164 protein-coding genes and 1 pseudogene (1 of these 165 only partly in view) are annotated in these 182,208 nt (G+C 72.3%); 72 read left to right on the top strand and 93 right to left on the bottom strand.

Annotated elements, in window-relative coordinates:
• Positions 1–626 (bottom strand): serine hydrolase domain-containing protein (locus C4V41_RS33340; protein WP_327537482.1); only part of this gene is annotated, 626 nt, incomplete at its 3' end.
• 145 nt (positions 627–771) lie between these two features.
• On the opposite strand from C4V41_RS33340, the gene C4V41_RS33335 reads away from it, so the two are divergent.
• Positions 772–1,080 (top strand): alpha/beta hydrolase, encoded by a 309-nt coding sequence (locus C4V41_RS33335; RefSeq protein ID WP_160150483.1) that lies wholly within the window; start codon positions 772–774, stop codon positions 1,078–1,080.
• 126 nt (positions 1,081–1,206) lie between these two features.
• Positions 1,207–2,106, top strand: a complete 900-nt coding sequence (locus tag C4V41_RS33330) for an ABC transporter ATP-binding protein (RefSeq protein WP_103959919.1) — start codon at positions 1,207–1,209, stop codon at positions 2,104–2,106.
• Between the two features lie 283 nt (positions 2,107–2,389).
• On the opposite strand, the gene C4V41_RS33325 is transcribed toward C4V41_RS33330, so the two are convergent.
• Positions 2,390–3,274 carry a hypothetical protein gene (locus C4V41_RS33325; RefSeq protein ID WP_103959918.1) on the bottom strand — a complete coding sequence of 295 codons (885 nt, stop codon included), beginning with the start codon at positions 3,272–3,274 and terminating at the stop codon, positions 2,390–2,392.
• A gap of 160 nt (positions 3,275–3,434) precedes the next feature.
• On the opposite strand from C4V41_RS33325, the gene C4V41_RS33320 reads away from it, so the two are divergent.
• The 3 genes from C4V41_RS33320 (at position 3,435) to C4V41_RS33310 (ending at position 7,412) form a co-directional block, all read left to right on the top strand.
• Positions 3,435–4,835 carry an NAD(P)/FAD-dependent oxidoreductase gene (locus C4V41_RS33320; RefSeq protein WP_103959917.1) on the top strand — a complete coding sequence of 467 codons (1,401 nt, stop codon included), beginning with the start codon at positions 3,435–3,437 and terminating at the stop codon, positions 4,833–4,835.
• 400 nt (positions 4,836–5,235) lie between these two features.
• Positions 5,236–5,961, top strand: coding sequence for a DUF3152 domain-containing protein (locus tag C4V41_RS33315; RefSeq protein ID WP_235030522.1), 726 nt, complete (start codon positions 5,236–5,238; stop codon positions 5,959–5,961).
• A gap of 17 nt (positions 5,962–5,978) precedes the next feature.
• On the top strand, positions 5,979–7,412 hold the full coding sequence (locus tag C4V41_RS33310; RefSeq protein WP_200824396.1) for a carboxylesterase/lipase family protein: 1,434 nt from the start codon (positions 5,979–5,981) through the stop codon (positions 7,410–7,412).
• Between the two features lie 210 nt (positions 7,413–7,622).
• On the opposite strand, the gene C4V41_RS33305 is transcribed toward C4V41_RS33310, so the two are convergent.
• Together C4V41_RS33305 and C4V41_RS33300 are read right to left on the bottom strand one after the other, a co-directional pair.
• The gene (locus C4V41_RS33305; protein ID WP_103959915.1) at positions 7,623–8,846 is read right to left on the bottom strand and encodes a serine hydrolase domain-containing protein; all 1,224 of its coding nucleotides are present in this window, start codon (positions 8,844–8,846) and stop codon (positions 7,623–7,625) included.
• A gap of 48 nt (positions 8,847–8,894) precedes the next feature.
• A complete protein-coding gene (locus tag C4V41_RS33300; protein WP_200824395.1) occupies positions 8,895–9,467 on the bottom strand; it encodes a TetR/AcrR family transcriptional regulator in 573 nt (190 codons plus the stop codon).
• Positions 9,468–9,571: 104 nt separating this feature from the next.
• Between C4V41_RS33300 and C4V41_RS33295 the strand changes: the two genes are divergently transcribed.
• The 3 genes from C4V41_RS33295 (at position 9,572) to C4V41_RS33285 (ending at position 12,491) form a co-directional block, all read left to right on the top strand.
• Complete coding sequence (locus C4V41_RS33295; protein ID WP_103959914.1) at positions 9,572–10,351, top strand: SDR family NAD(P)-dependent oxidoreductase; 780 nt, start codon at positions 9,572–9,574, stop codon at positions 10,349–10,351.
• Between the two features lie 87 nt (positions 10,352–10,438).
• Positions 10,439–11,560 carry an MBL fold metallo-hydrolase gene (locus C4V41_RS33290; RefSeq protein ID WP_235030521.1) on the top strand — a complete coding sequence of 374 codons (1,122 nt, stop codon included), beginning with the start codon at positions 10,439–10,441 and terminating at the stop codon, positions 11,558–11,560.
• A gap of 16 nt (positions 11,561–11,576) precedes the next feature.
• Positions 11,577–12,491, top strand: coding sequence for a pirin family protein (locus C4V41_RS33285; RefSeq protein WP_103959912.1), 915 nt, complete (start codon positions 11,577–11,579; stop codon positions 12,489–12,491).
• Here the strand turns inward: C4V41_RS33285 and C4V41_RS33280 are convergent.
• From C4V41_RS33280 to C4V41_RS33260, 5 genes are read right to left on the bottom strand one after another with little or no spacing between them, the layout of a single operon-like run.
• A complete protein-coding gene (locus C4V41_RS33280; RefSeq protein WP_103959911.1) occupies positions 12,488–13,441 on the bottom strand; it encodes an ABC transporter permease in 954 nt (317 codons plus the stop codon). The genes C4V41_RS33285 and C4V41_RS33280 overlap by 4 nt on opposite strands.
• A complete protein-coding gene (locus C4V41_RS33275) occupies positions 13,438–14,409 on the bottom strand; it encodes an ABC transporter permease (protein ID WP_103959910.1) in 972 nt (323 codons plus the stop codon). Before C4V41_RS33275 ends, C4V41_RS33280 begins: the two co-directional genes overlap by 4 nt.
• Complete coding sequence (locus tag C4V41_RS33270; protein WP_103959909.1) at positions 14,402–15,919, bottom strand: sugar ABC transporter ATP-binding protein; 1,518 nt, start codon at positions 15,917–15,919, stop codon at positions 14,402–14,404. The genes C4V41_RS33275 and C4V41_RS33270 overlap by 8 nt, the downstream gene beginning before the upstream one ends.
• A 1-nt stretch (position 15,920) precedes the next feature.
• Positions 15,921–16,988, bottom strand: coding sequence for an ABC transporter substrate-binding protein (locus C4V41_RS33265; RefSeq protein ID WP_103959908.1), 1,068 nt, complete (start codon positions 16,986–16,988; stop codon positions 15,921–15,923).
• A 59-nt stretch (positions 16,989–17,047) separates the two neighbouring features.
• Positions 17,048–19,573 (bottom strand): PA14 domain-containing protein, encoded by a 2,526-nt coding sequence (locus C4V41_RS33260; protein ID WP_200824393.1) that lies wholly within the window; start codon positions 19,571–19,573, stop codon positions 17,048–17,050.
• 162 nt (positions 19,574–19,735) lie between these two features.
• Here C4V41_RS33260 and C4V41_RS33255 point away from each other — a divergent pair, with 162 nt between their 5' ends.
• Both C4V41_RS33255 and C4V41_RS33250 read left to right on the top strand, forming a co-directional pair.
• Positions 19,736–20,530, top strand: coding sequence for a DeoR/GlpR family DNA-binding transcription regulator (locus C4V41_RS33255; protein ID WP_200824392.1), 795 nt, complete (start codon positions 19,736–19,738; stop codon positions 20,528–20,530).
• A gap of 95 nt (positions 20,531–20,625) precedes the next feature.
• Entirely contained in the window at positions 20,626–22,107 is a 1,482-nt protein-coding gene (locus tag C4V41_RS33250) for a sugar ABC transporter ATP-binding protein (protein ID WP_235030520.1), read from the top strand.
• Here C4V41_RS33250 and C4V41_RS33245 read toward each other — a convergent pair.
• From C4V41_RS33245 to C4V41_RS63275, 3 genes are all read right to left on the bottom strand, one after another.
• Positions 22,104–23,090 (bottom strand): coiled-coil domain-containing protein, encoded by a 987-nt coding sequence (locus tag C4V41_RS33245; RefSeq protein ID WP_103959906.1) that lies wholly within the window; start codon positions 23,088–23,090, stop codon positions 22,104–22,106. The genes C4V41_RS33250 and C4V41_RS33245 overlap by 4 nt on opposite strands.
• A gap of 113 nt (positions 23,091–23,203) precedes the next feature.
• On the bottom strand, positions 23,204–24,811 hold the full coding sequence (locus C4V41_RS33240; RefSeq protein ID WP_103959905.1) for a serine/threonine-protein kinase: 1,608 nt from the start codon (positions 24,809–24,811) through the stop codon (positions 23,204–23,206).
• A gap of 274 nt (positions 24,812–25,085) precedes the next feature.
• A complete protein-coding gene (locus C4V41_RS63275) occupies positions 25,086–26,291 on the bottom strand; it encodes an NAD(P)-binding domain-containing protein (protein ID WP_235030519.1) in 1,206 nt (401 codons plus the stop codon).
• Between the two features lie 255 nt (positions 26,292–26,546).
• Here C4V41_RS63275 and C4V41_RS33230 point away from each other — a divergent pair, with 255 nt between their 5' ends.
• Positions 26,547–27,038, top strand: a complete 492-nt coding sequence (locus tag C4V41_RS33230) for a hypothetical protein (RefSeq protein ID WP_103959903.1) — start codon at positions 26,547–26,549, stop codon at positions 27,036–27,038.
• A gap of 291 nt (positions 27,039–27,329) precedes the next feature.
• Positions 27,330–30,131, top strand: coding sequence for a hypothetical protein (locus tag C4V41_RS33225; RefSeq protein ID WP_103959902.1), 2,802 nt, complete (start codon positions 27,330–27,332; stop codon positions 30,129–30,131).
• Positions 30,132–30,207: 76 nt separating this feature from the next.
• Here C4V41_RS33225 and C4V41_RS33220 read toward each other — a convergent pair whose 3' ends face one another.
• Positions 30,208–31,233, bottom strand: a complete 1,026-nt coding sequence (locus C4V41_RS33220; protein WP_103959901.1) for a LacI family DNA-binding transcriptional regulator — start codon at positions 31,231–31,233, stop codon at positions 30,208–30,210.
• Entirely contained in the window at positions 31,217–33,634 is a 2,418-nt protein-coding gene (locus C4V41_RS33215) for a beta-xylosidase/alpha-l-arabinosidase (protein WP_103959900.1), read from the bottom strand. Before C4V41_RS33215 ends, C4V41_RS33220 begins: the two co-directional genes overlap by 17 nt.
• 362 nt (positions 33,635–33,996) lie before the next feature.
• Here C4V41_RS33215 and C4V41_RS33205 point away from each other — a divergent pair, with 362 nt between their 5' ends.
• Genes C4V41_RS33205 through C4V41_RS33195 form a run of 3 tightly spaced genes read left to right on the top strand, consistent with a single transcriptional unit; the run spans position 33,997 to position 37,172 of the window.
• Positions 33,997–35,358, top strand: a complete 1,362-nt coding sequence (locus tag C4V41_RS33205) for an extracellular solute-binding protein (RefSeq protein ID WP_235030518.1) — start codon at positions 33,997–33,999, stop codon at positions 35,356–35,358.
• Positions 35,355–36,269, top strand: coding sequence for a carbohydrate ABC transporter permease (locus C4V41_RS33200; RefSeq protein ID WP_103959897.1), 915 nt, complete (start codon positions 35,355–35,357; stop codon positions 36,267–36,269). Before C4V41_RS33205 ends, C4V41_RS33200 begins: the two co-directional genes overlap by 4 nt.
• Before the next feature lie 3 nt (positions 36,270–36,272).
• Positions 36,273–37,172, top strand: a complete 900-nt coding sequence (locus tag C4V41_RS33195) for a carbohydrate ABC transporter permease (protein ID WP_103959896.1) — start codon at positions 36,273–36,275, stop codon at positions 37,170–37,172.
• Between the two features lie 5 nt (positions 37,173–37,177).
• Here C4V41_RS33195 and C4V41_RS33190 read toward each other — a convergent pair whose 3' ends face one another.
• The gene (locus tag C4V41_RS33190; RefSeq protein ID WP_200824391.1) at positions 37,178–37,939 is read right to left on the bottom strand and encodes a phosphotransferase; all 762 of its coding nucleotides are present in this window, start codon (positions 37,937–37,939) and stop codon (positions 37,178–37,180) included.
• A gap of 92 nt (positions 37,940–38,031) precedes the next feature.
• Between C4V41_RS33190 and C4V41_RS33185 the strand changes: the two genes are divergently transcribed.
• The 4 genes and pseudogenes from C4V41_RS33185 (at position 38,032) to C4V41_RS64510 (ending at position 41,097) form a co-directional block, all read left to right on the top strand.
• Positions 38,032–38,745 carry a response regulator transcription factor gene (locus C4V41_RS33185; RefSeq protein ID WP_103959895.1) on the top strand — a complete coding sequence of 238 codons (714 nt, stop codon included), beginning with the start codon at positions 38,032–38,034 and terminating at the stop codon, positions 38,743–38,745.
• A gap of 8 nt (positions 38,746–38,753) precedes the next feature.
• Complete coding sequence (locus C4V41_RS33180) at positions 38,754–40,211, top strand: sensor histidine kinase (protein WP_103959894.1); 1,458 nt, start codon at positions 38,754–38,756, stop codon at positions 40,209–40,211.
• Between the two features lie 74 nt (positions 40,212–40,285).
• Positions 40,286–40,726, top strand: a pseudogene (locus C4V41_RS65480) (VTC domain-containing protein); the annotation flags it as partial.
• A 119-nt stretch (positions 40,727–40,845) separates the two neighbouring features.
• Positions 40,846–41,097, top strand: a complete 252-nt coding sequence (locus C4V41_RS64510; protein WP_235030530.1) for a hypothetical protein — start codon at positions 40,846–40,848, stop codon at positions 41,095–41,097.
• On the opposite strand, the gene C4V41_RS33170 is transcribed toward C4V41_RS64510, so the two are convergent.
• The 3 genes from C4V41_RS33170 to C4V41_RS62155 all read right to left on the bottom strand — a co-directional run bounded on the left by C4V41_RS33170 (position 41,081) and on the right by C4V41_RS62155 (position 43,132).
• On the bottom strand, positions 41,081–41,836 hold the full coding sequence (locus C4V41_RS33170) for a hypothetical protein (RefSeq protein ID WP_146103884.1): 756 nt from the start codon (positions 41,834–41,836) through the stop codon (positions 41,081–41,083). The two genes, C4V41_RS64510 and C4V41_RS33170, sit on opposite strands and share 17 nt — an antisense overlap.
• 2 nt (positions 41,837–41,838) lie before the next feature.
• Positions 41,839–42,606, bottom strand: a complete 768-nt coding sequence (locus tag C4V41_RS33165; RefSeq protein ID WP_160150482.1) for a bestrophin-like domain — start codon at positions 42,604–42,606, stop codon at positions 41,839–41,841.
• A 367-nt stretch (positions 42,607–42,973) separates the two neighbouring features.
• Entirely contained in the window at positions 42,974–43,132 is a 159-nt protein-coding gene (locus tag C4V41_RS62155; protein WP_160150481.1) for a hypothetical protein, read from the bottom strand.
• A gap of 165 nt (positions 43,133–43,297) precedes the next feature.
• On the opposite strand from C4V41_RS62155, the gene C4V41_RS33160 reads away from it, so the two are divergent.
• Positions 43,298–46,030 carry a helix-turn-helix transcriptional regulator gene (locus C4V41_RS33160; RefSeq protein WP_160150480.1) on the top strand — a complete coding sequence of 911 codons (2,733 nt, stop codon included), beginning with the start codon at positions 43,298–43,300 and terminating at the stop codon, positions 46,028–46,030.
• Between the two features lie 111 nt (positions 46,031–46,141).
• Positions 46,142–46,501: a hypothetical protein gene (locus C4V41_RS33155; RefSeq protein ID WP_235030517.1), complete on the top strand. Its 360-nt coding sequence runs from the start codon at positions 46,142–46,144 to the stop codon at positions 46,499–46,501.
• Here C4V41_RS33155 and C4V41_RS33150 read toward each other — a convergent pair whose 3' ends face one another.
• Positions 46,502–47,056 carry an Lrp/AsnC family transcriptional regulator gene (locus C4V41_RS33150; protein ID WP_235030516.1) on the bottom strand — a complete coding sequence of 185 codons (555 nt, stop codon included), beginning with the start codon at positions 47,054–47,056 and terminating at the stop codon, positions 46,502–46,504.
• Between C4V41_RS33150 and C4V41_RS65475 the strand changes: the two genes are divergently transcribed.
• The 7 genes from C4V41_RS65475 (at position 47,057) to C4V41_RS33120 (ending at position 53,463) form a co-directional block, all read left to right on the top strand.
• On the top strand, positions 47,057–47,185 hold the full coding sequence (locus C4V41_RS65475; protein WP_268808706.1) for a hypothetical protein: 129 nt from the start codon (positions 47,057–47,059) through the stop codon (positions 47,183–47,185).
• Between the two features lie 65 nt (positions 47,186–47,250).
• Positions 47,251–48,834, top strand: a complete 1,584-nt coding sequence (locus C4V41_RS33145; protein WP_103959889.1) for an ABC transporter substrate-binding protein — start codon at positions 47,251–47,253, stop codon at positions 48,832–48,834.
• 10 nt (positions 48,835–48,844) lie between these two features.
• Positions 48,845–49,891 (top strand): ABC transporter permease, encoded by a 1,047-nt coding sequence (locus C4V41_RS33140; protein WP_103959888.1) that lies wholly within the window; start codon positions 48,845–48,847, stop codon positions 49,889–49,891.
• Positions 49,888–50,766, top strand: coding sequence for an ABC transporter permease (locus tag C4V41_RS33135; protein WP_103959887.1), 879 nt, complete (start codon positions 49,888–49,890; stop codon positions 50,764–50,766). Before C4V41_RS33140 ends, C4V41_RS33135 begins: the two co-directional genes overlap by 4 nt.
• The gene (locus tag C4V41_RS33130) at positions 50,763–51,542 is read left to right on the top strand and encodes an ABC transporter ATP-binding protein (protein WP_103959886.1); all 780 of its coding nucleotides are present in this window, start codon (positions 50,763–50,765) and stop codon (positions 51,540–51,542) included. Before C4V41_RS33135 ends, C4V41_RS33130 begins: the two co-directional genes overlap by 4 nt.
• Complete coding sequence (locus C4V41_RS33125) at positions 51,539–52,447, top strand: ABC transporter ATP-binding protein (protein WP_103959885.1); 909 nt, start codon at positions 51,539–51,541, stop codon at positions 52,445–52,447. Before C4V41_RS33130 ends, C4V41_RS33125 begins: the two co-directional genes overlap by 4 nt.
• Positions 52,444–53,463, top strand: coding sequence for a M24 family metallopeptidase (locus C4V41_RS33120; RefSeq protein WP_235030515.1), 1,020 nt, complete (start codon positions 52,444–52,446; stop codon positions 53,461–53,463). The genes C4V41_RS33125 and C4V41_RS33120 overlap by 4 nt, the downstream gene beginning before the upstream one ends.
• Positions 53,464–53,474: 11 nt before the next feature.
• On the opposite strand, the gene C4V41_RS62150 is transcribed toward C4V41_RS33120, so the two are convergent.
• Positions 53,475–53,879 carry a hypothetical protein gene (locus tag C4V41_RS62150; protein ID WP_160150479.1) on the bottom strand — a complete coding sequence of 135 codons (405 nt, stop codon included), beginning with the start codon at positions 53,877–53,879 and terminating at the stop codon, positions 53,475–53,477.
• A 55-nt stretch (positions 53,880–53,934) separates the two neighbouring features.
• Here C4V41_RS62150 and C4V41_RS33110 point away from each other — a divergent pair, with 55 nt between their 5' ends.
• From C4V41_RS33110 to menC, 3 genes are all read left to right on the top strand, one after another.
• Positions 53,935–54,495 carry an acyclic terpene utilization AtuA family protein gene (locus tag C4V41_RS33110; protein ID WP_146103883.1) on the top strand — a complete coding sequence of 187 codons (561 nt, stop codon included), beginning with the start codon at positions 53,935–53,937 and terminating at the stop codon, positions 54,493–54,495.
• 192 nt (positions 54,496–54,687) lie between these two features.
• Positions 54,688–55,452 carry a GNAT family N-acetyltransferase gene (locus C4V41_RS33105; protein ID WP_103959883.1) on the top strand — a complete coding sequence of 255 codons (765 nt, stop codon included), beginning with the start codon at positions 54,688–54,690 and terminating at the stop codon, positions 55,450–55,452.
• A complete protein-coding gene (gene menC, locus C4V41_RS33100; protein WP_200824390.1) occupies positions 55,449–56,549 on the top strand; it encodes an o-succinylbenzoate synthase in 1,101 nt (366 codons plus the stop codon). Before C4V41_RS33105 ends, menC begins: the two co-directional genes overlap by 4 nt.
• On the opposite strand, the gene C4V41_RS33095 is transcribed toward menC, so the two are convergent.
• The 7 genes from C4V41_RS33095 to C4V41_RS33065 form a co-directional block, all read right to left on the bottom strand.
• On the bottom strand, positions 56,539–57,213 hold the full coding sequence (locus C4V41_RS33095; protein WP_103959882.1) for an ABC transporter ATP-binding protein: 675 nt from the start codon (positions 57,211–57,213) through the stop codon (positions 56,539–56,541). The genes menC and C4V41_RS33095 overlap by 11 nt on opposite strands.
• Positions 57,210–59,021 carry a dipeptide/oligopeptide/nickel ABC transporter permease/ATP-binding protein gene (locus C4V41_RS33090; protein WP_103959881.1) on the bottom strand — a complete coding sequence of 604 codons (1,812 nt, stop codon included), beginning with the start codon at positions 59,019–59,021 and terminating at the stop codon, positions 57,210–57,212. The genes C4V41_RS33095 and C4V41_RS33090 overlap by 4 nt, the downstream gene beginning before the upstream one ends.
• The gene (locus C4V41_RS33085; protein ID WP_235030514.1) at positions 59,021–59,953 is read right to left on the bottom strand and encodes an ABC transporter permease; all 933 of its coding nucleotides are present in this window, start codon (positions 59,951–59,953) and stop codon (positions 59,021–59,023) included. The genes C4V41_RS33090 and C4V41_RS33085 overlap by 1 nt, the downstream gene beginning before the upstream one ends.
• Positions 59,950–61,518: an ABC transporter substrate-binding protein gene (locus tag C4V41_RS33080; RefSeq protein WP_103959880.1), complete on the bottom strand. Its 1,569-nt coding sequence runs from the start codon at positions 61,516–61,518 to the stop codon at positions 59,950–59,952. The genes C4V41_RS33085 and C4V41_RS33080 overlap by 4 nt, the downstream gene beginning before the upstream one ends.
• A gap of 96 nt (positions 61,519–61,614) precedes the next feature.
• Positions 61,615–63,201: a PucR family transcriptional regulator gene (locus C4V41_RS33075; protein ID WP_103959954.1), complete on the bottom strand. Its 1,587-nt coding sequence runs from the start codon at positions 63,199–63,201 to the stop codon at positions 61,615–61,617.
• A 36-nt stretch (positions 63,202–63,237) separates the two neighbouring features.
• Complete coding sequence (locus tag C4V41_RS33070; protein ID WP_235030513.1) at positions 63,238–64,551, bottom strand: serine hydrolase domain-containing protein; 1,314 nt, start codon at positions 64,549–64,551, stop codon at positions 63,238–63,240.
• Complete coding sequence (locus C4V41_RS33065) at positions 64,515–66,359, bottom strand: S9 family peptidase (protein ID WP_146103882.1); 1,845 nt, start codon at positions 66,357–66,359, stop codon at positions 64,515–64,517. The genes C4V41_RS33070 and C4V41_RS33065 overlap by 37 nt, the downstream gene beginning before the upstream one ends.
• A 185-nt stretch (positions 66,360–66,544) precedes the next feature.
• Between C4V41_RS33065 and C4V41_RS33060 the strand changes: the two genes are divergently transcribed.
• Both C4V41_RS33060 and tuf read left to right on the top strand, forming a co-directional pair.
• Complete coding sequence (locus tag C4V41_RS33060) at positions 66,545–67,840, top strand: UDP-glucose dehydrogenase family protein (RefSeq protein WP_103959877.1); 1,296 nt, start codon at positions 66,545–66,547, stop codon at positions 67,838–67,840.
• Positions 67,841–68,160: 320 nt separating this feature from the next.
• Positions 68,161–69,333 carry an elongation factor Tu gene (gene tuf / locus C4V41_RS33055; RefSeq protein WP_103959876.1) on the top strand — a complete coding sequence of 391 codons (1,173 nt, stop codon included), beginning with the start codon at positions 68,161–68,163 and terminating at the stop codon, positions 69,331–69,333.
• 314 nt (positions 69,334–69,647) lie between these two features.
• Here tuf and C4V41_RS33050 read toward each other — a convergent pair whose 3' ends face one another.
• From C4V41_RS33050 to C4V41_RS33035, 4 genes are all read right to left on the bottom strand, one after another.
• Positions 69,648–72,470 (bottom strand): glycoside hydrolase family 2 TIM barrel-domain containing protein, encoded by a 2,823-nt coding sequence (locus C4V41_RS33050; RefSeq protein WP_103959875.1) that lies wholly within the window; start codon positions 72,468–72,470, stop codon positions 69,648–69,650.
• A gap of 78 nt (positions 72,471–72,548) precedes the next feature.
• The gene (locus C4V41_RS33045) at positions 72,549–73,754 is read right to left on the bottom strand and encodes a M20 metallopeptidase family protein (RefSeq protein ID WP_235030512.1); all 1,206 of its coding nucleotides are present in this window, start codon (positions 73,752–73,754) and stop codon (positions 72,549–72,551) included.
• 74 nt (positions 73,755–73,828) lie between these two features.
• On the bottom strand, positions 73,829–74,983 hold the full coding sequence (locus C4V41_RS33040) for an amidohydrolase family protein (RefSeq protein WP_103959873.1): 1,155 nt from the start codon (positions 74,981–74,983) through the stop codon (positions 73,829–73,831).
• Between the two features lie 159 nt (positions 74,984–75,142).
• The gene (locus C4V41_RS33035; RefSeq protein WP_235030511.1) at positions 75,143–78,538 is read right to left on the bottom strand and encodes a phosphodiester glycosidase family protein; all 3,396 of its coding nucleotides are present in this window, start codon (positions 78,536–78,538) and stop codon (positions 75,143–75,145) included.
• Positions 78,539–78,642: 104 nt separating this feature from the next.
• Between C4V41_RS33035 and C4V41_RS63270 the strand changes: the two genes are divergently transcribed.
• Positions 78,643–79,005: a hypothetical protein gene (locus C4V41_RS63270; RefSeq protein WP_200824389.1), complete on the top strand. Its 363-nt coding sequence runs from the start codon at positions 78,643–78,645 to the stop codon at positions 79,003–79,005.
• Complete coding sequence (locus tag C4V41_RS63265; RefSeq protein WP_200824388.1) at positions 78,936–79,205, top strand: cytochrome P450; 270 nt, start codon at positions 78,936–78,938, stop codon at positions 79,203–79,205. Before C4V41_RS63270 ends, C4V41_RS63265 begins: the two co-directional genes overlap by 70 nt.
• Here C4V41_RS63265 and C4V41_RS33025 read toward each other — a convergent pair.
• The 5 genes from C4V41_RS33025 to C4V41_RS33005 all read right to left on the bottom strand — a co-directional run bounded on the left by C4V41_RS33025 (position 79,125) and on the right by C4V41_RS33005 (position 86,728).
• Positions 79,125–81,239 carry an alkaline phosphatase family protein gene (locus C4V41_RS33025; protein ID WP_146103881.1) on the bottom strand — a complete coding sequence of 705 codons (2,115 nt, stop codon included), beginning with the start codon at positions 81,237–81,239 and terminating at the stop codon, positions 79,125–79,127. The two genes, C4V41_RS63265 and C4V41_RS33025, sit on opposite strands and share 81 nt — an antisense overlap.
• Before the next feature lie 63 nt (positions 81,240–81,302).
• Entirely contained in the window at positions 81,303–83,555 is a 2,253-nt protein-coding gene (locus C4V41_RS33020; protein WP_103959870.1) for a hypothetical protein, read from the bottom strand.
• A 48-nt stretch (positions 83,556–83,603) separates the two neighbouring features.
• Entirely contained in the window at positions 83,604–84,449 is an 846-nt protein-coding gene (locus C4V41_RS33015; RefSeq protein WP_235030510.1) for a sugar ABC transporter permease, read from the bottom strand.
• A complete protein-coding gene (locus C4V41_RS33010; protein WP_103959868.1) occupies positions 84,446–85,435 on the bottom strand; it encodes a carbohydrate ABC transporter permease in 990 nt (329 codons plus the stop codon). The genes C4V41_RS33015 and C4V41_RS33010 overlap by 4 nt, the downstream gene beginning before the upstream one ends.
• A 3-nt stretch (positions 85,436–85,438) precedes the next feature.
• Positions 85,439–86,728: an extracellular solute-binding protein gene (locus tag C4V41_RS33005; RefSeq protein ID WP_103959867.1), complete on the bottom strand. Its 1,290-nt coding sequence runs from the start codon at positions 86,726–86,728 to the stop codon at positions 85,439–85,441.
• Between the two features lie 308 nt (positions 86,729–87,036).
• On the opposite strand from C4V41_RS33005, the gene pulA reads away from it, so the two are divergent.
• Entirely contained in the window at positions 87,037–89,604 is a 2,568-nt protein-coding gene (gene pulA, locus C4V41_RS33000) for a pullulanase-type alpha-1,6-glucosidase (RefSeq protein WP_103959866.1), read from the top strand.
• 96 nt (positions 89,605–89,700) lie between these two features.
• On the top strand, positions 89,701–90,360 hold the full coding sequence (locus tag C4V41_RS32995; protein WP_235030509.1) for a hypothetical protein: 660 nt from the start codon (positions 89,701–89,703) through the stop codon (positions 90,358–90,360).
• Here C4V41_RS32995 and C4V41_RS32990 read toward each other — a convergent pair.
• Genes C4V41_RS32990 through C4V41_RS32975 form a run of 4 tightly spaced genes read right to left on the bottom strand, consistent with a single transcriptional unit; the run spans position 90,351 to position 94,901 of the window.
• The gene (locus tag C4V41_RS32990) at positions 90,351–91,526 is read right to left on the bottom strand and encodes a DegT/DnrJ/EryC1/StrS family aminotransferase (protein WP_103959865.1); all 1,176 of its coding nucleotides are present in this window, start codon (positions 91,524–91,526) and stop codon (positions 90,351–90,353) included. The two genes, C4V41_RS32995 and C4V41_RS32990, sit on opposite strands and share 10 nt — an antisense overlap.
• Positions 91,523–92,242: an amidohydrolase family protein gene (locus tag C4V41_RS32985; protein WP_103959864.1), complete on the bottom strand. Its 720-nt coding sequence runs from the start codon at positions 92,240–92,242 to the stop codon at positions 91,523–91,525. Before C4V41_RS32985 ends, C4V41_RS32990 begins: the two co-directional genes overlap by 4 nt.
• Complete coding sequence (locus tag C4V41_RS62145; RefSeq protein WP_160150478.1) at positions 92,239–92,925, bottom strand: amidohydrolase family protein; 687 nt, start codon at positions 92,923–92,925, stop codon at positions 92,239–92,241. The genes C4V41_RS32985 and C4V41_RS62145 overlap by 4 nt, the downstream gene beginning before the upstream one ends.
• Positions 92,925–94,901 (bottom strand): outer membrane protein assembly factor BamB family protein, encoded by a 1,977-nt coding sequence (locus C4V41_RS32975; protein WP_103959863.1) that lies wholly within the window; start codon positions 94,899–94,901, stop codon positions 92,925–92,927. Before C4V41_RS32975 ends, C4V41_RS62145 begins: the two co-directional genes overlap by 1 nt.
• A 76-nt stretch (positions 94,902–94,977) precedes the next feature.
• Between C4V41_RS32975 and C4V41_RS32970 the strand changes: the two genes are divergently transcribed.
• The 3 genes from C4V41_RS32970 to C4V41_RS32960 are packed head-to-tail and all read left to right on the top strand — an operon-like array spanning position 94,978 to position 98,400.
• Entirely contained in the window at positions 94,978–95,703 is a 726-nt protein-coding gene (locus tag C4V41_RS32970; RefSeq protein ID WP_200824387.1) for an amidohydrolase family protein, read from the top strand.
• Positions 95,700–96,428 (top strand): amidohydrolase family protein, encoded by a 729-nt coding sequence (locus C4V41_RS32965; RefSeq protein WP_103959862.1) that lies wholly within the window; start codon positions 95,700–95,702, stop codon positions 96,426–96,428. Before C4V41_RS32970 ends, C4V41_RS32965 begins: the two co-directional genes overlap by 4 nt.
• A gap of 43 nt (positions 96,429–96,471) precedes the next feature.
• Positions 96,472–98,400 carry an NHL repeat-containing protein gene (locus tag C4V41_RS32960; RefSeq protein ID WP_103959861.1) on the top strand — a complete coding sequence of 643 codons (1,929 nt, stop codon included), beginning with the start codon at positions 96,472–96,474 and terminating at the stop codon, positions 98,398–98,400.
• 54 nt (positions 98,401–98,454) lie between these two features.
• Here the strand turns inward: C4V41_RS32960 and C4V41_RS32955 are convergent, their stop codons facing one another.
• The 6 genes from C4V41_RS32955 to C4V41_RS32930 all read right to left on the bottom strand — a co-directional run bounded on the left by C4V41_RS32955 (position 98,455) and on the right by C4V41_RS32930 (position 105,104).
• Complete coding sequence (locus C4V41_RS32955; RefSeq protein ID WP_103959860.1) at positions 98,455–99,738, bottom strand: pectate lyase; 1,284 nt, start codon at positions 99,736–99,738, stop codon at positions 98,455–98,457.
• A 171-nt stretch (positions 99,739–99,909) separates the two neighbouring features.
• A complete protein-coding gene (locus C4V41_RS32950; RefSeq protein WP_103959859.1) occupies positions 99,910–100,791 on the bottom strand; it encodes a dihydrodipicolinate synthase family protein in 882 nt (293 codons plus the stop codon).
• A 44-nt stretch (positions 100,792–100,835) separates the two neighbouring features.
• Positions 100,836–101,702 (bottom strand): carbohydrate ABC transporter permease, encoded by an 867-nt coding sequence (locus C4V41_RS32945; protein ID WP_200824386.1) that lies wholly within the window; start codon positions 101,700–101,702, stop codon positions 100,836–100,838.
• A complete protein-coding gene (locus C4V41_RS32940; RefSeq protein ID WP_103959858.1) occupies positions 101,699–102,565 on the bottom strand; it encodes a carbohydrate ABC transporter permease in 867 nt (288 codons plus the stop codon). Before C4V41_RS32940 ends, C4V41_RS32945 begins: the two co-directional genes overlap by 4 nt.
• Positions 102,566–102,621: 56 nt before the next feature.
• Positions 102,622–103,869 carry an ABC transporter substrate-binding protein gene (locus C4V41_RS32935; RefSeq protein ID WP_103959857.1) on the bottom strand — a complete coding sequence of 416 codons (1,248 nt, stop codon included), beginning with the start codon at positions 103,867–103,869 and terminating at the stop codon, positions 102,622–102,624.
• A gap of 62 nt (positions 103,870–103,931) precedes the next feature.
• Positions 103,932–105,104, bottom strand: coding sequence for a DegT/DnrJ/EryC1/StrS family aminotransferase (locus C4V41_RS32930; RefSeq protein ID WP_200824385.1), 1,173 nt, complete (start codon positions 105,102–105,104; stop codon positions 103,932–103,934).
• Positions 105,105–105,151: 47 nt separating this feature from the next.
• On the opposite strand from C4V41_RS32930, the gene C4V41_RS32925 reads away from it, so the two are divergent.
• Positions 105,152–106,357 (top strand): response regulator, encoded by a 1,206-nt coding sequence (locus tag C4V41_RS32925; protein WP_235030508.1) that lies wholly within the window; start codon positions 105,152–105,154, stop codon positions 106,355–106,357.
• Between the two features lie 11 nt (positions 106,358–106,368).
• Here C4V41_RS32925 and C4V41_RS32920 read toward each other — a convergent pair whose 3' ends face one another.
• The 3 genes from C4V41_RS32920 to C4V41_RS32910 form a co-directional block, all read right to left on the bottom strand.
• Positions 106,369–107,424: a dihydrodipicolinate synthase family protein gene (locus C4V41_RS32920; protein WP_103959856.1), complete on the bottom strand. Its 1,056-nt coding sequence runs from the start codon at positions 107,422–107,424 to the stop codon at positions 106,369–106,371.
• Between the two features lie 52 nt (positions 107,425–107,476).
• Complete coding sequence (locus tag C4V41_RS32915; RefSeq protein ID WP_103959855.1) at positions 107,477–108,484, bottom strand: NAD-dependent epimerase/dehydratase family protein; 1,008 nt, start codon at positions 108,482–108,484, stop codon at positions 107,477–107,479.
• A 76-nt stretch (positions 108,485–108,560) separates the two neighbouring features.
• Positions 108,561–109,448, bottom strand: a complete 888-nt coding sequence (locus C4V41_RS32910; protein WP_103959854.1) for a Gfo/Idh/MocA family protein — start codon at positions 109,446–109,448, stop codon at positions 108,561–108,563.
• A gap of 143 nt (positions 109,449–109,591) precedes the next feature.
• Between C4V41_RS32910 and C4V41_RS32905 the strand changes: the two genes are divergently transcribed.
• Complete coding sequence (locus tag C4V41_RS32905) at positions 109,592–110,314, top strand: VIT1/CCC1 transporter family protein (RefSeq protein WP_103959853.1); 723 nt, start codon at positions 109,592–109,594, stop codon at positions 110,312–110,314.
• A gap of 89 nt (positions 110,315–110,403) precedes the next feature.
• On the opposite strand, the gene C4V41_RS32900 is transcribed toward C4V41_RS32905, so the two are convergent.
• From C4V41_RS32900 to C4V41_RS32875, 6 genes are all read right to left on the bottom strand, one after another.
• Positions 110,404–110,586: a hypothetical protein gene (locus C4V41_RS32900; RefSeq protein WP_146103880.1), complete on the bottom strand. Its 183-nt coding sequence runs from the start codon at positions 110,584–110,586 to the stop codon at positions 110,404–110,406.
• 481 nt (positions 110,587–111,067) lie between these two features.
• On the bottom strand, positions 111,068–111,703 hold the full coding sequence (locus C4V41_RS32895; RefSeq protein ID WP_103959949.1) for a LysE family translocator: 636 nt from the start codon (positions 111,701–111,703) through the stop codon (positions 111,068–111,070).
• Positions 111,704–111,893: 190 nt separating this feature from the next.
• The gene (locus C4V41_RS32890) at positions 111,894–112,247 is read right to left on the bottom strand and encodes a GerW family sporulation protein (protein ID WP_103959851.1); all 354 of its coding nucleotides are present in this window, start codon (positions 112,245–112,247) and stop codon (positions 111,894–111,896) included.
• Positions 112,248–112,313: 66 nt separating this feature from the next.
• Entirely contained in the window at positions 112,314–113,681 is a 1,368-nt protein-coding gene (zwf, locus tag C4V41_RS32885) for a glucose-6-phosphate dehydrogenase (protein ID WP_103959850.1), read from the bottom strand.
• 1 nt (position 113,682) lies between these two features.
• On the bottom strand, positions 113,683–115,314 hold the full coding sequence (gene pgi / locus C4V41_RS32880) for a glucose-6-phosphate isomerase (protein ID WP_103959849.1): 1,632 nt from the start codon (positions 115,312–115,314) through the stop codon (positions 113,683–113,685).
• Between the two features lie 118 nt (positions 115,315–115,432).
• On the bottom strand, positions 115,433–117,139 hold the full coding sequence (locus C4V41_RS32875) for an IlvD/Edd family dehydratase (protein WP_103959848.1): 1,707 nt from the start codon (positions 117,137–117,139) through the stop codon (positions 115,433–115,435).
• Positions 117,140–117,190: 51 nt separating this feature from the next.
• Here C4V41_RS32875 and C4V41_RS32870 point away from each other — a divergent pair, with 51 nt between their 5' ends.
• Together C4V41_RS32870 and C4V41_RS32865 are read left to right on the top strand one after the other, a co-directional pair.
• Positions 117,191–119,494, top strand: a complete 2,304-nt coding sequence (locus C4V41_RS32870) for a phosphoketolase family protein (RefSeq protein ID WP_200824384.1) — start codon at positions 117,191–117,193, stop codon at positions 119,492–119,494.
• Positions 119,470–120,645, top strand: coding sequence for an acetate/propionate family kinase (locus tag C4V41_RS32865; RefSeq protein WP_103959846.1), 1,176 nt, complete (start codon positions 119,470–119,472; stop codon positions 120,643–120,645). The genes C4V41_RS32870 and C4V41_RS32865 overlap by 25 nt, the downstream gene beginning before the upstream one ends.
• On the opposite strand, the gene C4V41_RS32860 is transcribed toward C4V41_RS32865, so the two are convergent.
• The 3 genes from C4V41_RS32860 to C4V41_RS32850 all read right to left on the bottom strand — a co-directional run bounded on the left by C4V41_RS32860 (position 120,646) and on the right by C4V41_RS32850 (position 122,877).
• Positions 120,646–121,680, bottom strand: coding sequence for a PAS domain-containing sensor histidine kinase (locus C4V41_RS32860; RefSeq protein ID WP_103959845.1), 1,035 nt, complete (start codon positions 121,678–121,680; stop codon positions 120,646–120,648).
• 39 nt (positions 121,681–121,719) lie between these two features.
• On the bottom strand, positions 121,720–122,139 hold the full coding sequence (locus C4V41_RS32855; RefSeq protein WP_146103879.1) for an ATP-binding protein: 420 nt from the start codon (positions 122,137–122,139) through the stop codon (positions 121,720–121,722).
• A 93-nt stretch (positions 122,140–122,232) separates the two neighbouring features.
• A complete protein-coding gene (locus tag C4V41_RS32850; protein WP_103959843.1) occupies positions 122,233–122,877 on the bottom strand; it encodes a response regulator transcription factor in 645 nt (214 codons plus the stop codon).
• Positions 122,878–123,069: 192 nt separating this feature from the next.
• On the opposite strand from C4V41_RS32850, the gene C4V41_RS32845 reads away from it, so the two are divergent.
• The 3 genes from C4V41_RS32845 to C4V41_RS32835 are packed head-to-tail and all read left to right on the top strand — an operon-like array spanning position 123,070 to position 125,362.
• Positions 123,070–123,552, top strand: coding sequence for a cation:proton antiporter regulatory subunit (locus C4V41_RS32845; protein WP_103959948.1), 483 nt, complete (start codon positions 123,070–123,072; stop codon positions 123,550–123,552).
• Between the two features lie 8 nt (positions 123,553–123,560).
• Positions 123,561–124,730: a cation:proton antiporter gene (locus C4V41_RS32840; RefSeq protein ID WP_103959842.1), complete on the top strand. Its 1,170-nt coding sequence runs from the start codon at positions 123,561–123,563 to the stop codon at positions 124,728–124,730.
• A 23-nt stretch (positions 124,731–124,753) separates the two neighbouring features.
• Positions 124,754–125,362: a pentapeptide repeat-containing protein gene (locus C4V41_RS32835; RefSeq protein ID WP_103959841.1), complete on the top strand. Its 609-nt coding sequence runs from the start codon at positions 124,754–124,756 to the stop codon at positions 125,360–125,362.
• Here C4V41_RS32835 and C4V41_RS32830 read toward each other — a convergent pair.
• Positions 125,359–126,222, bottom strand: a complete 864-nt coding sequence (locus C4V41_RS32830; protein WP_103959840.1) for a helix-turn-helix domain-containing protein — start codon at positions 126,220–126,222, stop codon at positions 125,359–125,361. The two genes, C4V41_RS32835 and C4V41_RS32830, sit on opposite strands and share 4 nt — an antisense overlap.
• Positions 126,223–126,313: 91 nt before the next feature.
• Here C4V41_RS32830 and C4V41_RS32825 point away from each other — a divergent pair, with 91 nt between their 5' ends.
• A complete protein-coding gene (locus C4V41_RS32825; protein WP_103959839.1) occupies positions 126,314–127,096 on the top strand; it encodes a phytanoyl-CoA dioxygenase family protein in 783 nt (260 codons plus the stop codon).
• Here the strand turns inward: C4V41_RS32825 and C4V41_RS32820 are convergent.
• Positions 127,093–127,950 carry a helix-turn-helix domain-containing protein gene (locus tag C4V41_RS32820; RefSeq protein WP_103959838.1) on the bottom strand — a complete coding sequence of 286 codons (858 nt, stop codon included), beginning with the start codon at positions 127,948–127,950 and terminating at the stop codon, positions 127,093–127,095. The two genes, C4V41_RS32825 and C4V41_RS32820, sit on opposite strands and share 4 nt — an antisense overlap.
• 102 nt (positions 127,951–128,052) lie before the next feature.
• On the opposite strand from C4V41_RS32820, the gene C4V41_RS32815 reads away from it, so the two are divergent.
• Entirely contained in the window at positions 128,053–129,039 is a 987-nt protein-coding gene (locus tag C4V41_RS32815; protein WP_103959837.1) for an aldo/keto reductase, read from the top strand.
• Positions 129,040–129,048: 9 nt separating this feature from the next.
• On the opposite strand, the gene C4V41_RS32810 is transcribed toward C4V41_RS32815, so the two are convergent.
• The 3 genes from C4V41_RS32810 to C4V41_RS32800 all read right to left on the bottom strand — a co-directional run bounded on the left by C4V41_RS32810 (position 129,049) and on the right by C4V41_RS32800 (position 131,298).
• On the bottom strand, positions 129,049–130,038 hold the full coding sequence (locus C4V41_RS32810) for a hypothetical protein (RefSeq protein WP_103959836.1): 990 nt from the start codon (positions 130,036–130,038) through the stop codon (positions 129,049–129,051).
• Positions 130,028–130,600: a copper resistance CopC family protein gene (locus C4V41_RS32805; protein ID WP_103959835.1), complete on the bottom strand. Its 573-nt coding sequence runs from the start codon at positions 130,598–130,600 to the stop codon at positions 130,028–130,030. Before C4V41_RS32805 ends, C4V41_RS32810 begins: the two co-directional genes overlap by 11 nt.
• 101 nt (positions 130,601–130,701) lie before the next feature.
• Positions 130,702–131,298, bottom strand: a complete 597-nt coding sequence (locus C4V41_RS32800; RefSeq protein WP_103959834.1) for a hypothetical protein — start codon at positions 131,296–131,298, stop codon at positions 130,702–130,704.
• A 70-nt stretch (positions 131,299–131,368) separates the two neighbouring features.
• Between C4V41_RS32800 and C4V41_RS32795 the strand changes: the two genes are divergently transcribed.
• Positions 131,369–131,659: a hypothetical protein gene (locus C4V41_RS32795; RefSeq protein WP_103959833.1), complete on the top strand. Its 291-nt coding sequence runs from the start codon at positions 131,369–131,371 to the stop codon at positions 131,657–131,659.
• Here the strand turns inward: C4V41_RS32795 and C4V41_RS32790 are convergent.
• From C4V41_RS32790 to C4V41_RS32765, 6 genes are all read right to left on the bottom strand, one after another.
• The gene (locus C4V41_RS32790; RefSeq protein WP_103959947.1) at positions 131,649–132,671 is read right to left on the bottom strand and encodes a fatty acid desaturase family protein; all 1,023 of its coding nucleotides are present in this window, start codon (positions 132,669–132,671) and stop codon (positions 131,649–131,651) included. The genes C4V41_RS32795 and C4V41_RS32790 overlap by 11 nt on opposite strands.
• Before the next feature lie 234 nt (positions 132,672–132,905).
• Positions 132,906–134,045, bottom strand: a complete 1,140-nt coding sequence (locus C4V41_RS32785) for an FAD-dependent monooxygenase (RefSeq protein WP_103959832.1) — start codon at positions 134,043–134,045, stop codon at positions 132,906–132,908.
• 26 nt (positions 134,046–134,071) lie between these two features.
• Positions 134,072–135,652, bottom strand: coding sequence for an MFS transporter (locus C4V41_RS32780; RefSeq protein ID WP_146103878.1), 1,581 nt, complete (start codon positions 135,650–135,652; stop codon positions 134,072–134,074).
• Positions 135,653–135,723: 71 nt separating this feature from the next.
• Positions 135,724–137,124 carry an FAD-binding oxidoreductase gene (locus C4V41_RS32775; protein ID WP_103959830.1) on the bottom strand — a complete coding sequence of 467 codons (1,401 nt, stop codon included), beginning with the start codon at positions 137,122–137,124 and terminating at the stop codon, positions 135,724–135,726.
• A 67-nt stretch (positions 137,125–137,191) separates the two neighbouring features.
• The gene (locus tag C4V41_RS32770; protein WP_103959829.1) at positions 137,192–137,434 is read right to left on the bottom strand and encodes a hypothetical protein; all 243 of its coding nucleotides are present in this window, start codon (positions 137,432–137,434) and stop codon (positions 137,192–137,194) included.
• 69 nt (positions 137,435–137,503) lie between these two features.
• A complete protein-coding gene (locus tag C4V41_RS32765; RefSeq protein ID WP_146103877.1) occupies positions 137,504–138,448 on the bottom strand; it encodes a hypothetical protein in 945 nt (314 codons plus the stop codon).
• Positions 138,449–138,705: 257 nt separating this feature from the next.
• Here C4V41_RS32765 and C4V41_RS32760 point away from each other — a divergent pair, with 257 nt between their 5' ends.
• Complete coding sequence (locus tag C4V41_RS32760; protein WP_235030528.1) at positions 138,706–140,415, top strand: exo-alpha-sialidase; 1,710 nt, start codon at positions 138,706–138,708, stop codon at positions 140,413–140,415.
• A gap of 123 nt (positions 140,416–140,538) precedes the next feature.
• On the opposite strand, the gene C4V41_RS32755 is transcribed toward C4V41_RS32760, so the two are convergent.
• Both C4V41_RS32755 and C4V41_RS32750 read right to left on the bottom strand, forming a co-directional pair.
• Positions 140,539–141,396 carry a DUF2382 domain-containing protein gene (locus C4V41_RS32755; protein ID WP_200824383.1) on the bottom strand — a complete coding sequence of 286 codons (858 nt, stop codon included), beginning with the start codon at positions 141,394–141,396 and terminating at the stop codon, positions 140,539–140,541.
• A gap of 137 nt (positions 141,397–141,533) precedes the next feature.
• The gene (locus C4V41_RS32750) at positions 141,534–142,094 is read right to left on the bottom strand and encodes a DUF4142 domain-containing protein (RefSeq protein ID WP_160150477.1); all 561 of its coding nucleotides are present in this window, start codon (positions 142,092–142,094) and stop codon (positions 141,534–141,536) included.
• A 139-nt stretch (positions 142,095–142,233) separates the two neighbouring features.
• On the opposite strand from C4V41_RS32750, the gene C4V41_RS32745 reads away from it, so the two are divergent.
• A complete protein-coding gene (locus C4V41_RS32745; RefSeq protein WP_103959824.1) occupies positions 142,234–142,692 on the top strand; it encodes a pyridoxamine 5'-phosphate oxidase family protein in 459 nt (152 codons plus the stop codon).
• Here the strand turns inward: C4V41_RS32745 and fxlM are convergent.
• Positions 142,685–143,857 (bottom strand): methyltransferase, FxLD system, encoded by a 1,173-nt coding sequence (fxlM, locus tag C4V41_RS32740; protein ID WP_103959823.1) that lies wholly within the window; start codon positions 143,855–143,857, stop codon positions 142,685–142,687. The genes C4V41_RS32745 and fxlM overlap by 8 nt on opposite strands.
• 129 nt (positions 143,858–143,986) lie before the next feature.
• On the opposite strand from fxlM, the gene C4V41_RS32735 reads away from it, so the two are divergent.
• The gene (locus tag C4V41_RS32735; RefSeq protein WP_103959822.1) at positions 143,987–144,274 is read left to right on the top strand and encodes a HesB/IscA family protein; all 288 of its coding nucleotides are present in this window, start codon (positions 143,987–143,989) and stop codon (positions 144,272–144,274) included.
• Positions 144,275–144,319: 45 nt separating this feature from the next.
• On the opposite strand, the gene C4V41_RS32730 is transcribed toward C4V41_RS32735, so the two are convergent.
• Positions 144,320–145,300, bottom strand: a complete 981-nt coding sequence (locus C4V41_RS32730; RefSeq protein ID WP_103959821.1) for an acetylxylan esterase — start codon at positions 145,298–145,300, stop codon at positions 144,320–144,322.
• A gap of 113 nt (positions 145,301–145,413) precedes the next feature.
• Here C4V41_RS32730 and C4V41_RS32725 point away from each other — a divergent pair, with 113 nt between their 5' ends.
• Both C4V41_RS32725 and C4V41_RS32720 read left to right on the top strand, forming a co-directional pair.
• Positions 145,414–145,689, top strand: a complete 276-nt coding sequence (locus C4V41_RS32725) for a hypothetical protein (protein ID WP_103959820.1) — start codon at positions 145,414–145,416, stop codon at positions 145,687–145,689.
• 264 nt (positions 145,690–145,953) lie between these two features.
• Positions 145,954–147,267, top strand: coding sequence for an alpha/beta fold hydrolase (locus C4V41_RS32720; RefSeq protein WP_160150476.1), 1,314 nt, complete (start codon positions 145,954–145,956; stop codon positions 147,265–147,267).
• A 224-nt stretch (positions 147,268–147,491) separates the two neighbouring features.
• On the opposite strand, the gene C4V41_RS32715 is transcribed toward C4V41_RS32720, so the two are convergent.
• The 3 genes from C4V41_RS32715 to C4V41_RS32705 all read right to left on the bottom strand — a co-directional run bounded on the left by C4V41_RS32715 (position 147,492) and on the right by C4V41_RS32705 (position 153,147).
• A complete protein-coding gene (locus C4V41_RS32715; protein WP_103959818.1) occupies positions 147,492–151,505 on the bottom strand; it encodes a hypothetical protein in 4,014 nt (1,337 codons plus the stop codon).
• A gap of 111 nt (positions 151,506–151,616) precedes the next feature.
• Positions 151,617–152,123: a methyltransferase family protein gene (locus C4V41_RS32710; RefSeq protein ID WP_103959817.1), complete on the bottom strand. Its 507-nt coding sequence runs from the start codon at positions 152,121–152,123 to the stop codon at positions 151,617–151,619.
• Between the two features lie 61 nt (positions 152,124–152,184).
• Complete coding sequence (locus C4V41_RS32705; protein WP_103959946.1) at positions 152,185–153,147, bottom strand: NAD(P)-dependent alcohol dehydrogenase; 963 nt, start codon at positions 153,145–153,147, stop codon at positions 152,185–152,187.
• A 91-nt stretch (positions 153,148–153,238) separates the two neighbouring features.
• On the opposite strand from C4V41_RS32705, the gene C4V41_RS32700 reads away from it, so the two are divergent.
• Both C4V41_RS32700 and C4V41_RS32695 read left to right on the top strand, forming a co-directional pair.
• Positions 153,239–153,883 (top strand): TetR/AcrR family transcriptional regulator, encoded by a 645-nt coding sequence (locus C4V41_RS32700; RefSeq protein ID WP_200824382.1) that lies wholly within the window; start codon positions 153,239–153,241, stop codon positions 153,881–153,883.
• A gap of 70 nt (positions 153,884–153,953) precedes the next feature.
• Positions 153,954–154,136 (top strand): DUF1918 domain-containing protein, encoded by a 183-nt coding sequence (locus C4V41_RS32695; protein WP_103959815.1) that lies wholly within the window; start codon positions 153,954–153,956, stop codon positions 154,134–154,136.
• Here the strand turns inward: C4V41_RS32695 and C4V41_RS32690 are convergent.
• Positions 154,133–154,666, bottom strand: a complete 534-nt coding sequence (locus C4V41_RS32690; RefSeq protein WP_103959814.1) for a type II toxin-antitoxin system prevent-host-death family antitoxin — start codon at positions 154,664–154,666, stop codon at positions 154,133–154,135. The two genes, C4V41_RS32695 and C4V41_RS32690, sit on opposite strands and share 4 nt — an antisense overlap.
• Positions 154,667–154,799: 133 nt before the next feature.
• Here C4V41_RS32690 and C4V41_RS32685 point away from each other — a divergent pair, with 133 nt between their 5' ends.
• Both C4V41_RS32685 and C4V41_RS32680 read left to right on the top strand, forming a co-directional pair.
• The gene (locus C4V41_RS32685; RefSeq protein WP_103959813.1) at positions 154,800–155,615 is read left to right on the top strand and encodes an SDR family NAD(P)-dependent oxidoreductase; all 816 of its coding nucleotides are present in this window, start codon (positions 154,800–154,802) and stop codon (positions 155,613–155,615) included.
• Positions 155,616–155,624: 9 nt separating this feature from the next.
• Positions 155,625–156,170: a GNAT family N-acetyltransferase gene (locus C4V41_RS32680; RefSeq protein WP_103959812.1), complete on the top strand. Its 546-nt coding sequence runs from the start codon at positions 155,625–155,627 to the stop codon at positions 156,168–156,170.
• Here the strand turns inward: C4V41_RS32680 and C4V41_RS32675 are convergent.
• Entirely contained in the window at positions 156,157–156,693 is a 537-nt protein-coding gene (locus tag C4V41_RS32675; protein WP_103959811.1) for a hypothetical protein, read from the bottom strand. The genes C4V41_RS32680 and C4V41_RS32675 overlap by 14 nt on opposite strands.
• 143 nt (positions 156,694–156,836) lie before the next feature.
• Between C4V41_RS32675 and C4V41_RS32670 the strand changes: the two genes are divergently transcribed.
• Together C4V41_RS32670 and C4V41_RS32665 are read left to right on the top strand one after the other, a co-directional pair.
• Positions 156,837–157,598: an SDR family NAD(P)-dependent oxidoreductase gene (locus tag C4V41_RS32670; protein WP_103959810.1), complete on the top strand. Its 762-nt coding sequence runs from the start codon at positions 156,837–156,839 to the stop codon at positions 157,596–157,598.
• Between the two features lie 60 nt (positions 157,599–157,658).
• Entirely contained in the window at positions 157,659–158,222 is a 564-nt protein-coding gene (locus C4V41_RS32665) for a DUF4142 domain-containing protein (RefSeq protein WP_103959809.1), read from the top strand.
• Between the two features lie 83 nt (positions 158,223–158,305).
• Here C4V41_RS32665 and C4V41_RS32660 read toward each other — a convergent pair whose 3' ends face one another.
• Genes C4V41_RS32660 through C4V41_RS32625 form a run of 8 tightly spaced genes read right to left on the bottom strand, consistent with a single transcriptional unit; the run spans position 158,306 to position 166,939 of the window.
• On the bottom strand, positions 158,306–159,733 hold the full coding sequence (locus C4V41_RS32660; protein WP_103959808.1) for an aldehyde dehydrogenase family protein: 1,428 nt from the start codon (positions 159,731–159,733) through the stop codon (positions 158,306–158,308).
• Positions 159,730–160,833 (bottom strand): P1 family peptidase, encoded by a 1,104-nt coding sequence (locus C4V41_RS32655; protein ID WP_103959807.1) that lies wholly within the window; start codon positions 160,831–160,833, stop codon positions 159,730–159,732. Before C4V41_RS32655 ends, C4V41_RS32660 begins: the two co-directional genes overlap by 4 nt.
• A complete protein-coding gene (locus C4V41_RS32650) occupies positions 160,833–162,011 on the bottom strand; it encodes a M20 family metallopeptidase (protein WP_235030507.1) in 1,179 nt (392 codons plus the stop codon). Before C4V41_RS32650 ends, C4V41_RS32655 begins: the two co-directional genes overlap by 1 nt.
• Positions 162,008–162,808: an ATP-binding cassette domain-containing protein gene (locus C4V41_RS32645; protein WP_103959806.1), complete on the bottom strand. Its 801-nt coding sequence runs from the start codon at positions 162,806–162,808 to the stop codon at positions 162,008–162,010. Before C4V41_RS32645 ends, C4V41_RS32650 begins: the two co-directional genes overlap by 4 nt.
• Positions 162,777–163,691, bottom strand: coding sequence for an ABC transporter ATP-binding protein (locus C4V41_RS32640; protein WP_103959945.1), 915 nt, complete (start codon positions 163,689–163,691; stop codon positions 162,777–162,779). Before C4V41_RS32640 ends, C4V41_RS32645 begins: the two co-directional genes overlap by 32 nt.
• A complete protein-coding gene (locus tag C4V41_RS32635) occupies positions 163,678–164,499 on the bottom strand; it encodes an ABC transporter permease (protein ID WP_235030506.1) in 822 nt (273 codons plus the stop codon). Before C4V41_RS32635 ends, C4V41_RS32640 begins: the two co-directional genes overlap by 14 nt.
• A gap of 8 nt (positions 164,500–164,507) precedes the next feature.
• A complete protein-coding gene (locus C4V41_RS32630; RefSeq protein WP_103959804.1) occupies positions 164,508–165,446 on the bottom strand; it encodes an ABC transporter permease in 939 nt (312 codons plus the stop codon).
• A complete protein-coding gene (locus tag C4V41_RS32625; protein WP_103959803.1) occupies positions 165,443–166,939 on the bottom strand; it encodes an ABC transporter substrate-binding protein in 1,497 nt (498 codons plus the stop codon). Before C4V41_RS32625 ends, C4V41_RS32630 begins: the two co-directional genes overlap by 4 nt.
• 87 nt (positions 166,940–167,026) lie before the next feature.
• Here C4V41_RS32625 and C4V41_RS32620 point away from each other — a divergent pair, with 87 nt between their 5' ends.
• The 8 genes from C4V41_RS32620 (at position 167,027) to C4V41_RS32585 (ending at position 173,197) form a co-directional block, all read left to right on the top strand.
• Positions 167,027–167,779 (top strand): FadR/GntR family transcriptional regulator, encoded by a 753-nt coding sequence (locus C4V41_RS32620; RefSeq protein ID WP_103959802.1) that lies wholly within the window; start codon positions 167,027–167,029, stop codon positions 167,777–167,779.
• A 55-nt stretch (positions 167,780–167,834) separates the two neighbouring features.
• Positions 167,835–168,800, top strand: a complete 966-nt coding sequence (locus tag C4V41_RS32615) for an adenylate/guanylate cyclase domain-containing protein (protein ID WP_103959801.1) — start codon at positions 167,835–167,837, stop codon at positions 168,798–168,800.
• Between the two features lie 75 nt (positions 168,801–168,875).
• Positions 168,876–169,358, top strand: a complete 483-nt coding sequence (locus C4V41_RS32610; protein ID WP_103959800.1) for a SigE family RNA polymerase sigma factor — start codon at positions 168,876–168,878, stop codon at positions 169,356–169,358.
• Entirely contained in the window at positions 169,355–170,362 is a 1,008-nt protein-coding gene (locus C4V41_RS32605; protein ID WP_103959799.1) for a hypothetical protein, read from the top strand. The genes C4V41_RS32610 and C4V41_RS32605 overlap by 4 nt, the downstream gene beginning before the upstream one ends.
• A gap of 12 nt (positions 170,363–170,374) precedes the next feature.
• Positions 170,375–171,127, top strand: coding sequence for an aminotransferase class IV (locus C4V41_RS32600; protein ID WP_200824381.1), 753 nt, complete (start codon positions 170,375–170,377; stop codon positions 171,125–171,127).
• Positions 171,128–171,141: 14 nt separating this feature from the next.
• Complete coding sequence (locus C4V41_RS32595) at positions 171,142–172,134, top strand: MsnO8 family LLM class oxidoreductase (RefSeq protein ID WP_200824380.1); 993 nt, start codon at positions 171,142–171,144, stop codon at positions 172,132–172,134.
• A 40-nt stretch (positions 172,135–172,174) separates the two neighbouring features.
• Positions 172,175–172,405 (top strand): AMP-binding enzyme, encoded by a 231-nt coding sequence (locus C4V41_RS32590; RefSeq protein ID WP_327537481.1) that lies wholly within the window; start codon positions 172,175–172,177, stop codon positions 172,403–172,405.
• A gap of 120 nt (positions 172,406–172,525) precedes the next feature.
• Positions 172,526–173,197 carry a class I SAM-dependent methyltransferase gene (locus C4V41_RS32585; protein ID WP_103959798.1) on the top strand — a complete coding sequence of 224 codons (672 nt, stop codon included), beginning with the start codon at positions 172,526–172,528 and terminating at the stop codon, positions 173,195–173,197.
• On the opposite strand, the gene C4V41_RS32580 is transcribed toward C4V41_RS32585, so the two are convergent.
• Positions 173,194–174,777: a benzoate-CoA ligase family protein gene (locus C4V41_RS32580; RefSeq protein WP_103959941.1), complete on the bottom strand. Its 1,584-nt coding sequence runs from the start codon at positions 174,775–174,777 to the stop codon at positions 173,194–173,196. The genes C4V41_RS32585 and C4V41_RS32580 overlap by 4 nt on opposite strands.
• A 109-nt stretch (positions 174,778–174,886) precedes the next feature.
• On the opposite strand from C4V41_RS32580, the gene C4V41_RS32575 reads away from it, so the two are divergent.
• Positions 174,887–175,474: a hypothetical protein gene (locus tag C4V41_RS32575; protein WP_146103875.1), complete on the top strand. Its 588-nt coding sequence runs from the start codon at positions 174,887–174,889 to the stop codon at positions 175,472–175,474.
• A gap of 25 nt (positions 175,475–175,499) precedes the next feature.
• Here C4V41_RS32575 and C4V41_RS32570 read toward each other — a convergent pair whose 3' ends face one another.
• Together C4V41_RS32570 and C4V41_RS32565 are read right to left on the bottom strand one after the other, a co-directional pair.
• Positions 175,500–175,853 (bottom strand): hypothetical protein, encoded by a 354-nt coding sequence (locus tag C4V41_RS32570; protein WP_103959796.1) that lies wholly within the window; start codon positions 175,851–175,853, stop codon positions 175,500–175,502.
• Positions 175,854–175,901: 48 nt separating this feature from the next.
• On the bottom strand, positions 175,902–176,846 hold the full coding sequence (locus C4V41_RS32565; protein ID WP_103959795.1) for a LysR family transcriptional regulator: 945 nt from the start codon (positions 176,844–176,846) through the stop codon (positions 175,902–175,904).
• A 63-nt stretch (positions 176,847–176,909) separates the two neighbouring features.
• On the opposite strand from C4V41_RS32565, the gene C4V41_RS32560 reads away from it, so the two are divergent.
• A complete protein-coding gene (locus C4V41_RS32560; RefSeq protein ID WP_235030505.1) occupies positions 176,910–178,100 on the top strand; it encodes an MFS transporter in 1,191 nt (396 codons plus the stop codon).
• On the opposite strand, the gene C4V41_RS32555 is transcribed toward C4V41_RS32560, so the two are convergent.
• Entirely contained in the window at positions 178,097–178,915 is an 819-nt protein-coding gene (locus C4V41_RS32555; RefSeq protein ID WP_103959794.1) for an aldo/keto reductase, read from the bottom strand. The two genes, C4V41_RS32560 and C4V41_RS32555, sit on opposite strands and share 4 nt — an antisense overlap.
• Before the next feature lie 106 nt (positions 178,916–179,021).
• On the opposite strand from C4V41_RS32555, the gene C4V41_RS32550 reads away from it, so the two are divergent.
• Entirely contained in the window at positions 179,022–179,729 is a 708-nt protein-coding gene (locus C4V41_RS32550) for a sulfotransferase family protein (RefSeq protein WP_103959793.1), read from the top strand.
• Positions 179,730–179,886: 157 nt separating this feature from the next.
• Here the strand turns inward: C4V41_RS32550 and C4V41_RS32545 are convergent, their stop codons facing one another.
• The 3 genes in view from C4V41_RS32545 to C4V41_RS32535 are tightly spaced (at most 11 nt apart) and all read right to left on the bottom strand, a layout consistent with a single transcriptional unit that may run on beyond the window.
• Positions 179,887–180,531 carry a response regulator gene (locus tag C4V41_RS32545; RefSeq protein ID WP_103959792.1) on the bottom strand — a complete coding sequence of 215 codons (645 nt, stop codon included), beginning with the start codon at positions 180,529–180,531 and terminating at the stop codon, positions 179,887–179,889.
• On the bottom strand, positions 180,522–181,745 hold the full coding sequence (locus C4V41_RS32540) for a sensor histidine kinase (RefSeq protein ID WP_235030504.1): 1,224 nt from the start codon (positions 181,743–181,745) through the stop codon (positions 180,522–180,524). The genes C4V41_RS32545 and C4V41_RS32540 overlap by 10 nt, the downstream gene beginning before the upstream one ends.
• 11 nt (positions 181,746–181,756) lie before the next feature.
• A protein-coding gene (locus C4V41_RS32535; RefSeq protein WP_103959790.1) for an ABC transporter permease crosses the window boundary here: on the bottom strand, positions 181,757–182,208 show its 3' portion. The gene runs 334 nt beyond the window's last position; 452 of the gene's 786 nt are visible here — the last part of the coding sequence; its start codon lies off the right edge, out of view; it ends in the stop codon at positions 181,757–181,759.

Here is a 182,208-nt window from a genome sequence, read left to right as displayed (position 1 = left end):
TGCCACAGCTCGCCCGGCTGGTACATCAGCGGCAGCTCGCCCAGCCGGCGGATCCACTCATCGGGCCCGAAGTCCGGTGAGGTGGTGTCCAGGCCGAGCTCGTGGATCGCGGTCTGGATCGGGTAGGTGTCCGGCGCCGCCAGCACCGCCCCGAAGCCGAAGGTGAAGGTCAGCAGGTCGCGGACGGTGATCGGGCGGTGGGCCGGCACGGTCTCCTCCAGCGGGGCGTCGATGCTCTTGAGCACCCGCCGGTCGGCCAGCTCGGGCAGCCAGGTCTCGACCGGGTCGTCCAGCCGCACCCGGCACTCCTCGACCAGGATCATCACCCCGGCGGCCGTGACCGGCTTGGTCAGCGACGCCATCCGGAAGATCGTGTCTCGCCGCATCGGCTCGTCGCCGCCCGCGTGCAAGGTGCCGATCGCCTCGACATGGACGTCGTCGCCCCGGCCGACCAGCGCGACCAGCCCGGGGACCGCGCCGGAGGCGACATGGCCGTTCAGCACCTCACGCATCCGCCGCAGGCCCGCCTCGGAGAACCCGGCGCGCCGGTCCTCCTCCCAGCGGCCCTGCGTCTCCCAGGCACCCTTGCTGTCCCAAGTGCCCTTCATGTCCCAGCTCTTCGTCATGGCGATCTCCTCAGCGCGTACAACGTTCTCTTGATGAGAACACTGTACGCCAGATCGATCGAAGTGCGCAACATCGTGATCGCCGACGAATTAGATGGCGAGCCATCTAACAGGAGGACGCCATGAAGGCCAGCAGGTTCGTACCGTGCGGCGCGCGATTCATCTGGCCGCCGGGCCGGCGATCGTCGCGTACGTCTACGGGGGCCGCCCGCGGAGTCCTGGCGCCTCAAACCCGCAGCACCGCCTGAACGTCTCCGGCACCCCGGTGGCCTGGAACAACGCGGTCGCCGGGCAACAGCCCAGGACCACGGTCCTGGAGTACACCGGCGTGGGCCACGGCCAGTATCACAACAGCGTCTGCGCCCGCACGCACATCGAGACGTATCTGACGAGCCTGGTGCCGCCGCCGGCACGCACTGCGCTTCCGAGCATCCCTCGCAGCCGCCGTCGGTGACGGGACGCCCGCTGCACTGATCCGCTGAACCGATGATCCCGGCCCCTGGCGCGGGGGCCGGGGATCATCTATCTCTATACTTACGTATAGTCTGCTTTTCATGTGTATAGCGCAAGGAGCACGGAGATGAGCGACGCCATCTCGATCACCGGCCTGGTCAAGAGCTTCGGCCGGACGAAGGCACTGGACGGCCTCGACCTCCACGTACGCGCCGGCGAGGTGCACGGCTTCCTGGGCCCGAACGGGGCGGGCAAGAGCACCACGCTGCGCATCCTGCTCGGCCTGATCCGGGCCGACGCGGGCACCGCCCGGCTGCTCGGCGGTGACCCGTGGGCCGGGGCGGCCGAGCTGCACCGGCGGCTGGCGTACGTGCCCGGTGACGTCACCCTGTGGCCGTCCCTGACCGGCGGCGAGGTGATCGACCTGCTCGGGCGGCTGCGCGGCGGGCTGGACGGGCGGCGGCGGGCCGAGCTGATGGAGCGGTTCGCCCTGGATCCCCGTAAGAAGGCGGCCACCTACTCCAAGGGCAACCGGCAGAAGGTGGCGCTGGTCGCCGCCCTGGCCTCCGACGCCGAGCTGCTCATCCTGGACGAGCCGACCTCCGGGCTGGATCCGCTGATGGAGGCGGTGTTCCGCGACGCCGTCGCCGCCGAGAAGCGCCGTGGCCGTACCGTGCTGCTGTCCAGCCACATCCTGTCCGAGGTCGAGGCGCTGTGCGACCGGCTCACGATCGTCCGCGACGGACGTACCGTCGAGACGGGCACCCTGGCCGACCTGCGGCACCTGACCCGCACCACGATCGAGGCCGAGCTGGCCAGCACCCCCGACGGGCTGGCGGAGCTGCCCGGCGTGCACGACCTGCGCGCCGACGGCCAGCGGGTCCGCTTCGCCGTGGACCACGACGCCCTCGACCAGGCCCTGCGCCGGCTGGCCGCGGCCGGTGTACGCGACCTGGCCAGCCGGCCGCCGTCGCTGGAGGAGCTCTTCCTGCGGCACTACGACCGTCGCGTGGAGGCGGCACACTGAGCGGCGTAAGGGAGTTGATCGAGCGGCAGGCGTCCGGTCATGCGCATGCCGTCCCGCGCGTTGAGCCGGAGCAGCCACAGATCCACCGCACCGGCCGTCACGATGAACGGCATCCGGTTGCGTTCGGCCCCTGCGATCCGGCGACCAGCGCCGTCGCGCCGGCCGGCCAGAACAGCGCGAACCTGGTCCCCGCCCGGCCAGGTGCGCGCCGGAGGACCACCGCCTGCTTACGTGATCGCGCCATCGTGCATCACTTCTTATGGCTTTGTAGCCAGATAAGAGCTCACGCGCGGACGATCAACGCCTGGGAGCGGCCGGCCGGGAAGGCCCAGATGTGCTTGCCCGCCGCGATCATCAGCGCGATCGGCGCGCTCAGCCCCAGCCGAATCACGCGGAGGGCGGCACCGGCGGCCGGGGCGAGCACGAACAGGTCGCGCACCCCGCCGGCCAGGACCCCGTTCGCGCAGACCAGGAACGGCACCGGCCCCTCCGGCGCCCCCACGAACCGCCTCGGCTCCCCCGACCAGGCCGAGACGCGCAGCAGACCGCCCGCCACGCTGACCCACAGAGAGCCCGCGCACACGGCCATCCCGCCGCGCTCGCCCGGCCCGAGGTCCACCTCTTTCGGGCCGCCGCGCAGGATGGTGTCCCGCTTCGACGTCCACCACAGCCGCTCCCCCTCGGCCGCGCACCGGTCCAGCGCGGGCAGGTCCACCGGGTCGTGCAGGTTTCCCGGCTCGGCCAGCCTGCGGGCCTGGCCCGCGCCGACGGCCCAGATTTCGCCGCCGCCCGCCACCACCCGTCCTTCGAACGGCACGTCGGCCAGGGGTACGCCCGTGGGGTCGAGCCAGTACACGTGGCCCCGGCCGGCCCCCGCCAGCGTCCCTTTCGTGAGCGGGTCCGATAACTCTGACGTCCCCGCGAACGACCTGGGCAGCATCACGGTCTCCGCCAGCATGCCGGGCACCCCGGCCGCCGCGCTCACCGTCCCGGGCACCGCCGCCAGCGACCGTAACTCCGGCGGCTCTTCCTCATCGGTTTCCAACGGCACGCCGGAGGCCGTGTAGGCGTGCACACCTCCGGGCCCGGCGCACCAGACGGTGGTCCCGTCGGAGGCGGCCGTGTGGACGGGACAGGGCAGGTCGAGTTCGGTGACGGCGTCGCGCATGCGCCGACCATAAACCCGCCACCACCGGCAGAGCCCACGCCGTACCTCCTGAGCGCGAGCCCGTTCGCGGGCGAGCATGTTGGCCGGGCGTTCGCACAGCTCGGGCAAAACCCACCAGCCGGTCATCGGCCCAGGTCACCCCTGCTGCGATCATTGACCCATGCGTGTTGTGGTGATCGGAAGCGGCATCGTCGGGGCCGGCGCGGCCTACTACCTGAGCGGCCGGGGCGCCGAGGTGACCGTGGTGGACGGCGGCTACCAGGGCGCGGCGACGCAGGCGGGCGCGGGCATCGTGTGCCCGTGGGTGGACCATCCGGAGGACGCGGCCTGGTATCGGCTGACCAGCGAGGGCGCCCGCCACTACCCGGCGCTGGTGGAGGAGCTGGGCGAGGACATCGGGTATGCCAAGGTGGGCGCGCTGCTGGTGGCCGAGGATCCGGCCGACCTGGAGCCGGTACGCGGCCTGCTGCGGCGCCGCCATGCCGACGCGCCGGAAATGGGCGACATCACCGACGTGCCCACGCCGTCGGAACTCTTCCCGCCGCTGTCCGACACGCTGAGCGCGATCCTGGTGCCGGGGGCGGCCCGCGTGGACGGATGCTCGGTCCGCGACGCCCTCCTGCGCGCCGCCATCGCCAAGGGCGCCCAGGTCCGTACGGGCACCGCCACCCTCACCCCGGACGGCGACGTCCTCGTCCACGCCACCCCACCTCCCTCCGCCCAGGGCCGCGCGGCCTCATCCTCCTCCGCTCAGAACCTGGCGACCTCCGGGCGTGGGACCGAGAGCGCTGCGGTGAGCGGCGAAACGACGTCCTGGCGCCAGGCCACCCCACTCGACGTCGGCGCTCCCGACACCGCCCCGCTCGACGCCGGCGCTCCCGATGCCGCCCCTCACGACGTCGGCCCTCCCGATGCCGCCGCCTCATCACCGGCGGAACTCACGAGCGACCTCGGCACCCCCACGCGCCCGGAAGCTGCGGCGAACGGCTCAGGGCCGGACCGCGACGGGAGTGTCCGGGGGGAGACCAACGGGGGTGTCCGGGTCGAGGCCGACATGGTGATCGTCGCCGCCGGTGCGTGGACCGGGGAGGTGTGCCGGCCGCTGGGCGTCGAACTGCCCGTCTTTCCCCGGCGCGGGCAGATCCTGCACGCCACCCTCGAAGGCGTCGACACCGCGTGGTGGCCGATCGTGCTGCCCAGGGTCGGCCCGTACCTGCTGGGCTTCCCGGACTCCCGGGTCGTCGTCGGCGCGACCGTCGAGGACGTCGGGTTCGCGCCGCGCGTCACGATGGCCGGGCTGGACGAGGTGATCGAAGCAGGGCTGCGGGTCGCGCCGGGGCTGGCCAACGCGACGGTCGCGGAGACCAGGGTCGGCCTGCGCCCCGTGTACGCCCCTGGCCCCGCCCTCATCGGCCCTCTGACCGATCGCGTGGTGGTGGCGACGGGCCTGAGCGCGTACGGCCTGACGGCGGGCCCCTTCACCGGCCGCATCGCCGCCACCCTCGCCCTCGGCGAAACCCCACCCATCGACATCACCCCGTACGCCCCCAGCCGCCCTTAGCAAGAGGCCCGGGGCACAACGAGGGGCATCGGCCCGCACCCGCACCCTGGGCGGCACGACCCGGGCCGACCCCGAACCCCAGCGACACGACCCGGACCCGTGATGGCCACCGGCCCCACCCGAGCCCGGTCATAGCCACCCGCCCCGGCCACGGCCACCCGGCGGGACCCGACCCGGCCACAGCTTCCCCGCAGGACACCGGCCGAAGCCGGGCGGGTTGCCTTCCCCCTGGCGGGAGCGGCGCCCCCGAGCGGGGTGACCGGCGGTGCCGTCCCGGCCGGTCCAGGGCCGTGATGAGAGGGCGGCGGGCGGGTGCCCCGGCGACCCCTGCCCGTTAACCGTGACAACCGGGCACGTATCGTTGGATTCCTCCCCACCATGATCTCGTGGGGAGGCCGCGTTGCCGCTGCTCGTGTTGCTGATGCTCCTGATCGTGCTCCCCATCGCGGCCGGATGTGGCACCGCGCCCACCGCCCCGCCCCCGTCCGGGCCGCCGCAGCCCGCGCCGTCCGCCCCGCCGCCCAAGCCCCTCGCGCCCCGCCACCGCGACCACCCGCCCGCCAAGGAGGTCCCGTACGCCGCCTCCGGACGGTACGCCGTCGTCCGCGGCGGCGCCCCCGCCAGGCGAGGGCCGGGGAGCGTGGTGCGGTACCTGGTCGAGGTGGAGCGCGGCCTGCCGTTCGATCCCCGGCAGTTCGCCGCCGAGGTGCACCGCACGCTCAACGACGCCCGCGGCTGGGCCCGCTTCCAGCGCGTCGACCGAGGCCCGGTACGGGTGCGCGTCGCCCTGTCCAGCCCCCGCCTCACCATCCGCCAGTGCCGCCCGCTGCGTACCGGAGGCGAATTGTCCTGCTGGAACGGCACCCGTTCCATCATCAACGCCCGGCGCTGGGCCGAGGGCGTGCCGCAGTACGCCGGCGACCTGGCCGCCTACCGCCGCTACCTGATCAGCCACGAGGTCGGCCACGGCCTGGGCCACCACCACAGGACCTGCTCCGGCCCGGGCCGCCCGGCCCCGGTCATGGCGCAGCAGTCGAAGTCGCTGGGCCGCTGCCGTCCCAATCCGTGGCCGTTCCCCCATCGCGGGCCGCGCGAAAGAGACGAGACTGACGATCGGAGGCCATGACCGACGGAGGAGATCGAATGATCAGAATCGGCACGGGAAGGGTCAGCGGTTCGGAAGAAGGCGGTATCGCGGTCTTCAAGGGCATACCGTTCGCCAAGGAGCCGTTCGGGCCGCTCAGGTTCGCCGCGCCCATGCCGCCCGACCCTTGGGACGGCGTACGAGAAGCCACCCGTTTCGGCGCGCGCCCGCCGCAGGCGCCGATGATGCCCGGCGCGCCCGCGTGGAACCCGGCCGCGGGCCTCGACTGCCTCACCGCGAACGTGTGGACCCCCGACCCCGGCGGCTCGGGCCTGCCGGTGATGGTGTGGATCTACGGCGGCGCGTACCGGTCGGGGTTCGCCGACATGCCGGCCTACTACGGCGGGACGCTGGCCGGGCAGGGCGTGGTGGTGGTCACGTTCAACCACCGGGTCGGCTTCGAGGGGTACGGCCACGTCGGCGGCGCCCCCGGCAACCGGGCCCTGCTCGACCAGGTGGCCGCGCTGCGCTGGGTCCAGGAGAACATCGCGGCCTTCGGCGGCGACCCGGGCAACGTCACGGTGTTCGGCGAGTCGGCCGGGGCGGGCGCGATCGCCTGCCTGCTGACGATGCCGCGCGCGGAGGGGCTGTTCCGGCGGGCCATCGCGCAGAGCGTACCGGGGATGACCTTCACGCCCGCGTACGCCGCCCGCGTCACGGAGGCGGTCGAGCGCAGGCTCAGTGGTACGGCGCTGCGGGACAGCGCGCCGGAGGCGCTCGTGGCGGCGGCGGAGGGGGTGGCCACAGAGGAGATAGCCGGAAATTTCGAGACTTGGGGGACGGTCTCGTTCTCCCCGCTCGCGTTCGCGCCGGTGGTCGACGGCGACGTACTGCCCGACACGCCCTGGAACGCGCTGACCGCGGGCGCGGGCCGCGACATCGAGCTGATCACGGGGTTCAACCGGGACGAGTTCCAGATGTTCTTCGTCATGGCCGGCGGCCGGGCCCATGACCTGACGCGGGCGATGGAGTGCCTGGCTCCGGCCGGGGCGGAGGCCGCCTACCGCGAGGCCCGTCCCGGCGCCTCCGCCGAGGAGCTGTACGTGACGCTGATGTCGGACTGGATGTTCCGGATGCCGAGCGCCCTGCTGGCCGACGCGCACACCGGCACCACCTACGCCTACGAGCTGACCTGGGCGCCCACGCCGACGCTGGGGGCCTGCCACGGGCTGGACGTGCCGCTCGCGTTCGGGACGATCGAGGGCGAACTGGTGACGATGCTGGCCGGCGGCTCACCGGACCTTCCGGGGCTGTCGGAGCAGTTCCGTACGGCCTGGACCGGCTTCGCCACCACCGGCGACCCCGGCTGGCCCCGCCACGACCCGGCAACGGCCCTCACCCACGTCTTCGACGTCCACCCCGCCGACGTGGCCGACCCAGAGGCGGCCTCCCGCGCCATCTGGTCGAAAACGGGCTTCCCGCCAATCGGCTGAGACCCCGCGGACCTCACCCTCCGAAGGCGGGCCGCCGCCTTGAGATGGCGGCGGTCCACCTTCGGACGTGGCGGGATCTGCGGAGGTGGCGGGGTCCGCCTGCGGAGGTGGGGCCGTCAGGGGGGAGGTGCTTCAGAGACGAGGCTTCTCGGGGCAGGGGACCCGCCACCCGGGCGAGGGTCCTCGGGGCGACGGTCTTCGGGGACGGCTTCAGGCGGCGATGCCCTCGTACGCGGCCACGAGGGCACCGAAGGCGCGTTCGTCGCCGAAGGTGCTCTCGCCCATCATCCGGTTCGTCACGTACGCCACCACCATCCGCGCCTCGAAGTCGACCATGACCAGCGACCCGCCCCACCCACCCCACGAACACGTCCGGGGCTGCCCGAACAACCCGTACCCCATGCTGTACCGCATCGGGACCCCGAACACCGAGTCCAAGCCGTGGTACTGCTCCTCCAGCGCCCGCTCGCACCCCGCCGCCGACAGCAGCCGCACCCCGCGCACCACTCCCCCGCAGGCCAGCGCCGACTGGATCAGGGCGACCGAGCGGGCGTTGCCGTGCCCGTTGACGGCCGGGATCTCGGCGCGCCGCCAGGCGGTGGTGTTGGCGTCGTCGGGCGTGAGCGGCGGGTTGGGCAGCTCGCTCGCGGGCGTGGCGGGCGGGATGAGAGGGGCGACGCGGTGGTCGTGCTCGGCGGGCAGCCCGATGTGGAAGTCGGCGCCCAGCGGCCCGGCGACCTCCTCGGCGAAGAAGGTGCCCAGGCTGCGGCCGGTGACGCGGCGTACGACCTCGCCGACCAGGTGACCTTGGGTGATGCCGTGGTATCCGGCGGCGGTGCCCGGCTCCCAGCGTGGTTTCTGGGCGGCCAGTCGTTCCGTGGCCGTGCGCCAGTCGTAGAGGTCCGCCAGCGTCATGGGCTCGTCCCAGACGGGCAGGCCGGCGGTGTGCGAGAGCAGGTGCCGTACCAGCACGCCGTCCTTGCCCGCGGCGGCGAACTCCGGCCAGTACGCGGCGACGGGCGCGTCCAGGTCGAGGTCGCCGCGGTCGGCGAGGATCAGCGCGCACAGCGCGGTCATGGTCTTGGTGGTGGACCAGACGTGGGTGATGGTGTCGCGCTCCCACGCGACGGTACGGCCGGCGTCGGCGTACCCGCCCCAGAGGTCGACCACCGGCTCCCCGTCCACGAACACGGCCACGGACGCGCCCCCGACGACCCGCCCGTCGACCTGTCCGTGAGCCCCCGCGCCATCCTGACCGCCAACCCGCGAACCGTCCCGCACGTCAGCCCGCGAACCGTCCCGCGCATCGGCCCGCGAACCGGCCTGGCCGCCAGCCCGGGCGCCGTCCTGGCCGTCGTCGCCGGTCAGTGACGACGCCAGCGCCTCGCGTACCCCGTCGAACCGCTCATCGCACGTGCCGTGGATGTCCGCCATAGGCGGGAACGTAACCCGGCCCCCTCCCCCGAGGCCAACGATTTTCGCTTAGAGGCCCTGTCCGCCCCCCACCCCCCGCAGCAGCGTGTCCACCAGCCGTGCGGCCAGCGCGTCGGGCTCCCCGTCGCGGACCTGCGCCGACTCGTGGATGAGCGCGTAGTAGACCCGCCTGGCCCAGCCGGGGTCCACGTCGGCCCGCAGCACCCCGGCCTCCCGAGCCCGCGCGAACAGCCGATCGCAGCGCGCCTCCACCTCGGCGTGCACCGCGGCGGCGCCGGGGTCGGCCGCCAGTGCGAGGCCCATCGCGAAGCCCCAGTCGATCTTGACGCGCAGCACGTTGGCCGTGACCTGGTAGAGCGCGACGAGCGGCGGTGTGGTGTCGGGGTTGGCGGCGTCCACGGCGTCGGCGAACTGCCGCGTGGCCCACGCCGCCAGCGCCGCCACCAGCGCGTCCCGCGAGGCGAAGCGCCGGTGCACGGTGGTGCGCGCCACCCCCGCGGCCTCGGCGATCTGCTCCATGCTGGCCGCCGGGTTCCGGCTGAGGACGCGTTCGGCGGCCTCCAGGATCGTGCGCACCGTGCGCTCCGCATCGGACCTCAGCGCCCGCGTCGTCTCACTCACATACGACAGGGTACGGCACCGTCACCGTTTCTCTAGAACTTGCATCATCAGTGTTGCAAGTTCTATGGTTTGAGCATCAGCACTGACGCGACTTAGGAGAGATCATGGACATGCGACTCACCGGTAAGACCGCCGTCGTCACCGGCGCGAGCAGGGGCCTGGGGCTGGCGATCGTGCGGGCGCTGACCGGCGAAGGAATGCGGGTCGTGGCCGTGGCGCGGACGGTCTCCGCCGAGCTGAAGGACACCGGCGCCACCGTGGTGACGGCCGACCTGTCCACCGCCGGCGGCCCCGCCGAGGCGATCGAGCGGGCGCTGACCGACATCACCGAGATCGACCTGCTGGTCAACAACGTGGGCGGCGGCGACGGCATGACCGGCGGGTTCCTCGACGTCCCCGAGGACCTCTGGGACCGGACCTACGACCTCAACCTCCTCAGCGCCGTCCGCGCCACCCGCGCCGCCCTGCCCAGCCTGCTGCGGCGCGGCGGCGGCATCGTGAACATCTCCTCCATCGGCGCCCGGCTGCCGCACCAGGGCCCGATCGCGTACACGACGGCCAAGGCGGCCCTGACCGCGTTCGGCAAGGCGCTGGCGGAGGAGTTCGGTCCCCAGGGGGTGCGGGTGAACACGGTGTCGCCCGGCGCGGTGCGTACCGCGCTGTGGGAGTCCCCCACGGGGTACGGCGCCGCGGTCGCGGCCGCGCACGGCCTGGAGCTGGAGCCGTTCCTGGCGGGGCTGCCGGCGGGCTCCGGGATGACGACCGGCAGGTTCATCGAGCCCGAGGAGGTGGCCTCCCTCGTGACCTGGCTGGCCTCGCCGCACGCGGGCAGCGTCAACGGCGCCGACTACGTGATCGACGGCGGGGCGATCAAGACGGTCTGACCTATCGCGATATATCGTAGAAAGGGGAACACCGGGGAATCCCGCTGGGTTGTGCGGGATGGACAGAGCTTCAGGGGAGTGTGACTGATGGCACGAATGCGGACGGTGCGGCGGATCCTCGCGGGCGGCGTGGCCCTCGCCGCGGCCGGCTGGGCGTTGCGCGACATACCAGCCGAACTGGGCGTGCGGCCGCTGACGTCGGGGCCCGACCGGGAGTCCAGGATCCGGCGCTCACCGCAGTTCAGGGACGACGCCTTCTTCAACTCGATGCCCGAGCCGACCCACATGATGACCGCGCCGCCCCCGAGCCTGCTCGGCGAGCTGGCCAAGGACAGGGAACGGCGCCGGCCCGGTGGCCTGATCCCGATGCGCGTCCCGCCGGCGGACCCGCCGCCCGCCGACGGCCTGCGCGTGGTCTGGTACGGCCACGCCTCCACCCTGGTCGAGATCGAGGGCCGGCGGGTGCTGTTCGACCCGGTGTGGAGCAGGCGCATCTCCCCCTCGCAGCTCATCGGCCCGAAGCGGCACCATCCGGTGCCGGTGGAGCTGGGCGAGCTGCCGCCCGTCGACGCGATCGCCATCTCGCACGACCACTACGACCACCTCGACCGGGCGACCGTGATGGCGCTGACCCGCACTCAGAAGGCCCCGTTCCTGGTTCCGCTGGGCATCGGGGCGCACCTGGAGCGGTGGGGCGTGCCCGCGTACCGGATCATCGAGCTCGACTGGGACGAGGAGGCCCAGGTGGCGGGGCTGCGGTTCGTCGCCACGGCGGCCCGGCACTTCTCCGGCCGGACGTTCGACCGGAACGACACACTGTGGGGATCGTGGGTGGTGGCCGGGGCGGGCAAGCGGGTGTTCTATGCGGGCGATTCCGGATATTTCCAGGGATATCGGGGCATCGGGTCGGCGCATGGGCCGTTCGACCTGACGCTGATGCCGATCGGCGCCTACAGCCCGGCCTGGCCCGACATCCACATGAACCCGGAGGAGGCCGTCAACGCCCACCTCGACCTGGGCGGCGAGCTGCTGCTGCCCGTGCACTGGGCGACGTTCACGCTGGCGCTGCACCCGTGGGCGGAGCCGGTGGAGCGGCTGTGGCGCGAGGCCAAGGCCCGCGACGTGAGCATCGTCGTGCCGCGGCCCGGCGAGGCGGTCGACGCCTCCGCCGCACCGGCCGTGGACGGCTGGTGGGAGACGATGGGCTGAGCCGTACAGTTTTACCGTGAGCAACCTGGAGCATGACCCGCGGGAGATCCGCTGCGGGGCCGAAGCGGGCGCCGGCAGTGAGGTGCTGATCGGGCGTGAGGTGCCGCTGGGCGGGCCGCGCGCCATGGCGGTGAGCAGGACGCTGCCGGGCGTGCGCCGTCGCATGATCGGCGCGTGGTGCTTCGTGGACGCGTACGGGCCGGAGCGGGCCGTCATGCGGGTGCCGCCGCATCCGCACACCGGGCTGCAGACGGTGAGCTGGCTGCTGGCGGGCGAGGTGCTGCACCGCGACAGCCTGGGCACCCTGCAGGAGATCCGGCCGGGGCAGCTCAACCTGATGACGGCCGGTCGCGGCATCTCGCACTCGGAGGAGTCGCCGGAGACCGTGCTGCACGGGGTGCAGTTGTGGGTGGCGCTGCCCGGCGAGCGGCGCGACGTCGCGCCCGGTTTCGAGCACCACCCGTCGCTGCCCGTGCTGCGCGGGCCTGGCTTCGCGGCGACCGTGATCATGGGCGCGCTGGGCGGCGTGGTCTCGCCCGCCACCGCCCACACGCCGCTCGTCGGCGCGGAGGTGGCGGTGGACGGCGCGTGCGAGGTGCCGGTCGATCCGGCGTTCGAGCACGGGCTGCTGCTGCTCGACGGCGAGGTGGCGGAGATCGGCCAGGGACCGCTGATCTACCTGCCGCCGGGCCGGTCCGGGGTGCGGCTGTCGGGGCGTGGCCGGGTGCTGCTGATCGGCGGTGAGCCGTTCGGCGAGGAGATCGTCATGTGGTGGAACTTCGTCGGCCGCTCCCACGACGAGATCGTCGCGTTCAGGAAGGAGTGGACGGAGGGCGAGGGGTTCGGCTCCGTCGAGGGTTTCGACGGGGCGCCGCTCCCCGCGCCCGTCCTGCCCGGCACCCGGCTGAAGCCGCGCGGCCGGGTCCGTTAGGTCAGCCGCTGCGCCTTGCTCAGCAGCCGCTGCGCCACCACCACCAGCGCCAGGAACACGCCGCTGACCACCTGCTGAAACGCCGACGTCAGGCTGCCCACCTGGTTGATCAGGCTCTGGATGACGCCCAGCAGCAGCACCCCGGCCACGGACCCGGTGACGCCGCCGGCCCCGCCGGTCAGCAGGGTCCCGCCGATCACCACGGCGGCGATGGCGTCCAGCTCCAGGCCGATGCCCAGGATGGTCACGCCGGAGGAGAGCCGGGCCGCGTTGAGCGCGCCCGCCAGGCCGGCCAGCAGGCCCGACATGACGTACACGTACACCTTGGTCCGGGCGACCGGCACGCCCATGAGGGCCGCCGCCTGCTCGTTGCCGCCGATGGCGTAGACGTTCTGGCCGAAGCCGGTGCGCTGCAGCAGCACCATGGCGGTCAGAGCGAGGGCCATGGTGACGTACACGGGGTAGGAAAGGCCCAGGATCTCGCCCTGGCCGAGGGTGGCGAAGGCGGTGTCCTTGACGAGGTACGTGGTGGCGCCCTCGTCCGAGATCGCCAGCATGAGGCCGCGCACCCCGAGCAGCCCGGCCAGGGTGACGATGAACGGCGCCATCCCGGTCCGCGCGATCACCAGGCCCTGCAGCAGGCCGACCACCCCGCACACCACCAGCGGCAGCAGCAGGGCCACGAGGAACCCGTACTGCGAGCCGTACGCCGCCAGCACCCCGCCCAGCACGAACAGCGAGCCGACCGACAGGTCGATGCCGCCGCTGATGATGACGAACGTCATGCCGATCGCGATGATCGCCAGGAACGACGACGAGACGACCACGCTGGCCGCGTTCGCGGGCGTGGCGAAGGAGTCGAAGCCCAGGCTGCCCACGACCACCAGGATGCCCAGCACCATGACGGCGCCGTGCTGCTGGAGCGTGCGGCTCACCTGCTCGCGGTTCATCGGGTCCCCCGCTTCCTGGTGGCGTAGACGGCGGCCAGGATGATGACCGCCTGGACCATCTGGGTCCACGACTGCGGCAGGTTGTGCTTGATCAGCGTGGCCGCCAGGAGCTGCATGAGCAGCGCGCCCATGACCGTGCTGAGCACCCTGATCCGCCCGCCGGTGAGCGGGGTGCCGCCGACCACGACGGCGGTGATCGCCGACAGCTCGATGAACATGCCGAGCGAGGTCGGGTCGCTGGCCTGCAGCCGGGCCGTGGCCAGCACGCCGGCCAGGGCGGCGAGCAGGCCGGAGATCACGTAGACGATCAGGAGCACCCGTTTGACGGGCAGCCCGGACAGCTCGCTGGCCGACCGGTTGCCGCCGATGGCGACGACCTGCCGCCCGAACGTGGTCCGCCGCACCACGAACAGCACGATCACGGTCAAGGCGGCCGCGATGAGCACGATGACCGGGATGCCGGCCACCGAGCTGCTGCCCAGCGCGATCAGGTCGGGGTTGCGGAACTCGACGAGCTGCGGCACCAGGACGTTCGCCAGTCCGCGCACGCCGACCAGCAGCGCCAGTGTCGCCACGATCGGCTGCACCCCGACGTACGCCACCAGCGCCCCGCCCGCGGCTCCCACGATCGCGCCGCCGGCGACGGCCACGATGAGGGCGGGCAGCCAGCCGTACCCGAGGTAGAGCACGACGAGCGCGGCGGCCAGCGCCATCACCGAGCCGACGGACAGGTCGATGCCCTGGGTGCCGATCACCAGGGCCATGCCCAGCGAGACGATCACGATGGGCGTGACCTGGACGAGCTGGGTGCGGAAGTTCGAGGCGTCCAGGAAGTGCGGCGTGAACAGCACGTTGAACAGCAGCAGCGCGAGCACGGCCGCGTACACGCCGTAGTCCTGCGCCCAGGCGAACACCTGTGGCTTCAACACGGCCACCCTGCCGGCCGGCCGTGAGGTCGGCTCAGCCATCCGACTGCTCCGCGATCGTCGCCATGATCCTCTCCTCGGTCACCTCGTCGCCCGACAGCTCGCCCACGACCGTTCCCTCGCGCAGGACGAGGATCCGGTCGGCGCCCTCGACCAGCTCCTCCAGGTCGGAGGAGATCAGCAGCACGCCCAAGCCCTCCTCGGCCAGCTCGTCGATCAGCGCCTGCACCTCGGCCTTGGCGCCGACGTCGATGCCCCGGGTGGGCTCGTCGAGCAGCAGCACCTTGGGCCGTACCGCCAGCCAGCGGGCGAGCAGCACCTTCTGCTGGTTGCCGCCGGACAGCTCGGAGACGAGCTGGTTCGGCGAGGCGGCCTTGATCCTCAGCCTCCGCATGAAGATCTCGACCACCCGGTCGATCTTCGCCTCCGACACCACGCCCGCCTTCCCGAGGGAGGGCAGCGCGGCCAGGGCGATGTTCTCGCGCACCGACAGGGTCGGGATGATGCCCTCGGCCTTGCGGTCCTCGGGCAGCAGGCTGACGCCCGCCCTGATGGCGGCCGCGGTGGAGCCGGCGCGCAGCGGCGACCCTGCCACGAGCACCTGCCCGCCGTCCAGGGGCAGGGCGCCGACGATGGCCTTGGCCGTCTCGGTACGCCCCGCGCCCAGCAGCCCGCCGAGCCCGACGACCTCACCCGGTTTGACGGAGACGTCCACGCCGTCGAGCACGTGCCGCCGGGTCAGGCCCTTCGCCTCGATCACCGGGGCCGCACCGTTGGCGTGGCGATCCCGCGAGAAGCGGGTCAGGCCCTGCGAGCGGACCTCGCCCAGGTCGCGGCCGAGCATGAGCGAGATGAGCTTGAGGCGTTCCAGCTCGGCCAGCGGCCCGGTGTGGGCCAGGCGGCCGTCGCGCAGCACGGTGACCTGGTCGCACACCCGGTAGAGCTCGTCGAGGCGGTGGCTGACGTACATGACGGCGATGCCGCTGTCGCGCAGCCGCCTGATCACCCCGAACAGGGTCTCGACCTCGCGCGGCTCCAGGGACGAGGTGGGCTCGTCCATGATGACCACGCGGGCGTCCACGGAGACCGCCCTGGCCAGGGCGACCATCTGCTGGGCGCCGACGCCGAGCGTGCGCAGCGGGCGGCGGACGTCGGTGGCGACGCCGTACCCGCCGAGGACGCGTTCGGCCTCGCCGTACATGGCGGCCGCGTCGATCACCCCGAACCGGCCGCGCGGCTCGCGGCCGAGCAGCAGGTTGCGGGCCACCGACATCATCGGGACGAGGTTGACCTCCTGGTAGATGGTGGAGATGCCGGCGTGCTGGGCCTCCATGGGGGTGCCGAAGGCGGCGGCGGTGCCCTGGTAGCGCAGCTCACCGCCGTCCGGCTGGTACACGCCGGTGAAGACCTTGATCAGGGTGGACTTGCCCGCGCCGTTCTCGCCGACGAGCGCGTGCACCTCGCCCGGGCGGAGGGCGAGGGACACGCCGTCGAGTGCGAGCACGCCGGGGAAGCGCTTGCTGATCCCCTTGGCCTCGAGAACCGGTTCCAACTCAGTACGCCTCACCGAGGGAGCTCTTGGCGTTGCTCGTGTCGTAGTCGCGGTCGGAGATGATCACCTTGTCCGGGATGGACTGGCCGTCCAGGAACTTCTGGGCGGTCTCGAAGGCGAGCGGGCCGAAGCGCGGGTTCGACTCGATGACCGCGTGCAGCCAGCCGTCGGCGATGCCCTGGACGGCGCTGCGGGTGCCGTCCACCGACACGATCTTGATCGTGCCGGGCTCCTTGCCGGCGCCCTTCAGCGCGGTGACCGCGCCCAGCGCCATCTCGTCGTTCTCGGCGTAGATGCCGTTGATGTCGGGGTTGGACTGGATGAGCTGCTCGGTGACCTGCTGGCCCTTCTCGCGGGCGAACTCACCGGTCTGCTCGAAGGAGATCGTGATCCCGGGGGCCTTCTCCTTGACGCGGTCCTTGAAGCCGTTGGTGCGCTCGGTGGTGACGTTGTTGCCGGGCGCGCCGAGCAGGATGGCGACCTTGCCCTTGCCGGAGACCGCGTCGATCATGCGGTCGGCGGCGCGCTTGCCCTGCTCGTAGAAGTCCGAGCCGATGAACGTCAGATAGTCGCTGCACGCCCTGGCGTTGATCTTCCGGTCCACCGTGATGATCGGGATCTTCTTGGCGGCGGCCTGCTGCAGCACGGGCTCCCAGCCGTCGGAGTTGAGCGGCGCGATCACCAGGAGCCGGACGCCCTGCGCGATGAGCTGCTGGACGTCGGTGATCTGCTTGGAGAACTGCGACTGGGCGTTGGTGACCTTGAGGTTCGTGATGCCCAGCTTGGCGGCCTCGTCCTTGATGGACTTGGTCTCGGCGATGCGGAACGGGTTGGCCTCCTTCTCCGACTGGGAGAAGCCGACCGTGGCGGTCTTGAGGTCGAACTTCGTGCCGCCGAACTGCTGCAGCGTGCAGGTCGGGCCGGCGGTGCCGGACGGGCTCTGGACGACCTGCCGCCCGGCCGTGCTCGCGGCGGCGGGCGCGGTCTGCGGCTCCTCGGCCTTCGCGCAGGCCGACGCGGTGAGCAGCACGGCCAGCGCCAAGGCGGCAGTTCGAACATGGGGGGTCATGGCGGTTCCTTTCCTATCAGGCGCGGCGCCCGGGCCGCGGGGCCCGGGCGCCCGAGTGATCAGCTGCAGGTGGGGTTGATCGCGCTCGTCAGCGCCTTGTGGGCGTCGTGGACGCGCTTGACGTCCGGCTTGGTGATCGCCCGGTCGTACGTCATGAGGCCGTTGATCTCGGTCTCGACGTCGGTGGTCTGGGTGTAGATCGCGGCGCTGAGCCCTTCACAGGCGTGCAGGCGTTCCAGCTCCTTGACCATGTTCACGTAGCGGTTGGTGAGGGCCGCCGGGTCGGGCTCGACCGCGTAGCCCCAGCCGCCGCCGGACCAGGTGTGGCCGACCACCGGCAGGGCCAGGCCGCCGTACTCGCCGATCACGTTCGCCCTGGTGCCGACCGGCTTGCCGGGGTTGCCCGGGCCCGGGTAGATGTGGAAGTCCTTGACGTCGCCGTTGCCGCCGTCCACGGCCCCGCAGCAGTTGATGCCGCTCATGTTGTTCACCAGGCGGGAGGGGTCCCAGCTCTTGACCAGGTCGGCGACGCGCGCCTGGTCGTACTGGCCCCAGCCCTCGTTGAACGGCACCCACATGACGATCGACGGGCTGCTCCGGTGCTGGTCGACCAGCTCGCGCAGCTCGGCCTCGAACTGCGGCCTGTCGCTGGTGCGGAAGGCCGACGGCATGTCCTGCCAGACCAGCAGGCCCAGCTTGTCGGCGTGGTGGTACCAGCGGTCGGACTCGACCTTGACGTGCTTGCGGACGGCGTTGAAGCCGAGGGCCTTGGTCTGCTCCAGGTCGTAGCGCAGGGCCTCGTCGGTCGGCGGCGTGTAGATGCCGTCGGGCCAGAAGCCCTGGTCGAGCGGGCCGATCTGGAAGACCGGCTTGCCGTTGAGCAGCATCCGGTTGTCGGAGACCTCGATGGAGCGCATCCCGAAGTACGACTTCACCTCGTCCTTGCCGACCTTGACCTCCAGGTCGTACAGGTGGGGGTCGTCGGGGGACCACAGCCTGGGGTCGGGCACGGGCAGGCGCAGCTTCTGGCCGACGGGTCCGGTGACCTTGCCGACCACGTCCCTGCCGGTGTCGCCGTCCCTGGCGATCACGGTGGCGGTGCCGCCCGTGCCCTGGACGGTGACGTACAGGGCCTCGCCCTTGACGTCGGGCGTGGTGTCGACGCGGTCGATGCGGGCCGCCTCGACCGGCTCGATCCAGACGGTCTGCCAGATGCCGGAGACCGAGGTGTACCAGATGCCGCCCGGGTTGAGCCGCTGCTTGCCGATGGCCTGGGCGCCGTTGTCGGTGGGGTCGTACACGCCGACGACCAGCTCCTGGCGGGCGCCGCGCTTGAGCGCGCCGGTCACGTCCACGCTGATCCGGCCGTAGCCGCCCTTGTGGGTGGTGACCTCCTTGCCGTTGACGTAGACGGCGGCCTGCCAGTCGACCGCGTCGAGGTGCAGCAGCAGGCGCTCGCCGCGCCAGTCCGGCGGCACGTCGAACGTGCGGCGGTACCACATGCGCTGCTCGTGCCGGCCGATGCCGGACAACTGCGACTCCACCGGGTACGGCACCACGATCCGCTCGGGCAGGTCACGGCCGGTCGGCACGGCCTCGCCCGCCTTGGCCGGGGCGAACTGCCAGGTGCCGTTGAGGCTCTGCCAGCGGTCCCTGACGAGCTGCGGCCTGGGGTACTCGGGCAGTGGGTTCGCCGGGTTCATCTCGTCGGCCCACGGGGTCCGCAGGATGTAGGCGGAGGCGTTGACCACGTACGCGAAGGGGTAGGCGGCCAGCGGGGCGCCGTCGGCGTAGGTGATGCCGCCGCTGCCGTCGTAGGAGGTGCGCACGGTGCTGCCGGCCTTCGACGGGACCGGGTACTTGAGCTTGAGCTCCACGGTGTCCGGGCTCTTCAGCGTCGCGGAGGTCACCGGCCAGGTGGCGGCGCCGACCGTGACGCCCAGTTTCTGCGCCGCGTTCGCGGGCAGCGCGGCCAGCGGCTTGGCGTAGGTGAGCGTGGCGACGTCGCCGGCGGTGTTCAGGCGGGCGTCGTACGGGCCGTCCGGCTGGTAGCCGGCCGGGACGGTGAACGCGCTCATGGGCACGATGGCCTTCGGCTGGCTGGGGCTCTGCCAGCGCAGGCGCAGGTTGGCGCCGCCGAAGTGCTCGAAATACTCGACCTTGACGTCATACTTGCGGCCGGCCTGCAGGGCGATCGGGGTGCCGGTCTGCTCGCGGTCCCAGTCGTCGACCCAGTGGTCGATGATCGGCCTGCCGTCCACCCAGAGGCGGAAGCCGTTGTCGCCGATGATGGAGAAGGTGTAGGTCTCGGAATATTCGGCCGTGATCTGCCCGGTCCAGCGGACCGTGACGTCGTCCTCCCTGCCGGTCAGCAGTTTGAACGTGGGGTTCAGGTCGGCCATCTCCAGGTTCGGGTCGATGATGCTCGCCTTGAGCTCGGCGAAGTCGAACCGGCCCGCCGCCGAGGCGAGGTAGTAGTCGCCGCGCAGCCCGTTCCGCTCAGCGGGGGCGGCGGACACGGGTGTGGGCATCTGCCATAACACGGACATGAGTACGGCCAGCAGCAACGCAAGGCGCTTACGCACGGGGGGTCCTTTCGAAACGCGCCGATCAGGTTCGGACAGCTTTTGACCCTGACACGCTCCAAAGTAAGCACTGACGGACCGAGCCGGTCAAGATTTCCGATCAAAATCGTTCGCGTTCGATCAGAGGTGAACTCGTGCGGACGCGTCTACTATGATCGGGACGTGAGCGACACGCAGAGCGACGGACGCAGGCCCGTGTTCGCCGCTGAACGCCGGCAGCGCATCCTCGAGCTGGTGCGCGCCAACGGCGCGGTGTCGCTGCGCGAGCTCGCCCAGGCCGTGCACTCCTCCGAGGTGACCGTCCGCCGCGACCTGCGCGCGCTGGAGTCGGAGGGCCTGCTCAACCGCCACCACGGCGGCGCGACCCTGCCCGGCGAGCTGTCGCGCGAGGCGGGCTACTCGCACAAGGTCTCCCTGGAGTCGGCCGAGAAGGCCGCCATCGCCGACCTGGCCGCCGCCCTCGTCGAGGACGGCGACGCGATCGTGGTCGGTCCCGGCACCACGACGCAGGAGTTCGCGCGCCGCCTGACCAGACACGCCGAGCTGGCCGTGGTGACCAACTCGCTGCTGGTCGCCCAGGTGCTGTCCGCCTCACCGCGGATCGAGGTGATGCTGACCGGCGGCACTTTGCGCGGCTCGATCCTGGCCCTGGTGGGCAGCGCGGCCGAGCACTCGCTGGCCGGGCTGCGCGTACGCAGGGCGTTCATCTCGGGCAACGGCCTGACCGCCGAGCGCGGGCTCTCGACGCCCAACATGCAGGTGGCCGGCGTGGACCGGGCGCTGGCCGCGGCGGCCGAGGAGGTCGTGGTGCTGGCCGACCACACCAAGATCGGTGTGGACACGATGGTGCAGACCGTCGCCCCCGACCGCATCGACCACCTGGTCACCGACGACTCCGCGCCGCGCGACGTGCTCGACGAGCTGAGCGCGCGCGGAGTGCGCCTGCACGTCGCCTAGTTTCTGACCGCCCGGTTCTGATCGAATGTGACAATGCCGTTACTGGAATGTTTCCTTATTCGACCACGATCGAGGCGGAGGCAACCGTGCTACAGGTGGCTGGCGTTCTCAAGTCGTTCCAGGGTGTCACCGCCCTCGACCACGTCACCCTGTCCGTGCGTCCCGGCGAGGTGCACGCGCTGATCGGCGGCAACGGAGCCGGCAAGTCGACCCTCGTGAAGGTGCTGTCCGGCGTTCACCAGCCCGACGCGGGCGAGCTGCGCCTGCTCGGTGAGCCGGTACGGTTCGCGGGGCCGGCCGACGCCAAGCGGGCGGGGATCGCCACGATCCATCAGGAGACGAACCTCGTACCGACGATGAGCGTGGCCAGGAACCTGCTGCTGGGCCGGGAGCCCCGGGGGCGGCTGGGGCTGATCGACGCGGCGGCGGTGCACGCCCGCGCCGAGGAGGTGCTGGCCGCGTACGGACTCGAAGTGGACGTGCGCCGCCCGCTCGGGTCGCTCGGCGAGGGCGCGCGCCAGCTCGTCGCGCTGGCCAGGGCCGCCTCGGCGGACGCCCGGCTGGTCATCATGGACGAGCCCACGTCGGCGCTGGAGCACGCCGAGCTGGAGACCCTGTTCGGCGCCGTGACCAGGCTGCGCGAGCAGGGCCGCTCGGTCATCTACGTGACGCACCGGCTGGAGGAGCTGTACGGGATCTGCGACCGCGTCACGGTGCTGCGTGAGGGCCGCGTCGTGCACACGGGGCCGCTGGCCGGGCTCGACCGGCTGCGGCTCGTCTCGCTCATGCTGGGCCGGCCCTTCCACCCCGCGCCGCCCGCGCCGCAGGAGGGCGAGCCGGACGAGCCCGCCGACGTGCCCGTGCTGGAGGCCAAGGGGCTGACCCGCCACCACGTGCTGGACGGCGTGTCGCTGGCGATGCGGGCCGGTGAGGTCGTCGGGCTGGGCGGGCTGCTCGGCGCCGGGCGCAGCGAGACGGCCAGGGCCATCGCGGGCGTGCTGCCGGTGGACGCCGGGCAGGTGACGGTCGCCGGGGCGGCGGCCCGCAAGTGGTCGATCAGGAGCGCCGTGCGCGCCGGGATCGGCCTGGTGCCGGAGAACAGGAAGACCGAGGGCATCGTGCCCACGCTGTCGGTACGCGACAACATCGCGCTGGCCGCCCTGCCCCGGCTGTCGCGGGCGGGCATCGTGTCGGACGCGCAGGTGGACGCCATCGTGGCGACGTTCATGCGGCGGCTGGGCATCAAGGCGGTCTCGCCGCGCCAGCCGGCCGGGGAGCTGTCGGGCGGCAACCAGCAGAAGGTGCTGCTGGCGCGGTGGCTGGCCACGCATCCGAAGGTGCTGCTGCTGGACGAGCCGACCCGGGGCGTGGACGTGGCGACCAAGGTCGAGATGCAGGCGCTGCTCGACGAGCTGGCCGTGGACGGGCTGGCCATCCTGCTCATCTCCTCGGACGTGGCCGAGCTGGTCGAGAACTGCGACACCGTGGTCGTGCTCAGGGACGGCGCCATCACCGACCAGCTCACCGGCCCCGAGGTCACCGAGGACCGGCTGCTGGCCGCCCTCGCCAAGGACTAATAGACCGAGATGTGCGGATGGTCGTAGTGGTTGGCCGTCGTGCCGCCACGATCGGACATGGTGCGCCATGAGCCCGTCCTGGCGTGCCAGATGCGCTGCCGGTAGATCACGTACATGATCCCGAGCCGTTTGGCGTTCTTGGTCGCCCAGGCGACGATCTGCTCGCCGCGTACGAGCTCGGGGCCCGACGGCATCGCGCCGCCCCTGCTCAGCATGAAGTCGCAGGCCCGGCCGAGGGGGTGCTCGCCGCCGTCCTGGACGGCGCGGAAGCACCCGATGCCCATCGGCACCTCGAAGCGCTCCTGGATGAGGTTCTTGACCAGCCGCATCCTGGAGGTGATGTTGTCCGAGCCCTCGGGCAACTGCGGCACCCACGTGCCGTCGGAACGCCGCACCCCCGGCGCCTTGTGGAGCTGGTCGATCTTGTCCTTGATCTTCTCGATCTGCAGCTCGGCCTTCTTCTTGCGCTTCTCGAGGTCGTCCACCGTCCGCCCGAGCTCGTCGGCGCGGGCCACGGCCTCGTCCTTGGCCTGCTTGTGGGCGTTCCTGACGGCGGCGTAGCCGCGCAGCCTGGCGTCCTGCAGATCGATGAGGTGCTGGGCCAGCGCCATCCGGCCGAGCAGCGCCGACGGGTCCTCGCCGCCGCCTCCGAACATGGCCAGCTCGCCCGGCTCGGCGCCGATGTACTTGGCGATGGCCATGGCGCGCAGCTCGGCGGAGTTCTCGTCGTAGACCGCCTGGGCGGCGGCCAGCTTCTCGCGGGCGGCCTTCTCGGCCTTCTCCGCCTTCTGCTGGGCGACGCGGCTGCCGTAGTAGTCGGTGATGAGCTTGTCCGAGTCCTTCTGCAGCGCGGCCAGCTCCTTCTTGAGCTGCTTGACCGGCTTCGGCTCGGCCTGCGCCGGCGTCGCCGCCGCGCACAGGAGCACCACGGTGAGTACGGCGGCCAGGCCCCGCCTCGCCCCGGCGGAGGACGCTACCGCCACGCTTCTCCTAACCCCAAGACGCAGGGCAGGTTCCGGTCATGAAGTATTCAGGCCGGGGCGACGCCCTCTATCCGACGCACGATAGTAGGGGATGTTACGTATGAGTACGCAACTCACGCCTTTTCGTCATCTCTGCCCCTTCGTGTTCTGCGGGCCACGAGGTGCCGTCCGAGCAGCGCGGATCCCGGCACGAGCACCATTCCCAGAAGGCTGGAGCCCAGGCCGAGACCGAGGTCGGCGTCCACCAGCCCGTCGCCGTCACCGCCGAGCAACGGCAGGCCGACCGAGACGCTGACCGAGACGGAGACGAGCGGGCCGGGCTCCTTGGCGGGCTCCTTGGCCGGCTCTTTGGCGGGCGGCGGCTCGGGGGCGGGGGCGCTGCTCGTGGCGGGCGGCTTGGTGGGCGGGTCGCTCTTGGGCCGGCTGGTGGTGGAAGGCCGGTCGGAGGACGGCTGCGGCCTGCTCGACCGCGCCGGCTCCCGCGTCGGCTCCCGCGTCGGCTCCTGGGCCGGCTCGCGGGCCGCCGGGCCGCGCGTGGCCGGTACCGCTCTGTCCTCTGGTCGCGGCGTGACCGGGTGGCCCGCGTACGTGATGGGCGGGGTTGCCGTGCCCCCTGTGGGTAAGGAGGACGGGGTGGCCGAGGGCCGGGCGGCCGTCGGCTGGGCGGGGGGTTCGGTGAGCGACGGGGCCGGGGGCAGGGCCATCCCGGGGCTCTGGCCGTTGGAGTCGTTCCAGATCACGAACGCCGCCGCGACGGCGGCCGCGGTCGCCAGCACGAGTGCGCCCGTCACCGCGAGTTTGCCGCCGGGCGACAACGAGCTGTGGAACAGGCTGGTGGCGTTGCCGCCGTTCGCGACCGGCTGCGGGCTCGGCAGCAGGGCGGCGAGCGGCAGGGTCAGGAGGCCGAGCCCGGTCCGCGCGCGCAGCTCCCAGTCGTCTCCGTACGCGGTGCGCGCGACGTCCTCCAGCTCGTCCAGGAACGCCTGCGCCGATTCTGGCCGCTCCGCCGGGTCCTTGGCCAGGCCGAGCTCGACGAGCGGGCGCAGCGGCGGCTCGATGTCCTCCATCGGGGCCGGTAGGTGCTGGTGCTGGTAGGCGAGGGCGGCCATGTTCTCGCCGGGGAAGGGGCGGTGGCCGGTCAGGCACTCGTAGAAGACCAGGGCCGCGGCGTAGACGTCGGTCGCGGGGCCGGCGGGGGCGTCGTCCCACTGCTCGGGCGCCATGTACGCGGGCGTACCCGCCGGCATGGCCGCCTCCCCGAACCGCGCCGCCACGCCGAAGTCGACGAGCTTGCTGTCGCCCTCCTGGGTGATCATGACGTTCTCGGGCTTGAAGTCGCGGTGCACGACTCCGTGCCGGTGTGCCTCGGCCAGGCCGAGCAGCGCTCCCTTCAGCACCACCAGCGCCGCCTCGGCGCCGGTCGCGCCCTCGTGCTCCAGCAGCCGCCTGAGCGTCACGCCGTCGACCAGCTCCATCACGATGACGGCGTCGTCTTCGCCTTCGCGGTAGTCGAGCAGGCGGGCGGTGTGCGGGCTGTCGATCTCGCCGATGACCAGGGCCTCCGCCCTGAACCTGGTGACGAAGTCGGCGTCCGCGCGCACGGGCTCGGACAGGTGCTTGATCGCGACCGCCAGCCCGTCGGAGTCCCGTACGGCGAGCATCACCCGCCCTGTGCCGCCGTGTCCGAGTTCCCGGATCTCGGTGTAACCGGGAACTTCCATGGTGGGACCTCCTGACGGCATAAAGATCCTTATGTCAGGACGCTAACCCGGCGTCACACCCCGTGTCGAGTCCCTTCACAGGAGTAACCGCACCCATGTCGTATTCGATATGGTTACTACTTCTTATAGTAGGCTCGCGTCACTCCCAGCTCCTCATGCGCCGACGGCCTGGCACGCGACCTCCGGGCAAAACCGCAGGTCAACGGCTCGCTCCGGCCTTCGACCCGACCTTGGGCATCGGCACCTCGGACGGCGCGATCGTCTCGGGTGCAGGTCAGGCGGCGGGGCGGGAGGAGGCGGAGGTGAGGTGGGCGCGGACGTTCATGGCGGCTGTACGGCCGGCGCGGTTGGCGCCGATGGTGCTGGCCGAGGGGCCATAGCCGACGAGTTGCAGGCGGGGCTCCTTGAGCACCCGCGTACCGTCCACCCGGATGCCGCCACCCGGTTCCCTGAGGCGGAGCGGGGCCAGGTGGTCCAGGGCCGATCGGAAGCCGGTGGCCCAGATGATCGTGTCAACCTCCAGATGCCGCCCACCATCCCACGCGCCCCTGCCCGGCACATCCCCGTCAGCCCTGCCCCCGGCAGACCCGCCTGCGGCCGGCCCGCTCCCGGCCGACACATTGCCATCCGGCGCACCTCCACCCCGCGTGCCCCTGTCCAGCTCGCCGCTGTTCTCGTTCCACATGACCTCGTTCTCCGTGATGCGGTCGAACATCGGCAGCCGCACCAGGGCGCCCTTGGCCAATGCCTCGCGGACGACCAGGCTGTAGCCGAGGCCCGTCACGCTGACCACGCTCTGCGGTGGCAGGCCGGCGCGGACGCGCTGCTCCACCAGAGCCACGGCCTCCCGGCGGGCCGTCTCGCCGAAGTCGTCGGGGCGGAAGACGGGCGGGCGGCGGGTGACCCAGGTGGTCGTGGCCGCGACGCCCGCCAGTTCGGACAGGACGTGCATGGCCGACGCGCCCCCGCCCACCACGACCACCCGCCGCCCGGCGAACTCCTCCGGCCCCCGGTAGCCGGCATAGTGAAGTTGCCGGCCGGTGAAGTCCGCCGCGCCCGGGTAGTACGGCCAGTGGGGGCGCGTCCACGTACCGGTGGCGTTGACGACGGCCCCGGCCGACCACTCCCCCGCGTCCGACTCCACCACCAACCGGCCGTCCACCCCGCGCCGCACCGCCGTGACCCGGGCCGGCCGCAGGACGTCCAGCCCCACCGAGCGCTCGTAATGCTCGTAGTACTCCGGGACGACCTCGGCGGCGGGCCGGTCCCCGTCCGAGCCCGGCGGGCGGTGCACGCCCGGCAGGTCGAAGACGCCGTGCACCTTGTCCATGGTCAGCGACGGCGACCGATGCCGCCACGCCCCTCCCGCGCCCTCCCCCGCATCCAGTACGAGCGGCTCGTACCCGAACCGCCGCAGGAAGTACGCACTGGACAGCCCCGCCTGCCCCGCGCCGATGACCACGACCTCACGCTCCTCCACGCTGATCTGCAACCAGCGCCGGCGCTGCACTCTTCCCGGGCCTGACTTCAGCCCTGTCGCACGAGCGGCACGGGAACGCCGCGTGCGGGGACACGGCGAGCGGCGCGAGCGGAGACGCGGCGAAAAGGGACATGGCGAGCGGCTACTTCGGCGGGTGCGGCGGGCGACGGTGACTGGCCCTGGCCTCAGGCATGCCTCAGGTGGTTTCCTATGGGACATGCCGTCGGGGGGTGGCACCACCTCAAAGGGGAGCCCGTGGACGACGAGGTCACCGCCGCACAACTGACACCGGCCGCGCGGGACACACTGGCGGCCGAACTGGCCGAGGTCGTGGTAGGGCGGGCAGCGCCGGAGGAACTGGTGCTCTTCAAGGAGAACGCCGCCGACTACTTCCACGACCCGGGCGCGGCACTACGGTCCGGGCGGCGGGACGAGCCGGTGGGGTTCGGGCTCGACCTGCTGACGGTGACACCGTACGCGCTGGCGGTGGCCGTCCCGGTGGTCCAGTACCTTGCGACGACCCTGGTCGAGGCGGTCGCCGAAGAGTCGGCCACACATGTGGTGGCCCGGATCCGGCGGCTCTTCCGGCGCCAGGAGCCCGAGGCGGCCCCCCGGAGCGAGAAGCTGAGCGAGGAGCAGTTGCGGCGGGTACGCGAGGTCGCTTACCAGGCGGCCCAGGGCGTGAAGCTCGACGACGATCAGGCCAACCTGCTCGCCGACGCCGTGGTGGGCGGACTGGTCAGGTGAACCATGGGGGCGCCCAAAACAGGAGCAAATGCGCCCAAGCCGCGTAGGCCATCCGAGCCGTTCAGGCCGCATAGACCGCCCAGCCCAGCCGAGCGACTCAAGTCAGCCAGGACGCCCATGCCGGGCGAGCCGTGCAAACCGCATAGGCCACCCGGGTCAACCGAGCCGCCCGAGCGGCCACCCGAGCCATCCCAGCAGCCGCCCAAGCCACCCAAGCCGCCCGGCTGGCCCGGCCCGCCCGGCCGTCCTGAGCCGGCCGAGCCGCCTGAGCCGCCGCGCAGGCTGGACGCGTTGGCGTACCCGTCGCCGACGACCTCGCGGTTCGTGCTGCTGCTGGCCGCGCTGCTCAGTGCGGGTGCGTTCGCGGGTGGCTGGCTGCACGATCGGGTGCACCCCGGCTGGCCCGCGCTGATCCTGCGCTGTGAGAGTGAGGCTGATCGGCGGGCGGCTGTGCTCACGCCTGAGGAGCGCCGGGCGCTGGCGCCAGGTGGTCCCGCGGTGAACCCGGCGTATGAGCTGGTGCTGGCCCGGCAGGTGCTCGCCGCCCGCTGCCGGGCCTCGCTGGAGCAGCGCAGGGCGGTGTACGGGCTGGCAGGTGCCGTGGGCGCGGGCGTGGCGGGAGTGGCCCTGCTCGTTCTGGCACCGGTCGTGATCCAGCGCAGGCGGCGGCTACGACCGCTCGTGCCGATCCTGCCCGAGGCCGCGAGCCGGATCGCCACGCTGGCGGCCGAGGCGGGGCTGCGGCGGCCTCCCGTCGCGCTCCTGGGCACGGCCGCGCTGCGCGACGGCTACAGTTACGGCCGCCCGGGCCGCTACCGGCTCGTGCTGCCGCAGGCGGCGGCCGTGCGCTGGCGCGACAGCACGCTGTTCGACCCTCTGGTACGACACGAGCTCGCCCACATCGCGTACGGCGACGTCACCCTGGCCTGGCTGGCCCGCTCGATCGGGTACGTCCTGGCGCCCCTCCTGCTCGTACCAGCGGTGATCATCGCCCTGTCGGACGACCGCACCCTGCTGCCCGGTTACCTCCTCCGGATCGGGCTCCTCGGCCTGACGGCGCTGCTGGTCTCCAGTGCGCTCCTGCGATCCCGCGAGCACGACGCCGACCTGCGCGCGGCACGGGCGGGCGGCGGCCCGGAGACGTTCGCGGGCATCGTCGGGCGCATGCGCGGCGCCGGGGTGACGTGGTACCGGCGGCCGCTGGCCTACCACCCGTCGCCGGCCCGCCGCCGGGCGGTGCTCGCACGGCCGGAACTGGCCGTCTCCGTCACCGCGCTGGACGGCCTGGCCGCCGGGTTCCTCGCGGCGCTGATCATCCCTCAGCTGGTCAGCGCATTGACCTGGGTGTTCAGCGAGGCGAGCCGCACCGACCTCGCCCTGGTCGTCCCCGCCGTGACGGTCGGCCTGCTCCTGGGGTCCTCGGTGGGCCTCGGCCTGTGGCGCGCCACCCTCCTCACCCGCACCCCCACGACCGGCCCCCGCCCAGACCCGGTAACGGGCGGAACCACAGGTGAAACGGCGGGTGGCGGAGCGGGCAAAGCGACCGATGGCGCGGCGGGCAGTGCGGCGGCCGGCATGGCCGGTGGCGTGGCGGGTGGTGTGGCGGTGGGGCTGGTTGTTGGGCAGGTTGTGGGGCTTCCGCAGACGGGGCTCGAACCGTCCTGGACGATTCTGGTGGTGGGGTGGGCCGGGTTCGGGGCGACTGTCCTGTCTGCCGGGCTCGGGGAGTTGTGGGCCGACGCCGCGCCCGCCCTGTCGCGGCGCGCCTCCTGGGTGATCGCGCTGGCCGTGAACTGGGTGTTGTTCGGGGTGGTGCTGTGGCTGGCCGGTCAGCTTGAGCTCGTCCTCGACCAGGGTGGCTGGGAGGTGGCCCGGATGTGGTTCACCAGCATGCCGGGCACCTGGCCGGCCCTGGCTGCGATCGGTGCGCTCGCCTTGGTCAGCGCCTGGGGTCTGGTCGTCTCCCGGCGCCGAGGTGTGCTCATGCCTCGCTGGCTGCTGGAAACCGGTGAGCCGAGCCCATGGCCGGTCCGGCCCGTTGGCGGGGTGCTCGGGGTGGCGATGGTGGCCGGGGTGGTGAGTGCGCTGGTCTGTCTGGTGTTCGGGCTCGTCATGGGGCCGGTGGACACCGATGCCGCTCGGATCCAGCGCTTCTTCACGTACTTGTGGATCGTGGCGGCGGCCGTGGTGGCCGCCGCGCTGGCGGCGCCGCGACGGGCACGGCTGCTCGCCGGGCCGTTGGCGGGGCTTGTGGGGGGCGTGGGGTATCTGGCGGTGAACGGCCTGTTCGGGGGCCGGTTGACGGTCGCCTTTGTGCTGGCGGTTCTGCCTCCGCCGCTGGTCATCGGGTTCGTGTGCATGGTGTTCACCGCTCTGCCGTTCCGGAGTCGGGAGCCGGGGGTTCGACGTGGGGCCGTCGTACAGGTCCCGGCTCCGGTCCGAGGGGAAGCCGTCGCACGGATTCCGGTTCCGGTCCGAGGGGGAGTCGCCGGGCGGCTTTCGGCTTCGGTGGGACGAGTGGGTTTCGGCCCGGTCCGACGAGGTGCGCGTGTCTCGAAGAATTCGGTCCGGCGGGTGGTCGCAGCGCTGGGGCTGGGGCTGGCCGCCACCGGCGTGGTGATCGCCGCGCGGGAGCCTCTGGCCGGCGGGTACGCCCTTCCCACCGTCGTCCCGACGCCGCCGATCACTCCCGAGCCCGCGGCCGACGCCAAAGCCGAGGCCGCCCGCTACGTCTACGAGCGGGTCCCCGCCTACCTGGACCGCCTCCAGGAGATGCGTTCAGCCCGGAACGCGATCCTGGCCACTCCCCCGTCTGCGGACCGGGCCGTACGAATGCGGACGGAGGCGGTGAGCCAGGCGCGGGCGATGCTCGCCGACGCGCAAGCGTACCGGCCGGAGGGCGCCGAGACCCGGGCGGCGCACCAGGAGTGGATCGCCTTCCTGCGCGCCCAGCACCAGGCCCTCGACTTGCTGGCCACCGCCCTGGAAACCGGCGCCACCACCTCCCCGGAAGCGGCGGCCAAGGAGGCCGAGGCGCTGGGTCACTTCCAGAGGTGGGGAAGCAAGGTGACCACAATGGCCGGAGGTGGCTGAGCGGTCAGGCGCGGGGGGTCGGGCTCGGGTGACCGAAACGACGGCGGTCAGGCTCGGGTGGCCGGGACGACGGCGGTCAGGCTCGGGTGGCCGGGACGGGGGCGGTTGAGCCGCGTACCACCAGTTCCGTGGCGAGTTCGACGTGATGGGAGTCGATCTTCTCCCCGGCCGCCAGCCGCAGCGCCGTGCGCAGCGCGACCCCGCCCATCTCCCGCAACGGCTGCCGGACCGTCGTCAGCGGCGGCGAGGTGACCTGGGCGATCTGGGTGTCGTCGAAGCCCACGATGCTGAGGTCCTCGGGAATGCGCAGCCCGCGCGCCCGCGCCGCCTCCATGATCCCGATCGCCATCTCGTCACTGCCCGCGAAGATGGCCGTCGGCGCCCGCGGCAGGTCGAGCACGGCCGCGCCCCCCACGACCCCGTCGCGATAGCGGAAGTGCCCGGAGCGTACGTAGCCCGGCAGCACCGCCGCCCCGTCGGCCTCCATGGCGGCGCGGTAGCCGTGCAGCCGGGCCTGGTTGCAGGCCGCGGTCGCCGGCCCGCCGACGTAGGCGACGCGCCGGTGCCCGAGGGCGAGCAGGTGGTGGGTGGCGGCCAGGCCGCCGGCGAAGTTGGTGGAGCCGATGCTGGTGACGCGAGTGCGCGGCAGGTTGAGCGGGTCGATGAGGACCAGCGGCAGGCCCGCCCTGGACAGCGCGGCCGGCTGCCCGGAGGTGAGCTCGCTGGTGACGGCGATCAGCGCGCGCCGCCCGGAGGCGACCAGCTCGCGGGCCCACGCCGTGGTACGGTCGGCGCCCCTCCGCATGCTGACCACGATCCCCACCCCGGCCTCGGCCCCGGCCGCCACCGCGCCCTGGATGATCTCCGTGGAGTAGGCGTTCAGGTAGGAGTCGAACTGCACCTCGACGGTGGCCAGCCCGGCGGGCTCGCGGCGCGGCGTGGGGGCGACGTACTCGTGCTGCCGCAGCAGCGACTGCACCAGCGAGCGGGTGGCCGGCGAGACGTCGCTGCGGCCGTTGAGCACCTTGGAGACGGTCGCGACCGACACCCCCGCCGAGGCCGCGACCGTGGCCAGAGTGGCGCGCCTAGGGCTGGCCGGCATCTGCACCCCCTTGCCGCGCGGCGGCGACGTGCACGGGTGTGACGAGCCGCCGGTCGTGACCGGCGTGCCGCGACGGGCCGGTCAATCGTACGACGCCGCGGCAGGGCAGGTCGGCCGCGGACGTGCCCACGAGCACCTCGACGTCGCCGGGCTCGACGATCCGGCGCAGGTCGCGGCCGGTGAAGGCGGTCCTGTCGGTGTGCACCAGGAAGCGCACGTCCTTGCTCTCTCCGGGTTCGAGAGGGACCCGGGCGAAGCCGACGAGCTGCCGTACCGGGCGGGTGACCTGGGCGACGAGGTCGTGCAGGTAGAGCTGGACGACCTCGTCGCCGGCCCGGCCGCCGGTGTTGCGGACGGTGACGGAGACGGTGAACTCGCCGTCGGTGGGCACCTCGGGGTCGCTGATCTGGAAGCCGGAGAGCTCGAAGGAGGTGTAGGAGGCGCCGTACCCGAACGGGAACAGCGGCGTCGGATCCAGGTTGCTGATGCCGTGACTGTCGGCGCCGAGCGGCGGCTGCAGGTACGTGCCCGGCTGCCCGCCCGCCCCCCGGGGGATCTGCACCGGCAGCCTGCCGCCGGGCTGGACCCGGCCGGACAGCACGCCGGCGATCGCGGCGCCGCCCTCCTCGCCGGGCATGAACGCCTGGACGAGAGCGGCGGCGCGCACGTCGCCCAGCGCGTAGGGGCGGCCGGAGACGACCACCACGACGACCGGCGTCCCGGTGGCGGCCAGTTCGGCCAGCAGGTCGGCCTGCGCGCCGGGCAGCCGCAGGTCCTCGGCGTCGCAGCCCTCGCCGGATGTGCCCTGCCCGAACAGGCCGGCCAGGTCGCCCACCACGGCCACGCACACGTCGGCCTCGCGGGCGGCGGCCAGGGCGGCGGGGAAGCCGGAGCGGTCATCGCCGCGCACGTCGCAGCCGCGCTCGTAGCGCAGCTCGGCCTCGGGCAGCTCGGCGCGGAGCGCGTCGAGGACGGTGGGCGCCTCGACGCCGAGCCCGAGGCCGGGATGGCGGGGCAGGACGTGGTTGGGGAAGGCGTAGCAGCCCATGAACGTACGGGGGTCGTGCGCGGCGGGCCCGACGACGGCGACCCGGCGCGGCCCGGCACGCCCCTCGGCGAGCAGCGGCAACACGCCGCCCGCGTCGAGCAGAACGATGGACCGCTCGGCCAGCTCGCGCGCCAGGGAACGGTTGGCGGGCGAGTCGAGGTCCACGCCGCCGGCCCCGGCGACCGAGCCCTCCGGGGTCCAGCCGGGATCGAGCAGGCCGAGCCGTACCTTCTGGGTGAGCAGGCGGCGTACCGCCCGGTCGATGAGGCTCTCCGGCAGCTCGCCGCGCCGCACCCGTTCGGCCAGGTGCTGCCCGAACCCGAGGGTGTCGGGCAGCTCGATGTCGACCCCGGCGGTGAGCGCCCGCACGCCCGCCTCGGCGGTGTCGGCGGCGACCTGGTGCATCGTCGCCAGGAACGGGACGGACCAGTAGTCGGAGACGACGGTCCCGGTGAAGCCCCACTCCTCGCGCAGCACCTCGGTCAGCAGCCACGGGTCGGCCGCGGCCGGGACGCCGTCCACGTCGGAGTAGGAGTTCATGACCGACCGGGCGCCGCCCGCCGCGATGGCCGTCTCGAACGGCGGCAGGATCATGTCCATCAGCTCGCGGCGGCCCATCGGCACGGGGCCGTGGTTGCGGGCGGCCCGCGAGGCGGAGTAGCCGGCGAAGTGCTTGAGCGTGGCGATGATCCCGGCGCTCTCCAGCCCGCGCACGTAGGCGGAGCCGACCATCGCGACGAGGTACGGGTCCTCGCCCATCGTCTCCTCGACCCGCCCCCACCGGTAGTCGCGCACCACGTCGAGCACCGGAGACAAGCCCTGGTGCACGCCCACGGCCCGCATGTCCGCCCCGATGGCCGCGGCCATCCGCTCCACCAGCCCGGGGTCGAACGTGGCCGCCCACGCGATGGCCGCCGGGTAGACGGTCGCGCCATAGGTGGTGAAACCGGTCAGGCACTCCTCGTGGACGATCGCGGGGATGCCGAGCCGGGACCGCTCGACCACGGCCCGCTGCAGCCGGACGACCTCCGCCGCGCCCTCCGACGGGGTCACGGGGGCGCTGCCGTGCACGCGCGTCAGGTGGCCGAGCCCGTGCCGGGCCGCCTCCTCCAGCGGGACCGTCCCGGACGCCGCGAACACGTCCTGCATCGGCGCCACGTTCAGCGGCTCGGCCCCGGGCTCCGGCTCGGCCGCCTGCATGTCGTTGCCGATCCACCGGCTGCCGAGCTGGCCGACCTTCTCTTCCAGGGTCATCTCGGCAAGGAGGGCTTCGACTCGGTCGGCCTCGGGCAGGGCCGGGTTCCGCCACGGGCTCAGGGCGCTGTCCGTCGGGGTCCGATCTAGAGCCGTCATCTACTGCTCTCCTTAAAGAGGTGCGGTTATGTCGTAACTCTTTCGAAATATTTCGACACCCATGGACAACCTCTGCGCAGCACCTTCTCTTTGACAGATCAGCAGCTAGAAGCGCGCGAAAGTACTTTACACGGGGGCTCCAGGAAATCCAGAGGCTTCCGCGCCGACCAGGTCTTGACACGTGTATTGCCTAAATCTAGATTGGCGAGCCTCCGGTCATGTCGAAAATGTTTCGACGAGCTGACATTAGGAGGAGTGGACGAGTGGCATGGGTGAGCACCGTGCCACGGCCGTCGTGCCACCGCATCCAGTGATCAACGAGCCGCGCCCCCAGCCCGCGGCACTCGAGTACGGAGATCAGCGTGGAGTCCAGGAAAACCTCTCGCCGCACCTTCCTCAGCCTCTCCATGGGCGTTCCCCTCGGAGCCGCGCTCGCCGCCTGCGGCGGCACGGGGCCCACCCAGACCGGGGCGGGTGGCGGCACCGGCGCCACGGGTGGCGGCGGTGGTGGCGGCGGCGCCACCTACTGGTACCTGTCGACGCAGCCGCAGGAGGGCGTGCGTACCAGGACCGTCGAGCGGTTCAACAAGGCCAACCCCAACGGCAAGATCACGGGGACCACCTTCCAGAACGACGCGTACAAGACGAAGATCAAGACGGCGATCGGGGCCGGCCAGGCGCCGACCCTCATCTGGGGCTGGGGCGGCGGCACGCTGCGCAGCTACGTGCAGGCCGGTCAGGTCGACGACCTGACCTCCTGGTTCGACCAGAACGCCGCCCTCAAGGACAGGCTGTTCCCCTCCTCCTTCGGCGCCGCCACCATCGACGGCAAGATCTACGCGATGCCGTGCGAGACGATGCAGCCGATCGTCCTCTACTACGACAAGCGGGCCTTCGACAAGATCGGCGCGGAGCCGCCCCAGACGTGGGGCGACATCATGGACCTGGTGCCCAAGTTCAACGCGAAGAACATCGCGCCGTTCTCGCTCGGCGGGCAGTCGCGCTGGACGAACATGATGTGGCTGGAGTTCCTCTTCGACCGCCTCGGCGGGCCCGAGGTGTTCCAGGCCGTGTTCGACGGTGAGAAGGACGCCTGGAGCAACCCGGTCGCCATCGACGCCCTGGGCAAGATGCAGGAGCTGATCAAGGCCAACGGGTTCATCAAGGGCTTCTCCTCGATCACCGCCGACTCCAACGCCGACCAGGCGCTGCTGTACACGGGCAAGGCCGCGATGATGCTGCACGGCGGCTGGACCTACGGCAGCATGTCCACCGACGGCGGCGACTTCGTCTCCGGCGGCAACCTCGGCTACATGAACTTCCCGCCGATCGACGGCGGCAAGGGCGACCCCGGCAACACCGTCGGCAACCCCGGCCAGTACATGTCGATCTCCTCCAAGGCGACCCCCGAGCAGAAGGAGATCGCCAAGAAGTTCTTCTCGACCGAGCTGATGGGCGACCAGGCCGTCAAGGAGTGGGTCGAGACCGGCGCGGTGCCGATCGTCAAGGGCGCCGACAGCCAGTTCGCCGCCTCCAAAGACGCGGCGTTCCTGAACTTCGTGTACGGCATCGCCAGCAACGCCAAGTCGTTCGCGCAGTCCTGGGACCAGGCGCTCAGCCCGACCGCCGCCGAGGTCCTGCTGGACAACATCTCCAAGCTGTTCCAGATGTCGATCTCGCCCCAGCAGTTCGCCACGGCCATGAACGCGGTCATCGGCAAGTGAGCGCGGTCACCACCACCTCCCGGCCCGCCGCCCGCGCGGGCCGGGGTGGTTCCCTCGGCTGGCTGGCCGTCCCCGCGCTGGTGGTCTTCATCGGCTTCGGCGTCATCCCGCTGCTCGGGGTGCTGTTCCTCAGCTTCTCCTCGTGGGACGGGCTCTCCCCCACGATCGGCTTCGCCGGGGTCGCGAACTGGGGCGCCGTGCTGGCCGACCCGCAACTGCCGCACGCGTTGTGGGTGACGTTCCTGGTCATGGCGCTGTCCTGGGCGGTGCAGACGCCGGCGAGCATCCTGATGGGCGTGTTCCTGGCCGGTCAGCAGCGCTACCGGGCGGTCCTGTCGGTGTTCTACTTCATCCCGCTGCTGCTCAGCTCGGCCGCGCTCGCGATCACGTACAAGGCGCTGCTCGACCCGAACTTCGGGCTCGGCGCCGGGCTGCAGATCCGGCTGCTCGTCCAGGACTGGCTGGGCGACCCCGTCCTCGCCTTCGGCGTCGTGATCTTCGTGGTGTCCTGGCAGTTCATCCCGTTCCACTCGCTGATCTACCAGGGCGGCGTACGGCAGATCCCCCGCTCCATGTACGAGGCCGCGGAGCTCGACGGCGCGGGCCGCGTCCGCAAGTTCTTCAGCATCACGCTGCCGCAGCTCAAGTACACGATCATCACGTCCTCGACGCTCATGGTCGTCGGCTCGCTGACCTTCTTCGACCTGATCTTCGTGCTGACCGCGGGCGGCCCGGGCGACACCACCCGGGTGCTCGCCCTGGACATGTACAAGCGCGGCTTCCAGGCCAACCTCATGGGCCCGGCCAGCGTGATCGCGGTCATCCTCGTCCTCGTGGGCCTCGTCCTGGCGCTGCTGCTGCGCCGGCTCGGCGGCCGGGACGCCAGCCACAGCCAGCTCGAAGGGGCCTGACGCATGACGACCGTCCCCACCAAGGCCCCTCAGCGCGCCGCCGCGCCCCCGCCCGACGCCCGCCACCGCCGGTCGGCCCGCCGGCCGAGCGAGCGCCCCAACTGGGTGGCGGGGCTGACCAGCGTGCTCTGGCTGGTGATCGTGATCGTGCCGATCTACTGGATCGTCATCACCAGCTTCAAGTCGCAGAGCAACTACTACGCCGAGAACCCGCTCGCGCCGCCCGGCGAGCCGACGCTGCTGAACTACCGGCTCGTCATCGAGTCGGACTTCCCGCGCTACTTCATCAACAGCGTCATCGCCACGCTCGGCGCGGTGGTGCCCGCGGTGCTGTTCAGCTTCATGGCGGCGTACGCGATCGTGCGCAGCCGGGCCCGGTTCCTGCGCTGGACGAACTCGCTGTTCCTGATGGGCCTGGCCATCCCGCTGCAGGCCACGGTGATCCCGATCTATCTGATCATCATCAAGCTCGGCCTGTACGACACGCTCATGGCGCTGATCCTGCCGTCGATCGCCTTCGCCATCCCCCTGTCGGTGCTGATCCTGGCCAACTTCATCAGGGACGTGCCGAAGGAACTGTTCGACTCGATGCGGATCGACGGGGCCAGCGAGCAGGTGACGTTGTGGCGGCTGGCGTTCCCCCTGACGCGGCCGGCCGTGGTGACGGTGACGGTGTACAACTCGCTGCAGATCTGGAACGGGTTCCTGCTGCCGCTGATCCTCACCCAGAGCCCGGACAAGCGCACGCTGCCGCTGGCGTTGTGGTCGTTCCAGGGGCAGTACAGCATCAACGTGCCCGCCGTCCTGGCCTCCGTCGTGCTGACCACGCTGCCGATCCTGATCCTGTACGTCGTCGGCCGCCGCCAGCTCCTCAGCGGCCTGACCGCGGGCTTCGGCAAGTAACCCCGTCATGTGAGGTCGGAGGCGTGCCGGGTGAGGTGGTCCATGTCCGTGCGGTAGTGCCGATCGTCCCCCCGGGCGAGGTGGGCGGCGAAGGCCGGGTGACCCAGGGCGGCCTGCTCGCGCATGTGCCGGACCAGGTGCTCCAGCCGGGCGTGCGCGGTCTCCGGCAGCGCCGCCCGAGCGGCGGGCCGGAGGCCGTAGGCATCGGCGAACAGCCGCAGCCGCCGCGCCTGCTCCGCCACCGGCCGCGCGTCCGCGTGCGCGGGATCGCTCAGCGGCACGAACCGGTAGGCGGCATAGGCCATGTCCCAGAGCCGCGGCCCCGGGTGCGCGGTGTCGAAGTCGATGAACGCCACCGGCCGCCCTTCCCTGAACACGCAGTTGTACGTCGCCACGTCCCCGTGACAGATCACCTCGGCGGGCTCGACCGGCGGGAAATACCAGGTCGCGTCCGGCGGCACCGGAAAACCGGCGGTGGCGTCGTGGTATTCGCGCAGCAGCCGCGCGACCGCCACCAGGACGTCGTCGGAGCCGGCCCAGTCCGGCAGCGGGTAGCCGGCGCTCTCCCCCGGCACGAAGCCGAGCACCTCCCGCCCCTGATCGTCGATCCCGTGGCACCGGGGCGCGCCGGTGAAGCCGGCCGCCTCCAGGTGCCGCAGCAGCGCGTGCACGGCCGGCGTCCAGGGACCCACCGGCCGGCGGACGGTGTCGCCGGCCCTGACCACGTGGTTGACGCCCCCGCCGGTCAGCACCTCTTCGCCGGTCAACGCCCCTCCTTGATCACGTCCGGGTCAGTGTGGCACGGCCGCCGGCCGGGACGCACGTCGTTTTCTCAGGTAGACCCGGTAGAACAGGCATCATGGACACAGGCCCCGTGGTGCTCGTGGTGGACGACGAACCCAACATCCGTGAGCTGCTGCTCGACGCCCTGGAGCTGAACGGCTTCCAGGTGCGCACGGCCGCCTCGGGCACCCAGGCGCTGAAGTCCGTGGGCCGTGAGCGCCCCGACCTCATCCTCCTGGACGTGATGCTGCCCGATCTGGACGGGTTCGCGGTGGCGCAGCGGCTGCGGCCGGACGGGGACGGCCCGCCGGTGCTGTTCCTGACCGCGCGTGACACGGTGGCCGACCGGATCGCCGGGCTGACGGCGGGCGGCGACGACTACGTCACCAAGCCGTTCAGCCTGGAGGAGGTGGTGCTGCGCATCCGCGCCATCCTGCGGCGTACCGGGCCGCGCCGGGAGGAGGGCGACGACGGGCTGCTCCGGTACGCCGACCTGGAGCTGGACGAGGAGTCCCACGTCGTACGGCGGGCGGGGCGGCACATCCACCTGTCGCCGACCGAGTTCGGCCTGCTGCGCTACCTGATGATCAACGCGGAGCGGGTGGTCAGCAAGTCGCAGATCCTCGACCGCGTGTGGAACGACGGGTTCGGCTCCGACAGCCGCATCGTCGAGTCGTACATCAGCTATCTGCGGCGCAAGATCGACGTCGAGGGACCGCCGCTGATCCACACGTTGCGCGGGGTCGGCTACTCGCTACGCGACCAGAGCCTGCTGGACCGGAACCGATGACGTTGTCCATGAGACCTCTGGGGCGGGCCTGGCCGCTGCGTCACCGCCTGCTGGCCGCCCTGCTCGGCCTGTCGGCGGCGGCGCTGGCCGTGTTCGCGGCGGCGGGGGTGCTCCTGCTGGACCGGTCGCTGCTGGCGCGGGTGGACACGCAGCTCACGGAGTTCGCCGGCACGTTCACGAAGGGGCCGCCGCCGGGCGTGCCGATGCCGCCGCCGCGCCGGCGCGACGTGGAGCTGCCCACGCAGTTCCGGGTCACCTTCTTCACGCCGTCGGGGACGGTCCTCCGCCGCCTGCCCGACTCCGGCGACGGCCCGGCCATCCCCGCGAGCGCGGTGGCCGCCCCGCCCCCGGAGCCTTTCACGGTGCCGGCCAGGACGGGCGGCGGCGAGTGGCGCACGCTCGTGGTGGGCCTGCCGGACGGGAACCGGGCCGCGGTGTCGCTCTCCCTGGAGCCGGACCGCGGCACCGTGCGGCAACTGCTGCTCATCGAGGCGGCGGCGGGCGCGCTGGTGCTGGTCCTGCTGGGGGCGGTGGCGCTGGCGGTCGTACGGCTGGGGCTGCGCCCGCTGACCCGCATGGAGCGTACGGCGGCCGCGATCGCGGCGGGTGAGCTGGAGCGGCGGGTGTCCGACAGCGACCCGCGTACCGAGACCGGCCGTCTCGGCCACGCCCTGAACGTCATGCTGGGCCGCCTCGGCGAGGCCCTGCGCCAGCGCGAACGCTCGGAGCAGCGGCTGCGCCACTTCCTCGCCGACGCCTCGCACGAGCTGCGCACGCCGCTGACGTCCATCCGGGGGTTCGCGGAGCTGTACCGGCACGGCAGGAGCGAGCCCGATCCGGTCGTGGCACGCATCCTGAGCCGCATCGAGGGCGAGGCGGAGCGGATGGGCGTGCTGGTGGAGGACCTGCTGCTGCTGGCGCGGCTGGACGAGGCGCGGGCGCAGGAGGTGACGGAGGTGGACCTGCACGTCATCGTGGGCGACGTGGTGCACGGGGCGCGGGCCCGCGATCCCGGACGGCCGATCGAGCTGCTGCTGGGCGATCGCCCGGTACGGGTCCTGGGCGACGAGCACCGCCTCCACCAGGTCGTCACCAACCTGGTCGGCAACGCCGTCGCCCACACGCCCCCGGGCACGGCCGTCCGCGTCCTGGTGGACGAACGACCGGAACCGGACGTCGCGGACGGTGAAGAGGTCGCGGTGGCCTGTGCGGGGGTGGAGGTCGCCGGGCGGGCGGTGGTCGTGGAGGTGCGCGACTCGGGCCCGGGGATCGAGGCCGGGCACCTGCCGCACGTCTTCGACCGGTTCTACCGGGCCGACGCGGCCCGCTCACGGGACAGCGGCGGCACCGGGCTGGGGCTGGCGATCGCGGCGGCGCTGGTCGAGGCGCACGGCGGCCGCATCGAGGCGCGCAGCCGGCCCGGCCACGGCACGACGTTCCGCGTCGTCCTCCCCCTGCCCGCCTGACCTCTCGTTCACCACGCGTTCACACGTTATTCCAGGTTGTCACTGTCTCATATGGCTGACACGAAGGGAGTGACATGCTGCGCAGATTCCGCAGGCGAACCGTCCCCGCAGGTCAGCCCCCGATTCCCAGCACGAACCCGGGTGAGGCGGGCCACGCGCTGCGCGCCCCCAGCAGGCTGCACGCGTTCAACAGGTACGAGATCAAGTACCTCGTCGACGCGGCCGTGGCGGGCGAGTTGCGGAAGGAGATGGACGGCCTCCTCGACCGCGACCGGCACAGCGGCGAGAACGGTTACGGCATCTGGAGCGTCTACTACGACACCCGGCGGCTCCGCTTCTACTGGGAGAAGATCGAGGGCCTGAAGTTCCGCAGGAAGCTGCGGATCCGCCACTACGGCGACCGGTTCTCGGTGGGCGCGGACACGCCGGTCTACGTCGAGATCAAGCAGCGCGTCAACCGGGTCACGCAGAAGCGCCGGGTGCGCCTGCCGTACGAGGACGCCCTGCGCCTGTGTGAAGGGCGCGACAGCGACGCCGGCCCCCGACCGGCGCCGACCCGGGCGGGCCGGCCGGTCAAGGCGACCCAGGCGGTCAGGCTCGGCCGGGCGGCCAAGACGGGCCGGGCGGGCTTCGGATGGGTCATGCGCTCAAGGACAAGTTCCTCAAGGACGCCGGCTTCAAGAAGCTCTACCAGCGCGAATACGCCACCCTCTACACCAAACTGCTGGCCGGCGGCACCGCCACGGGCCTGCTGGACCAGGCGGTGCGGGCGTACAACCGTAATGAGGGCGCCGACACCGCCAAGACCACCGAGGAGGCGGCCACCCTCCGCACCACTCTCAAGACCCGCACCGAGGCGCTGAAGTCGGTCACCGGCGGCGCTTGAACGCCACGGCCGTGGTCGACGCGATCGCCGTCACCAGGACGGTCGTGATCAGCACGGTGTTCAGCGGGTTACGCCGCCGGGGCGGCGGCTGGGCGCGCACGACGCGCGCCCGGGCCGTCTCCTTGGGGGTCGGATCGGGCGGCGTGGTCTCAGGAGCGGGCGGAGGCACCAGGACCGGCGCCACCTGCGGCATCACCCGGGGCATCACCCGGGGCACGGGCCTGGGCGCCGCCGCGGGCGCCTTCCGGCGCGGGCAGTCTCCCACCTGAACCTCCCCCGCCCGGCCTCGGCGCCCCTGGTCTCCGCGGCCCTGGGTCCCGCCGTCCGGAACGCCGGGCACCTGAACCCGGCTCCCCTGCGCGTCCCGCCCGCGCGACCGGACCCCGCCCGCGCACACCCCGTCCGGGTAGACCGTCACCCGGGGCACCACGACCTTGGGCGTCGTCGCCCGCCGCTTCCCCTTGGGCATCGCGATCGACACCCTGGGGGCGGGCGAGCGCCGCACCGTCACCCTCGGCACCCGCACCTCGGGCCCGACGGTGACGCCCTTGGGCCGAGCGGGCTGAGCGGGCCGGGCGGGCCGGGCGGGCGGGGCGGGCGGGGCGGGCGGGCGTACCGACGGCTTGGGCACCGACATCTTGGGCACCGGCCACGGGTCGGGGTCGGCCGCCGCCGGGCCCGCCACCATGGCCGCCAGCAGAGCGGCGGCCAGCAGCAGCGGCGCGCGCCTGACACTCACGGTCACATCCCCCCGGCGATCCGGGCGAACTCCTGCAACGTCCCCTGGAACGCGTCGGGCCCGACGGCCAGCGGCCCGGCGAAGGCGCGGGAGATGTCCCAGGTCAGGTAGATGCCGAAGCCGAGCAGCGCCGCGGTCGCCACCAGCGGCAGCATCGCCAGCCCGCGCGGTCTGGCGCCGGCCAGGAACGGGAAGACGATGACCAGCACGCCGGTGAGGGCGGTCAGGAACAGCAGCCCGGCGGGCGGCGTCGCGGCGGCGTCGGCGGTGCGCTGGGCCCGGGCGGTGGACATGGCGCTGAGGTGCTCCAGCACGGAGGCCTTGGCGTCGTCTTCGTCGTTGTCGCGCGACTGGAGCTCGTTGACCTGCCCGCGCAACTCGTCCATCCGGGCCGCCCCGACCGGGTGCATCTTGCCTTCGGCCATGAGCGGCCACTCGTCCTTGACCACGAACGCCACGTAGTCGCGCAGCCCCGCGCGCACCTCCTCGGCCGCGGTGTCCGGCAGTGAGGAGGCCGCCCAGTAGGCGTCCACCGCGGACTGGCTCTCGGCGTGGGTGTTGAGCCGGGCGGCGTCGGCCGTGGTCCACGGCACGATGATCGCGATCGCGAACACCAGCAGGAACATGGCCGACAACATCGAGCCCGCGTGACCGGCCGACGGGCCGCTGGGGTCGCGGTCCTCCCCGGCCGTCTTCACCCGCCTGAAAACCAGCGCGGTGAGCGCCACCGCGCCCACCGCCGCCAAGATCGAGAGCGTGTACGCCACCATGAAAGATCTCCCGGACCTCATCGGATACGCAGTGTCACATTACTATCACACAGCGCAATGATGGCGTCAGCCCTCGAAAGGTAAAGCCCCGGGCAAGCCGGCTCGGCCGAGAGGACAGGGGCGGTGCGCCGGAGCGGCCGCCGCATGGCTACCTTGCGGGGACCGCCCCGGGAAGTCCGCCGGACCCGGCGCCGGCATGGCGAGGACCGGCGCGCTGACGTGGCAGCTGCTCCACGGGGGCCGGCGGGCACCGCCCCCTGCGCGGCGAAGACCCTGGCCGTCCCTCCGCGAACGGCCGGAAGGTCTTCACCTGCGCCCCTCCCACGGGGGACGCATCACATGTTCTGACTTTCTCGGGCCCGGCGCGTCAGGGACCGTCCCAGGGATTACCCCTGATGTACGGTTCCTCGAGCACGCGCAACAGGTCGAGCCAGCCGTGGAAGGGCTCGGGCCGGTCGCAGCCCTGCCGCGTGACCTGCCCGCGAACCCCGTCCGCGCCATACTCCAGATCGAGAACGAAGCGCATCACTCCTCCCGGGTCACCCGTGATCGTAGGAGGCGCGCCCCGGAGCGGCACCTGGGGATAACCCCTGATTTTCGGGCAGGCTCTGGACATGTAGACAGGCAAGTCTTACTTGAGTCGCCCGCCGTACCGCGAAAGCGTTATATGTCCCAGGGTTGGGAGGCCGGCATGGCTGAGCCGATCACATCGTTCGTCGGGCGTGACTTCGAGCTCGGGTGCCTGCGTGAGGAGTTCGGGCGTGCCCGTGCCGGTTTACCCAGGCTGGTGGTCGTCGAAGGGCCGGCCGGGATCGGGAAGACGACCCTGGTCCATCGGTTCCTGGAGTCGTGCGGCACGGCCGACGTGCTGTTCACCGATGGCGACGAGGGTGAGGCGCTGCTGCCGTACGGGACGCTGACCAGGTTGTTCGGCGGGCCGGGCGGGCTGCCGCCGCGGCTGGCCGAGCTCGCCGCGCCCGGCCTGGCCGATCCGGCCGAGTTGCCCGATCCGCTGGCGGTCGGCGCGGCGCTGCTCGACGTGGTGACCGAGCGGCAGCTCACCGACCCGCTCTGCCTGGTCGTGGACGACGTGCACTGGGCCGACGTGCCGACGTTGCGGGCGCTGACGTTCTGCCTGCGCAGGCTGCGCGTGGACCGGGTGCTGGCGGTGCTGCTGCTGCGTGACGCGGCCACCCTGCCGGGGCCCCAGGGGCTCCAGCGGCTCATCACCGCCGACGCCACCCGGCGGCTGCGGCTGACCGGATTGCGCGGCGCCGACGTGGCCGCGATGGTGAGCGGCCCGGTGTCGCAGCGGGCCGTGGCGCGGCTGGTCGAGCACACCGAGGGCGTGCCGCTGCACCTGCGGGCGCTGCTGGAGGAGGTGCCGCCGGGCGCGCTGGACGATCTGGGGCAGCCGCTGCCGGCGCCGCGCTCGTACGCGCTGCTGGTGCTGGCCAAGGTGGCCAGGTGCGCGCCGCCGGTGCGTGAGCTGGTCAGCGCGGTGAGCGTGCTGGGCCTGGCGTGCCCGCTGCACCTGGCCGCCAGGGTGGCCGGCGTCGAGGAGCCGTTGCAGGCGCTTGAGCAGGCCGTACGGGAGGGAGTGCTGCTGGAGCGGTCCTCCGCGCACGGCCCGATGGCGGCGTTCGCGCATCCGCTGATCCGCGCGGCGATCTACCGCGACCTCGGCCCGGCGCACCGTTCGGCGCTGCACGCGCGGGCCGCCCTGGTCGCGGAGGGCGAGCAGGCGCGGCTGCGGCACCGCATCGAGGCGGTGGCGGGGCCGAGTCCCGAACTGGCCGCCGAGCTGGCGGATCTGGGGCGGGCGCAGGTCCGGCTGGGCGCGTTCGGCAGCGCGGCCGAGCATCTCAAGGCGGCGGCGGAGCTGTCGGGCGACCCGGCCCCGCTGGCGGCGGAGGCGGTGGAGGCGCTGCTGCTGGACGGCCGGGTCGAGGAGGCGGCCAGGCTGACCGCGAACCTGCCCGAGCAGGCACACCCGGCGGTGCGCGGCTACGCGCTCGGCCACCTGGCCATGGTGCGCGGCCAGGTCGAGGAGGCCCGCGCGCAACTGATCACCGCCTGGGAGCGCGCGGGGCCGCATCAGGCGGGCCTCGCCGCCCGCGCGGCGCAGCAGCTCGCCATGCTCTGCCTGGTCAGGGCGGAGGGCAGGCAGGCGGCCCGGTGGGCGGAGCGCGCCAGGAACTCCCCCGGCTACCGCTACAGCATCGACTACAACCGCTACACGCAGATCACCGGGCTGGGCATCTCGGGCGAGATCGACGCCGCGCTGGCCGCGACCGGCGATCTGCCCACGCCGTCGGGCGCCTCGATCGCGGAGCTGGACGCGCTGCTCGGCCGCGGGCTCCTGCGGACCTGCAGCGACGACCTGGCGGGCGGGCTGGCCGACCTCCAGGCCACGGTCGCGGCCTGTGGGGAGCGCTCCGTGCCCTTCCGCATGCTCGCGATGGCCATGCTGGGGCAGGCGGAGTACCGGGCGGGCCGCTGGGACGACGCCTGCCTGCACACCGAGACCGCGGCGTCCGTGGCCGACGACGCCGACCAGCGCTGGCTCTCGCCCGTCTGCCACGCGCTGGCCGCGCTCGTTCCGGCCGCCCGCGGCGACTGGGCGCTGGCGGACGCGCACGTGGAGTCGGCCCTGTCGAGTAAGGCCGCGAGCTCCGGGGCGGTGGCCTCGCTGGCGCACGTGTGCAGCGCCGCCGCCCACCTGGCCTCCGCCCGGGGCGATCACCCCCGCACGGTCGAGGCGCTGGAGCCGCTGCTGGCGGTCAAGGTGCACGACATCGTGTACGAGCCCGGCATCGTGCAGTGGCTCGACCTGCTCATCGACGCCCTGGTGGCCCTGGGCGACCTGGAGCGGGCCGAGACCCAGCTCGCCGGGCTCGAACGGCTGGCCGGGCGGCGCGGCAGGCGGTCGGCGCAGGCCGCGGCGGCCCGCTGCCGGGGCGGCCTGCACGCGGCGCGGCACGAGCACGAGCCGGCCGACTCGGCGTTCGTCGCCGGGCTGGCGCACGCGGGGGCGGCGGGGCTGCCGTTCGACGAGGCGCGGCTGCGGCTGGCGTACGGGAGGTTCCTGCGCAGGCTGGGGCGGCGGCGCCAGGCACAGTCGCAGCTCGAACTGGGGCTGGGGCTGTTCGGCCGGCTGGGCGCGGCCCCGTACGTGGACCGGTGCGAGCGGGAGCTGAGCGCGTGCGGGCTGCCGCGGCCCGAGGCCGGGGCCTCGCCGCTGCTGCGGCTGACGCCGCAGGAGCAGGCGGTGGCGCGGCTGGTGGCGACCGGGATGACGAACCGGCAGGTGGCCAGGGAGCTGGTGCTGAGCGTGAAGACGATCGAGTACCACCTGGGCAACGCCTTCGCCAAGCTGGGGGTGAGCTCGCGGGTGGCCCTGACGACCAAACTGATGGACTGAGCGGCCGCCGCCCGGGGCCGGCTGGACGGATTGCCGGCCGTTGACAAGAGGCCCTCACCATATGTCCAGCCGGTTTGCTGATATTTCGGAAATCTGGGGACCATGGGCGGCGTGAATCTCAACGGCCGCAAATTCGTGATGGTGAGCTCGACCGCGAGCACGGTGAACCGGGACAGTCCCACCGAGTTCCTCTACTGGGAGGAGGACGGGGTGGTGTGGGGCAGTTACACGGGTGACACCGTGACCTTCGGCCGCTTCGTCGGGACGCGGGACGACGACGTGGTGTCGATCTCGTACGCGCACGCCCTGAAGGCCGGGGGCAAGGCCGGCGGCCGGAGCAGCAGCCGCGTCGAGACCGGCGACGACGGGCTGCTGCGCCTGGTGGAGGAGTTCACGTTCGACGGCGACGACACGCCGCATGTCAGCGTGTGCGCCGAAGTCCAAACCGGGGTCCGCACCGGGGGCGCCTGATCAGTCGTCCTTGCGCAGGGCGGCCCTTCCCTCGGCGGCGCCGACGAAGCGCATCTTGCCGAGCGGCACGTCGCCGCCCTGCGCCTCCTGGGCCGGGCGGCGCGCCGGACGGCCCTGATCGCGGTCGCTCGGCAGCACGTAGGGCCGCCTGAGCACCTCGTCCAGGATGAACACCGTCTCGGTCGCCTTGACCGCCGGGATGTTGGCCAGCCGGTCGGTCACCATGGTGTGCACCGCGGCCACGTCGGACACGCGTACCTGGATCATCGCGTCGTGCTGGCCGGTGGTGATCGCGCAGTACTCCACCTCCGGCATCCGGGCCAGCTCCGCCCTGAACTGTTTCCACATCTGTTGGCGCACGGTCACGAAGATCAGCGCCGTGATGCCGAGCCCCGCCCTGACGTGGTCGATCTCGGCCGTGAACCGTTTGATCGCGCCGTCCGCGCGCAGCGCCTCGAAGCGGGTGTAGGCGTTCGCCCGGGAGATGCCCACCCGCTCGGCCAGCGCGGCGACCGAGATCCTGCCGTTCTCGCGCAGGACCTCAAGGATCTTCATATGGACGTCGTCGAGCTCCAGGCCGATTCCGATCCGTCCAGGCTGACCGCCGCCGCCGACACCATTTCTGGAAATTTCACTCATCATTACCTCAACGACCTTTATATACGTCTCAGCGACCGCACGTGACCTGGACGTTCTGCCGCACAATCCTCGACATCCTTCTGCCGAACGTCCAATTTTGGAGGACCAACATGGCGACCCGCTCGCAGACGGCGGCTGTACTGCTCGCCGGTGCACTCGCCCTCGCCGCCTGCGGAAGCGGCGGTAGCCCCCAGGCCACCGGAGCTTCCGGGGCCGCCGGGGGCAAGACCCTCGTCATCGACACGTCCTTCGACCTCAAGACGGCCGACCCCGGCCGTACGTACGAGCCGACCGGGCTCATCGTGGGCAAGGCCGTCTACGAGACGCTGCTGACGTTCGACGGCGCCGACGTGACCAAGCCGGTTCCGGCCCTCGCCGAGTCGTACGAGCTGGCCGAGGACGGCAAGACGCTGACGCTCAAGCTCAAGCAGGGCGCCACGTTCGCCGACGGCTCGCCGGTGACGGCGGACGACGTGGTGTTCTCGCTCACGCGGGTGCGTGACATGAAGGGTACGCCGTCGTTCCTGCTGGACGGTGTCGAGGTGGCCAAGACCGACGACACGACGATCACGCTGACGTCGAAGTCGGCCAACCCGGCGCTGCCCTACATTCTGCCCAACCCGGCGCTCGGCATCCTGAACAGCAAGGTCACCAAGCAGAACGGCGCGACCACGGACGCCCAGGACAAGGCCGAGCAGTACCTGAACTCCTCCTCCGCCGGCTCGGGCCCGTACCAGATCGAGTCGTTCAACGTGAGCAGCCAGGTCACGCTCAAGGCGAACCCGAAGTACTACGGCACCAAGCCCGCCTACGACAAGGTCGTCATCCGCAACGTCGAGGCGGCCACCCAGAAGCTGAACGTCCAGCGCGGCGACAGCCAGGTGGCGCTGAACCTGTCGGGCGACCAGGTCACCGGCATGCCCGCGACCCTGCAGGTCAAGAAGACCGCCTCGGCGAACGTCATCTTCCTGCTGGCCAACCAGGACTCCGCGATCAGCAAGACCACCCCGAACGCCAAGTTCGTCGAGGCCGTGCGCAAGGGCGTGGACTACGCGGGCCTGCTGGAGCTGGCCGGCGAGGGCTCGACCCAGGCGCCGGGCGTGATCCCGTCGCAGCTCCTCGGCGCGCTGCCCGCCGACCAGGGCGCCAAGCGGGACGTCGAGGGCGCCAAGGCGGCGCTGGCCGCCAGCGGCCTGTCGAACCCGACCGTCAAGCTCGAATACCCGAGCGAGCTGACCGTGAACGGCCTGTCGTTCCAGCCGCTGGCCGAGCGCGTCCAGGCCAACCTCAAGGAGGTCGGCATCACGGTGGACCTGCAGCCCGCGCCGGTCACCACGGCGCTGGACAACTACCGCAACGGCAAGGAGGAGATGGGCCTGTGGTACTGGGGCCCCGACTACCCGGACCCGAGCGACTACCTGGCCTTCCTGCCCGGCAAGACGGTGGGCCTGCGGGCCGGCTGGAAGGCGGGCGCGGCCAAGGAGATCGAGGCGGCCGGTGAGAAGGCGGCCACGACGATCGGCGACGACGCGCGCAAGGCGGCCTACGTGGACGTCCAGACGAAGCTCAACGCCTCGGGGCCGTTCATCCCGCTGATCCAGCCGAGCCAGAACATCGTGACGGCGGGGTCGGTGACCGGGCTGGAGTACCACCCGGTGTGGACGGTCGACGTCGCCGACCTCGGCGCGAAGTAGGGATCGGCAGGTGTCCATCACCTCCAGGCGGGGGGCGCATCCGCTGGTGCGCTTCCTCGTCCGGCGGATCCTGCTGGCCGTGCTGATGGCCTGGGGGATCACGCTGGTGACGTTCGTGCTGACGAACCTCGTACCCGGTGATCCCGTGGCCGCCAACCTGGGCCAGCGGGCGCTCGGCGACCCGGCCATCGTGGCGCAGTGGCGGGCCGAGCACGGCCTGGACAAGCCGCTCTGGCAGCAGTACCTGATCCACCTGCAGGGCCTGGTGGGCGGCGACCTGGGCACCAGCCAGCAGAGTCACCGGCCGGTCAGCCAGGACCTGGCCGAGTTCGTCCCGGCCACGCTGGAGCTGGCGGGGGCCGCGATCGTGGTCTCGCTGGTGCTGGGCGTGGCGTTCGGCGTCGTGGCGGCCCTGCGCAGGGACCGGCTGTCCGACCACGCGCTGCGGGTGCTGAGCCTGATCGGCATCTCGGTCCCGACGTTCTGGCTGGCGCTGGTCGCGTTCTACGTGTTCTTCTACCGGCTGCAGATCACGCCGGGCAGCGGCCGGGTGGACGCGGCGCTCGGCCTGGCGCCGCCCGTGACCGGGCTGCAGACGGTGGACGCGCTGCTGGCCGGCCGCTGGGACATCTTCACCTCGGCCGTCGGCCACCTGATCACGCCCGCCCTGGTGCTGGCGCTCTACACGATCGGGCTGCTGACCCGCTTCACCCGCTCGGCCGTGCTGGAGGTGCTGGGGCAGGACTACGTCCGCGCCGCCAGGGCCAAGGGCCTGCCGGGCCGGACGATCCTCTTCCGGTACGTCCTGCGCTCCGCCCTGGTGCCCATCATCACCGTGGCGGGCCTCGCCTTCGGCAGCCTGCTGTCCGGAACCGTGCTGGTCGAGGCCATCTTCGCCTGGCCGGGCATCGGCCAGTACGCCTACAAGAGCGCGACGTCCCTCGACCTGCCCGCCGTCATGGGCGTCGGCCTGGTCGTGGGCCTGGTCTACCTCGTCATCAACCTGATCGTGGACGTCCTGTACGGCGTCATCGATCCCCGAGTGAGGCTCCAATGAGACGCCGCGACCCCCTGGCCCGCAAGGGCCTTCTGCGGCGCCTGCCCGAGGCGTGGCGGCAGCCGCTGGCCGTCGTCGGCGGCGTGCTGGCCGTGGCCTGGGTCGTCATCGCGCTGGCCGCGCCCTGGCTGGCGCCGCACGACCCGCTCGCCCAGGAGCTGCCCCGGCTGGCTCCGCCCGGGCCCGGGCACTGGTTCGGCACCGACCAGCTCGGCCGCGACATCCTGAGCCGCGTCATGTACGGCGCCCGGGTGTCCATCCCGCTCACGCTGCTGCTGGTCGCGCTGTCGGTGCTGATCGGCGGGCTGCTCGGCGCGATCGCCGGGTACTTCGGCCGGTGGGCCGACGAGACGATCATGCGGCTGGCGGACCTGGTGTTCGCGTTCCCGACCGTCATCCTGGCCATGGTGGTGGCCGCCGCGCTGGGCGCCAGCCTGGGCAACGCGGTGCTGGCCGTCCTGGTCGTGGCCTGGCCCGCCTACGCCCGCGTCACGCGCGGGCTGGTGCTGGGCGTGCGGGAGCGCGAGTTCGTGCTGAGCGGGCGGCTGCTGGGCTTCTCGGTGTGGCGCTCGCTGCGGGTGGACGTGCTCCCGAACGTCACCGGCCCCGTCCTGGTGCTGGCCACCCTGGACATCGGCACCGCGCTGCTGCTGCTGTCCGGCCTGTCGTTCCTGGGCCTGGGCGCCAAGCCGCCCTCCCCCGAGTGGGGGGCGATGGTGGCCTCCGGCGTCGAGGTCTTCGACAGCTGGTGGGTGGCGACGTTCCCGGGGCTGGCGATCCTGACCGTGGTGCTGGCGTTCAACTTCCTCGGTGACACGCTGCGCGACGCCCTGGATCCCCGTACCGCTCGCGCGATCAAGGAGCGTGCGCTGTGACGCTGGACATCACCGATCTGAAGGTGTCGATCGGCGAGAAGGAGATCCTGCGCGGGGTCGACCTGCGACTCGAAGCGGGCAAGGTGCACGGGCTGGCCGGCGAGAGCGGCTCCGGCAAGACGATGACGGGGCTGGCCGTGCTGGGGCTGCTGCCGCACGGCGCGCGGGCCTCGGGCGCGATCCGGCTCGGCGAGCGCGAGCTGCTGACGCTGCCCGCCAAGGAGCTGAACCGGGTACGCGGCGGCGAGGTCGCCATGGTCTTCCAGGACCCGGCGACCAGCCTGCACCCGATGCTGACCATCGGCAAACAGCTCACCGAGCACATGCGGCACCATCTGCGGCTGGGCAAGGCCGAGGCGAAGGCGCGCGCGGTGGAGCTGCTCGGCAAGGTGCGCATTCCGGGCGCCGAGGAGGCTTACGGGCGGTTTCCGCACCAGTTCTCCGGCGGGATGCGGCAGCGGATCGCGATCGCCATCGCGCTGGCGTGCTCGCCGAAGGTGCTCATCGCGGACGAGCCGACGACCGCGCTGGACGTGACCGTGCAGGCGGGCGTGCTGCGGCTGCTGCGCGGGCTCTGCGACGAGCTGGGGCTGGCCGTGCTGCTGGTCACGCACGATCTCGGGGTGATGTCGGCGGTGGCGGACGAGGTGAGCGTGATGAAGGACGGGCTGGTGGTCGAGTCGGGGGCGCGCGGGCAGGTGCTGCGCGAACCGGCGCACCCGTACACCCGCGCCCTTCTGGACTCCCTGCCTGATACCGAGAAGAGGGGCCGATGAGCCTGCTGACCATTGAGGACCTGGTCGTCGAGCACCGCTCCCCCGGGCGTCCCGTGGTGCGGGCGGTGGCGGGGGCCAGCCTGGCGGTCGATCCGGGCGAGGTCGTGGGGCTGGTCGGCGAGTCGGGGTGCGGCAAGTCGACGCTGGCCCGCGCGGTCTGCGGGCTGAACCCGGTCGCCGAGGGCGCCATCGCGTTCGACGGGGAGCCGGTCACGCCGCTCGGGCTGCGACGCAGGAAGCTGACCGGGATCCAGATGGTGTTCCAGGACCCGTACGCGTCGCTGAACCCCCGGCGGCGGGTGGGCGACCAGATCGCCGACGGCCTGCGCACCGCCCGGGACACCGCCACCTCGCCCGCCGACCTGCTGGAACGGGTCGGGCTGCCGCGCGACTTCGCGGGGCGGCATCCGCACGAGTTCTCCGGCGGGCAGCGGCAGCGCATCGCCATCGCCAGGGCGCTGGCGGCCCGGCCGCGGCTGCTCATCGGCGACGAGCCGATCTCGGCGCTGGACGCCTCGGCGCAGTCGCAGGTGGCCAGGCTGATGCGGGACCTGGCCGTGGAGTCGGGGGCGGGGCTGCTGTTCATCAGCCACGACCTGTCGGTGGTGCGGCTGATCGCGGATCGGATCGCGGTCATGTACCTGGGCAAGATCGTCGAGGTCGGGCGGACGGCGGAGGTGTGGGCGGATCCGCGGCATCCGTACACCAAGGCTCTGCTGGGGGCCATCCCGGCGCCCGACGGGCTGGGGGTGCTGCCGGCGGAGCTGCCGGGCGACGTCCCCGATCCGGCGAACCCGCCCGGCGGGTGCCGGTTCAGCCCGCGCTGCCCGCTGGTGATGGACGTGTGCCGCGAGAAGGAGCCGGACTTCGGGCCGGTCGCCTGCTGGCTGCACGAGCCGAAGTGACGCCGGAACCGGAGGTGCCGGGCCCGGACACGGCCTGGCGGGTGGCGGCGGTCCGGGAGGCGATGGCCGGAGCCGGGGTGGACGCGCTCGTGCTGCGGCCCTCGCCGGACCACCGGTTCCTGGGCGGAGGCTCGGGCTTCTCGGGTGCGGAGCCGGGCGCGTTCCTCGTGGTGACGCGGGACGTGCTGGCCGAGACCGCCGATCCGGCCGGGCTGGTGCCCGAGGGGGCGCGGCGGGTCGGGGTGGATCCGGAGATGCGGGTGCGGGAGCTGTTCGGGCTGGCGATCGAGGCCGAGCTGGTGCCCGCCTCCTCCGTCCTGGCGCCGCTGCGGCTGCGCAAGGAGCCGCACGAGATCCAGGCCATCGGGCGCGCGGTCGCCGCCGCCGAGCGGGTGCTGGGGCAGGCGCGGGAGCTGGCCTGGTTCGGGGCCACCGAGCGGGCCATGGCCCACCGGCTGCGGCTGCTGCTGGTGGAGTCGGGGTGCGAGGAGGTCGTGGCGCTGCGGGTGGCGGCGGGCGAGCACACCGCGGGGCCCGCGCACGTGCCGGGCGATCGGGTGATCAATCCCGGTGACGCGCTGCTGGTGTCGGTGTGCGGGCGGTGGGACGGCTACTGCGCGGAGGTGGCCAGGGCCTTCGTGGTGGCCGAGCCGCCGGAGGACTTCGAGGCGATGTACTCGGTGGTGCTGGCCGCGCACCGGGCGGGCCTGGCGGCGGTGCGGCCCGCCGTACCGGTGTCGGAGGTGTCCAGGGCCGTGGGCGAGGTGATCGACGGCAGCGGGTACGGGCGTTTCGGCGCGGCCCACGTCGGCCGGGGGGTCGGCCTGGGGCCCGACGAGGGGCCGCGGCCGGGTGAGGACACCGTGCTGGCGGCCGGGATGACGTTCTGCCTGGAGCCGGCCATCTACGTGCCCGACCTGTTCGGGGCCCGGATGGCGGACGTGGTCGCCTGCACGGAGGACGGGCCCGTGCCGCTGGGCTCGTACCCGCACACCCTGCACGTCCTCGACCGGTAGCGATCGGCGGCTCAGAGCACGGCGTCGGCCAGCCGGCGGGCCTCGTCGGCCCAGCCGGACTCCCGCAGGCCCCGCACATAGGCGCCGTAGACGGCCGCGTCCAGGGCGGGCAGCAGGGCGGCGGGCAGGAACAGGTCGAAGACGCTGTCGCGCAGGCCGGAGCCGGCCCAGAGTCGCGGCAGGCCGTCGGCGTACACGTCGGCCTCCCTGCGCCAGTAGTTCCAGTGGCGCGGGTCCTCGGAGTGCCGCCACCCGTCCGGCGCGTCCTTGCGCCTGGTCAGCACCTTGAGCACGGCCGAGCGCGAACCCCTGCGCACCCGCCAGATGCCGCCGGTGACCGCGTTGAGCGGGTTGTGCGTGAGCGGCTCCATGACGACGTCAATGCCGCCGAGCACAGCTGTGATCTCTTCCTCCACCCGGGAAACCTTAAACCTGTGACAGTGTGTGACGGTTCGCGGCAAAGGGTAGTCAATGAACATGCTGCGCATCGGCACGTGGAGGTCTGCCGAGTCGGTCGATGTCGTCGCCTGTGGCTGGCGCGACGGCGGTCCTGGACACCTGGAGACGGGCGTCAAGCTGATCTACGGCACGAGCGGCCCGCTGCCGGAGCTGCCGGGGTTGCGTGGGGGCGCCCTGGCCGGGCGGGGCGCGGAGGAGATCGCCGCGCTGCTGTTCCAGGGGCTGGACGTGGTGTTCGCCGCGCCCGGCTGCTGCCCGGCCGCGCCCGTGGTGGCCGCCGGCATCTGGCACTACGGCTGGACGCGCGGCGATACCGGCGCGCTGGCGGGCGCGACGGTGGCGGGGCTCGCGCTGGCCGCGCAGCCGGGGCCGTGCGCGGTGGAGATCTGGCGCGACGGCCGCAGCTCCCTCGACGGGGACGTGACGGCGGCGTCGGTACGCGCCCGCCTGGCCGACCGCTTCTCCGGCGGCCGCTACCGCACGCCGGAGGTGACGGTGCCGCTGGAGTCGGTGCGCCTGAGCCAGGAGGCGCCCAGCAGGATCGGCATCGTCCTGCGCGCCCACGCCCACTGAGTCCCGCTGAGTCCCGCTGAGTCACCCCGGCCCGAACACGCGCGCCCCCTGAGCCGCCTCGGCCGGACGCGCGCGCCCGCTGAGTCGCCCCGACGAAAAACCGCTCTCCTCTTGGTGTCCCCGGACGAATCGGGGCGGCCAGCCGATGGCATACCGTCGCCCTTGGGGTTCTAACAGGGGAAGGGCGGCACGTTGATCGAGGTCAGGGAGCTCCACGAGATGGCGGAGTTCGAGCGGGTCCATGCCCTGTTCGACGGCATCTGGGGGTTCGGTTCCGGCGACCCGCCCATCACGATGGAGCTGATGCGGGCGCTGTCGCACGCGGGCGGCTACGTGGCCGGGGCCTTCGACGGCGACCGCCTGGCCGGCGCCTCGGTCGGGTTCCTGGCGGCCGCGAACACCCTGCACTCCCACGTGACCGGCGCGGCGGCAGGGCACGGCATCGGGCTGGAGCTCAAACTGCACCAGCGCCGCTGGGCCCTGGAGCGCGGCCTGGAGCGAATCACGTGGACCTACGACCCGCTCGTACGCCGCAACGCCCACTTCAACCTGGCCAAGCTGGGCGCCAGGCCGCTGGAATACCTGCCGTGCTTCTACGGCGTCATGGAGGACGCGGTCAACCAGGGCGACGAGTCCGACCGCCTGCTGACCGAATGGCCGCTGGCCGATCCGCGGGTGGCCGCGCTGGCGCGCCGGGAGCCGTACGACACGCCGGTGCCGGAAGGCGCGGCGGTGGCGCTGGCCGACGTGGGCGGGCGGCCGGTGGCCGGTCCGGTAGACGCCGACACGGTGCTGGTCGCGGTGCCCGCCGACATCGAGGGGTTGCGCCGCACGGACCCGGGCACGGCCAAGGCGTGGCGGCACGCCGTACGCGATGTGCTGGGCGGTCTGATGGCGCGGGGCCGCAGGGTCACCGGGTTCTGCGGGAAGTCCTACTACAGGGTGGAGAGAGCGTGAAGATCACTGGAGTCGAGCTGCGGCGGATCGCGATGCCGCTGGTGGCGCCGTTCCGTACCTCGTTCGGGACCGAGACCTCCCGCGACGTCCTGCTGGTCAGGGTCGTGACGCCGGACGCCGAGGGCTGGGCCGAGTGCGTGGCGATGACCGAGCCGCTCTACTCCTCCGAGTACGTCGACGGCGCCGCCGAGGTGATCCGCCGTTTCCTGCTGCCCGCGCTGCCCAGGAACCTCGGCGTGCACGACGTCGGCCGCGCGCTGGAGCCGATCAAGGGCCACCGCATGGCCAAGGCGGCGCTGGAGACGGCGGTGCTGGACGCGCGGCTGCGGGCGACCGGCGAGTCGTTCGGGCGTTTCCTGGGCGCGGCCAGGGATCGGGTGCCGTGCGGGGTGTCGGTCGGGATCATGGACTCGGTGCCGGAGCTCCTGGACGCCGTGGCGGGCTATCTCGACGAGGGCTACGTCCGCATCAAGCTGAAGATCGAGCCCGGCTGGGACGTCGAGCCGGTGGCGGCCGTGCGCGAGCGGTTCGGCGACGACGTGCTGCTCCAGGTGGACGCCAACGCCGCCTACTCCCTCTCCGACGCGCCCCGGCTGGCCCGGCTGGACGCGTTCGACCTGCTGCTGATCGAGCAGCCGCTGGCCAACGACGACCTGCTCCAGCACGCGCGGCTAGCGAAGCGGCTGCGGACGCCGATCTGCCTGGACGAGTCGATCGAGTCGGCCGAGCACGCCGCCGCCGCGATCGCGCTGGGCTCGTGCTCGATCGTCAACATCAAGCCGGGCCGGATCGGCGGCTACCTGGAGGCGCGCCGCATCCACGACCTGTGCCGGGCGAACGGCATCGCGGTGTGGTGCGGCGGCATGCTGGAGACCGGCATCGGCAGGGCGGCCAACGTGGCGCTGGCCGCCCTGCCGGGCTTCACGCTGCCCGGCGACACCTCCGGGTCGCGCCGCTACTACGAGACCGACATCACCGAGCCGTTCGAGCTGGTGGACGGGCACTTGGAGGTGCCCGTCGGGCCGGGGCTGGGGGTGGAGCCGATCCCGTCCGTGCTGGACGAGGTGACGACCTCGATGGAGTGGATCACTCTCTGACCCTTCCGAGCCGGGGCACCGCCGTCAGCAGCGCGCGGGTGTACTCGTGCGCGGGCTCGCCGACGACCTGCTCGGCGGGCCCCGCCTCGACGATCCGGCCCTTGTGCATGACGGCCACGATGTCGGCGACGTACCTGACCACGGCCAGGTTGTGCGAGATGAACAGCATCGTCAGGCCCAGCTCGTCGCGCAGCCCGCGGACCAGGTTGAGCACCGCGCCCTGCACGGACACATCGAGGGAGCTGGTGATCTCGTCGGCGACCAGCAGCGCGGGGTCGCCGCCGAGGGCGCGGGCGATCGCGACGCGCTGGCGCTGCCCGCCCGACAGCTCGCGCGGGTAGCGGCCGGCCAGCTCGGCGGGCAGCCGGACGAGGCCGAGCAGCCGTTCCACCGCGCCGGGGCCCGCGCCCTCCGCGATGGTCCGGGCGACGGTCATGCGGGGGTTCAGCGAGGCGTAGGGGTCCTGGAACACCATCTGCACGCGGCGGGCACCCTCGACGGTCCCGGTGTGGGGGACGAGCCCGCACACCGCCCTGGCCAGCGATGACTTGCCCGACCCCGACTCGCCGACGAGCCCGACGACGTGACCGTCGGGGATCTCCAGCGTGACGTCGTCCACGGCGGTGAAGGCGCCGAAGCGCACGCTCAGGTTCTTGATGATCATGTGACCTCCCAGCAGGCGACCCGGCGGCCGGGGCCGTGGGCGAGGAGTGGCGGGCGCTCGGCGGCGCACCGGGCGGTGGCCAGCGCGCACCGGGGCGCGAAGGCGCAGCCGGGGCCGACCCGCGCGGGGGCGGGCTGGCTCCCGGGGATGCCGGCCAGCGGCCGGGCGCGGTCGGTGTCGAGGTCGGGCAGGCAGGCGATCAGCGCCTTCGTGTACGGGTGCGCGGCCCCGCCGGCGAGCCGGTCGGCGGGCAGCTCCTCGACGACGCGCCCGGCGTACATGACGACGACCCGGTCGCACAGCTCCCCCACGACGGCGATGTCGTGCGAGATGAACAGGGTCGCCGCGCCCGTCTCCTCCACGACCTCGCGCAGCAGCCGCAGGATCTGCCGCTGGACGGTCACGTCGAGCGCGGTCGTCGGCTCGTCGGCGACGATCAGGCGCGGCGTGCCCATGAGGCCCATCGCGATGACGGCGCGCTGCCGCATGCCGCCGGACAGCTCGTGCGGGTGCTGCGCGGCCCGCCTGGCGGGGTCGGGCAGGTGGACGTGGCCGAGCCGGTCCACGGCGCGGCGGCGGGCCTCGGCGCGGGTCGCGCCCTGGTGCACGACGGCCACCTCGGCGAGCTGCCCGCCGACCTTGAGGGCCGGGTTGAGGGCGGCGAGGGGGTCCTGGAACACCATGGCGAGCGCGGTGCCGAGCTCCTTGTCCGACAGCGTGGCGACGTCCGCGCCGCCCAGCCGGAGCGCGCCGTACGTGACCGTGCCCGGATAGGGCACGAGCCCGCCGATGGCGGCGGCGGTCAGGCTCTTGCCGCTGCCCGACTCCCCCACCAGGCCGACGATCTCGCCGGGCGCCACGGTCAGCGACAGCTCCCGCACCGGGGTGACGCCGCCGGGGAACGTGACGGTCAGGTCGCGCACCTCCAGCACCGCATCGGGGTCGGGATCGCCCGCCGGGACCGGCTCGGGCCGCGTCCCGGAGTTCTTTCCGGGTACGGACGTCCGCGCCGCGGCCCTGGCCAGGGCGTCGCCCAGCAGGTTGAAGCCGATCCCGGCGAGCGCGATGGCGGCGGCCGGGCCGAGCGCCACCTCCGGCGTGACGTAGATGCGCGGGAACCCGTCGAACAGCAGCCGTCCCCAGTCGAACTGTGGCGGCTGCACCCCGAGCCCCAGGAACGACATCCCGGCCAGGCCGAGCAGCGCGCCGCCGAGCGCCTGGGTGAGGTTGAGGATGAGCGGCTCGGCGATGTTGGGCAGCACGTGCCTGGTCAGGACGCGGCGGCGGGAGACGCCGAGCATGCGGGCGGCGGCGACGTAGTCGGACCCGGCGACCGTGGCGGCCAGCGTCTGGGTGAGCCGCGCGAAGCCGGGCGCGATGGCGGCCCCGATGCCGAGCACCGCGCCGCGCGCGCCGAGCCCGGCGACGACCGCGGTGAACATGGCCAGCAGCAGCCCGGGGAAGGCCACCAGGGCGTTGACCGTGCCGGTGACGAGCCGGGCGGCGCGCCTGGGCAGCACCGCGGGCAGCGTGCCGAGCACGACGCCGGCGGCGGCGCCGATGAGGGTGGCCGCGAGGGCCAGCAGGAGCGAGTAGCGCCCGGCCACCAGGACCCTGGCCAGCAGGTCGCGGCCCAGGTTGTCGGTGCCGAGCGGGTGCTCGGCGGAGGCGCCCTGGAGGATGGCGGCGGCGTCGATGCGGTCGGCGGCGTCGCCCCAGACGAGCGGGCCCACGACGGCCAGGACCGCCATCGCCGCCACGATCGCGGCTCCGGCCAGGCCCGGGCCGTTCCGCACCCATCGGGTCATCAGGACTCCTTGATCGCGGACGTCGGGTCGAGCGCGCCCAGCACGAGGTCGACGGCCAGGTTCACCACCAGCACGAGCGCCCCGTAGACGAGGATCACGCCCTGGGCCACCGGATAGTCCTTCTGGGTGATCGACTCGACGATCTTCAGGCCGAGCCCCGGCCAGGCGAACACGTACTCGACCAGCACCCCGCCGGCGATGAGCGAGCTCAGCAGCAGGCCGCCGACGGTGAGCGTGGCCGTGAGCGTGTTGGGCAGCACGTGCCGCAGGTGCAGCCGGGCGGCGGGCAGCCGTTTGGCGCGGGCCAGCCGCACGTAATCCTTGCCCAGCTCGCGCAGCGTCTCGACGCGGGAGATGCGGGCGATCATGGCGGCCGGGCCGGTGGCGAGGGCCAGGACGGGCAGCACGTACGTGGCCGGCCCCGCCATGCCCGCGGGCGGGAACCAGCCGAGGCCGATGGCGAGGACGGCCACGAGCGCGATGGCGTACAGGAACTCGGGCACGGCCACGGCGGTGCCGGTCGTGGCGGCGAAGGTGAGCTCGGTGCCGCGGTTGCGGCCGTTCTCGGTGCGGACGGCGGCCCACATGCCGAGCGGGACGGCGATCAGGAGGGCCACGGCGGTGGCGAGCAGGGCCAGGGTGAGGGTGTTGGGCAGCCGGGTCAGGATGACCTCGCCGACGGGCTCCCCCGTCAAAAACGAAGTCCCGAAATTTCCGGACATGATGTTGGTGGCGTACGTGGCGAGCTGCTCCGGCAGCGGCCGGTCCAGGCCGAGCGCCGCCCGGCGGGCCTCGACCAGCTCCACGGGCGCGGCGGGGCCCAGAGCGGCCCGCACGGGGTCGCCGGGGATGAGGTGGATCATCGCGAACGACACCACCATCAGCACGGCCAGGGACACCAGGAACCGTACGAGCCGCCGTACACCCCTCACGAGGTGAGCCGGATCGAGGTGGGCACGAAGAGGCCGGCGTTCTGCTCGTACGTGGCGTTCCTGGACGCCTGCAGCACCGTGATCTCGACCACCGGCACCAGGTCCGCCGCCTCGAACAGCGCCGACTCGGCCTCCAGCCACCGCGGGCAGCCCTCGGCGGCCGGGACCTTGCCGGCCTCGGCGACGAGCGACTCGTACCGGTCGTTGGACAGGTGCGCGAAGTTGGCGCCCTTGGGGGCGGCTGGGCCGGACAGGAAGCCGGTGACCTGGCTGGGCAGGGTGACGCCGATGGGCAGCCAGACGACGTCCCAGTCCTGGGTGGTGTTCAGCGACTCCGACAGCTTGGTGTCGATCTGGCCGTTCAGCTTCACCTCGGCCCCGGCCTTGCGCCAGGCGGCGGCCAGGTATTCGGCGGCGGCCTGGGTCCCGGCGCCCCGGGTGGTCGCGTACAGGTAGCGCAGGGTCAGCCGCTTGCCGTCCTTGACCCGCACGCCGTCGGGCCCGGCCCGCCAGCCGGCCGCGTCGAGCGCCGCCGCGGCGGCCGCCGGGTCGTGGGCAGGGACGTGCCCGGTGACGGAGTCGCCCTGGCAGGGGCGCGGGTGCAGGACGAGGCCCGTGACGGGCTTGCCGGTGCCGCCGGAGGCGATGCCGGCCAGCTCCTTCAGGTCGATGGCCTGCGTGAGCGCCTTGCGCACGGCGGGATCGCTCGCCGGCCGGTCGTCGCCCTGGTGGTAGAAGAACTCGCCGTTGGACACCGGCTCGATCCGCTTGCCCATGCCGGGCACGGCCTCCAGGCGCGCGCGGTCGGGGCCGTAGATCGTGGCGCCGTTGACGGAGCCGGCGACGAGCAGGTTGGCGGCGGTCTGCTCGTTCGGCACGACCTTCATCACCACGGTCTCCGGCACGTCCTTGGCGGTGGCGCCGGCCTGGCCCCAGGTGTACTCCCTGCGGACCTTGAACGTGTAGTGGTCGCCCGGCACCGCCTCGGTGAGCTTGTAGGGCCCGCTGCCGGAGGTGGCGCGGGCCAGCAGCGAGCGGTCCTTCAGCCCCTTGCCGCACACGACGAAGATCATCCGGGCACTCTCCAGGATGAAGCTGAACGGCTTCGGCATGGACAGCGTCACCGTGCCCGCCGCCTCGTCGGCCTCGGCCTTCATCCCGCTGGGGACCAGCACGCCGTAGATGGGCGACTTGGTGGCGGGGTCGGCGATGTGGCCGACGCTCTCCGCCACGTCGGAGGGCTTGACCGGGGTCCCGTCGGCGCAGGTGGCGCCCTTGCGCAGGGTGAAGGTGACCTTGTCGGGCGCGACCTCCCACTTCTCCGCCAGGGCCGGGACGATCTTGCCGTCCTTCGAGACGCCGACCAGGGTGTCGTAGGCGAGGGAGAGCGTGGTGATGGTGACGTTGAGCACGGCCGCGGCGGGGTCGAGCACGCCGGGGTCGGACGGGAGCACGTAGGTGAACGTCCCGCCGCCTCCGGCCGGCCGGCCGGTGCCGCTCGCGCCCCCGCAGGCGGCCGCGAGCAGGGCGAGCGCGGTGAGGGCCGCCGCTTGTGGTGTTCTCATGGGGACTCCAGACGAGCGTGGGGGTGAGCTCCACCTTCGCCGCTCGCCGGGACTCGTTCTTCGTGGCCGGTCACGAAAAAGCCGGGCCGCGTCGTGCTATCGCCCGAAGATCCGCATCTGCAGCATCACCGTGAGCCGGGCTTCTGGGTCCGCCAGGTCGAGGCCGCTGATCTCGACCAGGCGCTTGAGCCGGTAGCGGAAGGTGTTGGCGTGCACGTGCACGCGGGCGGCGGCCGTGTTGACGTCGCCGAACGCGTCCAGGTAGGCCCCCAGCGTGGCGGTCAGCTCGGTGCCGTGCTCGGCATCGTGGTCGAGCAGCCGCCGGTAGGGGCCGGTGGGTGTCTGGTCCTCGGTGGCGGCCACGTCGGCGACCTGGAGCAGCAGCGCCTCGAAGTGCACGTCCGCGTATCCGGCGGCCTGGCCGGTGGTGGCGCGGGTGCGCAGCACGCGCAGGGCCCGGTCGGCGTCGGCGCGGGACCTGGCGACCTGGGCGAGGCTGAGCGCGAGGCGGCCGACGCCGATGTTGGCGGCGTGCCGGGGCCCGACCCTGGCCAGGAAGCTCTCGGCCACGCGGACGGCCCGCGCCTCCTCGTCGCCGCCGGGCGCCAGGGGCAGCACCGCGTAGGCGACGGAGCCGATGAGCGCTGCCGCGGCCTTGGGGTGGATGGCGCCGACGTGCAGGGCGAAGGCGTCGCAGAAACGCTGGCGGTCGCTCTCGCCGCGCGCCGGGTCCGTACCGGCCGGGCCTGCGAGCTGGGCGGCGAGCACGCAGAGGCGGGCGGTCGCGATGCCGAGCCGGCCCGCGGCCTCGGCCGCGTCGGCGCCGCCCGCGAGGACGGTGGACAGCAGGTCGGCGCGGAGCCGCCGCTGGGTGTCCGCCCCGGCCCGCTCGCGCAGGAGCTGCAGCGCCACGATCTTGGCGGCGTCGGTGAGCGCGCGCTGGCGCTGCGGGCTGAGCGGCTCGTGCACGGCCGCCCAGATGGACCCGAGGATCTCGTCGCCGACCCGCACCGCGACCGCCACCCGGTCGATGAGGGTGTCGTCGTCGAGCTGGATGTAGACGGGCTCGTGGCCCTGGTAGAGCCGCTTGAACACGCCCTGCTCGTCGAGCTGGCGCAGGTAGCGGCCGGGCACCTGGCGGCCGAGCACGGTCTCGACGCGGCCCTGGTCGGCCTCGTCCTGCCGCCCGGAGAAGGCGAGCACCCGCGAGGAGCGGTCCTCGATCGTGACGGGCGCGTCCAGGAGCGCGCAGACCGCGTTGGCGAGGGAGAACAGGTCGCCGTGCGGCCCCTCCCCCGGCTCGTCCAGGTCGCCCTCGGCCAGCAGGGAGCGCAGCAGCGCCGCCACCTGCGCCCAGGAGGCCGCCCTGGTGAGGCCGAGCACGGCGACGCCGGTCTCCAGCACCGCCGCGCGTACGCGCTCGTCCACGTCGACCGGCAGCTTCACCACGACGCCCGCGGCGTGCGGCGCCCGCTCCAGCAGCGCGCAGATGTCGCCGGCGCCGTGCACGCCCACCGCGAGCAGGATCGCGCCCGCGGGGACGATCGGCTCGTCGAGGGGGTCGTGGATGTGGACGCCGGTCACCTCGGCGTCGAGGTCGCCCGGGGAGGCCGCCACGTCGAGCACGGTCGTGCCGAGATCGTGGAGGATCCGCCCGAGACTGGCGCGCGGGCGGTTCCTCATCTCGTCACGATAGTCCACGGCGTGCGGGGATCCACCTCAGCCGGTCTTCGGGGTGGCGCGGGCGCCCGCGTGCACGTACGGGGTGCCGTCGGCCAGCTCGTAGAACACCACGGACATCCACTCGGGCGCCTCGGGCTCCTTCGTGACGAACGTGGTCTCGTCGACCGCGACCAGCTTGGTCGCCTCCTGCGCCTCCTGCAGCGCCGCCAGGGCTCCCGTGGGCTCGAACCCCAGCCAGGGCTCCCCGTCGCGCATCGACACCGTGATCCGGGCGCCCGCCCGCTCGTAGACGCCCGCGTAGCGCTCGGCGTCCACCTCGACGGGCGTGGCGGGCGGGCCGAGCGTGGGCGGCACGGTGATGCCGTCGAGCTCGGTGAACAGCTCCGTGGCCACGGCGCGGGTGAAGGCGCCCGAGTGGCCGCCGTTGGCGGCGGCGCACACGATGGTGCCGGTGCCGGGCACGGCCCAGAGCATGGCGTGCTGGCCGATCGTGTTGCCGCCGTGGGAGATGACCCGCTGGCCGTCCCATTCGTCGAGGATCCAGCCGAGCCCCCACTGCCCGCCCAGCGTGTACGGGTTCGGGATGTCCACCTGCGGCTCCCACATCGCCCCCGGGTCGGCGAGCAGCCCGCCCTCCAGGTGCGCCCTGGCGAAGGCCACCACGTCGGCGGGGTTCGCGCAGATCAGCCCGGCCGGCCCCATGGACCGCATGAGCCCCCACTGCGGCGCGGGCCGGCCGTCCACGTGGCCGATCGCGGAGCGGAAGCGCAGCACGTCCTCGGGCAGGGTCCAGGTGTGCTCCAGGCCGAGGGGCCCGGCGATCTCCTCGCGCAGCACGTCGTCCCAGCGCTTGCCGGCCAGCCGCTCGATGATGCGGCCCGCGACGACGAACCCGGAGTTGCAGTAGGACTGGGTGGCGCCCAGCGGGTGGTTCTGGATCAGGTCGGCGCAGGCGGCGACGTACTTCTCCACGCAGTCGTCGCCGCGCCCGGTGTCGATGAACAGGTCGCCGTCGATGCCGCTGGTGTGGGAGAGGAGGTGCCGGACGGTGACGGTCTTGGTGACCTCGGCGTCGGCCACCTTGAACTCCGGCAGCACCTCCGCCACGGGGGTGTCGAGGGTGAGCCGGCCGCGCTCGATCTGGAGCATGAGCAGGGTCGCGGTCCACACCTTGGTGACCGAGCCGATCTGGTAGAGCGCGTCCGTGGTGGACTCGACGCCGGTGGCGGCGTTGAGGGTGCCGGCCGCTGATTCGTGCAGTTCTCCCTGGTGCAGGTACGCCACCGCCGCGCCGGGCACCTCGTACTCGGCGATCAGCTCGGGGAGCCGCTGATCCATTGCTCCAGCCACGCGATGATCCTTTCGTTGTAGTCGTACCGATGTGAGGGCCTGCCGTTCACGATGAACAGGTGGGCGGCGCCGGGGTAGCGCACCAGCCGGACCGGCACCCGCCGCTCGCGCAGCGCGGCGAACCACTGCTCGGCCTGCCCGACCGGGCACCGATCGTCGTTCTCGCCGTGCAGGAGGAGCGTGGGCGTGGTCACCCCGGCGACGTGGGTCATCGGGGACTGGGCGGCCAGGTCGCCCGCGCACTCGTGCGTCTTGAGCAGGTGGCCCATGTCGGAGGTGCCGGACATGCTGGTCAGGTCGCTGACGCAGCCGCCGGCGATCGCGGCCTTGAACCGGCCGGTTCCGGCGGTGAGCCAGCAGGTCATGTAGCCGCCGTAGCTGTAGCCGGTGACGGCCAGCCGCTCGGGGTCGGCGGTGCCGTCGGCGACCAGGGCGTCGACGGCGGCCAGGAAGTCCTGGGTGTCGGCGAGGCCCCAGGCGCCCACGGCGGCGGTGTAGAAGTCCTCGCCGTAGCCGTCGCTGGCGCGGGGGTTGAGCGCGAGCACGGTCCAGCCTTGGGCGGCCAGCGCCTGGTGGTAGAGGTGGAAGCCGTCCAGCACGGGGGCCCAGGCGTTGTGGGGGCCGCCGTGGACGTCCAGGAGCAGCGGGCCGGGGGTCTCGGCGGTCTCGTCGCGCAGCAGGAAGCCTTCGACCTCGGTGCCGTCGGGGGCGGTGAAGGTGCGGCTGATGGGCACGTACAGGTCGATGTCGCCGAGACCGTGGTCGGTGAGCCGCTCCCCGTCGAGGTGGACGTCTCCGGCGCTGTACGGGGTCGCGGCCACGTACGCGACGCGCCCGGCCGCCACGCTCACCCCCGACACGCTGACGTCCTCAGGGTTCTTTGGCACGAGCCTGTCGGCCGGGGCGCGGTAGAGGTGGGTACGGCCGCGGTCGCGGGCGCAGAACAGCAGATCGTCGCCGAGCAGCGCGGGCGCGGCCCCGGGGTAGCCCGGATGGCCGGTCATCACGTTGCGGTCGAGCCCCGTCTCCACCTCGGCCACGCCACCGGGTCCCAGGGTGAACAGGCGCACGTGCCCGACGGGCGTGCCCTTCAGCCCGGCGACGACCAGCCGCTCGCCGAGCCACCAGACCCCGGAGCAGATGATCTCCGGATCGGTCAGCCGCTCGGGCACACCACCGTCCACCTCGATGGAATGGACCGCGCCACCGATCTCCAGGTCACGGTCGCCCTCCATGTCGGCCACGAACGCCAGCCGCGTCCCGTCCGGCGCCCACGACGGCTCACCCGCGTGAAAGTCACCCTCCGTGACCTGCCGCGTCTCTCCTCCGGCCACGTCCACCACGAACAACTGCGTCGTGAGCCCGCGCAGCAACCCGCTCCCGTCGGCCTTGTACTCCAGCCGGTCGGCCACCACGGGCGCGTGCGGGTCAGGCTCGGGACCGGCGGGGCCGCTGTAGGCGATGCGGGTCCCGTCGGGCGACCATTGTGGCGCCCCGGCGCCGAGCGCCGCCGACGTCAGCGCGTACGGCTCCCCGCCGTCCATGGGCAGCAGGTGGATCTGCGGCTTGCCGTCGACCGGCCGCACGAAGGCCAGCGTACGGCCGTCGGGCGACCATCGGGCCGCGCTCCCCGTGGCCAGGCGGCGCGGCGGCGAGCCGGGGGCGGCCAGCCAGATCTCGGTGCGGTTCTCGTCGGTGTCGCGGTCGGGGGTGGTGAGCGTGTACGCGACCGCGCCCCCGTCGGGACGCAGCCGGGGGTCGGAGGGGACGGCGAAGCGGTAGAGGTCGTCCAGCGAGAGTCGCGGCATACCCGAACCGTAGGGCACCGCGGGGCGCCCATCTTCGGTCGTCCGGACGAACACCGCCGGGTTCGTTGTGCGCCCGGCCAAGGGCTCGCTGAAGGGATGGGCGCGGGGCGCGTTAAGGTTTCGGCAACGAACTTCCCGAGCGGCGGGTCCCCTTCGCGTGGGCCCGCGAGAATGGATGGTCAGCCATGGTTGGCACGCCGGTACGGCAGGTCGCCGTGTTCGGGGCCGGGTACATCGGTCTGGTGACCGGCGCCTGCCTCGCCGAGCTCGGGCACCGGGTGGTGATCCGGGACATCAACCCGGACAAGATCGAGCTGCTGCGGTCCGGCGACGTACCGATCTACGAGCCCGGCCTCGGCGACATGATCACCAGGAACAAGGAGCGCCTGACCTTCACCCTGGACCTCCAGGAGACGCTCGACGGCGCCGAGATCGCGTACGTCTGCGTGGACACCCCGCCGTCCGCCTCCGGCGACGCGGACCTGTCCCGGCTCTGGTCGGTGGTGCGCTCCCTGGAAGGTGCCACGCACCTGCGGGCGGTGGTGGTCAAGTCCACCGTGCCCGTCGGCACCGGCGCCCGGGTGCGGTCGGCGCTGGACGCGGCCGGCCTGGCCCATGTCGGGTACGCCGCCAACCCCGAGTTCACCGCCGAGGGGCGCGCGGTCAACGACTTCCTGCACCCCGACCGCATCGTCATCGGCTCGGCCGACGAGGCCACCGCCGCCCTGATCGCGGAGCTGCACGAGGGCGTGGACGGCCCTGTCGCCGTCATGGACGTCCGCTCGGCCGAAATGGTCAAGCTCGCCTCCAACGCCCTGCTCGCCACGAAGATCAGCTTCATCAACGAGATCGCCACGCTGTGCGAGAAGACCGGTGCCGACGTCGAGGAGGTCGCCCGCGCCGTCGGCCTCGACCACCGGCTCGGCCCCCACTTCCTGCGCCCCGGCATCGGGTGGGGCGGTTCCTGCTTCCCGAAGGACTCCGAGGCGCTGCGGCAACTGGCCAGCAACACCGGCTACCACCTGCAGCTCCTGTCCGCCGTGATCGAGGTCAACAACCTGCAGAAGCGGCGGGCGATCCAGAAGCTCAAGGACGAGCTCGGGACGCTGACGGGCATGCGGGTGGCGCTGCTCGGGCTGACGTTCAAACCCGGGACCGACGACATGCGGGAGGCGCCGAGCACGGTGCTGGCGGCCCGGCTGCTGGCGGAGGGCGCCGAGGTGAGCTGCTGGGACCCGATGGCACGCCCGGCCGACACCGAGCCCTGGACGTCGACCAGCCGGTACGAGCGGCCGGAGGAGGCGCTCGAAGGGGCGGACGCGGCGATCGTGGTCACGGAGTGGCCGCAGCTCAAGGAGGTGGACTGGGCTCGCGCGGCGGGGACGATGCGGCGCCCGGTGCTCTTCGACGGGCGGAACCTGCTGAATCCGGCGGAGATGCGGGCGCTGGGCTTCACGTACATGAGCGTCGGCCGCCCCTGACCCCGGCCGGGACCCACTGAACGAGACCCAGGCCGACCTCCCAGAGCGGCAGCCCAGACCGGTCAGGCGGCCTGGTGGCGAGGCGGTCTGGCAGGTGGCCGCGGAATAATCCGTTGCGAGGCGGCGCTGATGCCCGCACTATGTTCCTCATGTTCCCGCACGTCCACCACCCCGCGACGCCCGCCATGCCGGGCGCGCTCGGACGTGCCTGCGACGGCCTGGAGCGCTGACCTCTTCCCGTAAGTCCTGAAGTGACCCGGCGGGGGGAGGTAGACGACCCTGACGGGTCACGAACGCTTCAGGTTCTAGGGAAGGGAACCATGGCCAAGCAGGCCTACGTACGGAACAAGCCCCATCTCAACATCGGCACGATGGGCCACGTCGACCACGGCAAGACCACGCTGACCGCCGCCATCACGAAGGTGCTGGCCGAGCGGGGGCAGGCGACGTACACGCCGTTCGAGCGGATCGACCGTACCCCGGAGGAGGCCTCCAGGGGGATCACGATCAACATCTCGCACGTCGAGTACGAGACCGCCACCCGGCACTACGCCCACGTCGACATGCCGGGCCACGCCGACTACGTGAAGAACATGATCACGGGGGCGGCGCAGCTCGACGGTGCGATCCTCGTCGTGTCCGCGCACGACGGGATCATGCCGCAGACCAGGGAGCACGTCCTGCTCGCCAAGCGGGTCGGGGTCGAGCACCTGGTCGTGGCCGTCAACAAGGCCGACGGCGCCGACCCGGAGCTGATCGACCTGGTCGAGCTGGAGCTGCAGGACCTGCTGGCCGAGCACGGCTACCGTGACGTGCCGATGGTCCGGGTGTCCGGGCTGCGGGCGCTGGAGGGCGACCCGGTCTGGACGGCGTCGGTCGAGGCGCTGCTCCAGGCGGTGGACGAGCACATCCCCGTGCCCGTGCGGTACGTGGACGCGCCGTTCCTCATGCCGGTCGAGAACGTGCTGACGGTCACCGGCCGCGGCACGGTCGTCACGGGCGCCATCGAGCGCGGCACGGTGCGCGTCGGCGACTCGGTCGAGGCCGCCGGGTTCGGTGAAGGGTTCGCCGCCGTCGTGACGGGCGTGGAGACGTTCGGCAAGACGATGGAGCGGGGCGAGGCCGGGGACAACGCGGCCGTGCTGCTGCGCGGGGTACGCCGCGAGCAGGTGCGGCGTGGCATGGTCCTGGCCGAGCCGGGCAGCCAGCGGGCCCACCGGTCGTTCACCGCCCGGATCTACCTCCTCACCCCGGAGGAGGGCGGACGCCGCCGTCCGATCGGGTCGGGGTACCGGCCGCAGTTCTACCTGCGGACGACCGACGTGCCGGGTGAGCTGACGCTGCCCGGCTCGGAGGTGGCGCGGCCGGGTGACACGGTCGAGGTGTCGGTCGAGCTGGGCAAGGGCGTCGCCCTCGAGCCCGGCCTCGGCTTCGCCATCCGCGAGGGCGGCCTGACGGTCGGCGCCGGCACGATCCTCACCGTCCCGGCCTGACCCACGGGCGCCCATCCCCGGCCAGGGGGCTGGGCGCCCGACCGACAACCGAGCGACCGGACCAACGATCCGGTGTTCAGCCCCATGAACCCAACAACCGGACCAACGATCCGGCACCCGACCCAAGACCGGGTTACCGGCCCGAAGGTCGGGTGACGGGTCCCAGGATCGGGTGACCGGCTCAATCCGAGCCGGGGATCCCGTGGCCGGTCTGGGGACCGGGAGTCCGGCCCCCGAAGAACGGGTGGCCGGACTCTGAAGACCCGGGTGGCCGGTCCAAGGGCCGAGCCGGGGTTCGTGGTCGTGGAGGCCGGTCAGGACGGGTCGAAGCGGAGGCGGAGGGTGGCTCTGCGGGCCAGCAGTTCGTACGCCGGCAAAGTGCCCGGTCCGCACGTGGCCGTGCCGATGCCCTGGTGGGCCAGGTCCAGGTGGAGGTGCAGGCGGTCACCCGCCACCAGGTCCGGGCGGTGCTGGGCGGCGGCCAGGTCGTCGGTGCTCCACCTTCGCGCCGTCAGCCCGAACGTGGGATCTCCCGACACCCGGAAGCCCCCGAGCTCCGCCCACCGCACGTCGGCGCGGTGGCCGTTCTCCTGGGGATACACGTACGGCGTCTGCAGGTCCTCGACCGAGGAGGACCAGCGGCCCACCCGGGCGGCCATGCCGGTGTCCGGATAGACCTCCCCCGGCCCCAGCCCGAACCAGGTGACCTGGTCGACCAGGCCGCCCGGCAGCGACATCGTGACGCCGAGCCGCGGGATCGGGATCCGCCAGTCACCGTCCGGCTCCAGGTCCAGGACGAGCCGCAGTCCTCCGTCGAACGTCCACCGGTACGTCGCCCACATCCCGACGTCCGTGGCCGCCGGAGCGACCCGGGTCCTGATGGTCAGCGAGTCACCAGACGAGACTTCGGGTGAGGCGCTGACCGGCACGCCCCGCGAGTCGCCGAACGCGATGTCGTCCACCCGGTGGGTGAGCCGGTGCAGGCCCAAGTCGCGCCATTTGCCCTCAAGCCCGCCATACCGGTCGTTGTCGGTGGGTGCGCGCCACAGATCCAGTCGCGGCCCCTCCACCTCGGCCCCGAACAGCCGCACGAGCCGCCCGGTCGCCGCGTCGAACGCGCAGCCGCCGACCGTCAGTTCGGCGCCGTCGCGGACGAACGCCGCCGCGACGTCCCGCGGCCGCGGCTCGGGCCGGGCCAGGAGCGCCTGGCCCCAGGCGACCTCGTGCCCGGCCTCGGCCCACGGCTGGTCGGCGGCCAGGACGGCGCGTACGGTCAGCCACCGCTCACCGCCCGCCCCGCCGGTCACGTCGGGCAGTTTGCACTCGCCGCCACCCGCCGGCACCTCCAGGCGGTGTTCGGCGATCGGCTCGCCCTCCACCTGCACCGAGGCGACGAACTCCAGGTGCGACAGGTCCGTGAAGCCGTAGCCGTTGACGACCCGCACGACCCCGTCGCCGAACTCGAACCTGACCGGCTCGAACACCTTCTTCAGGTCGTGCAGCCCGGGCGACGGCGTCCGGTCGGGGAACACGAGCCCGTCGATCACGAAGTTGGAGTCGTGGACGGGCTCGCCGTAGTCGCCACCGTAGGCGTACTCGTACGAGGGGTGCGCCAGCCCGTGGTCGATCCACTCCCAGATGAACCCGCCCGCCAGCCGCGGATAACGCTCGAACAGCTCCTGGTACTCGGCCAGCCCGCCGGGCCCGTTGCCCATGGCGTGGGCGTACTCGCACTGCATGAACGGCATCGCCCGCCGCCGCGCGTCCAGTTCGGGGTCGTCGAGCGGGACCTCTTCGCGCCGGCCGATGGCCTCGACCTCGGCGTGGGAGGCGTACATGCGCGAGTAGACGTCGGTGTGCGCGCACGACCGGTCGCCCTCGTAGTGCAGCGGCCTGGACGGGTCGCGCTCACGCGTCCAGTCGGCCATGACGGCGAGGTTGCGGCCCACGCCGGCCTCGTTGCCGAGCGACCACATGATGACGCTGGGGTGGTTCTTGTCACGTTCGACCATGCGGCGCATGCGGTCGAGCAGCGCGTCGGCGTAGCGGGGGTCGTCGGTGGGGTTGCCGCGCCAGCCGACCTCGCCGAAGCCGTGGGTTTCGAGGTCGCACTCGTCGATCACCCACAGGCCCAGCTCGTCGCACAGGTGCAGGAAGTCGGGGTGCGGCGGGTAGTGGCTGGTCCTGACCGCGTTGACGTTGTGCCGCTTCATGAGCAGCACGTCCTCGCGCATCGTCTCGTACGGCACCGTACGGCCGTGCTCCGGGTGGAACTCGTGCCGGTTGACGCCCTTGAACAGCAGCGGCCGGCCGTTGGCCAGGAGCACGCCGTCCACGATGGAGATCGTGCGGAAGCCGACGCGCAGGCGTACGGTCTCCTCCGGGCCGGTCACCACGGCGTCGTAGAGGCGCGGCGTCTCAGCCGTCCACGGCTCCACGTCCACGGTCACCTCGGCCCCCGGTTCGAGGCCGTCGATGCCGAGTTCAGGCACGCTCAGCGTGCCGGCGCCCTCGAAGCCGATCGTGCCACGCCCGTCCTCATAGGAGGCGCGCACCCACACGTCGGCCGTGGAGCGGGTGAGCGTGACGTCGCGGAAGATGCCGGGCATCCACCACATGTCCTGGTCCTCCAGGTACGTGGCGGCCGACCACTGGTGCACCCGTACGGCGAGCACGTTGCGGCCCGGCCTCAGGTGCGGCCCGGCGTCGTACTCGACAGGCAGCCTGCTGCCGGTCGAGAAGCCCAGTTCGTGGCCGTTGAGCCAGACCCGGGCGAAGGACTCGGCGCCCTCGAACCGCAGCCGCCCGCCCGTCCAGCCCTCGGGCAGGTCGAACGCGCGGCGGTAGTCGCCGGTCGGGTTCTCGCCGGGCACGCGCGGCGGGTCGATGGGGATGGGATAGGCGACGTTCGTGTACGCGGGCGCGCCATGGCCGTGCAGCACCCAGTGGGACGGGACGGGAAGGTCGTCCCAGCCCGCGTCGTCGTAGTCGGGCCCGGCGAAGTCGTCGGAGACGTTCGCGGTGGGCGAGAGTCGGAAGCGCCACGTCCCGTTGAGGTCGAGCGCGGGGGCGTCGGAGCGAAGTGCCGCCCTGGGTTCGAGTCGCCCCGAACCGGCGGTGAAAGTTTCGAGATCCATCAACCGCCGAGCCTAGAGGTTCGAGGCGATTTCGTCATCGATGAGTCCGGTGTCCAATAACGACCGGGGTACGGCTGCTCACCTGTTCCGGGAGGAGGCGCCGGTGGACGTCATGCCGGCGGTGTCCGGGGCCGCGGCGAGATAGCCGGCCAGCAGGGACTCGGCGACCGCCCCCACGCTGGCGTCGTCGGGCAGGAACTCGGGGCTGTGCAGCCCGGCCTTCGTGTTCACGCCCACGAACATCATCAGCGACGGCGCCACGTCCACGTACCGGGCGAAGTCGTCGGCCCCGCACGAGCGCAGCTCCTCGTTCACCGTCCACCCCTGCTCCCGCAGCCGCTCCCCCGCCCGTACGGCCAGCGCCGGGTCGTTGGTGAGGATCGGCTCCCCGGGCAGGATCTCCACCTCGGCCACGCACCCGCACGCCTTCGCGGTGTCCTCGATCACCTGCGTGAACCGGGCGTGCAGCCGCTCGCGCCAGCCCGCCGACAGGGTGCGCAGCGTGCCCCTGGCGACGGCCTCGCCCGGGACGGCGTTGGGCGTGGTGCCCGCGTTGACGGTGCCGAACGTGACCACCGTCGGCGCCATGGGGTCGGCGGCCCGGCTGACGAGTTGCTGGGCGGCCACGATGACCTGCGCCATGGCGTAGACGGGGTCGCGGGTGAGATGCGGGTACGCGGCATGCCCCTCGGCCCCCCTGACGGTCACCCGGAACTCGTCGGAGGAGGCGTTCACCGGGCCCGGCGTGCAGGCCACGACCCCCTCCTTCAGCACCGGCTGGACGTGCGCGCCGATCATGGCCCGTACGTGGTGCCGCTCCAGCGCCCCGGAGAGCACGACGTCGAGCGCCCCGGAGGGGAAGGTCTCCTCGCGCGGCTGCAGCACGACCACGAGCGGCGCCCCGCCGTCGCAGGCGGCCAGGGCGCGGGTCAGGGCGATCACGGCGGCGAGGTGCACGTCGTGACCGCAGGCGTGCATCGCGCCGTTGACGGAGGCCCACGGCACTCCGGTGCGTTCGATGATCGGCAGGGCGTCCAGCTCGCCGCGTACGGCCACCGCGGGCCCCGGCCCGCCAATCCTGACGATCGCGCCGGTGCCCGCCACGGTTTCGACCGTTCCGCCGGGCAGCGCGTCGAGCACCCGGTCGAGCGTCGGCCCCTCTTGCCCCGATACGTGCGGCGTGGTGTGCAGTTCCCGCCGTAGCGCCACGGCGGCGGGCAACTCCCGCCGCAGCGCCCCTCTCAGCTCCGCCCCCATGCTCAGACGACGACCGTTCGCACTCACTTGCCGCGATCTCCCTTTCTCATCCCCCGGCCCGAAGGCCACAGACCTCATTCCACGGCCCGAAGAGCCATTCCTCATCCTCCGGCCGCCAGGCCATAGACGCGGCGCGCGTTCTCGGCGCCCACCATGGACGCCACCCGCACCGCCTGCGCCACGGACCACTCCTCCTCCGCCACGAACCCGCCCAGCACCCGCGCCATCGCCCGCCGCCAGAGCAGCGCCCCGAGGTGGTGCAGCTCGGCCGGCCCGAAGGCGTCCGACGAGAAGAGGATCTTCGCGAACGGCGCCACCTCCAGGCTCTCGGCGACCAGCGACACACTGCGCGCCCCGGTGTAGCCGACGCCCAGCCCCACGTCGAAGTAGACGTTCGGGTACGCCTGCGCGAGAAACCCCGCCTGCCGCTGGTACGGATAGCAGTGCAGCAACAGCAGCGGCACCCCGGTCGGCTCGGCCAGCTCGATCAGCCCGCGCAGCAGCAGCGGATCCGAGCGCCGCAGGTCGAGATCGGGATCACCGATACCGACGTGGAACTGCAGCGGCAGCCCCCGTTCGAGCCCGGTCCAGATCAGGTGACGCAGCAGCACGGGGTCCGACAGCCGCCGCCCGCCCTCGGCCAGCCAGCGCCCGGCGGCCTCGGTCACCTCGTCGCGGGCGGGGCGCGCGGGGTCGAAGTCGAGGCCGTACCGGTAGGCGGCGACGGTCTTGAGTCCGCGCGCCGTCCGCGTCCGCTCCCACAGCGCCCGCGCGAACCGGTCCGCGAAGGCGGACGCCTCGCACCCGCCGGCGGCCACCTGCTCGGCCACGGTCTCCAGGCGCACCACCTCGTCGGCGGGCGCGCCGCTCGCCTCCGCCATCCCGGACGGCCCCAGCAGCTCCTCGGCCCGGTAGCCGGTCTCGATCAGGAAGTGCCCGATCCCGGCGGCGCCGAGCAGCAGCCGGTTGACCTCCTCGGCGCCGAGCCTCGCCCGCCGGGCCAGGTATTCCTCCGGCGTGCAGAAGGGCTCCAGCCCGAGCACGGGCGCGCAGTGGCGCAGGATCGCGAAGCCGAGCTGGGAGTCGAACTGGGTCATCCACTCGGGCACCGGCTGGTCGGACTCGGTGATCAGCTCCTCGAACGCGTTGCGCGACAGGTCGCGAGCGGTCGCGCCGTGCGCGTGATGGTCGACCAGCGGCAGCGCGTCGAGGGCGCGGGCGACCCCGCCGGGCACGAGATCGAGCTCGATGGACATCGGTGCCCCTCCCGGTCGGCTCCACGGCGATCGGCCACCCCGGTCGGGCGGCGCCCCACGATCTCGTACCCCGGGCCCCTTCCCGCGACCCGCCGAACCGAACACGACCCGACAGGAAAGGGCCCCGCGGGACGTCCCGCGGGGCCCTTTCCGTCAAGATCAGCCGGCGGTCCTGGGCATCACCGACACCTGAGCCTGCCGGGTGACGCCGCTGACCGTGACGGAGATCGTCACCTGCCCCCGGAACAGGGCCGTCAGCGTGCCCGTCGCCGGGTCGAAGGCGGCCGCGTGCGAGGGCTTGGCCGTCTCGGGCGTCCCGATGTGCAGGTTCGCCGAGCCCGCCCACGTGACCGACACCGGGTACGCGGCCGGCACCGTCCTGTTCCCCTGCCGCACCACGGCCGTCACCTTGCCCGGCGCGCCCACGGCGACCGAGCCGGGCGCGGTCAGGGTGAGCTCGTCGAGGTGCGGCCGTACCTGCGTGCCGATCCACTGCGGCCCGCCGGTGAACCAGTCGCGCTTCGCCTCCTCGGCCTCGGCGGCGGTCACCGGGTCGACGCCCCACAGCGACCACCCGGTGAACCCGCCGTCGTCGGGCGCGGTGGCGGGGTTCTTGCCGGAGTTGCCGTTGATGAAGTACGGCACCGCGTCCACCCGGTCGGCGTGGAACGTCCCCACGTGCGCCCCGATGTAGGCCGCGCCCTTCCCGGTGGTGCGCTGGAAGTCGGACAGCCACCCTTCCACGAGCGCCGCCTCCTTCCGGTCGCCGAGCTGACTGCCCTTGCCGGGCGTCGGGTCGCGCGGCGGCACGTGGAACAGCACGGTGACCGACCCGATGGCGTCGTCCTTCGCGGCCTTGTCCAGCTCGCTCCGCAGCATGGCCACCTGGTCGTAGCCGCCGCCCCGCAGGTTCAGGCGGGAGGTGTCCAGGGTGACGAAGCGGGTGCCCTTGTGGTCGAAGGTCGTGTACGTGTCCCCGAAGACGGCCCGGAAGTTGTCGATCTTGCCGCCCATGACCTCATGGTTGCCCGGAACGTAGTGATATTTCACCGTTCCACCGAGCTCCTCGTCGAGGATCTTCTTCGCCAGCGCGAAGTCCTCCGGCGACGCCTCGTCCACCAGGTCACCGTTGATCAGCAGGAAGTCGGGCGAAGCCGCCTTGATCTCGCGCAGCGTCCTGCGGGCGTTCTTCACGATGTCGCTGTCGGGGTCCCTGGCCACGAACTGCGCGTCCGACATGACCGCGAACCGCCACGGCATCCGGGACACCTCGGCCTTGACCACCGGGTCGGCCACCTTGGGCGCGGCCGGGGCCGACACCGACGGCGGCACCTTGGCCACCAGCCCGTCGATCATGATCTCGTTGGTGTACTTCACGTCGGCCTTGGTCTCGGCCACGTAGAAGCGCCGCAGCTTGAGCGGGTAGTTGACGCCCGGCGGCACGGCGAACTCGACGAGCTTCCAGCCGGTCCACGTCATGTACGGCCCGCGCAGGATCTGCGACTGCCCGAGCGCGTCGTAGAACTCCAGGCTCGGCCACTCTCCCTTGCCGGTGGAGTGGATCCAGAGCCCGAACGCCTGTGGCTGCCCCGGCACCACGATCTGCTGGGGCGGGCTGGCGTACGCGGCCCGGGTGGCGGTCGAGGTGGTGAAGTCGTACGAGAGCTTGAGCCCGCCCCCGCTCTGCCCGGGCGCCGCCGACAGCGAGCCGGTGGCGCGGGCGGCGGCGAAGGTCCACTTGGCCGCGTCCTCGAAGTCGGCGACCGGCTTGTCCTCGAATCCGACGGTCACGGGCACGGCGGTGGTGATCTCGCCGACCTTGGCGGTGATCAGCCCGGAGCCGGTGGCCTGCTTCGCCTTGACGGTGAAGTAGCCCTGCTCGGTGGCGCTCACCTCGAACAGGTTCTTGTCGTAGTCGAGGCTGAGGTCACCGGGCTCGATGGGCGCGGAGTTGCCGTTGCGGTCGTAGCCGACCACGCCGAACGTGGCCACGCCGCCCGCGCCCGGCATCCCGAGCCGGTCGGCCGTGGCGCCGAGCCGCCGCAGGGGCTGGAGCACGGTCATGTCCAGGGTGCCCTTGGCCATGCCGTTCCAGGCGGTGACGGTGGTCCGGCCGGGGTCGAGGGCGTAGAAGTGGCCGTTGCGGAGCACGCCGTGGGCGGCGGGTTCGGCCCGCCACGACGGGGTGCCGGCGGCGGGGCCGTACGTCTCGTCGTACCCGGCGGCGGTCAGCTTCCTGCTGAGGCCGGGGAAGACGCGCTCGGGACGGCCACCGGCGACGGGCCCGACGCCGGGCGCCTTGGCGGGGTCGCTGGCGGTCTCCAGCCAGAAGCCCTTCAGCTTGCCGCTGCCCTCGGGCGCGTAGAGCGCCAGGCCGTTGGGGACGTGGCGCTCACCGCCGTCGGAGGGGCTGTTCTCCACCTGGACCTCGGCGGCGCCGGGCTCGCGGGCCAGCATGGTGGAGGAGCCGCCGCCGTCGAGGTTGAGCGCGTTGGCGGCGCCGAGGTCGGCCATCATGGCGGCGAGCTCGTTCAGCGTGACGCCGCGGCTGTCGACCTGGCGGCCGTCCACGGTGAGCAGGTACATCTTGCGGCCGTCGGCGGAGAACCCGACGGCGGTACGCGGGTGCGCGGCGGCGTCGGTGGAGTTCTGGACCACGCCGTCCTTGATCAGCACCCAGTTGCCGCCGACGGCGGCCTTCACGGAGCTGCCGTCCGACGGCTTCGGCTGGTACTTCACGTCGATCCGGTCGCCGGGCTTCAGCGCCGACAGCGCGGCGGCGCCGGCGTCCCTGCCGAGCAGGATCGTGGTGCCTGCGGGGATGGGGCCGGTGCCGGGCGTGGTGCGTACCTCGGAGACCACCCCGTTCACCAGGACGGCCTCGGCGACGGACGTGGCGCCCTCGACGGCGCGGGCCCGGTTGTAGGAGCCCCACAGCGGCGTGAACAGGCCCACGCCGCCGCTCCGCACGATCTGGTTGAACTGGGTGAGCGCGATCGGCGACCCGCCCTGCGGGGTGGCGCTGCCCTCGAAGTACATCTTGAGCACGCGCCCGACGCCCTCACCGGTGACGGCGACCGCGTTCTCGTGACCGGTGACCGGCGACTGGATCAGCGTGCCGTCCTGGACGCCGATGCCCTGGGCGGCGCCCGAGTTGTTGATGTCGAAGAAGTCGCCGTTGACGGCCGCGACGGCGCGCGAGCGCTTGGCGGGACCGGACAGCGGCTCGGTCTTGGACACCTCGCCCGAGAACACGTAGTCGGCCTTGGCGCCGCCGAGGTCGGCGGTGACGGCGTCGGCGCGCAGCCAGCCCAGCGCGTCGTAGGTGTCGAACGAGGTCAGCGAGATCCCGGGCGCGACCGGCCGGGTCCTCTTGGCCGTCTCCAGGCGCTGCTGCCCGGCGGTGGCCTTGGCGAGGAGCGTGGAGGGCGCCGGATAGGACGACGCTTCGAGGGCGTCTTCTGCGGGGGGCGCGGGGTCGGCCTGCGCGGGCGCGCTTACGGCCATGGGGCCTAACAGGAGCGCGGCGGCGGCCAGCAATCGGAGGGTCTGCACGACCGAACTCAATCGCTCGTGGATATAACTTTCAAGTCTTCGGAGTGAACTAAAAGATAATTTCACAACTTGCCCGTCCCCGCCGCTGCTTACAGGATGGGCGAGTGGATCGAGAGGCGCTGTACCGCGACCCGTATCCCGTCTACGCCCGGGCGCGCGCCGCACCGGGGCTGACCTTCGTCGACGAGCTGGACGCCTGGCTGGTGGCCCGGCACGCCGACGTGCGCGAGGTGCTGAGCAGGCCGGGCGACTTCTCCTCCCAGGGCGCGCTCCGCCCCGAGCTGATCCCGGCGGCCATCGAGGAGGCGGCCAGGTTCGAGGCGCCGGTCCAGGGCTTCCGCCGCCGGGTCACCCGCCGCTGGAGCTGGCGGGCACCGCGCTGGGCGAGGACGACACGGTGTTCGTGTCGTTCGGCTCGGCCGGGCGGGACGGCGCCGTCTTCGACCGGCCCGACACGTTCGACCTGACGCGGGAGCCGGTCCGTCACCTGTCGTTCGGGCACGGCGTCCACGGCTGCCCGGGCGCGCTGCTGGCCCGCGAGCAGCTCAGGGTCACCCTCGAACTGCTCGTCCGCGACCTGCCCGGCCTACGTCTCGGCGGGCAGGACGTCCGCATGGCGGCCACGCTCATCCACCGGGCTCCCGAGGAGCTCTTCCTCCTCTGGTGAGCGCACGCCCGCGTGCAGCACGAGCGGCACGGCCAGCGCCACCACCATGGACAGCACGGCGGTGCCCGAGTCGTTGACCAGCATGCCGACCACGCCGCTGACCATCGCGCCGATGAGCCCGGCCCGCAACATGGGCGCCCGCGCGAACGCCCTGGGCACCATGCCCGCGCTCACCTGCCCGGGCCGCAGCACCGCGAAGATCAGGAAGGCGAGCCCGGCCAGCACGATCGGCATGAGGTTCGGGGAGAGCATGGTGTGCAGCATGGCGCCGAGCTTGCGCGCGATCATGGGCAGGAAGGTCCCGTCGATCACCTGCCCCACGAACCTGCCGAGGTGCGTCTGCGAGGCCGGGGGCCGCAGGTAGTCGAGCACGGCGATGGCCGACACCGCCACGCCGCCCAGCACGCAGAACCCGGCCAGCTTCAGCACCGACACCCGCTGTCCCGCCACGAGCAGCGCGGTGACGGCGATGCCGGGCACGAACGCGATCACGCCGCCGAAGTCGCTGCCGATGCCCGGCCAGCCCGCCAGCAGCATCGCCACCACGCCGAGCACGGCCACCCCGGCCACCGCCGCCCGCCGGTGACCGGCGCGCACGAGGTGCTCGGCGGCCACGGCGGTGCCCATGAGGACGGAGGTGGCCAGCAGCGCGTACGGGATGTTGGCCAGCCCGTAGTAGCGCCCGCCGACCACGGCCGTGTAGCCCATCAGCGAGTTGAACTGCAGCGTCGTGCCGGTCAGCAGGTCGCCCACGAGCACGGCCGCGTTGACCGCGGCGACGGCCGCGGGCGGCCCGAGCGGGTCGCGCCGCCACGGGCCGCGCAGGGCCACGACGGAGATGAGCGCGGTGCTCGCCAGCACCCCGGCGAGCATCGTCACCACCGGGTACGGGCTGCGGTCCCAGGGCAGCAGGTTGACCACGTACGTCGAGACGGGGATGGAGGCCATCACGACCGCGGCCTTCGCGACCAGGCCGAGCCGCCGGCGGCGGGACAGGAAGAGGTAGGACAGCGAATAGAAGGCGACCGTGAGAATGGCGAACCCGGTGAAGAAGATGCCGGTCATGCCGCGCACGGTGACGCCCGCCATGTCGTCCCTGCGCAGGTCGTCCGGCGTGATGGGGTCGCCGAGCCGCCACGCCAGCCCGATCATGCTCGCGGGCCTTTCGAGGCCGGCGGCGGCCAGGATGGTGGGCGTGACGTCGGGCAGCACGACGAGGTCGTCGCGCCGCGTCGAGTGCGCCCCCACGGACGGGCCGGAGATGCCGGCCGGCTGCTCGGTTCCGGGGCGCTTCCACATCGCCGCCCGCAGGTGCGGGACCGAGCCGTGGTCGCCGACCCCGGCCAGGATGATCTCGGTGCCGGCGGGCAGCCGGTCCAGGGCGGCGCCGACCTGGGCGTCGGCCTGGCGGGCCAGCTCACGGCGGCGTTCGGGCGCGAGGATCTCAGGCTCTGATGGCAGCTTGCCGTCCACCAGGTACGCCTGCGCGAACGCGGGCACGTCCACGGCGATCACCCGGCACTTCGACCAGTCGGCCAGCCCGGCCGGCTCGGCGGCGTAGAGGTCGACCTTGCCCTCCCGGTCGGCCAGCGCCAGCGCCGCGCCCCGCCCGACGGCGGCCGTGCACTGCCCGGCGGCGTGCGCGGCGGCGCCGATCGTCCCGGCGTAGGCGCCGTCACTGGTCTTGAGCAGCTCGGTCACCTGGGGCACGACCGCGCCCTGGCCCTGGACGATCGGCTCGGGCGGGAGCCCGCACCGCTGCCCCACGGCCGACCGCACGCCCGCCGACACGCTCAGCCACCCGTCGTACGGGCAGGTCACGGTGCCGACGGCCTTGACGGACACGGACCCGAGCCCGCTCTGCCCGGCCAGCTCCCACAGGCGTGGCGTGTCCGTCGGATCCACGTCAGCCCAGAGCAGCCCCGGCACCCCGATGAAGGCGACCCGCCCGCTCTCCGCGCTCTCCTCCGCCTGAGCGGGCGTGGCGGGCCAGCACATGGCCCACGCCACCACCATCAGCAGCAGCAACCTCACCGTCAGCCCCCTGTGGACGTGGCGATCGACTCGGAACGCGGGCCACCCTACCGGGCGAGCCGCTCAGGCGGCGGGCTTCACGGCGATCAACCGCGACAGTTCCTCGTGATACGGGCATTCGAGCCAGTAACCGGAGTGCCATCGCGCCTCGGGCAGCGGCTCGCCGGGCCCGGGCGGGAGCGGGTCCCAGCAGAACCGGTCCACCGCGCCCGCGTCCGGCTCGCAGGTGAAGGGATCGACCCGCCGGAACACGGACCCGCCGATGGGGTCGCTCAGCCGGTAGAGGTTGCTCCAGGGCACCGCGTCACGCACGGCCGCCAGCCCGCCGTCGCCGAAGTAGGCGGGGAAGAACGGCGCGTACAGGCGGCGCAGCGGCGACCCGTGGGTGAGCAGCCGGACGCGCCCGCGTATCGCGGGCCTGAGCTGCAGCGCGAGGGCGGCGGCGATGACGCTGCCCTGGCTGTGCCCGGACAGGACGACCTGGTCGCCGCCGGTCCTGGCGAGCGCGCCGACCCTGGACATGAGCTCGGGGACGACCCGCTCGGTGTAGCAGGGCGGCGACAGCGGATGGATGGCCCGGGGCCAGAAGGTGGCGATGTCCCACAGGATCCCGATCGTCCTGCGCAGCCGGGTGTCGCTGTACGTCCTGCGCCCGAGCAGCACCAGCCCGATGACGATCGCCGTCATGGCCCAGCTCCCGGCCGAGGCGAGCAGCCCGGCGATCCCCCCGTCCGGGGTGAGCAGCCGCAGCGCGTAGATCACGGTCACCGCGGCGAACCCCGCCACCCCGATCCCGGTGACCACCGCCAGCAGGAGCCCGGCCCGATCGGTGAGCGAGGCCAGCGCCCACTTCCCGGCGACCACGCCGGCGTCGTCGCGCTGCCCGTAGTAGGCCTTCAGCTCGGGTGCCAGCCGCGCCGCCTCGGCCCGCCGCAGCAGATAGAGCACGACCGCCACGGCGGCCAGCCCGAGCACCAGCAGCGGCACCAGGGCCGCCGTCCACCAGACGGGGTCGTCGAGGAAGAGCTTCCTGCCGAGCGGCGCCGGATGGGCGGCGAGGTGAGCGGGATGGGCGGAGGTGCCGGGCACGCCGAAGAACGTGGCGGTCCAGAACAGCAGACCGAGCGCCAGCACGTTGGCGCTGCCCGCGGCCAGCATCAGGGTGAACCAGGCCGCCACCCCGCCCAGCGCCCGCCGCCCGGAAGGCCGCTCCATCCGGGCCAGCGCACACGTGCCGGCGAGGATGAACACCCCGATCCCGACAGTCAGTACAAATTGGACCGTTCCAAAGCCCACGCCGGGCAGTTGCCGCGTCACCGCGCCCGAGTACGGCAGCCCGGCCAGCGCCGCGCCGACCGTGGCCAGGAACGCCAGCGGCGCGCCCACCCGCAGCGCGTGACAGGCGAACGTGAGCCACGGTGGAGTCCGCCGCCCCGAGTGCGGGTCGAGCCGCCGGGCGATCGACGGCAGCGCCGCCAGCACCACGGCGGCGAGTAGCAGGCCCGCGTTGGCCAGGGTCAGCGCGAGCCCGGCGGGGGTGCCCGCGAACGGCGCCGACACGGCCAGCCCGATGGAGGCGATCGCGTAGGCGACGTGCACGACCCGCAACCGCCAGACGGGCGCCGCCCCGTGCCACAGGCGCGGGCGCGCGAGCAGCGGCCCGACCTCGGGACCGGCCCGCCATTCGCTCGCGGGCGGCACGACCCGTTCGTCCCTGAGCCAGGTGCGCCGCGCGATCCACCACAGCAGCACGACCACCAGCAGCGGCGGGACGGCGGTGACCGCCAGCCGCTTCGACGGCTCGTCGCCCCACAGCGCCCCCAGCCAGTGCACCCACACCGGAGCCGTGTCGTAGGTGCAGGCCCGCCCGGCGGCGGTGCACTGCCAGCCGATGAGATCGACGCTGGCCAGCGTGACGGCACCGACGAGCGTCCCGGTGAGCAGCAGCCCGAACAGCCGCTGCGCCGCCTCGACGGCGTGCCGCAGCCGGGCCCCGCCGGCCGGCCGGGGCAGCATGAAGTAGGACAGGTTGGCCAGCGAGAACGGCAGCAGGAGCAGCCACAGGGCGATCGTGCGTCCGCCGGAGGTGAGGTTGCCCCACGCGTACGCCTCCCGGCGCCGCACGCCCGGCACGTCGGGATGCTCGCCCGTCGGCCGCCCACCGGCCCACCAGCGCCGGTAGAACCCGGTGGTGCCGTCGCCCGCGACGAGCCTCGGATGCGGATGATCGAGGATGCCGGCCGGCGGCGTGCCCGACACTCCGTGCACCCGGAGCTCGGTCACGCCGCCGGTGGTCTGGTCGATGAATCCGTCCACCTCATCAGGATCCCGTACCAGCAATGATTACGCAAAGTGATTAATTGACTACGATTTGGTGGCCCCGGCGGTCAGGCCGGTGATCAGGTGGCGCTGGACCAGCAGGAACACCGCGCCGGCCGGAATCGCGATGAGCACCGCCGAGGCGGTCATCAGCCCCCAGTCGGACCAGTGCTGGCCGATGAACTGCTGCAGGCCCACCCCCAGGGTGCGCTTGTCCTCCTGCGACATGAACACCGTGGCGTAGCCGACCTCGCCCCAGGCGGTCATGAAGCAGTAGAACGCGGTCACCGCGATCCCCGGCCGGGCCAGCGGCAGCACCACCCGCCAGAACACGCCGAACGGGGTCAGCCCGTCGACCATGCCGGCCTGGTCGATCTCCACCGGCACGGTGTCGAAGTAGCTCTTCATCATCCACGCGCAGAACGGCACCGCGATCGTCATGTACGCGATCACCAGCCCCGGGATCTGGTTGAGCAGCCCCAGCCCGGCCATCAGGTTGTAGAGCGGCACGATGAGGATCGCCACCGGGAACATCTGCGTGAGCAGCAGCAGCCACATCACGCTCCGGTGCCCGGGAAAGCGGAACCGGCTGACCGCGTAGCCGGTGGTGGCGGCCAGGAAGACGCCCAGGACCATCGTCAGCCCTGCCGTCAGCACACTGTTGAGCAACCACTGCGGGAACTGCGTGCCGGTCAGCACGCGGGCGTAGTTGTCCAGGGAGGAGTCGTTGAACAGTTGCAGCTCGGCCGACAGCCAGCTGTCGCGCGGCTTGAGCGAGGTGAGCACCAGCCACACCACGGGGAACAGCGAGATCGCCACGGCCAGCAGCAGCCCGCCGTGCAGCCCGATGGAGGCCAGCGGCCCCCGCTCGCCGCGAGGACGCGTCTTCACCACGGGTCTCCTTGACTGCGCAACGTACGCCGGTAGCCGACCGCGAGCACCACCAGCATGGCCAGGATGATCACGCCCCAGGCCGCCGAGCCCGAGTAGTCGCGGATCCCGGTGAACGCCTCGCGGAAGGCGTAGGTGACCAGGATCTCCGTCTCGCTGCCCGGCCCGCCCCTGGTCACCAGGAAGATGATCGGGAACATGTTGAACGTCCAGATCGTGCCGAGCAGGACCACCGTGCTCGACACCTGGCGCAGCCCGGGCAGCGTGATCGCCCTGAACCGCTGCCAGGGGCCCGCCCCGTCCACCTCGGCGGCCTCGTACAGCTCGGCCGGGATCGACTGCAGGCCGCCGAGCAGCGCGACCATCATGAACGGCACGCCGATCCAGACGTTCACCGCGATCACCGCGACCTTCGCCGTGAACGGGTCGTCCAGCCAGCCCACGCCGCTCAGCCCGGCCATCTTGAGGAAGCCGTTGATCACGCCGTAGTCGCTGTTGTAGAGGTAGCGCCAGATGAACGCGGCCACGAACGCGGGCACCGCCCACGGCAGGATCAGCAGCACCCGGTACACCGACCGGAACCGCAACCGCCGGTTGAGCATCACCGCCAGGCCGAGGCCGATGCCGTAGTGCGCGGCGACGCAGGCGACCGTCCACACCACCGTCCAGAGCAGCTTGTCCCAGAACAGGCCGCTGGTCAGGATCCGCACGTAGTTGTCGAAGCCGACGAACTCGTAGGTCGCCGGGATGACGTTCACGCCGATGGTGCGGCCGATGTTGGCCTCCGTCGCGTCCGTCAGCGACAGATAGACGCCGCGCGCCAGCGGCCAGCCGATCAGCACCAGCATCACGACCAGCACCGGCGCGACCATCGCCCACGCGTACCAGTGGGTGGACAGGGAGCGCCGCCACCGGCCCGGCTTCTCACGGCGATGGCCGCGGGCGGAGTCGCCCGCGGCCGTCACCCGTCCGGTCGATACCGCCACCGGTCAGCTCCAGTCCTTCATGATCCCGCGATACTGCTCATCGACCTTCTTGAGCACGTCCGCGGGCGCCGACTCACCGCCGACGAGCGACTGGTAGCCCTCCAGCAGCGGCTGGAACAGCTGCCCGCCCTCGGGGATCCACGGGCGCGGCACCGCCGTGTCCATGATCGGCTGGAAGACGGCCACGTCCGCGTTGCCCTTGACGTCCGGGTTCTCGTACGCGGAGGTCCTGGTGGGCAGCAGGCTGATCTCCTTGGCGATCTTCGCCTGGGCCTCCGGGGTGGTCATGAAGCGCACGAACTCGTACGCCGCCGGGATGTTCTTCGACCCGGCGTAGATCGCCAGGTTCCAGCCGCCCGTGGGCGCCGCGGCCTTGACCGAGCCCGCCGGCACCGGCGCGATGCCCAGGTTCTTCTTGTCCTTGAACTCCTTGCCCTGGTAGATCTCCGACAGCGCCCACGGCCCGTTGTAGATCATGGCCGCCTTGCCCTCCTTGAGGGCGGTCATGGCGTTGGCGTAGCTCTCGGTCGTGGCCGGCTTCGGCGCGGCGCCCGAGGTGATCAGGTCGGAGACCGTCTCGATGGCCTTCACGTTCGCCGGGGAGTTGACCACGATCTTCTTGTTGGCCACGTCGAGCAGGTCGCCGCCCTCGCCGTACATGAAGGGCAGCAGGAAGTAGGAGTCGACGTTGAGCGCCAGCCCGGCGACGCCCGTCTTGGCCTTGACGTCGAGGGCGGCCTGCTTCAGCTCGGGGATCGTCTTGGGCGGCTCCTCGTGCCCGGCCTCCTTCAGCAGCCGCTTGTTGTAGATCAACGCGAGGGTGTCGGTCACCTGGGGCACCGCATAGGTCTTGCCGTTGTACTTCGTGCTGCTCAACGGCCCCGGCAGGAAGTCCTCGGGCTTGTCGACCGCCCGCGACCCGTCCAGCGGCTGCAGATAGCCCAGTGACGCGAACTGCGAGGTCCACGCCACCTCGGATCGGATCACGTCGGGCGCCCCCGAACCGGCCTGGGCCGCCGTCTGGAACTGGTTCTGTGCCTGGTCGGAGGGCACGTTCACATATTTGACCTTGATCTGCGGATATTTCGTCTCGAATTCCTTGATCAACGCCTGGAACGTGGGCCCCTCACTGTCCGGGCGCGTCGTGTCCCACCAGGTCACCTCGCCACTGATCTTCGACGGATCGGAGACCGACGCGGCCGGCGCGGCGGGCTCCCCGCCACCGCCGCCGCAGGCGGAAACCGTCAGGGTGAATGCCGCAACGACCGCTGCGGACGGTAAAAGTCGTCGCATGTCCTGCTCCTCACAGCTCGATCGGAGGTCGGAGTAAGCCGGAGGTTACGCCGACGTGACGCTCACCGGTAGATGGGGACATAAGGTTTCTGCAAGTTGTTACATTGATCCACACGCGCGGCGACCGAGACTCGGAACCTCGCGTTCCCCGATGTTCTCGCAGGTCAAGCCGGAACGCCCTTCATTGTGAACCTCCCGGCGCCCGGCGTCTGCTGGCGCGCCCGCCATGATGCGGTTTAGCGGGTTTCAGAAATCTTTTGTAAGTATTGCAAGCGCCGTCATCCGCATCACCGCCGCCCGGGACGGGAATGACGACGGCTGGGACTGCAGGGGGCGATTCCATCAACCACGCGGATCTGAGCAAGGCCAGGGCCCACTGGATCGATCGGGACACGGTGGCCTGGCAGGTCGAGCCGGAGCATCGGCACTCCCTGGCGCTGGGCGGACTCGACGGCGACCTGGGGGTCATTCGGCTGTCGCCGGGCTCGCTGAGCGAGGAGCAGCGGCGGAAATGGCCGCATCTGGCCGGGTTCCAGGCGCTGAAGGTGGATCCGCGTGACGCCGGTCTCGTCCGTGAGGCGCTGCGCGGCCGGGTCGTGGCCGTCGCGCGGGACTCCGAGGGCACGCCGCTGGCCGCGACGGGCGTGCAGATCCCCGGCGTGCTCGACGACCTCTACGCCAAGGCCGCGACCGCCGCGCTGGGCCCGTCGGGGCGGGTGGTCCCGAGGCTGGCGCTGTGGGCGCCGACCGCGCGGAAGGTGGAGCTGGCGCTGTACGGCGGCCGGGGCCGGACCGTGCGCCGGATGCGGCGCGACGACGAGACCGGTGTCTGGTCGGTGCGCGGGTCGCCGTCGTGGATGGGCCGCGAGTACACATACCTGGTCACCGTCTACTCCCCCGCGGCGGGCGAGATCGTGACGAACGAGGTCACCGACCCCTACAGCCTGGCGGTCACCGCCGACGGGGTGCGCAGCCGGCTGGTCTCCCTCGACGCGGCCGCGCTCAAGCCGCCCGGCTGGGACCGGCTGGTCAAACCGGCGGCCGTGCCGCTGCACCGGGCCTCGATCTACGAGCTGCACGTACGCGACTTCTCCGCCTCCGACGCGAGCGTTCCGGAGGCGCGGCGCGGCACGTACACGGCCTTCCGCTGCGACTCCGCCGGGATGCGGGAGCTGCGCGCCCTGGCCCGCGACGGGCTGACGCACGTGCACCTGCTGCCGGTGTTCGACCTCGCCACCGTCCCCGAGCGCCGGGCCGACAGGACCGAGCCGGAGGGCGGCCTGGCCGCGCTGCCCCCGGACTCCGAGCGGCAGCAGGAGTCCGTGGCGCGCACGGCCGCCACCGACTCCTTCAACTGGGGGTACGACCCGCTGCACTACACGGTGCCCGAGGGCTCCTACGCGACCGAGCCGGACCGGCGGATCGCGGAGTTCCGGGGCATGGTCGCCGGGCTCAACCGGGCCGGGCTGCGCGTGGTGATGGACGTCGTCTACAACCACACCCACTCCACCGGCGTGCTCGACCCGATCGTCCCCGGCTACTACCACCGGCTGCTGGACGACGGCACGGTGGCCACCTCCACCTGCTGCGCCGGCACCGCGCCCGAGCACACGATGATGGGCCGGCTCGTGGTCGACTCGATCGTCACCTGGGCGCGACATTACAAGATCGACGGCTTCCGCTTCGACCTCATGGGCCACCACCCGAAGGCGAACCTGCTCGCCGTCCGCCACGCCCTCGACGCGCTGACCCCGGACAAGGACGGCGTGGACGGGAGGTCGATCATCCTGTACGGCGAGGGCTGGGACTTCGGCGAGGTGGCCGGCGGCGCCAGGTTCGAGCAGGCCACGCAGGCCGGCCTGGCCGGGACCGGCATCGGGACGTTCAATGACCGGCTGCGCGACGCGGTGCGCGGCGGCGGGCCGTTCGACGCCGACCCGCGCGTGCAGGGCTTCGGCTCCGGGCTGGCGGGGGCGCCCAACGGCTCCCCGGCCAACGGCACGCCCGAGCAGCGGCGGGACCGGCTGGCCGGCTACGGCGACCTGATCAGGATCGGGCTGACCGGCAGCCTGCGCGACTACGTGCTGCCGTCGGGCCGCAAGGGCTCGGAGGTGAGCTACAACGGCTCGCCCGCCGGATACGCGGCCGGCCCTGACGACGTGGTGACGTACGTGGACGCGCACGACAACGAGACGCTGTACGACGCGCTGGCGTACAAGCTGCCGCGCGACACCCCGATGGCGGACCGGGTGCGCATGCAGGCGCTGTCGCTGGCCATGGCCGTGCTGGCGCAGGGGGCGGCGTTCGTGCACGCGGGCTCCGAGCGGCTGCGCTCGAAGTCGCTCGACCGCAACTCCTACGACTCCGGCGACTGGTTCAACCGGCTGCTGTGGGACTGCGCGGACGGCAACGGCTTCGGCGCGGGCCTGCCGCCGAAGGCGGGCAACGAGGACAGGTGGCCCTACGCCAGGCCGCTGCTCGCCGACCCCGCGCTCCGGCCGGACTGCGCGGCGATCAACGCCTGCCGGGCCAGGTTCGGCGAGCTGCTGCGGATCAGGGCGTCGTCGCCGGCGTTCGCGCTGGGGTCGGCGGCCGAGATCCGGCGGCGGCTGTCGTTCCCCGCGTCGGCGGAGGGGGTGATCGCCCTGCACGTGGACACGGCGGGCCTGGATCCGCGCTGGACGTCGGTCACGGTGGTGTTCAACGCGACGCCGTCGGCGTGCGCCCAGGCGATGCCGGAATCGGCGGGGACGGTGGCGCTCCATCCCGTCCAGGCGGTCTCGGACGACCCCGTCGTACGGGAGTCGGCGTTCGACCCCGCCACCGGCACGCTGACGGTCCCGGCGCGCACGGTCGCGGTATTCGTGCGGTCTTAAGTGTCTGAGTGTGACCTTTCGGGGTATTTACTGGCGTTGAGCGGCACGACGGCGCAAACTGGATAGACGGCGATCGCGTGGAGCAGTGGAGCACCCGTGGACAATCACCTTGATCACATGCCGGTCCTGTCCCGTGGCAGGCATCGCAACCCCAAACGCGGTGCGTGCTTCATGGAGCTGGCCTCCTATCTGGCCGGGGAACGATGGAGCGATCATCCGGCCTGCACGCATCCGTTGCTGGCCGCGCTCGCCCGCCTGGTCAACGACAACACCGGCGACGAGAGCCGGGCCAAACTCGTCCGGCTGGTCCCGTCCATCATCGGCCTGGCCAGCGATGACCTGCGGGTGGACGCGCGGATAGCGCTGCGCTGCGCCACCATGGCCCTGCCGGTGGCGGCGGCCGAGCGGCAACTGGCGCTGGCGGTGTCGGTGCTGGCCGCCGAGGAGATGCTGGCGCGCCTCGACGGCGCTCCGTCAGGCCGGCTGAGCGAGACGAGCCGGCGGGCGATGGCAGAGGTGCCGCAGGCGGCCGAGCAGGCCAGGCGCTTCAGCCGGGCGGCCCGGATCACGGAGAAGGGCTTCCGCCGGTACGCCGCGCCTAACGCGGTGCAGCTCGCGGTGGTGGGCATCGTGCAGGCGTGCATCAACGACCCGGACGCGCTGCTGTGCCGGCTGCTGGAGGAGTCGATCGACGACTGCTCCGCCCTGATCCACGGCGCGGAGACCCCCGTGGTCACCGCTCCCGTTCACGCCTGACGGCCTTCCGTCAGGACCTTCGCCAGGGCCTCGGCGACGCCGGCGGCGTTCGCGGGGTCGTCCATGAGCATGGGCTGGCGGACCCAGACCACGTCGCCGGCGGCCGCGTCGGCCGCCGGGCAGGGCTCGGCGCGGGCGCCCGCCTCGGTCAGCGCCGGCAGGGTGCCGAGCGGCGGGTAACCGGCGTCGAGCGGTACGCCTTCCGCCGCCATCGCCCGCAGCAGGAACGAGCGGCCGACGGGGGTGCGCAGGCGGAGCATGAGCAAATGCCGCGAGTCGCGCGTGGTGCCCGGCGGCCTCGGCACCACGGTGACCGCGTCGCCCAGGTGCCCGAGTTCGCGTTCGAGTGCGGTGGCGAAGGCGTTCCGCCGGTCGATCTCCGCGTCGAGGCGGTGGTCCAGCCAGGGCAGCAGGAGCGCGGCCTGGATCTCCGTCAGGCGCAGGTTCCAGCCGACGCCCGGGTGGCCGTACCAGGTGCCGCCGCGCAGGCGGCCGACGTTGCAGGCCGACCAGACGGCCTCGTACACGATCTCGTCCCGGCAGACGATCAGGCCGCCCTCCCCCGCCGTCATCGCCTTGCTGGCCTGGAAGCTGTACACCCCGGCGTCGCCGAGCCCGCCGATCGGCCGGTTCCGGTAGGTGGCGCCGTGGGCCTGGGCGGCGTCCTCGATCACGGCCAGGCCGTGCCGGGCGGCGAAAGCGTTCAGCGGGTCCATGTCGGCGGGGCTGCCGGCGAGGTGCACCGGCATGATCGCGGCGGTCCGTCCGGTGACCGCCGCCTCCGTCGTCCGCGCGGACAGGTGCAGGTCGGCCGGGTCGACGTCGGCGATCACGGGGACGGCGCCGGCGAGCAGGACGGCCGTGGCCGAGGCGACGAACGTGTACGCCGGGACGATCACCTCGTCCCCAGGCCCGACGCCCAGGCCGCGCAGGGCGGCGAACAGGCCGAGCGTGGCGTTGCCGACGGCCACGCCGTACGGGACGCCGGAGCGGCGCGCGAACGCCTCGGCCAGCTCCGCGCACACGGACCCGCCCTGCGTGGCGCCCCACCGGCCGCTCTCCAGCACGGCGGTGACGAGCTCCCACTGGGCCTCGTCGATCGGCGGCGGCCACGACGGCCACGGGGCGGTGCGTACGGGGGTGCCGCCGTGCAGGGCGAGGGTCATGGGAGGCGTCCCTTCAGGAGGCGGGCCAGGTTGCCGCCCTGGATGAGGGCCCGGCCGGCGGGGTCGAGCGGGGCGAGGGCGACGCGGCCGAAGCCGACACGCAGGTCGAGGAAGCAGGCGTCGGAGCCGTACACCACGCGGTCGGCCCCCAGCAGGGCGGCGAGCCGGGCGATCCAGCGGCCGGTCATCCTGGAGCCGCAGATCTCCAGGTAGACGTTCGGATGCCCGCTCACCAGCTCGGCCGCCCTGGCGAACCCGTGCGGCCAGAGCCCGGCGTGCCCGAGCAGCAGCGGTACGCCCGGGTGCCGCCCGGCCACGGTGGCGAACCGCGCCGGGTCGCTCCACGGCGAGTCCGTCTGGCCGTGGGCGAGCACCGGCAGGCCGAGCTCCCACACCGGGTCGTAACGGGCGTCGTCGAGACGGCACTCGTGCACGTCCGGATGGATCTTGACCCCCCAGACACCGTCCCGGGTGAGCCGGTTGCGCTGGTGCGGGTTGTACACCTGCCACACCCCGAACCGCCCCGGATGCCGCTCGGCCGCGGCGAACGCCAGCCGGTTGCCCTCCTCCGCGCACGGCCCGACGGCGAGCAGGTGACTGATCCCGATGGCGTCGATCCCGAGCCGGTCCATCGAGGCGACCAGGCCGACGGCCGACGGGTCGGGGATGAGGAAGTCGGGCCAGGGACCCAGGTGACCGTGCGCGTCCAGGATCATCGCGGGCCTCCTTCCGCGAACAGGCTGCCACCCGCCGCGATCAGGTCGATGTCGGCCTCCGGCAGGTCGAGATGGTCGAGCAGGAACCGGGGGCCGCAGTCGTCCAGGACGGGCGCGCCGGTGCCGAACACCAGCCGCTCGGCCCCGACGTGCCCGGCCAGCCACTCGACGCCGTGCTGGGTGTTGACGGTGCCGATCTCCAGCCACAGATCGGGGAGCTCGGCCATGAGCTCACCGATCGCGCGCAGCCGCCGGTAGCCGGGGTTGAGCAGCAGGACGCGCAGTCCGGGCAGCCGCCCGGCGAGGGCGATCAGCTCCGCCGGGGAGGTCTCGTCGAGTTCGATGGCCACGGTGGTGCCCAGGGCGGCCAGCCGGCGCAGGGAGGTAGGCCCTGTCAGGTCGAAGCGGTGCCGGGCCGGGCAGAGCCGCACCATGGGCACGTCCCAGTCCGGCACCGGCTCGAACGGCTCCGGCAGCAGCACCGGCACCGGCCGCAGCCGGGGGTCGCCGACGTCGAACAGGGCCTCGTTCCCGGCGCGGACGTCGGAATAGAGGCTGAGGGTGTGGGTCACGAGAGCCTGGTGGACGCCCAGCCGGTCCATCTCCGGCCGCGGGTCGCGCGGCAGGTCGTCGAAGGGCACGGGGCCGATGAGCCGGTGGGCGTCCAGCACGAAGTCCGGCATCAGCTCTGGGTGATGGTCAGGAGCGGGCAGCGCGGGTCGAGGTCGATCCTGGCCAGGTGCCGGCCGCTCAGCGCCCACGCGCGCCAGGAGCCGGGCTCGAAGTGGAGCTGCGGGTTGGTGTACCAGTCGTCGCCCAGGCCGGTGGCCAGGTGCCGGGTCTCGGCGCCCAGCTCGTAGGCGTTGCCGCCGCCGAAGAACGTACTGGCGAACACCTTGCCGCGGTGCACGGTCAGCTCGCCGTACCCGGACAGGGTGCCCTGGTGCTTGACGGTCCTGGTGGCCAGGTCGAGGGCGATCCAGGCGCCGGAATCGCGCTTGTAGACGCCGTACAGCAGGCCGTCGTGGACCTTGATGTCCTGGAATGTGCGCATGTTCGGCACCGGGTCGGCCTGCCACCGGACCTTGCGGGTCCTGAGGTCGAAGGCGGCGACGGAGGCCGTGGTCTTGACCGGGGTGACACCGCCGCCGCCGAGCACGTCGCCGCCCAGGTAGACGACGCCCCTGCGGGAGTCGAGCGAGAGGCTCATCAGGCTCTGGCCGGGGATGACGCCGAGGTAGGAGTCGACCCGGCCGGTGCGGGGGTCGATGACGGACAGGGCGCCTTCGAGTCTGCCGCCGAGCGGGGCGGAGGCGACCAGCAGTTTGTCGGTGACGGGGTCGTACTCGATGTCCCACGGGCGCTGCTGGTCGTGACCCAGGTGGGCCACGCCACGCACCCGGTCGGTGCGCAGGTCGATGGAGATGATCTGCCCGCTGGGGTAGATGGCGGCGTAGATCTTGTCGCCGCGCCGCACCAGGTCCTTGGGCTCGCCGGGGACGCGGAACCTGCGCTGCTTCCCGGTGCGCAGGTCACGCACGTCCATGAAGAAGTGGCCGCCGACGTAGACGGCGCGGCCGGGCACCAGCAGCATGCTCTGCGGGCGCTCGGGGCCGCTCGGCAGGCCGGCCTCGATCAGGTCGGTGAAGTCCGGGACACCGGTACGCAGGTCCAGCGACCACATGCCGCCGCTGCCGGAGAAGCCCACCAGGGTGTGGTCGTCCACGAGGGCGAGCCGCCGGGTCTCGTCGTCCTGCGACGGCGGGTCGGCGACCTTGGTGATCGCGCCGTCGCCGGTGCGGTAGCGGTGGACGGCGCCATCGGGGCGCGAGGTGCCGTAGACGGTGCCGTCGGGGGCCACGGTGAGGGCGTCGAGGCTGCCCGAGCCGAGGGCGACGCGCCTGATGTCGGTGCCGTCCTTGCGCACGTCGATCAGCGTGGGCCCGCTCACCGCGAGCACGCGGTCGCCGTGGTCGGCGACGACGCCGATGCCGGCCGTGCCCTGGGCCAGCTCCTTGACGGCGCCGGTCGCGCGGTCGATCGCGACGAGCCTGCCCTTGTCGAGCAGGCCGGCGTAGACGTTCACGGCGTCGGCGGCGACCGCCCTGACGTAGCGCTCCCCGGCGGCCAGCACGCCGAAGTCGCGGATCGCGCCGGTGGCGGGGACGTACTCCTTGACGCGGCCGTCGGGGTAGGTGCCCGCGTAGAGGGTGCCGTCGGGCGCGGCGGCCAGGCTCCAGACGAAGCCGCCGTTCCTGCCCAGCGTGGCCAGGTGCGCGACCTCGCCGGTGGCCGGGTCGAAGCTGTAGAGGTCGGGTACGGGGTAGGTGCCGACGTACACCTTGCCGCCGGACACGGCGGTGGCCCAGCCGCCCTCGGGTTCGCCGGTCGCCGGGGCGTCGGGCAGGCGGACGCTCCTGACGACTTTCCGGGTGGCCAGGTCGATCTCGGCCAGCACGGGCGGTTTCTGGCCGCGCGCGACCACGTACGCCCTGCCCTCGTGGACGGCGGCTCCCACGATGGCTCCGGTGACCGACGCGGGACCGAACGTCTCCACGCGGGGCCGGTCACATGTGCGGGGCGTCGCCTCAGCGGGGACCGCCGTCAGCGACAGGGTCACGGCGAGAGCGGCTAAAACGGCGAGGGACCTGCGCGGCACGGCCGCACCTCCTTGTTGCCCAATTTTGGCCCAGACCGTAATCTGCTGAGCGCGATTAGTCAATGGAGGTACGGGTGTGACGGCGTTCGACGCGCGGGAACTGGTCGGCGAGCTCGAAGTGACCCTGGACGTGGACGTGCTGGTCGGCGCGTACCCCGACCGCGACGGCCCACCGGGCACCCCGGAGACCGTCCTGAAGACCTTGGCCTCACACCGGATCCGGGCCGGCGCGGTGGCGTCCCTGCGGGCCGCCCTGTTCGACACGCGGTCGGGAAACGACGAGGTCCTGGCCCTGGGCGACGCCGTCGTGCCGGTCGGGACCGTGGATCTGCGCGATCCCATCGGCGCGGTGCGGGAGATCGACCGGCTGGCGCCGCTGGGCGTCCGGGCGATCCGGCTCTTCCCCGGCGAGCAGGGCGTCGAGGCGGGCTTCCCCTCGGTCCGGCACGTCGCCAGGAGGGCGGCCACGCTCGGGCTGGTGGTGCTGACCGGCGGCGACGTGCGGCGGTTCTGGCAGCCGTTCTCGGGCCTGGACGCCACGGTGGTCTTCCTCGACACGCACTTCTACCACCTCGGCGACTTCCTGGTCGTCGCCGCCGACGAGCCCGGCTTCCACACCTCGACCCGGCTGCTCAACTCCCCCGACGCGCTGGAGACCGTACCGGCGGACCGGCTCCTGTACGGCTCGCGCACCCCCCACTACGAGCCCGTCGTCCCGCTCCTGCGCCTGGCGACCAGCGGTCTGACCCCCCAAGAGATCGCCGCCGTGGCGGGCGGCAACGCGCGGAGGCTGCTCGGATGATCATCGATGTGCACGCCCACTGGGGCCCGTGGTTCTTCACCATGGACGTCGCCGGGGCCAACGTGGCCACCATGGACCGCTTCGGCATCGACCTGTCGATCGTGTCGGCCACCGAGGCGGTGATCTACGACGCCCCGGCGGGCAACCGGGCCCTGGCCGACTGGCTGGCCACGCAGGACCGCCACCTCGGCTACGTCACCGTCAACCCCCGCAGACTGGCCGACGCCGAGCGTGACCTGCGGGAATACCTTCCCACCGGCCGGTTCGCCGGCGTCAAGATCCACACCGACTACACCGGCTCCTCCGCCGCCTCGCCCCAGACGCGTGAGGCGCTGGCCATGGTCGCGGAGGCCGGGCTGCCGGCACTCGTCCACACGTGGGGCACCACGGTGCTGGACCTGGCCCAGACCTGCGCCGACACGCCCGGCCTGCGGGTCATCGCGGGCCACATGGGCGCCGAAGGGTATGCCCACGCCATCGAGGCCGCGAACGCCTGCGACCGCCTCTACCTGGAGCCCTGCTACTCCCACGCCCCGGCCGGTCGCATCGCCCGGGTGGCGGCCCGGGTGGACCGCACGCGCCTGCTGTTCGGCACCGACTCGACCCTCATCGACCCGGCGTCGGCGTTCGGCGCGGTGGCGGCCGCGAACCTGGACGCCGAGACGGCGGAGCTGGTCGCGTGGCGGAACGCGGCCCGGCTCTTCGGTCTGGACATTACGGCCTAGACCGTTATAGCGTGCGGCCAACCTTCCCGAGGAGAGCCCGCGCATGATCCCCCGCCGCCGTTTCCTCCAAGCCGCCGCCGCCTCGGCCGCGGCGGCCACCCTCCCCGCGACTCCCGCCCTGGCCTTGGATCGCGAGCCCGTGGGCACGATCACCGACCTCGGACCGGCGAGCGTCGCCAGCCCGCTGGGCAACGGCGAGTTCGTGGGCGACGTGCTCTACATGGGCTCGCGGGGCCTGGCGCCCAACGTCGTCGGCGCCTGGGACCTGAGCCAGGACAGGGTCACGGCCCACTTCGACATCCCCACCGGGGTGGGCATCTGGGCGATGTGCAAGGTGGGCACCGACGTCTACGCGGGCACCCATTCCCGCTCGGACCTCTACAAGATCGACACCCTGACGGGCACGACCACGAAGGTCGCGGAGTACCCCGACCCCTACATCTGGACCATGGCCTCCTCGCCCGACGGCAAGGTCTACCTGGGGATGTCGCAGCCGGGCCGCGTGGTGGAGTACGACCCCGCCACCGGCACCAGCCGCGACCTGGGCCAACCGGCCCCCGGCGAGGCGTACGTCCGCAGCGTCCAGGCCGACGGCACCCACGTCTACGCCGGGGTCGGCACCAACGCCCACCTCGTCGCGATCGACAGGAAGACCGGCGAGAAGCGGGAGCTGCTGCCCGCCGAGGTGGCCGACCGCGACTGGGTGTCCAGCATGTCGATCAGCGACACCCACGTGGCGGGCGGGATGAACTCGCTGGCCGAGCTGATCGTGCTGGAGAAGGCGAATCCGGCCGCGTACCAGGTCGTCAAGGCCACCGCCCCCGGCGAGAAGTACATCGTCTCGGTGCTGATCCACGACGGCTGGGTCTACTTCGCCGGCCGCCCGACCGGGACGCTCTACCGCTACCGCGTCGCGGACGGCACGTACGAGGTGCTCGGCGTGCCCTACCCCGAGGCGGCCACCGTGCGCATCCTGGAGCACGAGGGGCGCGTCTACGGCCTCCAGGACCCCGGGATCTTCATCTACGACCCGGCCACCGGCACGATCGACTACGTGAGCCACGTCCAGAAGGGCTTCACCGCGGCCCCCGAGGAGCCCATGTCGGTGCACTCCGACGGGAAGATCGTCTACGTCGGCGGCAAGGGCGGCTGCGACCTGCACGACCTGGCCACCGGCAAGGTCACCCGGCTGGCCGTGCCCGGCGAGCCGAAGACCATCATGACCGTCAAGGACACCACGTACCTGGGCGTCTACACCCAGGCCGCCCTCTACTCCCACCGCGCGGGCGACCCCGAGGCGAAGCTGCTGCTGCGCACCGGCCACAACCAGGACCGGCCCAAGGACCTGTGCCACGACAGGCTGACCGGCCTGATCGTCATGTCCACCCAGCCGGAGCCCGGCCACCGGAACGGCGCCCTCGACGTCTACGACCCGAGATCCGGCAGGCTCGACACCTACCGCCCGGTCGTCGAACGCCAGACCGTCTTCTCGCTCACCGCCCTGCTCGGCACCGTCTACCTGGGCACCAGCACCCAGGAAGGACTCGGCGCGCCGCCGGTGACGCCCGCGGCCCGGCTGGCGGCCTTCGACCTGCGCACGCGCAAGGTCACGTGGGAGATCGAGCCGGTGCCCGGCGCGAGCGCCGTCATGAGCCTCAAGCACACGCCCCTGGCCCTGTACGGGCTCACGAACGACGGCGTCCTGTTCGAGTACGACCTGCTCAGGCGCACGGTCACCCGCACGGTCAAGATCTGCGACCGTGGCGGGGACCTGCTGCTGTCCGGGCTCCACGGCTACACGAGCGACGAGGACGCCGTCTACACGATCGACCTGGTCCGGTTCACGGCGAGAAAGCTCGTGGACGGGCTGGCGAGCGACTGGTTCGGCGGCGGCTCCCGCCTCGCCATCGACCCGTCCCGCAGGGCCCTGTACGGCCTCAAGGGCCGCGGCCTCATCCGCATCGCCATCTGAGAAAGGCCGGGCCCCCGCCCTTCGTGAGGACGGGAGCCCGGTCGTGAAGCCCGCCTACCGGTAGGTGATGTCGGACTCCGCATAGCGGCAGTGGGTGCCGTCGGGGCCTGAGCCGATCTTCTCGGGCTCGCTGCCCTTCGGGACGCCCTTGTACCGTTCGCAGATGGTGGCGCTGCCGTACACCGTGATCCGGCTGAAGCGGGCGGTGTCGCCCCAGTTGGAGTTGATCCCGGCCAGGACCTTGGTGGAGCGGGCGGTGACGCCGTCCATGACCACGTGGCGCTGGTAGGAGGAGGAGCAGTTGCCGCAGGCGCGGTAGAGCTTGCCGGAGCTGTGCACCTGGAAGTTCCTGATCGTCACCGTGCCGGCGCCGTTGTGCTGGAACACCTTGTCCGCGCCGGACTTGGCGCCGCCGCCGTCCACCAGGTAGGTGGCCGACGAGCTGGAGCTCTTGAAGGTCGCGGCGTCCTCACCGACGTCGTTCCACCACACGTTGCGGATCGTGCACGACCCCTCGCAGTGGATGCCGTCACCGGCCGGGGCGTCGATGATCACGTTCTGGATCGTGCCGCCGTTGGCCACGGTGAACATCGGGTCCTGGCTCTCGCCCTGGCCGCCGTCGCCGATGCCGTAGTAGCGCTTCATGCCGCCGTCGAAGAACGTCCCGGCGTCGCGGGTCGTCGTCTGGTGCACGCTGCCGGTGTCCGGCGGCCATGCGCCGCTGCCGTCACCGCCACCGCCCGGAGGAGGCGTCGGCGTCGGGGTCGGGGTCGGGTCCGGTGTGCCTCCGCCCGCCGGGCGCAGCGTCCACTGCTTGGTGGCCACAGAGTCGCAGGAGTTCTGCTGGAGCGGGGCGTTGGCGGCGGTGGAGTTGTCCTTGACGTTGAGGCACTTGCCGCCGTTGCCGTTCACCACCCGGTAGCTCGCTCCCGACGCGGTGAGCTGCCAGGTCTGGGAGGCGGCACCGGTGCAGGTCTCCTGCTGGACCGCCTTGCCGGCGCTGGTGGAGGCGTCGCGCACGCCGAGACACTTGCCGCTGTGCCGCGCCTTGATCTGGTGTCCGCCGCCGGAGGCGGTGATCGTGTAGACCTGCCCGGCCGCGCCGGCGCAGGAGGTCTGGACGAGTTGCACGCCGTCGCCGGTGCTCTGCCCCGGTACGGCGGCGCACAGGCCGCTGCCGTCGTTGGCCAGCGCGTAGTCGCCGTTGGACGGGGCGGCCGAGGCAGGGATGGAGGTCGCGGCCACGAACCCGCCGGTCGCCAGGAGGCCGGCGGCCAGCGCGATGGCCACCTTGATGCCTGAGCGCCGCCGTCTTCCCGCCGCTGTCGTTGTCAGCAAGTGCCGAGCTCCCCTCGTGCTGGTAAGCGCTTTCCTCGAATGCGTGCGAGTGAAGCACAGGGGCGGGAGGGCGAGAAGCCGCACCCGGCGGCGCGGCCCGCTGGTTCGGCGTCCGGCCAGGTCAGGGGCTCTGCTCGGAGGCGGCGGGAGTTGCAGTACCGCGTGAAAGTTTCAGCGGGCGGCCGCGAGGACCCTGGCGCGCTCGCCGTCCGGCAGGGCGGGGCCGTACGGGTCGAAGGCGTGGGGCTCCGGGATCAGGCCCTCGGCGGCGGCCAGCCACACCATGCGCTGGACGTATCCCTCCATGGGGGCCGTGAAGGTGGCCGCGGCCAGCCGGTCCAGGCGCGCGGACGCCTTCTCGAACCCGCGCAGGTCGTCGTCCTCGAACGCGCGCAGCACCGCCGCCGTCGTCTCCACCGAGGCGGCCGCGATGCCCACCAGCGCCGCCTGCGCGCCCCAGAGCAGCGAGGGGCCGAACATGCGGTCCTCGCCGGTGATGGCCAGGCGGTCCGACGCGCGGGTGAGGGCGATCGTCTCCTGGCAGCCCATCGCGTCGGACAGCAGGGCGGTCTTCAGCCCGGCGACGCCGGGGTGGCGCAGGATGTCGCGGAGCACGGCGGGCGGGCAGGGGTCGGTGTACAGGTCGAACGCGATCATCGGCAGCCCGGCGGCCGCCCAGACCTCCTCGTGCAGGGCCAGCCGGTCACCCGGCGACGGGAACACCAGCACGCCGTCGGCGCCCAGCTCGGCGGCCACCCGCGCGTTCACAGTGGGTTCGGCGGGACCGATGCCGGCGATGACCGGGACGCCCGTGCGGCGGGCGCGGGTGATCAGGCCGGCGCGGACGTCCGGCGGCAGGAACGGGCCGCGGCCCGTGTGGGCCAGGACCGCGAGCGCGTCCGCGCCCGAGGCGGTCAGGCGGCGGTAGTACGCCTCCGCGACGTCGAGGTCGACCTCGCCCGACCGGGTCATCGGCGTCGCCGCGGCCGCCACCAGGGCACCGCGCAGGCGATCGCGCAGGCGGGCGGCCCGCGCGTCGATCGGCGTGCTCATCGTCGCTCCCCTCACCGTTTGGTCCGGGCGACAAGCGTAGGGGATCACTTCAGCCCGGTCATGGCGATGCTGCTGACCAGGTAGCGCTGCAGCAGGAAGAACACCACCAGGCAGGGCACGGCCGAGATCGCGGCGGAGGACATCAGCGTCGCCCACTGCAGCTCCTCCGTCTTCAACACCGTCAGGCCCACGGTCAGCGTACGGGTGGCGTCGCTCTGCGAGATCACCAGCGGCCACAGGAAGTCGTTCCAGTGCCACAGGAACACGAACACGCCCAGCGTGGCCAGGATCGGCTTGGTCAGCGGCACCACGATCGTCCAGTAGACGCGCAGCTCCGAGGCGCCGTCCACCTTGGCGGCGTCGAACAGCTCGTCCGGCAGGCCCAGGATGAACTGGCGCATCAGGAAGACCGCCTGCGAGTTGGCCAGCGTCGGAACGATCAGCCCCCAGAAGGTGTCGGCGCCGCCGAAGTCGGAGACGAGCACGTACAGCGGGATGAGCGTGGCCTGGAACGGCACCATCATCGTGGCGAGGAACGTCCACAGCATGGTGTCGCGGCCGGGGAAGCGCTTCTTGGCGAACGCGTACCCGGCCATCGACGAGGTCAGCAGGATGACGACCACGGAGACGGCCGAGTAGACGAAGGAGTTGAGCGTCCATTCGGCGAACCCGGAGGCGTTCAGCACTCGCGCGAGGTTGTCGAAGGTCAGCGACTCGGGCCAGCGCACGGGCACGGTCGGCTCGCCCCGGGGCGAGAGCGCCACGATGATCATGGCGAGGAACGGGCCCATGGTCAGCAGCGACATGACCGAGAGCAGCGCGTACAGCGCCCATCGGCGGCCGCGGGGGCGGCGCGGGGCGGCGGGGCGGCCGGTCCTGGCGGCGGTGGGGCGCGTGGCCGTCAGCGTCACGTGTTCTCCTTGCCGGCGAAGCGGCGCTGGATCAGCGAGACGGCCAGCACGACGGCGAAGAGCACCATCCCCCAGGTGGCCGCGTAGCCGAACTCCCAGAACCGGAAGCCGCGTTCGAAGATGCCGTAGATGAGGGTGTAGCTGGCCTTGGCGGGGCCGCCGCCGGTCATCACGTAGATCGTGTCGAAGACCTGGAACGAGGCGATCGTCTCGATCACCAGGACGAAGAAGAGGGCGGGCTTGAGCAGGGGCAGCGTGATCGAGCGGAAGCGCTGCCAGGCGCTGGCGCCGTCGACCCTGGCCGCCTCCAGGTAGGAGCCGGGGATGGCCTTCAGCCCGGCCAGCAGGATCAGCATCGAGTAGCCGAAGCCCTTCCAGCAGGAGACGAGGGCCAGCGCGGGCAGCACCAGCTCCGATCGTTCCATGAACGCGACCGGCGCCACGTCGAGCTTGGCCAGCAGGCCGTTGACCAGGCCGTCGAACTCGTAGATCCAGCGCCAGATGAGGCCGGCGAAGACGAAGCTGGTGACGTACGGCAGGAAGAGGATGCCGCGGAACAGCCCGCGCAGGAAGACGATCGAGTTGAGCAGCAGCGCCGTGCCGAGCGCGACCAGCACGACCAGCGGCACGTAGATGGCCGAGTACACCAGGGTGACCCGCAGGCTGGACCAGAAGTTGGCGTCGTTGACGAGCCGGGTGTAGTTGTCGGCGCCGACAAAACTCCATTCGCCGCCGATGTTCCAGTTCGTCAGGCTCATGCCCGCAGCGCCGAGCGTGGGGAAGATCTTGAAGATCAGGAAGAGCACGAGCATGGGGAGGACGAACAGCAGTCCCGTGATCGGATCGCGCAGGCGATGACGCACCGGGGTTCACACCTTTCCAGAAGACGGGGCCTCCCGCGCGGGAGGCCCCGATCGTGTCAGCCGCCGTTGGCCAGCAGCTCGTTGCCCTCCTTCGCGGCGGCGTCGAGGGCCGTCCTCGCGTCCTCCTTGCCGATCAGCGCCGCCTGTACGTGCGCCGCGATCATCGCCATCACCTGCCGGGCCTTGGGGTGGGCGTCACCCGGGAAGGCGAACTCCAGCGACTTGGCGAACTCCTTGGACGTCGCCGACTGGCCGGGGATCGTCACGTCGGTACGCGCGGAGAAGAAGCCGGATTCCTGGGCCAGCCGCGCCGCGACCTCGGGCGAGGCCACGTACGCGGCGAACTTCTTGGCCGCGTCCTTGTTCTCGGAGTGCTTGGCCAGCACCAGGCCGCCCGGAATGCCGAACGCGACCCGCTTCGTCCCCTCCAGGGGCAGGCCGATGCCGACGTTCTCCGCGCCGATGGCGGCGCCGAGCTGGTCGGCCATGAGCGCCGTGGCCGCGTGGTACATCGCGGTCTTGCCGCCGGCGAGCGCGCCGCCCTCGATGTCGTTGCCCTTGCTGGCGGTGTTCTCCGGCAGGCCGCCGGCCGTCTTGAGGTCGAGCAGGAGTTGCAGGCTGTCGATGCCCGGCTGCGCGTTGACGGTGACGCTCTTGCCGTCGGGCGAGAACACCGAGCCGCCGTTGGCCCACAGGATCGGGTAGAAGCTCTGGTTGAGCGAGACCTCGGGCTTGCCCGGGTAGTCGAGGACGGCGACCTTCTTGGCGGCCAGCTTGGGCGCGGCCTCCTTCAGCTCGGCCAGCGTCTCGGGCACCTTGGTGACGCCGGCGTCGGCGAAGAGCCTCTTGTTGTAGATGGGCGCCGTGATCGTCTGGTAGATCGGGACGCCGTAGAGCTTGCCGGCCACGGTGAGCGCGGTGAGCGAGCCCGGCAGGTAGGCACCCTTGTCGGCGGCGATCACGTCGTCCACGGGCTCGAGCGTGCCCTGCTGGGCGTACTGCGGGATCTGGTCGGGGCCGAGAACGACCAGGTCGAAGCCCTTCCTGGAGGCCAGCGCGGTGGTGACCTTCTCCTGGCGGCCGTCCCAGGGCTGCTGGTCGATCGTGACGTCGATGGCGGGGTTCGCGGCCTCGAAGTCCTTCTCGGCCTTGTCCCAGAAGGCCTTGTGCTTGGCCTGGTCCATGATGACGGGATACATCCAGAGGGTCACCGTGCTCTTGTCCGAGCCCGAGCCACCCGAACCGCACCCGGCGATCACGACGCTCAGGGCGGCCACGATTCCGGCTGCCGCTACCTTCCTCATCGGTGGCTTCCTTTCTTGAATACCGGTCCTGACCGAAACCTAGTGAGCGAGGGCGGAACGGGTCAATGCCTGATGCGTGAACGTGACTGGGGATGGCTCCCGATCGCCTCGGCGATGGCCGCCACGTGCTCCGAGGTGTAGTGCTCGTTCCAGTCGATGATCAGCAGCGTGTCGCCGACCAGGCGTTCGGCCTCGGGGCAGGCGGCGGGGCGGTAGCCGTCGAGTGGGTAGTGCGACGTGCCGTAGATCGGCCCGCCCCAGAGCGGGGCCTTGTTCAGCGGTTCCTTGAGGTAACCGGCCCGCGCCGGAATCCCGGCCGCGCTCAGGTGCGCCGCCAGCTCGGGCGCGCCGCCGCCGGGCAGCACGAGCGGGAACAGCCACCAGGCGTGGCCGTCCGGGCGGGGCGGGACGATCCCCTCGTGGCCGCGCAGGGCCTCGATGAGCTCTCCGGCGGTCCGCCGCCGGGCGGCCACCACGCCGGGGAGCTTCGCGAGCTGGGCGCGGGCGACGGCGGCCTGCAGTTCGGTCATGCGGTAGTTGAGGCCCAGGCTCTCGTGCGAGCGGCCCGCGGCCCGGTCCCAGCCCTTGTCGGCGAACAGCCGCATGCGCCTGGCCAGCTCGTCGTCGCCGGTGATCGTCAGGCCGCCGTCGCCGCAGGTGATGTGCTTCCACTGCTGCAGGCTGAGGGTGCCGACGTGGCCGGCCGTGCCGGCGTACCGGCCGGTGGGCAGTTCGGTGAGCCAGGCCTGGGCGCAGTCCTCGATGAGGATCAGGCCGTGCTCGTCCGCCAGGGCGCGCAGCTTCCCTGCCCTGGCCGGCGCGCCGAACAGGTGGACCGCCATGATGGCCCTGGTACGCGGCCCGATGAGCGCGGCCACGGCGTCCGGGTCGAGGTTGCCGTCGGACGGGTCCACGTCCGCGAAGACAGGAACGGCGTTCTGCGCCAAGATGGGGGCCACGGTCCCGAAGTCCGTGATCGGCGTCGTGATGATCTCGTCTCCGGGATCCGGCGCCGCCGCCACGACCGACAGGTGGAGGGCCGCGGTGCCGGAGCTGCACGCGATCGCGTGGCGGGAGCCGTACAGCTCGCCGACCTCGCGTTCGAGCGCCCGCGCCTCGGTCCCCCACACGGAGCTGAGCATGCCGGAGCGGATCACCCGCTCCAGCGCGGCCGTCTCCTCGTCTCCGAGGGTACGGCCGGCGGGTTCGGCCATGTTGGGAAAGTACAGGGTCACCGGATAACCTTTCGGTCTAGACCGTATTGAACGAGAAGGAGGCGCGGGTGGGTATCGTCATCGGAGTCGTCGGCCCGCACGATCTGGTCGACGACGTCGCGGCCACCTGCGAGGAGCAGCCCGGGGTGAGCACGCTCCGGCTCGACTACGACCACGAGTCGCAGGCTCCGGCCATCGTCGAGGCCCACGCCACCTCGGTGGAGGGCTGGCTGTTCACCGGCATCGTCCCGTACATGCTGGCCCGCGACGCCGACGTGCTCTCCCGCCCCGCCGCGTTCGTCGACTACTCGGGCGCGACGCTGCTCAGCGCTCTGGTCCGGCTCCAGCACGAGGGCCACGACCTCACCCGCCTGTCCATCGACACCATCTCCCCGGCCGACGTCACCGCCACCTTCGTCGAGGCCGGGCTGCCCACCGAGCGGCTGCGCACCCTCGGCTACCGCCCCGAGTCGACCTCCAAGAAGGTCATCGACTTCCACCGCCGCGGCCCCGCTCACCCCGTGATCACCTGCCTCAGCTCGGTCCACGAGGCGCTGCGCGGCGAGATGCACGTGCTGCGGCTGGCGCCGTCGGTGCACTCGGTACGCGTCGCGCTGCGCCAGCTCCTGCTGACCGCCGAGGGCCAGGCCCAGGAGGACGCGCAGATCGCGCTCGGCCTGGTGGAGGTCGACGGCGAGGAGGGCCTGCTGCGCGAGGCCGGCGCGCTGGGCGGCACGCTGGCCGCCTTCCGTGGCGGCACCCACCTGCTGGTCACCACCCGCGGCCCCCTCTACGACGCCACCGGCGGCTTCACCGGGCTGCCCATGCTGGCCCGGCTGGCCGCCCACACGAGCGTGGCGCGGGTGGGATTCGGCCTGGGGCGCAGCGCGGCCGAGGCCGAGAGCCTGGCCCGCCGCGCGCTGGCCAGGGCCCGGCGGATCGGGAACGTGGCCGCCGTGCTGTCATTGCGCGCCGACACCGACATCGTGCTGGAGTCGGTGACCAGCGCGCCGTCCGGCGAGCAGAACCTGCCGGTGCTCGCGCGCCGGGTGGGCCTGTCGGTGCCGACGCTGGAGAAACTGCTGGAGGCCCGCGACGCGGCCGGCGGCGAGGCGTTGACCACCCGCGAGATCGCCGACCGGCTGGCCGTCCAGCAGCGCACGGCGCGGCGGATGCTGCACCGGCTGGAGCTGGCCGGGCTGGCCGAACGCACGGGCAACCTGACCAGCGGCTCCAGCGGCCGCCCGCTGACCCTCTACCGCCTCACGCTGTAACCGTTTGTCACTTATGCCAGCCATCGGTCGAGTCCTTCGGCCACGAAGTCGTCGTCGCGCAGCCACGGGTAGGCGGCCTGCACGCGGTCGATCTCCGCGAGCTGTCCCGGCGAGAGGTCCTCGGCGGGGTCGAGGCACCAGCGGCCCCGCAGCAGGCCCTGGCGGCGCAGCACCTCGTGGATGCCGGGGATGCACCCGTGGAAGCCGTTCGCCGAGTCGAAGATGGCCGCGTTGGCGTCGGTGAGGTGGCCGTCGAGGGTGAGCAGCCGGCGTACCGCCGCGTCGTCGCCCGAACGGGCCAGCTTGGCCTCCTCTAACAGTTCCACCGCCCGCCGTACCCAGACCGCCCACTGGCCGAGCAGCCCGCCGGCGAACTCGACCTCCACCTCGCGCCCGTCCACGACCACCCGGTGCGTGGTGATGAGGTCGGCCAGGATGTGGTCGTCGTTGCCCGTGTAGAGCGCCAGCTCACCGGCCCGGCCCGCCCGTACGACGCCGTGCAGCACGTCGAGCGTGCGATACCGGTCGAACGGCGCGACCTTGACGCCGACGACGGACTCGATCGCCGCCAGCCGCGTCCAGAACTCCCGCGACAGCGAGCGGCCGCCCACGGCGGGCTGCAGGTAGAAGCCGATCACCGGCAGCACCTCGCCGACGGCCCGCGCCCGCTCGATCAGCCCGTCCTCGTCCAGCTCGCGGCACGGGCTGAGCAGCACCATGTGATAACCGAGCGACCTGGCCATCTCCGCCTCCGCGACCGCCTGCCGGGTGGTCCCGGTCGCGCCCGCCACCAGCACCACCTCGCGGCTGTACTCCCTGGCCGCGCCGGCCGCCATCTCCAGCACCGGCGGCAGCAGGCCGGTGCCGTGGATCGCGAACTGCGTGGTGTGCACGCCCACCGCCAGGCCGCCCGCGCCGGCCTCCACGTAGTAGCGGGTCAGGGCGCGCTGGCGGCGCTCGTCCAGCTTCCTGTCCTCGGTCAGCGCCAGCGGATGGGCCGGGATGACCAGCCCTCGCCTGAACAGGTCGCGCACGGACGTCTGCGCCTCCGGAGCCGTGCTGAGCACGTGAGGTCCCCCTTCGTCTTCAGGTCTTCGGAAACGGCCGTCTTCCGTGTCTTCAGAAACGGCCGTCGCGGCGTTCGAACTTGGTCGGCTTGCCGAGCAGCGGGCCGCCGTCCGCGACCCAGCGGGCCGTGTGCTCGATGAGCTCGGCGGGGGTCAGCCCGGGGTAGCCGAACAGGCGGTGGCAGCGGGAGGCGTTCGACAGCAGGGCCGTCGGGGCCTCCTCGCCGGTGAACACCGGCTCCTTGCCGAGCGCGGCGCCGAGGGCCTGTGCCGCCTGGCGTACCGAGATGAGCTCGGGACCGGTGACGTTGAGCACGAACGGGGGCGTGTCCGCGTGCAGCAGCGACCGCAGCGTCACCTCGTTGGCGTAGCCCTGCCAGACCACGTTCACCTGCCCCGTGGTGAGGTCGATGGGCTCGCCCGCCAGCACCTTCTGGGCGAGGTCCACGAGGACGCCGTACCGGAGCTCGACCGCGTAGTTGAGGCGGATCAGCGACATCGCGGTGCCGGTGCTCCCGGAGAAGTGCGTCAGGACGCGCTCCCTGCCCAGGCAGCTCATCGCGTAGTCGCCCACGGGGCCGACGGGTGAGTCCTCGGTGCTGCCGCCGCTGGTGACGGGGACGAGGGGGTAGACGTTGCCCGTCGACAGCGCGGCGATCCTGGCGCCCCTGAACCGGTCGGCCACCTGACCGGGCACGAACGTGTTGGTGAACCAGGTGGTGTGCTCGCTGCCCTGGGTGCCGAACTTGGCGCCCACCAGGAACACCACATGGGGTACGTCCGGCAGCTCGGCCAGGACCTTCTTGTCGGCGACGTCGGCGGAGATGACGGTGGCGCCCTCGCTCTGGAGGGATTCGGCCAGGCCCGGTTCGGAGAAGCGGGACACCGCGATGACGCGCCGGTCGCGGCCGGTGGCGTTCAGCGCCAGCCGTACCAGGCTCGGGCCCAGTTTGCCGCCGGCGCCCAGGATCATGATGTCGCCGTCGAGCCTGGCCAGATCGTCGACGAGACCGGGGCTCGGCCGTGCCAGCCGCTCCTCGAGCTCCGCTGTCGTGCGCACGCGGTTTCCTCCATCCGTTATTTACGGTCCAGACCGTAACTGCGCCAGGCTTCCGCTGTCAACGCCCGTCCCGCGATCAGGAGGTCTCACGTGCGCGAACGATCACCTCCAGTACGGCCCGCGTCTCGCGCCACGGCACCGGGCTGGGCGCGCCGCCGGCCATGGCGAGGAACGCCTCGATCGTCCCCTCGTACCCGAGGCCCTTGATCGGGTCGTCCCCGCTCTCAATCAGGATCGTCTCGGTGGAGTCGCGTTTGTGCAGCGTGACCTCGTACGACTCGGACTCGGAGACGCCGAGGATCTCCACCGTCCCGGTGATGCCGTCGTCCCAGCGCAGCGCCATCACGCCGGTGTCCTCGGAGCGCAGCGTGCGATAGTGCCGCGTGCCCCCCGCCGCCCCTGCCAGCCGGACGACGGGCCCCAGCAGCGCCACCAGCAGCTCCACGCCGTGGATGCCCATGGTGACCATCGTCCCGCCGCCCTCGCCCGGGGTGTCCTGCCAGGCGTTGTAGCCGGTCGCCCAGATGCCCACGTCATGCCGTACGGTCGCCCGCACGGCCAGCACCTCCTCCCGCGCCACCCGCGCCCTCGACGCGAAGGCCGGGGCGAACCGCAGCACGGACCCGGACAGCACCCGGTCGTGGATCGGCAGCCGGTCGAGCTGTTCGAGCTGGGCCCGGCCGGCGGCGGCGGGCTTGTTCACGAAGCACGCCGCTCCCGTCTCCAGCACCTGGGCCAGCGCCTGGGGCACCTGGGGGTTGGGCACGGTCAGCACCACTCCGTCCAGCCGCCCCCGGAGCACCTCCTCCAGGCTCGCCGCCACCTTGACCCGCGGATGCTCGTCGGCGAACCGCCGCAAGCGCTCGGGGTCCTGCTCCCAGACGACGAGGTCGGCGTGGCGGATCAGGGTGCGGGCGTCGGTGTAGGGGTGGCTGGTGGCCAGACCGGCGAGAGCTATGCGCACGGGGGTCTCCGTTTCTTACCCGGCTGTCGAAAAGGGAGACCATCATGCCGGGTTTGCGCAGGTCAGGGAAGCCTCCCCTTCGTTGCGGATCTTGGGGACATATGCCACATTACGAACAGAAGGACGATTACTGGAGGAAGCGCATGACCATCGAGCTCGACCGGCCTTACTCGCCCGAGCAGCACCACGGCCACCGGGACGTCACCGGCGGCTGGCTGCGCCCGGCGGTGTTCGGGGCGATGGACGGGCTCGTGTCCAACTTCGCGCTGATCGCCGGCGTGGTCGGCGCCGCGGGGGCCGGGCAGGGAGCGGTGCTGGCCGGGTTCGCCGGGCTGGTGGCCGGAGCGTGTTCCATGGCGGCCGGCGAGTACACGTCGGTGAAGTCCCAGAACGAGCTGATGCGGGCGGAGATCGCCGTCGAACGCCGCGAGCTGGCCCGCAACCCGGCCGGCGAGCGGGCCGAGCTGGCGGCACTCTACCGGTCGCGAGGGCTGGACGCCGATCTGGCGGAGCGGGTGGCCGAGCGCTTGTCGGCCGACCCGGAGCAGGCGCTGCGGGTGCACGTCCGCGAAGAACTCGGTGTCGACCCCGACGACCTGCCGTCACCGTACGTGGCCGCCGGCTCGTCGTTCTGCGCGTTCGCCGCCGGGGCGCTGGTGCCGCTGGTGCCGTTCCTGTTCGGCGCATCGGGGCTGGCGGTGGCCGTGGTGCTGAGCGTACTGGCGCTGTTCGGTTTCGGGGCGGCGGTGGCGACGATGACCGCGCGGCCGTGGTGGCTGGGCGGCCTCCGCCAGCTCGCCCTGGGTGTGGGCGCGGCCACCGTCACGTTCGGCCTGGGCCACCTCCTCGGCGTGGCAGTGTCCTGACCCCGGATGTACGGGGGGAACGTCGTTGAGCCGTGGTCGTGGGCGCTCCGCTGATCGGGCTGCTCCTGTGCTGGTGAACGGTCGCGCCCTCACTGGGCGACGCCCGCGACGGGTCGGTCAGGGCACTGCGCGCAGGCGAACAGATACGCCGAGCCCGCTTCGCCGATCATGGGGCCGCCGGGCCCCAGCCGTTCGGGGTCGAAGCCGGAGCCGAGAAGGTGCCGCTCAAGCGGTGCCCACCGCGGACCCGGGGTCGTCAGCAGACGCGCCATCTCATGCCCCTGGCCGCGGGTGACGCCCTCGGGAGGCTGCACCCCAGTCGATCCATCCGCCGGCCTTCGCGCCCGGGGCGACCGCCAGATGGTGACTCCACTCTTCCGGGCCGTCCAGAAACTGTCGTACGGCTCTGCCGACGCGTGCCAGGTCGGATACTCCTCGACCTGTTCCGGGGAGAGCGTACACGCCGGGGAAGCTGCCCCTTCTCGCCGGCCACGGGCTCGGGAACGTCGGCGAGGAGGTCCGCGACGAGGCTCGCGGCACGCCAGAGCACCCGCACCACCGGCCGGTGGTCGGACTCGTGGACGGAGGGGCGCCACAGCACCTGGCACACGTCGGTGCCCGGCAGGAACGGCGGCTCGGGCACGTCCCGGGCGTACAGTTGGAGGATCGGCACCATCGCGATCGGCGGCGTGCTTGCGTGACCAGGGGACCACGCGTGACCTCGAAACCTCCAGGATCGCCTGCCGAATGCGGCTATGGGCGGCTGGTGGCGGCCAGTTTGACGCCGAGGCCGATGAGGGCGGCGCCGGTGAGGCCGTCCACGGTTCGGCGGACGGCCGGCCTGGCGAACACCCTGCGCAGCGTTCCGACGATGTTGGCCACCACGAGGAACCAGGCGACCGTTCCGGCCAGTGCGATCACCGAGAGCAGCAGCGCGTCACTCCAGGAGGCCCGCGAGCCGACGAACTGAGGCACCAGGGCCACGAAGAACAGGGCCGCCTTGGGGTTGAGCGCGTTCGTCAGGAGACCCTCGGCGAACGCCGCCCACGAGCCGCGACCGCCCGGGTCGGGGACGTCCAGCCGCAGTTCTCCGCCGCCGCGCAACGCCGAGCGGAGCGCCTTGACGCCGAGGTAGAGCAGATAGGCCGCGCCGACCACCTTGACCACGGTGAACGCCAGGGCCGAGGCCGCCAGCAGGGCCGCGATGCCGGTGGTGGCCGCCACCACCCATGCGAACACCCCCACGGCGATCCCCGCCGCGGCCGCCATGCCGTGCCCGCGCCCGGAGACGGCCGAACGACGCACCACGACCGCGAAGTCGGGGCCGGGCGACATCGCCCCCAGCAGCACTACCCCACCAAAAGCCACGATCTGCGCCATAGAACTCATGGCGTCCACCTTAGGCGCACCCACTTCCGGCACACAGGTTCCTTGCGGCGCCGCTTGGCGCTGGGGGCGGCATGGTGCGGGCTCGGCACAGCGCCCCCGGCGCCGCCCATGGGAGGCCTCGAAGGTGCCGACACTCACCGACGCGAGCGTCATGGGACACCGGCGCTCACTGATGCCAGCGCCGTGGGGGTCAGCGCTTGCGGCGGCGGCGCTTGAAGATGGTCCGGAGGGTCAGGAGGAGGACGACGGCCACGAACTGGCCGCCGATGACGATGCGGTTGACGTCGACGGCCGGGCGCCACAGGGCGTCGCCGTTCTTGAGGACGAACACGCCCGCGGGCGTCGCGCCGAAGCCGAAGCCGCCGCCGCTGCCCCCTCCCTCATCGCCCTTCTCCCCCTTGCCCTGCCCCTGGCCCCCGCCGCCCCCTTGGGTGACGCGGGCGACCGGGATGACGGTGATGTCGCCGTGTTGGATCGGGTCGCCGAAGACGCGTTTGACGGTCGCGGCGTCCTTGGACTCTTCCAGCAGCTCCATGATGTTCATGGCCCCATCGTCACCCCGCGAAGGCCGCCCGTCGAATGCCCTAGTCGAACCCTCTGGTCGAACCCTCTAATCGAATGTGGTTGAGATCTCGTGCCAGCCGTCCGGAGCGATGTCGGACGCCGGTGCGGGGCCCCAGGAGCCCTTCTCGTACGGCAAGGGCTGGTCCGGCAGGTCGAGCACCGGCTGCACGATCCGCCACGACTCCTCCACCAGGTCGAACCGGGCGAATCTACGCGGGTCACCGCTGATGGCGTCGGCCAGGATGCGTTCGTAGGCGGCCTCCATGGGCCCGAGCACCTTGGTGAAGTCGACGCTCACCGGCACGGGCCTGGCGTGCATCTTGCCGGGCTCCTTGGCCAGCAGGTCGAACGTCACCCCGGCGTCCGGCTGGAGCCGGAACCTGATGAGGTTGGGGGTGTCGGGCGCCCCGTCGGCGCCGAACATCGTCACCGGCGGCCTGCGCAGCTCGGCGACGATCTCCAGGTCGGTGGTGGGCAGGGCCTTGCCGGAGCGGATGCACCAGGGCACCCCCGCCCAGCGCCAGTTGTCGATGTAGGCGCGCAGCGCGACGTAGGTCTCGGTGGTGGAGCCGGGACGCACGCCGGGCGTGTCGAGGTAGCCGGCGTATTGGCCGCGCACCACGTCGGCGGGCCGGATGGCCTGGACCGCGCGCAGCACCCGCCACTTCTCGTCGAGCTGGGCCCGCGCGTCGGTGGAGGGCGGCGGGTCCATGGCGAGGATGGCCAGGAGCTGCAGGAGGTGGTTCTGGACGACGTCGCGGATGGTGCCGTTGGCGTCGTAGAAGGCGCCCCGGTCGCGTACGTCGAAGTCTTCGGCCATGGTGATCTGCACGCTGCGGATGTGGGAGCGGTTCCAGATGGGTTCGAGCAGCGTGTTGGCGAACCTGAACACCATGAGGTCCTCGACCGGCTCCTTGCCCAGGAAGTGGTCGACCCTGCGCAGGTGGTCCTCGTCGAAGTATTTGAGCAGTTCGGCGTTGAGGTCGCGGGACGACTGCTGGTCCTCGCCGAACGGCTTCTCCACCACGAGCCGGGCGTCGCGGTTGAGCCCGGCTCCGGCCAGGCCCTCGGCGACCACGGCGAACAGCGCGGGCGGCACCGCGAGGTAGTGGACGAGGAAGCCCTTGCCCCCGGCCTCGTCGCGCAGCCGGGCGAAGGTGCCGGGGTCGCGGTAGTCGCCGGCGACCAGCCGCAGGTTGCCGGCCAGCTTCTCGAACGCCGCGTCGTCGGGGCCGCCGCACGCCTCGCGGGCGAACTCGCGCAGCCCGTCGAGGTCCTTGTCGGTCTTGGCCACGCCGATGATCGGCAGGTCGAGCCTGCCGTCGGCGGTCAGGTGGTAGAGCGCGGGCAGCAGCATCTTACGCGCGAGGTCTCCGGTGACGCCGAACAGGACCAGCGCGCCCGCCTGCCCCATCTCAGACGCGCCTTCCGCGCAGCTCACGGTATCTGCGGATCAGTTGTTCGGTGGACGGGTCGGGGGCCGTGGCGGGCGGCTCGTCGGAGGTGAGCGCGGGCGCCAGGTCGAGGGCCATCTTCTTGCCCAGCTCGACGCCCCACTGGTCGAAGGAGTCGACGCCGAAGATGGTGCCCTCGACGAACACGATGTGCTCGTAGAGCGCGACGAGCTGGCCCAGCGTGGACGGGGTGAGCTTGGGCGCGAGGATCGTGGAGGTGGGGCGGTTGCCCGGCATCACCTTGTGCGGCACGATCTCCGGCGGCGTGCCCTCGGCGGCGATCTCCTCGGCGGTCTTGCCGAACGCCAGCGCCGTGGTCTGGGCGAAGAGGTTGGCGGAGAGCTGGTCGTGCATGCCCTCGCGGTCTTCGTGGGGCTCGGCGAAGCCGATGAAGTCGGCCGGCACGAGCCGGGTGCCCTGGTGCAGGAGCTGGTAGAAGGCGTGCTGGCCGTTGGTGCCCGGCTCGCCCCACCAGATCTCGCCGGTGCCGGCGCTCACCGAGGTGCCGTCGGCGCGCACGGACTTGCCGTTGGACTCCATCGTGAGCTGCTGCAGGTAGGCCGGGAAGCGGTGCAGCCGCTGGCTGTAGGGCAGCACGGCGCGGGTCTCGGCGCCGAAGAACTCGGAGTACCAGATGCCGAGCAGGGCCATCAGCACGGGCATGTTGGCGGCGAAGGGGGCGGTGCGGAAGTGCTGGTCGACGGCGTGGAAGCCGGCGAGCATCTCGCGGAACCGCTCGGGCCCGACGGCGATCATCAGGGACAGGCCGATGGCGCCGTCGTAGGAGTAGCGGCCGCCCACCCAGTCCCAGAAGCCGAACATGTTGTCGGTGTCGATGCCGAACTCGGCGACCTTGGCCGCGTTGGTGGAGACGGCCACGAAGTGCCGGGACACGGCGTCCTCGCCGAGCGCGTCGACCAGCCACCGGCGCGCGACCCTGGCGTTGGTGAGGGTTTCGAGCGTGGTGAAGGTCTTGGAGCTGACCACGACGAGCGTGGTGGCGGGGTCGAGCCCGGCCAGGTTGCCGGTGATGTCGGCGGGGTCGATGTTGGAGACGAACCTGGCCGCGATGCCGGCGTCGGCGTAGTCGCGCAGCGCCTCGTAGGCCATGGCGGGGCCGAGGTCGGAGCCGCCGATGCCGATGTTGACGACGGTCTCGATCGGCTTGCCCGTGGCGCCCTTCCACTCCTTGGACCTCACCCGGTCGGCGAAGGCGCTCATCTTGTCGAGCACGGCGTGCACGTCGGCCACGACGTCCTGCCCGTCGACGACGAGCTCGGCCTCGCGCGGCATGCGCAGCGCGACGTGCAGGACGGCGCGGTCCTCGCTGACGTTGATGTGCTCGCCGCGGAACATGGCCTCGACGCGCTCGCTCAGCCCCGCCCGCTCGGCCAGGGCCAGGAGCAGGTCGAGGGTCTCCTGGGTGGCGCGGTGCTTGGCGTAGTCGAGGTAGAGGTCGCCGGCGGTCACCGTCATGCGCCCGGCCCTGCCCGGATCCTGCGCGAACAGCTCACGCAGATGCCTGCCCGCCAGCTCTTCGTGGTGCTTGCCCAGGGCCGCCCACTCCTGGCTCTGGGTGATGTCGCCGTTCACGTTTCCTCCTCGCGTCGCCAACCGACTGGTGCCAAGCTGATCATGCCGGTCCCATCGTCCCGCAACCGCCTACCCACGGTGGTCGATTCCGCGCATGGCGGAGCGGAGTTTTAAGAGCTCAGTGCGATTCGCGGCCCACGTGGTCGCCGCTGGACCCGATGAGGAAGTCGAGGTCGGCGCCGCGGTCGGCCTGGGTGACGTGGTCGACGTAGAGGCGTTCCCAGCCGCGCGCCGGCCTGGCGTACCCGTTCGCGACCGCCGGCCTGGCGGCCAGCTCGGCGCCGGGCACGTCCACGTCGAGCCGCCGGGCGGCCACGTCGAGCACGATCGGGTCGCCGGTGCGCACCTTCGCCAGCGGGCCGCCGGCCGCCGCCTCGGGCACGGTGTGCAGGACGACGGTGCCGTACGCGGTGCCGCTCATGCGGGCGTCGCTGATGCGTACCATGTCGCGCACCCCCTTCTCCAGGAGCTTGGCGGGCAGCGGCAGGTTGCCCACCTCGGGCATGCCGGGATAGCCCTTGGGCCCGCAGCCGCGCAGGACCAGCACCGACGTCTCGTCCACGTCGAGGTCCGGCGAGTCGAGGCGGGCGTACACGTCCTCGACGCTGTCGAAGACGACGGCCCGGCCACGGTGGCGCAGCAGCTCGGGCGAGGCGGCGGCGGGCTTGATGACCGCGCCGCCGGGCGCGAGGTTGCCGCGCAGGACGGCGATGCCCGCGTCGGGCAGCAGCGGGTCGGCGCGCCGCCTGATGACATCCTCGTCCCAGATCTCGGCGCCGGCCAGGTGTTCGACGAGCGGCCGGCCGGTGACGGTGATCGCGGCCGGGTCGAGCAGGTCCTCGACCTCCTTGAGGACGGCGGCCAGGCCGCCCGCCCTGAACAGGTCGTCCATGAGGTGCCGCCCGGCCGGCTGCAGGTCGACCAGGAGCGGCACGCCGGCGCCGGTGCGGTCGAAGTCGTCGAGGTCCAGCGAGACGCCGAGCCGCCCGGCGATGGCCAGCAGGTGGACGACGGCGTTGGTGGAGCCGCCGATGGCGGCCAGGGTGACGATGGCGTTGAGGAAGGAGGCCCTGGTCATCACCTGGCTGGGGCGGCGGCCCTCCAGGGCGAGCTCGACGGCGAGGCGGCCGGTCTCGTGGGAGCGTTCGAGCAGGCGGCTGTCGGGGGCGGGGGTACCGGCGGTGCCGGGCAGCGTCATGCCGAGCGCCTCGGCCATGCAGGCCATGGTGGAGGCGGTGCCCATCGTGTTGCAGTGGCCGCGGCTGCGGATCATGGACGACTCGGAGCGCAGGAACGCCTCGCGAGAGAGCGTGCCCGCGCGTACCTCCTCGCTGAGCCGCCAGACGTCGGTGCCGCAGCCGAGCGGCGCGCCGCGGAAGTGGCCGGTCAGCATGGGGCCGCCGGGCATGACGACGGCGGGCAGGTCGACGGAGGAGGCGGCCATCAGCAGCGACGGGATCGTCTTGTCGCAGCCGCCGAGCAACACCACGCCGTCGATGGGGTTGGCGCGCAGCATCTCCTCGGTGGCCATGGCGACCAGGTTGCGCCAGAGCATCGCGGTGGGGCGCACGTTCGTCTCGCCCAGCGACACGACGGGCAGGTCGAGCGGCACGCCGCCGGCCTCCCACACGCCGTGCTTGACGCTCTGGGCCACCTCGTTCAGGTGGGAGTTGCAGGGGGTGAGGTCGGAGGCGGTGTTCGCGATCGCGATGTGCGGCTTGCGGCCTTCGAACGCCTCCTGCGGCAGCCCGCGCCGCATCCATGCCCGATGGATATAGGAGTTCCGGTCATTTCCTGAATACCAGCGCGAACTCCTCAACTCCATTCCATCACCCTATAAGGGTTCAGGGCGGTCTCTGGAGGAATCAGCAGGGGCATGGACCAATTGGACGCGTACTGGCGGGCGGCGAACTACCTGTCCGTCGGGCAGATCTACCTGCTGGACAACCCCCTGCTCACCGAGCCGCTGCGGCCCGAGCACGTCAAGCCGCGCCTGCTCGGTCACTGGGGTACGACGCCGGGCCTGAACTTCTGCTTCGCGCACCTCAACCGGGTGATCCGCGAACGGGACCAGGACATGATCTACATCGCCGGTCCCGGTCACGGCGGCCCGGCGGCGGTCGCCCACGCGTGGCTGGAGGGGTCGTACTCCGAGCGGTACCCGGACGTGTCGCGGGACGTGGAGGGCATGCGGCGGCTGTTCCGCCAGTTCTCCTTCCCCGGCGGCATCCCGAGCCACGTCGCGCCGGAGACGCCGGGCTCGATCCACGAGGGCGGCGAGCTGGGGTACGCGCTGGCCCACGCGTACGGGGCCGCCTTCGACAACCCCGACCTGGTGGTGGCCTGCGTCATCGGCGACGGCGAGGCCGAGACGGGCCCGCTGGCCGCGAGCTGGCACTCCAACAAGTTCCTCGACCGCCGCGGCGACGGCGTGGTGCTGCCGATCCTGCACCTGAACGGCTACAAGATCGCCAACCCGACGGTCCTGGCCAGGATCCCGGAGGCGGAGCTGCTCAAACTCATGGAGGGGTACGGCTACCGCCCCCACATCGCCGGGCCCGACCACGGGGAGATGGCGGGCGCGCTGGACACCGCGTTCGAGGAGCTGGCCGCGTACAAGGCGGGCGACGCCGACCGCCTCCCGATGATCGTCCTGCGCACGCCCAAGGGCTGGACCGGACCGCGGGAGGTGGACGGCAAGCCGGTCGAGGGGACGTGGCGCGCGCACCAGGTGCCGCTGTCCAAGGTGCGGGAGAACCCGGAGCACCTGGCCATGCTGGAGGCGTGGATGCGCTCGTACCGGCCCGAGGAGCTGTTCGGCGCGGACGGCGCGCCGGTCGGCGGGATCCTGGAGACGGTGCCGCGCGGCCCGCGCAGGATGAGCGCGAACCCGCACGCCAACGGCGGCGAGCTGCTGCGGCCGCTGCGGCTGCCGGACTTCCGCCGGCTCGCGGTCGAGGTCAAGTCGCCGGCCACGCAGCCGAGCGAGCCCACGCGGGTGCTCGGCGGGTTCCTGCGCGACGTGATCGCGGCCAATCCGCGCACGTTCCGGCTGATGGGCCCGGACGAGACCGACTCGAACCGGCTGTCGGAGGTGTTCGAGGTCACCGATCGGGCCTGGAACGCCTCGCTGGAGCCCACCGACGAGAACCTGGCGCCCGGCGGGCGGGTCATGGAGGTGCTGAGCGAGCATCTGTGCCAGGGGTGGCTGGAGGGCTATCTGCTGACCGGGCGGCACGGGCTGTTCAACTGCTACGAGGCGTTCATCCACATCGTGGACGCGATGTTCAACCAGCACGCCAAGTGGCTGGAGTCGTCGCGGAAGATCTCGTGGCGGCCGCCGGTGGCGTCGCTGACGTACCTGCTGTCGTCGCACGTGTGGCGGCAGGACCACAACGGCTTCAGCCACCAGGACCCCGGCTTCCTCGACGTGGTCGTCAACAAGAAGGCCGAGGTCGTACGCGTCTATCTGCCGCCGGACGCCAACACCCTGCTCTCGGTCGGCGACCACTGCCTGCGCTCGCGCGACTACGTCAACGTGATCGTCGCGGGCAAGCAGCCGGTGCTCGACCTGTTCACCATGGACGAGGCCATCGCGCACAACACGCGCGGCCTGGGCATCCTGCCCTGGGCCTCCACCGACCAGGGCAGCGAGCCGGACGTGGTGCTGGCCTGCGCGGGCGACGTGCCGACCCTGGAGACGCTGGCCGCCGCCGCGCTGCTGCGCGAGCACGTCCCCTCGCTCAAGGTGCGGGTCGTCAACGTCGTGGACCTCATGCGGCTGCAGCCGCCGTCGGAGCACCCGCACGGCATGCCGGACGCCGAGTTCGACACGCTGTTCACCACCGACCGGCCGGTGATCTTCAACTTCCACGGCTATCCGTCGCTCATCCACCAGCTCACCTACCGCCGCCGCGGCCACCACAACATCCACGTGCGCGGCTACAAGGAGGAGGGCACCACGACGACGCCGTTCGACATGGCGATGCTCAACGACATCGACCGCTACCACCTGGTCATGGACGTCGTGGACCGGGTCCCGGGGCTCGGCGAGCGGGAGGCGCACCTGCGCCAGCGCATGAGCGACGAGCGGCTGCGGGCCCGCGCCCACACGCGCGACCACGGGCAGGACCCGGAGCACATCAGGGCGTGGACATGGCCGGCCCGATCCTCGTCCTGAACACGGGGTCGTCGTCCATCAAGTACGAACTGGTGGACGTCGGCAGCCGCGAACGCCCGGCCCGGGGGGTGGTGGAGCGCATCGGCGAGGAGCGGGGCCTGCTGACCCATCACGCGGGCGACGCGCCCCCGTACGAGCGGCATGCCCGTTTCGCCACCCACGGCGACGGGCTGGCCGCGGTCATGGAGGCGTTCCGGAAGGCGGGGCCTGAGCTGCGCCCCGTCGCGGTCGGGCACCGCGTCGTGCACGGCGGCACGCGGTTCACGGAGGCCGTGCGCGTCGACGACGAGGTGATCGCCGCGATCGAGGAGCTGGCCCCGCTGGCGCCGCTGCACAACCCGGTCGGCCTGGCCGGCATCCGGGTGGCGCGTCAGTCGTTTCCCGGGGTGCCGCAGGTGGCGGTGTTCGACACGGCGTTCCAGCTCACGCTGCCGCCGGAGGCTTACACGTACGCGGTGCCGCGCGACTGGCGCGAGCGGCTCGGCGTGCGGCGCTTCGGCTTCCACGGCACCTCCTGCGCGTACGTCTCCCGCCGCGCCGCCGCCCTGCTCGGCCGCGACCTGGCCGAGCTGGACCTGATCGTGCTGCACCTGGGCAACGGCGCCAGCGCGACCGCGATCTCCGGCGGCCGCAGCGTGGACACCTCCATGGGCATGACCCCGCTGGAGGGGCTGGTCATGGGCACGCGTTCGGGCGACGTGGACCCCGCGCTGGCGGGCTACCTGGCGCGGGTGGACGGGCTGGACGCCGGTCGGGTGGAGGACGCGCTCGGCCACGAGAGCGGCCTGCTCGCACTGGCCGGGACGGGCGACATGCGCGAGGTACGCGCCCGCTCCGACGCCGACGCCCGGCTGGCCCTGGACGTCTACACCCGGCGGATCCGCAAGTACGTCGGCGCCTACTACGCGCTGCTCGGCCGGGTGGACGCCATCGTGCTGACCGGCGGGGTGGGCGAGCACGATGCCGCCACCCGGGCCGCGTCGCTGGCCGGGCTGGAGCGGCTCGGCGTCGTCGTGGACCCGGCGCTCAACGAGGCCGGCTCGCTGGAGGAGCGCGCGGTGTCGCCGCCGGAGGCCGAGGTGGCCGTCCTCGTCATCCCGGCCGACGAGGAGTGGGAGATCGCCCGCCAGACCCTCGAACTGCTCGGCTGATCAAAGATCGGAGGGCACGCGCGGCACGGCGGGCACCCAGAACTCCACCGTCGTGCCGGTGCCCGCCTCACCGCGGATGTTCCACCAGCCGCCCGCCGCCTCGGCGCGCTCACGCATCTCCACCAGCCCGAAATGCCCGGCCGCCTTGTCGGCCGAGACCAGGCCCACGCCGTCGTCGCGGACCCGGACGTGCACGCCGCGCTGGACCGAGGCCAGCTCCACCACGACGCGTCCGGCCATGGCGTGCTTGCGCACGTTGGTCAGCGACTCCTGGCAGATGCGGTAGACGGTGACCACGGTCTCGGCCGGCGGCTCGTCGTCCAGGTCGTGGACCAGCTCGAACGCCACCCCGGTCATCGTCTGCTCCAGGTAGCCGGCCAGGCTCTCCACGAGCCCGTCGGCGGGCGGGCGCAGGCCGAAGGTCAGGTCGCGCAGCCGCTGCACGGCGTCGTCGACGGCGTCGTCGAGCCCGTGGACGGCGGAGGCGTACGACTCGGGCAGGTTCTCCCCCAGCAGCCGCAGCCGCATCCCGACGGCGACCATGAACTGGATGGTGTCGTCGTGCACGTCGGAGGCGATGCGCCGGCGCTCGCGCTCCTGCGCCTGCACCAGGCGGGCGAGGAGCATGCCGCGCTCGTCGAAGGCCCTGGCCATGCTGCGCCGCTCGGTCAGGTCGCGCGTCACCTTGCCGAACCCGCGCAGGCCGCCCGACTCGTCGTAGAGGGGGGTGATGACCACGCTGGCCCAGAACCTGGTGCCGTCCTTGCGCACGCGCCAGCCCTCCTCCTCCCATCGGCCCTCGGTGGCGGCGGCGCGCAGGCCCATGGCGGGTTTGCCCGACGCCACGTCGTCAGGCGGGTAGAAGGCGGAGAAATGGGTGCCGATGATCTCTTCGGCCAGATAGCCCTTGATACGCTGGGCGCCGATGTTCCAGCTCACGATCACGCCGCCGGGATCGAGCATGAAGATCGCGTAGTCGCGGATGCTCTGGACGAGCAGCCTCATGTCCTCCTGCGACTGGTCACGCGCGGGCATACCGCAGCCTTTCACGGCCGGTCGGCGGAACCAAACCGATCAGGCTTCTGAGGGTCTCACCTGCAGCGGAGCCAGGCGGGCGGCCAGCTCGCACCAGACCACTTTACCTCTCTCACCTGGAGAGATGCCCCAGCCGGTGGAGAGCAGCCGGACGACGTGCAGCCCCCAGCCGCTGGCCGGGCCCGGTTCGCGGGGTTCGGGCAGCGCGGGGCCGGAGTCGCTCACCTCGATGCGGATGTGCGTCATGGTGCCCTCAAGACGCAGCGCGGGCGAGCCGTCTCCGTGCACCAGCGCGTTCGTGACCAGCTCGGACACGACCAGCAGGACGTCTTCGTGACGCCCCCGGTAGTCGCATTCGTCCAGCACCCGGCGGGCCAGCCCGCGCGCCACCGTGATGCTGCCCATCTCCGCCGGCAACCGCGTGTCCACCAGGTACGGCTTCGCCTCCTTACTCGCCACGCATCTACTTTCGAGGAGGTCTTCGAAGGTCACGAGACGCAAGCGCGTCAGGCGGGCTGGTACAGATGCGGCAAGCTCACTAGTGCGTTTGCGTCAATCCAACAACCCGTCCCTGCGCGCGAAGGCCACCGCCTCCAGCTTGGACCGCGCCCCCAGCTTCTCCAGAACATGCTGTACGTGGTTACGCGCCGTGTTGCGGGCCACCCCGAGCCGCTCGCCGATCTCGTGGGTGCTGGCACCCTCGGCCAGGAGCAGCAGCGTCTCCCTCTCGCGTACGGTCAGCGCCGCCCCCATGTGCCCCGCCCGCCCGGTCAGCCGGTCGAGCACGCCGGGAAGCAGGCCGGGCGCGAACACCACCCCGCCGGCCGCCACCTCGCGCACCGCCGACTCCAGCTCGCCCAGCCGGGACGACTTCACCACCAGCCCGGCGCCCCCGGCCGCCACCACCCGGGCCGCCACGGAGGCGGTCGCCTCGGCGGTGAGCACCAGCACGCGGACCCGGGGGGCGAGGGCGGTGAGCCGGCCGATGGCCGCGACGCCGTCGCCGTCGGGCAGGCGGCGGTCGAGCACGATGACGTCGGGCTGGCACCTGCCGGTCTCGGCCAGGGCCCCGGCGACGCTGTCGGTCTGCGCCACCACCTCGATGTCGGGAGCGCGGCCGAGCGCCAGGCCGATGGCCTCCGCGACCATGGCGTGATCCTCCACGATGACCAGCCGGATCGATGGAGCGGTCGGCATGGTGTGTGTCCCTCGGTATCGCCATCGCGGCACGGCTCGCGTCACCAGCAGTTTCGCACGCCCGGCCCTCGGCGCGCACAGAACCGCGGTGACCCGTCGTGAAAGTCGGCGGCGGGCGATCTCACGAGGATCGACGGGGTATCCCATTGATAGGGTTGTCCGGAAATATGCGGATCTGAACGGGTGGGTTTGGTGGAGGTCGAACAAACAGCACTACCGGGAATCGGACTGCGGCACGATTTCACCACCCGCAAAGGTCAGCGGGTCGGCCTCGTGTCCTACCGCACCGGGCGCCGCGATCTGGTGATCTACGACAAGGACGATCCCGACGCGGTCTGCCACACGGTCAGGCTGAACGACGAGGAGGCCGACGCCCTGGCCGAGCTCCTGGGCGCCCCCCGTATCGTGGCCCGGCTCAACCAGTTGCACCAGCAGGTCGAGGGCCTGGTCAGCGTGCAGCTCCCCATCCCGGCGGACTCCCCGTACGCGGGCCGGCCCATGGGCGACGCCCGGGTGCGGACGCGTACCAGCGCCTCCATCGTCGCGGTCGTCCGCGGCGGGCAGGTGTTCGCCAGCCCCGGCCCCGACTTCGTGTTCGGCGCCGGTGACGTGGTGGTCGTCGTGGGCAGCGAGGACAGCACGGGCGAGGTCGCCGACATCCTGGTTCAAGGGTAGGGCCGCGGGTGCACCATACCGCGGTCGTCTTTCTCGAAGTCGGTGCTGTCCTGCTCGGCCTGGGGATCCTGGGCGCGCTGGCGTTGCGCGCCGGAATCTCCCCCATCCCGCTCTACCTGATCGCCGGACTGGCGTTCGGCACCGGCGGCGTGCTGCCGCTGGCGACGAGCGACGCGTTCCTGTCCATCGGCGCCGAACTGGGCGTGGTCCTGCTGCTGCTCACGCTCGGCCTCGAGTACAACGCCTCCGAACTGGTCACGAGCCTCACCGGCAACGCCCGCGCGGGCATCGTCGACCTGGTGCTCAACGCGGCGCCCGGCGCCATCTGCGCGTTACTCCTCGGCTGGGGTCCCGTGGCGGCCGTGGCCATGGCCGGCGTCACCTACGCCACCTCGTCGGGAATCACCGCCAAGGTGCTGTCCGACCTGGGGTGGCTCGGTAACCGGGAGACGCCGACCGTGCTGTCGCTGCTGGTCTTCGAGGACCTCACGATGGCGGTCTACCTGCCGGTCCTGACGACGCTGCTGGCCGGGCTGGGCGTGGTGAGCGGGGCCATCTCGGTGGGCATCGCGCTGCTCACCGTCAGCGTGGTGCTGATCGTGGCGCTGCGCTTCGGGCGCTTCATCGAGGCGTTCGTGTCCAGCCCCAACTCCGAGGTGCTGCTGCTCAAGGTGGTCGGGCTGGCGCTGCTGGTGGCGGGTCTGGCCCAGCAGCTGCAGGTGTCGGCGGCGGTCGGCGCGTTCCTCGTCGGCATCGCGCTGTCCGGGGAGCTGGCCGAGGACGCGCAGGCGCTGCTCGCGCCGCTGCGCGACCTGTTCGCGGCGGTGTTCTTCGTCTTCTTCGGCCTCCAGACCGATCCGGCCAAGATCCTGCCGATGGCGGGCCTGGCGGCGCTCCTGGCCCTGGTCAGCATGATCACCAAACTCCTGACCGGCATGTACGCCGCCAAACGGGCGGGCATCGCCAAGGCCGGCCAGGCGCGGGCGGGCATCGCGCTCATCCCGCGCGGCGAGTTCAACATCGTCATCGCGGGCCTGGCGGTGGGCGCGGGCGCCGATCTCGTCCATCCCGACCTGGGCCCGCTGGCGGCCGCGTACGTGCTCATCCTGGCGGCGTTCGGGCCCCTGGCGGCCAAGCTGGTGCAGCCGTTCATCACCGCGATCGCCAAACGGGCCTGACGGCGATCCGCTAGTTTGTTCGCATGGCAGACCGGAAGAACGCGCCGCCCACGGAGAAAACGGTCAGGCCCGCTGACTGGGACAGCCTGGAGATCTCCGGCGAGGTCCACCATCGGGTGCTGTTCCAGGACGTGGACATGACCGAGCTGGTCGACCACGGCTCCTCGTTCGAGGAGTGCCAGTTCAGGAACGTGCGGTTCAACGTGTCGGTGCACGAGGACGCACGCTTCCTCAACTGCGTGTTCTCGCGCTGCTCGTTCTTCGACGCCACGTTCAGGGGGTGCAAGCTGACGGGCAGCGTGTTCGACGGCTGCACCTACGGGCTGCTCAAGGTCGAGGGCGGCGACTGGTCCTACGTCGCGCTGCCCGGCGCCGACCTGCGCGGCAGCGCCTTCACCGGTGTCCGGCTGCGCGAGGCCGACCTGACCGGGGCCCGGCTGGAGGGCGCCGAGCTGCGGCGGGCCGACCTGTCGGGGGCGTGGCTGCACTCGGCCGACCTCACCAGGTGCGACCTACGCGGCAGCGACCTGAGCACGCTCGACCCGCACACGGTCACGATCAAGGACGCGATCATCGACCCGTTCCAGGCGACGGTCGTGGCCGGGACGCTGGGGTTCACCGTCCGCGGCTAACGGCCGGCACGGCTGCGCCGCCGATATTCGGTGGGCGTCAGCCCGGCCAGCGCGCGGAAGCGGCGGGCGAAGTACGTCGGGTCGTCCCAGCCGACGGCGGCGCCCACCCGGGCGGTCGGCAGGGCCGAGTGCGCCAGGAGCGTGGCGGCCCGCTCGGCCCGCACCCGGGCCAGGAAGCCCAGCGGCGTCAGCCCGACGTGCCGCCTGAACAGCCGGCCGAGATGGGCGGGATCGACACTGACCGCCCGGGCCAGATCGTCCAGCCGCCACGGATGGGCGGGGTCCGCCTCCAGCCGGGCGACGGTGGCGGCGACCGCGGGGTGGACGGCCGGCTCGGGCGTCTCCCGTTCGGGTTCGCGGCCGTCGGCCAGGACGCCGAGCACGGTGACCAGCCGGCCCAGCACCCGGCCGGGCCTGCGCCGATCGCCCCCGAGGTCGCGTCCGAGCAGGCCGATCTCCGCGACGGCCTCGTCGGCGGCGGCCGGATCGACGGTCGTGACCGCCACACCGTGCGTGCCGGACGCCACCGGGTCGATCCAGAGCAGCCGGCGCAGCATCGGGATGTCGTACAGCGCCGCCAGTTCGCCCCGTAGCGCCTGGGCGGACAGGCAGCAGTTGGCCACCGTCAGGCCGGCGCAGTCGCGGAACCCGTGCCAGGCGCCGGGCCGGAGCACGATGACCTGCCCGCGCCACAACGGATGCGCGCCCCGGCTGGTCAGGTGCCGGCCGCGACCGGCGCCGATCACGGCGATCTCGAGGAAGTCGTGCGCGTGCGGCTCGACACCGACCTCCAGGTGGTGCACCCCGGCCAGCACCGGGTCCCCGGCGAACAGCGCGTGCTCGTGCAGCGTGTCAGGCATGTCGGGATCGTACGAGTACTCGCCGGGATCGGCCTAGCCCCGGGCGGCCCGCCACGACGACGCTTGCGGTACCCAACCTTGGAGGTCAGTGATGGGAACGAGCACGCACGAGCGGGACGTGGACGCCGGCGGCCGGGTGCCGGACGAGCTGGTGTCGGCCTACCGCGAGCACGGTTTCGTCCGAGTACGAGGTGTCCTCGAACCGGCCCAGGCCGAGCGCTTCCGGGCCGGCGCCGAGGCGTTCCTGGCGGCGCATCGCGCGGAGAGCCTGGAGAAGCAGGGCGTCTTCAGCCAGCTCGTCAACGTCTGGCGGCGCGACCCGCTACTGCGGGAGCTCACGTTCGACCAGCGGATCGGCCGGATCGCCGAGCGGCTCGCCGGGTTCCCGCTGCGGCTCTGGCACGACCAGATGCTGGTCAAGGAGCCGCACAACAACGCCGCCACGGAGTTCCACCAGGATCGCCCGTACTGGCCGCACGCGGGCGACCGGCTCCCGCTGTCGGCGTGGATCGCGCTGGTCGACGTGCCGCCGGAGCGGGGCTGCATGACGTTCCTGCCCGGCACCCAGGACCGGACCGGGCTGCTCCCGCAGGACCTCCACCACGAGGAGGACCTGTTCACGATGGACCCGTCGCTGCGCTGGATCCCCCGCGTCACCGTGCCGCTCCGGGCCGGCGACTGCACCTTCCACAGCGGCTACACCGGTCACATGGCGCTGCCCAACCGCACCGACCAGGCCCGGTTCGCGCACGTCACCATCTACATGGACGCCGAGGCCCGCTACAACGGGGCCGGGCACGTCGTGACCGATCCCCTCGGACTGGCCGCGGGCGACCGGCTGGACGGAGACGCCTTCCCTCGCCCGTGGGCCTAGCCGCCCACCGCGCGCAGGGCGCCCGGCAGGCGGCCGTTGAGGCGGTCGATGGCGGCCGCGGTGGCGGCGTCGGCCGGGAGGTAGACGAGGATGCGCTGCTCGCCGTCCGAGAGGTCGAGGGGCTCGCGGTTCAGCCGCAGCTCGCCGGCCTCCGGGTGCGCGAGCCGCTCGACGGGCGCCATCCGCGGTGGTTCGAGCGGCCGGGCCAGGCGGGCGGTGAGGGCGTCTCCGGCGGCGAACGACAGCTCGGCGATCAGCTCCTCCGCGTACGGGTCGTCGCCGCCCGCCTCCAGCTTGAGCGCCGCCGCGTGCTCGTCGGCGACCTGCTCCCAGTCGGGGTAGGCGGTCCTGGCCCGCGCGTCGGTGAAGACGAAGGCGGCCAGGTTGGGCGCGTCGCCCTCCAGCAGCCCGCTGGGGCCGTAGAGGCGTTCGAAGCCGGTGGTGTGGGCGAGCACGTCGCCGAGCCGGTTGAGCAGCACGGCGGGCGCGGGCTCCAGCCGGTCGAGCACCGCGCGCACGGCGGGCCGCACGGCGCTGGCGGGGGCGTGCCCGCCGGCCGGGCACAGCGCGATGGCGCCGTTGCTCATCTTGGCCAGGTTGCGCAGGTGGATGCGCTCCACCGGGGTCATCCGCAGGGTGTCGGCGAGTGTCACGAGCACCTGGACGGACGGGTTGCGGTCGCGGCCCTGCTCCAGCCGGGTCAGGTATTCGACGCTGAGCCCGGCCACGGTGGCCAGCTCGGACCTGCGCAGCCCGGGCGTGCGCCGCCGGGAGCCGTCGGGCAGGCCGAGCTCGGCGGGCTTCATCGCCTCGCGGCGGGCGCGCAGGAAGAGGCCCAGTTCGTTGTCGCTCACGGCCCCGATTGTAGGGGGAAGTCCGTTTTCTATCGTGTCCCTGCCAAGGCCAGTCTACGCTCGGCCTTCCTCCCGGCCGGGCGGCCCGGCAGGGTGGGGATCATGAGATATCGCCTGCTGGGCCGTACCGGGCTCAGGGTTTCCGACTTGTTCCTCGGCGCGATGACCTACGGCGAGCCGTCGGCGGAGGTGCGGCGCATCTTCGATCTGTACGCCGACGCCGGCGGCAACGTCGTGGACACCGCCTCCATGTACGGCCCCAGCGAGGGCGTCGTCGGCGAGCTCCTCCAGGGCCGCCGTGACCGTTTCGTCCTGGCCACCAAGTACACCGGCACCCGCGACCGCACCGACCTGAACGCCGCCGGCAACCACCGCAAGAACCTCACCCTGTCGCTGGAGCAGAGCCTGCGGCGGCTGCGTACCGACTACATCGACCTGTTCTGGGTGCACGTCTGGGACCGGAACACGCCGATCGAGGAGACGATGCGGGCCATGGACGACGCGGTCCGCGCGGGGAAGGTGCTCTACACCGGCATCTCCGACGCGCCCGCGTGGGTGGTCAGCGGGGCCAACACGCTGGCCGAGTGGCGCGGGTGGACGCCGTTCGCGGGGTTGCAGGTGCCCTACAGCCTGCTGCAGCGCGACGTGGAGCGGGAGCTGCTGCCGATGGCGCGGGCGTACGGGCTCAGTGTGGCGGCGTGGGCGGTGCTCGGGCGTGGCGTGCTGTCCGGCCGGTACGCGGAGCCGGGCGCGGCGGCCTCCCGGGTGTCACCCGGCACGATCGGTGAACGGGACCGTACGGTGGTGCGGGCCGTGCTGGACGTCGCCGGCGAGCTGGGCGTCACGGCCGCACAGGTGGCGATCGCGTGGGCGATGCGGCGCGGGGTGCATCCGATCATCGGGGCGAGCAGCGCCGAGCAGCTCAAGGACAACCTGGGGGCGTCGGAGGTGGAGCTGCCCGAGGAGGCGCTGACGCGGCTGGAGTCGGCGACGGCGTTCGAGCTGGGCTTTCCCGGCGACTTCATCGGCGAGGTGGACCGCAGCCCGGACATCTACGGCGACGACCTCCCCCGCCTGCGCGGCCGCTGACATCCAACGTCAGCACAGCGCCATGGCGGTCTGCCACAGCTCGGGCAGCGCCGCCAGCACCAGGTTGCCCCGGTGCCGGCGGTCGGCGAAGCTCTCGGCGTCCAGGTCCGCGAGCAGCTCGCGCAGCCCGTCCTCGTGCCCGCTCTCCCCCGCCGCCGCCCGTTTGGCCAGGCAGCGCGCGTACGTGGCCACCAGCCAGAACACGGCCTCCCGATGCAGCCCCCGCCGGATGAGCTCCCGGGTGCCGTCGATGGCGATGGGCCGCGCCAGCTCGGTGATGTCCGAGGCGAACGGGTAGGAGGGGGCGTGCACCGGCGCCGCCGCGTCGAACACCCGCTCCAGCGCCGCCAGGTGCCGCTCCACCCGAGCGGCGGCCAGGCCGGCGCAGCCGAGCAGGTCGAGCAGGCTCTCGTGGTAGGACGCGCGGCCGTGTTCGGCGAGCAGGTCGCGGACGGCCGCGTACCGGCGGCGGACGGTCGGGTTGCGCAGCGCGGCGACCAGCAGCACGTGCGTGGTCACCCCGGTGCCGAACAGCCAGGCAGCGACCTGGTCGGGCAGCGGCGCGGATTCGTCCATGCCGTTGATCCAGCCGCGTACCCGGTCCATGGCGTTGGTGCAGCGTGCCAGGACCCACGGCCGTTCGGCGAAGTCGCGGGCCACCACGCGCTGCAGCTCGGCCAGCCGCCCGGACGGGTCGGCGAGCACGCCGGGCAGGTGGAGGCTGCCGGCCAGGTGGTAGTCGCTCAGCACCTCGTGCGGGGATCCGAGCCCGGGGATCGAGGAGACCTCCAGGATCACCCCCCGGTAGGCGAACTTCCCGAGCCGCACGGCCGGTTCGGCGACCAGCATGACGTCCACGTCGGAGGCCGGGGCCAGCTCGGCGCGCGGGTCGTCCCACAGCGCCGAGCCGGTCAGGAACGCCCCGCCGAACCCGGGCAGCGCGGCGCCCTCCTCCAGCACCCACTGCCGGGCGATCCGCCTGGCCTGCTCAATCCGCATCCGCGTCCTCCCGATCCGGAGCACGGCGCGAGGTCCTGATCGCGACGACCGCGCCCACCACGACAAGCCCCGCCAGCCCGCCCCAGATCCAGACCGGCACCCCCGCCGGCGCGGCGGGCGGGACGGCGGTCGCCGTGAACTCTACGGCCGACGGCTCAGTGGACGGCACCGACGATGCCGATGCCGCTGGAGAACGTGATCCTTTCACGCGGAACGGGATCTCGCCCTCGATGGGATGGCCGTCGGAGGAGACGACCCGCCAGGCGATCGTGTAGGCGCCCGGCGCGATCGGCCCCGTGACCTCGGCGGTCACCGTGGGCCCGGAGAGCCGCGGCCTGCTCAGCCCGACCTCGTTGCCGGCCGCGTCGTGCAGCACGACGAACGGGAACTTCACGCTCGCGGTGTATTCGAGCTCGATCTCCTCCAGCGAGGAGACCTGGGCGTCCTTGGCGGGTGAGCTGCGCTTGAGCGTGTCGTGGGCATAAGCGGGCGAAGCAGGAAAAGTCAGGAAAACGGCGCAGGCGAGCGCCGCCCCGAGGACGGGTCGCGGCAGGAATGCCATGATGGGTCTCCAGAATGATCTTCCGGACGACCGGGCCCGTGGCGCCGGTGTCCGGACGCGGGCGAGGCGAAAGAGGCGGAAAGAGGAACGCGCGCGAAGCGTCAGTGACGCGGCGCGGCGGGCGGACCTCGCCTGCTGATCGTGCGGGAGACGACCCTGCCCGCGTGCGCGGGAACGTCGTCCGTCATGGGCCGCCACGACGGCGGCCCGGCGATGTCGGTGACGGTTACGGCCGCGAGCGGCCTGATGATCGGGCGCGGCGCGCCGTACAGGCGGATCAGCAGCCACAGCGCGCACTCGCCCCGGTGCAGCCACCACGCCGTCAGCGCCGCCACCGTGAGGTGGACCAGCACCATGCCGGGCGCGGGATGCCCGTGCGCGGGGTCGGGCCCGGCGCCCGGTGCCAGCCGTTCGAAGAGCTGGTGCAGCACCATCTGGGTGCTCACGGTCGCCGCCAGCACGGCGGGCAGGCCGCGCTCGCGCCCGTCGATCAGGTGCGCCAGCCCCAGCGCCGCCAGCACTCCGGCCAGGTAGACCCCGAACGGCACCATGGCCCCGCCGGCCAGCGCGTGCCCGCCCGCGGACACCACTCCGCAGACCGTCGCGAACACGACGGCCCGCGACAGGCGCAGCACCGCAGAGGCGACCAGCGCGGACGGTGGCGCGGAAGGCGGCACGGAGGGTAGCGCGGAGGACACATCCGCCATCCTTACACGGTTCGCTCGTTCCCGGAGGTTCACGACCGGAGCGCCCGGGCAGCGGACGGCGATGGAGACCGCCTTCAGCGCCGGCCCGGACCTGGAACGTCAGGTCCGCCAGGAGCTATCGGACGCGGGTTTCACCATCGAGCCGTCGCTGATGTCGGCCGATGGAGGGCTCGGCGTCTGGCACGACCCCACGCGCGGTGTCGTCGTCACCTGGGGCACCTCGGCCGAGCAACTGGTCAAGTACGCCACCATCCGGGCCGCGGTGCAGCTCGCGCTGCGGACCATCCTGGCCGAGGCAGGTCACCAGTTCAGGGAGGACTTCGGGGGTCTGGAGCTGATCGTCACGTCCTGACCTCGCGCAGCGGCCTGCCCACCTCGTGCAGGTGGCGCAGCGCCTGGCGCCATGACTCGATCAGGCCGCACTCGACGTAGGCGACGCCGAGCGACTCGCAGTATTCGCGCACGATGGGCTGTGCCTTGCGCAGGTTCGCGGTCGGCATGTTCGGGAACAGGTGGTGCTCGATCTGGAAGTTGAGGCCGCCGAGCGCGGTGTTGATCAGGCGCCCGCCGCGGACGTTCCGCGAGGTGAGCACCTGGCGGCGGAGGTAGTCCAGCTCGTCCTCGGCGGTGAGCACCGGCATGCCCTTGTGGTTGGGCGCGAACGTGCACCCGAGGTAGACGCCGTAGCACGCCTGGTGGACGACGAGGAACAGCAGGGCCTTGGGCAGCGGGAGCACGAGGAACACCGCGCCCAGGTACGCCAGGACGTGCGCCGACAGCAGCGCCCCTTCGAGCCCTCTGCCCTTGAGCGACGGCCGGCGCAGCGCGCGGAAGCTCGACACCTTCAGGTTGATCCCCTCAAGGGTGAGCAGCGGGAAGAACAGGAACGCCTGCCGCCGGCCGATGAACCGGGCGATGCCGCGGCTGTGCCCGGCCTGCTTCTCCGACCAGACGAGGATGTCGGGCGAGACGTCGGGGTCGTGGTCCTCGTGGTTGGGGTTGGCGTGGTGGCGCGTGTGCTTGTCCATCCACCAGCCGTAGCTGAGGCCGACGGCCAGGTTGCCGGCCACCAGCCCGGCGATTCTGCTGGTCCGCCGCGAGCGGGAGATCTGCCCGTGCGCCAGGTCGTGGGCCAGCAGGGTGACCTGCGCGAACGCCACCGCCAGCAGCGCCGCGATGGGTAGTTGCCACCAGGAGTCGCCGATCGCGGCGAACACCGCCCAGCTTCCCGCGAACAGCCCGGCCACCAGCCCGATCCTGACCGCGTAGTAGCCGGGCCGCTTGTCCAGCAGGCCCGCCTGGGCGATGCGGCGCGACAGTTTCGCGAAGTCGCTCCCCCGTGCCCCCGTGCGAGGCGTGTCCATCACCGTCAAAGTGCCCTCCGATGCCGAGGCGACGTACGTGATCAGTCATCAGCATCGCGAGAGAACGGGTGCGGGCGGACCCCCGCTGTCACCCGGTTTTCCGGTAGTGCAGGCCCTACCATGGGGAGCGCGTACGGCGCTCCCGCCGCCTGGGGATCGGACCGGCCCAGCGCACTCAGCGTGGCAGTGGACGACCTCACCTGATGGGGAACGGCAGGCGGCGGGGGCGCCAGCTCAGGTCGGCTGGAGGGCCGGCATGGGCTCGGGGGCCGCGGTCACGCCGTGCACGTGCAGTTCGGGGCGGAAGGCCGCGAGGTAGGCCGTCCGGTTCCTGAAGCTCGCGGCCAGGGCGTCGCCGTAGTCGATGAGCTGCCGGTGCACCTCCCTGCGGGGCTCGTAGCGGGCCGAGAGCAGCCGGTCGAGCAGGTCGCGGTCGTCCCCGGCCGCGCAGATGACGTCGGCCAGGATCTCGGCGTCGTGCAGCGTGTAGCTCATGCCCATCCCCGTCATGGGGTGGCAGGCGAACGCGGCCGAGCCCAGCAGCGCCGCGTTGCCCTGGTGGTAGGCGTCCACGCGCATCGCGGAGACCTTGATCCGCTGCCAGGTGGCGGGCTGCAGCGCGTTGAAGGCGTCGGAGCTCTCGGTGACGAACTTCTTCAGCTCGTCGAGCAGGGCGGGGATGCCGTCCTGGAAGATCTCCTTGTCGTCCTCCGGGGGTAAGCCCACGAACACCCTGGCCTGGTCCCTGTTGAGCGGATAGAGGTAGGTGAGCCAGCCCTCCGAGCTGAAGTACAGCCGGTTGAGCTGGGCGACGCTGGCGCTCAGCGGGACGGTGGCCACCCGCATCAGCAGCCGCTCGTACGGCATCGTGCGCTGTTCGATGCCGAGCGCCTGCCGTACGGCGGACTTGGTGCCGTCGGCGCCGATCACGACGCCGGCCCGCAGCCTCCGTCCGTCGCTGAGCGTCAGCTCCTCCACCTGGCGCTCCACCACGGCGATGTCGGCGATGCTCGCGTCGAACCAGAACTCGACGCCCTCCATCGCGCAGGAGGTGTAGATGAGTTCGACCAGTTCCCGGTACGGGCGGATGAGGAAGCCGCCGTCGGGGAACCGGCAGTCCTGGATGGGGTCGCCATCGTGGTAATACCGGATGAGGTCGCGCCTGAGGCCATGGCGTCCGACGAGATCCGCCAGTCCGTGCCGGGCGAGCACCCGCAGCCCAGGAGGCTTGAGGAAGTCGGCGCCCGCGCTCGGGACCGACGGTCCCTGCTCGATGACCACGACGTTCTGCCCGCGGCGGCCCAGCAGCAAGGCCAGGAAGCAGCCGCCGAGCCCGGCGCCGACGATGGCTACGTCGCACGATGTGGTTGCCATGACGAGAGCCCTTTCGAATGGTTGAACTAGTGCGTATGCCCGCGGGTGCCTGCGAGCGGACCGGGTTCGGCCGTCCGCGGCCGCGGGATGTGGTCCATGGGGGGTGTGCGGGTCTCGACTGGCAGCAGCGCGTCGGCCTCGGCCGCGACGGTGGCCAGGGTCATGCGCAGCTCGAGGAGCAGCCGGCGCGGCACCTTGATCATGACGTCACCCGGGTCCGGCCGTAGCCGGGTGATCTTCGTGAGGGCCAGTGCTCCGATGAGCACCGAGATGGCGACGCACGTCGCGAGCGCTCCGGCCAGGCCCGCGGAGGGCCCGGTCATGAACGGGTGGTCGATCACGACCGACACGACGGCGACGCCGACGGCACCGCCGACCATGCGGGCCATGGTGGCCGCGCCGACGGCGGAGGCGTACTGGTGGGGGCGGGCGGCCAGGGTGGTGGCGACGGAGGTGCCGGGCGCGAGCGCGCCCACTCCGATGCCGACGACGACGCTGGCGACCAGGCCCCACACGGTGGGACCTGCCTGCGTGAGCACGAGCACGCACGCGCCGCCGCAGAGCAGCGAGCCCGCGTAGATGAGCCCGTACGCGCCGATCCGTTTGACGACGCGCCCGGCCAGGAAGGCCGTGACGACGACGGCCACGGAGGTGGGGGTCAGCCACATGGCCACTTCGAGCATGGGGTAGCCGAGGTGGAGCAGGTAGAGGGGCTGTACGGTCAGCAGCCCGTACGACAGCGCGCCGAAGCCCCAGGTGGCCAGCCAGCCCCAGACGAACCGGGGCCGCCGCCACAGGGCCAGGTCGATGGCGGGCAGGCGGTGGTGCCTGGCCTGCGCGAGCGCGAGCCCGAGCAGCGCGAGGGCCGCGAGCCCGAGCCACAGCACGTCCGTGCCCCAGGCCATGGCCTTGGAGATGGCCAGCACGACGACGGCGATGCCGGCCGCCAGCAGCCAGGCGCCGAGCACGTCGGGGATGCCCTTGGCCTTGACCCGCTTGCCGGGCGGGAGCGTGGTGCAGGCGATCAGGAGGGCGACGCCGATGACGACGTCGGGCACGAACAGGGCCCGCCAGCCGACGGTGGCGGCCAGCCAGCCGCCGCCCGCCTGCATGAGCAGGCAGCCCAGCCCGGAGGCGGAGCTCCACAGCGCGATCGCACCGCGCCGCTGCGCCTCCGGCAACTCCCCGAGCAGCAGTCCGAGGCTGGCCGGGATCATCGCGGCGGCGCCGGCGCCCTGGACGGCCCGTGCGGCCAGCACGTACGACCAGGGTTCGACGGTGACGGTGGCGATCCCGCCCAGGATGAAGATCACGAGCCCGACCGCCAGCACCCGGCGGCGGCCGAACAGGTCGGCCCATCGGCCCGCGGTGGCCAGCAGCGCCGCGATCGGGATGAACGCCGCGCTGGTCAGCCAGACCAGGTCACCGAGTGGCATGCCGGCGCCCGCGGGGGTGTACCGCAGGACTCCGACCGCCAGTGTGGTGGCCGTGGTGTCGGCCATCACCGTCAACATGACGCCCGCGCCGACCAGTCGCAGCATCACTGCGTGACGGCGGGTCGCGCCGGCCGTGCCCGTCCCCCGGACGGCCGCTGGTGACGAACGCACGTGGTCCCCTCCTCGGAAGAGCCGTTATGTCGGCCTCGCGCGCACACTCCGGCGTGTGCGGGCGGGGTGGTTCAGGCGCCGTACCGGCCGGGCGAGAGCAGGCCGTCCGGGTCGAGCGCGGTCTTGAGCCTGTGCAGCATGCCCAGGCTGGCGGTACTGGTCTCCGACCACACGTCGGCGGCGGCGTGGTCGATGTCCGAGCGGTAGATGGCGCAGCCGTGCCCGCGCAGCAGGCAGTTGCCGTCGTTGCGGAGCTGGTGCGCCCGGTACGGCGCGCCGGGCGCGCCACGTTCGAAGAAGATCTGGATGACGCCGTTGGCCAGGTGCTTGCCGACGAAGTTCCACTCGACCATGAGGGCGGTGCTGTGCGCGTCCACGGCCGTCCGCAGGGCGGCCAGGAGGTGCTCGGTCCTCCGCGCGTGCATCGGGAGCAGCGGCAGCAGCGCCAGGAAGCCCATCTCGCCCTCGTCGATCAGGTCGCACGAGGTCACGCCGAGCGCGTTGTGCACGCCGCGGCAGGTCGGGATGCCCTGCGCCATGAGCGCCCTGGGGTAGAGCGGGTCATCGGGGCTCACCTCGGCCGCGTCCACGACGCGCAGCGCCTCGGCGCCCTCGACTTCGATGAGCGCCTTGCGCAGCAGCTCCTCGGCCAGTTCGACGGTGGCGTCACTGCCCATGAGCGGCCCGAGGACGGTGAACAGGCCGGGGTCGACGCCGGCGGGCAGCATCCAGTCGCCGCCGGCGGGGGTGAGCGAGAGTTCGCGTACGCGGAGCAGCCCGTCGGCCGGGTTGCCGCGGCGCAGGAATCCGGTGATCGCGCCGACCGCGGCGCCGACCTGGTCGCGGCCCATGCGGCCGTGAACGAGCCCGATGGTCTGCGGGCGCGGCACCAGCGACACGGCCATGGCGGTGACGATGCCCAGGTTGTGCTGGATGAAGGCGGGCGTCAGGTCGGGCCCGGCGACCCGGCCGTGGTAGCGCCCCGCCGGGTCCAGCCCGCCGGTGGTGACGACGCTGCCGTCGGCCAGCACGGCCTCGATCCCGGCCACGTCGTGGACGCGGGAGCGGATGCAGCCGTCGCCGCGGTCGAGCGCGTTGCCGACCACGGAGGTGTCGGCACACGAGGCCGTGACGTTGAGCATCCACGGCGTGTCGCGCAGGACGGCGGCCAGTTGCCGCTGGGTCACTCCCGGCTCGATGACCGCGAAGCCGTCGTCGAGGTCGAGGCTGCGTACCCGGTTCATGCCACTGAGGTCGACGACCAGGTTGTCGTCCGTGACCGGCATGGCCGAGCCCATGCCCCAGTTCCTGCCGGTGCTGATCGGGTACAGGCGGAGCCCGGCCGCCATGGCCTGCCGTACGAGTGCGCGTACCTCGTCGAGGCCGCGCGGTGCGTCCACCCCCGCCACGGTCCGCGGCTGATGGCCGCCGACGTCACGCGACCTCAGCTCCAGTCGCGGTGATCCCTGCATGGCTCTCCTCACAAAGGTGAGTTATCGCTCTTCCGGCTCCCGGCCGGGAGCCGCTGGGGCGCACCGCTCAGACGGTGTGCTGGAGCAGGTCGTCGATGGAGCCGATGGCCTGGTTCGACATCTCCCTGATTTCGAGCAGCCGCCGCTCGGCGTGGTCACCGGGTTCGGGGGCGGGGTCGATGGGCGGGAGGTCGAGCGTGCCGCGCGGCGGCGCCTGCGCGGGGACCTCGTGCAGGCCGTACGGGTGGCGCCGGACGTGGTCGGTGTGGTCCCGCCTGGAGCGGGCGGGGAGATGCGGGGGGGTTCGCATGACGGGAGCTCTCCTGCCGGATTCGTATGGGGTTTTCCGGACGACCGCTCGCCGTTGAGCGGCTCGAGGTCAGCGCGCGTCCTCCTCGATGCCGGTGTTGATGCCGTCGTTGATGCCGTCGTTGATGCCGGCGTTTCCGGATCGTGGAGTGACGGCCGCGGGGGTGGCCCGTGGCACGCCGTGGTTGATGACGCTCGCGGCGATGCGGCGCTCCGCCAGCCCCATGTGGGGACGGCCGGCGCCGTTGGAGCCCGGCCGTGCGGTGGCCGAGCCGCGGATCATGGAGCTGGCGTGCACCCAGCGGCGCGCCTCCGCCAGCACCTCGCGCTGCGCGCGGCTCAGGTCCGCGTGCCGCGCGTAGTGCTCGCAGACGGCCCGCGCCAGCACCCGTGCCATGACGAGGTGCTCTTCGCAGGCGCCCGCGACCTTCGCCTCCAGGCCGACGACCTGGGCGAGGAGCAATTGCAGGTGCGGCAGGCCCGAGGAGCGCTCGAACCCGTCGAGCTCGGCCAGCCGCTCGGGCCAGCGCAGCCGCCGCTCGATCGCGGCGCACACGTTCGCCACGAGCAGGGCAGGGGGCTGGCCGTCGAGCGCGTCGCCCGGGGTCAGGCCGCCGACCTGCACGGCCCGCTGGGCGGTCGGCTCGAAGTCGTTCAGCCGGCGCAGCCCGCTCTGCAGCAGGCGTACGCGGTTGTGCAGGCACGCGGCGCTCCAGCCCAGCACCAGCAGGCGGTCGGCGTCCGCCTCGCAGTGCCAGCCGACCAGCGCCACTTCGCGCGCCATGCGGTGGTAGAGCACCCATGACTCCTGCGCCCCCACCGGCGCCGCGGTGTCGATCCACACCTGCAGGCCGCCCGGGGGCAACTCGCCGACGCCGATGTCCAGGCCGGCGGGCGCCACCCTGGCGCAGATCCGCTGAACGACCCGCTGCTGCGCGGCCGTCTCCGGCGTCATGGGCACGGGGCCCGGTAGCACTCGCTCTGGGGCCACTTTCGCCCTCGGCTCGATGCTCATCTGGGGCCACCTCCTGACCCGCGGGTCCTCTCGACCCTCGTAAATTGGCACTTAATAGTGCCGCCCCGATCGTCGTCAGACCGGGGTTTTCTGTCAACTGTCACTTTACGGAGATGCCCGGCTTCCCTGGGGGCGCGACGGCGGCCCACGCGTGAACGCACGACTTCCCGCAGGTGAATGCCGTGTTTCGGGAGCCCGATGATCTAGAGTCCGTACGGTGCGGTGATCGGGTACGACGGTCGAGGAGCAAGCCGTTGGTGGTGCACAGAGCCGTGGTGGCGGCCATGTCGGTGGCCGCCGGACTGCCCGCGCAGGCCGGTCCGGCGCAGGCCGGGGCCGGTTACTGCGTGCTACCGGATCACTCCCAGCAGTCCGCGCCGAGCGGGGCTTACCTGATCGATACTGCTTCCTCACTAGACTGGATTCATCCCAATCCGCCCCCTGCGGCACCCGAGCCGACCGAGTCGGAACGACTGGACTTCGCCGGGTTCCCGAACGTCTCCGCCCTCGACACGATCGGCCGCGACGGCGCCCCGGCGCAGAAGGTGATCACGACCTACACCACGAACGTGGACAAGGTCGTCACCCTGACCAACGCCGCGTCGGTGTCGGCGGACGGCGGGCTGACCTTCGGCCCGTCGAGCCAGACACCGCTGCGCGAGTCACCGATCGAGCTGCACGACGGCCGCTACTTCGCCACCGAGTACTACCTGGCCAGGACCGATCCGCACACGGCGCGCCTGGGGGTGCTCACTTCGTCCTCGCTGGACGACGAGGAGGGCTGGGTGCGTTCGGAGGCCACGCTGAGCACGCCCGGCGACCTGCTGCACGGCGGCGCGGCGCACGGGGCGCCGGTCCAGCTCGCCGACGGCACGATCCTGATCACGGCCTACGCCCGGTACGGCCATACGGGGACGTACCAGGCCGAGGTGTACGCCAGTGGTGACGGCGGCCGCACCTTCGCCCGGCGCGGCGTGATCGCCGAGCCCTCGGCGGAGTTCGTCTACAACGAGGCGGCCCTGGAGCAGACACTCGACGGCAGCCTGCTGGCGGTGCTGCGCCGCGACGGCGGCCCGTACTCGACACTCCACCAGAGCCGCTCCACCGACGGCGGCCGCACCTGGTCGCCGGTGCGCGAGGTGCGCTTCACCGGCCAGGACTGCGTGGTGCGCGGCGTGGCGCCACGGCTGCTGCTGACGCCGGGCGGCGTCCTCGTGCTGAGCGCGGGGCGGCCCGACAACTGGATGGCGGTCTCGCCCGACGGGCTCGGCGAGGAGTGGCTGGAGCCGCGGGTGACCTACCACAACCGCGACGGCATCTGGGACACGCACGGCTCGTCCGGCTACACCGGCCTGGCCGCCGTCGGCGCGCACCGGCTGATCCAGGTGTTCGACAACTGCAAACTGCCCGGGGTGAACCCCGACGGGCTGCTCAACGAGACGACGTGCCCGGCGCACGGCCTGTTCGAGTACGGCGGCTGGTACGCGGTCAAGCGCCTGCTGTTCACCGTGGCCACCCCGGGCGGCGGCCGGCGGCTCGACCTGGCCGCGCTCCGCCACAGCGGCCGCCTGCGGATCGAGACCACCATGCGCTGGTCGAGCCCGTACCGTCCGAGGGCCCGGCCCTCCGGGGCCATCGACGGCAGCACCGGCTACTGGTCCAGCGCCGTCGCCGCCGGCCGCGGCCGCTACGTCCTGCACCTGGGCCGGCGTCACCACCTCAGCCGCATCGGCCTCAGCCTGCGCCCGGGGCATCCGGCCGGTGCGCGGGTCTACGTCTCCGACGACGGCCGCTCCTGGGGTGAACCGGTCGTCACGATCACCGGCAGGACCGACCACGCCCTGCGGTACGACGAGATCGGCCGCGCGGCCCGGCATGTCAAGATCGTCGTCGAGCCCACGTCCGGTTGCGACCCGGAAATAGGGCGGGAGTGCGGGATTCTGAACGAGGTCGAGCTCTATTCATAAGCGCCCGGGATTTCGGACGACAAAGTTTTCCGCCGGTTGCCGAATATCGTCATTCAAAGTCATAGGCGCCCGCGAAGGTGCGGCCGGGCCGCCCTCCACGTGGCGCCTTCATCTTCTCAATGCTCACCGCTCCGGCGGGATGTCGTCGTCGCGGCCGAGCATGCCGCGTTCATCCCTCAGCCCGTCCATGGGTTCGTCCATGGCTTCGTCGCCGATGGTGCCGTCCTCGTCGATCTCCAGCCGCTCCCTGCGGATCTGGCCCTCGACGGTCTCCTCGTGCTCGACGTCCCGCTTGCGCAGGTGGACGCGCTCGACCGGCCTGGTCTCCTTGCCGACGACCGGGCGCTCCTCGTGCAGGATCATCTGCCGGTCCTCCTCGCCGATCTCGGCCGTTCCGAGCGCCTCTCCGTCGCGGATGGGCTCGCGCTCGATCACGACCTCCTCGTGCGAGAGCGGGATGGTCTCGTGCACGTTCTCGGTCTCGACGTACTTGTGCAGGCGGACGCGGCCGGTCTCCCTGCTCTCCTTTCCGACGTGCAGCCGCTCTTCCGACATCGTCATGTCGATATCGCCCTCGTCCATCAGACCGTCGTCCATCAGGCCGTCGCGCATTTCTCCGGTGATGGGTGTTCCCATGCTCGGTTCGCCGCTGGTGCGCTGCTGCGGAATGGTGGACGGCCGCATGCCGTAGTAGCGGTAGAGGTCGGCCTCCTCCCGCAGCGACAGGCGTTCGTCGGCGTCGATGTTGGGCGCCCCCTTGATCATCTCCTTGTCGAAGGGGACGTGGATCTCCTCTCCCGAGTGGCGGGTGTTGGAGAGCGGCACGAAGGTCTGCTTCATGCCGAAGAATCCCGTGCGGACCGTCACCCACTCCGGCTCGCCGGTCTGATCGTTGAGGTAGACCTGGCCTACCTTGCCGATCGACTGTCCGTCCGAACCCACCACGTGACAGTCGAGCAGGTGGCGGATCTCTGTTTGCATGGCCACGACGATCCCCCCGATGTGATGTCGTCCTGGTTCAAATGGGATGAATACCCCATATCGCCATAAAGCCACCCAGGATTCGCGCCACGTTTTCGCATGGCGACCGCGCGCTTTCGTTCGGTCACGCTGCGCCGTCAGTCGCCTTGAGCCCTGCGCAGCGCCGACAGGTGCTCCTGCAGCGACGGCGCCGCGGTCTTGGCCAGCGCCACCACCGCCGGCGAGGAGCCCTTGGAGATCTCCGTCTTGGTGGCGGCCAGCGCCGCCTTGTGCGCCTTGATCATGCTGGACAGGAAGTCCTGGTCGAAGTCCTCGCCCGTGGCGTCCTCCATGCGCAGAAGGTCCTGCCGCTGCCCGGCGCTCGGCGAGGTGGGCAGTTGCACGCCGAGTCGCGTGGCCGCCTGGGTGAGCGCGGCGTCGAGCTTGGTGTGGTCCTTGACGAGCATCTCGCCGACCGCCTCGACCTGCTGGCCGACGCCCTTGTGCTTGGCCAGCCGCCCGGCCTGGACCTCGGCCAGGTTGCCCTGGTGGATGGCCCGCATCCAGGTCTTGTCCTGCTCGGACGGCTGGGCGTCGGTCTTGGGCGCGAGGGCCGCGGCGTCCTGCGGCACGTCGGCGCCGCAACCGGGCAGGACGGCGAGGGCCACGGCGGCCAGGGACAGGGGCAGGGACAGAGGCGGGATCAGGCGAAGGCGCATGAGTTTTCCTATGACATCGTGATACAGATCAAATACAGAGCGTAACCGTCGCCTGGATGCTCCCCGGGTATTTCGCCTTCGGCGTCGTCGCCAATAATGACGGGGACGATCCGTCACCTCGGACAGGAGCCAGGACCCCATGACCCGACCCGCCCCGCGTACCCCTGAGCAGCGCAGACAGGACACCCTGGAGCGTCTTGAGCACGACGTCGACGTCTGGGTGGCCACCGCCGGCGAGGGCGGGGAGCCTTACATGGTGCCGCTGTCGTTCCTCTGGGACGGCTCCGTCCTGCTGATCGCCACGGCCAGCGCCTCGGTCACCGCCCGTAACCTGCTGGCCAACGGCCGGGCGCGGATCGGCGTCGGGCTGGTGCGCGACGTCGTGCTCATCGACGGGACGGCGCAGGCGACGCCCGCCGGTGACATCCCGGCGGAGGTGGGCGACGCGTTCGCGGCCAAGACGGGCTTCGATCCGCGCGAGGAGAGCGGCTCCTACCACTACTTCCGGGTCACGCCGCGGCGGTTGCAGGCGTGGCGGGAGGTGGAGGAGCTGGCCGGGCGCGACCTGATCCGCGACGGCGAGTGGACCGTCACCTGAGAGCGACCACCAGCGTGGTGTGACGCTTCCGGATGACCACGGCCCCCTCGAGCTCCGCCTCGTCAAAGGAACGGCCGCCGGAGCCGGTGGCGGGGCTGGGGTGGGCCTCGATGCGCAGGGCGGTCGCCTCGGGGCGGCCGGCCTCATCCCAGGCTCTGACGTGCGCGGCCAGCTCCTCGGCCAGCCGGCCGCCGTCGGGCCCGTGGCCGCGGGCGGCCAGCGGGCCCTCCATGGCGAGGACGGCGATGCTGTCGCCCTCGACGATCCCCGCGGTGGCGGCGTACCCGGTGGCGGCCGATTTGCCGGCCAGGGCGCACCAGCGGGGCTCGTGCAGCGCCAGCCACAGCGAGACCCCCATGCCGGCCAGGAACGGCGACGCCGGCTCCGCGCCGATGGCGACGTCGGTGGGCGCGGTGTCGAGCACGGCCGCCACGTCGCCGACCTCGCGCGGCCAGGGCAGGCCGAGCACCAGGTCCGGATCCCGGCGCAGCATGATGGTGACCTCGGTCCCGGCGTACGGCCCGCGCATCCGCATGAACCCGCACGGCGCCACGGACCGGCTGACCCAATGGTCGCCGTCGCGCTCCATGGCCACCGACACCTGCACCCCGCGCAGGTCGAGCGGCACCACCAGCCGCCCGCCCGCCCCGAGCTGCGCCAGCCACGCCGGCGCCAGGTCCCACACGCCCACGGTGGCGATCAGCCGGTCGTACGGGGCCAGATCGGGCCATCCCAGGCCCCCGTCGGCGCAGACCACCTCGGCCCGCAACGGCCCGGCGGCGGCCAGGTGCCGTCTGGCCTGGCCGGCGACGTCCTCGTCGATGTCCACGCTGACCACGCGGCCACCGGGCCCCGCCAGCCGGGCCAGCAGCGCCGCGTTGTAGCCGGTGCCCGCGCCGATCTCCAGCACCCGGTGCCCCGGCTCCACGCCGAGCTGGCCGAGCATGATGGCCATGATCGCGGGCTGTGAGGACGAGCTGATCGGCCGGCCCTCGTCGTCGCGTTTGGTGACGATGGGCTCGTCGCGGTAGGCGTCCTCGGGCGCGACACCGGGCACGAAGACGTGGCGCGGCACCGCGAGCATGGCCGCGGCCACGGGTTCGGCGATGGCCTGGCGCTCCCGGAGCAGCGCCACCATGGCTTCCCTCTGGATCGCGAAGTCCATGCGGCCATTGTCCACGCGGTCCGGGATCTTCCGGGGATCGTTGGTAAAGAAATCCTCAGGGAGGGTTGAGACGTGAAAGAGCGGGCAGGGCAGGCAACTCCTGAACGTCGAACGTGAGGAGGAGCCGTAGTGCTCACCCTGACTGCAAACGCAGCCCAGGCGATCCGTGACCTGACCGCGGCCGCGCCCGAGCCTTCCCAGAGCGGGATTCGCATCTCGTCTCAGGGCGAGGGCGCGAGTTCGCTGACCCTTTCCCTGGCCACCGCCCCCGAACCGGCGGACGAGGTGGTCGAGGCCGAGGGCGCCCGGGTCTACCTCGACCCGGTGGCGGCGACCGTACTCGAGGACAAGTCGCTGGACGCCGGTGCCGATGACCAGGGAAGCGTGTCGTTCCTGGTCACCGAGCAGACGGCCTGACGCGGCTCCCGCCGTGCCGGTCCTCCGGCACGGCGGGGCCTCCGCTCAGCCGTCGGCCAGCAGCTTGTGCAGGTAGCGGAGCTGCTCCTCCGACTGGTAGCCGCCACCGCCCTCGTGGTTGTTCCAGGGCCACACGGTGATCTCCTTGGGGCCCTGCCAGTGGTTGTAGGCGGCGAACACCGTCGACGGCGGGCACACGTCGTCCATCAGCGCGACCGAGTAGAGCGCCGGCACCTGCCCGCGGGCGGCGAAGTTCATGCCGTCGAAGTACGACAGCGTGCGGAACACCTGCTCGGCGCTCTCCCGCCGGGTCGCGAGAAACCGGACCAGCTCCTGGTACGGGTCGCGCCCGGTGATCTCCACGGCCCGCCGGAAGTGGGTCAGGAACGGCACGTCGATCAGCGCCGCCTTGATGCCCGGCCGCAGCGCGGCCGTCGCCTGGGCGATGCCGCCGCCCTGGCTGCCGCCGGAGACCACGATGCGGTTCGCGTCCACGGCCGGATGCCCGGCCGCCGCGTCCACCGCCCGGACCGCGTCGGTGAACACGCGCCGGTAGTAGTAGTCGGCCGGGTCGAGGATGCCGCGCGTCATCATGCCGGGCGCCTCCGGGCCCGCGCTGCCGTGCGGGTCGCCGGTCGTGCCGGGGTGGCCGACGTTCGCGCCGCCGTGGCCGCGCGTCTCCATCACGAACACCGCGTATCCGGCGGCCGGCCACATCAGGTGGTCCTTCGGGAAACCGCGTCCGCCGCTGTAGCCGATGTAGTGCATCACGCACGGAACCGGGCCGTTCACGCCACGCGGCAGCAGGAACCAGCCGTTGATCCGGTGGCCGCCCCAGCCGGCGAACGACACGTCGAACACGTCCACGCCGCTGAAGGGCAGGTCGTAGGGCACGTATTCGGCGGCCAGGTCGAACTCGGCGGCCTCCGCCAGGGTGCCGGCCCAGAACGCGTCGAAGTCGGCGGGCTCGTCGCGGTCGGGGAGGTAGCTACGGAGCTTGTCGATCGGCAAGTCGAACAGGGGCACGGTGGTTCTCCAGCCTGTAGAAACGATGCTGATATTTCACCCCATCCAGGCGGAAAGCGGTATCCCGGGTCCGGCTCGCGCTGGAACCACCAGATCTGGGTAGTCACCGAGCCATGATCGAATATCTCATCCAGGTCTCCCACGAGCGGCTCTCGTCCGGCCTCGTCCTGGACGCCCCCGCCGACACCGACGACTTCCTCGTGGTGCTCGGCGACGAAACCGAGGCCCGGGCGCAGTTGCTGAGCGACCATACCGGGCGGCCGCTGCTCAGGATGGGCGGCTATATGACGGGCAACGGCTCGGTGGTGGACGAGTGTGTTTGGACGGTGACCGAAACCACCCGTCAGGGCGACCGCGTCCGCCTACGACTGGGCGACGCCCTCCCCTGACTTTCCCGACCACTCAGGCGGCGCGGTCGCCCGGCCACCGGAACGACGCCCGCCCCTGACCACCTCGGCAACGCACGTCCTTGGACCTCCCCTGCGCCTATCCGGGCGACGCCCTTCCCTGGGCCACGCGAACCCCGACGACCCCAACGACACACCTGCCTGACCGCCCAAGCTGCGGGCGTGCCCGGCCTCCTGGGCGACGTGCTTCCGGCCCCATTTCGTATTCGCTGACCTGCCGGGGCGATGTGCACTACCGTCCCTTTCGTGGCTTCTTTCGCCAGGCTGGCCGGGCGGGTGGTGGTCGGTGCCGGGGTGCTGGCGCTGTCGCCGGTGCTCGGGCTGGCCGCGCTGGCCGGGACGGCGATGGTGGGCCTGGAGCCGAAGGTGTTCGCGGTGTGCGGGCTGGCGGTGTTCGCGTCGGTGTTCTTCCTCGGGCTGCTGCTCTGCGTACCCAGACCGGGCGCGACGTGGGGCCGGTGGTTACGCGCGCTGGTCGTCCTCGGGGTGGAGGCCGCGGTGGTCTGGCAGGTCTCCACGGCCACGCTGAATCCCGCCGCCGGGCAGCCCCCGCCCGCGAAGGTGGCCGGGCAGCGGGAGTGGCGGCTGACGACGGGCTCGGAGCTGGCGTACGTGCGGCGCGCGCCCAAGCGGGTCACCCGGGCAGAGCCGGTGGTGTTCCTGCACGGAGGCCCCGGCGTGGCCGACCTGGCGGCGAACGCGGCCTTCTACGGCAGGCTGGCGTCGGCCGGCTTCCAGGTCTACGTCTACGACCAGTTGGGCGCCGGGCGCTCGGCGCGGCTGACGGACCCGGGCGGGTACGGCCTGACCCGCGACGTGGCCGACCTGGAGGCGATCCGCCGGACGGTGGGCGCCGACCGGCTGAACCTGGTCGCCCAGGGTTACGGGGCGCAGCTCGCGGCGGCGTACCTGGCGGAACATCCCGACCGGGTGGCCAGAGCGGTCCTGTACTCCCCCGCCGGCCTCTCCCCCGGCCGCACGACCACCGGCCGCACTTCCACCGACCGGCCGGGATCGACGGCCCTGCTGGGGCCGGCGGGCATGCTCGGCCCGGCGGGGGTCCCGGACCCGCGCACGCTCGCCCTCAGCACGCTGCTACGCGTGGATCCCCAGGCCGCGCACGCGTTCGCGGGCGACCACGAACTGGACGCCCACCTCACCCTCATCCGCCACCAGACCTCCCACCCATGCCCGGCCCCCACCGCGCCCGCCGCGTCGAAGAGCCCTGCCCCTTCAAAAGCCGCCGGCCCGTTCGACGGCTCAGAGAGCCAGGGTGACGTCGTCGGCGGGTACGTCGGCTGGGCCGGGCGGCTCACGCCCTCGTCGCTCCGGAGCGATCTGGCCGGGGTGAAGGCGCCCGTGCTGGTCGTCAAGGGCGCCTGCGACGAGCAGAGCTGGTCGGCCGCCATGGCCTACCGCCACGCCCTGCCCACCTCCCGCTTCACCTACGTCACCGACTCTGCCGCCTACCTCACGGCACTACGAACCTTCCTCACCGACCGCCCGGTGACCCCATACGACGGCGACACCCCACCGGCGAGCTACCGCGGCCCCGCCTGACCGGCCCCACCTGCCTCACTTCGGCGCGGGTCCCTTCAGAAGGGACCCTGGCCGCCGCGGACCACCCCGCACTTCGGCTGAGGTCCCTTTGCCGGAGAATGGCGGGGGCCGGTCGCCCCGCGACGAAGCGGCACGCGCGGCCACCGGCGCCTCAGGCGGCATGCGGCCATCGGAGCTTCCGGCACCTGGCAGGCGGGGCTCCGAGGGCGCGGTAAGGCTTCGGGCTAGCGGGACTCCGGGCGGGTGGCGGGGCGATCTGGGGCGCAGCCGCCGACCTTGGTGCCCGTGACCTTCCACTCCGCCCCAGGGAACGGGCTCATGAAGTGGGTCAGCAGGTCCACCGCGTAGTCCGGCACCTGGCCGCCCGGGTCCAGCAGGGAAACCATCTGGGGGCCGTCCGCGCCGCGCAACGTGATCGTGTTGGTGCCGGGGCCCGATGCGAAGCCCGGTTTGGTGTCCACCGTCACGCACGCCATCCGGATCCCCGCCGCCCGGATCTCCTGTTTTGCCCCGATGCGGCGCATTCGCTGGTCGTAGCGGCGCAGGGCCAGGGAGGTGGTGGGGCCGATGCGGACCGTCTCGTTGAAGGCGTCGCTGCCGATGTCCCTGGTCAGCTTGACGTTCAGGTTGACGTCAGGCCGCAGGTTCACCTTCTTGGCGGCGAGCGTGAGCGTCCCGTAGTCGCCCTCGAACCCCGGCGCGACGTACCCGAGGGCGGGTGGCGCCTTCAGGCCGAACGGCACCTTGCCCGGCCGGACGCGCAGCCACGACACGCGCCGCACGGACAGCCCGACGTCCTCGACGGAGCTCTGCCCGAGCCCGAACCGGCCGCCGACGTGGTAGGTCAGGAAGCCGGTCGTGTACGGGACCTCCTTGCTCACCGCGATGTTCTGCGGCGCGACGGCGTCCACCTTGAGCCCGGCCCGCAGCGCGATGCGCCCCGTCGGCACGGGTTTCGAGACCAGGTCGAGCGACTGATCCGGATTCAGCCGGATGGTGGTGTCGGCGGCCAGGTCCTGGACCGCGAACGACACGTCCCCCAGCCGCCCCGACGGATCCACCAGCCCGCCCTCCACGCCGAGCCGCCCGTCGAGGGTGCTGACGCCGCCTTCGGCCTTGTACGTGACCGCCGGCACGCTCAGCCCGGCCGCCGAGGCGTCGGCGTCCACCCCGAACACGGCGGGCACGTCGGAGAACCGCAGCTCCCCGGTGCCCTTGCCGGCCAGGGTGACCTTCGCGGTCAGGCTCTTGACGGCGGCGGAGTTCCGTACCCGGATGCGGGTCTTGGCGCCGTAAGTGCCCTCGACGGCCACGGCGGCGGGCACCGGGTCGATGGCAACGTGCCCGCGCAGGCCGGCCGCCTCGGCGCGCACGGAGAGCGCGCCGAGCGTGGCGGCCGGCTCGATCCGGTACGCGGCCCGCACGGCGTTGCCCTGAGCCACGTCGAACGGCCCCAGCGTCATGCTCGTGATCTTGGAGGGCAGCCCGGTCAGGTCGGCCCTGGCCTTGATCGGCACGGGTGACAGCACGCTGCTGGCCAGGTAGAGGCCCAGCGTCCGGCGCTTGGGGCTGAACCCCGAGAACGCGAACGTCTTGCCCGCCAGGTCCACCGTCACCTGGTCGGGCAGCCCGGTCACGTCCAGGTACCCCTGCAGCCCGAAGCACCCGCGCTGCGCCACGCAGAAGGGCCCCTGCGCGCAGCCCGGCGACCCGGCGGCACAGCCGCCGTCCACCAGCGACACGCCGCCGGGCACGGCCGGGGCCGCGCGCATGCGGTCGAGGGCGGCCGCCTTGCCGAGCCAGGCGCGGGCGCGCACGTCCAGGCGGGAGCCGGAGTAGGTGAGCTTGGCGCCGTCGGAGGCGACGGCCAGCCGCCCGGGTACGGGTCCGAGGGTGCCGACCAGCCCGAAGCGGTCGTCGCCCCTGGTGACGTCGGTGTCCACGGCGAGGGTCTGCCTGGCCGAGCGGAAATCGGCGGTGAACCCCTGCGCGGCCGGGCTGAACTCCACCCGCGACAGCCCCTTGACCAGCACACTGGCGTCCAGGTCGCCGCTGGCCTGACTGTAGTGGGCGGCCAGGTGCGGCCCGGTGGGCGCCTTGGCGCCGTCGTGGTTGGTGAACGCCAGCGCCGCCGACCCCACCGGCCCGGACAGGCCGCGGAAGCGGTAGGCGGCCGGGTCCCAGGAGGCGTCGAAGCGGGCGGGCACGCGGGTGACCTCGGCGGCGGCCCTGACGTAGCGGCCGTCCAGCTTGGTCCTGGCCAGGGCGGAGACCTTCGCGACCGGCGCGTCCGAGGTCCAGGTCAGGGTTCTGGCCTTGGTGTCGGCGACGAGCTCGGCGCGCTTGCGCACGCCCTCGACGCTGGCGCGCAGGTCCTCGCCGGTGGGGTGGGTGACGTGCGCTTTATTGGCATAAATCCGCACTTGCTGGATCGTGGAGGACGTGTCCACCTTCACCGTCGAACGCTCGCCCAGCTCCCACGACGCCTTCACGTCGTCGTGCACCCCGAGGACGGTGCCGTCGATCGTCGGGCCGGACTTGAGGTTCGCGTACGAGGCGCGGAGCTGGTCGATCGTGCCGCTGGCCTGGTAGACGGCCTTCCTGGCGGCCGGGTCGAGCGTGACGTCCACGGTGGCGGGCGTGTTGGAGATCTCCATCCGGGCCACGTGCGTACGGTCGATGCTGGCGGCGCCCACGAACGAGCGGCCGCTGGAGTTCACCTGGAGGCGGGCGCGCGGCGCGGCCCCGTACGTGACGTCGAATCCGGACAACCCCATCAGCAGCCCCGACACCCCGACGGCGGCGCCGTCCTTGATCATGGTGACGTGGCCACCGCGCGGGCTGGAGATGGCGCCCTCGTTGCGCTGCAGCACCACCGCGAACCTGCCGATGGGCGAGCTGGACTCCTGGGTGACGCTGTGCCCGGTCAGGTCGCCGACCAAGCGCACCTTGGCGGGCAGCGCGCTGAGCTCGGCCTTGAGGACGGTCTTGGCCGCGGCCCGGTCGAAGTAGAGCAGGCGGGCGGCGCCGGAGCGTCCCGCGCCGGAGGTGACGGTCAGGGTGTGCTTGCCGCCCTGCGTGCCGTACCTGGCGGTGAAGGCCGGCGGGACGCGCTGGAGCTCGACGTCGGTGACCTTGGACAGCCGGCCGTCGCGGTAGCCGAAGCTGTGCAGCCGGGCGCGGCCGATCGAGGACGGGCTCTTGAAGCGGATCTCGCCACCCGTCAGGCGCACCTCGGCGCGGGTGGGCATGCGGTCCAGCACGGCCTGGACGAACCGGCTGCCGGTCACGGCGAGCGCGTCCAGTTTCGCGGGCGCGGAGGCGGTGACGTCCAGCATCGGCGAGTCGAGCGCCGCGTTGACGGTCAGCTCCTCGGTCGCGGGGGTCTGGCGCAGGCTCACGGCCGTACGCCCGGCCAGCCCGGCGATCACGGCGGCGGACTCCCCCGGCTCCTTGCGCTCGACCTTGGCCTTGACGCGCTTGCCCGCCAGGTCGACGGTGAACGAGCCCCAGTCGGAGGCCGACAGCGACGACCCGCGCCGCAACCCGTCGAACCCGACCGACACCTTGCCGTCGTACTCGGCCCAGACCCGTGCCTTGACGCTCTGGCCCGACAATCGCCTGACGGCGAACCCGAGCCCGACCGCGCCCTCGGTGGGACTGGCGGTGGGCACCAGGTCGGCGGCCAGGTCGGGGGTGGCGTCGCCGGTCACGTCGGCGGCCACCGGCACGCCGACCGGCCGGTTGATCGAGCACGAGACCGGGACCTGTTCGCTTTCGACGCACAGCCGGTACGACAGCCCCGGCACGGCCTTGCCCAGCCCGTCGAACGTCTTGAGCACCGACGCCAGCGGCTTCAGCAGCGTGAGCGTCGCGGCCTGCGCGGTGTCCGGCAGCACGTCGCGCACCGAGGGCGCCCCCTTGCCGAGACCCTGCTCCTCCTGGACGGCGGCGGCGTCGGCGGTGATGCCGTTGACGAGCCGCGGCCCGGCGGGCGTGGTGACCTCGGGCGCGTCGGGGCCCACCTTTTCGTCGGCGGCGGGCCGCAGGGCGAGCGACGGCCCCGCCGGCACGGTCACGACGGAGGCCGGCGGCTCCTCGACGGCGGGCACGGGCTTGACTCTTGAGACCGGCGCCACCGCGGAGGGCACCTGCGCTCCGGCGGCGGACGGCAGGGCCACGAGGGTTGTGGCCGCCATGAACGTAGAAGCGAGCACACGCAGGAGAGCGTGCGGCATGAAGCTTTCCCCCGGACCTATCTAATTCATCCCATCAGAAACATAGGTCACGAGACGACCATAGTTCCTCACTCAGAGTCAAACCACCCCCGACATGGGACCCCAATTTTTTCAGGGCCGGTACGGGCGCACGCGCGGCCACCAGCCGGGAACGTGCGCCCGGTAGGTGTCGTAGTCGGCGCCGAACGTGGCCCGCAGGTGCGGTTCCTCGTACCAGTGCACGAAGGCGTAGACCGGGACGGCCATGACGGCGACGTACACGAGCAGCCAGGGATCCCCGAAGATCATGGCCTGCCCGATCACGGCGGCGAAGACGGCGACGTACATGGGGTTGCGGACATACCGGTAGAGGCCGCCGACGACCAGCCGCGTGGGCGGGGCGAGCGGCATCGGCGTGCCGAGCCCCTCCACCACGAACCTGGCGAACGCGCCGACCAGCACGACCAGCCCCGCCACCACCAGGATCGCGCCGGCCACCTGGAGCGGGATCATGACCGGGCCCGGGAAGGGGTCGCGCGGCTCCCACCCGCCGACCCAGTACGGGCCCAGCACGGCGGCGGTGCCGGGGGCGGCCGCGAAGAAGGCGGCGCTGGCGAGGGCGGCGGGGGTTCTGCGCATGGCCTGCTCCTAATTCATTATGTGATGAGTTTAAGAGGCACCCCCGCCGCCGTCAACGGGCTCACACGACGCGGACGACGATCTTGCCGCGGACGCCGCCCGCCTCCATGGCCGCGTGGGCCTTGGCGATGTCCGCCAGCGGGAACACCGTGTCCACGACCGGCCGGATCATTCCCTCCGCCACATAACGGCCCAGCCCGGCGGCGAGCCAGTGGGTGACACCGCCGCTGAAGATCCGCACCCGTCCCCGCCCGAAGACGGCCGAGGCGGCGACGTAGCCGAGAGAGGCGGCCGGCCGGCCGACGTCGAAGGCGATCGCCACCATGCGGCCGCCCGGCGCGAGCAGCCGCCGGTAGGTGGCGTGGGAGGTGCCGACGGTGTCCAGCACCACGTCGAACGGCCCGAGCGCGGCCGCGTCGGTCGTCGCGTAGTCGTGCACCTCGTCGGCTCCGAGATCGCCGGCGAAGTCGAGGGTGCGGGCCCCGGCCAGGGCGGTGACGTGGGCTCCGAGGGCGTGGCCGAGCTGCACGGCGACGCTGCCCACCCCGCCGGCCGCCCCGCGGACGAGCAGCCGTTCGCCCGGCCGCAGCCCGGCCTTGTCGCGCAGGGCCGTGATCGCCGTCGTGCCCACGGCGGGCAGGGCCGCGGCCTCGGCCAGGTCCAGCCCGGCCGGGACGGGGGCGATGTGCCGGGGCCGGACGGTCACGTACTCGGCGGCGCTGCCGAACGTGCGGGGCAGCAGCCCCCACACCCGGTCTCCCACCTTGGGGCCTGGGCGGTTACGGCCCGGGCCGAGGGCGGCGACCTCGCCGGCGAAGTCGATGCCCACGCGCTTCGGGAAACCCCGGCTCGCCAGCCCGGTCACCGGCCGCAGCCGGCCCGCCCGGCCGTACAGCTCGCCGCCGTTCACGCTGGCGGCGTGCACGCGCACCAGCACCTCGCCGGGGCCGGGGACCGGCTTGGGGACCGTGCCCTCGTACAGCACCTCCGGGGGGCCGTAGCGGTCGTACAGGGCGGCGCGCATCTCGTTCATCGTTCAAGTCCTTTCCGTGGGTCGGGAAGGACGCTAGCCCGCTAAACGGATGGGGTCGTCCACTTACGCTAATGTGAGAAACATGCCTGCTCATCCCTCTCGGATAGCGCCCGATCTGCGGGCCGACGCCCGGCAGAACCGCGACCGCATTCTGGAGGCGGCGCGTGAGGCGTTCGCCGCGCGCGGGCTGGACGTGCCGATGGCGGCCATCGCGCGGCGCGCGGGCGTCGGCGTGGCCACCCTCTACCGGCGCTTCCCGTCCAGGGAGTCGCTGGTGACGGAGGTGTTCGCCGACCAGTTGACGGAGTGCGTGTCCGTCCTGGACGAGGCGCTGGCCGACCCCGATCCGTGGCGGGCGTTCCAGAAGGGCATCGAGAAGCTGTGCGCGATGCAGGTCACCGACCGGGGGTTCACGGCGGCGTTCCTGACGGCGTTCCCGGGCGCGGCCGACTACGAGCGCGCCCGCGCGCGGGCCGAGGCGGGCCTGGCGGAGCTCGTCCGCAGGGCCAAGGCCACCGGGCGGCTGCGCGCCGACTTCGCGGTCGCCGACCTGACGCTGCTGCTCATCGCCAACTGCGGCATCGCGGAGTCGGTCCCGGACGGGGCGGCGGCGTCGCGGCGCCTGGTGGCGTACCTGCTGCAGTCCTTCAGGGCCGAGAACGCCGCCCCGCTGCCGCCACCACCCCCGCTCGCCCTCGACTACGTTTCACGAGCCTTCACCGGCTGACGCCGTCTTTCCGTAAGGGCCCGGCTGGTGCACTGTGGGAGTGAACCTCCCAGCGGAGAGGAAAGCCGCCATGCAGGCGAACGTCGGTGACCACCTGATCGTCCACGGTCATGTCGTCGGGCAGCGAGACCGCAAGGGCGAGATCGTCGAAGTCCGGGGGCCCGAGGGCGCTCCGCCTTACCTCGTCCGCTACGAGGACGGGCACGAGCACCTCGTCTACCCAGGCCCCGACGCGGTGGTCGAGCCGGCCTAGTCGCGCTGGTCGCGCAGCGAGCGCAGCGCTTCGGCGATGTCGCCGCCGGAGCCGGCCGCCATCACGGTGCCGTCCCGGTCGCGGGCGATGGCGGCGATGTCGTCCTGCGGGCCCCGGGCCAGGGTGATGGTGCGGCCCTCGGTCAGCAGCTCCTCCAGGGGCGGGCGGCGCTGGGGCGCGGGCCGGTCGAGCAGCCGCCGGGCCGCGACCAGGGCGGCGACCGGGGTGCGGTGGCGGGTCAGCAGCAGGGGGCCTTCGTCGTACGGCTGAGCGGCCTGGCGGACGATGTCGCCGAGCTTGGCGCGGGCCGTCGACAGCGACAGGACCGGCAGGCCGGACAGCATGCCGGGCACCGCCGACATCGGCACCAGCGCGGCCCACTCCCAGCGCTCGCGGGTGATCAGCGTGGTGGTGCCGCTCCGGGCGGCGCTGATGAGCGTGCCCCAGCGGGCGCGCGCCTCCTCCACGCCGAGTGGGGGGCCGAAGCGCGCCTCGAGTTCGTCGTACGAGGGCCGTTCCGAGTCGATCATGCGGAGATCGTACCCAACTTTTGCAAGGCGCCTTACGATTTCGCGGCAGTCTCGATCGCCGCGCTCGCGGCCGCCTCGGCCGTGCCCCGGGCCCGCTGATAGCGTCGAGCGGAGGAGCCGACTGGAGGTGGGCATGCGTCCCATGGAGCAACGCACGATCCTCGTCACCGGCGCGACCGACGGCCTGGGCCGGGCGCTGGCCGCCGACCTGGCCGGCCGGGGCGCGACCGTTCTCGTGCACGGCCGCGACGACGGGCGCGGCCAGGACACGCTGGACGAGATCCGCGCCCGCGTCCCCGGGGCGCGGCTGCACTGGTACCGGGCAGATCTGGCCTCCCTCGGCGAGGTGCGCGAGCTGGCCGCCGCCGTCGCGGGCGAGCACCCGGGCCTCGACACGCTGGTCAACAACGCCGGGATCGGCGCGACGGTGCCGGGCGGCGAAGGGCGGCAGGAGAGCGCCGACGGGCACGAGCTCCGGTTCGCGGTCAACTATTTGGCCGGATATCTGCTCACCCGGCTTCTGCTGCCGGTGCTGCGGGCGGCGGCGCCGTCCAGGATCGTCAACGTCTCCAGCCTGGGGCAGGCGCCGATCGACTTCGACGACGTGATGCTGGTCAAGGAGTACAGCGGGGTGCGCGCGTACTGCCAGAGCAAGCTCGCGCAGGTGATGTTCACCGTCGACCTGGCCGAGGAGCTGGCGGGCACGGGGGTCACGGCGAACGCGCTGCATCCGGCGACGTACATGCCGACCAAGATGGTCGTCGCCGCGCCCGCGAGCGAGCTGCGGGAAGGGGTGGAGGCCACGTCGCGGCTGGTCACCGACCCGGAGCTGGACGAGGTGTCGGGGCGCTTCTTCGACGGCACACGGCCCGCGCAGGCCCTGGAGCAGGGCTACGATCCCGGCGCCAGGGCCCGGCTGCGGAAGCTGTCGGAGTCGCTGACCGGCTAACGTACTGCGGTGGCCGTTTATCTGGAGACCGAGCGGCTGGTCCTGCGCCGCTTCACCGAGTCCGACGCGGACGCCCTGTTCGCGCTGCACAACGACCCCGAGGTCATGCGCCACCTCAACGGCGGCAGGCCGACGCCGCGCGCCGTGATCGTGGACCAGACGCTGCCCAAGCTGATCGACGGCGCATACTTCGCGGCCGTCGAAAGGGCCACGGGCGAGTTCCTCGGCTGGTTCTGCCTGCGGCCGGCCGAGAACGGGCCCGCCGACGAGCCCGAGCTGGGCTACCGGCTGCACAAGGCGGCCTGGGGCAAGGGCTACGCCACCGAGGGCTCGCTCGCGCTGATCGCCAAGGCGTTCACGGAGCTGGGCGCGCGGCGCGTGTTCGCCCAGACGATGACGGTCAACCTCGGGTCGAGGCGGGTCATGGAGAAGTGCGGGCTGCGGTACGTCCGTACGTTCTGGACGGACTGGCCCGAGCGGATCGAGGGCTCCGAGCAGGGCGACGTCGAGTACGAGCTGCTGCGCTCCGACTGGGAGGCCCTCAGCCGACGCTGAAGTCGCCCTTGAAGGGGGCGCGGCGCACCCCGTCGCTCCCGGGATGGGCCGAGCACTCGCCGGTGCGGCCGAGCAGGCGGGTGTCGAAGTGCCCGGTGAAGCGCTGTCCCTCGAAGGGGCCGCTGACGACCATGCCCGTCGCCGTGGCGGTGTTGACGGCGCCTTCCGTGACGGTGACGTCGAGCTCGCTGACCAGCGGGGTGCCGCGCACGTCCCACCTGATCATCGCGCGCCCGTGTCCCCGGCCCACGTCGCCGGCCAGGCAGCTCAGCTTGACGTCCCGCAGGTCGGCGTAGAAGCGGGCGGCGCCGATGCCCAGGTCGCTGTGGTCCACGCATTCGCGCTCGTCGCCGAAGTAGTCCACCCGGTGGTCCTGCCGGACCGTCCGTACACCGGGGCTGAACTCGGCGCCCCCCGAGGTGTGACAGGAGATCGTGGCGGCGGCGTGCGCGGGAGCGGGCGCGATCGCCGGCGGCGCGGTCAGGACGAGAGCGGCCGCTAGAACGTTCACGGGAGCGGGCATGCCGCTGCTCCTTTCACAGGGGTCATGATCGCGTCGAGCCTGTCCCGCTACGTACGGCGACGTCAACGCTACACACCGGCCTTGACGCAACCGTGGGCCCGAGACCTGGTGCACTGGTCGGACCAGTCGCTAGGGTGCCTGCTATGGGATATGACGCGCTGTTCCGCCTGGACGGCCGGCGAGCCGTGGTGATCGGGGCCGGGAGCGGGATCGGCAGGGAGGCGGCGCTGGCGCTGGCCGCCCACGGGGCCTCCGTGGTGTGCGCGGACCGGGACGTCGCGGCCGCTCAGGAGACCGCCGACGGCTGCGGCGGCGCGGCGCGGCTGGTGGACGTGCTCGACGCGCCGGCGGTGCGGGCGCTGGCCGACGAGCAGCCGGCCGACGTGCTCGTGTTCACGGCCGCCACGAACGTGCGCAAGCGGCTGCTCGACTACACGGGCGAGGAGTTCGACCGGGTGGTGAGCCTCAACCTGCGGGCCTCGTTCGACGTGGTGCGGGCGTTCGGGGCGGGCATGGTGGAGCGGGGGCGCGGCTCGATCATCGGGTTCGCCTCGATCAGGGCGTCGGTCACCGAACCTGGGCAGAGCGTCTATTCGGCGACCAAGGCGGGGCTGGTGCAACTGCTGCGGACGGCCGCGGCGGAGTTCGGGCCGCACGGGGTGCGGGTGAACGCCGTCGCGCCCGGCGTCGTGGAGACGCCGCTGACCAGGCAGATCAAGGAGAACCCCGGCTGGTACGCCGCGTACGCCGCCAAGAGCGCGCTCGGCCGGTGGGCGGCGGCGGAGGAGATGGCCGGGGCGGTGGTCTACCTGGCGAGCGACGCCGCCAGCTTCGTCACCGGCTCCGTGCTCTACGTGGACGGCGGCTGGACCGCCGTGGACGGGCGTTTCGATCCGCCGAATTAGCCCGAATATCTCGGCCGGAACGGGGCAGCGAACATGAGTCCTGATCGAAAGGAGTGACTCATGAGAACAGCACGGAAATTAGCAACCGCCGGCATGGCGGCCGTGCTGCCCCTGACCATCGCCCCGATCGCCACCCCCGCCCAGGCTCGATCCCAGGCCGCTCCGGTCACCGCCGTGGCTCCGGCGAGCACGGCGCTGCACCTGTCGGCGCGGGACAAGGCGTACCTGAGGGCGGCCCACCAGGGCAACCTCGCCGAGATCGCGGCCGGGCAGGCCGCGCTGCGCAGGTCGCGCGACGAGAACGTCCGCGGCATCGCCTGGCGGCTGATCCGCGATCACCGCCGGTTCGACGCGCGGCTGCGCGAGGTCGCCGACCGGTTCGACGTCCGCCTCCCCAGGTGGCCGACCTCCGAGCAGCGCGACGATCTGCGCGAGGTCACCGACCGGCCCGGTCGCCGGTTCGACCGGGCCTGGCTGCGCTACCAGGAGGACGCCCACGAGTACGCGCTCTGGCTGGGGCAGCGTGAGCTGCGCCGCGGCCACTCGGCGTGGGTGAAGGACCTGGCGCGCGACAGCGCCCCGGTGGTGCGGCACCATCTGCGCGTCATCCGCGCGGAGCTGTGACTCATTCCCTCACCTGACCGGAAGGCCGGTCAGCGGCTCGACCGTGCCCGCACCGACTCCGCCCGGAGCCGGTGCGGGCTCTTCTACGGCCTGATGATGGCCATCCGGGTCACGGTGAACTCCTCGATGGCGAAGCGGGGGCCCTCGCGGCCGATGCCGGAGTCCTTGACGCCGCCGTACGGCATGTTGTCGGCCCGGAACCCCGGCACCTCGTTGACCACCACTCCGCCCGCCTCGATTCGCTCGATCGCCGCGAACGCCGTGGCCAGGGAGCGGGTGAACACGGCGGCGTGCAGGCCGTACCGGGAGGTGTTGACCGTGGCGAAGGCGGCGTCGAGGCCGGGCACCGAGCGCACGCACACCACCGGCCCGAAGATCTCCTCGTCCCACGCGGCGGCGCCGTCGGCGACGCCGTCGAGCACGGTGGGCGCGATGGCCCGGCCGTCGCGGCTCCCGCCGATGACCGCCGTCGCTCCCGAGGCGGCGATCCAGTCGAGGACGCGGGCGGTGGCGGCCTCGTCGATGAGCGGCGCCACGCGGGTGCCGGGCAGGCGCGGGTCGCCGACCGTGACGCCCTTGACGCGGTCGGCCAGCAGGGAGACGAACGGCTCCCGTACGGACTCCTCGACCAGCACCCGCTGCACCGAGATGCACGCCTGGCCGGAGGCGTAGTAGCCGCCGCGCACCACGGCGTCGGCGGCGGCCTCCAGGTCGGCGTCCGCCGCGACCACGAGCGCCGCGTTCGAGCCGAGCTCCAGCAGCACCTTGGTGGGGGCGGCGCCGCGCGCGATGGCGTGGCCGGCGGTGGCCGAGCCGGTGAACGAGACCGCGCCGATCCGCCGGTCCTCCACCAGCGTCCTGCCGACGTCGGCGTCGCCGGTGACGAGCTGCACGGCGGCGGGCGGCAGGGCGGCGGCGGACCTGAGGAGGTGGACCAGCCAGAGCGTGGCCAGCGGGGTGGCGGGCGCGGGCTTGACGATCACCGGGCAGCCGGCCGCGATGGCGGGGGCGATCTTGTGGGCGGCCAGGAGGAGCGGATAGTTGAAGCCGGTGATGCCGACGACCACGCCGATGGGCCGGCGCGTCCAGAACCCGACCAGGCCCTCGCCCGAGGGCAGCAGGTCGAGCGGCACGGTCTCGCCGTGCAGCCTGGCGACCTCCTCGGCGGCGGTGGCCAGGGTGACGAGCGTCCTGGCCACCTCGACCCGGCAGTCGATCAGGGGTTTGCCGGTCTCGTGGACGAGGAGGCGCTCGAACTCCTCGCGCCTGTCCTTGAGGGCGTCGTGGGCGTGCGTGAGGGCGGCGCGGCGGGCGTGGGACGGCAGGACGGCCATCGCGGGGGCCGCGGCCAGCGCCTCCTCGACGGCGCGCCTCGCCTGCTCCGGAGTGCCGAGCGGGGCCTTGGCGACCAGGGTTCCGTCGTAGGGGAAGATCACGTCGGTGGTGCCCGCCGTCTCCTCCCATCCGTCGCCGATGGGCAGGCCGGCCGGCCATGGGGTGTCGATGGTCATCGCTCTTTCCGTAGGGCGCTCGGGAACACGTCGAGGTACGCGGGCGCGCCCTCGCGGCCGGTGGCGGCCAGGATGGCGTGCGCCACGGCCCGGCTGAACACGTCGGCTCCGGCCGCCAGGACGTCCTGGAAGACGTCGTGGTCCGGAGTCTTCTGGGCGCAGGTGGCCAGGGCGAAGATCGTGTCGCCATCGGTCATGGTGTGGGCCGGTCTGATGGCCCTGGCCAGGCCGTCGTGGGCGACGGCGGCCAGCTTGCCGCACTGGGCCTTGGTGAGGGTACGGTCGGTGGCCACCACGCCGATGGTGGTGTTGAACGCCGGCGTGTTGCTCGGCCGCCACGCGTCCGTCTCCGCCTTTGCCGGGGCCTGGAGGTGGCCGAACTCGCCGGGGAGTCCGTAGCGGGCTCCGGCCAGGGTGCCGTCGTGGGGGTCGAGAACGGAGCCCACGGCATTCACCACGGCCAGGGCGGCCACGGTGGTCCCGTCGGGGAGCACGGCGCTGGCGGTCCCGACCCCGCCCGCCAACCCCCCGGCCATCGCCCCGGTCCCGGCCCCGACCGACCCACTCGCCGCCGGGGCCGCCGTCCCTTGAAAGGCCGCCGCCCCAGCCCCTTCCCCCAAAGGGGCCACGGACCGCGGACCGCCGTCCGGAGCCGGGGGCCCTTGAGCGTCCTCCCTCAGGAGCGCGGCGTCGTAGGCGGCTGTGCCCAGGGTGGCGTCCGGGGTGGCGTGGAAGGTGCCGCCGCGGCCGAGGTCGAAGATGACGGCCGCCGGGACGATCGGCACCGTGCCGCCCGCCACCGGGTACCCCACCCCGGCCGCGGCCAGCCGGGACATCACGCCGCAGGCCGCGCTGAGGCCGAAGGCGCTTCCGCCCGACAGCACCACCGCGTGCACCCGTTCCACCAGGTTGCGGGGGTCCAGGAGTTCCGTTTCGCGGGTGCCGGGTGCGGCGCCGCGGACGTCCACCCCGGCCACCGCCCCCTCGAAAGGCGTCAGGACGACGGTCGTGCCCGTCAGAAAACCGCCCCCGGCCCGGTGCGCGTGGCCGACCCGCAGGCCCGCCACGTCCATCAGGGAGTTCGTCGCCCCAGCGCGCATCAGTGGTCGCCGTTCAGGAACCGGCGGGCCGCCTCCGCGAACACCCGGGTGCAGCGGACGATCTCCTCGACCTCGACGTACTCGTCCGCCTGGTGGGCGATCCACTTGCCCCCCGGTCCGTACACCACCGACGGGATCCCGCCCCAGTGGGTCAGCACGGTCCCGTCCGTCGAGCCGGGCACCCCGCCGTACACCGGCTCCTCCCCCGTCACCGACCGGTGGGCGGCGGCCAGGGCGGCCACGACGGGGTCCGACACGGGGACGTCCACGGGCGGCCGGTCCACCAGGATCGACACGTCGGCGGTGATGCCGCCGCAGGCGGCCAGGGCGGCCACCCGGTCGGCGATCTCCTTGTGCTCGGCGCCGGGAATGGTGCGCACGTCGATGAAGACCGAGGCGACCGCCGGGATGACGTTGACCTGCTCCTCTGAGCCGGCCCGCAGGACGGTCGGGGTGACGTACACCTCGCCGAGGTGCTCGTGCGCCGGGTGCCGGGCCTGGAGGTCGCGCTGCAGGGCACGCAGACCGACCAGCAGGGAGCCGACCGCTTCGAGGGGGTTGCGGCCGTGTTGCGGCATCGCCCCGTGGGCCATCTTGCCGGTCAGGTCCACCCGCAGCCGCAGCGCGCCCTTGGCGACGGCGCAGATCTCGCCCGCCTCCGGCTCGGCCACGATGGCGCCGTCCACGCCGGCCGTCAGGCCCTCCGAGACGAAGTGGTGGGCGCCGAGCATGAGACCTTCCTCATCGGCGAGCGCGCACACCTTGATCCGGCCGGGGAACGGCCCGGCCAGTTGCAGGGCGCGGGTGGCGTAGAGGGTGGCGGCGAGGCCGGACTTCATGTCGGCGCTGCCCCGCCCCCACAGCCGCCCGTCGCGGATCTCGCCGCCGAACGGGTCGACGGTCCAGGTGGACAGGTCGCCCTCGGTCACCACGTCCGTGTGCCCCTCGAACATGAGCGTCGGCCCATCCCCGCCGCCGCCCTCCACGACGGCGACCACGTTCGGCCGGCCGGGCGCGGCCTCGGACACGACCGGTTCCCAGCCCCATTCGCGCATCTTGGCCTCGACCAGCTCGGCGGCCGGCCGCTCGTTGCGGCCGCGCGCCGGGTCGTTGGTGCTGGGGATGCGCACCAGCGCCTGCGTGAACTCCACCACTCCCCTGGCGTCGACGTCGATCACAGCAATCCCTCCAGAGTCGGTACGGCCTCCAGCAGCGCCCGCGTGTACGGATGCGAGGGCGCGGCCCAGACCTCGTCCACCGGCCCGCTCTCGACGATCTCGCCCGCGCTCATGACGGCGACCGTCTCGCACACGTGCCGCACCACGGACAGGTCGTGCGAGACGAACACGAGCGTGAGCCCCAGCTCGTCCACGAGGTCGGCCAGCAGGTTGAGTATCTGCCCGCGTACGGAGACGTCCAGTGCGCTGACGGGTTCGTCGGCGACCAGCACCTTCGGCCGGGGCGCGAGCGCGCGGGCGATGGCGATGCGCTGCCGCTGCCCGCCGGAGAACTGGTGCGGATAGCGGCCGGCGGCCTCGGCCGGGAGCCCGACCTCGTCGAGCAGTTCGGAGATCCGGTTCCCGACCGGCAGGCCGAGGGCGATGAGCGGCTCGGCGACGAGGTCGCGCACGCGCATGCGGGGGTCGAGGGAGCTCATCGGGTCCTGGAAGACGATCTGCAGGTTCTCGCGCAGGAAGCGCAGCCGCTTCTCCGGCCTGCCGGTGATCTCCTGGCCGTCGAAGCGGATGGAGCCGCTGGTGGGCTGGTCGAGGGCGCAGAGCAGGCGCAGCAGCGTGGACTTGCCCGAGCCGGATTCGCCGACGATGCCGTAGCGTCCGCCGCGCCGTACGGTGAGAGACACGTCGCGCAGGGCGTGGACGGTGGCGCCCGGCCTGGTGAGCGAGGTTCGGGGGCGGTGGTAGACGCGGTTCAGCCCCGCGGCCTCAATCAGCGGGGTGCCAGCATGCGTGGGCATGGCCGTCTCCTGTCAGCGCGGGCGCGGTCTCGCACGTGGCGGTGGCGTGCGGGCAGCGGTTCCTGAACACGCAGCCGCCGGGGAAGTGCCCGGCCGACGGGACGCCGCCCTGGATGGTGGGCAGGCGGGTGCCGCGCGGGGTGAGCCTGGAGGCGGCCAGCAGGCCCTCGGTGTAGCGGTGGCGGGGCCGGGTGAAGACGTCGCGGATGGGGCCGGACTCGACGACGCGGCCGCCGTACATGACCAGGACGCGTTCGCAGACGGAGGCGACGACGGCGAGGTCGTGGGTGATGAACAGCAGCGCGGGCGCGACCTCGGCGATCAGTTCGAGCATCTGCTTCTGCACGGTGACGTCGAGCGCGGTGGTGGGCTCGTCGCAGATGAGCAGCTCGGGCCCGTTGGCCAGGGCGATGGCGAGCATGACGCGCTGGCGCTGGCCGCCGGAGAGCTGGTGCGGGTACGCGCGGGCGATCTGTCCCGGCTCGGGCAGCCGTACACGTGCCAGCAGCTCGATCGCCCGCTCGCGGGCCTCGGCACGGGAGCGCCCGTGCAGCGTCATGACCTCGGCGACCTGGGCGCCGACGCGCATGAGCGGGTTCAGCGCGGTCATCGGCTCCTGGAAGACCATGGACACGTCGCGGCCGCGCAGGTCCTTGATCCGGCTCTCCGGCACGCCGACCAGGTCGCGTTCGCCGAGCCTGGCCGTCCCGGAGGCGGCCACGCCCTCGGGCAGCAGGCCCATGAGCGACAGCGCGGTCAGTGACTTGCCCGAGCCCGACTCGCCGATCAGCCCCACCCGTTCGCCGGGCCCGATGGCGAACGACACGTCGCGGACGAGGTCGACGGCGTCCGCGCGCACGGTCAGGCCGTCAACGCTCAGCACGGATCCTCCTGAGCTTGGGGTCGAGGTAGTCGCGCAGGCCGTCGCCGAGCAGGTTGAACCCGAGCACCGCGAGCGCGATCGCCAGCCCGGGCCACAGGGCCAGGCGCGGGGTGGAGAAGAGCAGCCCGTACGACTCCTGCAGCATCCGGCCCCACGACGGGGTGGGCGGCCGGGTGCCGAACCCGAGGAACGACAGCGCCGCCTCGGCCAGGATGGCGATCGCGAACGACACCGACGCCTGCACGATGAGCATGGAGCCGATGTTCGGCAGCACGTGCCGTACGGCGATGGCGGCGCGGCGGCGCCCGGCGGCCCTGGCGGCCAGGATGTAGTCGGTGACCATGACCTGCAGCGTGGCGGCGCGGGCCACGCGGGCGAACGCGGGCACGGTGGCCACCCCGATGGCGATCATGGCGGTGAGCGTGCCGGGCTCGTACACGGCGCCGAGCATGACGGCCAGCAGCAGCGCGGGGAACGCGAACACCAGGTCGTTGACGCGCATGATGAGCTCGGACAGCCAGCCGCGCGGCGTCATCCCGGCGATCACGCCGAGCGGGGTGCCGATGACGGCGGCGATGCCGACCGCGACGATGCCGACGTAGAGGGTGGTGCGGGCGCCGACCATGAGCTGGCTGAGGGTGTCGCGGCCGTACATGTCGGCGCCCAAGAGGTGGCCGCCGCCGGGCTCGCGCAGCCGGCCGGCGGCGTCCACGAGCGTCGGGTCGTGCGGCGTCCAGAGGAACGACACCACCGCCGCGAGCGTCACGAGCCCGACGAGCGCGCCGCCGGCCAGGAGCCCGGCGTTCATCCGGCCTCTCATCGCAGCCTCGGGTCGAGCAGGTGGTAGGTCACGTCCACCACGAAGTTGATCAGTAGCACGGCCGCCACCAGCACCATCACCACGCCTTGGACGAGCAGCAGGTCGCGCCCGGCGACACCGCTGAGCAGCAGGTCACCGAGCCCTGGCAGGACGAAGACCCGCTCCACCACGACCGCGCCGACCAGCAGCGTGGCCAGTTGCAGGCCGAGCACGGTGACGACGGGGATGGAGGCGTTGCGCAGCCCGTGCCGCCACAGCGCGCCGGTGCGGCCCCGGCCCTTGGCGCGGGCGGTGCGCAGGTAGTCTTCGCGCATGACGTCGAGCACGGCGCTGCGCACATAGCGGGTGAGCACCGCGCCCTGCACGAGGCCGAGCGACAACCACGGCAGCAGCAGGCTCTTCAGCCACTCCGCCGGGTTCTCCGCGATCGGTACGTATCCGCCGGACGGCAGCGCCTGGGCCTGCACCGCGAACACGTACACGAGCAGGATGCCGGCCAGGAACGCGGGGATGGCGATGCCGAGCTGGCTGGCCGCGCTGATCGCCGCGCCGAGGGGGTCGCGGTGGTGCACGGCGGCGAACGTGCCCAGCGGCACCGCGATCACCAGCGCCAGCACCATACCGCCGAGCACGAGCACGGCCGTCACGGCGAGCCGGTCGGAGATCTGCGGGCCGATGGGCGCCTGGGTGACGTAGGAGGTGCCGAAGTCGCCCTGGACGAGGCCGCCGAACCAGTCGAGGAACTGCGCGACGGGCGGCCGGTCGGTGCCGAACTGGCGGCGCAGCTCGGCCACGGCCTCGGGGGTGGCGTTGACGCCCAGCGCGATCTCGGCCGGGTCGCCGGGCAGCAGCGCCATGAACCCGAACACCACCACTCCGGCCACGGCGGTGCTCGCGAGCAGCACGGCCAGCCGCTTGAGCAGGTAGAGCGTCACTGCTTGGCGAGTCCGGTGAAGTCGAAGGACTCCGCGATGGCGTTCTCCGGCAGCCCGGTGACGCCCTTCTTCGCCACGATGAGGTTCGGGAAGAGGAAGAGGAAGTCGGCCGCGGCGTCGTCGGACAGGAGCTTGGCGGCCTTCTTGAGGTCGTCGGTCTGCTGTTGTTCGGTGCCCTCGTCGGCGGAGGCGAGGAGCTTGCCGAACTCGGGGTTGTCGTAACGGAAGTAGTACGACTTATCGGCAAAAATGCCCATGTCGCGGGGTTCGACGTGGTTGATGATCGACAGGTCGTAGTCGGCCTGCTTGAACACCACGTCCAGCCAGCGGGCCGGGAACTCCAGCGGCTCGATGTCGGCCGTGATGCCCACCTGGGCGAGCTGCGACTTGACGACCTGGGCGCTGTTGACCGCGTACGGCAGGTTGGGGATGCGCATCTTGACGGTGTACGTCTTGCCGCCGAGCAGCGCCTTGGCCTTGGCCGGGTCGTACGGGTAGTCGCCGGTGCGGTCCTCGTACCAGGGGTCGGTGGGCGGCACCATCGAGCCGATGAGCTGGCCGCGCCCGGACCACGCGGTGTCGAGCAGCGCCTTGTGGTCGATCGCGTGCCGGACCGCCTGCCTGACCGCCTTGTCGTCGAACGGCGGCCGGCCGTTGTTCATCGACAGCACCACCTCGCCGTTCGTGGTGCCCTCGACGGTCTGGAACCGGTTGGGGTCGGCGAACTGCTGCAGCGACTCGGGCGCCTGCACGCTGGAGATCACGTCGATGCCGCCGGACAGCAGCGCGTTGTTCATCGCCGCCGGCTCCTTGAAGTATTTCAGCGTGATCGCCGACAGCGGCGGCTTCGTGCCCCAGTAGGAGGGGTTGGCGTTGAGCTGGATGGAGTCGCCGCGCCGCCAGGAGCCCAGCACGTAGGGGCCGGTGCCGACGGGCTTGTTGGCCAGGTCGGCGACCCCGGTGCGGCTGAACATGGCGCCGAGCCTGGTGGCCATCGCGTACAGGAAGCCGTTGCTGGGGCGCTTGAGCGTGACGACGGCGGTGCCGTCGTCCTTCTTCTCGACCTTGTCGATGACGTCGAACTGCGACTTGATCTTCAGCTTCCAGTCCGTCTTGACGCGGTCGAGCGAGAACACCACGTCGTCGGCGGTGAACGGCGCGCCGCCGCTGAACGTGACGTTCTTGCGCAGCGTGAACGTGTACGTCTTGCGGTCCTCCGAGACGTCCCACTTCTCGGCCAGCAGCGGCACGATCCTGCCGTCCTGGCCGAGCTTGACCAGGCCCTCGTAGACGTTGACGAGCAGGGCCTGGGGGATGGCGGCGCCCTCGGTGGAGGTGAAGTCGAGGTTCGCGGGCTCGGCCACGAATCCGACGGACAGCGACTGGGCCTTGGGGGTGCCACCGGTGCCGGCGCCGCCGCCGCTTCCGCCGCCGCAGGCGGCCGTGGCCAGCAGGAGACCGCCCGCGGCGATCCAGATCCCGATTCGCCTCATGTCTTACAGCCTCCTGGCTAGTGCACTGGTCGGACCAGTAGGCTCAGACATTGCCAGTCGGTGGCGGTTCGGGTCAAGGGGGCTTGCATGGGTGGTCCGCGGTTCGAGCCGGTGCGTACCGTACGCGCTTACGAGCGGGTCGTGGAGCAGGTCGAGGAGGCCATCGAGAGCGGCGCTCTCGCACCGGGCGGGCGGCTGCCCAGTGAGCGCGAGCTGATGGTGCAGTTCTCGGTCAGCCGGTCCACCGTCCGCGAGGCGCTGCGGGTGCTGCAGGCGCGCGGGCTGGTGCGGTCGCGGCCCGGCGACCCCAACGGGGCGGAGGTGCTGCCCTTCACGCCCGCCGCATTACACAAGTCGATGACCACGCTGGCCCGGGTGGCGGAGCTGTCGCTGGCGGAGCTGGTGCAGTTCAGGATGGTGCTGGACGGCTCGGCCATCCTGCTGGCCGCCCGGCTGCGCACCGAGGAGCAGCTCGCCGAGATGAGCCGGGCCGTCGAGGCGATGAAGGCGGCCGCCGCGGACGACGCGGACGGCTTCGGCGCCGCCGACGTTGCCTTTCACGACGCGGTGGCGCGGGCGAGCGGCAACAAGCTCATCCAGGTCTGCACCGACGTGGTCCGCTCGATCGTGCTCAGGCTGATCTCGGACAAGATCGCCGGCGCGCCGGACCGGGAGGCGCTCATGCGGCGGAGCGTCCGGCACCACGAGGAGGTCATCGCCGCCGTACGCGCCGGCGACGGCCCCCTGGCGGCCCGCCTGTCCAAGAAGGCGATGTACGACTATTACGCCGCCTACGTCCCGGTGAACGAGCGGGCCGCGCTCAGAGCGCTTCTCGAGTAGCGTGACAGCAGCGTGACGGTGCCGTGACCTGCCCACAGGGTGTTATGTTGCCCACGTGACGCGCGTGGACGGGGACGGGCTGGCGGAGGCCTTCCTGCGGGAGCCGCGCCGATACACCAGCCACCAGGTCGCCGACATGGCGGGTGTGCCGGTCTATCGCGCACGGCGGTTCTGGCGTGCCCTGGGGCTGCCCAACGTGCCCGACGACGCCGTGGAGTTCACCGACTCCGACGTCGAGGCGCTCAAGACGCTGGTCGGCATGGTCACCTCCGGCGTCTACGACGAGGAGCACGTGCTGCTGATGGCCCGCTCGCTCGGCCGGGCCACGGCGCGGCTGGCCGAGTCGCAGGCGGAGCTGGGCGCGGAGGCGCTCGACCAGGCGGGCGTGCCGCTCGCGGAGCGGCCGCGGGCCTGGCGCCGGCGGGCCGAGCGGGTGGTGCCCGACCTGGCGCGGCTGCTGGTCTACGCCTGGCAGCGCCAGCTCGCCGCCGCCGCGGGGCGCATCGCCGACCAGGACATGAGCGCGGTACGGCTGGCGGTCGGGTTCGCCGACCTGGTCGCGTTCACCCGGCTGAGCCGGCAGATCACCGGCGGTGAGCTGGCGCGGCTGATCGACCGGTTCGAGGGGCGTTCTGCCGACATCGTGACCTCCTCCGGCGGGCGGGTGGTCAAGACGCTGGGCGACTCGGTGCTGTTCGTGGCCGAACAGGCGCACGTGACGACGGAGATCGCGCTGCGGCTGGTGGAGACGCACGCGCGCGGCAAGGACATGCCGGAGCTGCGGGTGGGGCTGGCGGCGGGGCCGGTGATGTGGCGCATGGGCGACGTGTTCGGCACCACGGTCAACCTGGCCAGCCGGCTCACCGCGCTGTCGCTGCCGGGGACGATCCTGGCCGATCCGCAGCTCGCCGAGGAGCTGGAGGGCGATCGGGCGTTCCGGTTGCGCGAGGTCAACCGGCTGTCGGTGCGCGGGCTGGGCGAGCTGGCGCCGTTCACCGTGACGCGAGCAGAAAGCACCTGATAGGGGCCGGGGCAACCTGGGGTGGCGTTCGATGCGTCACTACCGTCGACCGGCTCTCACAGGAGGCACTTCACGTTGGCGGATAGGACGATATTTCAGGACTTCGTGGTTTCCCGGTCCGATCGGCTGTTACGTACCGCGTACCTGCTGACCAGGGACTGGGGCGTCGCGGAGGACCTGCTGCAGGAGTCGCTGGCCAAGGCGTGGTTCGCCTGGGCCGGCATCGACGAGCCCGAGGCGTACGTGCGCAAGGTGCTGGTGACCACGTACACGTCCTGGTGGCGGCGGCGATGGCGCAGGGAGCTGCCGAGCGACGACCTGCCCGAGGCCACGTCGTACGACGAGACGGACGGCGCGCGCCAGGAGCTGTGGCAGGCCGTGGGCCGGCTGCCCGCCAGGCAGCGCGCGGTGATCGTGCTGCGCTTCTACGAGGACCTGCCGGTGAGCGAGGTGGCCCGGCTGCTGGGCTGTCACGAGGGCACGGTCAAGAGCCAGAGCGCGAAGGCCCTGGACAAGCTGCGAGTGGACGAGGCGATCGTGAGGGAGTTGCGCCCATGACCGTACAAGATCTGCGTGATGTCCTGCGTGAGCGGGCCGACGGCCCCTCGCCCGCCAACCCGAACCGCCATGACCAGGTTCGCGGCCGTATCCGCCGGATCCGGCTGCGGCGGAGCGCGCTGGCGGGGGGCGCGGCGGTCGCGGCCGTGGCGGTCGTCTTCTCCCTGCTGCCCGGCGCGGCCGGGCCGCCGGAGCGGGACACGACGGTGGTGGCCGCTCCGCCCGTCTCCGAGCTGCCCGAGCGGTTCACCTCCCAGGACGGCACCGAATACCGCCGCCTGACCACCGCGAGGCTCACGAGGAAGGGCGCGAGGAAGGTCTCGGTCACGGTCCCGGTCTCCGGCCTGCCGCTGGACGCGGCCGGGCTGTGCGACGGCACCTTCGGCACCAACGGCCCGCGGATCCTCGTGGACGGCGAGGACCACCGCGTGGCCGGCTTCGCGCCGTGCCCCAAGGGCATGGACCTGCGGCCGCTGATCGTGCCCGACGGCGCCAAGGAGATCACGGTCACGTTCGACACGACCACCTCCGGGTGCGTCAAGGAGACGAAGGGCGGGCCGTGCCTGCCCCCCAGGCCGAGGCTCGCCGACTGGGACCTGGCGATCTACGAGTGGACCCCGCCCGCACGGCAGGTCACGCCCGAGCCGCTCAAGGAGATGCCGGAGCGGCTGGGCGGCAAGCGCCTGGCCTTCGCGACGGACAGCGTGTGGCCGAAGGACTCCCTCTACCAGATGAGGGTGGAGAGCGCCAGCGGCAGGATCGGCATCGACCAGATCTGCTCGGGTGACCTGGCCGGCCGGTTGTGGTTCACGTACACGATCGACGGCGAGGAGACCGGCTCGACCTCGGGTTGCGGCGTCTGGAAGAGCGGGCCGTTCCCGATGGCGATGACGGAGCACAAGATCCCCAAGGGCAAGAAGGTCGACATCACCGTCCAGGTCGGCCTCCATGGCGGGCACACCAACCGGCCGGTGAGGTACGCGATCGGGATATACAGGGGCTGAGAGGAGGTGGCCGTGATCGAACGTGCCGCGATCGAGGGCAGGCTGATGGACGAGGACGCGCGCCGTCTTCTGGAGTCCCGTTACGGCCACTTCACCGCCATGCAGGTCAGGGACCGCCGGGTACGCGGCCTGGGGCTGCACTTCGAGCGGCTCGACGAGGCCGGCCGGGAGCTGTTCGGCGCCGGGCCCGATCGTGCGGAGGTGCTGGAGTCGATCAGGGCCGCGCTCGGTGACCTGCGGGACGCGAGCGTACGGGTCTACGTGATGGACTCCGGCGGGCCGCGCGTCATCGCCACCGCGGCCGCCCCGCACGAGCCGCTCAAAGGCCCGCTGAACGTGAAACCCGTCGTCTACCAGCGCTACCTGGCGCACATCAAGCAGGCGTCGGGGTTCCAGCAGGCCCACATCCTGCGTACGGTCACCCGCGAGGGCTTCGACGAGGCGCTCCTCACCACCGGCGACGGCCTGATCAGCGAGGGCGCGATCACGAACCTGGGCGGCTTCGCGGACGGCCGGCTGGTCTGGCCGGACGCGCCGATGCTGCACGGCATCACGATGCGGCTGCTGGAGCGCATGGACGTGCCCCAGGAGCGGCGGCCGCTGAGGGTCGCCGACCTGGCCGGGTTCGACCTGGTGTTCCTCTGCAACTCCTGGGGCGTGATGCCGGTCGGCCGGGTGGACGGCGTGCCGCTGCCCCTGGACGACGGGCTGGCCGCGCGGCTGTTCGCGTACTACGACGGCGTTCCCGGGGATCCGCTGGATTGATCCGGGGGCCGGGTGTGTTGCACCCGTACGTGACCGCCTACTCGATTCTCGACCGTTCCCTCGTCCGCCAGGGCTCGACGCCGGCCGCGGCGCTGCGCGAGACCGTACGGTTCGCGCGGCAGGCCGAGGAGCTCGGATACCACCGGTTCTGGGTGTCCGAGCACCACAGCGTGCCCGGCGTGGCGGGGTCGGCGCCGACGGTGCTGGCGGCGGCCGTGGCCGCGGCCACGTCGCGGATCCGGGTGGGCACCGGCGGTGTGATGCTGCCCAATCACCGGCCGCTGGTGGTGGCCGAGCAGTTCGGCGTGCTGGAGGCGCTCCATCCGGGCCGCGTGGACATGGGCCTGGGGCGATCCGTGGGTTTCACGGGCGGCATCCGCGGGGCGCTGGGGCACGGGAAGGACGCCGCGGACGGGTTCGGCGACCAGCTCGGCGAGTTGCTCGGCTACTTCACCGGCACGCAGACGGCGCATCCCGGCGTGCACGCGCTGCCCGCCGAGGGGCTGCGGCCGCAGGTGTTCGTGCTGGCCATGGGGGCGGGGGCGGACGTCGCGGCGGCGCACGGGCTGCCGATGGTGATCGGGGCCGGGTCGCGGGCGGTGGACGCCGTGGCGCGCTACCGGGCGGGGTTCCGGGCGTCGGTGTGGGCGGCGGAGCCGTACGTGATGGTGGCGGTGAATGTCGCGGTGGGCGCGACGAGCGCGGAGGCGGCGCTGCTGCAGTTGCCCGAGGCGTGGTCCACGGCCCGGTCGCGGACGAGCGGGGCCTTCGCGCCGCTCGTGCCCGCCGGGGAGATCGCGGGGCTGGAGATGAGCGGCCGCGAGCGAGCCTACCTGGAAGAGTCGCTCAAGGGGCGGATCCACGGGACGGAGCACGAGGTCGCGGTGGCGCTCGGCTCGCTCGTCGACACGATCGGCGCCGACGAGGTGCTGGTCACGATGAACACCTTCGATCTGGAGCGGCGGCTGGACTCCTACCGGCGGCTGGCGGCGGTTTTCGCGGGTTAGGATCACCGAACATCGTTCTGCGCGATCGAAGGGTGCCCGCATGATCCGTCAGCACGCCATCGGTGACCTCCTGCGGCGCTCGGCCGCCCGCTTCCCCGCCGCGGTGGTGCTGCGCGAGGGCGCCGCGGTGACCGGCGAGGAGCTGGTGGCGTTCCTGCGGGAGCGGCTGGCGGCCTTCAAGACGCCCAAACGGGTGGTGTTCGTGGACGCGCTGCCGAAGAACGCCTCCGGGAAGGTGCTCAAGCGGGAACTGCGTGACAGCATGGCCTAAAGATGTTCACGATGTGCGGATGACCAGGCGTTATCCCCGCCAATAGCGGGAATCCCCTTCCGGCGACGACTTCACCTCAAGCCCCGGGACGACTCTTCCGTCCCGACCGAGAGAGGCCGCATGCCAAGCCTTCCCGAGCTCATGCACCGTACGTTCTTCCGGTCGTTGTCCCTGCTCTCGCCCAGGGGGCAGGGGATGGTCCTGCGCCGCTACTTCGACTGGCGGCACCGGATCCCCGACCCGTGGAAGCTGTCGACCGACGACTACGAGCAGCGGAAATACCGGTCCACGCTCAAACATCTGCCGTCCAGGCCGTACCGGCGCATCATCGAGGTGGGCTGCAGCGAGGGGGTGTTCACGAACGCGCTGGCGGCGGCGTACCCGGAGGCCGAGATCGTCGGGGTGGACGTCTCCGAGCGGGCGCTCATGCGGGCGCGCGCCCGGGTGCCGGACGACGGGCGAGTGCGCTTCATCCGGGCCGACATCCTCACCCACCGGCCCGAACGGCTCTTCGACCTGGCGTTCTGCTCCGAGACCCTCTACTACCTGGGCCGTCACGAGCGGTTGCGGCAGGCTTCCGCGCAGCTCAGCGCGCTGCTGGAGCCGGACGGCGTGCTCGTTGCCGTCCATCCGTGGCCCGAGGCGACGCGGCTGCACGGCTACCTGGACGCGCAGGCGGCGCTGTCACGGGTGACCGAGCAGGTCTACCGGACCGGGCCGCGGCCGTTCGCCATCACGATCTACGAGACGAGGGCCGGTCGCTTTCCCGATCAGGCGCGCCTGCCTGACTAAGGGCGCTTTCCCAGCAGGTCGGCGGCGATCTGGCGGACCACCACGCGCTGGATCTTGCCGGTCGCCGTCTTGGGCAGCTCGCCGAGGACCAGCACCTCACGGGGGCGCTTGAACGAGGCCAGGCCCTCCCTGCAGAAGCCGATGAGCTCGCCGGCGTCGACGCTGCGGCCCGGGGCGGAGACCACGCAGGCGACCGGCTTCTCCAGGCCCTCGCCGTCGATGTAGGCGACGACGGCGCACTCGCCGACCGACTCGTGCTGCAGCAGCCGGGCCTCGACCTCCATCGGGGACACCCAGATGCCGCCCGCCTTGATCATGTCGTTGGAGCGGCCGAGGCAGCGGTAGAAACCATCCGGTTCGCGGACGTAGGTGTCCCCCGTGCGCAGCCATTCGCCCTGGAACACCTGGCGGGTGGTGGCCGTGCGGCACCAGTAGCCGGTGGCGATCGAGTCGCCGCGGACGTACAGGTGGCCGGGCTCGCCGTCGGGGACCGGGGCGCCGGTGTCGTCGAGCAGCCTGGCCTCGTAGCCGGGGACCAGGACGCCCGACGTGCCCGGGCGTACCTGGCCCGGGCGGTTGGAGACGAAGATGTGCAGGGCCTCCGTGGAGCCGAGGCCGTCGATGATGTCCACGCCGAAGCGGGCGGTGAAGCGGCGGTAGATCTCGGCCGGGAGCGCCTCGCCCGCCGAGACGGCCAGGCGTACCGAGGCGAAGGCGGTGTCAGGGGCGTCGGAGGCGAGGAGGGCGGCGAAGAAGGTGGGGCCGGCGAAGAACAGGGTGGGCCGTTCCTCCATGACCCTGGCGATCACGCCGGCCGGGGTGGGGCGGGCGGGGTCGAGGATCGCGGTGGCACCGGCGGCCAGGGGGAAGAACAGGGAGTTGCCGATTCCGTACGCGAAGAACAGGCGCGCCACGGACAGGCAGCGGTCGTCCGGGCGCACGCCCAGCACCTGGTCGCCATAGCCGTCACAGACGTCCTTGATCGCGCCGTGGCGGTGCATGGCGGCCTTGGGGGCTCCGGTGGTGCCGGAGGTGTAGAGCCAGAGAGCGGGCGAGTCGGGCCAGGTGGCGTACGGGGGGTCGGTCCGGTCCGACCGGCCGCTCTGGTCCGACCGGCCGCTCGCGAGCACGTCGGCCCAGCGGTGCGCGGGGGCGTCGGTGTCGTCCGGTGTGTCCGTGAGGATGAGCGTCGCCACGTCGGGGGCGTCGCGCAGGGCTTCGCGGACGATCGGCTCGAACTCCGGGGTGGCGACGACGACCCGTGCCCGCGAGTCCCGGACCAGGGTGCCCAGCTCGGCGCCGTTGTACATGGTCGAGACCGGTACGGCGACCGCGCCCATCCGCATCACGGCCAGGATGGTGATCGCGGTCTCGGGGCGGTCGGACATGACGAGCAGCACCCGCTCCTCGGGCCTGATGCCGAGCAGGCGCAGGCCGGTGGCCAGCTCCGCCACGTGGGCGGCGAGCTGGGCGTAGGTGAGCGTGCCCGCGGGCCCGGTGATCGCTATATGGTCCCCTCGCCCCGCCTCGACCTGGCGATCGACAAGGTGGACACTGGCGTTGAACGACTCGGACGTCATGACCGTCCCCATCCCGCAGGCGCATTCGTAGGGAAATCTTCTACACAGAATCAATGCCGCGTCAATGACTTGTAGCACTCTTGGCGCCGTGCATCAGACGGGAGACCGCGTGAAAGATCTGGACGAATTACTGCGCGACGACGGCGCCACGGTGGACCTGGACGAGGTGTGGCCGCAGGTCCGGCGGGCCGGCTCCGGCGAGCGGCGCATCGTGGAACTCCTGGCCGGACAGGCGGGCGGGACGGGCCGGCGGCTGCTGTTCGGGGTGCGCTCGCTGTACGACCGGAGCGACCGTGACATGGAGGTGCGGGTCCGGGCCGCGGAGACCGATGTCCTGGAGATCGCCGCCTGGTCCCTGGGCTGCGCGCTCAACCCCGACCGTAGCTGGTGGTTGCGGTGCACGCCGGCGGTGCTGACCGGCCTGGGACTCGAGGGCCACGGCGCGAACGGCCTGCGCCTGTTCCCGCACCGGGCCGTCTTCGCCGTCGGTGGCCAGGACGGGGTGACGGTCTTCCGTGAGAACGCCAGCGGGCCCCTGGGGGACGAGGCGGCGCGCTTCTACCTCGCCTGGGAGGGCCGGCAGGCGATCACCGCCCGGCTGGCCCGGCCACGACCCGAGCCGGGGCCGGAGACGGACGCGGAGGACCTGCCGCTGGAGGAGTTCCTGCGGCAGGCCCGGCGGCGCGTCTGGTCGTGACCGGCGGCATGTTCAACAGTGGTGGTCAGGGTCGTCGATCTGGTGTAGAGGATCTGCGGCGGTCGAGGGACTGGGTCCATTTGACCGCCACGGCGGCCACCTGGATCAGCTCGGCGCGCAGGCGGTCGGGGTCGGACTCCGCGAACGCCTCCATGACCTCCTCCGCCAGGATGTGCCGCCAGGTCAGCGCCCCGTCCCTGGCGGCCGTCTCCGTCTCCAGCCTGGCCCGGTCGGACTCGGTCACCGTGCCCGCGGAGCCGGTCCCGTCCGGCAGCACCTGCATGCCCCACATCGCGTCCTGGGCCGCGCGCTCGGCCGTCACGTCCGCCAGCACCCTCGCCAGCGAGCCGGGAACGCCCGCGTCACCGTCATTCGTCATGGGACGAGGTTAGGACCGTTCGCCATGGCCCGAGGTCACGGGCGTTCGTCATGGGGCGAGGTTGGGGCGGAAGCCGGGGCCGAGGGGTGTGCGGCCGGACAGGGCATGATCTCTGAAGGCGCGGACCGCCGGGGTGAGGCGTTCCTGGGCGGGCCAGCTCATACCAATCGTCCTGTACACGGCCGGCGAGAGCGGGATCTCCACCACTCCCCCGGTGAGAGCCTGGTCGGAGCGGGGCAGGACGGCCACGCCCAGGCCCGCCGCCACCAGGCCGCGCACGGTCTCCGACTCCTGGCCCTCGAAGGCGATGCGCGGCTCGAACCCGGCCGCCGCGCACAGGTCGTCGGTGATCTGGCGCAGGCCGTAACCGTGTTCGAGGGTCACCAGTTCCTCGCCGGCCAGCTCGGCGGCCCGTACCCGTTTGCGGGCGGCGAAGCGGTGGGAGGGCGGGACCGACAGGACCAGTTCCTGGTCGGCGAGGGGGCTGCTGGCCAGGTCGGGGTCGTCCAGGGGCATGGGGGCGGCGAAGACCAGGTCGATCTCGCCCTCCCGCAGGCCGCGGAGCATGTCCTGGCGCGAGCCCTGCACGAGGCTGAAGCGGATGGCCGGGTTGCCCGCGCGAAAACCGCCGATCAGGGACGGCACCAGCGTACGGCCGAGCAGGTGCAGAAACCCGAGGACGACGCGGCCGCTGCCCGGGTCGATCTCCTCGCGGACCTCCCTGGCGGCGGCCGTCATGGCGCCGAGGGCGCGGGTGGAGGCGGCGGCCAGCATGCGTCCCGCCCTGGTCAGGCGGATGCCACGGCCCGACGGCAGGACCAGCGGGGCGCCCACCAGGTCCGACAGGGCGGCGAGGCGGCGGCTGGCAGTGGGCTGGGGGATGGCGAGGAGTTCGGCCGCCCGGGTCACGTGACCGGTCTCGCCGACGGCGGCCAGCAGCGCCAGGGCAGGGGCGAGGCGGGCGGCGAGCTGGTCGTCGGACTCATACGTCATGGTATGAATTATCGCCCATTCCCGTATTAGACGTATTTATTAGCACTGCTTAGCGTTGTGGGCGTGGTGGTAATCGAGGCTCCCCGGGTCGGCACGCCGCGGGTCAGTGCGGCCGTGGCGTCGGCCGGGCTGTCGTCGTTCGCCCTGCTGTACGCGCCGCAGCCGGTGTTGCCGCAGCTCGCGGCCGCGTACCGGCTGGATCCTGGCAGCGCCTCGCTGGCCATCGGGGTGGCGACGGCGTCGCTGGCGGTGGCGGTGCTGCCGCTGGCCTGGGTGGCCGGGCTGGCCGGGCGGCGGCGGGTGATCGTCTGGTCGGTGGTGGTGTCGGCGGTGATCGGGCTGCTGCTGCCGCTGGCGCCGTCCTTTCCGGTGCTGCTCGTGATGCGGGGCGTGCAGGGGGTGGCGATCGCCGGGTTCGCGGGGGTGGCGGCGGCGTACCTGGCCGATCAGGTCGGCCCCGGGCGGCTCGCGGGCGCGGTGGGGGCCATGATCGCGGGCAACTCGGTGGGCGGGATGCTGGGCAGGCTGGGCGCCGGATTCGCGGCCGGGCCACTGGGCTGGCAGGGCTCCATGGCCGCGGTCGCCGGGGTGTCGCTGGTGTGCGCGGTATTCACGGTGGTGACGCTGCCGCGCGACGACCCCCGGCAGCCGCGCGAGGAGGGGCACGGGTCGCGTGACGGGCGCGCGGCGGGTGGCCGGATGGGGATGGGGCTGGCCGGGCCGGTCGTTGTGGGGGCGATGGCCATGGGGGCGTTCGTGGCGCTGTACAACGCCGCCGGGTTCCGGCTGGCCGAGCCGCCGCTCTCGCTCGCGCCGGCCGCCGCCTCCCTGGTCTTCCTCTCGTACGCCATGGGCACCGCCTCCTCGGCCGCCGCCGGACGGCTGGCGGGTCGTATGGGGCGTACGCCGGCGCTCGTCACCGCGCTGCTCGTCACCGTAGCGGGCTCCGTGCTGACCGCTCACCCGTCGCTGCCGGTCATCGCGATCGGCTTCGCCGTCCTGACCGCCGGGTTCTTCGCCGCCCACGCCATCGCCAACGCCTGGGTCACCGCCGAAGCGCCCCCGGAGGCCCGCGGCCGCGCCGCCGGGGTCTACACCCTGTGCTACTACCTGGGCAGCGGCGTGGGCGGCACGGCGGGCGGCATCGTGTACGGCCACGCGGGCTGGACCTGGCTCATCGCCATGACGTCGTCGTGGCTGCTCCTGGCCGCCCTCGCCGTCCTGCTGACCCGCCGCCGGAAGCGCCTGTCCTAGAGCTCGACGTGCGTGTCCGGGTCACCACCGATACGGCCGCCGTTGAGGCCCCCGAGGCGGGTCATCTCCTCCTCCGACAGGCTGAAGTCGAACACCTCGAAGTTCTGCCGCATACGATCCGGGTCGCCCGACTTGGGGATGGGCACGGCGCCGAGCTGCAGGTGCCAGCGGAGCACCACCTGCGCCGGAGTACGCCCGTGGGCCACGGCGACGTCGGCGACGGCCGGCTCGCCGAGCAGGTCGGACCCGGCGCCGAGCGGGCTCCACGACTCGGTCACGATGCCGTGCCCGGCGTGCCAGGCCCGCAGGTCGTCCTGCGCGAAGCCGGGGTGCAGCTCGACCTGGTTGACGACGGGCCACTCGCCGGTCTCCCCGGCCAGCCGCTCGATCTGCGCGGGCGTGAAGTTGGAGACGCCGATCGAACGGGCCAGGCCCTGCTCGCGCAGGTGCACGAAGGCGCGCCAGGTGTCGGCGTACAGGTCGCGGTCCGGCAGCGGCCAGTGGATCAGGAAGAGGTCCACGTAGTCGAGGCCGAGCCGGACGCGGCTCTCCTCAAAGCCGCGCATGGCCGCGTCGTATCCGTGGTGCGAGCCGCGCAGCTTCGTGGTGACGAACAGGTCCTCGCGCGGCACGCCCGCCTGCGCCACGGCGGCGCCGACACCGGCCTCGTTTCCGTACGCGGCCGCGGTGTCGATCAGCCGGTAGCCGAGCGAGACGGCATGGGTCACGGCCTGGCGGGCCTCGTTGTCGTCCATGGGCCAGGTGCCCAGCCCCAGACGCGGCATCGGGCGCCCGTCGGCCAGCATGACGGTCATGTGAGTGTCTCCTTACCGCGGCGCCATCGGGACCGATCCGCCGCGCCCTGTCACACTTACCCGCGCGCTCGCCCTCTATGAGGTAGATCATCCATGGAGGTGCAATATGTTATCCGTCATAGGCGCGGGATTCCCGCGTACGGGCACCAGCTCGATGAAGGCGGCGCTGGAGCGCCTCGGATTCGGCCCCTGTCACCACATGTTCGACATCATGACCAACCCTGGGCTCGTCGACCGATGGCTGCCGCTGGCCGAGGGCGTCAAGGTCGACTGGGACCACGTCTTCGAGGGCTACCGATCCGCGACCGACTGGCCGGCCTCCGCCTTCTGGCGGGAGCAGGCCGAGGCGTACCCGGAGGCCAAGGTCGTGCTCACCGTACGCGACCCGCACGCCTGGTACGCCAGCATGCAGACGCTCCTCGCCGCCGGCCCTCAGCGAGACCTGCCCGACGACATGCCGGCCGAGGTGGCGGGCGTCTGGGAGAACATGCAGCGGCTCAGCCCTGTGCTCGACCACATCTCCCGGACGATGTTCGACACCGACCGGCCGTTCAGGGAGGGCCTGCCCGACGAGGAGAGCGCGGTGGCGGCGTTCGAACGGCACTCCGCCAACGTGCGGGCGAGCCTGCCCCCGGAGCGGCTGCTGGTGTTCGACGTCCGGGAGGGGTGGGAGCCGCTCTGCCGGTTCCTGGGCGTGGACGTACCGGAAGGGGAGCCGTTCCCGCATCTGAACGACGGCCAGACGATGCGGGAGAACCTGGACCGGCTGATCAGGGGCGACGAGATCGACAGCCCGTTCACCAGGCGCACCTAACGACCCGGCTCGCCCTGGAGGTCCTCTCTTCCTCTCTCCGCCGCACTTCGGCGGGGTCCTTTTTGAAGGACGGGAGATGGAGAGGCCGACTCGGCTCGCTCCGCCCATGACGGCTCGGGTCGCCGTGCGCGGCTCGGGTCGCCGTGGGCGTGGCAGGTCAGTTTTTCAGGTAGTGCAGGATCGCGAGTACGCGGCGGCTGTAGCCGGGGTCGCTGGGTAGGTCGAGTTTGTCCATGATGGCGTTCACGTGCTTCTCCACCGTGCTGAGCGAGACGTGCAGGCGCTCGGCGATGGCCGTGTTCATCAGCCCCTGGGCGAGGTGGCGCAGCACCTCACCCTCGCGGGGGCTCAGCCTGCTCAGCGGGTCGCCGTGGGTGGTGCGGGCCAGGAGTTGCCGTACGACCTCCGGGTCGAACGCCGTGCCGCCCGCGCGCACCCGGTCGAGCGCGTCGAGGAACTCGGCCACCTCCGACACCCGGTCCTTGAGCAGGTAGCCGAGCCCTTCGGTGGATCCGGCCAGGAGCCGGGCGGCGTAGTGCGGCTCGACGTACTGCGACAGAACGAGCACCCCGACGCCCGGCAGACGCTCGCGGATCTCCAGTGCGGCCCGCAGCCCGTCGTCCTTGTGCGTGGGCGGCATGCGTACGTCGATCACGGCCACGTCGGGCCGGTGCCGCTCGACCGCGTCGATCAGCGCGGGCGCGTCCGCGACGGCGGCGACGACCTCGTGACCGGCGTCGTCGAGCAGCCGGGTCAGGCCCTCGCGCAGCAGCACGGAGTCGTCGGCCAGGATCAGCCGCACGGTGGCGCCTTCGGCAGCGTGGCGGCGACCCTGGTGGGGCCACCGGCGGGGCTGTCGACGGTGAACGTCCCGTCGAGCGCCAGGATGCGGCGGGCCAGCCCGGACAGGCCACCGCCCGCGGGGTCGGCGCCGCCTGCGCCGTCGTCTGAAATCGCCACGCTCACCGTCCGTTCGTCCTCGCTCAGCACGACCAGGATGTCACGCGCGCCGGCGTGCTTGACCGCGTTGGTGATCGCCTCGCGGGTGACGAAGTACAGGGCGGTCTCGATCTCGGAGACGGGCCGGCCGGTCAGCCCGTCGTGTACGGTCACCGGCACGCTGGACCGCTCGGCGACACCCGCGAGCGCGGCCCGCAGCCCCAGCTCGTCCAGCGCGGTCGGGTAGATCCGCCACGCCACACTGCGCAACTCGTCGAGGAGCTGGCGCGACTCGGCATAGGCCTGCGCGATCAGCTCAGCGGTCCTGTCCCGGCGCGCACCGTCCTGGCCGGTCCGGTCGTGGCCGGTCCGATCCTGGCCGGCATCATCCCGATCGGTCCGGTCCTGGTCGGCGGTGTGGCGGGCGCGGCCGAGGAGCATGGCGAGGGCCACGCCGCGCTGCTGGACCCCGTCGTGCAGGTCGCGTTCGATCCTGCGCCGTTCCTCGTCCACCGCCTTGACGATGCCCGACCGGGTCGCGGTCAGCTCGGCGATGCGCCGGCGCATCAGCTCTTGGCTGCCCGGCCCGAGGAAGTGGTCGGCCAGCCGCCGTTCCAGGGCGGCCTGGCCCACGATCATGAGGACGGCCACGGCCAGCAGCACCGTCCCGCCGGACAGGCCCAGCGCCCAGGCACTGGTGACGATCCTGACGCCGGGCAGGTTCACCGGCACCGCCTCGCCCGCGCCCCACAGCAGGTCCCAGAACCCACCGAACAGCAGCAGGCCGCCCAGGAACAGGGTCGCCGCGCAGACGTACCCGCCCAGAAGGCCCACCGCGGCGCGCGCGGCGAGGAAGGCGAGGCCGCCGTCCTGACGGGTCGTCTCGTGGCCGAGCCACCGCGACAACCGCGCCCGTTCCAGTGCCGTCAGCGCGGCCACCCCGCGCGCGACGGCGGGCCGGAGCGCGGGAACGAGCGCCGCGGGCCCCGCCACGCAGACGAAGACCAGCTCGACGAGACCGAGAGCCACGCCCAGGAGAACCCCGGCCGGCACCCGCGCGATTCTGCCGCCTGACACGGGCGCCGAGTCTAGGCGTCGCGGCGGCGCAGTACGGCGTGGCCCGCCGCCACGGCCAGCGCCGTCCAGGCCAGCAGCCATGCCAGCCCCTCCCCCGCCGAGTACGGAATGGGCCCGCCGGTCATGTTGTCCGTGCTGCCCATGAACGCCAGCCCGGCGAACATCGGCATGCGCATCGACGCGTCCACCGCCACCTGGCTCCCGGTCATCAGCAGCATCAGCGGCAGGCCCATGAGCAGCATGAACACCACGGTAAGCGTGCCGGCCGCGCTGCGCATCGCGGCGCCCGCCCCCACCGTCAGCACCGACACGAGCCCGAAGAACACGCCGACGCCCAGCAGGTCGAGCGTCACCTCGCCGACCGGCAGGCCGACGAGCCCGCCGAACACCTCCGCCGACAGCACCGCGTAGACGGCCGCCGTCGCCACCGCGCCGGACAGCACCCCCGCGGCGAACATCACCG

This window comes from Nonomuraea solani (assembly GCF_900108335.1).
GTDB lineage: Bacteria > Actinomycetota > Actinomycetes > Streptosporangiales > Streptosporangiaceae > Nonomuraea > Nonomuraea solani.
This window is presented reverse-complemented; position numbering and strand designations above follow the sequence as displayed.

Excerpts from the sequence above, each read along its gene's own strand:
- C4V41_RS33330 (WP_103959919.1), top strand. The coding sequence starts at position 1,207 with ATGAGCGACGCCATCTCGATCACCGGCCTGGTCAAGAGCTTCGGCCGG.
- C4V41_RS33325 (WP_103959918.1), bottom strand. The coding sequence starts at position 3,274 with ATGCGCGACGCCGTCACCGAACTCGACCTGCCCTGTCCCGTCCACACG.
- C4V41_RS33320 (WP_103959917.1), top strand. The coding sequence starts at position 3,435 with ATGCGTGTTGTGGTGATCGGAAGCGGCATCGTCGGGGCCGGCGCGGCC.
- C4V41_RS33310 (WP_200824396.1), top strand. The coding sequence starts at position 5,979 with ATGATCAGAATCGGCACGGGAAGGGTCAGCGGTTCGGAAGAAGGCGGT.
- C4V41_RS33305 (WP_103959915.1), bottom strand. The coding sequence starts at position 8,846 with ATGGCGGACATCCACGGCACGTGCGATGAGCGGTTCGACGGGGTACGC.
- C4V41_RS33295 (WP_103959914.1), top strand. The coding sequence starts at position 9,572 with ATGGACATGCGACTCACCGGTAAGACCGCCGTCGTCACCGGCGCGAGC.
- C4V41_RS33290 (WP_235030521.1), top strand. The coding sequence starts at position 10,439 with ATGGCACGAATGCGGACGGTGCGGCGGATCCTCGCGGGCGGCGTGGCC.
- C4V41_RS33280 (WP_103959911.1), bottom strand. The coding sequence starts at position 13,441 with ATGAACCGCGAGCAGGTGAGCCGCACGCTCCAGCAGCACGGCGCCGTC.
- C4V41_RS33275 (WP_103959910.1), bottom strand. The coding sequence starts at position 14,409 with ATGGCTGAGCCGACCTCACGGCCGGCCGGCAGGGTGGCCGTGTTGAAG.
- C4V41_RS33265 (WP_103959908.1), bottom strand. The coding sequence starts at position 16,988 with ATGACCCCCCATGTTCGAACTGCCGCCTTGGCGCTGGCCGTGCTGCTC.
- C4V41_RS33240 (WP_103959905.1), bottom strand. The coding sequence starts at position 24,811 with ATGGAAGTTCCCGGTTACACCGAGATCCGGGAACTCGGACACGGCGGC.
- C4V41_RS33220 (WP_103959901.1), bottom strand. The coding sequence starts at position 31,233 with ATGCCGGCCAGCCCTAGGCGCGCCACTCTGGCCACGGTCGCGGCCTCG.
- C4V41_RS33215 (WP_103959900.1), bottom strand. The coding sequence starts at position 33,634 with ATGACGGCTCTAGATCGGACCCCGACGGACAGCGCCCTGAGCCCGTGG.
- C4V41_RS33195 (WP_103959896.1), top strand. The coding sequence starts at position 36,273 with ATGACGACCGTCCCCACCAAGGCCCCTCAGCGCGCCGCCGCGCCCCCG.
- C4V41_RS33185 (WP_103959895.1), top strand. The coding sequence starts at position 38,032 with ATGGACACAGGCCCCGTGGTGCTCGTGGTGGACGACGAACCCAACATC.
- C4V41_RS33180 (WP_103959894.1), top strand. The coding sequence starts at position 38,754 with ATGAGACCTCTGGGGCGGGCCTGGCCGCTGCGTCACCGCCTGCTGGCC.
- C4V41_RS64510 (WP_235030530.1), top strand. The coding sequence starts at position 40,846 with ATGGGTCATGCGCTCAAGGACAAGTTCCTCAAGGACGCCGGCTTCAAG.
- C4V41_RS33165 (WP_160150482.1), bottom strand. The coding sequence starts at position 42,606 with ATGGTGGCGTACACGCTCTCGATCTTGGCGGCGGTGGGCGCGGTGGCG.
- C4V41_RS62155 (WP_160150481.1), bottom strand. The coding sequence starts at position 43,132 with ATGCGCTTCGTTCTCGATCTGGAGTATGGCGCGGACGGGGTTCGCGGG.
- C4V41_RS33160 (WP_160150480.1), top strand. The coding sequence starts at position 43,298 with ATGGCTGAGCCGATCACATCGTTCGTCGGGCGTGACTTCGAGCTCGGG.
- C4V41_RS33150 (WP_235030516.1), bottom strand. The coding sequence starts at position 47,056 with ATGAAGATCCTTGAGGTCCTGCGCGAGAACGGCAGGATCTCGGTCGCC.
- C4V41_RS65475 (WP_268808706.1), top strand. The coding sequence starts at position 47,057 with ATGGACGTCGTCGAGCTCCAGGCCGATTCCGATCCGTCCAGGCTGACC.
- C4V41_RS33145 (WP_103959889.1), top strand. The coding sequence starts at position 47,251 with ATGGCGACCCGCTCGCAGACGGCGGCTGTACTGCTCGCCGGTGCACTC.
- C4V41_RS33135 (WP_103959887.1), top strand. The coding sequence starts at position 49,888 with ATGAGACGCCGCGACCCCCTGGCCCGCAAGGGCCTTCTGCGGCGCCTG.
- C4V41_RS33125 (WP_103959885.1), top strand. The coding sequence starts at position 51,539 with ATGAGCCTGCTGACCATTGAGGACCTGGTCGTCGAGCACCGCTCCCCC.
- C4V41_RS33110 (WP_146103883.1), top strand. The coding sequence starts at position 53,935 with ATGAACATGCTGCGCATCGGCACGTGGAGGTCTGCCGAGTCGGTCGAT.
- C4V41_RS33095 (WP_103959882.1), bottom strand. The coding sequence starts at position 57,213 with ATGATCATCAAGAACCTGAGCGTGCGCTTCGGCGCCTTCACCGCCGTG.
- C4V41_RS33090 (WP_103959881.1), bottom strand. The coding sequence starts at position 59,021 with ATGACCCGATGGGTGCGGAACGGCCCGGGCCTGGCCGGAGCCGCGATC.
- C4V41_RS33080 (WP_103959880.1), bottom strand. The coding sequence starts at position 61,518 with ATGAGAACACCACAAGCGGCGGCCCTCACCGCGCTCGCCCTGCTCGCG.
- C4V41_RS33075 (WP_103959954.1), bottom strand. The coding sequence starts at position 63,201 with ATGAGGAACCGCCCGCGCGCCAGTCTCGGGCGGATCCTCCACGATCTC.
- C4V41_RS33065 (WP_146103882.1), bottom strand. The coding sequence starts at position 66,359 with ATGCCGCGACTCTCGCTGGACGACCTCTACCGCTTCGCCGTCCCCTCC.
- C4V41_RS33060 (WP_103959877.1), top strand. The coding sequence starts at position 66,545 with ATGGTTGGCACGCCGGTACGGCAGGTCGCCGTGTTCGGGGCCGGGTAC.
- tuf (WP_103959876.1), top strand. The coding sequence starts at position 68,161 with ATGGCCAAGCAGGCCTACGTACGGAACAAGCCCCATCTCAACATCGGC.
- C4V41_RS33050 (WP_103959875.1), bottom strand. The coding sequence starts at position 72,470 with ATGGATCTCGAAACTTTCACCGCCGGTTCGGGGCGACTCGAACCCAGG.
- C4V41_RS33040 (WP_103959873.1), bottom strand. The coding sequence starts at position 74,983 with ATGTCCATCGAGCTCGATCTCGTGCCCGGCGGGGTCGCCCGCGCCCTC.
- C4V41_RS33005 (WP_103959867.1), bottom strand. The coding sequence starts at position 86,728 with ATGCGACGACTTTTACCGTCCGCAGCGGTCGTTGCGGCATTCACCCTG.
- pulA (WP_103959866.1), top strand. The coding sequence starts at position 87,037 with ATGACGACGGCTGGGACTGCAGGGGGCGATTCCATCAACCACGCGGAT.
- C4V41_RS32990 (WP_103959865.1), bottom strand. The coding sequence starts at position 91,526 with ATGACCCTCGCCCTGCACGGCGGCACCCCCGTACGCACCGCCCCGTGG.
- C4V41_RS32985 (WP_103959864.1), bottom strand. The coding sequence starts at position 92,242 with ATGATCCTGGACGCGCACGGTCACCTGGGTCCCTGGCCCGACTTCCTC.
- C4V41_RS62145 (WP_160150478.1), bottom strand. The coding sequence starts at position 92,925 with ATGCCGGACTTCGTGCTGGACGCCCACCGGCTCATCGGCCCCGTGCCC.
- C4V41_RS32965 (WP_103959862.1), top strand. The coding sequence starts at position 95,700 with ATGATCATCGATGTGCACGCCCACTGGGGCCCGTGGTTCTTCACCATG.
- C4V41_RS32960 (WP_103959861.1), top strand. The coding sequence starts at position 96,472 with ATGATCCCCCGCCGCCGTTTCCTCCAAGCCGCCGCCGCCTCGGCCGCG.
- C4V41_RS32950 (WP_103959859.1), bottom strand. The coding sequence starts at position 100,791 with ATGAGCACGCCGATCGACGCGCGGGCCGCCCGCCTGCGCGATCGCCTG.
- C4V41_RS32935 (WP_103959857.1), bottom strand. The coding sequence starts at position 103,869 with ATGAGGAAGGTAGCGGCAGCCGGAATCGTGGCCGCCCTGAGCGTCGTG.
- C4V41_RS32905 (WP_103959853.1), top strand. The coding sequence starts at position 109,592 with ATGACCATCGAGCTCGACCGGCCTTACTCGCCCGAGCAGCACCACGGC.
- C4V41_RS32900 (WP_146103880.1), bottom strand. The coding sequence starts at position 110,586 with ATGGCGCGTCTGCTGACGACCCCGGGTCCGCGGTGGGCACCGCTTGAG.
- C4V41_RS32895 (WP_103959949.1), bottom strand. The coding sequence starts at position 111,703 with ATGAGTTCTATGGCGCAGATCGTGGCTTTTGGTGGGGTAGTGCTGCTG.
- C4V41_RS32890 (WP_103959851.1), bottom strand. The coding sequence starts at position 112,247 with ATGAACATCATGGAGCTGCTGGAAGAGTCCAAGGACGCCGCGACCGTC.
- zwf (WP_103959850.1), bottom strand. The coding sequence starts at position 113,681 with ATGGGGCAGGCGGGCGCGCTGGTCCTGTTCGGCGTCACCGGAGACCTC.
- C4V41_RS32875 (WP_103959848.1), bottom strand. The coding sequence starts at position 117,139 with ATGGAGTTGAGGAGTTCGCGCTGGTATTCAGGAAATGACCGGAACTCC.
- C4V41_RS32870 (WP_200824384.1), top strand. The coding sequence starts at position 117,191 with ATGGACCAATTGGACGCGTACTGGCGGGCGGCGAACTACCTGTCCGTC.
- C4V41_RS32865 (WP_103959846.1), top strand. The coding sequence starts at position 119,470 with ATGGCCGGCCCGATCCTCGTCCTGAACACGGGGTCGTCGTCCATCAAG.
- C4V41_RS32860 (WP_103959845.1), bottom strand. The coding sequence starts at position 121,680 with ATGCCCGCGCGTGACCAGTCGCAGGAGGACATGAGGCTGCTCGTCCAG.
- C4V41_RS32850 (WP_103959843.1), bottom strand. The coding sequence starts at position 122,877 with ATGCCGACCGCTCCATCGATCCGGCTGGTCATCGTGGAGGATCACGCC.
- C4V41_RS32835 (WP_103959841.1), top strand. The coding sequence starts at position 124,754 with ATGGCAGACCGGAAGAACGCGCCGCCCACGGAGAAAACGGTCAGGCCC.
- C4V41_RS32830 (WP_103959840.1), bottom strand. The coding sequence starts at position 126,222 with ATGCCTGACACGCTGCACGAGCACGCGCTGTTCGCCGGGGACCCGGTG.
- C4V41_RS32825 (WP_103959839.1), top strand. The coding sequence starts at position 126,314 with ATGGGAACGAGCACGCACGAGCGGGACGTGGACGCCGGCGGCCGGGTG.
- C4V41_RS32815 (WP_103959837.1), top strand. The coding sequence starts at position 128,053 with ATGAGATATCGCCTGCTGGGCCGTACCGGGCTCAGGGTTTCCGACTTG.
- C4V41_RS32810 (WP_103959836.1), bottom strand. The coding sequence starts at position 130,038 with ATGCGGATTGAGCAGGCCAGGCGGATCGCCCGGCAGTGGGTGCTGGAG.
- C4V41_RS32805 (WP_103959835.1), bottom strand. The coding sequence starts at position 130,600 with ATGGCATTCCTGCCGCGACCCGTCCTCGGGGCGGCGCTCGCCTGCGCC.
- C4V41_RS32795 (WP_103959833.1), top strand. The coding sequence starts at position 131,369 with ATGGAGACCGCCTTCAGCGCCGGCCCGGACCTGGAACGTCAGGTCCGC.
- C4V41_RS32790 (WP_103959947.1), bottom strand. The coding sequence starts at position 132,671 with ATGGACACGCCTCGCACGGGGGCACGGGGGAGCGACTTCGCGAAACTG.
- C4V41_RS32785 (WP_103959832.1), bottom strand. The coding sequence starts at position 134,045 with ATGGCAACCACATCGTGCGACGTAGCCATCGTCGGCGCCGGGCTCGGC.
- C4V41_RS32775 (WP_103959830.1), bottom strand. The coding sequence starts at position 137,124 with ATGCAGGGATCACCGCGACTGGAGCTGAGGTCGCGTGACGTCGGCGGC.
- C4V41_RS32770 (WP_103959829.1), bottom strand. The coding sequence starts at position 137,434 with ATGCGAACCCCCCCGCATCTCCCCGCCCGCTCCAGGCGGGACCACACC.
- C4V41_RS32765 (WP_146103877.1), bottom strand. The coding sequence starts at position 138,448 with ATGAGCATCGAGCCGAGGGCGAAAGTGGCCCCAGAGCGAGTGCTACCG.
- C4V41_RS32755 (WP_200824383.1), bottom strand. The coding sequence starts at position 141,396 with ATGCAAACAGAGATCCGCCACCTGCTCGACTGTCACGTGGTGGGTTCG.
- C4V41_RS32750 (WP_160150477.1), bottom strand. The coding sequence starts at position 142,094 with ATGCGCCTTCGCCTGATCCCGCCTCTGTCCCTGCCCCTGTCCCTGGCC.
- C4V41_RS32745 (WP_103959824.1), top strand. The coding sequence starts at position 142,234 with ATGACCCGACCCGCCCCGCGTACCCCTGAGCAGCGCAGACAGGACACC.
- fxlM (WP_103959823.1), bottom strand. The coding sequence starts at position 143,857 with ATGGACTTCGCGATCCAGAGGGAAGCCATGGTGGCGCTGCTCCGGGAG.
- C4V41_RS32725 (WP_103959820.1), top strand. The coding sequence starts at position 145,414 with ATGATCGAATATCTCATCCAGGTCTCCCACGAGCGGCTCTCGTCCGGC.
- C4V41_RS32715 (WP_103959818.1), bottom strand. The coding sequence starts at position 151,505 with ATGCCGCACGCTCTCCTGCGTGTGCTCGCTTCTACGTTCATGGCGGCC.
- C4V41_RS32710 (WP_103959817.1), bottom strand. The coding sequence starts at position 152,123 with ATGCGCAGAACCCCCGCCGCCCTCGCCAGCGCCGCCTTCTTCGCGGCC.
- C4V41_RS32705 (WP_103959946.1), bottom strand. The coding sequence starts at position 153,147 with ATGCGCGCCGCCCTGTACGACCGCTACGGCCCCCCGGAGGTGCTGTAC.
- C4V41_RS32700 (WP_200824382.1), top strand. The coding sequence starts at position 153,239 with ATGCCTGCTCATCCCTCTCGGATAGCGCCCGATCTGCGGGCCGACGCC.
- C4V41_RS32695 (WP_103959815.1), top strand. The coding sequence starts at position 153,954 with ATGCAGGCGAACGTCGGTGACCACCTGATCGTCCACGGTCATGTCGTC.
- C4V41_RS32690 (WP_103959814.1), bottom strand. The coding sequence starts at position 154,666 with ATGATCGACTCGGAACGGCCCTCGTACGACGAACTCGAGGCGCGCTTC.
- C4V41_RS32685 (WP_103959813.1), top strand. The coding sequence starts at position 154,800 with ATGCGTCCCATGGAGCAACGCACGATCCTCGTCACCGGCGCGACCGAC.
- C4V41_RS32675 (WP_103959811.1), bottom strand. The coding sequence starts at position 156,693 with ATGCCCGCTCCCGTGAACGTTCTAGCGGCCGCTCTCGTCCTGACCGCG.
- C4V41_RS32670 (WP_103959810.1), top strand. The coding sequence starts at position 156,837 with ATGGGATATGACGCGCTGTTCCGCCTGGACGGCCGGCGAGCCGTGGTG.
- C4V41_RS32665 (WP_103959809.1), top strand. The coding sequence starts at position 157,659 with ATGAGAACAGCACGGAAATTAGCAACCGCCGGCATGGCGGCCGTGCTG.
- C4V41_RS32660 (WP_103959808.1), bottom strand. The coding sequence starts at position 159,733 with ATGACCATCGACACCCCATGGCCGGCCGGCCTGCCCATCGGCGACGGA.
- C4V41_RS32655 (WP_103959807.1), bottom strand. The coding sequence starts at position 160,833 with ATGCGCGCTGGGGCGACGAACTCCCTGATGGACGTGGCGGGCCTGCGG.
- C4V41_RS32645 (WP_103959806.1), bottom strand. The coding sequence starts at position 162,808 with ATGCCCACGCATGCTGGCACCCCGCTGATTGAGGCCGCGGGGCTGAAC.
- C4V41_RS32635 (WP_235030506.1), bottom strand. The coding sequence starts at position 164,499 with ATGAACGCCGGGCTCCTGGCCGGCGGCGCGCTCGTCGGGCTCGTGACG.
- C4V41_RS32625 (WP_103959803.1), bottom strand. The coding sequence starts at position 166,939 with ATGAGGCGAATCGGGATCTGGATCGCCGCGGGCGGTCTCCTGCTGGCC.
- C4V41_RS32620 (WP_103959802.1), top strand. The coding sequence starts at position 167,027 with ATGGGTGGTCCGCGGTTCGAGCCGGTGCGTACCGTACGCGCTTACGAG.
- C4V41_RS32605 (WP_103959799.1), top strand. The coding sequence starts at position 169,355 with ATGACCGTACAAGATCTGCGTGATGTCCTGCGTGAGCGGGCCGACGGC.
- C4V41_RS32590 (WP_327537481.1), top strand. The coding sequence starts at position 172,175 with ATGATCCGTCAGCACGCCATCGGTGACCTCCTGCGGCGCTCGGCCGCC.
- C4V41_RS32585 (WP_103959798.1), top strand. The coding sequence starts at position 172,526 with ATGCCAAGCCTTCCCGAGCTCATGCACCGTACGTTCTTCCGGTCGTTG.
- C4V41_RS32580 (WP_103959941.1), bottom strand. The coding sequence starts at position 174,777 with ATGACGTCCGAGTCGTTCAACGCCAGTGTCCACCTTGTCGATCGCCAG.
- C4V41_RS32570 (WP_103959796.1), bottom strand. The coding sequence starts at position 175,853 with ATGACGAATGACGGTGACGCGGGCGTTCCCGGCTCGCTGGCGAGGGTG.
- C4V41_RS32565 (WP_103959795.1), bottom strand. The coding sequence starts at position 176,846 with ATGACGTATGAGTCCGACGACCAGCTCGCCGCCCGCCTCGCCCCTGCC.
- C4V41_RS32555 (WP_103959794.1), bottom strand. The coding sequence starts at position 178,915 with ATGACCGTCATGCTGGCCGACGGGCGCCCGATGCCGCGTCTGGGGCTG.
- C4V41_RS32550 (WP_103959793.1), top strand. The coding sequence starts at position 179,022 with ATGTTATCCGTCATAGGCGCGGGATTCCCGCGTACGGGCACCAGCTCG.